Here is a 230,686-nt window from a genome sequence, read left to right on the forward strand (position 1 = left end):
GCTGTGGGCGTATTTTTCATTTGTTTTTTCAAGTATTTACGCTGGATTATTCATGACCAAAGGAAAATATGATATCATTATAGCGACTTCTCCCCCTCTTTTTGTTGGAATTACTGCTTACATTTTATCAAAATTAAAACGCACACCATATGTTTTTGAAATAAGAGACTTATGGCCAGAATCAGCAATAGATACTGGGGTTTTAAAAAATAAAACTGTTATAAAACTTGCTTATTGGTTTGAAAAATTTATCTATAAAAAAGCAAAATTAATTAATGTATTGACACCAGCTTTTAGAGATGAACTTATCAAAGAAAAAAAAACAGTTGCTAAAAAAGTGATTTTTATACCAAATGCAGCTGACTTTGAGTTGATGGAGAAAATTCAAGAAAATTTTGATGCAAAGAAATTTAAGAAAGAATTAGGGCTAGCCAATAAATTTGTTATTACCTATGTTGGTGCTCATGGCGTAGCCAATCATTTGATACAAATAATTGAGGCTGCAGATCGTTTAAGAGATACACGTGTTATTTTTCAACTTATAGGAGATGGAATGAGAAAAAAAGTATTGGTCGCTGAAGTAAAAAAACGTAAACTAGATAATGTAATATTCAGAGATTCGGTCGCTAAAAAAGACATTTTTAAATTTATTCTGGCTTCAGACATTGGCACATCTGTATTAAAAAATGTAGATACCTTTAAAACTATATATTCGAATAAAACATTTGACTATATGTCATGCAAAAAACCAATATTATTAGCTATTGATGGAGTTTCAAGACAATTAGTAGAAGAAGCTCAATGTGGTATATATGTAGAGCCAGAAAATATTGATGCTATTGTAAAAGGAATAAAAACCTTTATTAATTTTAAGGATGAAGAAATTAGAAAAATAGGAGAGCGCGGCTATGATTTTGCCAAAATACATTTTGATAGATGTAAATTGGCTGAAAAGTACATAGTAGAAATACAAAATATTTTAAAGTAATGTACCGTCATTTTTTTAAAAGAACTTTTGATTTTATAATATCCTTAATAGGACTTGTAGTATTGAGTCCGTTTTTTTTAATTGTTTTTTCATTGCTGTTGATTAATAATTATGGTAAACCTTTCTTTTTTCAGAGGAGGCCGGGAAAGGGTGAAAAAATATTTAAAGTAATTAAATTCAGAACCATGAGTAATGAAAAGGATAAATATGGAAAGTTATTACCTGATAAGGATAGGTTAACCAAGTTAGGTATATTTGTACGAAAAACATCGCTAGATGAAATTCCTCAATTGGTTAATGTCTTAAAAGGAGAAATGAGTTTAATTGGCCCCAGGCCGCTACTAATTGAATATTTGAACCTATATAATGAAGAACAAAAAAAACGGCATCTTGTTAAACCTGGGATTACTGGTTGGGCTCAAGTTAATGGGAGGAATGCAATTAACTGGAAGAAAAAATTTGAATATGACGTTTGGTATGTTAATAATTTGAGTTTACTATTAGATATAAAGATTTTTTTTAAGACTATAACTAAGGTTATGAAATTAGAAAATATAAATACTAACAATCAAGCAACAACAATAAAATTTAAAGGAAATGAATAACTTCTGTTTATTTGGTGCTGGAGGCCACAGTAAAGCGGTTAAAGATATATTGTTAAGTAATCAGATGATTATTGATGCATTAATTGATGATGATTTTAATTTGAATGTTGTAGCAGGTATACCAGTTTTATCCCCAGATAAAGTTAAAGACTTTAGAAGTCACAAATTTATTATTAGTATAGGTGATAATACAATTAGAAAATTAATTTCAAAAAAACTAGATGTTGAATTTGGTACTGCCATACATAAACAAACTATAATTTCCAATAGTGTTAAAGTTGAAGAAGGAACGGTAATTATGCCTGGAGTTAACATTAATTCAGGAACTCATATTGGAAAATATACTATAATAAATACAGCTTGTGTGATAGAACATGATTGTAATATTGGTAACTTTAGCCATGTTTCACCAAGCGCAACAATAACTGGAGGTGTCATTGTTGGTGAAGATAGTAATATAGGAGCTGACACTGTAGTTATTCCAAATATAAGAATTGGAAAGTGGGCTTTTGTTGGAGCTGGTGCGATAGTAATTGACCATGTCCCAGATTATGCAGTTGTTGTAGGAAATCCTGCCAAAATAATTAAATATAATAGATATTGAAATGAAACCCAAAATCTGGTTATCATCGCCTCATATGGGAGGGAATGAATTAAAATATATAGAAGAGGCATTTAAAACAAATTGGCTAGCTCCCTTAGGACCTAATGTCTCAGGATTTGAAAGCGACTTGGAAAGATATATAGGCCAAAAATCAAATATAGCTTGCTTGTCTTCGGGAACAGCAGCAATACACCTAGCCCTTATACTATCGGGAGTTGAAAGAGGTGATGATGTACTATGTCAAAGTTTTACATTTTCTGCATCAGCCAATCCAATTGTTTATCAAGGAGCCAATCCGGTTTTTATTGATAGTGAACCGGAGACATGGAATATGTGTCCGGAGTATTTGGAAATTGCTATAGAAGATAAAATTGCAAAAGGAAAAAAACCAAAAGCTGTTATTCTTGTTCACCTCTATGGAATGCCAGCTAAAATAGATGAAATACAAAAGGTAACAAATAAATATAATATTGCTCTTATAGAAGATGCAGCAGAAGCTCTGGGTTCAACTTATAAGGGTAGAAGGTGTGGGACCTTTGGGGATTTTGGAATTCTATCATTCAATGGAAATAAAATTATCACTACTTCAGGCGGCGGAGCTTTGGTTTGCAAAACCATTGAAGAAAAAAACCAAGCTATTTTTCTATCCACTCAAGCCAGAGACAATGCACCGCATTACCAACATTCTGTAATTGGTTACAACTATAGAATGAGCAATATAGTTGCAGGAATTGGAAGAGGTCAAATGGAGGTTCTAGATAAACATATAGCATTAAGAAAAAACAATAACAAGTTTTATAAGCAGCTTTTTAGAAGTATTGATGGAGTATATGTATTTTCTGAGCCAAATCGAGATTATTTTTCTAACTACTGGTTAAGTTGTATGATTATAGATGAAAAAAAGACCGGATTCAATAGGAAAGAAGTTCGACTTGCATTGGATAAAGAAAATATAGAATCCAGGCCTTTATGGAAGCCCATGCATTTACAACCTATTTTTAAAAATGCTGACTATTACGGTAATAATGTTGCAGAAAAACTATTTGAAAATGGTTTGTGCCTACCTTCTGGTTCAAATTTAACAAAAGAAGAAAAAGACCGGATTTTAAAAGGGTTATTTCCCTTCCTATCTAAATAGAGGAGAATTTCATCATAATCTAAGCATTAGTCATAAACCTCAATTGAGGAAAAATGTGGACACATAGGTGAAAATTTGGTTATAGTCTAGGTGCAACTTTTTATACCGTTTAAATTTTGAAAGTTCCAAGTTTAAAGTTTATGAAATGCCTTGTTATACTATTTCTGACTTAAATTTACCCACTAACAATGGCCCTTTTTCGCTTATGCTTCAAAATAAAATTAAACCGTAGCCCTGCTATGTTTACCTTTTCTTTTTTACCTAATCAAAAAATGGCTGTTCTTTATTTGAGTAAATTTAAAGTCTAAATGGTATTATTACTGAAAAAAAAGTATTATTTTTTCGGGTAAAATCAAAGTACAAATGGTATTATATGCTAGATTATAACAATTTATTTTGATTTAGTTATATTTTAAATATTCTCTTATACCAAGGTTCTTTTACTGTTAAATACCCGTATCCGTAACCTCCATACCCATAACCCCCATATCCATAACTACGCCTTGGGTTTGTATCATTAAGGACAATCGCCATATTTGGAAATTTCTTTTTATTATATAATTCTTGGGGGACGATTAATAGTCTTTTATCCAGATAATTAGCTCTTACTACATACATAAACATGTCTGCATATTTACCTATTAGCAGTGTATCAGTTACTAAATTGACCGGAGCGGTATCTACGATTACTATATCATACTCTTCTTTAACAATTGTAAATAAATTTTCTACTCTTTCAGTCATTAATAATTCTGCCGGATTGGGAGGAATAACACCGGATGCGATAATATCTAAATCTTTAATTTTTGGAACTGAGAAAATCAATTCGTCCAAATTCAAATTTTCATCCGTAATATAATTTGTAATTCCCTTTCTATCCGGAATTTCTAAATATTCCTTTACTTTGGGTGCTCTTAAATCCATTCCTATTAGTAACACCTTCTTTTTGGATAATGCTAAAGTAGCAGCTAAATTAAGTGAGATAAATGATTTTCCTTCACCGTTTATTGTAGAAGTAACAAAAATAGTTTTGCTTTGTTTTCTATTACTAGCCAACATAAAATCTAAATTTGTTCGGATTAAGCGGAAAGCCTCAGCTGTACCGGAACGCACATTATTCCCAACAACAATTTTTTCTTTACTACTAGTAGATTTCGGTACATCGCCTATAAATGGTATTGATATTTCTGATTCAATATCCTGTTTATTGTGAATTTTAGTATCTAATAAATCTAAGAGATATATGATTATAAAAGGGATTAACAATCCTAACAACAGAGCTATCATATAGATCATTTTTCTATTAGGATAAACAGATGAATTGGTACCGTATGCACTGTCAATAATTTTAGCATTGGGTACTGTTACAGCTAAAGAAATATCTATTTCTTCTTTTTTTCTTAGCAAATATTGATACAAGCTACTGATAATTTCTTGTTGCCTGGCTATGTCTATAAAACCCTGTTCTTTTGACGGGAAGGCTCTGACTCTATCGAGAACTTTAGATTGTTCTTTATTTAGCTCATTAATTTGGTTTTTTAAAGAATTAGATACATTAGCTAAGCTCCCTATTAAACTTGATTTTAAGCTTTCTTTGTTATTCTCCAATTGAATCAAAACCGGATTCCTTTCTCCTGCATTTCTTCTGGTTTTTTTTATTTGAAGAACCAGATTATTGTAATTAGCAATAGCTGATGTTGCCCCTTCATCCTTAAGACCTAAGCTAGCAGGTAAAATCTCATTTTTCTCTGACTCTTTTTTTAAAACGTTCTCAATTTCTTCTGCCCAACTTAAATTAATTTTAGCTTCTGTAATTTTTTGATTGGTTTCTCTTAAAGATTCAAAAGCCAATTGAGCTACGGATGTAAGCCCTGAAAAATCTTTATTTGTTTTAAAATCTTTTACTTCTTTATCAATAATATATAGATCGTTTTCAACTTTCTCTAGCCTGTGACTTATAAACTCTTTGGTTTTTTCAGATACTTGGTTTTTATCATTTATGGCATCTGTATTGTATTGCTTAACCAACTCGTCAATGATATCTTCTGCTTTCTCTTTAACAGGATCTTCTAATGCTAGTATTAATACACTCGAATTTTTATTTACAGGGTAAATATTTACCCTGGATCGATATCTGTCTACGATTCTGTATTTTGGCGATATTCTTACAATAACTTCTGAGTGAAACCTTCTTTTTGATTTATTTTTCAGTAATTTGAATATTCCTAATTTATTATTTACAATTTCACCAAATGTATGTGATGATGTTACTTCCCCATTTAAATTAATAAACTCGTAACTTAAATCATTAATAATTTTAATATTAATTACAGTATCTTTTCTTTGAAACCGAGAGTTCTTTTCTATAAAGTCAATTTTAACCGGAGAAGAATTTTTGTATACTTCACTTTCTATTACTCTGCCTGTAACATAGTAATTCACATCCAGTTCAAGCATATCTACAACTTTCCCAACAATTTTTCTGGATTTTAAAATTTCAATTTCATTATCCGGATTATTTGCTGATGCTCCACCAACAATTCCCAAATCTTTAAATGCTTCTAATTCCGTAGACAGCCCTGATTTTTTATTATCCTTAATTAAAATTGATGCTGAAGCACTATATAAAGGTGTGACATATCTTAAATACAAAAATGCTATTCCTAATGATAAAATTCCTCCAAGGAAAAACCACTTCCAATGGCTTACATATTTTTCAATTTCAACACGAATATTCAAGCTGTCATCTTTATCAAAAGAATTTGCAATGTGATGTTGATTATCTTGCATTTGACTATCTTGTTAAAAAAACAGTAATTAAAGAAATAATAATAGAACCTAATGATATAAACAGACTTGTGTTTTGATTAGTCGCTGCTGATTGCGCTTTGGCTTTATTCGGATCTACATATATAACATCATTTTGTTGGAGATAATATACAGGTGAGGTAAATGTATTACTGGACAATAAATCTATTGTATAAAAATTCTTTTTACCATTTTCTTCTCTCGTTAAAAGAATATTACTTCTTTCTCCCGAAATATTCAAATCACCTGCTAACCCAATTGCTTCAAGTACGGTTATCCTTTCATTAGGTACTGTATATGTTCCGGGAGTTCTAACATCTCCTAAAACAGTTATTTTGAAATTTGTTATTTTAATATTTATAGTGGGGTTTTTCACATAATCTGGGTCTAGCTTCTTTTTAAACAAAAGAATCGCTTCTTCTCTGGTAAGCCCGCCAATTTTGAGTTTTCCTAGAACAGGAAAATTAATTTCACCTTTTGAATCAATTAAATAGGTTTGTTGCTGGCTAGCTCCACTAGTACTACTGGTAGCAGAAAAAGCAATTGCCGCTAAATTAAAAGGCTTAACGGCATCTATATCTAACGCTGATATCGTGATCTGCAAGAGATCATCTGGCTTGAAGATAGTTTTGTAATTGTTAGATACCTTAGATTGATCTATTGTGTCGTTTTGAAAATAGGTAATCTTTTTTTTGGACACACAAGAAACAGCTATAAAAAAAAATAGACTTAGACAAAAATATATTTTTTTCATTAAATACTTTGAATATATAATATAACCACGAAAATACATTATTCAAATTAATCCAAAGAAACTTTAGTATCCAATTTTTCGTATATCGAATTATTGGATATAAATTCCGGAGCAATTGCTTTCATTAACAGTACGTTATTATGATTGCTATTATAATTATTTTCTTTACAAAGTTTTTCTATATTAAATTTAGTATCCGGACAATTTATTTCTTTTGCCTTAGCTATCATGATTTTTTCATGGTAAGTAGGTTTTGTCTTTTCCTCATCAGAAAGCAATTCTTCATATAGTTTTTCTCCCGGCCTTAATCCTGTTACTTTAATATCAATATCTTCAGGATAACGCAATCCCGATAATTGAATCATTTTTTTAGCAATATCATATATTTTAACTGCTTTACCCATGTCAAATATATATATATCCCCTCCTTTGCCCATAGTTCCGGCTTCTAAAACCAAACTACAAGCTTCAGGGATTGTCATAAAATATCTGGTAATTTCTTTATGTGTCAGTGTCAACGGACCGCCATTTAAAATTTGCTTTTTAAACAAAGGAATAACCGAGCCGTTAGACCCTAAAACATTTCCAAATCTTGTGGTAGTATACCTGGTTTTTTTACTACTCTTACTCAAACAACTAATGTATAGCTCAGCAATTCTTTTAGAAGCTCCCATAATATTTGTTGGATTCACTGCTTTATCCGTAGAAATCATTACAAACCTATCTACCTTATATTTAAGAGATAAGTCAGCGATAATTTTAGTTCCAAAAACATTTGTTTTAATAGCTTCATATGGATTATCTTCCATAAGAGGGACATGTTTATAAGCAGCAGCGTGAAAAACTTTTTGAGGCCGATACATCTCAAAAATTTCATCCATTCTATTTTCTTCACAAATAGTAGCAACAATACTAATGATATTAATTTTTAACTCTTTTAATTCTTGCTGTAAGTCGTATAAAGAAGATTCAGCCTGATCTAAAAGAATTAATTGTTTACACCTATAATTAGCCAGTTGCCTGGTAATTTCCGAACCAATAGATCCTGCAGCACCGGTTATTAAAACTTTTTTGCCATTAACCTCTCTTTCTACAACCGGATTAATGATTTTAATAGGTGCTCTATCTAATAAGTCTTCAATTCTGATTTGCTTAATTTGACTTATTTCTAAATCGCCCCCAATCCATTTTGCCAATGGAGGAACAATTTTAATTTCCAAGCCTTTTTCTATAAGCGAATTTGTGATTTCTAAAAGATTATTAGAACTTATATTTTGAATCGAAATAATAACCTCTTTCAAACTATTTCTCGTAATAAAAGATTCATTTATTTCACTTGGTTGGTAAATTTTTACCTGATTAATTTTTTTTCCTCTTTTATTTTCATCATCATCTATAAAACCAACTACATTATAATTTGCAGCTCTGGATTTCCTAATTGCCCCATAGGTGATCATTCCTGAATCTCCGGCTCCGTAGATAAGTACATTAATAGTATCTATAAATTTGTTAGAGATCATCTCATACAGTGCTTTAAAAATAAATCTGGATAATATTAGCACAAAGATATTTATCAAGTAATGAATAATGACCACCGAAATCGGAGGCATGTAATTTTCAAAAATATTAAAAATTCTGGCAAAAAGAACGACGCCTAAGGTAATAGTAGATATTAATAAAGTCCCTATAAGAACATTATAAGCATCTCTTGTACCGGTACGCCTTATAATTCCTTTATAGGATCCGACAGCTAAAAATGAGGTCAGGCTGAAGATGGTAATAAATGGTATTTGGTATGCTAATTTTTCTTTATCGAAGTTAAAAGTAGCATCAAATCGAATGAAATAAGCAAATATAAAAGATAGTACAACCAAAATAAGATCAATAATGAGTACCACCCATTTTGATGAATGTTTATTTAGCTTTGTCAGTAAGAAATTTCTAACCATTCGGCCGGTTGTATGGCTCAAATGTACATTTTTTTTCTCACTCGGAATACCTTTATCAAGCTAATTGAAAATGAAGCACCTCAAAAAATAATTAATGGTACAAGTCCGCAATAAGAATTAAATAAGTTATTCCTGAATGTATCCAAAAAATCAAGATGAGTTCTATAAAAGAGTTTTAAATCAATTGCTAAAAAACTTGGAATTATTAGTCAATAATAGCTTCAGTTTTTTCTTATTTTTCTCTGTTACAATCAATTTCAAAAGCTTGAGATGTTTAGAGTGATGTATATCTGTTCCAACAAAATCATACAATCCTAATTTGAGCAACTTTTCACATGCTTTTCGGATATCCTTCCCATAATGGTCAGTCAGTGACAAGAAATTTAACTGAAACAAACAACCTGCTTTCTTGAGTTTATAGTAGTTATTTACATCACTGTGAAAAAAAACGTATCGCTCAGGATGTGCTAAAACAGGTTTGTATCCTTTTATATGGATATCAAAAAGTATTTCATACAGGTTTATAGGCGGACTAAAAAAAGACATTTCAACTAAGATGTAATTATCTTTTAAAGTAAGAATGTCATTATTCTGTAGCCTGATAGAAAACTGCTCATCCAACATATACTCAGCAGCAGCTCTAAAAGAAATATCATAAAACCCTCTATTTTTTAATTCAGTTTGTACCTCCTTAAGCTTGCTTTTAATAACTTTTGTAGCATTTGGATACAAATCACCTAAAACATGCGGAGTAGTAATAAAATTTTTAATTCCGTAAGAAGACATTCCGGAGATGAGCTCCATAGCGTCATTTATATCTTCCGCACCGTCATCTACACTCGGAAGAAGGTGAGAATGTATATCTACAAATGTATCATCAAACAGATGAGTAACAGGAAGTATTTTCTTTTTAAAAAACACAAAATAAATTTTACACAAATTTACATTTTTTAAAAATTTTCAAACGAAAACGATTGAGAAAATTTAATTTATTGTACATCAGAAAAGGTTATGATATATTTGACTAATTTTTAAATAAATAGCGATGATACTAATTGCAGACGGAGGCTCTACAAAAGCTGATTGGATTGCCTTGGACAAATCAAAAAATGAAGTGTTCAGAGTACGCACTTTGGGTTTAAATCCGGCCGTCGTTTCTCAGGAAGAACTTACCAATAGAATAGTGAATATGTTCCAGCTGGTTAATATTAAGGAAGAAGTTGAAGAGATTCATTTTTATGGAGCGGGTTGCGGAACCCTCAAACCGGTTGCCATCCTCAAAGAAGTGATGGAATCCATTTTTACGAACGCAAAAATATCAATTTCGGAAGATATGTTGGCGGCAGTGTATGCCACTTCAGGTAGTAAACCGGCAATAGTTTGCATTTTGGGAACCGGCTCTAACAGTTGTTATTTTGACGGTAAGGAAATGCACATGAAATTTCCTTCACTAGGCTATAGCTTGATGGATGAAGCCAGTGGAAATTATTTTGGAAAACAATTAATTCGTGATTATTACTATGAAAAAATGCCTGAAAAAATTGCTTTGGTATTTGAAAAGCAGTATAACTTAGAAGCAGACTTTATTAAGTTTAATCTGTATCGACAGCCAAACCCTAATATGTATTTAGCAACTTTTGCAAAATTTATGTTTGAGTTTAAGGAAGATAAATACGTTAAGAAGGTTATTAAAAAAGGATTTCAAGAATTTTTTAGATACCGAATTTTACCATTACAGTCCGAAAGAAAAGTACCGGTTTATTTTATAGGATCTATCGCTTTTTATTTTAGTGATATTTTGGAAAAAATCGCCAAAAAAAATAATTTGGAAATTGCAGGTGTCATTCAAAGGCCTATAGATAATTTACTCGAATTTCATAAAAAGCACATTAATTAAAAATAGTTAATAACCTTTCTAAAGCCATCCCTCTGGAACCTTTTATTAATATTGTTGCATTATTGATAGGGTTATTGGTAATATGATTTTTTAGATCAGCATAAAATTTGAATTTATAGGTAGAGGTTCGGGTTTTAAAATAATGTTCACCTACCAAATAAATATGTTTGAAATTAAGAGCGATAGCCAAATCAGCCATTTTTTGATGCTCAAAAGTAGCCTCTTTACCAAGTTCAAACATATCTCCTAAAATTAATACTTTTTTATCTGCATTTAGAGATCGAAAGCTTTGCAAGGCCGCTTCAACACTTGTAGGGTTTGCATTATAAGCATCTAAAATGATGGTATTTGTAGAAGTTTTAATCATTTGAGACCTGTTATTTGCCGGAATATAGGATGCTATGGCATCTTTTATATCTAAATGAGTTACTCCAAAATACTGCCCGACTGAAATAGCACAGGAAATATTGCTAAAATTGTAAGCCCCTGTAAGGTGTGTTTTTATACTCAAATCATCAATGGCTACCTCCAGAAAAGGATGAGAAGTAATGAGTCGAATGCGCTCTGAAAAAAATATAGTATCCATATCTTGAGTCAATACAACCTGTTTGGCATCATTTTGATTTACAAAAGCTTTTTTATGATAATTTTTGAGATACTTATACAATTCGGATTTTCCTTTAATAACACCTTCAACTCCGCCGAACCCCTCTAAATGTGCTTTTCCAAAATTGGTTATATACCCGTAATCAGGCTGTGCTACAGTACAAAGAAATTCAATCTCTTTTAGATGATTTGCCCCCATTTCTACAATACCAAACTCGGTTTCCTTATGAAAAGATAAAATAGTCAGCGGAACTCCAATGTGATTATTGAGATTACCCTTCGTAGCAGTAGTTTTAAATTTTTTACTCAACGCACAATTGATAAGTTCTTTTGTAGTGGTTTTACCATTACTACCCGTCAATCCGATAATTGGAAATGTAATGTGTTCTCGATGATATTTAGCTAATTCTTGTAGCGTAGATAGTACATTATCAACAAGAATGATAGCATTATTTGTCACATACTTTTTTTCATCTACTATGCTATAGTTAGCCCCTTTTTTCAGAGCTTCTTCAGCAAAAGTATTTCCGTTAAAATTCTCACCCTTTAAGGCAAAATAGATACTGTTTTTTCTAATTTTCCGAGTATCGGTATCAACTTTATAATGCTGAGTATATAAAGCGTATAAATTTTCTATAGTCATCTGATAAATATAAAAAAACCTCATTGGAGAACAACGAGGTTTTACCGGAACTCATTTTAAAGTTCTGTAATTTTATCTTGCCGGATTCCTGGCTCTTCTTTTTTTGTATGATAAAGGTCCGACAACGTCAGTTGCGCACCTAAACCCAATATCGTAAGTAGCCATATATTCTAACATAAATCTTCTTTGAGAAGGATCTAACCAATATTCACGATCATTCCAAGATCCGCCTTTATACACTCTGGACTCGTCACTAATAAGAGTATAGCGTTTTGCATCATCATATTTTGCAATCATCTGTCCTGTTACGGAATCTATTTTTATCTCCGGCTTAAGAGGAGAGTTATACATTCTTGGCCGGCTAAGTATATCCTGGCCATTTAAATCATAATCTTTAGATGAAAATTCATCACCATCGTTTTTACTTAGATTATCGGCAGAACTGTAATCTCTACTAAAATAAGCATCTTCTTTGGTAATAGGTATGTATTTAATTGTTCCCGGAATCTCATTAGGGACAATTTTTCCGTTTGGTAAAGTGTCATAGGATATTTTTGGAGTGCCTTCTCCTCCTACAAATACAACTTTACCGTCTTTATCAATAAATCTCTTTGTATAATAATTTCCTCTGAAATAGTTAAAATCATTAGCTTCGCTATCAATAATTTGTCTGTATACATCAGATACCCATTCGGAAACATTACCCGACATATCATATAAGCCAAACGCATTTGGAGGGTAAGATTTCACTTTGATAGGAATGTCCGAACCATCGGAACTCCAACCGGCAACGCCACTATAATCTCCATTACCTTGTTTAAAATTAGCTAGTTGATCTCCTTTGTATCTCGTAGACTTATCTCTGGTATACCTACCGTTCCAGGCATATTTTTTTCTACCCCTTACAATATTATATTCTCTGTTTTCTATAGTAGCCTTTGCAGCATACTCCCATTCCGCTTCAGTGGGTAATCTAAACTTTTGAGTAAGAATTCCGTCAAAAGAAGTTACCTGCCTTCCTGTGAAAGATCCTTTTTTAGGTCTTGACTCTCCCTTTTTTCTTATTTTCTTAACAGGCAACCCTTTTTTATATACTGCAGAATCTCCGTTAAATAATGCATAAGGATCTTCTAGATACACATCGGTATCAAAAAAATTTCGAATGGTATCCGTAGCTAAAACATTGCTTAATACCCCTTTATCAATAAGTATTTTCATATTGACCGCATTTGTTCTCCACTTACAATATTGTGCAGCTTGTAGCCAACTCACACCTACTACGGGATAATCTTTATATGCAGGATGCCTTAGGTAGTTTTCAATTAACAATTCCGTATTACCTAAACTTTTTCTCCACACTAAAGTATCTGGTAATGCTGCTTTGTAAACATGTTTGTATTGCTCTTCTTCCGGAGGGAAAACCTGTCTGATAACCTGTAAGTATAAATGGTATTCTTCATTGGTTACTTCCGCCTCGTCCAAATAAAACGAACGAACATGCATTTGTCTTGGAGTAGTATTCCAATCAAACATCACATCATCTTGCACCTGACCCATTGTAAATGTACCCCCTTCTATGGCAACCATACCGTCAGGAGTTTTTTGGCCTTTAAAAGAACCTCCGTTTAAGTAATTACCATATTTCGGATCATTAAAATTCCAACCTGTCAAGGAAGACTTACTTTTACTCTGATTACAGCTGGCTACCAGTGTAACTATCGTTAAAAAAACAGTAACTTTTAATAGGTTTTTCATATTCTATTTAAAAATAATAGGGTTCTTATTCAGCCTCGCAATTTACAACAAAAATAAAATTAAACAATAACATTTAAACTTTTTAATAACCTGATGATTACTCACCGATTTTACTATCTAACGATGCTATTTGAATTTTAGTATACCTGACATCATATAGATTAAAATATTTATTTTTAATTTTCGTTATTTGATATGTCGAACTCATTGTAAAATGAATTAGAACAATTTTTGATACCAACAAAAGCTATTTCATAGTAAATTATATCTGATAGATGAAAAAACAATTAAACTTAAATAGATGAAAGAAAGATTACTATTGGGTATTATTTTTTTAATAACATCGGCTGTATATTCTCAAAATTCGGATAGTGTATTGTCACAGGGAAACTGGTATAAATTCTCAGTAGATACGACAGGCGTATTTAGAATAGATAGAAATTTACTGGCACAAATAGGCGTTTCTCTCAATAATTTGGACCCCAGGAAAATACATATTTACGGCAACGGAGGAAACCTGTTACCCGAACGAAACAGCGATTTCAGATACGATTCCCTACAAGAAAATGCTATTTATGTAGCAGGAGAAGCCGATGGAGTTTTTGACAATACCGATTATATATTGTTTTATGCAAAAGGACCCCATGACTGGGTAGTAAACCCTGCCTCTAACTCAGCCGCACACAGGCAAAATATCTATTCTGATAAAGCATATTACTTTATTAAAGTCGATGATACGGACGGAAAAAGAATCACTACTGCAACCCCTGTAACCGAACCGACCACACTGCAAGTAACTACTTTTGATGACTATATTTTTTACGAAAAAGAAAATGTAAATTTATTTGCAATCGGAAGACAATGGTTCGGAGAAGACTTTAATGTAGAGCATGAGCGAACTTTTGTCATTCCCTTTCCAAATGTGGTTCAAAATGAAAGCATAACGGTAAAAGTAAGAGGTGTTGCCGCATCAGCCCTGGCTTCTTCCATGGATGTAAGCGTAAATGGCCAGAATGTATATAGCTTAAATTATGCACCGGTCTCGGGTTTGACATTAGCGCGTGCAGGAGACAGAACAACTACCATTGCGAATACAAACGAAAATATATCGGTTACGATTACCTATAATAATAACGGAAACCCCTCTGCAAGAGCGTATTTGGATTATATAGAAATTAAAGGAAAAAAGAATTTAATCGCAAATCAACAACAATTTGCCTTTAGAAGCTTTGATGCTGCAAATGCCGGTGGTAATGTCGTAGAATATCAAATTAACAACGCTGCAAATATTTTTCAAATTTGGGATGTATCGGACCACATCAACCCGAGAATGATAGAAAACCAATCTGCGGCAACAAATTTTACATTTAAAGAAAATGGCGGCCTGCTCAAGGAATATATATTGTTAAATCAATCCGATTTCTATACACCCGAAGCCGTAACTAATGGAAATATTGCCAACCAGAATTTACATGCATTACAGGATATTAACTATTTGATCATAACCAATAGTGAACTTTCTTCCGAGGCGCAGAGATTGGCCAGTTATCATGAAACCAATTCTAATTATACGACAAAAGTAGTACTGTTAGACGAAATATATAACGAATTTTCATCGGGCTCAAAAGACATCACGGGAATTAGAGATTTTATAAAAAGACTTTACGATACGAATACAGCCGCAGATAAAAAATTAAAATACGTATGCTTTTTTGGAGATAGCTCTTATGACTACAAAGACAGGATTGTAAATAATAATAATATAGTACCGGTTTATGAGGCTATAGAGAGTTTTAATTTAGCTACCTCCTATGTATCGGATGATTTCTTTGCAATGTTAGATCCAAATGAAGGTACTATGGTCAGTGCACATACCGTAGATATAGCCACAGGTAGAATTCCGGTAACTACCATACAGGAAGCCAGAGAGGCAGTAAATAAAATAATCAGCTACTACGGACAACAATCTTTGGGAGACTGGAGAAATGTGATCACTCTGCTTTCCGACGATATTGATGCCAATTCGGATATAGCAATACAATCAGGTGTAGAAAAAATTGCAGATTCCATAAAGAGATACAAACCCGTATTTAATGTTAATAAGATATATGCAGATGCATTTACTCAGCAAACATCTTCCGGAGGCGAAAGATACCCCGATGTAAACCTTGCCATTACAAACAGCTTTGAGAAAGGTACTTTATTACTCGATTATTTTGGACATGGAGGAGAAGACGGATTTGCTTCGGAAAGAATTCTGGACAGGCCGCAAATTCAATCATTTTTAAATGAAAATACACTTCCTTTACTCATTACCATTACATGCGAATTTACAAGGTTTGACAACCCGAACAGAGAAACAGCAGGAGAATTGACCTTTAAAAATAGCCAAGGAGGGGCAGTAAGTATGATAACCACCACCAGAGAGGTCTTTATCACTGTGGGACAGAATTTTAATGAAGATTTAATTCGTATTTTACTGGAATTTGAAGGTGAAGACCTGACCATTGCAGAAGCTTTGGCAAAAACAAAAAATGAATTTACTTCAAGCGAACAGAAATTCTTTATTTATTATTTGGGAGACCCGGCAATGAAATTAGCCATTCCATCATCAAATATTCTCATTACCAAAATGAATGGAATAGATGTTTCTCAATCTTTGGATACACTAAAAGCACTGTCAAGAGTACGTTTTGAAGGAATCGTTACGGACAATACCAATACGGTTCTACCAAATTTTAACGGCACATTATCTACAACGGTATATGATAAACCCGTAGATAAAAGAACACTGGATAATGATGGTTTTGGGATATCTGTCACTTTTGATTCGCAGGAAAGCAAACTATTTACAGGAAAGGCAAGCGTAGAAAATGGCGTATTTAATTTTGATTTTATTGTGCCCAAGGATATTAGGATAGCTTACGGAAAAGGGAAATTGAGTTTTTATGCTACTGACCAGCAAATTGACAAAGCAGGATATAACCTGGATGTTGTGGTGGGCGGGATTAATGAAAATGCCCCTGCTGACAATACAGGCCCCGAAATACAATTGTTTATGAATGACGAATCGTTTATAGATGGCGGAAATACAAATACTTCGCCCAATTTAATCGCATTATTATCAGATGAAAGCGGAATCAATACATCTATCACGTCAGTAGATCACGATATTGTGGCTATTTTAGACGGAGATGAATCCAACCCTATCATATTAAACGACTTTTATGAAACGGAATTAAATGATTTTACCAAAGGAAGAGTTACCCACAGGTTAAGAAATTTGACAGTAGGCCCACATACCCTGAAATTAAAAGCATGGGATACCTACAATAATTCTTCGGAAGCAACGTTGAACTTCGTAGTAGTAAGCGATGCTATTTTAAATTTGGAGAATGTGTTAAACTACCCAAACCCTTTTGTCAATTACACGGAGTTTTGGTTCAATCATAACAAACCTAATGAACCTTTAGAAGTTCAGGTACAAGTGTTTACAGTTTCCGGAAAATTGGTAAAAACCATTAATCAAAGTGTACAAACTACAGGACACCTCTCAAGAAATATTACCTGGAATGGTTTAGACGATTTTGGAAACAAAATTGGAAAAGGAGTGTATATATACAAACTTATGGTCAGATCAACCATTAGTAATCTGGTTTCCCAGAAATACGAAAAATTAGTCATACTGCAATAAATAAATTATTTGGATATTTGTAAAAATGAAACAAAACTAAAAATATGAGAACATTAGGATTTTATCTGATCATTGGGGCTTTATTCTTGTCAAAAGCAAGTGCACAAACAACCAATGCGATTACAACCGCAACGCCCTTTTTATTAATTGTACCTGACGCCAGGGCCGGTGGAATGGGAGATGTAGGAGTATCTACATCTGCAGACGCAAACTCATTATTTCACAACCCTTCTAAAATTGCTTTTAGTTCAAGACAAATACAAATTGGTTTCAATTATTCTCCTTGGCTGCGTAACTTGACAGATGATATTTTTATTGGAGGTGCTTCATATATTAACAGATTTAGCGAAAATGCTGCCTGGGGGGGCGAGTTTAGATATTTCTCTCTGGGGCAGGTAGATTTAACAGATAACCAGGGAAATCCTACCGGAACTATTAATCCTAATGAACTCACCATATCCGGAACGTATGCCCTAAAGTTAAGTGAGACATTCTCTATGGGGGTAAGTTTAAGGTACTTTAGATCCAATTTGGCATTCACGGGAACTACATCTAACATACAACCTATCAATTCTTTCGGCGTAGATGTTTCCGGGTACTATCAGTCGGAAGAAGAAAACTACGGGACGTTTAACGGGCGTTACAGGTTCGGATTCAATATAGCAAATATAGGCCCCAAAGTTTCTTACGTACCGGGGCAAGAAGATTTTATACCAACCAACCTTAAATTAGGCAGTGGTTTTGATTTTATTTTAGATGATTATAATTTGATTGGTGTAAATGTAGAGTTTACCAAGCTATTAGTACCCACACCTCCTACCAGAGATAGTACAGGAGCTATTATAGCCGGTCAGGACGATAATGTGGGGTGGGTATCGGGAATCTTTCAATCTTTTGGAGATGCCCCGGGAGGTTTTAGTGAAGAGTTAAAAGAAATTACCTACGCTTTGGGAGCCGAATATCTATATAACAATGCATTTGCTCTGAGAGCAGGATATTTTCATGAAAGCGAAGTAAAAGGAAACCGCCAATACTATACATTAGGAGCCGGTTTTAAAACCAATGCATTGAATATAGATTTATCCTATTTAATTAATGCTTCCGATGTAAACAACCCGTTAGAAAACTCATTGCGCTTTTCATTGTCTTTTGACTTAGGAGAAATTTATGAAGATTATTAATACTTTCGAGATTTCTTAATGAACTCATTTAAACTGTATTTTTAGGAAAAATAAAAGTTAAGATGGCGTAAGAAGAATTATGAAAACATTATGGAAATCTTTCAATTTTTTAATAATCCATTGAATATTTATCCACACTATCAGGAGTAGTAAAGGATAATCAACAAATGAAAAAGTATAAACGAGTTCAACGTATGGAATGAAAAAAATGACCATATCTCCGCCTGCTATTATTTACGATGAACTTTTCGAACTATCGGGACAAGAGCGAAATTTATTAACAGAAGCATTAAAAGCGACTAAAAAAGCCTATGCTCCTTATTCAAAATTTAAAGTAGGAACTGCATTGTTATTAGAAAATAATCAAATCATAACAGGAAGCAATCAAGAAAACGCAGCATACCCTTCCGGGATGTGTGCGGAAAGGGTGGCTGTATGGAAAGCAGGCACTGATTATCCTAATATAAAAATTAAAAAAATAGCCATTACAGCTACTTCATTAAATACAGCTGTAAATAAGCCTGTTAGCCCTTGCGGAGGTTGCAGGCAAACGCTGTTAGAATATGAAATAAATCAAAAAGAACCTATAGCAGTACTCTTTAGAGGAGAGACGGGCAAGATTGTAAAAGTCGCATCTGTAGCTTCATTACTTCCTTTTTCATTTGACGCATCTTTTCTGTAAGGTTATGTTTCATAGGTACTTGATGTATGTACTTATAACATATTGTTCATCTTCTCAATTAAATCTCCTGTTATGGCAACAACAGAAGGCTTGGGAATATTATCTTTATCAAGAGGCCAACGACTTGTTGGATTGTTTATATCTTTTGTTTGTTCGCCCGGATGTTGAACACTTAAAAATAAAGTTTTTCCGTCCGGTGAAAACCATGGCCCCGTGAGCTCGGCATCTCTTGGTGCTGATGCTACCCGAATTACCTTCCCTGCTATCTGAGAATTACAAATAAGCTATTGAGACCTTTGCAGAATTGATTTGACAAAAAAGTTCGACGCCCGAAGAAAATTTTGAACCGGAGTAACCTGACGGTTTTGAGGATTTAAAATTTTCGAGAAGGAAGAAATTTGAAGTCAAATCAATTCAAATACGGAATGTATCACTATTTTGCAAAGGTCTCCTATTGTTTTTAAATGGTAGATAAGGACTATTTTCTTTGTTCATTTTACTACCTGACATATCTGAAGTTATCCACAGGTTTCCAGCCAAGTCAAAAGCTAGATTATCAGGACAAGAAAAACCATTTTCTTCACCGCCAGCTTTGTATGTAGAAGCTTTAAAGGCCAGTGTATCAAAAGCTTTGCCTGTTTCTTCAATTTTTAAAATAGATACATGATAATCCTCCTTATCAGTATTATTTGTTGATGACACAAAGATATTTCCTGTTATAGGGTCTATTTCAATATCTTCAGGGCGATTTAATGGTGTAGCACCTAATAATTTTGCAGTGTCTCTTGTTCTGATTAGCACTTCGGTCTGGTCTTTGAATTTATTTTTCAAAACCGGTTGACTTTTCCAATCTAAAGCTACCCACTTTCCATTAATAATATCAGCTACGTATAATGTACCTTCTTTTAAAGATTATGGTTTGGAAGAAATGAATTTATATAAATACTCATCATTTTTATCATCTCCTGTATAAGCTACTATCCTCTTATCATTTAATTCATATAATGTACAACATTCGTGGGCAAATCTTCCCAAAGCAATATGCTTTTGTGCTGTTCCATCTTTTGGATTTACTTCTACTACCCAACCGTAATGTTCAGGCGGATAGTTATAGAATTTTTCCCAACCGTAATAGTAACTGGGTATATGCTTCGGTTGATTATTTTCGTCATAAACTGTTTCGCCATAAAAGCCATCGTAATTTTCCTCACAAGTTAAAAATGTATTCCATGGTGTAATTCCGCCCGAACAATTAGCAAGGGTACTCATTACAGTATTTTTTCCATGTATTGGTGTATCCCAATTGAGTTGAATAGGCGTTTGAGCTGTTATTCGCCTGTTGTGCGGGTCATTTTTGACTACTGTCTATTTTCCGTTTTCTTCTTTAATACGTACAATGCTTCCTCCTACATTATAACATTTCTTTATCCACCTGTGATTTGGTTCGTTTTAATTTAGGGTTTCTAAAGTCATAATCTGAAACAAATAGAGGGTTTACATATTCGTGATTTACCCACAATAAGCCATCTTTGGGATTGTTTTTATCAAAAGGAATAAAACAAGTGAAATCATTATTAAAACCAAAAGTATCTTGATCGCTAATCTTATCGCCCCATTTTACAACTACGTGATAACCCAAACCGTTTACCAGCTGTAAGTCATCTTTGCTGGAAGGTGATAAGTTTTGTAAAACGAGGTCTTTCAATTGTTGTAACCGCTCGTTGGATAGTGTACCTTTACAACCCATCAAAAGAGATGGTGCTATTACGACTCCTAAACTAGCTTTTCCTAAAAAAGAAATGAACTTTCTTCTACTGTATTCCATTGGTTCTTAGTTCAAATAATGCTTCTCTAAACAAAGTAAATCAGGATAAATATTTACTAAACTGTCGTTATATCTATTATAAATTTTACTATAGGTTACAGGGAGTTTTTTATCAATCATTTTTCTATTTTTTGATTGTTTACAATGTTCAAAAACTCTTTTCGAATAGTTTCATTTTGAAAACATCCACCGTATTCTAAGGTGGTAGTAAAGCTATTTTGATCTTTTTTAATTCCTCTTGATGAAACACATAAATGCTTAGCAACAACCATAACAATTACATCTTTTGTTTCTAATACATTTTGTAAATCTTTAATGATTTGTAAAGACAACCGTTCCTGAACTTATAGACGATGTGCATAGTAATCTACTAAGCGATTTATTTTTGATAACCCAATGACTTTTTCTTTAGGTAAATAAGCAATGTGCACATAGCCTATTATAGGCAAAAAATGATGCTCACAAGCTGAATCAATCAGGGCAAACGCATTAAACTTTTATGAATATATCAGTAAAACTAATTTTTCATTAAAGAATTGACATTTAATAATGGATTTTATTCGTAATTTTTTAAACTTACCTTTAATGATTATTCATTTTTTTGAAAATAATTACAGGTTAACTTGGATCAAAAAATCATAAAGTATTGATTAAAAACATGTTAACTTTAATGCGTTTACCCTGCTGAATCAATAGTAATATTTTGTTCAACCAGCATTTTTTTGTAACCATACTTATTCTCGAAAGTAGAAAGTGTTGGTTTGTTTTTTGGGTTTAAGCCGTAAAAGAGTTTTTTACATACATTTTAGCAAAACGATATGGTGTTCCGGAAAGACTATCGTCCGATAAATCGAGCCCTAACTCTTCCGTAATTTTTCCAAAATGATGTTGAATCGTTTTTATTTTTTCATCATCCGATTTTTTAAAGGCATCAGAACGTAATGGAGTTTCTACACTTGTAGGAATATGGTTATCGTCAATTATTTCAATCTGGTTTTTATTCATTTTTGGTACAACAATTATCTGTTTTACATTGGCAATAATTCAAATTATATATATGCAATCCTGCCAATGTAAACGCTGTGCAATAAGTAGCAATTTCCGTTATAGAAGCCCATTGCATTTTTTCATTAATAATTAGAATAAATAGTATGGCCCAACTTGTCCATAAAGCATATTTCATAAAATTTTTGGATGTGGTTTGGGCAGAGCGATATATGGCAAAAAACGAAATTGTTAAGAAAAAATAATCTAAACTTTTCCACCAAACAGGTGTTGTCTTACAATGACTTATTGAGCAACTATGAACCAAAAAGAGTAAGGGTGTAGCTAAACAGTGTACTACACAAAGTACACTCGCTAAAGTTCCAAAAGTATCAGGACTATTTAAGGTTAATTTCACTCGTATTTTAAATTAATGCAAGTAAGTTGCAAATATAATAATTAAATTTGTTATTACAACCAAGTTGTAATAAATTTGTACTATGGGAATCATTAGAAAAACACAATCGGTAGCAATGTTGTTGAATGAGTTTCAAAATGAAACAAGTGCCATTTCTGTTATTGAACTCATAAAAAGACTCAATTCAAAGGTAAACAAAACTACTATATACCGTGTGTTGGATAAATTAGAAGATGATGGTGTTTTACACTCATTTTTAGGTACTAATGGCATTAAATGGTATGCAAAATGTAAGGATTGTTCAAAGTTTGAACATACTGATATACATCCTCATTTTCAATGTGTTGATTGTGGTAAAATTGATTGCTTATCTGTTGAAGTGCATATTCCTGAAATTCCTAATCGGGAAGTAACAGCCTCACAAATATTAATTCAAGGAAAATGCGAAATGTGTTTTTAACACAAAAAATGTTATTTGTAAAGTGAATAGTACAAGAAAAGTTTTTACCTTTCCCGTCATCAAAAGATGGCAATATTGTAAGGTTTTACTATAAAGAATTCTCAATAAGAGCTTAATAGCTAAAAACATAATTTTAATAACAAAAAGTTCACAATTGAAAAACAAAATCTCTATTAAAAAAACAATTGCCTTAGTAAGTGGCGCAAATCGTGGTATTGGTAAGGCTATTACCGAAGAATTATTAAACAATGGTGCTGTAAAAGTTTATGCTGGCGGAAGAAAACCCGAAAGCCTTGCTGGTTTAAAAGAACAATATGGTGACAGGTTAATCCCGGTGCAACTAGATGTAACCAGTGAGACTTCAATAAGAGCTGTAGTTCAAGAGGCATCAGATGTTAATGTATTAATTAACAATGCCGGTGTTTTGATTACGGGTAACTACAAAGCAGAAAATATGCTGGAAACAATGTTACAGAATTTTGAGGTAAATGTATTAGGTGTTGCCCGATTAACACAAGCTTTTTTGCCAATTATTGAAAAAAATGATAACGCAGCTATTGCCACCGTTTCGTCTGTAGTAGGATTAGGAAACATGCCTGTTGCCAATGGATACTCAGCATCTAAAGCAGCTGTGCATAGTATGATTCAAGGTTTACGTGGCGAATTATCAGATTCACCAGTTTTAGTTGTAGGTATTTATCCTGGGCCTATTGATACGGATATGACCAAAGATTTTGAAGGTGTGCCTAAAGACACACCGGAATTATTAGCTAAGAATGTTGTAGAGCAACTTGCTAAGGGCGAGGAAGATATTTTCCCGGACAGTATGTCCGCGCAAGTAAAGCAAGCCTATTTTGCATCACCAAAGGAAGTTGAAAAACAGTTTGCTGGGTTTTAAATAAACTAATTTTTTAATCCCTTAAACTAAAAAGGTCGTCTAAAAATTACTTTTTGGACGACCTTATGAAAGTTTTTCATTTTATAAATTTTTGAGCTGATTTATTTCTTAAACTCTTACCGGCAAACTGAAAAAATACAATTGTACTAATAAGAACAGGTACTACTAAGTTTGGTCAAACATCGTTTTTGACTCTATTTTTATAACTGCATTTTGGTAATCCCGGATAGTTTTTATGCGAACTTTTTCTGTAAATACCGAATGTGTATTGTAATCTTCTCGAAAAAAGTCGGATTATAAACCTCACTTATACTTGGCTCTAGTTTGAAATAGTGTTGATAAATATGAGTTTTCCATTCTTTTTATTGAATTTTGCCTCAAAATTAAATCCAAAAGATATTCAAAACCTGGTAACATCAAGGGATTAAGATATAATACCTAATTTAAACTAGAGCCTTTTTTAATTTGCTGAATTGCTGTTTTCTGAATGTTTTAAAAGAGTTAGGTAAACTTTTATAAAGCTTTCAAACCTTACAACTGTACGATTATCATATTCTCAAATATGAAGTAGAAATCTATTAATATATTAACATTATTGAAAATAATTTAATATATTAATAAAAATTTTAAAAATATCATAAAAAATATAGGTTTAGAGCATTAAAACTTGTTCTTTTGCCATTACCAATACAAATTAAATATATGTATTCATCAGTAATTACAGGAACAGGTACACATATACCGTCTGTAAAAAAAGAAAACGAAAAATTTAGCAGTCATCGTTTCTTAAATTCAGACGGCTCCGATTTCGAAAGTACCAATGAGGTGATTATAGATAAATTTAAAACCATTACAGGAATAGAAGAAAGGAGATATGCAAAAGATGAATATAATGCTTCGGATTTAGGATATTTTGCCTCTTTAAAAGCGATTGAAAATGCCGGAGTTCACCCGGAAGAATTAGATTATATCATACTGGCACATAATTTTGGAGATGTTAGAAATAAAACCATTCAAAGCGATATTCTGCCTAGTTTGGCGACCAGGGTAAAGTATAGATTGGGGATAAAAAATCCCAATTGTGTTGCTTACGATATTTTGTTTGGATGCCCGGGATGGGTAGAAGGTGTTATACAAGCGAATGCTTTTATACAAAGTGGCATTGCAAAAAAAGCATTGATTATAGGAGCAGAAATGCTATCAAGAGTTTTAGACAAGCACGACAGGGATTCCATGATATACAGCGATGGAGCCGGTGCATGTATTTTGGAAGCGAAAGAAGGTGAAACATCCGGTATCATTAGCCATGCCTCACAAACATTTGCCAAAGAAGAAGCATACCATTTATTTTTTGGAAATTCTTTTGATAAAAAAGAAGACCCGGATGTGCGCTATATAAAAATGCACGGGCGCAAAATTTATGAATTTGCTTTAAATAACGTTCCCAATGCTATGAAAATGGCTTTGGATAAAAGTGATGTCTCCATAGATGAAGTAAAGAAAGTATTTATTCATCAAGCCAATGAAAAAATGGATGAAGCCATTATCAAGCGTTTCTTTAGATTGTATAAAAAACCAATTCCCGAAGGAATTATGCCTATGAGTATTCATAAATTAGGCAATAGTTCGGTAGCTACCGTTCCAACGTTGTTAGATTTAGTATTGAAAAATAAAATTGAAGGAAAGAGAGTAGAAAAAGGAGATGTCGTTATTTTAGCTTCTGTAGGAGCAGGAATGAATATCAATGCTATAGTATACAGGTATTAATATTACTTACGTGTTTTTTACACAAATTTGTCCTTTAGTATTCATTTTGGTATTAGACTGAAAATATAGCCAAACCAATACGAAAGCTACCATTTAAAAACCTGTTAACGCTAGAACCAAGAATCATGACTGTCTTAATTCCAGTAGCGTAGCGATCTTGTTTTAAAATGTATCAACAGATTTTATTTATGCCAAGTTATTTTGATTTAGCCCTTATGACCATTCTCTAAAAAAATGATAATCTTTTAAAGAATGGTCAAAAAGATCATATTGAACTCATTTAAACTTTTTGGATTTAAGCGAAAATTAGAAGTTTTTAGGGCTGTTGAAGGATTTTTTGAGTTGCATAGCAGCGCTACGGAAGGGAAAAAAGACAAAAACAGAGCGGAAAACAGTAATTTTTTAGCAAATTGAAAAAGTTTAAATGAATTCATTAAGCGATATCAAAACGATCCAGACTCATCACTTTATTCCATGCAGCAACAAAGTCTTGTACAAACTTCTCTTTAGCATCTTCGGATGCATACACTTCTGCAATGGCTCTAAGTTCCGTATTTGAACCAAAAATTAAATCTGCCCTGGTTGCCGTCCATTTAATAGTTCCCGTACTTCGATCACTGCCTTCAAATAGACTATCATCATTTGAAATTGATTTCCAGGATGTTCCCAGATCGAGAAGATTTACAAAGAAATCATTGGTGAGTTTTTCGGTATTGTTTGTGAAAATACCGTGATTAGAATTGTCAAAATTGATATTCAAAACACGCATCCCTCCTACTAAAACAGTCATTTCCGGAGCAGTTAGTGTCAGTAATTGTGCTTTATCAACCAACAAATCTTCTGTTGATAACGTATGTTTGGTTTTGACATAATTTCTAAATCCGTCGGCTATCGGTTCAAGAACAGCAAATGATGCAACATCTGTTTGCTCTTTAGAAGCATCTGTTCTGCCGGGTGTAAAAGGTACTGATACAGTATAGCCGGCATTTTTAGCTGCTGTTTCAATACCGGTACATCCGCCCAAAACAATTATATCCGCTAAAGAGATTTGAGTCTCATTAGCACTGTTAAATCCCTTTTGAATACTTTGCAAAGTCTCTAAAACCTTAGCTAATTGAGAAGGATTATTCACCGCCCAGTATTTTTGCGGAGACAGACGCAGCCTTGCTCCATTTGCACCGCCCCGCATGTCAGATCCCCGGAAAGTAGCAGCTGAAGCCCATGCAGTAGCTGCCAATTGAGATATAGACAAGCCTGAGTCGGATATGTTCCTTTTCAATGAAGCTATATCCGTATCATTGATTAAGGGATGTGTAACCGGAGGAACCGGGTCTTGCCAGATCAATTCTTCTTTAGGAACTTCAGGACCTAAATAACGAGTACCCGGCCCCATATCACGATGTGTCAGTTTAAACCAAGCACGCGCAAAAGCATCGGCAAATGCATCGGGATTTTCATAATAACGCCTGGAAATCTTTTCATAGATAGGATCCATTTTTAAGGCCATATCTGCAGTAGTCATCATTAAATCTTGTGTTTTTGCTGCATCGTGTGCCTGCGGAGCTTTTTCTGCAGCAGAAACCGCTGTAGGTTTCCATTGATATGCTCCGGCAGGACTTTTAGTCAATTCCCATTCGTATTCAAATAAAACCTTAAAATAGTCATGATCCCACTGTATTGGGTTTGGAGTCCATGCGCCTTCTATACCACTGGTAATCGTATGATTTCCATGACCGTTGCCATAGGTATTTTTCCAACCTTTACTTTGCTCCTCAATACTCGCTCCTGCAGGTTCTCTGCCAACATATGTATCCGGATCTGCCGCACCGTGAGCTTTACCAAATGTATGTCCACCGGCAACAAGTGCTACGGTTTCTTCATCGTCCATAGCCATACGACCAAATGTTTCACGAATATCTCTACCGGAAGCTATCGGATCCGGATTACCGTTTGGCCCTTCGGGATTTACATAAATCAACCCCATTTGTACGGCACCTAGCGGATTTTCTAACTCGCGATCACCGGTATACCGTTTATCTCCGAGCCATTCTGTTTCAGAACCCCAATAAATATCTTCTTCCGGCTGCCAGACATCTTCACGTCCGCCGGCAAAACCAAAAGTTTTAAAACCCATTGATTCCAAAGCGCAATTGCCCGCTAAAACCATTAAATCTGCCCATGAGATTTTCTTTCCGTATTTTTGTTTAATCGGCCACAATAATAGGCGTGCTTTATCCAAATTTCCGTTGTCCGGCCAACTGTTGAGCGGAGCAAAACGTTGCGTTCCCGAACCTGCACCACCACGACCGTCTGCAATACGATAGGTTCCTGCACTGTGCCAGGCCATACGAATAAATAAAGGACCATAATGACCATAATCGGCAGGCCACCAATCTTGAGAATCGGTCATTAGATGGAACAAATCTTTTTTTAATGCTTGTAAATCAAGAGAATTAAACTCTTTAGCATAGTCAAAATGGTTGCCCATAGGGTCAGATGCTGAAGTGTGCTGCCTTAAAATATTTAATTTTAGCTGATTAGGCCACCAATCTTTATTAGATGTTCCGCCACCTGCACTTTGTTTTAACTCTCCACCCATAAAAGGGCATTTATTTTTGTCACCGGTATTATTTTCCATTTTTGATAGATTAGTTATTATGAATTGTGACAAATTTACGATAATACTCGGATAATTTTTATTTATATTTTTTATTTAAGTATAAATTATATTTATGATAAAATAACCTAAGTCCAGTCCGGGCTTAAACCCAATAGAGACGAATGGGTGCTAACGAAAAGTATCAAATGAAAATTTGGTGATACACTCAGCAGTTTTTTTATACTTTAAGTTTAGCTATAATTCTAAAACAAATTAATTAACGGTAAGAAATACTAAGCAAGAAGTTTGTCTATTTTTTCTCTCTCTTCGGCAGCCAGTGCAGCATCCACTAAAATTCTTCCACTATGCTCATCAGTAGTTATTTTCTTGCGATTGGCAATTTCCAATTGAACCTGAGGTGGAATAGTAAAGAAAGATCCTCCGGAAGCTCCTCTTTCTATGGAAACTACGGCCAGACCATTTTTTACTTTGTTTCTAATCCTCTTGTATGCTTGTAACAAATAATTATCTATTGAGGCGGAAAATTCTTTGGATTTTTCTTGTAATAATTTTTCTTCTTTTTCGGTCTCTTTTAAAATGGCCTCCAGTTCTTTTTTCTTATGACCTAAGTGCTGTTGTTGTTGCTCTAATTTTTCTTTAGTAGATCCAATAACTTCATTTTTCTGCTCAATCTTAGCTTTGTATTCTTTAATTCTTTTTTCGGCCAATTCTATTTCCAATTCTTGAAATTCAATTTCTTTAGATAATGAATCAAATTCTCTGTTATTACGCACTTTCTTTTGTTGTTCCTCATATTTACTCATTAAAGCTTTGGACTGATCAATAGTAATTTTCTTGTTATTGATATCAGTTTCCAAATTAGAAACGTCTTCAGCTAAATTTGAAAGCCTGGTATTTAATCCTGTAACTTCGTCATCCAGATCTTCTACTTCAAGAGGTAATTCACCTCTCATATTTTTAATTTCATCAATTCTGGAGTCAATTAGTTGCAAATCATATAGTGCTCTTAATTTATCTTCCGTACTAATTTCTTTCTTCTTGGCCATAATTTATATATAGTAAATAGGATTTGTACTTTTTTCTGATAAAACAACTGCAAAATTAACAATTTTTTTTGTAAGATATTCATGCAAAAGATTTTTTGTAAACTGCTCGCTTTCATAATGCCCGATATCTGCCAGAAGCATTTTTCCTTCTGCTTTAAAAAAATCATGATATTTAAAATCTGCACTGATATATGCATCTGCTCCACAACGAATAGCGTTTGAAATAGCAAAACTTCCCGAACCTCCCAGAACTGCTATCTTTCGAATCTTTTTTCCGGTATAATTTGAATGCCTGATACAGGCGGTCTTCATCGTTTTTTTTATGAAAACAAGAAAGTCTTTTTCATTCATAGGATTGGGTAGTGTCCCTGACATTCCCATACCTATATTCTGATGTACATTTTCTGTCACCACAATATCATAGGCTATTTCTTCATACGGATGATTATTTTGCAGGGCCTTTAAAACTCGTTGCTCATTTTTGTTTTCATAAACTACGGAAATTGCTACTTCTTTTTCAGAATGAATACTTCCTTTTTCTCCAATAACGGGATTTGCATTTTCATTCCCTCTATAAGTACTCATTCCTTCTACAGAAAAACTACAATGGTCATAGTTTCCAATATTTCCCGTACCGGCTTCAAATAATGCCTTTTTGAGTTGCTCGGCATTTGCAACAGGAACAAAAGTGGTTAGCTTATGAATAATCCTTTTTTTAGAAATTAAAATTTGTAGGTTGTCTAACCCCAGAACTTCACCTATTTTAGCACTCACTCCATTTTTACTATTGTCCAATGCCGTATGTGTAGCATAGATAGCAATATCATTTTTAATAGCTTTTAAAACAACACGTTCCACATAGGTATCTCCGTTTAATTTCTTTAGTCCGCTAAAAATAATAGGATGGAAGCTAACAATCAAATTACAACGATTTGCAATAGCCTCGTCAACGGTTTCTTCCAGCGTATCCAAGGCCACGAGAATACCGCTTACTTTTGTTTGGTAATTGCCTGTTAATAATCCCACATTATCAAAATCTTCCGCATAAGCAAGCGGAGCAAGTTCTTCTATATAATTTGTAACTTCTCTAATGGTCATTTTACATATTTTTATAATTCAGTATATCAGTAAAAATTAAATTCACTCAATTGACAAAAGGTCAAAGTTAAGATTTTTACCGTACTTTCGTAGCAATGAGGCAGGCTTGTTATTTATTGTTCCCATTTGCAATTTTGTATGGATTGATTACCTCCATTCGGAATGCTTTTTTTGATATGGGTATTTTAAAATCAACTTCTTTTACTATTCCTGTTATTGCTGTTGGAAATTTGAGCGTGGGAGGAACAGGAAAAACCCCTCAGACAGAATATCTGATTCGCTTGTTGCAAAGCAATAAAAAAATAGCCGTTTTGAGTAGGGGCTACAGAAGAAAAACGAGAGGGTTCATTCTACTTAATAGCAAACACGATGCCGAGACTGTGGGAGATGAGCCTTTACAATTTTTTAAAAAATTTCCTGCTATTTCTGTTGTCGTAGATGCCAATCGCGTACATGGAATTCAACAATTGCAAAAATTAATAAAACCCGATGTTATTTTATTAGACGATGCTTTTCAACATCGAAAATTGAAAGCAGGATTGTACATACTCTTAACTAAATATGGTGATTTATATACGGATGATTTTCTGTTGCCTGTCGGGAATTTAAGAGAGCACAGAAGTAGCGCAAAAAGAGCACATATCATTGTGGTTACAAAATGTCCTGAAAAATTATCGGAAAGTGAACAGAAAAGAATCCGGAAAAAACTTAAAACAAGCCGAAATCAATGTGTTTTCTTTTCTTCGGTTTTATATCCCGATAAAACAAAAGGAAGCAAGGAAATTGCGATTGAAGATTTAAAAAAGTATGAAATTCTACTGGTTACGGGAATTGCCAACCCAACTCCGTTAGTACGGTTTTTAGATTCGAAAAGCATCCGTTATAAACATTTGAAATACCCTGATCACCATCATTTTTCAGGAGCGGATATTGCTGCTATCAATACTGTTTATATAAACCTCTCATCTGCCATGAAACTCATCCTGACTACTGAAAAGGATTATGTGCGACTATCAGATGCTATAAAAAATTTGAGCTATTTGGAAATAGAAACAAAACTCCTCAATAATCAAATTGAATTTGAGAGAAAGATTTTGGAACAGCTACCTGAATGGTAAGCTTTTTAACAATTGAAAATGTAAAGATGAGTTCAGATAATAAAATCATCAGGGCAAATGCGTCATACTTTGATTATTTTCAATAGGTACTGATCACTCCAAGCAGCTTTAAGTCGTTTTCCTTTGACTCCAATCTTGACCGACTTATCATTTTTAAGCAGATTTAGGGCAATTTTGGTAAGTATGGCAAAATTTTGAGCTGCATTTCCTGTTCGTTTTCTTGAAGCATCCTCTGAGAAAGGAACATCCTAAAGTCCAATGTAATTTATTTTCTATACTCTAATGTGATCGAATCGCTTTTTGAAAGTCTTCAGCTTTAGCCTCAAGGCTTGAGATATAATAGCGTGTTGTTTTTTCTATAGGTTTGTCAGAATTTTTAAATTCTCTCAGACTTTCTATTTTGATGACACATTTTAACTGTTTCCATTTATGAATATTTTCTATGTGCTTAAAATCTGTGATGATACTACACACTCTAGTTTCAATTTTTCCATGGTCTACATCTTGATCCATATGTGTCTCTAAATCTTTAGCAAATCTAACTCATCTTCAATGTCTAGATATAATTGTTTCTGATTTTCTTTTACTGCTAACACCTAATCTGCTTTTTTATCGATGATTATCTTTGCTATCTTCTCTTGCCAACCCATTGCCTCTATGGTTACTACTGTATTTTCTAAACAGCGTGCCTTTAGCAATTCTGGAATTGCAGTAATTTCATTTGACTTTTCACTGGTTTTTACTTGACTTGGAACTAAATTTTGTTCACTAGCCCATGCGCTGACAATATGCTAGGGTGATTTCTTACCATAACTTTTTGCTCCTCTGAGGGTTTTATCATCTACTGCAACGACCTCTTTGTCATTCAACTTAGCAAGTTCTTTAACCCAATCTATAAAACAATATTCAAATTGCTTCGGATTGATAGCAGAAAATACTCTGTTGAAAGTGTCGTGAGAAGGGATACGGTTATCTGGTTTGAGAAAGGTTTTGAGAAAATCTTCTTTTTCCAGACCATACTGTTCCATTTCATTCCACGAATCCCCTCCACAAATCACAGAAATAATACCAATAAGGAGGATGTCATTTAAATGGTGTCTTTCCTCAAATCACGACTAGGATCGTCTACTTGACTGAAAATAGTTAATAGTTTATTGTTGTTTTACATTGATGTTAAAATATTGATTACTAGTATAATATACAAATAATCAATCACATAAACAACAATTATTTGACTGAATGTCAAATATTTAAACCGCTCTTTAACATATAGAACCCTATAGAAAAATAAGAATAAAATCTAACTTTCAGAAACTTTTTATGGCGCGTTTGCCCTACAATAAATAATTTATTATTTGGTAAAATGATAAATTTATTGTACATTTGCTCTACTTGATACCCCTAGATATATTAATCTATTTCGGTTTGTAAATCTACAAATTCAGGTCTTCAATACAATTTTTAAATCAATTTATAAACTTAAAATTCAATTTTTATGGATAGTTTTTTAGCAGAAATCCGAATATTTGCAGGGAATTTTGCTCCGAGGTTTTGGGAGTTTTGCAACGGCCAGTTATGGTCGATTAGTCAAAATGAAGCACTATTTTCAATCTTAGGCACCATTTATGGGGGTGATGGCAGAACCACTTTTGCATTGCCCGATTTAAGATCCAGAGTCCCTGTGTGTACCGGTACCGGCACGGGCTTAAACAATGTACCATTAGGATCCAGTTATGGCTCCGAATCCGTAGTTTTGACTGTTGATCATCTACCCTCACATACCCATTCGGTTTCAGCTACGGTTGCTCCGCTATGTAACAGTGGTAGCCCGGAAGATAGTGATAACCCGCAAGGAAATTTTTTGTCGAGTACATCCCCCAATGACTATTTTGCAAATTCTGCAAATGCACAAATGGGAGAATCGCCGGTTTCAGTCACTATAGAACCTGCTGAGGGAAAATATTTTCCAATTGATATCAGGCAGCCCTCGTTAGGTCTTAATTATATTATCTGTACATCTGGAATATATCCTTCCCGAACCTAATATCATAGTGTTGAAAGTTTCAAGGTTGTTGAAAGACACTCTTTGAATCCAGTGAAGTTCATTACGGAAGGTGTAATACAGTTTAAAGTTTAAAAGTTCTAAGTTAAAAGTGCAATTGAATCCTTATTAATACTGAGAAAATGACAGTTTTTTAGTGAGTAAAATAAAAGTTAACAGGGTATACATTGAATGTTGGTATCTCATCTCATAATGAACTTCACTGGCTTGTATCATTGTATTTTATACTACCCTCCCAGTAATTATTAAAAATAATTTCTTTACAACCACCCAAATAATATATCATGAAGAAACAGATATTGTTTATTTTTATCCAGTTGGCAGTACTCACCGGATATGCCCAAACGACTCTCTACAGCGAAAGCTTTGAAGCGGCACCCAGTGGTACTACCTATACCGTACAACCTTCATTTTTTAATGACTTAGGACAAGATTACCTTATAAGAGCAACCCCTGCAACTGCTGCTGCCTGGACAACGTCAACATATACCGGGCAAAATGGTTCGAATATTCTTGCCATAGAAGATGTAGATGGTTCCGGAGGACCTTGCGATCAGGAAGCATGTTTACTGACAGGAGATAGTAGTATTCCCAATCCGCCTGCCAGAACCGATGTGGAAATTGCACAGATTACTACGGCTTCTATTACTATCAGTTCTCATACACTGACCTCGTTAAAGCTATTGATAGGAGCAACAGGATCTAGCTATGAGCTTTATAATGAAACAACTGCTAGACCGGATTATGTACAAATCACTTATTCGGTAGATGGGGGAGCGTATCAGCAACTAGGCCTTTTTACGGGTAATGGTTCAGGGCAATTGAGTCAGGATACCAATGGTGATGATATTGGTGATGGTACTGCACTTGGAGTAGCATTAACAGAGTTTACTTTTGATATCAGTGGGATTTCGGGAAGTACCCTGCAAATCAAGATCAATATTTCTTCTAATGCAGGTAACGAAGAGATTGCCATAGATAACTTACGTGTAGAAGGAAATGCTACCACTTCTACCCCAACAGTTGCTTCCACTGCAGCATCTAATATATACGGAACCAGTGCTGTTTTGGGTGGTAATGTTACTGCAGACGGAGGTGCTTCGGTAACCACAAGAGGAGTGGTATATGCGGTAACTGCTACCAATGCAAACCCGGTTATTGGCGGTACCGGAGTAACGACAGATACAAACGGATCGGGTACGGGAACTTTTTCGGAAACGATTTCGGGCTTGTCATTGAATACTCAATATTCATTTAGAGCATATGCAACCAACAGCCAGGGAACGAGCTACGGAAATGCTCTTATCTTTACTACAGATGCCATAGATACCAATGTGTTTACCGGTACCACAAACTCCGATTGGGCTACGGCCGGCAACTGGAGCTTAAACTCAGTACCCACCGGCTCACAAAATGTAGTGATAAATAATGTGACAAACGACCCTGTTATCAGTACTACTACAGGAGCAACTGTAAATAACCTGACAGTAGGTGCAGCCGGTAGCTTAACGGTAAACTCAAATGCTAGTCATAGAGGGTCGTTAATCGTGAATGGTACTGCCACCGGAAATATTATTTACAAACGGTTTATAGATGATGCGAACTGGCATTTGGTAGCTGCTCCCGTAACTTCACAGGGTATTAATGATTTTGCAACCAATGTAAATGGTACCAATGCTATTAGAACTAACGGTAGTAATGAATATGCAATTGGAACCTATGATAACACATTAGGAGTAGGAAATCGCTGGGTGTATTATTCGACAACTACAGCACCGGGTGCAGGTAATTTTGTGAGTGGTCAAGGATATTCATTTAGCAGGTCTGCTGCAGGAGAGTTTACATTTGAAGGCACTATGGCTACTTCAAATGTTATAGCCCCATTGTCAACAGCTAGCGGTACTCACTATTGGAGTTGTATAGGAAATCCGTATCCTTCGTATTTACCGGCAAATAACAATGCGAATGCCACCACCAATGTTTTAGGAGAAAATATGAGCGCTCTGCATGCGGAGCATACAGCTTTGTATATATGGAACGGCTCAGCGTATACGACAGTTAACCATATATCTTCTGCATTTCAGCTGGCACCGGGACAAGCTTTTGTGGTTAGAACCAGAGACGCCAGTGAAAATTTTACATTTTCCGAAAGCATTCAAAACCATCAATCGGGGCTGGGTCTTTCTTCCAGAACATCGAATAATACTATCATTCCTGCCATCGAGGTACATTTGTCTAATGGTACGTTAGATAAAGTTACTACGCTTAAGTATTCGGAAAATACCACTACCGGCCTGGACGTAGGATACGATGCAGGTGCTTTTGAAGCCGGTTCCACAGGTTTGTCCATAAATACACACCTGGTGAGCGATAACAGGGGAGTGGATTTTATGTTGCAATGCTTACCCGATACTGACTATGAAACTATAGTTGTTCCGCTATCCGTAAAGGCTTCCGAAAATGAAACCCTGACGTTTAGCACCGTAGCGGATAATTTGCCCGAAGGTATTGATGTATACCTGCAAGATCTGGCAAACCATACCGTACAAAAAATAAATGATGATTCTTATGAAGTTACGTTAACCGATGCCATAAGCGGAGCAGGCCGTTTTTACTTACATACGGCGCAAAGCACGCTGAGTATAGAAAAAGGTTTATTAGAATATGTAGACCTGTATAAAACGGCTAATCGTACTCTCAGAGTTACCGGTTTGGTGCATCAGGGAACTGCCAGTCTTAAGGTATATACAATTTCCGGAAGAAAAGTTTTTGTACATCATTTTGATACCCGAAATCTGGTTCACGATGTTCCATTACCTGATGATCTTAAAAGAGGAATATATTTTGTTCAGGTGATTTCCGGTAATGAAAAGCATACGAAAAAAATAATTATAGAGTAAAGAAGGTATAGAATAATATATACTGATAAGATCAAAAGTAAAAGACAACAAAAGAAGGAGTTCACGCAAAAACCTTGTCGATGTTTAGAGAAATTATGATAAGAGGGTAGCTTTACTACTAACAGGGGTACTGTTTTTAGTTTTCGAAGGTATGAGTTGCAAAAGGCAAATAATCTCGGGACAGGGTTTTCATTATTTAAGGGTAGTTAAAAGTTTCAAGTTGGAAAGCTTGTAAGCACGTAACGAAAAGTTGGATAAAATCGACTTGGTTTTTAGAAACGCTCTTAAAAACAGTATGGTACTAATTACCGGGGCTATCTACAATTGCAAACCCTGTCAGTATAGATTATTCATTACATAGTTACGATGCAATTAAAGCCTATATAAGCGGGTCAGCCTCAAACGGTAACGTATTAAACTCATATTGCCATAAAGAATGTATTATTTCACTTGATAGTACATCTTTTTTGGTATCGTGACATTTTTTTGGAAAATATCTGCTTATTGGGCTTGCTACCTTTAAACGATATAAAAATTTATTTTACCGATATTTTTTCATAATATGTCGAATGGACTTCACAGTGAAGCAACGATCAGACTATTTTTGGGGTAATATTAGTTTTGGGGGTTCGGCTAATACCGTTTTGAGTGTAAAAGTTCCGAGCTTAAAGTTTGCTTAACGAACCGTGGATACCGGAAAACCGGTTTCATTTTTTGAGTAAACCGAATAGTTTGGATCAGACAAAACTTATTTCAGTAACTGCAAAACACTTTGAAAACAATATTTTTTGGTTAGAAAAACAATTAAAATAGTATTCGTATGGGAATAGGGGTCATCATCATCTTTCGTAACAATGAAAAAGAGATAAGTGAAATTAAATTTGTTGAATCTTTAGATCAAATAACAAATTTAAAACTGTGTTTTGTAAACAATGGAAGTAGCGATGATACATTTGATCTGTTAAAATCAATTCAAATAAAAAGTACATCGGATATTGCCATATTGGATGTTAAGAAAAAGAAAAAGCCGGAAGCAGCCATAAGAATCGGGGCAAGGTATTTTTATAATATCCAGGAGTTTAAGCATATCGGTTATATCAATGCTTGTGAGTTTAGTGATTTTGACAAGTTACACCAGGTACTTATAACAACATATGCCAGCACTGATCTTTTAATTGATATTCATACAAATACACGAAGAGTAAGGCAGAACCTGTTTAAGAATTTATTTTCCGTAGTAGATTTTTTAAAGCGTATTCATACGGATCCTTTAGATTAGCAAATAGAAATAATTACTTAAAATAAAAACATAATAGTTATGATGAAATTTCTTTTTTTGCTTCTTTTTTTCTTTGTTAATAACTCTTATTTTGTTGATAACCAAAAACACAAAAGAACGGAGTGAACTTTAGCGGCCAGCTAGCTTTTTAGAGCCATCCCCCGTATTAGTCTCCGTTCTTTTTAAAAGTTACTTAGAACCATATAGAATTTCAGTTTCTGCCCTTATTAAAGGTCTTAGTTTAAGTAACTATTATTAATATCTAATTACAAAATTATGAAAACAAATGAAATTATCGGAATCGATGTCAGTAAATTATTAATTGATGTTTGTATCTATTCTAAACAAATTGTTCAACAGTTTGAGAACAGTAAATCTGGATTTAAATTAATGCTAAAGTGGAGTTTTAAAAATTCGTCTTTCTCTAAAGAAGAAACCATGTTTGTATTTGAACATACAGGAATGTACTCTCATTTATTATCTGTGTCTTTAACTGAACAAAAATTATCTTTTTTCATAGCTTCTGGTTTAGAAATTAAAAGATCTATTGGTATTGCTCGTGGAAAGGATGACCAAATTGATGCCAAACGCATTGCTCTATATGGGTATCGATTAAAAGAAGAACTTAAACCCAGTAAGCTACCTAAAAGAAGTATATTACAACTAAAAAGTCTCTTATCTTTAAGGACAAAACTTAACAAACAAAGAGCTGGTTTTAAAGTTACTTTGAAAGAACAAAAAAGAATTTATAAAGCAAAAGAGTATAAAATAATCTTTGACGTTCAACAAAAAATGATTGCAGAACTAACCAAACAAATACACAAGATTAATACTCAAATGCAAGCTATTATTGACCAAAATATAATGTTAAAAGAAACCTATAAACTTGTTACTAGTGTTAAAGGTATAGGAATGCAAACTGCTATAATGATGATTGTGTTTACTGACAATTTTTCAAAATTTGAAAACTGGAGAAAGTTTGCCTCTTATTGTGGTGTTGCTCCTTTTCCTTACCAATCTGGAACTAGTATTAAAGGACGTACAAAAGTCTCTCATTTGGCTAATAAAAAATTGAAAGCAATTATTAATATGTGCGCTATTTCTGCTATACAACATAACCCAGAAATGAAATTATACTATCATAAAAGAATAAAACAAGGCAAAAGTAAAATGAGTACCGTTAACATTATTAGAAACAAATTAATAGCAAGAGTGTTTGCCGTTGTCAAACGACAAACACCCTATGTAGATACTTTTAAATTTGCTGCATAAATTAGTAAAAATAATATCTCAACTTTTACTTGTTTTTATCATAGAATACGGGGGTATGCAAAATTATGTTACTTTATCCTGCTCTTATTTTAATTTGTAAAAGTATTTACAGGAGACCTTTGCAAAATAGTGATATGTTCCGTATTGAAATTGATTTGACTTCAAATTTCTTCCTTCTCGAAAATTTTAAATCCTCAAAACCAATAGGTTATTCCGGTTGAAAATTTTCCTCGGGTGTCGAACTTTTTTGCCAAATCAATTCTGCAAAGGTCTCTACAGATTGTTTTCTATAGCATGCAACACCTTATTAATAATAGCACATCCATTTCGGATTTCATCATCGGAAATGGTAAGAGGCGGAGTAATTCTTACAGCAGTACTGTCAAAAAGTAAGAAAAATAACAGCAATCCTTCCTCTAAACATCGGTAAACTATTTCGGTAGCAATTTTAGAAGTTTCTGCTATCATGGCCAGCATCAATCCTTTTCCTCTGATCTCTTTTATCAGAGGGTGATGTAATAAACTCCTGATCAACTGTTCTTTTCCTAATGTTTCCGCAATTAGGTTAGATTGTGTGATTTCTCTTAAGGCAACCAAACCTGCAGCTGCTACTACAGGATGTCCTCCAAAGGTGGTAATATGTCCCAGTTTTGGGTTTTCTTTTAGTATGCTCATCATATCATGATTGGCAATAAAAGCTCCAATGGGCATTCCTCCGCCCAAGCCTTTTCCGGTGATGATGATATCCGGAGTTATATGGTAGTTTTCAAAGCCCCAAAAAGTACCGGTTCTGCCGATTCCGGTTTGAATTTCATCTAAAATGAATAATGCACCCACTTCATGACACCGTTCTTTTACTTTTTTCAAATACTCATTTTTGGGCACAATAAAACCGGCTCCCCCCTGGATAGTTTCGAGAATTACTGCTGCAGTCTTAGATGTAATTTTATCAATATCGGATTCGTTGTTGTATTCCATAAAACGAACTCCGGGAATTAAAGGCCTGAAAGCACTATTTTGCTGCTCCGCACCGGAAACGCTCATCGCTCCTTGTGTATTTCCATGATAGGAGTTTTTAGTTGAGATGATCTCTGTTCTTTGGGTATATCGTTTTGCTAATTTTAACGCGCCTTCCGTGGCTTCGGTTCCGGAGTTGGTCAGGTAGACCACAGATAAGGGTTCCGGTAATGTTGCAGCTAATGCTTTACAAAGATCTGCCTGAGGTTTCTGAACAAACTCACCATATACCATTACGTGCATATAATCCTCTAATTGTCTTTTTACGGCTTTTACTATTTCCGGGTGATTATGTCCCAGATTATTTACGGAAACTCCGGCGATAAAATCCAGGTATTTTTTGCCCGCCGTGTCATAGATATAACTTCCTTTTGCCCGGGAAACTTCCAAAGAGAGCGGAGAAGATGATGTTTGTGCCTGGTATTTTAGAAAATCAACTTTCATGAAAGCTAATTTTTTATGATCTCGCCATCTTCTACCTTATTTTTAGTACTTTCTTTTTGTATCAGCGAATTTTCTTTTAGAGAAGTAGGGTTGATACGGTTTTTTTTGGGAACTGTTTTTCCTTTTATAAAAATATCTTCCATAACTTTAGGTTGTTCCTCTTCGCGCCAAACAAATCCGCGTAGTTTTTTATCATCAACGGGAAATTGAGACGGAGGATAGGTTTTTCCGTCCGATTGTTTGATACATTTAATAGCATCTATTTTATTATTTTTTATTTCAAATTCAATATTGCTGCAATATTGTTTTGTAATGGTCTCCAGGACTCCCTTTTCATTGCGATTGTGGTTGACAGCTTCTCCGTTTCCTTTTACCAGTAATGTTCTTAGCTTATTTTTTATAAACTTACCATACATATTCCGACCTTTGATTTGATTGAAATGATGAGGATCTATAGAGTCTTTTTGAATGATAAACGAGTTGTTCAAAACTTTTAACGAATCTAATTTTTCGGTCACTTTATCTGTTAACAATAGTATACTATCTCCGGTAATTTGATTTTTTTCAGACCATAAAACCGGGTTGTAGAACATTTTGGTAATTCCGGTAAGTTCATCGGTATGTAATGAATCGCATTTGCCTTGTAAATCGGTTTTAAAGATTTTTACGTTATGATACGTCCTTATGATTCGTTCTTTTTGTTTACCGGTTACCAATAGAGTATCACCGTGAATATACATAGAATCTTTTTCTATAACCGATATGGCTACCGCTCGTTTTATAATAAATATGGAATCTTTTTGCTGAAACAATTCGGCATAGTTCCCTTTGGCAACAAAATTTTGCACGGTATCTGTTATTTTGATATTGCGGGTTGCCGAAGCAAAACCGCTGGGTTTGTCATAATACAAACTATCCCCTTGAATAATCCTGTCTTTTAAAAATAGTTTTGCATTTTTTACAAAATGGGAAATGTCTGTTTTGGTATTGTAAAACCCTCTTTCACAATATATCTTATTTCCTTCTTTTTTTCCGGTAATAGTAGAGGGGCCATATAGATAGGCATGACCAAATTCCGTATAATAATCCAGGTGATGTGATGTGATAAGATTTTCCGGATTGTCAATGGTTACGGCACTTGTTGCGGTAAACTTTTTTTGCTCGAGCAGATAGGTGCCTTTTTTGCTTTTTAACGTATTGGTCTGATCTCTGATCGTTGCAAAATCCTCGTAAAATAATTTTTGTTGCTTTCTGTCAAAATATAAAGTGTCCGTAGTAAGGGTCATTACCGGATCTCTTAATACCACATTTCCCCAGGATAGCGATTGTTTGGCATTTGCATCATAATCTACATAATCACTGGTTTGAATGATGGTATCTCCCTGGTTGATAACAACACTGCCATAGGCTTTAAAAAAATTACGTTCCTTATAAAATAAAGCACTGTTACAGTTTAAGATAGCTCCTTCGTGTTTTATTTTTACATTACCGGTTAAGATAATTGCTCCCGGAAATTTTTCTTCATTTGCACTGCTAATTTTTGCATTCAATATTTTGATTCTCTTACTCTTACTTTGAGAAAATCCTAAAGTTGCAATGATTAGAAAAGTGATGGTGAAAATTTTTCTCAAAAGATTGTTTTTAAACTATATGGACAATGATCATGCCTTTAATCAGAAATGGTTTGTTTTCTATCCGGCCCTACAGAAACCATCTTTACAGGGGTTTCTGCTTCTTTTTCTATAAAGGCAATATAATCTAATAGTTTTTTTGGAAGTTGATTTTTTTCCGTCATTTTTGTCAAATCTTCATCCCATCCTTCAAACTCCGTATAGACGGGCGTTACATTTTCGGGTTCTATATTATAAGGCAGATAGGTAACTTTTTCATTCTTATAGATATAAGAAGTACATATTTTTATCCTTTTAAAACCGGAAAGAACATCTCCTTTCATCATCATCAGTTCGGTTACACCGTTGACCCGGATAGCATATTTTAATGCTACCAAGTCTAACCACCCACATCGTCTTGGTCTTCCGGTAGTTGCTCCAAACTCATGACCGGCTTTGGCCATGGTTTTACCATCATTATCAAATAATTCCGTTGGGAAGGGGCCGGATCCAACTCGGGTGGTATAAGCTTTAAAGATTCCAAAAACCCTGTTGATCTTATTAGGCGCTATTCCTAAGCCTGTACATGCCCCTGCCGCAGTGGTATTAGATGATGTTACATAAGGGTAGGTACCAAAATCAATGTCCAATAAAGACCCTTGTGCTCCTTCTGCTAAAATGCGTTTTTTTTCTTTCATAGCAGTATTTAAAAAAGCTTCGCTGTCTACGAATTGTAATGTCTTTAGCATAGCTATTCCGTCGGAGAACTCAGCTTCTAACTCTTTCAGGTCATATTGAATATCCACATCGAAAAATTCCAGCATTTTAATATGCTTCTCCGTTAAAGCATTGTATTTGTCTTTCCAGTTTTCTAATTCCAAATCACCGACACGCATTCCGTTTCTACCTGTCTTATCCATATACGCAGGGCCAATTCCTTTTAGTGTAGACCCAATTTTTGCTTTTCCTTTGGAAGCTTCCGATGCGGCATCTAACAATCTGTGTGTTGGCAATATTAAATGTGCTTTTCTGGAAATCAGAAGTTTGGATCTATAGTCAATAGCATGTATATGCAGGTTCTCTAATTCTTTTTTAAAAATAACAGGATCGATTACTACCCCATTGCCCACGATGTTTAAAGATTCCTCATGGAATATCCCTGAAGGGATGGTATGTAAAACATGCTTAGCACCATCAAATAGTAACGTATGTCCCGCATTGGGCCCTCCCTGAAACCTTGCAATGATGTCGTAATTTTGAGTAAGAACATCTACAATTTTTCCTTTTCCTTCATCTCCCCATTGCAATCCGAGTAATAAATCTACAGCCATTTGAGATGTTAATTAGAGTTATTTTTTGTCTTTTTTTTTGTTCCGTAAAAATAAAGTGAATGATTGTGAATATCAATATCAAAAACATCTTCAATTGTTTTCTTTATACTTTGTATTCTCGGATCACAAAACTCTTTTACTTCGCCGGTATCAACAATAATCACATGGTCGTGTTGTTTATCAAAATAACTTTTCTCATAGCGGGCCATTGTTTGACCGTTAAACAAGTGTTTTCTGACCAATCCGCAGTCCAATAGTAAATCAATGGTATTGTATAGGGTAGCTCTGCTTACCCGATAATTTTTGTCTTTCATTTTGACGTATAAAAATTCAATATCAAAATGTTCTTCTACTTCGTAAATTTCCTGAAGAATGGCATATCTCTCAGGGGTCTTTCTATGCTTGTTTTCTTCTAGGTAACCGGTAAATACCTTTTTTACTATCTCTTGATTATTAACAGAGTTCATATAAAATGCTCTTATGGAAATACAAATTTAGTGTTATTATTTAGATTTTTTGATTTTCCGGTTACAGGGCCTTACATTGTATTTACACGTTTTACTTTTTGAACGCCTTCTACTTTTTTAATATGGGCTATCAATTTATCTAATTGCGTTCTGTTTTTAACACTTATTGATAATTTGCCTTCAAAAACCCCTTCATTGCCGGTGATATTGATACTGTGAATAAACACATTCATATTATTGGAGATAATACGTGTTAGATTGTTTGCAATTCCTTGATTATCAAATCCTTTTATGCTTAATATTACTTTAAATTCTTCTTTTGTGGAATCTATCCATTTTGCCGACATGATTCTGTATGCATAATTGGATTGCAATGAAATGGCATTTGGGCAATCTTTTTTGTGTACTTTAATTCCTTCATTGATTGTTAAAAAACCAAAAACACGATCTCCGGGGATGGCATTACAACATTTAGCTAATTTGTAATCTAATTTTTCTTCATCAATGCCAAAGACCAAAGAATCATATTTATTTGTGATTTCATCTTTTTCAACGATCTCTTTGGACGGAGCTCTTTTTAATCGGTTTTTAAAGAAGCTGATGAATGCATTATTTCTCTGGCTTACAAAATCTTTGAGTTGTGTATTGTCTATTGCTCCGTTTCCGATTCTAAAGAATAGATCCAGGCTTGTCCTTAACTTAAAATAAACGACTAATTCATTGATAATTTTCTCGTCAAAATTGATCTTTAAATGTCTTAATTTTCTGGCCAGAACTGCTTTCCCTTCTTCTGCAATTCTCTTTTCTTCTTCCTTTAGAGCCGTTTTAATTTTTGTTCTTGCTCTTGCTGTAATTACAAAATCCAGCCACCGGACATTGGGTTTATTATTGGTAGCTGTAAGTACTTCTATCTGATCACCGCTTTTTAGGGTATGGCTTAAAGGAACCAGTTTCCCGTTTACTTTTGCTCCTCTGCACTTTAAACCGATATCCGTATGAATGGAGAATGCAAAATCCAATGCCGAAGCATCTTTAGGTAAGGATTTTAAATCTCCTTTTGGAGTAAAAACATAGATTTCTTTAGCGTATAAATTCAGTTTAAAATCTTCTACAAAATCAACCGCATTTAAGCTGTGATTTTCCAGTGTTTCTTTCAACCTGTTTAGCCAGCCTTCCAAACCGTTCTCATTAATACGCCCTTGTTTATATTTAAAATGTGCCGCGTACCCCTTTTCAGCTATTTCATTCATCCTGTCGGAGCGAATCTGAACTTCTACCCATTTGGATTCAGGGCCTATTACAGTAATGTGTAATGCTTCATAGCCTGTAGATTTCGGTTGAGAAATCCAATCTCTAAGTCTTGACGGATTAGGTTTGTAGTAATCAGTTACAATAGAATATATTTTCCAGGCATCAAATTTTTCATCGTCTGAAGTAGGTGTATAGATGATTCTAATGGCAAATTTGTCATAAACTTCATCAAAAGAGACATTTTGTTTTCTCATCTTTTTTCGGATGGAAAAAATAGATTTAAAGCGTCCTTTTATTTCATAGTTAAAATCTTCTTTGTCTAATCCTTGTTTTAAAGTATTTGCAAACTTTTTAATATAGTTTTTCTGGTCTTCTTTACTTTCCCTGATATTGTTTCTAATATCATTATAGACCTCCGGCTCCGTATATTTCAAGCCTAAATCTTCCAGCTCGGTTTTGATATTATACAAACCTAACCTGTGTGCTAGCGGCGCATAGATATATAAGGTTTCAGATGCTATTTTTACCTGTTTATTTGCAGGCATGACATCCATCGTTTGCATATTGTGAAAGCGATCTGCAATTTTAATTAGGATAACACGCACGTCATCGTTTAGTGTAAGCAACATTTTTCTGAAATTCTCTGCCTGAATAGAAAAATCTTTATCTTTTTTAAGTCGGGATATTTTAGTGAGTCCGCTGACAATTTTTGCAATGGTTTCCCCAAAAAGCCGCTCTATATCATTGATGGTATAACCAGTATCTTCTACTACGTCATGTAATAGTGCTGCGGCAATGGAAGTGGCACCCAACCCTATTTCATAAGCTACAATTTTGGCAACAGCTATTGGATGGTATATATAAGGTTCTCCCGTTTTTCTGCGTTGCTCACTATGAGCCTCCATAGAAACGTTAAAAGCTCTGCGGATCGTAGCTTTATCTTCTTTGGATAATATCTGATACGTTCCTTTTAGAAGGTCTTTATAACGCTTTGCAATTTCTTTATTTTCATCTTCTATCGTTACTGTGTATGCCATAAAATATAAGTTTCTTTTTCATACATGAAAATAGTACAAAGAATTGTAATGCGCAAGTTTTCTATTTCTTAAAATCGTAAATTTTTGATCCTCTGTAATAATGTCGGGTGTGAGTAGTGTATTTTTACATATAACGGATGTGGAGTTAAATTACTCAAGCTTTTTTTTGATAGTTTTTTGAGAGCAGTAATCAAAGGAGTTTCCGAGTAGGTTTCTTTCGCATAGTTATCAGCTTGGTATTCAAATTTACGGGAAAGATAGTTCATTATGAATCCGGTAATTTCAGAAATAGGCACATATAGTATTCCAAAAGCAATCAACCCTATGTGAAAAGCTTGTTGTTCTACCCCCAGTGCCTGTGAAAGAAGCGGGGCATTTATAAATAGTGATAGTATAAATAGCATGAACCCTGTGAGTAAAATAGAAGCAACCAGATTAAAAACGATGTGATTTTTTTTATAATGGCCCACTTCATGTGCCAATACTGCGACAATTTCGTCTGTTTCCAGGTCTTTGATAAGGGTATCAAACAAGGTAATTCTTTTCTCCCTTCCAAAACCGGAGAAGTACGCATTTGCTTTGGTAGATCTTTTAGATCCGTCAATGACAAAAATATTTGCAATTGTAAAACCCACTTTGCCGGCATATGAAGAAATAGCCGACTTCAATTCACCTTCTTGCAAAGGGGTTTGTTTATTGAATAAAGGGACAATTAGTTTTGCGTAAAACATATTCATAAACAGTGTGAAAGCGGCTACCAATATCCACGCATATATCCAAAAATGAGTTCCTGTGAGTTGATAAAACCAAATAATCAATGCTAAAATACCCCCGCCAATACTGGCCGATATAAGCCAACCTTTGATCCTGTCTAATATAAATGTTTTTTTTGTGGTTTTATTAAAGCCAAATCGCTCTTCGATAACAAAAATTTTGTAATAAGAGAATGGCAGTGCAATCATATCATTACCTATCATAATGATTCCAAAAAAGATCAAAGCGATACTTATTGGGTTTTCCGTATAACTTCTTGCCAAACCATCCACAAAAGCAAAGCCATCTAAAAAGAAAAATGTAAGTATCACTGCTAGTGAAAATAAAGAGGTAATAATTGAAAACCGATAGTTTGTTTTTTTATAGTTCTGTGATTTTCTATACGCTTCCGCATCATATATATCTGCCAATTCTTCCGGAATGGCATCATTAAAATGTTTTGCATTTACATAATTAAGAATGGCATCAACAATAAAATTGAAGACTAAAATTCCGATGAGTATGTAGAAAAGAAAAGTTGGTGTCATTGTATATTATTTTAGTACTTTTTGGTTAAATGGTTTGTAATTGTCGTTGTCTTTTTGCTTCGAAAATCAAAATGGCTGCAGCAACGGAAACGTTCATCGAATCAATGGTTCCTTGCATGGGTATATGAATATTTTTGATGGCACTGTCCCGCCAAATTTTAGTTAATCCCGTAGTTTCCGCTCCCACAACCAAAGCGGAAGCTTGTGTATAGTTTTCATCGGTATAATGATTAGCATTTTGCAAGGTCGCTGAAAAAATGCTGATATGGTTTTGTTTTAAAAAGGTTATGGTTTCTTCAGGGTTTGCTATGGCGATTTGGTTGGTAAATATAGCTCCTACACTGGAACGAATGACATTAGGATTATATACATCCGTTTTTGTATCTACTAAAATAACGGCATCTATATCTGCCGCGTCGGCAGTTCGGAGTATTGCTCCGATATTGCCCGGCTTTTCGATACCTTCGGCAATTAAAATCAATGGATATTTGTTTTTAAAATGTATGATGTCTAAGGCTAAATTTTTGGTTTTAACCAGTGCAATAAGTCCTTCCGCAGACCCTCTGTAAGCAATTTTTTGATAGATATCCTGTGATACTTCAACTACATCTGTATTGTTAAATATTTGCAGATAATCAGCACTAAACTTACCGGTAATACATAAAAGAGTATTGATTTCATAGTTTCCTTTGATAGCTAATTCAATCTCTTGTTTCCCTTCTACAATAAAAAGAGCTTGTTTTTTGCGTTCCCGAGATTTTTCTCGTAGTTTTAAAAAATTTTTAATAAAAGGGTTTTGCAGACTGGTAATTTGTTTCATGGATCACAAAAATAGCTAATTCTAATCATTGACTTTATAAGCATTTGATTTTAAGTTTTCAAAAAATTGACTTATTTTCATGTTTTAAAAACGAACTCATTTAAACTTTTTGGATGTAAGCGAAAATTAGAAGTTTTTAGGGCTGTTGAAGGATTTTTTGAGCTGCGGCGCTACGGAAGGAAAAAAAGACAAAAACAGAGCAGGAAACAGTAATTTTTTAGCAAATTGAAAAAGTTTAAATGAGTTCAACATATTTATAAACTTAATCAAAATAACAATGAAAAAATTAATTCAGTTATTAGTAGTTATTTTCTTTGCACTGACAATCGTGTCATGTTCAAAAGATGATAACACCACACCTCCTGCAACTACCACAGATACCACACAACAAAAGGTGTTTAGAGAATTTTGGGAAATTTATAACCGCCATTACCCTTTGATGCATCGTAAAAATATCAATTGGCAATCGGTTTTTGATGCTAATTTCCCGATGATTACATCAACTACTACAGATGTTCAGTTATTTACTATTTTACAAGGAATTATGACTCAAACCATAAGAGACGGGCATACGGATCTAACTTTTAACAGCCAGTCAGCATCCTATACACCGGATTCAAATTCGGAAATTACCACAACGGTTCAAACGATTACAGATACCAAAGTTGACTATTTAGGAGGTAGCTCAAGTAATGATTACATTTCGTACGGCACATTGAGAAGTGACGCAACGATTGGTTATATAAAATCAAAAACATTTGAACCGGTAAATACCGGTAGTGGTGAGTTTGCTGTATATCAAGCTGTTGTTGATGCAGCTTTAACAGCATTAAGAGACAAAAGAGGGATTATTATAGATGTAAGAACCAATGGTGGAGGCCAGTTAATGTATGCTACCTACCTGGCAGGAAGGTTTTTTAGTAATGATAATATAACCCTACAAAGAAAGCGTTATAAGACCACTACGGGAGATACCGAAGCTTCATTAAGTGGCTGGGTGCTTACTGCTGCAGATGATTTTTCCGGTTACCCCGATAGCAGAGCTGCAGAAGGAGGTATGGTAGGGGCTACTTTTTCCGACGAAAACAGGGTTGCTAAGTCCGGAACATTTCAATTTACAAATAAGGTAGCTGTACTGACATCAAGAGGTACTGCCAGTTCGGGAGAATTTTTTACAGCTACCATGAAGTCACAATCGCATGTAAGAACCATTGGAAATATAACTTTTGGAATTTTTGCCGGAAGTGATACTTTTACGCTGAGAGAGGGCGATGGCAATTGGAGGACAAGAGTTTCCGTACATGATGTGGAAATCATGTATAACGGAAGTTTTCAATCTTTTGAAGGGATAGGAATTACTCCGGATGATTTATTGCTTCCAACCGCAGCAGATGTAGCTGCATCCAGAGATGTACATATTGACAAAGGGGTGGAATATATAAATAATTAAGATAAAAAACCTCGTTTTTAAACGAGGTTTTCTTTTTATAGCTATAAACTTCTGGCTTAGTTCTTCAAGGTACACAACATTTATTTTCATTAAGTCTTAATTATTACGGATTTGAGATATAATCACTTTATATATAATTTGGGTTTAAGATTTACAAGTATTTTTAGATAATCGATTTTGGGTGTAAAAAAAATTAAATATATTCGAGTTCTTAAAACTTTATAACCATGACTATAAAAGAAATCAAAGACAGTATACAACAGTGGAATGAAGTAAGAATGACTTCTTTGGGCTTAAATTTTTTGACCTCCGGATCCGGACTGGAGATTAGGAGAAGTGAGTTTGAAGCCTGGAAGGATATCCAGAACGAACATAATATAGATATAGATGATATTGAAGTACACATGTATATAGGAATTGTAGAATTTGAGATTACTTTCTATTTGGTAGATTCTTATTCGGATAAATATCAGGATTATGAAGTTAATAAGAATCTATTTGTTAAAGAATATACAAAAAGTACATTTTTAGGTGATTTGGAAAAAGGAGCCGTTCAAATTCCTCCACTGGAATTTGTGACTTATAAAAGAAATGAAACTATAGAGGATGAAGAAAAAGAAAGAGAAAAAGCTATTAACGGCGCGTTTACCTGGTTATTGTATTCGGATACCTGGTTTAAAAATAAGCAAAAAGAGGTCAAACTAGCAGGAGGTACTGATGAGACAGGCCCGGTACGTGTTTTTAAAATTCCGTTTGTAGATTTTGTAGATATTTTTAACGATCCGGAAACTCAAAAAGCATTTTTATTTTTTGGTATCAGAAATTATGAAGATAAGGATAAGAAACCACTTTATAGAAATGAAATAGAATTGCTGTTATGTAGTAAGCAAAAATTGAAAGAAGATACAGATACCCCTATAAAAATACTTATATTTAGAGATGTAACATCGCCATGCCCTCCATTTTCAATGGATGGAGAAAATTTTAATCTAATTCGATAATTGTCATTAAATTGAATTTGTTAAATGAGATAGCTAATGGCCTTAGTTACTTTTCTGTTAGCTTATTGTTATCAGGAGTTTTATTTTTAGTTTATAATAAATCATACAAAGAGAGTAGTTTGATAACTATGTATCTTTTTGTTTTGTTGGTTATTGAATTGGTTTGTTTAATATCCGGGTTTTATTTAGCGTTAAATACGGCAATCTTATTATCATTATCGGCATTTATTCATTTGATTTTTTTAACGTATTTCTATTTTTCAAAGGTTTATTTAATGAGTGCTAAAAGAAGAAATACGGTTTTTTTATTGAGTATAGTTTTTTTTACTTTTCCCTTTATCTTCAATAAATCGTATCATTTTTTCCAACCTTATGACAGAGTTTTGTATTCTCTGATTATTACCGTTTATAGTTTATGTTATTTCCTATATGTAGTAAAAGGGGAAATTAAAATTTATAAACCCCAATTTTTTTTGAATAGCAGTGTTTTATTCTTTTTTGGGATTGATACTTTTTTAGCTGTGGGTACTACTTATCTGGTGTATAAAGAATATTTGGTAATAGTTGCCTGGTTTTGGTTTTTTCGATCTATTTTATTACAAGTATTTTATATGGCTTTAATCTATTATGTGTGGAAAATCAACAAGAACAGCTAATTCCGTTTTTATTAATAGGAGGGGTGCTATTATTACTTTTACTGTTTTTGTTTTTACTTTTATTTAATATAGCATTCATTAGAGGATTCGAAAAGAAGAAGAAAAAAAACAAAATTTAAAGTTAGCGCATCAAAAAAAATTGCTTCAAATCAGTATTATAATCCAAGAAAGAGAACGCAAAAGAATTGCTTCGGATCTACATGATCATTTAATTGCTCAATTGCACCGGACAAAGCTAATTAACTTGGATTCCTCCATAAATGGAATGCTTAAAAAAAGTATTGCTATGGCCAGGTATATATCACATGATCTAAGTCCCCCTTTACTAGCTAAAACGTCTGTAACAAGCCTTTTTGAGGATTTTTTAAACCCTTTTCGGGAAAAATATGTTATTACCATATGGTTTTCTCCGGGAAATAATAAAGATATAAATGAAATTAAAAAGCTTCAGCTATTTCGAATTTTCCAGGAAGTAATTGTCAATTGCGACAAACATGCAAAAGCTACGGAAATAGAAGTATTATTAAGAATTTCTAAAAAATATGTACATTTGATTATCAAAGATAATGGCATTGGAATCAAAAAGACATCTGTAAGAGGACTGGGGTTGAAAAATATAGAACTAAGAGTAGCATTTTTAAAAGGAACCTATCGGATACAACAAAATAAGCCAAAAGGAACTGTTTTTATACTTTCAACCCATAAAATAGAAGTTGAAACATTACTACCTCAAACATCTTTAGTGCGCTATTTCTCTATGCGTTTTTTTAGTTGCCGAACTTCCATATGTAAGTCCTGTATCGCATTTCGTACGTCATTGTGATATGTTCTGAAATCAGTAGACAGCCTCATAAAACATTTAAAGAAAGCAAGTATATCTTTACCAGATCGATAGTAGGGCGGATAGCTGGGATTGTCACTTACAACTTTAATACGGTCATGCTCTCTGTATATACGCTTACAAAGCACGCCATGGTCTTTATCTAAGAGGATGTATGTATACCCATCTATTATAGTATTGATGTCATTCAAGTGATTTGCTGCTACATAATCTGCATGCCGTATGGTAGGATGCATACTGTCTCCTTGTATCTGAAAAGCAACGTTGAGTCCGAAAGGAGCATTAGGAAGTGAAATTGCCGGTAATTCTTGTAATTTCTTCGGGTTATCCAACATAGCACCGAAACCGGCAGACGCACTGACATCTGCCACAAGTGTGTTTAATTTTTGAGAATCGGGGGTTATTTCTATAATAGGGCGTTTGTCAATGACTTTTGTTTGCACTTCCGACTTTAGCATCGGGTCTTTTCCGGTCAATAACCATTCAGGATTGATTTCGGAATAATACTTGAGAAATTTCAGTGTATTTTCTTCTGATATGCCTGTTTTTTGTGAAAGAACACCGTTAGAAATACCTGTCTTTTGGTAAAATTCGTACTTGCTTACTTTCTTATAATCAATATACTGTATTATTCTCTGTTTTAATAATGAAAAATCTCTCATATATTTTTGATTAACTGAAATATTTCTATTATATTTGTACAAATATAAGCTAAATCATTTAATATGGCAAACCATACAGAAGTACCACTAAATAAACAAAACAATTGAGGTGAAAAACAACAGATACGGTATTATTATTTATAATAATTATGGATTTTTTAAATGAGTTCAATAAAATAATGGATGAGTCTGCTTATTTTTCTGTTTTGTTCTTGTTGTCATTTTTGTTGCTTCTGCCTTTGCTTTTGTTTAATATCATATTTATTCGGAGGATTCGGAAAGAAGAAGAAAAAAAACGAAACTTACAATTACAGCACAAAAAAAAAGTACTGAAAACTAGTATTGTAACCCAGGAAAAAGAACGCAAAAGAATTGCCTCGGACCTGCACGATCATTTAATTGCTCAATTACACCGGGCAAAATTAATAAACCGAAATACTGCCGTAAATGAAGTGCTTAGCGAAAGTATTGCGGTAGCCAGGCATATATCACATGATCTAAGCCCGCCATTACTAACTCAAACGTCTGTAAAGGAATTGTTTGTAGATTTTTTAAAACCTTTTCAGGAAAAATACATAAATAACTACCTGGTTTCGTTTAAACAACGACGTATTTACTGATGAAGTCAAAAAACTTCAATTATTTCGAATTTTTCAAGAGGTGATTGTCAATTGTGATAAACACGCAAAAGCTACGGAAATAGAAGTACTATTAAGAGTTTCCGAAAAATACATACACTTAGTTATTAAAGACGATGGTATTGGTTTAAAAAAAATGCCTAAAAAAGGACTGGGGTTAAAAAATATAGGGTTAAGAGTTGTATTTTTAAAAGGAAGGTATCGGATACGGCAAAATAAATTAAAAGGAACTATCTTTACACTTTCAATCCCTAGAAATGAAAGTAAAAATACCCCTGGCAATAGTAGATGACGACATACTGGTAGTTCAGCTACTCAGCAATTTTTTACAACAACAAGAGCATTTTAATGTGTCTTTGACTGCTTATAGTGGAAACTCATTTTTAAAGCAGTTGGAAAAAGCGGAAGTAGCTCCGAAAATCGTATTATTGGACTTACGAATGAACGACGGTAGTGGGGTACATACTATTGAAGCGCTCACCTCAAAATACCCTGAGCTAAAAATAATTGTTTTATCGTCTTACTATAAAGACACTTCCACAGGGTATATGCTTAAATTGGGAGTACATGCGTTTTTACCTAAAGAAACGGATAAAGAAGATTTTATTTCTATCTTGTATGAGGTCAATGATAAGGGCTATTTTTTTACCGCCGAACAATTGGAGATACTACGTGGCCAGGTGAGCCACAAAACCCCTAAATTATGTGTTTCGGCAAAAGAAGCCCTAAGTAACAGAGAACTACAGGTGTTACAACTTATTTGCCAGCAATATACCGCCAGACAAATTGCCGATAAGCTATTTGTTACTACAAAAACCGTAGAAGCTCATAAGAGCAATTTATTTTTAAAAACAGGAGTTAAAAATACTGCCGGATTAATTATCTATGCCGTACAAAATCAGCTTATTAACGCAAATGAAATGGTATTATTAGATTGAGGTTTGTTATGTTGTATTGAATCCTGATACAGTTTCGGGCGTCGAACTTTTTTGTCAAATCAATTCTGCAAAGATCTCAAATAATAACTGGTATTGGCACATTTTAGAAATCTTTCGTTTTTTTAATCTTTTAACCCTTTGATTAAATATTTCAAAGACTCTTGGAAAACTAAAAAAAGAACCCATAATTAATAGCATGATACAATTATGAGTTCTTTACGTTTTGATAATTAAGCTTTTACATAGTTTATTCCTGTTTCGGGTCTGCCGTTTTTGTTAGAGACATTTATATGTGGAAGCCCGTTTTGAAGTGTAACAAACGTATAGGTCCATCCATCTGTAAAACTTCTGTCAACTAAAGGTTCTCTGTTATATCTCGGATTAAGGAATACTGATCCTACAATAATTGACGGAGGTATTGCCTCTAGGTGAAATTCTCCGGAATACTCATTAGGAATCCAATTTTGATTTTCCTCAAATTTAAATTTATACCCGATTTTGTTCTTTAATATAAACATAATTTTAAAAATTTATTTTCCTACTCTGTTTAAAATAGCTTTTTCGGATGCCAGCTTTTGTACGTTTTGTACGTGTATTACTCCTAATTTTTATAATAGATGTATAGTGTGCATTCTGAGATTTGGCAAACGCCTTTCCTGTTAAGCCAGGTAACTTATGCATTTAACAATCATTACAAAGAGTAGGAGGATCTGTTTATATTATCCGGGTATCTGTGCACGTAGTGCCCTGTCATACCCTTCAATTAATTTTTTCAACCCGTCGGTAGGGTGTGTTTTATCTATGACTACTTCCAGGCTTGCGATGTTTACATCACTTTCTCTGTCTTTTATTTTTTCCGGGAAAGAAATGGCTAATTCGTCATCAACCAGATTTACTTCCAAATCGGTTTTAAATTTAACCTGGGACATTTCTGTTAAACTTATGGGAACCAGAGAAATAAGAGGTACAATGACTTCTTGCGAAACCACCCCCTTTGCTGTTTCTCTTGGGTATTGTATAGTAACTGTTTTTGGTTTTAATTTTCCCCGGGCTTTAGCAAAAACATCTTTTAAGTCGGTAGAAATTGAACTCATTATTTTTTCTGCCAATTCCGTCGCCCTTTTTTTATCTTGCCCACTCATACTGGAAATAAGAGCATCTTTCAAAGAAGTATTTAGATCTTCTCCGTCAGTTTCTTCAAAATAAAGGTCTATCAATTTTAAACTTTGATTCTGGATGGCGGTTGAAGCTGCCAGTGCACCTTTTTGGATTACCGAAACAAGTTGTTCTAAATTCATGATTTACTTTTTTAATTGTTGTAATTCTTCGTATGCTGTTTTCACTGCAGGAATGCTTTCTTTGCTAACGGAAACAGAGGTATGGCAATCCTTTAGATTAGCAAATAGAAATAATTACTTAAAATAAAAACATAATAGTTATGATGAAATTTCTTTTTTTGCTTCTTTTTTTCTTTGTTAATAACTCTTATTTTGTTGATAACCAAAAACACAAAAGAACGGAGTGAACTTTAGCGGCCAGCTAGCTTTTTAGAGCCATCCCCCGTATTAGTCTCCGTTCTTTTTAAAAGTTACTTAGAACCATATAGAATTTCAGTTTCTGCCCTTATTAAAGGTCTTAGTTTAAGTAACTATTATTAATATCTAATTACAAAATTATGAAAACAAATGAAATTATCGGAATCGATGTCAGTAAATTATTAATTGATGTTTGTATCTATTCTAAACAAATTGTTCAACAGTTTGAGAACAGTAAATCTGGATTTAAATTAATGCTAAAGTGGAGTTTTAAAAATTCGTCTTTCTCTAAAGAAGAAACCATGTTTGTATTTGAACATACAGGAATGTACTCTCATTTATTATCTGTGTCTTTAACTGAACAAAAATTATCTTTTTTCATAGCTTCTGGTTTAGAAATTAAAAGATCTATTGGTATTGCTCGTGGAAAGGATGACCAAATTGATGCCAAACGCATTGCTCTATATGGGTATCGATTAAAAGAAGAACTTAAACCCAGTAAGCTACCTAAAAGAAGTATATTACAACTAAAAAGTCTCTTATCTTTAAGGACAAAACTTAACAAACAAAGAGCTGGTTTTAAAGTTACTTTGAAAGAACAAAAAAGAATTTATAAAGCAAAAGAGTATAAAATAATCTTTGACGTTCAACAAAAAATGATTGCAGAACTAACCAAACAAATACACAAGATTAATACTCAAATGCAAGCTATTATTGACCAAAATATAATGTTAAAAGAAACCTATAAACTTGTTACTAGTGTTAAAGGTATAGGAATGCAAACTGCTATAATGATGATTGTGTTTACTGACAATTTTTCAAAATTTGAAAACTGGAGAAAGTTTGCCTCTTATTGTGGTGTTGCTCCTTTTCCTTACCAATCTGGAACTAGTATTAAAGGACGTACAAAAGTCTCTCATTTGGCTAATAAAAAATTGAAAGCAATTATTAATATGTGCGCTATTTCTGCTATACAACATAACCCAGAAATGAAATTATACTATCATAAAAGAATAAAACAAGGCAAAAGTAAAATGAGTACCGTTAACATTATTAGAAACAAATTAATAGCAAGAGTGTTTGCCGTTGTCAAACGACAAACACCCTATGTAGATACTTTTAAATTTGCTGCATAAATTAGTAAAAATAATATCTCAACTTTTACTTGTTTTTATCATAGAATACGGGGTGGTACAATCAAAGGACTCTCCCTGGAAAAGTAAATCCGGAATGGTTATGATTTCATTTTTACATGTAGGGCATGAAATGTTCAATTGTTTCATGGAGTTAAGATTTTTTGATAACGGATTATTCAATAGTAATATGGTTTGTCAAATACTCATGATGAGCTTTCGTAGTGATAGTGTTAGTTAACCTGCCCTCATGACGAGGGCAGATTAGTTTAGCTATAGTGTATATCCTATTTAGGCATTTCAATAGGATCTATTGAGTTGGCAAATACATCTATAATGGTTTTTACACCATCCGGAAGCGGTATTTGTCCGGCATGTACTTTTACATCATACTCTGCGGAATTACTTTTTTCATAATGAGAATTTTCACTAAAAGTAGAATCCGAAGAATACGAAACACTTCCTTTTACTTCCGCACTAAAAACTCCGTAACCGATTTTTGCGGAAAAACTTCCCTCTCCGGAAAATTTATCAGCTTCTTCTTTGGAAGTTTCCTCTCCGTAAGAAGATTTTACTTCCATATGAAATGCAATGTCCACATTATCCACAGCTAAAGAATTTAAAGGTAAAATAGTTAATATGGGTAGGTTGAATGTGGTACTTACTTCTTCATAAGTAGGTTCGCCACTGTCATTTACACCTAAAACCCCTCTGGTTAAACTCATCTTAATGAGAATAGGGGTATAGTTTTCATCTTTTCCTTCAGCCGTACCTGTTTTTTGAAAACAAGTATCCAAAAGAAATTTGGTTTGTGTAATTGCCATAGCATTGTTTGCGTCTGCTGCTGCCATCAAGGGACCTCCAATCAGGTCTTTCATTGGCAGCCCGTTAAATTGCTCTGCCATTGAGACTAAGGCTTTCTCATTTGCCATAATATTTAGTTTTAGTATTAATTGTTCTTACTCTGTTTATTATTAGGATTTTCAGATTCCTCCTTTTGTGTAACCCGAACTGACAGATAGTAGCTACTCGATTAAATATCACGATTTGATTACCGTACAAATTTGCAATGAAGGTGGGTTACATATATTAGGGGAAATACCAATCTTTTAAAAATTAGAGCATATACCTTTGTGGAAGTAGTAACCGGTATAAATCTATTTTATTTAATTTTTTTTATAAAAAATTAAATAAAAATATATAGCCAGACCAATATAGAATGTCATCATTCGGGTTTAAAAACCTATCGACTCTGGAATCAAGAACCATGACTATCTTGATTCTTATACCAGTTATTATTTTACGATAATTTCAAGTGATAAGTGGTATTGATTCCAGTAGCGTAGCGATCTTGTTTTAAAATTTATCTACATATTTTAATATATGTCAAGTTTTTGATTTAAGAGCTACAAATATAGGATACAAAAAGTGTCAAATTATTGCAAAATAAGCCTATAATAATTCAAAGTTTGTATTGGTATTTGGTGAGTCGTTTATCTCCGAATTTGGTTAAAATATTTTGCTCTGTTGCCCATTTTAAATCTCGGCTTGCGGTGGCTTGGCTTATCTCTTTGAAGTTTTGTAAGTAGTCTTTTCGGCTAAATTCATTAGAGCCTATAACATCTTTGTATAACTCAATTCTATTTTCGGTTGTTAGTGTTCTATTGGGGGTTTTGAGTAAGTTTTCCAAGGATTGGAGTATAATACCTAACATAAACTCGATAAAAGGGGTAGCACTCCCCATTTTATCCGATTGACTTAATACATTGTAGTATTCTGCTTGGTTTTCTTTGATAAGACTTTCAACAGGTAAATATTCAAATACCGGATATTCTTGCATTAAAATTAGGGTTTGCCACAATCTATAATTTCCCCCAAAAATCGGACAGTAATTTAAGTTAGATTTTTAATTATAAATTTACTGTATCATGAGTAGAAGAAGATTCACATCAGAGTTTAAATTCAAGGTGTTTTTAGAATCCTTGAGCGAGCGTTATACGATTCAAGAGTTGGGTTCGTAAATATGATATCCATCCAACCCAAATTACCAATTGGAAGGCTCAATTTTTAAAGAATGGTCAAGCTGTATTTGATGATCGTCCGGTAAAGGATTCAAAAACAGAGTCATAAGAGAAAGAAGATCGTTATTTAAAGAAGATCGGTCAGCAAAAGATGGAGATTGATTTTTTAAAGAAAGCCTTGTCATGAATAAGAGTTCAAAACAGCGTAAAGAACAGGTTGACAAGGCAAGTAAGCTGTCTATTGTAAAGCAATGTGATTTATTACAAATTCATCGTAGTAGTGTGTATTACATTCCAAAGGGAGAGAGTTCATTGAATCTGGAGATCATGAGATTGATAGATGAGGAGCATCTGCTTCACCCATGGCTTGGAGTTCCTCGTATAACTACTTGGCTCAATATGGATAAGGGTTATAAGATCAACAAAAAGCGCATAGAACGCCTTTACAGACTCATGGGGTTGTCTGCCGTTGGCCCCAATCCTAATACTTCCAAAAGAGGTAAAGGGCTTTGCATAGAATCTATAAGTACCTGTTGAGTAAGTTAAAGATTAGACATTCCAATCAAGTGTGGGCAATGGATATTACCTACATTCCAGTTCAGGGAGGGTATTTGTATTTATGTGCTATTATAGACCTTTACAGTCGTTATGTAGTGGGTTGGTCATTATCCAACACGATGACAAGTAACCGGTGCAGAGAAACCTTACAAGAGGCTATTGAAAAACATGGAAAACCAGAGATTCTCAATACAGATAAGGGGAGTCAGTTTACTGCCTATGAGTTCTGCGATTGGGTAACTCATCCTGATAGAGCCATCAAGCTCAGTATGGATGGTAAAGGAAGAGCTATTGATAATATTTTCATTGAACGATTATGGCGTAGTGTCAAATACGAACATGTATATTTGTTTCCAGCTAGTGACGGTAGAGAATGTTATAGAGGTTTAAAGGAGTATTTCGAGTATTACAATACACAAAGAAGGCATCAAAGTATCGGTAATCAACATCCTCAAACCATTTATCAACAAACCCTAAAAATAGCAGCATGAGATATGATGATACTTTGGGGAGTTATTCACAAAAAATGAGAGTTATCAGCCTCCACCCGGACCCCCTCTTTCAAGGGTCAACGACAATTTATGGGGATTGATTATTTTAGATGCATAAAAAAAGACGATGCATTTAGAATTATTAGCATCTATCCTCCCTCAAGATTTATTACTTCATTTTGATATTGTATTTTTTGAAGAATTAGGAGATATTTCAGTTAAAAAGGATGCTTTTCACATTTATTTAGAAGAGAAGAATATTCTACCAGAGGGTTACTCAAAGGGTAATTATGAGTCCAAAGGTTTTATTAGCAGTAAACAGATTCAAGATTTTCCCATACGCGGTAAAGCAGTTTATCTACATATAAAAACAAGACGATGGCGAGATAAGAAGACTAAAAAGGGAGCGATTAAAAATGATTATTCATTCATTGCAGAAGGTTCTAAATTAACGTCAGAACTTTCTGATTTTTTAAAAGCTACAGGTAGAGGCCCGAGAAGATACGATCAGTAATATAGCGAGTTATTACGGTATTTACCCACGAACTTTACAACGCCATTATAAGAAACAGATAAGTGGGTTTGATAGTTGGAATCAAAAGCCCCATTGTGAAGATTATCTTATTTATCCGAAGAATATAGGAGAGTATTTAAGTCTTGATGAAGTAAGTCTATCTAAAGGTGAACTTTATACCTATTTGACCAACAAGAACGGACGAAGTAAACAAGGAACTTTAGTGGCTTGTGTAAAAGGAATTAAAAGTGATGATATTATTACTGCTATTGAAAGAATACCCTTAGAACAACGCAAACAAGTCAAAGAAGTAACTTTAGATATGGCAAATAATATGAATTTAACAGCTAAGATTTGTTTTCCAAATGCTAAAATTGTTACCGATAGATTTCATGTGGTAAAACTGGTAACAGAAGCTTTACAGCATGTTAGAGTACAGCATCGGTGGAAAGCAATAGAAGATGAAAACAAAGCGATTGAAGCTGCTAAAAAAGCAAGGAAGAAACACAAACCCATAGTGCTATCTAATGGTGATACAAAAAAGCAACTTTTGGCTAGAAGTAGATATATTTTAGCTAAAAAGACAAACGATTGGACACCTAATCAAAAACAAAGAGCAGAATTATTATGTAATCTTTATCCAAACATCCAACAAGCCTATAAACACACTTTAGAATTTAGAAGCATTTATCAAGAAAAATGTAAAGTAAAAGCCAAACAACGATTTGAACATTGGTTTGAGGATACAGAAAAATTGGAATTTAAAAATTTCAATACAGCAATGAACAGTATTAAACATCATTTTAATACCATCTTAAACTTTTTTGACAATAGGAATACAAATGCAAATGCAGAGTCTTTTAATTCAAAAATAAAACTCTTTAGAGCCAATCTGGACTTGCTACATTTAGAGTGACAAAGAGTTAAGCTAATTTTATCTAAAATAACTTAACCATATGAAACGAAGAAAATACAGTAAAGAGTTTAAAATTAAAGCAGTAGAATTAAGCAATGTACGAGGTAACACAAAGCAGATTGCCATGGAATTGGGAATCAGTGCAGATCTTATTTACAGATGGCGTAGAGAATTAGAACAGCGTCCTGATTTAGCTTTTAGCGGTAATGGCGTCAAACAACTCACAGAAGATCAGAAAGAGTTAGAGCGATTACGTAAACAGCTCAAGGATGTTACCATGGAGCGGGATATCTTAAAAAAGGCCGTGAGCATCTTCTCCAAGAGCGATCGGAAGTATTGAAATTTATCAAAGATTACAGTAGAGAATATCCGGTTGGGAAGATGTGTAAAATTTTTAAAATTAGTAGAAACAGTTATTACAGGAGTAAGAATTATGTTCCATCAGATAGAGATGGAAAAAATCGTATGCTACTCTCTGAGATTCACCGTATCTGTGAGCGAAGTAAATCTACTTATGGAAGTCCTAGAATTACAGAGGAACTCAAAGCTAAAGGGTTTAAAGTATCTAGGTCTAGGGTAGCACGATTGATGAAAAAACACGGGATTAAAGCAGTTCGTAAAAAGAAATTTGTTGTCACGACAGATTCTAAGCATCAATATCCGGTAGCTGATAATGTATTGGATAGAGATTTTAGAGCTACCGCTGCTGCACAGAAATGGGTTTCTGATATTACCTATTTAAAGACTGCACAAGGATGGCTGTACTTAACGGTAATTATTGACCTGTTTGATCGTAAAGTCATTGGTTGGTCTTTGAGCAATGGACTCAAAGCAAGACAAACTATCATTGCTGCATGGAGAATGGCTGTAAACAACAGAATGCCTTGTGAAGGTATGATTTTTCATTCTGATCGAGGTGTACAATACGCATCTCATGCGTTTGTTAATATCCTTAAAAGTTATCATGTAACACCCAGTATGAGTAGAAAAGGAAACTGTTGGGATAATGCAGTAGCTGAATCTTTTTTTAAAACAATCAAAACAGAACTAATGATAGACAATAAGTTTATATCCAACAAAAGTCTTCAAATTAAAGTCTTTGAATACATAGAAACTTGGTACAACAGATACAGAAGACATTCTGCTCTTGGTTACAAAAATATCATCGAATTTGAAAAATTATATCAAATCAAAAATGTAGCTTAACTTTTTGTACCATTTTTTGTTGCATATCCAATCAAAGAGGCGTAAGAGATACACAATTTTTCCTCTTTAGGCTTGAAAAATTATTCGCTTAATCCCCATAAAATTTACTTGAGCCTCTTTCAACATCATTATCTCATTTAAGTTTTAATAAAATCTGTCCTATCAATGGGGGGAATTATAGTTTTTCCAAACCAACCAACCATTATTACTGCTTCCTATGCAAAAATCGGCAGCAGTACTGGGACTTTTAAACGTATAGTCTGTTTTGAGGGTAATACTACCTTGTACGGTTTCTGTATATTCTTCAATGAAGTGATTGCGTTTATCTTCCCAACCAAAAGATTGGACAACAGTAGCGGCAATTATACTTCCTTTTAAGACTGTAAACCCATTTTCATTATAAAAGCCTTGTGCATCTGATTTTCGCCCCTTTGTGTAGAATATTTCGTAAGCATTGTTGGTATTACTATTGGATTTAAAAATGGTAAAACCTGTAAATTCTGTAATAAACTTAATATCATTAAAGAAATCATGTAAGGTATCTATTGAGTGGCGTTGTAGTTTAAGTTGTTTAGGGTTTTGTTCATTTTCTTCCGTATTGTAATTGTTTATTTCTCTTGCGTGATGAAAGATTTCATTGTGTGATTTAGAAAGCTGGTTTTATGTTAATTATGGGATAATTTTTTTTTTTAAGAAAGCTAATTATTTCTGCTTAAGCTGATTTTTTGAAACATCAGAAAACCCTTTTTCTAGTTGTCCAACGTTAGTTGAATTATTAATTTTAAGAACTTGCTTTTTAATATTTTTTTGAATTATTGATTCTAACTGTTTGTTGTTATTAACTTTGGTAGCCAGATAGATGTATAATTTTATTAAGTTATTAAGGATGTTTGTTTTAGAACTCCTATTTTCAGTAATTCAATTATTTCTGCTATGTACTTATGATTATTTTTTAGATTTAAATCAATAAGCGAAAAATACAAGATTAATAGTTTGAGTTCGTTTTCCTTAGGTTTTTGTTTAAGTGTGTTAATTTTCTCAATCAGAATACTTTCAAGATTATTTTGGACAACAGCGTCATAAAAAAATGTCTGAATAACGATAGGAACGAACTGTATCAATAATTTCATCAATTCATCTTCACTTGTTTTTTCAGGAATTAGCTCTAGGTTATCATCTTCTATCTCTTCAATAATTTCAAAACCAAGTACACAGGTATAATTTAAAATAAGCTCAAATATTTCATCCTCTAAGTTTTGATCTTTAAATTTTGAATTTCTGAAAACACGAGCTATTATTAACAATGACTTTTCTAGATTTTCAGGAGTAGGCTCGATTTTTTTGTAATACTTTTTTGGATTTACTTCAGATAACTTACGATTATCACCAGATATTTCTTCGAAAATAATATCTTGTTCCTCAATTGGAATAGGTTTGACAGTATCTTTAAGTGCTTTTGGAAGACCCAAGTCAACACTTAACTTATTTTGTATTTGATACTTTAAAAGTGAATCTAGTTGAGTAAAATTGTATTTTGAGGCTACCTGATCGAAAATCTCTATAGTTTTTTGAAGAATCTTTTTCACATAGGCAACATCTCTACTATTGAAGCCTGCACATATCTCAAATTCGTTAGCAAACGATAAGTAGAAGTGACCGTCATCAATGACCTTATTTCTGAAATCTTGATTATCTTTCATGTAATAAGCCAGAAAGTACTCAAATACTCCATTTAATCTAAAGGTATAGGAATCCATATAGACTTTTTTCAAGAGCCCTAAATCAATAATCAAATCCGTAACTTTACTGACTTCAATCACAAATTTTCTATTTGAATTCTTGTAATTATCAGTAAAGTTGATAAGTTCAACGTGAGACAATACGTAGTTTTCTTCACTCTTCTTAGAAATCAAAAAATAAGCTAACTCTCCAATATAGGTTTTAAAATCTTCATAATCGATCTTGTAGATAGATTCTTTGGAAATAAATCGATCTCTACCCAACAAATTATCAATATATAATTCAATCAATTGGAAATTACTTCTAAAGTTGGCATCTGAGTTCTTTTCAAATATCCAGATGAACAGAGATACCGTCCAATAATTGGAAGGAATATTAAGTTGATTAAATACCTTATGAATCTTTTCCAACAAAACCTCTCTTTTTGAATCACTCAGATTAGGCCACTTTTTAGTCAGGATTCTTATTTCTGTTCTACCGATTTCCCAAATAAACCGATTTGACAACTCTTGATTGTTAATATACTGATTTGAGAAGTTGTTCAGCAATGTCTCCTCGGCCACCGCTATTATTGACGAATTAGGGTTGTTGGATAAGTATTCATTGACGGGATTAAGAATAAAAATCTCATTATCATCAAAATTATCCAAGAGTATTTTCACATGATAACTCTGAGAAAGATTTGCAGAATTGTTCTTATTCAGCGCATAAAAACTACTTATATTCTTCAGAATATCTATTGATTTTGAAAGCTTTATATACTCTTTACAATCTATGTAGAGAGGTAAGATTTTAGTAATACTAAAATTGTTAAGTGCATTGAGTAAAATTTTATATAGGATTGCTGTTTTTCCACTTTTATCTTTTCCGAACAATATTTCATTTTCTGTCGATAACAACAAATCATTTAACGAGAAGCTTTTTGCCCTAGTTTTTGTGTCATCAAATGTTTTTGGTTTATCCTTGATGATTGGGGTGGTAAAGAGTTGTATAAAGTCTTCTCCTTCTTTTAACTCATTGTTTGATAAAAACAGTTCATTTGCTTTTATTAACTCTTCGTTAAACCTTTTCCTTATATTTTCCCTAAACTTGTTCTCCTTTATTTTGGTCTCGCTAATTGGAATATGAGATATTTTTGGATCACCTTTGTAAAAAGTATTTTCATCAGATTGATAAATTCTATTACTTGTTATCACTTGATAAGTTTCCAAATCTATTTCAATAATTGAGTACCCAATCTTTGAAACTTCATCTAAAGAGAGAGTGGCACTCGAAGAACAATGATACATCCCTATTTCTGGAACCATGTAAATGGTATCTCTATTTTTGTGAGTATGACCAGAAAACATTGCATGATAATCTTTGAAAACAATATCTTCTATTAGTATCGAATTCCAATATTTAAGGTCGGATAGTGGGTGATGCATCAAAAAAATATTAAAAGAACTTCTTAGCTTAATTTTTTCGAAGGCTTCTTTTAATAAATGTGTTGGATACAGTAAATTTCCTGAATCTTTTTCTGAATTGAAAGAACGCCATGCAGAGTTAATTGTTGTAATTGAGATTTTAACACCTCCTTTTTCTCTGTTATGTATCGAATATAAGTTTTCAATTAAATCTCCTTTTTCTTCTTTATGACTTGAGTAAAACTCATCTCGAAAAGTATGATAATTGTTGAAGTTTTTAAGGCTAGCCTTAAAAGACTTGCCATCTTGTTTGACAATATAGTTGTCCAAATCTTTATTGGTGGTTAATGAGTCAATTGATTTGGCAATTTCCTCCAGTTCCTGACCTCTGTTTACATCATGGTTTCCCTCACAAATAATGACATTATTCATAGGGATATTTAATACATGGGCAATACGTTTTAACAAAACTTCACTAGCTTTATGAAAATGATCTAAGTTATTACCATCGTTAACTAGATCTCCTGTGAAAAAAATAAAGTCAATCTTAGATTCTTGATCCTTTAAAGAATGAGATAATGCGTCCAAAAGTCTATTTTGATTAGGGATAGACATTTTATCTTCTTTATAATGAAAATCTGTAAGATGAAGTATTTTTAATTTTGTCATTTGTGTTTATTTATTTCTCTGCTTAGAGGATTCTCAAAAAATCACATGAAAAGGTTTGAAAATTTAATGACAAATATCTAAGTACATGACAAAAATTTAGTCAAGTTCATATTGTTTTGATTTACAGGGTTTAATAGCACAGAAGCGATATAATCTAATCCATATTTGAATATGCTTTTAGCCATTCTTCCATGCTTTTTTATTTTGATAGGCTTAATCTGATGTAAATATATACCAACTTTGTAACACCATACGAAAGCCATCATTACAAACAGTACTAATTTTTCAATACGCTTAATATCTTGCAGGTGTGTGTTTTCAATATCAAAGCCACTGGCTTTCATTGCTTTAAAACACATCTCTATCTGCCATCGTTCTTTGTATTGTTCAAAGGCCTTATCAGGAGCGTTGAACGATACAATGATTAAGAAATCAGGCTTTCCATTTTTTGGGTACAACTTGCATCCGGAAAGGAAACAAAGCTGACCATTAACACGTACAATTTTAGGATAATACACAAACTCATTGATCTTATGTGGATTAAACAAGTGAAATACTTTGATGGTTTTGTTCTTATCAGGAAGCTCTACCTTAAAGTTGTTTCGAATGCGGATATAATATTTGATTCCATTTGTATTCAAGAAATCCAACCAATGATTACCTACAAACTCTCTATCGGCTACAATGGATTTAATAACATCTTTGCCAAAAAGTCTTATGAAACGATTCACAAGATCAATACGCTCCTGACTGTTAGAGTTCCCTGGCTTATCTAACATAGTAAATAACAATGGGAAGGCAACACCTTTATAGACAACTCCCAACTTAAAAATGTTGATGTTGGTCTGACCAAACTTCCAATTGGTCCTATCAATACTCAAGATCAATCCCTCTTGCTTAGGAAGGAGACTAAATATAAGACGAGCGATCAAATCTCCATCCAACGAATAATCAGCAATAAATCTTTGAATACGTCTGAGTGATGACTTCGAATCTACTGAGGTCTCAAAAGCGTTGGCTACCTTTTCAAAGGTAACTGTCTGTACCTTACAGAGGGCGATAATGAAATGTGATATGAGTTTGATTCTTGCCAAATTGATCTTACCTTGGAAATGAGAACTTAAAACTGAATTTAATTCACTACTTTTAGTGGAAGCATTGGTTTTTTTCATTAGAAAAATGAGTGATGTTATTCTTCTAATATACTGAAAATCAATGCTTTATTTTAATTATTTAACATTTAATTTACTGATAATCAATTAATTATATTTTTTGTCATGTACTAAAGACAAATATAATATTATTGATATTTACAGAGCTCAATAAATAGCAGTTTCACAAATGAAAGGCACCTTATGACTTATTCAGCATAATAAAACTTTAAAATTCAAAAGCCTTTCAAAAATTAATTCAAATTTGAATTTTTGTTTTTGATTATTTGAATGATTTATACAATTCCCAAGTCATTTTAAGGGTCAATACTTATTGATATTAGAGGATAAAAAACATAGAATTTTTTCTATAGCCAGACCAATATAAAATGTCATCATTTAAAGTACTACTGATTTTAGAGTCAAGAATCAACACTGTCTTAATACTTAATTCCAGTAGCGTAGCGATCTTGTTTAAAATTTATTTAAAGACCTTAATTTATACCAAGTTATTTTGATTTGGCTATAGTAGAAGCAATCTTGCGCGAAAATATTTAAAATGAATATCTGAATTCCAGTCAAATATTTTCATATCTTCTACCAAAGAAGTTGGTTTGATTTTTGCTATCTTTGAGATAAATAAAGCGTGATGACAATTATAACGATTAAAGATAGTGGAAAAATTAAAAAAACTGCTTTTGCTTCATTTGAAGAACTAGCTGAGTTTTTATTTGAAAAATTTGGCTATGGCACACTACTACCACTTGATGAAACGGAGTTAACCAATTCCCAAAAAAAACGCATGGAGAAAGCTCTTAAAACTCCTAAATCAGACATGCTTAATCTTTGATTATGAATGTCTATGAATTAGACAAGCAGGTTCTTGATTATCTCCAAAAACGAAATCTAATCTCTCGCTATAAGAAAGCTAAAGAGTATTTGAAAAAGGATCAACTTAAAGCCGTACAGTTTAAGAAAAGGAAACCTTATACCGAGGGTAAATATTACTTCCGCATCACTCGAAAATATAGGGCTATCGGTGTGTTTGACGGTGAAGATTTCATTGTGACTGATATTTCAGATCATCAGGAATAAAGTAGGTATATAAATAAATGCCCGATAAAAAGACAAATTAAGAAGCTGACAGATACAAGTCCTTTAGAGTCAAGGCAAGGTAAATAAAAACAAAAGGGCATAAAAAACAACTAACTCTTTGAAATTCAAATCTATGTGGTCAGATAATTGACTAAGAGGGGGAGCTCAGAAAATCAAAGAGTTACAAAATATTTTGTAACTCTTTTTTATTTGCACTCAAAGATTAACACTTCCTAAAGGAAAGAGTTTTTTAATTATTGATCCAGACTGTGTTAGCTCCATTATTAGTTATAAATGCGTCTAGGTCGCCATCCCCGTCTAAATCACCCAAAGAAACGTCATAGCTAAATCCACTTCCTAAGGATTGACCACTATCCGATAAAATTCCAGTACCATCGTTGAAAAAGACTTTATTAGAGTCACCGTTAAATCTTGATATAAAGGCATCTAAATCGCCATCGCCATCCAAGTCAGCAAGGATAATACATGTAGTTCTTGCATTTGTTAATATAGATTGACCACTATCTGAAAAAGAACCTGATCCATTATTAATCCAAATTGAACTTGAGGTATTATTACTAAAACTAACTATCATAGCATCTGAATCACCATCTCCATCCACATCACCCAAAGATATATTGCCAAATGCCGTGCTTCTCAACGATTGACCACTATCTGTAAATCACCATTACCATTATTGAGCCAAACTTTACTAGATACAAAATGATTCACTACAAAGGCATCTATATCTCCGTCTGCATCCAAATCATCAAGAGAGATTCCGTAACTACTACTATTTCCAAGAGACTGTCCGCTATCCGTAAAGTTACCACTACCGTCGTTCAGCCATAACTTATTTGTTTGATTAATAGAATTAGCTATATATGCGTCTAAATCACCGTCTCCATCTAGATCAGCTAGGGAGACATCTTCACTATACGCATTTCCTCCCAATAACTGTCCACTATCAGTGAAAGTTCCGTCTCCATTATTAACCCAAACTTTATTAGGTTCTGCATCTGCATTGGTAAAGGAGTTGTAGGTGTTCGCTACAAAAGCATCTAAATCACCATCTCCGTCCAAGTCTCCAAGGGCAATAGTGCTGCTTGAAGAATTCCCCAGCGATTGACCACTATCTGTAAAGTTACCACTACCGTCATTCAACCAAACTTTATTAGGTTGGTTAAGTAAATTGGCAATAAACGCATCTAAATCACCGTCTCCATCTAAATCTCCTAAAGCGACAGAATGGCTAGTTGAACTTCCTAAATACTGACTACTATTTGTAAAAATACTAGGGAAGGAGTAATACCTCCTACAGGCGCGTTTACATTCCAGTCTTCAGACTCAATGGTAAAAGGCACTAAGGTGAGAGATACATTTACGTCTGAGGTAACTGGAACCAACTTCAAGGCATTTATAGTAGTGGTTGTAATACTTACCTCATTAGTTAATGTTTGTCCAAACAAACTTTCTTTTATCTCAATATCTCCTGTAGTACCACCGGGTATGTAGAGATAATAAAATCCTTGAGCTTGATCTAATGAAAAGTCATAATCCGTACCATCTACAGTAAAAGTTGGAGTTACACTGTTATCAATCAAATAAGGGTCAAGCAATACCATTCCGTAAGTGGTATTGGCAGTAAGAACTAGTGTCATATCATCACTTAAAGTAAAACTCTCAGAAGCATAGACAGGTACATACGGTACCGGAGTATTTTCGCCCATACTTAAAGATACATCGTACTGACCATTGATAAAGGTTTTTGTCAATCCGTTGGTAGCAAAATCTGCCATATCTATGGTGAAAGTACTATCAATACTATTAACCGTGGAGGTATTAATAAACGTTAATGTACTGGAACCCCCAAAGATATGATTCCATGACACATCATTTGCAGATCTGGCTGATCTTCCAGATGCTGCATTTGCATCAGAAAAGCCTACGGCTGAAATTTCCATACCTACTTGACTTGATGCATCATCAGCAAAAATGATGTTATCTTTCTTAGAACAACTTGATATTATCATTGCTGATATTATCATAAATAATAAAGGTCTTTTAAACATAATAAATTAGATTTTAATGATGCCCTACTTTGTTATTAGGGAGTTTTCGGGTCAAATTCTTCTCCTTTTATTGTTGTTTTAACAGATTTTGTATAATTAGTACCTCATATTTACTTTTTAAAGATTTCATACTTCGTTGATTAAACATTTAATTTTCTTTATAACTCTATGTAAGTAAAAATAATTTTCTTTATAACTCTATGTAAGTAAAAACGTGACAAAAAAAAATGTCACTTTTGCCTACTTTTATTTAATAACTGGTATTACACAATAAAATTTAAAGAAATATTGATGTTAAAACCTTATAATTTTATGGTTTTCAATGCTTTAAATAAATTAATATCAATTTGCTTTAGGCTATCTGTTTTAACCTCAAAACCAGATACAAATGTTGACAAACGTTAAAAAATAGAGGTTATCACAGTTTTTTTGTTAAAATTCGAAATACGATACCATTGAGTGCATAATACCGGTTAATAAAATAAATATTACTTTAGTGTATTATATACTTATGAAATTGCCCCTACCAAACAAAAATCAAACAGTAGCGTTTAAAAATTTTGGATTGACTCAATTGGAGTTTGAAATCATGCTTGAAGACATGAAAATGGGAAATGAAACTTTGTTTGAAAAGATATTTCTATCTCAATTTGAAGAGACCATTACCTATTTAATGCATCGCTATAAAGTACACTATGCCCAAGCTTATGATGTTACCATGGATACTTTATTACAGTTTAGAATAAGACTCCTAGGCGGAAAGATAACCTATGGTAATATGCGCTTCCTATTTACACAAATGGCAAGTCAAGTATTATTAGATACTTTTAAAACCAAAGAAACCTCTTTGGAAAATATTAATCATATCTTAACTGAGAACAAAATGGAAAGTAACGAATTGTTATTAGATTATCTCAATAAAGTATGGGATATGCTTAGTGAAAAATGCCAACAACTATTAAAGAATTACTATTACAACAAAATCCCTTTAAATAAAATTGCAATAATGTCTAGAGAATCTGACCAAACCCTAAGAAAACGAAAGCAACGTTGTCTAGAAACATTAAGAACAAGTTTTATGAAATATTACAACGCATAACTAAATGTGATGATGAATGGTATAGAAAAATACACAAAAAGTAATACCTCTAATGAAGAACTAGAAGTTATAAGCGAGCAGTTCATTCAACAAAAATTTAATCGTGAAAAGAAAAAGATTGGGAAGAGAAGCTCAAAAAACTACAGATTTAGTAAAGTACCCAATAAAAAAACAAAAAGTTACGGTTCGATAGTAGCTTGCTCAGGGGACCTAATTTATTAGTTAAGATGCTACCACATTTGTTACTAAAAAAATACTTTTACAGTAAATGTGGTAAAAACTAGGTATATCATATCCTGTTTCTTATCAAATAAAATAGGGTATTTTATAACTTATTGATCTCAATCAGGATATAGTGAGGTATCGTGGTAAATCTCGTAACTAATTGATAATCATTACTTCCCGATACAAAAATTCGAAAAAATATGCCCCAGTATATCTTTGTCCACATCATAGTCGCCGGTAATGGTTCCCAGGTGGCGAAGACATTCGCGAATGTCAATAGCAAATAAATCGGTAGAGATGTTCCGGTCAATGCTTTTTTGAACAGAGCTAATGGCCGTAAGTGCATGGTTCAAAGCCTCAAAATGACGTGAGTTGGTTACAATGGTTTCATTATTGCTCAATGCTCCCATATCTACCAATGAGGTTAATTCGGATTTTAATGTATCTATCCCCATATTTTCTTTTGCGGAAAGTAAAAGAATACCGGGAAATTCGGCAGTGAGGCGTAACTTCTCTTCCCCGGACAGCAAATCTACCTTATTGGCTATGACAAGTAAACGTTTGTTTGGAAAACGATTTTTAATTTCCTTAATCTCATCCTTAAACTTCAAACCTTGAACCTTGAACCTTGAACCTTGAACTTTAAACTTTTCTGAATTAGTGAGGAAAATAATCAACTGCGCATTCTCTGCTTTTTCATAAGCTTTTTGTATACCTATACTTTCAACCGCATCTTTGGTTTCACGGATGCCCGCGGTGTCTGTAAACCGAAATCGAACCCCTTCTATGTTTATTTCATCTTCAATAGCATCTCTGGTGGTTCCGGCAATATCGGAAACAATGGCTTTTTCTTCATTCAACAGCGCATTCAACAGGGTAGATTTCCCTACATTAGGCGCGCCTATAATGGCTACCGGAATTCCGTTTTTCACAGCATTTCCAAAGGCAAAAGAATCTGTAAGTCGTTTTAAGACCGAGCGTATTTTGATAACCAGCTCTTGAAATTGGGCTCTGTTTGCAAATTCCACATCTTCGCCGGAAAAATCCAGTTCCAATTCTATCAATGCTGCAAAATCTAATAACTGACCTCGTAATACCTGCAATTCACGGGCAATACCTCCCCGCATTTGCCGGATGGCTACCTGATGAGAAGCCGCAGAATCGGAAGCAATTACATCCGCAACGGCCTCTGCCCGGGAAAGATCCATTTTCCCATTCAAAAAAGCACGCATGGTAAACTCACCGTGAGTTGCCATCCTGCAACCGTTTTCTAAAAAAAGACGAATGATTTCATGCTGTATAAAACTCGATCCGTGACATGAAATTTCTACGGTATCTTCGCCGGTATAAGAATGCGGAGCTCTGAAAACAGTTACCAGTACTTCATCTATCATCCGGCCTTTATTAAGAACATGCCCCAAAAGAACAGTATGGGTTTTTTGCTTGTTAAGATCTTTATTCCGAACAGATTGAAACAATTTGGAAACCACAGGGATCACCCCTTTTCCGGAAAGGCGAATTACAGCAATGGCACCAACACCCGAAGAGGTAGCCAATGCAATAATAGGATCATCTGGAATCATGCTGCAAATATAGTTGAAAGTTGGAAAGTTTAAAGATTGAAAGGTTTCAAGCTCCGGGTTTTCAGGTTTATCCGTGTACTTTCGCAATCGTCCCTTTTTCTTTCATAATTTCTGCTTCAAAATTCAGTAAAGAATTCCATTTTTCATGTACGGTTTTCTTGTCCTGATATTGGCGTGCAAAACCGAAAAACACCGTGTAATGATTTGCTTCGGAAACCATCAGCTCTTTGTAGAATTTAGAGAGTTCCTCATCTTCTATATTTTCTGAAAACACCTTGAAACGCTCACAACTTCTGGCTTCAATGAGGGCTGCTACCAGTAAACGCTGAATGAGGGCATCGTTTCTGTCTTTGGTTTTTGGAAAGAAACGGTGTAGTTTTTTTGCATAGTCATTAGATCGATCCCTGCCCAGTACAAAACCTCTTTTGACCATGAGTTGATGTACCATTCTAAAATGCTCCATTTCTTCTATGGCAATAGCACTCATCGCTGCTACCAATTCGGTTTTTTCGGAATAGTTGATGATAATGGAAACAGCGTTAGATGCTGCTTTTTGTTCTGCAAAAGCATGGTCGGTCATGAGTTGTTGCAGTCCGTTTTGCGCTACTTCAACCCAAGAAGTTGCCGTTTCAAATTTGAGTCCTAACATTTAAGAGATAATTTGAGTGAGTCGAATTCCAAAGTCTGACATGGCTTTGATTTCTTTGACACCTCCCAGTCGTTCATTGCCAATGATCAATAAGCCTCTTTCGTTTGATTCGATGTGATAATACGGATTACTTTCAAAAAACAAAATGAGTTCGTCGGTAAAGAATTTTCGAATTTTTTCCTCATTTTTTCCCGAAAGGTAGAAACGTTTGGAGAAATCGGGATGATGATCGATATTTATATCTTTAAAACCTGCAAAATGGATGATGTATTCAAAAATTCCTTCACGATCCAGTGTGAACTCAGGGATTTGCTTTTCCAGTTTAATGTGGAGCATGGTTGCTTTGATTTTTTGTTTGGCGATCAATTCACCCTCCGAAAAATCAATATCAAATAAAGTACATTGCCCGTTGGTAAGCATATTGGAAACCTTATCGATCTGCCGGGTTTTGAAATAGCCGAATTCGAGAAGCTCTGTCAGCTCTTCTTTGTAATCGGATTCGTAACTCCAGTGCAACTCTTCACTAATCGTATGCAGGGATTTTTGCCTTTTGGTTAAGGCAGGTACTTTTTCTTTTGGTTTGCCCATCACAAATTTTCTCAGGGCAAACGGGTGTTGACTTCCCGATCTGTATCCGTCCAGGCCAACTACTTCAAAATGTCCTCCTTTGCGCTTAAAACGTTCACTGTAACTGTTGATATTTTCCATCACGGAGTGGTCTACAAACTCACACATAGAAAAATCGATGATCACATCTTCGCTTTCGGGAATTTGATCCAGTTTGGATTTGAGTTTTATATAGTTTAGAAAACTGGAAAAATTATCAACACTTACATAGTAGGTATCCCCATCTTTAAACATCAGTACATTGGGCTTGAATATATTTGCGATAAACAGCCCCGGACTTTTGTTGATGATCACATGAATAATAAAAGTGGTCAGGATTCCCACAAGAATTCCCGTAATTAAACTGGTAACGATGGTAACGATGAGGGTTACTAAAAAAATAATCAATTGTTCCGAACCTACTCTAAATGTTTTTCGAATGTTTTCAGGTGAAGCCAGCTTATATCCGGTATAGACCAATATGGCTGCCAGTGCCGAAAGGGGAATACGCCGTAGCTCGCCGGCAAATAACAAAATGAATAAAATCAAAAAGACGGCATGTGCGAAATTGGCGGAGCGGTTGCTTCCTCTGTTATTTACATTTACGGAACTACGCGCTATTACGGTAACCACATTTAAACCTCCCAAAAAACCGCTGATAACTGTTGCAATACCCAACGCCCTGATGTCTTTATTGATATTTGAGCGTCTTTTTTCAGGATCTAATTTATCTACCGCTTTGATACTTAATAAAGATTCGATACTGGCAATCAGCGTAATAGCAATTACTGCACTCAAAAAATTATAATCAAAAAGTTTGTTGAAATCGGGTTGCGGAAATGTTCAGAAAAGGGTATCCGGCAAACGAATCAAAAGAGTTTCTTCAATAGGGTAAGGTCTGGAAGAAACGATGTCAAAATAATAATAGAGACCAATACTAAAGAAAACAATCCACATTGGAGCGGGAATCAACTGGAAATATTTGTTTCGGATCTTACTGTAGAAAATCATAATCAGCAAACTGATGATTCCTACGGAACCTGCATAAAAAACACTTTCATTATAGGTTTGTATATAGTTCAATACATTTTCGGGAATGCGATACAAAAGCGCAACAATAGAACCTTTTGTTTGAATATCCCCTAACATTACGTGAATTTGTTTTGCAAAGATCCCGATTCCAATAGCTGCCAGCATTCCCTGGATAGCAGAAGAAGGGAAAAAATTACTGAGCGTTCCAAGCCGGAATACGCCAAGTACAAACATGAGGATTCCGGAAATGATAATGGCCGCAAGAGTAAACAGATATCCTTGATACATGTCACCTCCTCCCAGGACAGTAATAGCACTTAGTACCACTACCACCAGGCCGTTGCCAGGTCCTGTAATAGTTACATTTGACCCTCCTAAAACAGCACAGACCACACCTCCGACAATGGCAGCTATGATACCGGAAATGGGCGGAGCACCCGAAGCCAACGCCAATCCCAAACCGAGAGGGAGCGCTACTAAAGAGACCACAAACCCCGAAAAAATATTTTTAGGAAGCTCCTGCGTAAATGCTTTTATTGAACTCTTTGTACTCATTTATTTTACAATTAGGACATCCGTGGGTAGTCCCGATAAAATATATTCCAGATCATGCGGAAATATCCGGTCTGTTAATCTTGTTTTGTCAGGAGCATTCATGATTAAAAGATCAGCCCTTTTTACTTTGGCATAATGCCCAATTGAATAACCGCGTCTGCCAAAAATACTTTGCATTTTTACGGTAATGCCATCCGTACGGATGTTCTCAAGAATTTTTTGAACCCTGGAATCTTCTCTTCGTTTTAGCTTTTCTCTTTGAATAGTTGCTTTTCTCAAAGAGGTATCATCAGAAACTGTTACTTCAATTTCTTTTTGACTGATCTCTTCTACAATCGTTACTCTTTTACATCCCAGGTATGTAGAAACCGCAAAAGCGGCTTCAATGGTTTCTTTGGTTTTTGTATCTTTTAGTCCGTTTACCACTATATGTTTGCATTTTACTCTCTCCACGGAGGGCTTGATGAGCAGTAGTACGGAACAGGGTGCTTTTCTTGTCAACTCTCTGGCTACCGATCCTACGTAGTACTTGTACAGGTTTTATTGCTGTAATGCTCCTAATATTAAAAGATCTATGGACTCTTTACGGCAGGTTTCCAGGATGACTTTAACAGGTTTTCCTTTTTGCCAAAACGTTTTCATGGTTTTTTTCAAGGGCGGAGCTCTGTCAATAACTTCTTGTAAGCGTTTCTCTTTGTAGTCGGACTTTTCACCAACATGAACCCCAACCAGTTCACAGTCAAACATATTGGCTAACCGGACGGCTTCATAAATATTAGGTTGCAGGTTGGGAGAAAAAGCAACTCCGATAAGTATTTTATGTATGTTTTGCAATTGGTTAATTGATTATACTTGAGTGTACAAGATAATAACTTTCATGTAAAGCTAAAAAAATAATAAAATTAGTTTTTTGTCCCACTTGTAAATTTGATTTTTTGTATTTTGGATTCTTTAAGCTTAGGATATGTTAGCACTTTCCGGAATTGTGATTTTAGGGATATTAGCCCAGTGGGTAGCATGGCGGTTTAAAATACCGGCAATCTTACCTTTAATCTTAATTGGTTTGCTTGTAGGACCGATTGCTGCGGAGTTTTTAACCGATGACGGATCTAAATACATTGAGCCTGTCTGGAATGGAGAAAAAGGATTATTTCCAGGTGAAGGCTTGTATTATTTTGTTTCACTGGCTATTAGTATCATTCTTTTTGAAGGAGGACTGACATTAAAAAGAAGTGAGATTATAAATGTAGGCCCGGTGATTACAAAATTGATCACTTTGGGCTCTGCTGTTACTTTTTTCGGAGCAGCGATCTTAGCACATTATATTTTTGACTTGGCATGGGAGCTGTCATTTTTGTTTTCCGGATTGATTATCGTTACCGGTCCTACTGTGATCACTCCCATTTTGAGAAATATTCCTTTAAAAAAAGATGTTTCAACTGTCTTAAAATGGGAAGGAATTCTGATAGATCCTATTGGTGCTTTGGTTGCCGTACTTGTTTTTGAGTTTATTAGTGCAGGCGGTAGGAGCGGTTTTACTATAACGGCACTGACAGAGTTTGGAAAAATAGTATTATTCGGAACTTCTTTTGGATTTACATTTGCGCACGCATTGGCATTTGTCATCAACAAAAAATGGATACCACATTACCTTTTAAATGTGGTTTCTCTTTCGGCAGTGCTGTTGGTTTTTGTAGAATCTGAAATTTTTGCCCATGAATCAGGTTTACTGGCAGTAGTGGTCATGGGAATGGTTTTAGGAAACGGAAAACTTAAGAACTTAAAAGAATTGTTGTATTTTAAAGAATCATTGAGCGTTTTACTGATTTCTATCCTGTTTATTTTATTGGCGGCAAATATCAATATGGCAGATTTGTTGTTGCTGTATACGTGGAAAACGGGATTGTTATTTGTTTTGGTGGTTTTTTTAGTACGACCGTTAGCCGTGTTTTTGAGTACCTATAAATCAAATTTGAAGCTCAACGAAAAACTTTTTGTGAGTTGGGTAGGGCCAAGAGGGATAGTAGCTGCAGGTATTGCATCACTTTTTGGGAGTAAACTTTTAAAGCAAGGTGTTGCAGGAGCAGAATACATTACTCCTTTGGTGTTTATGATTGTTTTAGGAACTGTACTTTTAAATGCAACTACTGCCCGGTTATTTGCAAAAATAGTAGGCGTATTTCTCAAAAATTCCAATGGAATATTAATGGTTGGAGCTTCAAAACCTTCAAGGCTCATTGCCGATTACTTACAAAAGTTTGAAAAAAGAGTGGTGTTGATAGATGCTAATAAGGAGTTTGTAGAGCAGGCAAATAGTGAGGGTTTAGAAGCTTATGAATTTAATATTTATGATGATGATCTAACCAATAATATCGAACTGAATGATATCGGCTATTTAATTGCCATAACAGGGAGTGATGCCGTAAATGAATATGCAATTAAACACCTTTCCAAAGCATTTGGCGAGCACGGATCTTTTCGTTTGGTAACGGCAGAGGAAGTAAAAAATAAAGATTTTGCAAAGAAACATATCTTTTTCTCCCCGCGAGACGATTATATCAATTTAAGCGAAGCCGTCAGGGATTTTCCTGATATTTACGAGATTCCCATTCATTCCGAAGAAGAATATCGCAGTCATCTGGAAAAATTGCATGCAAAATTAGAATCCGTACCGCTTTTTGTGATCACTCAGGATAAAAATATTTACCTGTTGGCCGAGTTTGAATTGAAAGAACTATCTGTGGAGAAAGCCACATTGGTTTATATAGGAGATCAGATATAACCTGCGAGGAAGTAGTACGGTTTCAGAGTTGAAAGCTAGTTTTTGGTTGATGGTTTTTGAACACCGAAGGAAACAGCATTGCTTTTTAAGGAAAGTAGAAATTACCTTTAAATGTCTGTTTAGGTGTCTAAAAAGAATTATTAGAACATTTTGAAAATTCTTTAATTTTTCGATTTTTGAGTCTTTCAATTCATTAAAAATAAAAAAGCAGCATTACAAATCCAGTTGAAAAGTCTCTTTTAATTTCTCAATCATCGGATTTTTCTCTTTGAGTTTGTTGTATTTTTCCTGAGGGGTATACGCAAATTTCTTTTTTAAGGATTCTTTTACAAGCATTTCCAGGTGAATTTCGTTGTTGTTTAAAGATTTACGTAAATATTTTAAAAGTTTTGGACAAGCTTCTTTTAATTGCTCTTCCATTAATTTGCTGGGTAAAGTAAACTGAATTTTAAAGCCTTCTTTTAGGACAGGAGTATCAATTGCGAGAATGGAGGCAGTATTTTTTTCTCCTTTATCTTGCAATTTTCGATGGTATTTTTTCCAGAATGCTTGCAATTTTTCTTGGGTAAATGGCTCCTTTGAATGATGTCCTTCCTTTTCTTGAGCAGCCTTCTTTTTAAGAACGTTCTTTTCGTGTACACTTTTTAGAGAAAAAGCAGAAGGGCGGCGTTGTACATTTTTTAAAACAGGCTTGGGTTTTTCCTTAAGAATTGCTTTTTCTTCTTTCCGAACCTGTATTTTTTCCGTAACAACTTCCCGGGTTTTGTGCCCGGATTTTTTAGGCGACGAAAGCGATGTAAAAAATGTAGAAGGAATTATATAGTCAGTCGACTTTTTTTTTTCTCCGTCAAAAGTGATGGAGGCAATTTGCATTAAGCTAAGTTCAACTAATAATCGTTGATTTTTACTTGCTCTGTAATTCAGATCGCATGTATTGGCCTTGTCAATAGCCTGCATCAAAAAAGAAAGACTTGCTTTTGAGGATTGCTCCAGGTATTTTTTCCTGGCATCATCACTCACTTCTAACAGTTCAATGGTAATTTTATCTTTTGTAACCAGAAGATCCCTAAAATGAGATGCCAGACTATTCATGAAATGGTGTCCCTCAAAACCTTTTGAAAGGATGTCGTTAAAATAAGTAAGTACCTGAGGAATATTATTATCCAGCAACAAATTGGTCATCTCAAAAAGAGTATCATAATCCAACACATGTAAGTTCTGAGTTACGGCTTCCCGGGTGAGGCGATTCCCTGAAAAACTAATGATACGGTCAAAGGTAGAGAGTGCATCCCGCATAGCCCCGTCGGCTTTTTGAGCAATGATGTGCAGGGCATCATCTTCTGCTGTGATGTTTTCTTCTTTACATATTTTTTTTAAATAATGCTTTATGTCTGCAACAGCAATCCTTTTAAAATCAAAAATCTGGCAACGAGATAAGATGGTCGGGATGATTTTATGCTTTTCCGTAGTTGCCAAAATAAAAATGGCATGAGCCGGAGGTTCTTCTAATGTTTTCAGAAAAGCATTAAAAGCGGCTTGGGAAAGCATATGAACTTCATCAATAATATAAACTTTATAATTTCCTGTTTGGGGAGGAATCCGAACTTGTTCCGTAAGACTTCTGATATCATCTACCGAATTGTTTGAAGCTGCATCTAATTCAAAAACATTAAACGCAAAATCTTCTTCCGAAGCACTGTCTTTCTGATTGATCCTTTTAGCAAGAATTCTGGCACAAGATGTTTTTCCGACCCCGCGAGGCCCCGTAAATAATAAAGCTTGTGCCAAATGGCTATTTTTAATAGCATTTTCTAATGTATTGGTGATGGATTGTTGTCCAACAACCTCTTCAAAATTTTGTGGCCTGTATTTACGTGCCGAAACAACAAAATGCTCCATGAATACGATACAGCTTTGATATCACAAAAGTAAGTATCTATTTTAATTTTTACAATGGCGATTCTTAAGAAACCTTTAAAGTTGTAAACAATTGTATAAAATGAATAGTATTTTCGACCAAAGGTGAAAACATATACAACATGAATACATTAAAAAAAACAGGTAGTTTATTTTCTCTTATCTTATTAGTTTCTTGTTTTGGATTTACAAAAAAAGAAGAAAATAGCATAAATAAGCAAAAACATAATATTGTTATACAAGATAGTAAAGATCTAAAAGTAGCCTATTTTGCCAGTGGTTGCTTTTGGTGTGTAGAAGCTATTTTTGAAAGTGTAGCAGGTGTAACCGAAGCAGTATCAGGATATGCAGGCGGACATACAAAAAACCCATCTTATCGGGCCATAGGAACGGGAAGAACGGGGCATGCCGAAACCATAGCAGTATACTACAATCCTAAAAAAGTAAGTTTTGAAACCTTATTAACTGTGTTTTTTGGTTCTCATGATCCAACGACAAAAAACGGGCAGCATCCGGATTACGGAACACAGTATAGATCCATTGCCTTCTATAGTAATGATGCAGAAAAAAAAGCCATAGAAGCTATTATTGAGAAATTGAATAAAGAAGTATATGGTGGTGACATTACTACTGAAGTTAAAAAGCATACACAATTCTATAAAGCCGAGGAATATCATCAAGATTATGAGAAAAGAAACCCCAACCAATCCTATGTAAGAGCAGTTTCTATTCCCAGGCTAAATAGATTTAAAAAGAAGTATCCTCAGTTACTGAAAAAATGATACGTCAATTAGAATAAGAACAACAACTTTGAAATTTTCAACTTTCTAACTTTTCAACTTGTTTGTACTAATTTTTAATCATTTTTTTTAAGACCGTTACGCTACTGGAATTAAGAATCAAGACCGTCATGGTTCTTGGTTCCATTATCAATAGGTCTTTAATTTTATTTACTTTAGCTATATTCAAAAGAAATCATTAAATCTTTTAACCTTCAACCAATAATTTTTTATATTTTTTTATAATCTTTCATAAAAAATGATATCTTTATCCCATAACTGATTTATCAATAGATTTCATTCCACGCATTATTAGTTGATAAGTCATAGCGCTTATCGTATTATTAATCAACAAATTACGATAATGAAAAAGCGTACGTTACGTTTCTGGGAAATTTGGAATATGAGTTTTGGTTTCTTGGGAATCCAGTTTGGTTTTGCTCTTCAAAATGCCAATACTTCAAGAATATTTGAAACGCTCGGTGCAGGGATTGATGAGTTAGCGGTTTACTGGTTGGCTGCTCCGGTTACCGGATTAATCATACAACCTATTGTTGGGTATTTTAGTGATAAGACATGGCATCCCAAGTTAGGGAGAAGACGCCCTTATTTTTTGATAGGAGCCATATTGGCTTCTATTGCGTTATGTCTGATGCCTAATTCACCGGTTTTGTGGATGGCTATTGGGATTTTGTGGATCATGGACGCTTCCATCAATATATCCATGGAACCTTTTCGGGCTTTTGTTGGAGATAATTTACCTGATCATCAGAGAACATTGGGCTTTGCTACCCAGAGTTTCTTTATAGGTATCGGAAGATTTGTAGGATCTGCAATGCCCTGGGTGTTTTCCAATTTACCAGACATCTCAAGTGAAGCCTCCGAAGGAGTGATTCCCGATACGGTAAAATATTCTTTTTATATAGGTGCAGTTGCCTTTTTAATAGCCATTTTATGGACTGTTATCAAATCCAAAGATATACTCCCGAAGAGTTTAAAGCTTTCGAAAAAGAAGCAGAACAAGAATCAGAGCAGGAATTGCAAATAGAGGTAACTACAAGAAGGCAAATTAATATTGGATTTGCTATGTTATTATTTGGCTTAATAGCAACTATGGCCCTGGTATATTTCAACCTCAAAAAGGATTTGTTTATCCTTTCTGTTGGAATTAGTTTGGTAGGGATATTGTTTATTTTAGCCGGTCAATTTAGAAAATCGAGTAAAGAAAGCGGATTTATAACTATTATGACGGATCTGCTCGGAATGCCTAAAACCATGAAGCAATTGGCTTATGTGCAATTCTTTTCTTGGTTTGCTATGTTTTCTATGTGGATTTATGCCACTTCCGGTGTTACAAGTCATATTTATGGAACATCCGATACCACTTCCGAACTGTATAATGAAGGAGCAGACTGGGTGGCATTTCTGATGGGAATCAAATTTTTAGTAGCTGCTAGGGTTGCCTTTTTGATTCCGGTTTTAGCAAAAATGACGAATAGAAAAATAGCTCATTTGATTTGTTTGGTATTAGGAGGAGTAGGACTGATTTCCTACTATTTTATATCAAACCCCGATTTCTTACTGGTATCCATGATTGGAGTTGGTATTGCCTGGGCAAGTATATTGTCTGTACCTTATGCTATGTTGACAGGATCGTTGCCTTCAAATAAAATGGGATACTATATGGGAGTTTTCAATTTTTTCATTGTCATTCCGCAAATTGTGGCAGCATCCGTACTGGGATTTACGTTAGTAACATTTTTTGACAGTGAGCCAATTTATGCATTAGTAGTAGGTGGAATATCCATGATACTATCCGGTTTGTTGACATTGAAAGTGAATGACGAAGCGAAAGCAAATGAATAAAAAAGCATTTATATTTGATCTGGACGGTGTCATTGTAGATACAGCCAAATATCATTTCACAGCCTGGAAAAAATTGGCGAATAGTATTGGTGTGGATTTTACAGAGGAGCAAAATGAGCAATTAAAAGGAGTAAGCAGAGTACAATCTCTGGAAAAAATTTTGGACTGGGCTGATATTGAATTGACCAAAGACCGGTTTATGGAGCTCATAGCAAGGAAAAATGGTGATTATTTGAGGTATATCAATGAAATGGATGCCTCTGAAATTTTACCCGGGGTTCCTGAAATTTTAGACTATCTGATTACCTGTCATCAGCCTATCGCTTTAGGTTCGGCAAGTAAGAATGCCCGTATGATCTTACAAAAAGTACAGCGCTACAATTCTTTTGACGCCGTAGTAGACGGTACTGATGTAAGCAAAGCAAAGCCTGATCCGGAAGTGTTTTTAAAAGCAGCCGATTTGTTGAAAGCGAAACCCGAAGAATGTGTTGTTTTTGAAGATTCAATCGCAGGAATTCAGGCAGCCAATATTGCTAATATGATCGCTGTCGGAATCGGAGAAAAAAAAATACTGCATGAAGCAGATTTTGTCTTTAAAAACTTTACGGAAATCACACCTGGTATTATTGACGAATTGATTTTAAAAGAAGTAAAAGTAACTACTCAACTTAAGTAAAAGAAACAGTATGAATTTAGACTACATAATCCCCGACGAATGGTCTATAGCGGAAGAAGGATTCAATCCAAACACCGTAAAAGTTTCCGAGAGTATTTTTAGTATCGGTAACGGAGCTATGGGACAACGGGCGAACTTTGAAGAACACTACTCAGGCCCGACGTTTCGGGGAAGCTATATTGCAGGGGTGTACTATCCTGATAAAACCAGGGTAGGCTGGTGGAAAAACGGTTACCCGGAATATTTTGCAAAAGTGCTAAATGCACCCAATTGGATCGGAATTGACGTTCAGGTAAATAATGAAAGACTAGACCTGTATACCTGTAAGCAGGTTACTAATTTCCGCAGAGAACTAAATATGAAAGAAGGCAGGCTTTCAAGAAGTTTTGATGCCACACTTCAAAATGGTACGGAAATAAGAGTTTGCAGCATTCGTTTTTTAAGTATTCGTTTTGATGAGGTAGGAGTCATTAAGTATTCGGTTACTCCGTTAAACTCGGAAGCCGAGATTACTTTTTTCCCATATATAGACGGTGGAATTACAAACGAAGATACGAATTGGGACGATCAATTTTGGGATATTTTACAGGTAAACCGGGAACAACATCAATCATTCTTACAGGCGAAGACCATGAAAACAGATTTTCATATCTGTACATTCATGGAATCGAGGATTTTTGTTGATGATATTCCAACAGATTCGAATTGCGAACATATAAAAACACCTACCTCTGCATCTTGTTCATACACACAAAAAATCAAGCAAGGGCAGACATATAACATTCATAAATTCGGAGGGTATGTTGTAGACAGGAATCACGACAAACTTAAACTGGTAGAAGCGGCCAAAAGCGTATTAAAAAAAGCAATAGATCTGGGTTTTGATGCACTATTGGAATATCAAAAAGAATCGTGGTCTGAAATCTGGGACATGGCAGATATCACCATTGACGGCGATACCAAAGCACAGCAAGGAATACGCTTTAATATCTTCCATCTCAACCAGACCTATTTGGGAACCGATGCCAAACTGAACATCGGACCCAAAGGATTTACCGGAGAAAAATACGGAGGAAGCACCTATTGGGATACCGAAGCCTACTGCATTCCTTTTTATATGGCCACCAAATATCAGAAGGTAGCAAGAACACTTCTGGAGTATCGATATAATCATTTGGACAAAGCTATTGAGAATGCCCGGAAACTTGGTTTTAAAAACGGAGCGGCTCTGTATCCGATGGTGACTATGAATGGAGAAGAATGTCATAATGAATGGGAAATTACTTTCGAAGAAATTCACAGAAACGGGGCCATTGCCTTTGCCATTTATAATTACCACAGATATACGAATGATTACAGTTATATTCCGGAAAAAGGACTGGAAGTGCTTATCGGAATTGCCCGCTTCTGGCATCAAAGAATTACCTATTCATTACAAAAGAAGAAATATGTGATCCTTGGAGTTACCGGGCCTAACGAATATGAAAATAATGTCAATAACAACTGGTATACAAATTACATTGCGAAGTGGTGTATCAACTATGCAGTAGAAAATATTCAAAAGGTAAAAACAGCATATCATGATGATTACCTCAGAATTATGTCAAAAGTATCTCTGCAAGACACTGAAATAGAAAAATGGAAAGAAGTAGCAGACAATATGTATTTCCCATATTCGGAAGAACATCAGGTTTATTTGCAGCAAGATGGTTTTTTAGACAAAGATTTGGTGACGGTTGCCGATTTGGATACCGGTCAAAGACCTGTCAATCAGCATTGGTCCTGGGATAGAATTTTGCGTTCGCCCTATATCAAACAAGCAGATACCTTGCAAGGATTCTACTTCTTTGAAGATCATTTTACCCGGGAAGAACTGGAACGGCATTTCAACTTCTACGAATCTTTTACCGTTCATGAATCTTCATTGTCTCCCTGTGTACACAGCATACAAGCGGCCAGATTAGGAAAAATGGAACAGGCATATACATTTTACCTGAGAACATCGCGTTTGGATTTGGATGATTACAACCATGAGGTGCATGAAGGATTACACATAACCTCTATGGCAGGTACGTGGATGAGCATTGTAGAGGGATTCGGCGGAATGAGAATCAAAGAAAACAAACTTTCATTTACACCCGGAATTCCGAAACAATGGAATGCCTATTCATTTAAGGTCAATTTTAGAAATCAGGTAGTAAAAGTAAACGTAAATCACAACAAAACGAATTTTGAATTAAATAATGGAAGAGAATTGACCATTCTGGTTAATGGAGAACCGGTGATTCTTAGTCCAAATAATTTGATAACCGTTTAAAAAACCAAACCGTGAAAAAAATCATTTGTGTTCTTAACCTATTCGGGTTTTTGTTTCTGACCTCATGTCAAAACGAAAAAAGATCGCCTGAAGTTCAAAAAGTTATTGAGATATCAGTATCCGAAAGCCCCTCAAAAATACAGGTTTCGGAAAAGGGAACCTATGCGGACTATTTAAATGATTCTTCCATGGAACTCAATGAAAATGAGATTTCTTTGGAACCCTGGGAATATAAAATTTTAATCAACTAGAACATGAAAAAAATTAGCATTATATGTTGTTTATTACTGCTTATCAGTTGTAAAAAAGAAGGAATTGAAAAACCAAAAACGCCTTTTGGCTGGGAAAATGCAAATCTGTATTTTTTGCTGACAGATAGATTTCATAATGGCAATCCGTCTAATGATGTGAATTTTGATCGTACTGCTGAAACGGCAAAATTACGCGGATTTAAAGGAGGAGACATCAAAGGAATTACGCAAAAAATCAACGAAGGCTATTTTACGGATTTAGGAGTCAATGCCATTTGGATGACTCCGATTGTAGAGCAAATTCATGGCGGAACCGATGAAGGAACCGGCTTTACTTATGGTTTTCATGGCTATTGGACAAAAGACTGGACAGCTATTGATCCTAATTACGGTACCAAAGAAGATTTAAAAGAACTGATAGAAACGGCGCACAAGAACGGAATTAGAATTTTACTGGACGCTGTTATCAATCATACGGGCCCGGTAACGGAAAAAGACCCTGTTTGGCCGTCGGACTGGGTGCGTACCGAACCGCCATGTACATATGATAGTTATCAAAATACGGTAACCTGTACATTGGTAAAGAACCTGCCGGACATTAAAACGGAAAGCAATGACGCAGTAGCATTACCTCCGCAATTGATTGCCAAATGGAAGGCCGAAGGGCGTTATGAGCAAGAGGTAAAAGAATTGGATGAATTTTTTGCCAGAACCGGTTATCCAAGAGCACCGCGTTTTTACATTATGAAATGGCTCACGGATTATATCACGGAATTTGGAATAGACGGTTATCGGGTAGATACTGTAAAGCATACGGAGGAATACGTGTGGCAAGAATTTAAAAAAGCATGTGATGATGCGTTTGAACAATACAAAAAGAACCACCCGGAAAAAGTATTGGATGATAACGATTTTTACCTGGTTGGTGAAGTGTATGGCTACAATATTTCCGTAGGGACAGCCTATGATTTTGGTGATAAAAAAGTAAATTATTTTGACAAGGCATTTCAGAATCTAATCAATTTTGAGCTCAAATGGAATGCAAAACAAAAACCGATTCAAGAGACGTTTAACAGATATTCAACTATGCTACACTCGGATTTACAGGGGTATGGGGTGTTAAATTATCTGAGCTCCCATGACGATGGACAGCCTTTTGACCCGGACAGGCAAAATACGTTCAATGCGGGGATTTTCTTGTTACTATCACCCGGAGCCTCACAAATGTATTATGGCGATGAGATCGCTCGTTCTCTGGTTGTTGAAGGTACACAGGGCGATGCAACCTTACGTTCTTTTATGAATTGGGAAGAAATTGCTAGCAACGAACAAGCAAAAAATACATTAGTTCATTATCAAAAGCTTGGGAAATTCAGGAGCAATCATCCGGCTATTGGAGCGGGAGTTCATAAAGAAATTTCAAATGTACCCTTTGTTTTTTCAAGAAATTATACCAAAGGAAATTATACGGATGAGGTGATTGTCGGATTGCATTTACCTATAGGAGAAAAAATGATTCCCGTAGCTACTGTTTTTGCCGATGGAGAGGAATTGAAAGATGTTTATTCCGGCCAAGAAGTGAAAGTAGCAGGAGGAAAGGTTTCCATAATATCAGCACATACCATTGTTTTGCTGGAAAGGAAATGATATGATTAAAAGTTTGAAAGTTGTTGAAAGAGTGAACTTGAAGCTTTCAAACTTGAAACTTGAAAAATATTAATGATGCTTTTTTTTGAACCCGTAAACGAGCTGTTTTAAAAAGGTTTTAGGAAATTGATCATCTTCGGGAAACCCTAATTTTAGAGCTCCGCTATCTTCGGGGAGATAATTGGTTTTAAATAAATAGTCCCATAAACTTAGACTAATTCCGAAATTGACACCGTATTTTCCTTCCGGCAGCGAATATGCGTGATGGTATAGATGCATTACAGGGTTATTAAAAATATATTTAAAAACGCCCCAGGTGATTTTAATATTTGTATGGTTAAAATGCCCAATGGCAATTGCTAAAAAATGAATGATATACGCCTGTTCAGGTTCAAAACCGCCTAAAATCATCACAGCAAAAGTTTTTAGTGGTTTATAGAGAATATTCTCCATCCAGTGATAGCGTAAATGAGCGGCAAATCCCATTTCTTTTACACTGTGATGTACTTTGTGAAATTTCCATAAGAAAGCGTATTTGTGTAAAAGCAAATGTGTGAACCATTGTACAAAATCCAAAACAATAAAAAATAAAACAAATTGTAGCCATGTGGGAAAAGCAGAAAGATTAATAAGTGCTACGCTTTTGGGAGTCATTCCCAAATTGTTAAAAATTAGGTTGAGTACACTGTAAAAACCGGATATTGCAATAAAGAAGATGAAAAAATTAAAAAACATATAGAACCCGTCCAGCCAGAAATCTTTTCTGAAAAGAGCTTGGTTTTTTCGCCATGGGAAGACAATTTCCAATCCCCAAACTGCCAAAGAAATAATTATTAATCCCCAAAAATAGTTGGTATACCAGGGAACTTCAAACAAGATAGCTTTCCATGTCCAATTTACATTGCTGTTGAAAGTATTTATAAAAGTATCTATATATTCTGCCATGCTGCTTCTATGGCTTATTGCTGTCTAATTGGGATTCCCTTTTTACACAAATATAGCCAAATCAAAATAACTTGACATAAATAAGAGCTGTAGATACATTTTAAATCAAGACAGCTTCGCTACTGGAATTAAGAATCAAGACAGCTATAGTTCTTGACACTAGGATCAATAGATCTTTAAATGAGGACATTTTATATTGGTTCAGCTATACTATTATGTTCAATTTCAGAAAAATATATGTTCCTGTGGGTTTGCACAACAGTTATCACTTACCATCCACCCGTTTCAGAAAGAGTTTTACACCGACATTGTAGTCGTATAAAAGATCCTCAACCACGTTTTCTTCATTTTTTTGGTGATATTATAACCTTTTGCAAGATACTATATTTTTCCCGAAGCGATCTGTTTCATATTGAGTAGAACGGTCTCACTTTTTTTAATTCTTTCGGGAACAATCTTTTGCGGAGTCACTGAAAAATAAAAACTTTTAGATAGGTTTTTTTTAAATCAGAAAGATATATCTTTTTTGAGTTTTTACAAAGGCATTACCATTGTCGCAGTATTATTAATTCTACCATTTCAATTAAACATTGAGAATACTATTCAAATTTATTATTTGATAATCAGTTTCATTGTTTTTTGTCTACTGTTTGTAGTAACTGTAACCAAATAAATGCCTTTTGAATAATTATGGTTGTCAAAGGTTATTTGCTCATTTCCCATAGAGGTTCTTTTTTCAATGGTCTTTCCGGTAATACTCCTTATCCGGACAGTGGTATTTTCATTTATGGCTTTTAAATCAACAAAAAACTTAGTAGCTCCCGGGTTAGGGTATAAGCTAATTGAATTGTCAAATTCAATATCAGAGACACCCAATGTCGTTACCGAATAACAAGTAGAAGTACCAATGCAATCAGCTTCTGTTACCTGTACGGCATAATTCCCGTTAGAGGTAGGAGTAAAACTTTGATTTGTAGCCCCGCTGATAGGTGCATTTCCATTATCACAATCCAACCATTGATAGGTTGCACCGGCTAAATTTGCAGTCAAAACATTTGTTGCTAAAGTTGCCATATACGTAGGGCTTGCACTATATGTACATGTACGGAGCTTATATTGCTCAATTTCTGTTTCTGTCATATTGTGAATACTATTTGCAGGGGCTGCGTTTATGGTAAAATAGTAAAAAGCTTCTGCGTCGGCAGTACTAAACCCCATTGCAATATAGTAATTAATATAGGGTTGGTGATTTGCATGTCCTACCGGAAAATCCGTAGCCGAGTTTGTCCCATTACTCCAGGAATGTACACCCACTTCGGCACCAACGTCTATTACACGTCTGGTACCTGACAAAATCATGTCTGTTCCTCCGGACGCTATAAATGCATCTTGCGGATAAGCATTCACTGCAGGCAAATAAGTAGTATACCCTCTATTTCTTAATCTTAGTGCAGCATCTAAATTTGCAGTGTCGTCATTACTTCCCGGGATTTGCATCATAACCAATGTAGTTACATTCGGATAAGTGTCAATAAAAGTTTGCGTAACAGTCGGTGTTGTACTTCCTATAGTGCCGTGAAGTACAGCAAAGGTAGAAGTAGGGCTTTGCACTTCAAATCTTAAGGGAGTATTTTCCGATAGGGTAAGGGTATTTAAATAAGACCTCAAACCAAGTGTATCGAGTCTACAACTACAAGATTCCGGTGTAGTTTGGGCCTTAGTGCTTCCAAATACAATAAAAACGAATATAAGAATGATTAGCGATCGCAAGTGAAAGTTACTATTTTTCATATCTAAAGTATTTAATTGTTACAAATTTTTAAATATGGTATATAGCGGGGCTATAAAAAAATTAAAATACCTCCCTGTTTCTTCCATATGTCAGAGATATTTTAGGTTTGAATCCATTAACAAATATACAAAAATATTTAACTCAATGGTATTTTGAAAGCCGTAAAAATGTTTTATAGAGTTAGTTTTTTTGACAGGTTCTTCTTAAAGCAAGCCCACTTAACAAAGTTTAATTATAGAACAACTTTTATATTGAGTCTAAAAATTAATTTCACAAAAATTATATTTAACCAGTTGATATTGAGGAGGTAAAAATTCGTAATTGTGAATTTAAAATTTGTAATTTATGTAATTTGATTTGAAACCTGAAGTTTTTGAACTTTTTAACTATATTATTCTTTCTGCTCTTTTTTAGGAACAAATTTTAAAGCTATACCATTTATACAATGCCTTTTACCCGTAGTTTCTCTTGGCCCGTCATCAAAAGAATGTCCTAGATGGCCACCACAAGCATTACATTTTAATTCTGTCCTTGCATATCCTATTTTATAATCTACGTCTAACTCAACCGAATTTTCAATAGCCCTGTCAAAAGAAGGCCAACCGGTTCCCGAATTAAATTTATGTTCGGATTTATAAAGAGGAGCTTCACAAGCTGCACAAATGTACGTACCTTTAGCATAGTTCTTGTTTAAAGGACTTGTAAAAGATCTTTCCGTACCGGCTTCACGCAATACATAGTACTCCATTCTGGTAAGCGATTTCCTCCATTCTGCATCCGTTTTGGCAACTTTATATACTTTCTTGCCTTTTGATGAAACTTCTTTTTTTTGTGCCAGTCCATTACAGCTATATAAAACAGTAATAAAGAATAAAATGATTATTTTCATACGAATAATTTATGTTTAAAGTTTTTATTATCAATGTTTTAGGTTAAACTGTTAAGAAGACCATTTAGGTAAAATTTTCATACACATGCTCTATGGCAATACTCTTTTGTGCTTAACAGTTTGAGGTCAGTTTCATGTGCGTGGTTTTCTCAACTCTGCACCTATTTCTGAGATGATACCGATAGTACCTTTTTTTACCTACACCTGGGATTTGTTCTAATAAATCTAGCTCAATCTGTAAAGGTTCTATGGCTTTTTCTATAGAACGATCTACTTCTGATAGTGTGGTTTCTAATCGGTGCATATTTTTCCATATCTTTTTTAGCATTAAGCGATGATGAGCAGTAACATATCCTGTTAAAGATTCTTCTATGGCTTTTCGATTTGCTTTTACGCATCCATGTACCATACTTAACAGTTGCTTGGGATTATAAGTTTGATCATTTTAATAACATTAAGCATTTTCAATCCTGTTTTACAAAACGTGTCTGTCAATACAACCGATAGTTTAATATTGGCATCTTCCAATATTTTTTGAAAACGGTTCTTCTCTGAACTTATCATTTGAACCAACTTTTTACGATAGCGCGTTAAGTCTCGTAACTCTCGAATCTTACGCTCGGGAATGTAACTCCCCTTTAGCAAACCACTTAACAATAGTTTGCAAAGCCACTTGCTGTCTTTTTTGTCTGTTTTATGGCCTGGTACATTTTTTACATGCCTGGCATTCACTAACAAAATCTCAAAATCATCCCCTAATACATTGAACTCATCTTGACTTTTTGTTTTTAACCGAAAATGAACTGAAATTTAACCAGATGAGGCACTTTTTGAAAGCTATAGCAGCGCTACAGGTAAGAAAAGTAACAAAATATAGGTGAATTTCAGTCATTTTTTAGGGAATAGAAAAAGTCAAGATGAGTTCATTATAAATCGGTTTCCAATAAACCCCTGTACTCTCCATAGCTATATGGGTAATCTTATGTTTTTTTAACCAATCTCTCAATTTTATCAAAGAACTTGTATAGGTATGAAAACTCTTTGTCATGGTTTTTATACCTTTACCTTGGATGGTTACTACTACAATCTCTTTGTGGACGTCCAGCCCACATCCACGAGATACTAATTGCTCAAAGGCAACGGTGTCTTTTTTCATCATCCGTCTGTTTTTAATTGTTAATTGTTAAAAAACAAATAGACGGATTTTTTTTATATCTACTTATTCATCCCCTTTTGTGACGGATTCCTCTAAAATTATTTTGCGCCGTAATCAAGGTTTCATGGGTTTTTAATGATATAATTTACAACTCGGGTTACAATAGTTGCATCTCTCAAAATTTTAGTATGTCCTAATCCTTTCGTAATTAAAATGCTCCCGTTCTTTAAGTTTTGACGAATATTATTTGCATAACTTACAGGAACATCTCCATCTTCCGAATCATGAATAACAAGTGTAGGAATGGTGATTTTTTTTGAAACATGGCTACAGGCAAGGTCGTCAACTTTTATTTTCCATTTTTTTCTAAAAACTGCTGTAATGAAAGATGCATGGTCTCTTTTAATCCCAGATTTCTTAAAAACTGTTTTAAAATATCAGAAATTTTATCTCCGGTTCCAATAGTTACTAATGTTTTTATTTTCAAAAAATCAGAAACTGCATTATACAGGCAGATGCCTCCAAAAGAATGCCCTATGGCAGCTTCAAAGGGGCCGAATAGCTCATTGATTTTTTCTATGGTAATTAAAAACTCAATTAAGTGTGTGGTTTTGCCGGATGATTTTCCATGTGCCGGACCATCAAAAGAAGTAACCATAAATCCATGTTCCAATAATGTATCTGCAAAAGCAAAAAACTGTGTAGGCCTTCCTGACCAACCATGTACAAATAATACTTTTCTTTTAGAGTATCCGTAAGATAGTACGTGAATTTCTTTATTAATTTTACCAATAAATACACTTTTCTTTTGTGCACCCTTAGCCATAGTTGATTCTCTTATAGACACCGGAAAGTGAAAAGGGGTAATAAATAATCTGGCAGCAAATCTAATGACCAAAGAAGTAGATATAAAATATAAAAACTTTGAAAAAACAACTATGAACCTTGGCATTATCACTCTGGGCTTTAGCTCTTTTTGTGGAGATAATAAATCCATTAAAAAAATTGTTGTTAATAAAATAGAATATGTAATTTTAAAAATAAATAAAAATTAAATCAAGTCGTTGTATAATTGTGTAACTAACTAAGGTAAACGATTATGATTGGATGTTTAATTATTAGGAAGGCGTTAAAATGAGAAAATTAATTATTCTGGCTACCATCTTCTTTTTAACGGAAGCGTGTAGTACAGTGCCTATAACCGGGAGAAAGCGTATTAATTTTGTAAGTGATGCTGAGGTATTACCTGCAAGTTTTGCACAATACAAAGGGTTTTTAGAGAAAAATAAACTCTCGACAGATACAAAAATGACCCGACAAATTAAGTCGGTTGGCAATAAGGTCTCTGCGGCGGTAGATAGGTTTATGAGAGCTAATGATATGCATGCGGAAGCCGATTCGTATAAATGGGAATTTAATTTGATAGAAGATGAAACTATAAATGCATGGTGTTTGCCCGGAGGGAAGGTTGTTTTTTATACGGGCATAATGCCTGTCTGTGCTAATGAAGATGGCATGGCAGCCGTAATGGGACATGAAGTGGCACATGCATTTGCAAAGCACGGACAGGAAAGAATGTCATCAGGTCAATTACAACAATTAGGAGGTATTGCCATAGCTTTGGGAGTGTCGGGGAAAAGCGAAAATGCTCAGAAAATTTGGAATACGGCATACGGTTTAAGTTCCGGATCAGGGTTGTTGGCTTTTAGCAGAACCCACGAAACGGAAGCAGATAAATTAGGACTGGTTTTTATGATTATGGCAGGATATAAAGGATCGGAAGCTGCTGAAGTTTGGATACGAATGAGTGAGAAAACCAAAGGGAGAAAAACACCACCGCAAATTTTAAGTACACACCCGTCCAACGAAACAAGAATTAAAACCCTGAAAACGTATTTGCCGGAAGCAGCGCGGTTGGCCAAACTTTATAATGAGCAGAGCAATTACAAAGGAAAATAACTAATTTTTGAATACCAGTTTAGATACCTAAAAAGAATCATGAGGATATTTTTGAAATCTTTGAGCTTTTCAATCTTTCAATCCTTTAATCTCTTAATCCTTTTCACTTATGTTAAAATCGGCGATAAAAAATTAATCAATGCCTGGGCGTTTTACGACTGGGCAAATTCAGTGTATTCGCTAGTAATCAGTACAGCTGTTTTTCCCTTATTTTACTCAGGTATTACCAAAGGAAAAGTAGTATCGTTCTTAGGAATGAAATGGGATCATCCGGATGCTTTATATGGCTACACCCTGTCATTTTCATTTTTGGTAGTGGCATTTATATCGCCGATTTTATCAGCAATTGCTGATTATACGGGTAATAAAAAGAAATTCCTTAAAATATTTTGTAGTATCGGATCGGTTTCGGTAATGAGTTTGTATTTTTTTGATGGAATAGATACTGTCTGGATTGGTATCGTATTTACTTTTTTTGCAAGTATTGGTTTTTGGTCCAGTATTGTTTTTTATAACTCATATTTGCCTGAAGTAGCACACCCGGAAGATCAGGACAGGGTAAGCGCCAAAGGATTTATTTTTGGATATTTCGGGTCTGTTATTTTGCTGATGATCAATCTGGCTTTGATTTTAAATCACGATTTTTTTGGAATAACGGAAGCATATGCATCGAGGATCTCATTTGTAATGGTTGGGCTTTGGTGGATAGGTTTTGCACAAATAACCTTTAGAAGATTGCCCAATAACGTATTTGAAAAGAAGCCGGAAAAGGATTATATATGGAAGGGCTTTAGAGAACTAAAAATAGTATATAATGAGGTAAAAAGCTATCCCACATTAAAAGGATTTTTAGTGGCATTTTTTTTACTGAGTATTGGCGTGCAAACCATTATTCTATTAGCAACTATCTTTGGTTCTACGGAACTGGGGTTAGATAGTACCAATTTGATTATAACGGTATTACTAATTCAACTCATTGCTATTGCCGGAGCAGCAATCTTTTCGAGATTATCTAAGAAATACGGAAATTTTACAGCGTTAAAAATGACCATTATTATTTGGATTGTCATCTGTTTTTGTGCGTTTTTATTACATAAAGATTTAGCATATGTCGATTTCTGTTTTTATGGATTAGGGGCACTGTTGGGATTGGTTTTAGGAGCTATTCAATCGCTAACCCGATCGACATATTCAAAATTACTGCCAAAAACAGAAGACCATGCAACTTACTTTAGTTTTTATGACGTAACAGAAAAAATAGCCATTGTACTGGGAACTTTTGTCTATAGTTTTTTATATGCAATAACAGATTCTATGCAATGGTCTGTATTGTGTCTGGCGATCTTTTTTGTAGGATCTTTTATGATATTAAGTACACTCAAGAAAACCAGGTATGTGAGGTAAATTTCCTGACTTTTAACTTTTAAATTTAAATTCAAAGTGCATTTTTAATAATATCATCTACTACCTCCGGATTTAGTAAGGTTGATACGTCTCCTAAATCAGAGGTATCTTTGGCAGCTACTTTGCGTAAAATTCTTCGCATAATTTTCCCCGATCTGGTTTTAGGCAACTCTTTTACGAACTGAACTTTATCCGGTTTTGCAATGGGACCGATGGTATCTGCAACTAGTTGTTGTATTTCATGTATCAGTGCAGAATTTTCTTTAACTCTTCCATAAGTAATTACATAGGTATATAATGCATTTCCTTTTATAGTATGCGGAAACCCCACCACTGCACTTTCTACAATTTGTTCATGCTCATTAATAGCATTTTCTATGGGAGCTGTTCCTAAATTATGTCCCGAAACAATTACTACATCATCTACTCTCCCTGTGATTCTGTAATTCCCGTTTTTATCGCGCAAAGCCCCATCTCCCGGGAAATAGTAATTTGGATATGCCGAAAAATACACATTTTTGTAGCGCTGATGATCTCCGTATATCGTCCTTGCTAACGATGGCCAGGGGTGTTTTATAGCTAAAACTCCCTCAGCTTGTGTTGTCAAAATTTCTTTCCCGTCAGTGTCTAACAGTACAGGTTGAATTCCGGGTAAAGGAATCGTGGCAAATGTAGGCTTGTCTTTTGTAATTCCTGCCAGAGATGAGATCATGATACCGCCTGTTTCGGTTTGCCACCAGGTATCTGTAATGGGGCAGTTATTTTTTCCAATATAAGTATCATACCAATGCCAGGCTTCTTCATTGATAGGTTCTCCAACAGTGCCTAATACTTTTATAGTTGATAAATCGTATTTAGCTGCCAGTTTTGTCGGATGTTTCGCTAAGGTTCTGATAGCCGTTGGAGCCGTGTAAAATTGAGTAACTTTATGCTTTTCACAAACTTTCCAAAAACGCCCGAAATCCGGATAACCGGGAACTCCTTCAAACATAACAGTTGTTGCTCCGGTACATAGCGGTCCGTATACAATATAGCTATGCCCGGTAATCCAACCGATATCTGCAGTACACCAGTAGATATCTCCTTCTTTATATTGAAATACATTTTTAAACGAATATGTAGTATATACCATATACCCTCCACAAGTGTGAACCATTCCTTTTGGTTTTCCCGTAGAACCTGAAGTATATAATATAAACAACATATCTTCTGCATTCATAACCTCTGCAGAACAATTGTCATTTGTTTTTTTTAATTCCTCATGCCACCAAGTATCAATTGCCGGATTCCAGGAGACGGTCTGTTGCGTTCTCTGAAAAACAATTGATTTTTGAATAGTAGGACATGTTTTTAATGCTTCGTCAACTATGTCTTTCAGAGGTGTTATCTTATTGCCTCTGAATCCTCCGTCGGCGGTTAGTATTACTTTACATTTGGCATCATTAATTCTGGCTGCCAATGCAGTCGATGAGAATCCTGCAAACACTACAGAGTTTACGGCACCTATTCTGGCACAAGCTAAAACAGCAACGGTCAGCTCTACTACCATAGGCATATATATACAAACAGTATCTCCTTTTCTAACACCATTATTTTTTAACACATTTGCAAAACTACATACTTTACTATGTAGTTGTTTGTATGTGATGTGTTGTGCTTTTTCCTCCGGATGATTAGGTTCCCAGATAATTGCCGTTTGTGTTCCTTTTGTTTCGAGGTGTCGGTCCAAACAATTTTCAGTGATATTTAATTGCCCGCCTCCAAACCATTTAGTAGACGGTTGAGACCAGTCATAAGCCAGAACAGTATCCCATTTTTTTCTCCAGTAAAAATGCGCTGCAATCCGACCCCAAAAATTAGAAGGGTCTTCTATACTTTGTTGATAATGACCTAAGTACTCCTGATATGAGGTTATTTCAAGTGTCATATGATGAATGATTTTAAATGGTACCTGTTTTACTTGGTATTACTTTTTCTAAAATGAACAATATAAAATTATATTTTTGAACCCGTTGTGCATTTTGATAAAATTCGTCAATTCGAGTAAATTTTTCGATTGAAAATGAGAAAAATTTACTCGAACTGACGTTTAAATTTACTTTTTAGTTCAAAATGCACAACGGGTATTTTTGAATATTCGTTCAGATTACCTAAAAGAAATCATTAATATTTTTGAAACTTTTTAATCTTTTATACTGAGTCTAAAAATTAATTTCACAAAAATTAAGGCTCTAGTTTAAATTAGGTATTATATCTTAATCCCTTGATGTTATCAGGTTTTGAATATCTTTTGGATTTAATTTTGATGTAAAATTCAATAAAAAGAATGGAAAACTCATATTTATCAATACTATTTCAAACGAGCGCCAAAATTAAATTTAATCAGTTGATATTGAAGAGATAAAAATTCGTAATTGTGAATTTAAAATTTGTAATTTATATAATTCATCGACTATCAATTAAGGGTAAAAAATTAAAATTGAACTCATCTTGACTTTTTGTTTTAACCGAAAATGAACTGAAATTTAACTAGATAAAGCACTTTTTAAAAGCTATAGCAGTGCTACAGGTAAGAAGAGTAATGAAATATAGGTGAATTTCAGTCATTTTTTAGGAAATAGAAAAAGTCAAGATGAGTTCATTATTTACGATATCCAAAAAACACAATTAGGTGTAATAACGGATAATCAAGTTATATTTGTTAGCAACATAAAATATATATGATCTTTTTACAATTTCTTGAAATTATTGAAAGTCATTGGCTTATTTTGTTGCTCTTTTTTATAATAGCCATTCTATATGCTTCTGTTGGCTTTGGAGGCGGTTCCAGTTATTTGGCAATTTTAGCTTTGACGGGTATTGCTTTTACTCAAATCAGAACTACTGCCTTGTTGTGCAATGTGGTAGTTGTCGCCGGAAACGTGTTAGTATTTCAAAAGCAAAAACTATTGGATTGGAAAAAGGTAGTACCCCTTGTTGTGGTAAGTGTACCTTTGGCTTACCTGGGAGGTACGGTAAAGATAAGCCAGGCTTTTTTCTTTATTTTATTAGGGCTTACATTATTGTTTGCAGCTATTACTATGTGGGTTTCAAAAAGAATAATTACTAATAAAGAAACATCTGATAAAAAAAGTAGTGTTAAAAATGGCATTTACGGAGGTTTTATTGGTTTTATATCCGGGATGGTAGGGATTGGAGGCGGTATTTTTCTAGCACCCATATTACATCTTTCTAATTGGGGTACTCCAAAAAAAATTGCTGCTACTGCCAGTTTCTTTATTTTGGTAAATTCTATTGCGGGTCTTATAGGGCAGTATTCAAGCGAAAATTTTAATAGCAACGGATATGTTACTTTTACCTTATTGGTGGTAGTGTTTATAGGCGGGCAAATAGGGAACCGTATGAATATTCGTTATTTTACACCTATACAACTCAGAAAAGCAACGGCAATACTCATAATATTTGTAGCAATTCGAATTTTGTGGAAATCTTTCAATCTTTTAATCTACTGAATACCAAAAAAGATAATAAGGAATCATAACAGGCAATCAATATTATATATATTTGAGTTGTTTTTTAAAATCTTAAATTTTATGTTAGAGAATATTTTGACTTTGTTGATGTTAATTCTTTTACAAGGCGTATTAGGGTTTGATAATTTATTATACATTTCTCTCGAAAGCAAACGAGTTCCAAAAGAAAAACAGGTATATGTGAGAAAAACAGGGATACTACTCGCTATTGTCTTACGTATCGTTTTACTATTTGTATTGATACAACTCATACAACTTTTTCAGGATCCGATTTTACATTTTTCTTTTGAGGGAATTGCCGAAGGTAAAGTTAATATTCATAGTTTGATTGTTTTGGGAGGAGGTATTTTTATCGTATATACTGCTATGAAAGAAATTTGGCATATGATTGGTGTACGTAGTTTAGATCATAATATAGAAGGGCAAAAAGAAGCACCCTTAGGTAAAATAGTTACCATGATTGTGATTATGAATGTGGTGTTTTCTTTTGATTCTATTTTGAGTGCTATGGCACTAACTGATGTTTTTTGGGTTATGGCAACGGCTATTATTATAGGTGGATTATTAATGATTTGGTTAGCCGATAAGGTTTCCGATTTTTTAGCTAAAAACAGAATGTATGAAGTTTTGGGCTTGTTTATTTTGTTTGTCGTAGGTATTATGTTGGTTACCGAAGGAGGGGAGTTAGCACATTTAAAATTATTCGGCAATGAAATTGTTCATATGAGCAAAACCACTTTTTATTTTGTTATTGGTATTTTAGTGATTACTGATATTGTACAGAGTCGTTATCAGAAGAAATTATTGGCGGATAAAGAAAGTGTCGGAGATATGGATAAAAATTAGCTTTATAAGGGTCTCATATAGGTGAGTTTGATAAAAAGGATATTACATTTTTCTCAATCCTGCCTAACACATTTTCCATATTGGCTTTTATAAAAGTATCTCCGGTAATCTGTTCAAAAAGCTCTATATAACGTTCTGAGATTTCGATGGTTTTTTCCATAGACATTTTGGGAACCTGCTGCCCGACTTTCCCCTGAAACCCATTTTCTACCAGCCATTGGCGTACAAATTCTTTGGACAATTGTTTTTGCTTTTCTCCTTTGATTTGTTTTTCTTCATAACTATCGGCATAAAAATAACGCGAAGAATCCGGTGTATGCACCTCATCAATTAACACAATCTTACCATCTTTGGTTTTTCCGAACTCATATTTGGTATCTACTAAGATCAACCCTCGTTTGGAAGCTATCTCTGATCCTCTTTGAAACAATTTACGCGTATAATCCTCCAGAATTAAATAATCTTCTTCCGTAACAATTCCTTTTGCAAGTATATCTTCTCTGGAAATATCCTCATCATGTGCTCCGTTATCTGCTTTGGTAGAAGGCGTAATAATAGGCTTGGAAAACGGATCGTTTTCTTTCATTCCTTTATCCATTGCAACTCCGCATAATGTTCTTTTTCCTAGTTTATATTCTCTGGCAGCATGCCCGGATAAATATCCGCGTATGACCATTTCTACCTTAAAAGGCTGGCATAAATGACCAATGGAGACATTTTCATCCGGGCTTGCAATGAACCAGTTAGGAACTATATCAGCTGTTTCATTCATCATTTTTACAGCAACCTGATTTAATATTTGCCCCTTAAACGGAATTTGTTTCGGAAGTATTACATCAAAAGCAGAAAGCCTGTCAGAGGCCACCATAACCAGAAGAGAATCATTGATATTATACACTTCCCGTACTTTTCCTCTGTAAACTGATTTTTGATTTGGAAACTGAAAATGAGTTTCGTTTATTGTATTCATACTACATTCAAATTGCTGCAAAAATAAGGAAACATATCATATGGTGGTAGAGACAAAAAACGATACATCTAACTTGTCATAAACATATTTTTCATCTCACAATTTTTCACTTTATTATTGAATTGATACATTAAAACCTACTCTGTCTCAATGCTCTTATACGCTGTAATGATTTTTTTAACCAATCGATGTCTGATCACATCTTTATCATCCAGATATACCTGGGCAATTCCGTCAATATCTTTTAGCGCTAACAAAGATTCCTTTAAACCGGACACTTGTTTTCTAGGCAGATCTATCTGGCCCGGATCACCTGTAATGATAAATTTGGCATGTTTTCCCATTCTGGTTAAAAACATTTTCATTTGGTTGTGAGTAGTATTTTGCGCTTCATCTAGAATGACAAAAGCATTGTCTAAGGTTCTCCCTCTCATAAATGCCAAAGGAGCAATTTGTATGATTCCTTTTTCTATGTAAGGGATCAATTTTTCATGTGGAATCATGTCTCTTAAAGCATCGTATAAAGGTTGCATATAGGGGTCCAGTTTTTCTTTTAAATCTCCGGGTAAAAACCCAAGATTTTCGCCGGATTCCACCGCAGGTCTGGTTAAGATAATACGTTTTACCTCCTTTTCCTTTAATGCCCTCACAGCCAGAGCAACTGCCGTATATGTTTTTCCGGTACCTGCAGGACCAACAGCAAATAGCATATCGTTTTTTTGCATTAAAGAAACCATTGTCCGCTGATGCTTTGTTTGCGGTTTGATGAATTTGCCATTTACCCCGTATACCAACACTTCTTGGGTGTCTGCGGACATGGTATTTTCATCTTTCCCTGTCAATAAACGTTCAATACTGTTATCATCTAATTTGTTGTATCGGTTGAAATATTTGATAAGTATTTTCAATCGCTTTTCAAACTCGTCTAAAATTTCAGGTTCTCCGTAAATCTTTAATTTAGAGTCACGCGCAACGATTTTTATTTTTGGAAAATATCTTTTTAATTGCTCTAAGGTACTATTGTGAGTACCAAAGAAATCTTTTGGGTTAATCTCTGTAAGCTCTATGATTCGCTCGTTCAAATATTCGAATTTAGAAGTTTCTTCTTTAAGAAGATTTCATTTTAAAAATATCCAATAATTTTCAGAATTGCTTAGATTTGTTAGGATTTTTTTACAACTTTTACACATTTAATTAACAAATCCGTTTTAATGTCTCTAATTACTTTAACTACAGATTTTGGCACTAAAGATCACTTTGTAGGTGCAGTAAAAGGAGCTATTTATGCAGAACTTCCTGATGTAAAAATTATTGATATCACCCATGAAATAACTCCGTTTAGTATAGCCGAAACAGCATATGTCATAAAAAATTCATATAAAAGCTTTCCAAAAGGAACTATCCATATTATAGGTGTTGACTCCGAATTGAGTGATGATAATAAGCATATTGCATTGGAATTAGACGACCATTATTTTATCTGTCCGGATAATGGTTTGATTTGTATGATTGCCTCTGACATTGTCCCTGCAAAAATTGTAGAAATTGATATTCATGACAGGGTAGTTAGTAGTTTTCCTGTATTGGATGTCTTTGTTCAGGTAGCTTGTTTTATTGCCAAAGGTGGAAGTTTGGGAGTGATTGGAAAGAAGATTGCTACGTATAAAAAAATGATTGAAATTCAGCCGAAAATCAGCCAGGATAAAACAACAATTGTCGGAGGTATTATTTATATTGATAACTATGGTAACGTCATTAGTAATATACATAAAAAAATATTTGTTGAAGTAGGGAAGGGGCGCAATTTTAGAATTTCTGCGGCTCGTTATACTTTTACTAAGATATTTAATAAATACAATGAAATTGTGGATACCAAAGCTACGGATGCTCGTCAATTTGACGGAAATCGACTGGCTATTTTTAACTCCTCAGGATATTTGGAAATTGCAATTTATCGAAGTAATCTAAAAACAGTTGGTGGAGCTTCCACACTACTCGGATTGAATTATAGAGATATGATAGTTGTTGAATTTTTATAACAACATGAATATATGTTAATAAGAATTGTAAAGATGAGTTCATTAAGAAATACAACAAGATTTAACTATTTTTTTTTAGTACATGACAAAAAATATAATTAATTGATTATCAGTAAATTAAATGTTAAATAATTAAAATAAAGCATTGATTTTCAGTATATTAGAAGAATAACATCACTCATTTTTCTAATGAAAAAAACTAATGCTTCCACTAAGAAGTAGTGAATTAAATTCAGTTTTAAGTTCTCATTTCCAAGGTAAGATCAATTTGGCAAGAATCAAACTCATATCACATTTCATTATCGCCCTCTGTAAGGTACAGACAGTTACCTTTGAAAAGGTAGCCAACGCTTTTGAGACCTCAGTAGATTCGAAGTCATCACTCAGACGTATTCAAAGATTTATTGCTGATTATTCGTTGGATGGAGATTTGATCGCTCGTCTTATATTTAGTCTCCTTCCTAAGCAAGAGGGATTGATCTTGAGTATTGATAGGACCAATTGGAAGTTTGGTCAGACCAACATCAACATTTTTAAGTTGGGAGTTGTCTATAAAGGTGTTGCCTTCCCATTGTTATTTACTATGTTAGATAAGCCAGGGAACTCTAACAGTCAGGAGCGTATTGATCTTGTGAATCGTTTCATAAGACTTTTTGGCAAAGATGTTATTAAATCCATTGTAGCCGATAGAGAGTTTGTAGGTAATCATTGGTTGGATTTCTTGAATACAAATGGAATCAAATATTATATCCGCATTCGAAACAACTTTAAGGTAGAGCTTCCTGATAAGAACAAAACCATCAAAGTATTTCACTTGTTTAATCCACATAAGATCAATGAGTTTGTGTATTATCCTAAAATTGTACGTGTTAATGGTCAGCTTTGTTTCCTTTCCGGATGCAAGTTGTACCCAAAAAATGGAAAGCCTGATTTCTTAATCATTGTATCGTTCAACGCTCCTGATAAGGCCTTTGAACAATACAAAGAACGATGGCAGATAGAGATGTGTTTTAAAGCAATGAAAGCCAGTGGCTTTGATATTGAAAACACACACCTGCAAGATATTAAGCGTATTGAAAAATTAGTACTGCTTGTAATGATGGCTTTCGTATGGTGTTACAAAGTTGGTATATATTTACATCAGATTAAGCCTATCAAAATAAAAAAGCATGGAAGAATGGCTAAAAGCATATTCAAATATGGATTAGATTATATTGCTTCTGTGCTATTAAACCCTGTAAATCAAAACAATATGAACTTGACTAAATTTTTGTCATGTACTTAGCTATTTTTTATTTATATTGCATTAGACAAAACAAAAACATATAAATTACTAACCCTGAAATTTTAATTATGGACTTAAATGGAACATGGTACAATGAACTCGGGTCATATATGACTCTTACAGTTAATGGAAACAGTATAACAGGAACATATCATACAGCAGTTGGTGATGCTTCCGGTATTTATGATTTGGTAGGGCGAACAGATACAGATAACGATGCCAGTCAGGCCGTTGGTTTTGTAGTTGCTTGGCAAAATCAATATGGTAGTTCTGATTCTGTTACTGCTTGGAGCGGCCAATATCAAGTTGTTAACGGGGTAGATACTATAGTAACTACCTGGCTATTAACACAAGAAACGGATCCTGATGACGATTGGGCGTCAACCCTTGTTAACAAGGATACTTTCACGAGAACAGCTCCGGTAGAAGAAGAAATACAGCAACAAATTAAGAAAGGAGTGAAATCTTCTCATCCTGGAAGGAGATAGAAAACTTTCATAAAATAAATGCAAAATGACAATAGCTCCGTATAGGGGCTTTTGTATTTGTGCTAAAATTAGGAATATTTTGAAAATTATAGAAATACTGATTTTTGGTCAAAAACCAAAATTTTGTTCAATGCAAAACCGTAAGCATGGAGTGTTGATAAAGTAGTTTAAATGAATCAATGTAGCAATAAATCAATGTAACAATGAATTAATTTGATAATGCAGCGATGAGGCGTACATTATGAAGTAAAATATGCTTGTTAAAAATGAAATATGAATAATTATTTTTTTGAATGTTCGTTTAAATACTTAAGAAAATCACTAGAGTATTTTGGAAATCTCTCAATTTATTAGACACCAATAAGAACAAAAAACAGAACTCTTTACTATTCACTCAAAAAAACCATTAAATATCATACATACCATCCATGCATTTTTCAAACTTTTAACTTTATAACTTTCAAGCTAAAATATGTTTCCAATTTTTAAAAAAGAGATTCATTCGTTTTTTTCATCTGCAGTAGCTTATGTAGTTATTGGAGCTTTTTTATTGATGAACGGTCTGTTTTTATGGGTGTTTAAAGACGGCTTCAATATTTTAAATGCGGGTTTTGCAGATTTGAATAGTTTCTTCTTTTTTGCTCCTTGGATTTTTCTTTTCTTAATTCCGGCTATTACCATGAAGAGTTTTGCGGAAGAACTTAATTCGGGAACCATTGAATTGTTGAAAACAAAACCTGTCACGGATTGGCAAATTGTTTTAGGGAAATTTTTAGCATCTGTAGCATTGATTGTTATATCTTTACTCCCTACGTTTACCTATATATACACGGTATATGAACTGGGAAACCCTGTCGGGAATATTGATTTGGGCAGTACAATAGGCTCTTATATAGGATTGTTATTTTTAGCAGCAGCGTATGCAGCTATCGGATTGTTTACTTCTACACTCTCAAAAAATCAAATTGTGGCATTTGTATTGGGAGCTTTTGTTACCTGTTTTCTTTTTTATGGATTTGATGCTGTTGCAAACAGTTTTCCTGATATCGGTTATACTATTAGGTTGCTAGGTATGAATGAACATTTTAAAAGTATTAGCAGGGGAGTGATAGATACCAGAGATATTATGTATTTTATCAGTATAGTTATATTCTTTTTATTTCTAACCAAACAAAAAGTTGGATATGAATAAGGAGGTCAAATCAATTTTATTACTGACAGCCGGTTTACTATTCATAAATAGTATCAACCAATATTTTTACCAACGTTTTGACTTAACCGAAGACAAAAGATATACCCTGTCTGAAGTAAGTACTACAATTTTAAATAAAATCAATGATCCTTTATTTATAACGGTTTATCTAAAAGGCGATTTTCCTGCCGAATTTAAAAGATTGCAAATAGAAACACAGCAGTTTTTAGAGGAATTACGAGCAGAAAATAAGAATATTATCATTCGTTTTGTCAATCCGGATAGCGATAGAGAAGAATTGGTAAGAAAAGGAATGATTCCGAGTCAGTTAACCGTAGAAGAAGACAGTAAGCTGTCGGAAGCCATTATTTTTCCCTGGGCAGAAATTGAATATGTAAATAAAACGTCATTAGTTTCCTTACTGCCTGACACTATTGTTACGTCTCAGGAACAGCAGTTACAGAACGCTATCGGGAGTTTGGAATTTTCTTTTCTGGATGCCATTAATACGATCATCAAAAAACAAAAAAAACGCATTGCGGTTATTACAGGTAATGGAGAACTGGAAGATATCTATTTATATAGTTTTTTATCGGAAATCGCTAAAAAAAATAGCCTGGCAAAATTTACGTTGGATTCCGTGGCAACAAATCCCAAAAGAACATTAAAAGACATGTTGAATTTTGACCTGGCTATCATTGCAAAACCTACTCAGAAATTTACTGAGGAAGAAAAATTTACATTGGATCAATACATTGTAAATGGAGGTAATACATTGTGGATGATAGATAATGTACAGGCAGATATGGATAGCCTGTATAATTCGGGAAAAATGCTAGCCTATCCAAGAGATTTAAATCTTACGGATTTGCTTTTTAATTATGGTATTCGGATACATACCGGCTTAATTCAGGATCTGTATGCAGCAAAGATTTTCCTGGCAACAGGAAATATAGGAAATCAGCCTCAATTTCAAAGTTTGCCGTGGTTTTATCATCCGGTTGTAAATGGTAATCCAAATCATCCGATCACTAAAAATATAGCTCCGGTAAGAATGCAATTTGTAACTCAGATAGACACTTTAAAAAACAATATCAAGAAAACACCCTTATTAGTCAGTTCTCCTCTGACAAGAAAAACAAGTACTCCGAATTTCATCGAACTGCAACATATTGGAACAGAACCCAAAGAAGAAGATTACAGGGGAAATCACCAACTATTTGGAGTGCTTTTGGAAGGTGATTTTAATTCCGCTTACAAGAACAGAATTAAACCTTTTGAGACTTCTCTGTTTAAAAGCCGGGGGGAGCGTAATAAAATGCTTGTTGTTTCCGACGGAGACATTGGAAAAAACCAAACCCTAAAAGGAAAACCACATGATTTATCATTTGACAGATGGACGAATGAACAATTTGGGAATAAAGAATTTCTAATCAATGCGGTAGATTATTTACTAGATGATACGGGTTTGATTACTCTAAGAAGTAAAAACGTCCGGATACCTCATTTAGATAAGCAAAGAGCTTTTAAAGAACGAACTTTTTGGCAGTTTCTAAATGTTATTTTACCACTTTTATTGCTGTGTATTTTTGGAACGGGTTTTGCTTATTTTAGGAAGAAAAAATTTTCCTTACACAATCTTTAAACCATTTTAGTATTAAAAAGTTCTTGGTTTGAAAGGTTTTAAGTAATTGGATCTTAGCTTTTCAACTTTCTTACTTTTTGATCATTTCAACTGTGTTTTTTTAAGAAAAATAAAAGGTAAAATAATATAGAAACTCCGTTAAATTTCAATTTCCGGGATTATTTAAAATCACCAAAGCTCCGATGACCCCCGGAATCCACCCGCAAAGCGTTAATAAAAAGATAATAAAGAAAGAACCACACCCTTTATCTATAACCGATAATGGAGGAAATAAAATAGCCAGTAGCACACGAAAAAAACTCATAGCTTATAAAATGTTATACAATTATAAGACGTTTTTAGTATAGATTTGTTACACCATAATTCCGAACGAAGTATTTACCTGCATTAGTATCCGTACAAGAGAGTACATCTGGTTGCTGTTTTGTGTGTGTAGCTTGGTACTATTTGCATTTTTTATGATTTTAAAAAAAGGGATTCCTAAAAACGAAAAATTAGCTGCTTGTATGCCATCTAAATTTTTAGAAAACATAACTTAAAAAAGCAAACTCCTTTTAAATGAGCTTAAAACGAACCTCTATTTTTGAGACCTGAGAGTTGTGTAACGGTTACTGTTGCTGTATCCAGTAATCATTTTTTCTTTCCGGAGTTAAATTCAACCAATTTATTCCAATCTATATCTCCGTTTTCATCGCAGAAATCCTGAATAAACTCTTTCGTAAATTGATTTATCATCCTTGAATAGGATTGTTGGAATTCTTCATTACGTTCTTTAGCCTTGTGTCCAAGAGGTTCAATTATTTCGGTATATAAACCTTCATCACCGGAAATAAATTCCCAAAATTCTTGCCCACAATATTTGAAGTAGTCTCCTTTGTCGGGATTGTTGTCTATTCCGTAGCAACAACCATTTACTGAAACAACCACCAATAAGGTCTATGTTGGGAATCCCGGATTTCCAACCGCTATATACTTTCTGGTTTATGAAAATAGCCAAACTTTCTAACCAATCTCCAAAAATGGTTTCTTCGGCTGACGATATGAAAGCATCGGCAATTCCCTGAACAATTTCACTGGCGGTTAGAATATGCTTTGCTTTGAACAGATACGGGTTTTTCTTTTTGAGAACAGTTTTGAGTTTAAGGCGGTTAAGTCTTTCAATTCTCTTTTGGTGGAATACTCCGATATTATCTTCTACGTATTTAGTTACATCCGTTAAGTTTAGCTGTTTCATATATTTCTTCGGGTTCAAAAAGTACAAGTTTCTTTTTGTCAATTTGTTCTTGTACCATATCGTAGTATTCTTGTTGGATATCTATCCCTATTGAGTTTCTACTCATTCTTTGGGCTACAAAATTTGTTGTTCCCGAACCCATAAACGGGTCTAAAACCGTATCACCCGGTTGTGTGAAAAGCTTAATAAACCATTCAGGAAGTCCTTCTGGAAATGCCGCACTATGATTTTTATTATTACATTCTGTAGCAAGGTGTAACACATTAGTTGGGTAGGCTTTGTCCCTGTCTAACCAGTTCGATATATTCTTTCCAAAACCGCTGGCTACCTTGGATTCATCTCTTGTTTTATCTGTCTTGCTGAGGTTTTTAAGTCGGGTTTTTGCCCAATCGCCCATTGGCACCATAACTTCTTCTTGGTACATATTGAACTTCTTATCCTTATTGAAATGTAACACACGTTCCCAGGCGTCACGAAATCGATTTGGCCATTTACCCGGATAGCAATTCTTTTTGTATCAAATGTATTCTTCTGTCCATAACCAACCTTGTTTTCGCATTTCCAAAATCAGATCCATAACATAAGTGCTTCGTTCCCCGTTGATTACTCTTTCTTTAATGTTCAGGACAAATGAGCCTGTGGGTTTTAAAACACGCAACAATTCTTTGGAAATTGGTAAAAACCATTCGACATATTTTGTTGGGTGTATTCCACCGTAAGTACTTTTTCTTTGGTCGGCATAAGGCGGGGATGTGAATATCAAATCAACAGACTTTTCGGATAACTCTTTTAAAATTTTCTTACAATCTCCTAATCTTATGTCTGTAATTATTTCCATTGTTCTACTGGCTTGCTAAATTATTTAATCAAATATCGTACTTTTTCAAGACTTCGATTTTTGTGAATCTGTGTTGGCTAAAACGGTCTGTATATATGAAAAGTTGCGATTTTTAAAATAACAATTTTTCATTCTTATTAATTAGTTTAAAAAGGCTAAGTTCTAATTAACATATTAAATAGTTGTTGTTTATATTCATACCATACGCTATTTGAAGCAATAGCAGTAACAACGGTCATTTTGCTAGTGGAATTCTTAATTTTTTCAAGAACCAAGAACCAGTTCAAGTAATTTTGAAGGTACTTTGTTGCAACACCATTGAAAGACTCCATAAATTTTCTCAATCGCATATCCATATTATTAACATTTTGTACGTGGTACACTTTATCTATAGTTCGCTGTCCTTTTGAGGCGTTAAACTTTTTATGATTAAGTGTATTTGCTTTTGCAAAAGCACCATAACTTCTATGACTATCACTACAGATGACCTCTACTTTGTTGAGCTTTCCTTTGAGTACTTTATCTAAGTCCTTTTTACTTATACGACCTCTGGTTGCTACTTTAAAGTCTTTGTTTCCAGATCTATCGCAAGTAGCAATTACGGCTACTTTTTCATTGCTTATGCCCGCTTTGCTTGCTTTCTCACCGCGTTGTCTTGGTTTTCTATCTAAATGACGATTTCCTTTTTCTGAATAAGCGAAGAACAAATCGTCACTCTCAACAATACCTTGAAATTCTTCTACTGAAACACTAGAAAATGAGGTGAGTAATTTGTGTCGCCAATCAAAAGAGGTTTGAATGGATATCCCTGTTTCTTTGGCACTTTTCCTAATACTATAGCCAGACAATAGGCAGTATAGATACTTGCTTAATTTGTCTTTCTTCTTTATACCATACCAAAACTTGCCTGTAGTCTCACTAAAGTTCTTCTTACAATCATTACAAAAATAACGCTGAACACCTTTGAGTTTACCATTGGCTCGAATACGTTTCTTTGTACAATGTGGACAGGTAATAGCTTTATCCTGTTTATCATCTTTAACAGCACTCCCTTGCAAAGACAGTGATAGTAAAGACGACACAATCTCTTGCTGAGTAGCTGTAGAACTGTTTGTGAAATAATCTCTAAAATCTGATGGAATCATATAATCTGTTTTTATCAAAGATAATACATATATTTATTAGAACTTAGCTTTTAAAAATAATCATAATTTTTCAAACTAGAAAAAAAGGTAGCAATTTTTTATGTAATCTTCCCTAAAAACCGAACTGTTTAAAATTAGAAAGATTAATTTTAACTTTCAATAGACAAACAAAGCGAAAGAGTAAATTTTCACCTTCACATCTTGCAAAGATTTTGAAAGAGTTTGATCAAGGGAAAACAGTTGTAGAGATTAGCAGGGAACATGGGTTTATTTCAGCAACTTTTTACAAGTGGCGTTCTAAATATGCCGGGATGAGTTCCGGAGAGTTACGTTGCGTCAAAGAGCTTGAGGGTGAGAACCGGATGCTCAACCAGATGTATGCTTCTCTAGCCTTAGATCATCAAATGGCAAAAGAGGTTATTGCAAAAAAGCTTTAAAGCCTTGCCGTAAGAGAACGATAAGTAAAACACTTGCACATTATGGTATTAGCAGGGCGTGCCGAGTCTTAAATATGAGCAAGAGTGTTTATTATTATAAACCGTTACCCAAAGCCGATACTGAGATAGAGCTCGCTTTACAAGAAAAAGCAGTTCAACATTGAGAAGAAGGTTTTTGGAAGGCTTATAGTCGTTTACGTAATCAAGGCAAACCATGGAATCATAAACGATTGTATAGGGTTTACAAAGCATTAGGACTTCCTCTACGTGGTAAAGTAAAAAAACGATTACCATCTAGAGTGAAAGAACCATTAGAGGTTCCGGAAAATCTTAATGATACATGGAGTATGGATTTTGTTACCGATACCCTTGAGAACAAAAGACGTTTTAGAGCCTTTACTATTATCGATAACTGTAATAGAGAGGCATTACATATAGAAGTAGATTTTTCTTTACCAAGTAATCGTGTGTTTTGGGTACTTAACGATCTTGTTAATAGAAGAGGAAAGCCCAATAAGATACGTATGGATAATGGCCCGGAGTTCATTGCTAATATCACCGCTGTATGGAGCCAAATGCATGACATAGAGTTTACCTATATTCACCCTGTCAAACCAACTCAAAATGCATTTGTAGAGAGATTTAATGGAACTTATAGGCGAGGAGTTATTGATAAATATATTTTTGAGAACATTAACCAAGTAAGAGAACAAACCCAAGATTGGATGTATGATTATAATCATCATCGACCCCATGACGGGCTTGGTAGATTATCGCCAATAAAATACGCAGAAATTAATTCTCTTGGGGCTAACTCCAAGAGAATTAAAACAATAAATTTATCAAATATTAGAAATTTAAACAGTTCTAATTAGGGGAAGCTTACACCTAATTTAGGCTAGAAGTAGAAGTATTGCCGCTGTTATACTTTAAATCAAATTTTTCTTGTCCCATAACAAGCAATAAGATAAAGTCAATAAAAGCTATAAAAACTGGAATAAATGTCCAAGAGAATAAAAGATAAAAAATCCCCTTCAAAGATTTACCAAGATAAAATTGGTGAACCCCAAGTCCACCAAGAAAAAAAGCTAATAATGTAGTTGTAGTTTTGTTCTTCATTTCGTTTTTTACATTAAGCCCAACGTTCTAGTGTATGAAAAGTTGCGAATAGGGGGAGTAAGCAATTTTTCAATTTTTTCTTTCCACTAAAGGTAGCAATAATTTTCAATTTACTGAATCAGCGCAATTTTTTATACACCTTGTTGGGCGTAGTTTTTATAGGCGTGAAGTTTTGATAACTTAGATAAATTAATAATCATAATTCAAGACCTTTATTTACTGCTGCTAGAATTAGAACTAATAAAATTGAGGAAATTATCGGTATAACGAAAGCGGTTTTTTGCTTGTTGTCGTTTTTAGAATAGTGAATCCAAAAAAATATTGAATGAAGTAAAACAAGAAGTAGAGGACTAAAAACAACGACTATTCTGTTCAAGAATATATTTTTGGAATAGCCAAGATGACCAAAAATAGTGAAAATGACAACTGTTATCAAAATATCTGAAATATAGTATTTGCCTTTAATAACACGTTTTCTAACATGTTGATGTTTTAGTGCATAAAAGTACATTCCTCTAAGAAATGCAGACAACAATATAAACGTAATTGATTACCCACTTTTATACCAGTATTGATGAGTGACAGCTACTACCAGTCTATCAAATAGTCTTTCAGCGAAATAGCGTCTGTTGAGTTTATAGCAGAACTCGTCAAGATAATTCTGCAAATATTTTCCTTTAATTTTATGGTAAATACCTAACAGAGTGCGTTTTGCATTACTTATGGCTATATGCACCGATTTTAGTGTGGTAATAGTGGTTTCTTTATTTGATTTTTCAGTAATGTGTACTTCCACATAATCACCTATGTCTACATAAGACGTGCTTTTGTCGCTAAAAACAATGCATGTATCATCAAAATTACTATCAATAAGCGTGTTGACTTCTTCTTTTTTATGAGTATCCAAAACTTTCATTTTAAAATAACGACATTGTTTGGATTGTTTCCCAGTCTTTAAATCTTCTAAAGGTACAGACTCTGCCATTACCGCTACGTTAGATTGTTTTTGACTGCCTCTGCCTCTTTTAAGCTTTTGTCTGTCGGATTCTTTTGTTGCCACAGTAAAGTAATCTTGATCAAACTCAATCATATCTTCAAGGTCGTATAAATTATCTCGTTTTCCCATAGCCGAACGTATTCTGTGCATAAGAGACCATATAGTGGTATAACGTGTATGGTTGAGCTGACGTTGTAATTCGGCAGCAGAAATACCTTTTTTACTAAAAGTCATAAATGCCATAGCGAGATACCAAGTACGAATAGGTAAATTGGAGTTCTCCATCATAGTACCGCTGCGTAGAGTAGTTCTAAAACCACAATAAGAACATTGCCACATCCATTTAGACTTTAACCAATAGTGCTTTTTTGATTGACATTTTTTGCAAATGACTCCTTCTTTTGAACGAGCCAACTTCATATGTGATTTACAGGAAAACTCATCTGGAAATTGTTCAATAAAATGTAGTAAATTCATAATTCTAAACTTTATATTAAGATACGAATTTTTAAATTAGTGGCATAATTAAGTGTAATCAAAAACGTAATAATAATTACGTTCATTTCGAATAATTCATACTCAAGGTTTAACAAGGAGAAAAATTTTGTTAACGGACTAGTTATATTTGCTCTATAAAATTCCAACCCATCTGATATAAATCCTTTCCATTTAAATACTGCATCAGATATAGATGCCAGTGAATTAAAAGTAATTAGACTACTTAGAATAATAAAAAATTTTGCCCTCTCGACGAATTCGCCCAAGTCTTTTTGATTTCATTTATATCGCCTAATAATCCCATTAATTTTTTACTTCCGATAAATTTATCAAGTAGATTAAAATAAGAAATTTTTCATTTTTATTGTTGATTTAAAAGTAGTTAAAATTTCTCAAGAGAGAAAGACGTAGCAATTTTATACACCTAGTTCGGCGTAATTGTTTTATTTTTTCTTATCGACTAACGTAATGGTCAATTTGTTCTTTTGCTGTTTAATCTAAATCTGATCGCCAATTTCAAATCCGAGATCTCTCAACCATTTTCCTTTCAGTTGTATTTCTGGAATGACAACATATTTCCATTGTCGAGCTTGAAAAGTTTCGTAAACTTTGAGTGTTCTGGGTTTTTTCATTTGTCGCATTATTATATGACAAACATAATGATTAAAATTATCTTGTCAAACTTTTATATGACAAAATTGTCGTATTATTAATTGACATTTGTTTTGTGAACAAAGAACAACTTAAAAAGAAAATCGGTCAACGTATTGTTGAGTTAAGAAGTCAAAAGGGTTGGAGTCAATCTGATTTAGCCCGTGCATGCAATAAAGATCGACAAGCTGTTGAAAAGTTAGAAAATGGAAAAGTCAATCCAACACTTTATTCTTTACTAGAAATTGCTGAAGCTCTTGAGGTTACTTTAAAGAAGCTAGTCGATTTTTAGTGTTGTTATGACTTGTCAAAAGTCATTCATTTCGTCCGTTTGTTGTCCTTCGGATTCTATTTTTTCTTTACGTTCTGTCATTAAATCTAAAGTAAACTTTGTCAACGATTTATTGAACGAGCTAGTATCATTTTCAATTTTTGACGTGATACTTTTGATTGATTCAATTACCTTTTCAGTTGAATTTTTTATTGCCCTTTTAATAATCTCAGGAAGTTCTTTCTTAGGATGATTGGTTTGATATATGATCTCTAATTGATCTTTAGTTCTTGATATTTTTACAAACTTCACGAATTCAGGAACTTCTCTGTCTTGAGTTGAACGAAATAAAAAATCCTTTCCGCCAACTATTGGAAATGAGTATTTTACAAAAGCTTTCAAATCCCACAATTCATATTTTAGTGTATAATTTCCGTTGAACTTCGAAGTTGTGTAATCTGTCATTCCAATTTCAACTGTTCTTTTATTAAAATCCAATTCGATCGGGTGTAAATAGTATGGTTTAGAAATTAATTCAGCTAACGGAGTCAGTTCTAAATTCAGTAAATTTCTTATTGGATGTGTTTGGATTTTAATATTCAAACTATTCCTCGCATTTTCATCTCGAAATTTCAAGCTATTTTGTTCTATTCCTATCATTTAAAACTTGCAGTTCTTAATTACGCCCAACGGTTTTGCTATGCGTAGTGCGGGATTGAAAAGCAGTAGTTTTCAATAGGGCAGTAGTGGTAGCCAAAACTTTGTTTTTGTGTTTTAATTTTATTCAAAAAAAACGTCAAAACGAAGTTTTGGCGGATTAATAGCACCGACCTTTCGGTTTGCTCTAAACTCCGCATTACGTATAGCTTTTGTTAGGCGCTTTTTTATTTTACTTCAGCAAGAATTTCGTCAAGATTATTCTTGCTAATTGAAAATTGATATTTGTCCGAGTAATATCTACTTGCAGTACCTAAGTCAATCAATATTTTCAGTTCTCCACTTTCAGTCATTAAGTGGTTATAAATTAGTTTGTTTTTATCATCAGGTGATTCAGATACAGTGTTTTTATAAAAGAAAACTTTTTCATTTTTTACATCTCCGCTTGGAAACTTGATTTTAATTGTTCCAAATTCACTATCAGGAAAGTTTTCTTTTAAAGTCATACTACTATTGAAAATCTGAAAATATAGACTTTCTCCATCAATTGTTGTCTTCACAAAAACGTCAGATTGAATAACAGAAGAGTTTTCATGTTCACCTCTAACTACCGAGTATGGATAACCTTTTCCGGTATTATCACCGAACTCATCAACAAAATTACCTTTCTGCCATTTCCCTAAGTTGTCATTGAATTCTTTTAGCTCTTGTTCTTTTTTCGCAAGATTTTTTATAGCCTCTTTTGTGTCAGAAGAAATGTCTGTTTGGTCAGACTTAATGAGCTGAACTCCTTGTTCAGATTGGCTATTCCGTTTCGATTTGTGCCATTGATTTCGGAGTCATAGTGCCATTAATTACGGTTTAAACTGTGCTAGTTTTACGGTTTGATTTGTGCCACACATTGACATTACACAGTGACCACTTATAGAGATTAAGTAAGCAATTACCTTGCTGTTTATTATAAAAATAACAGCATGGCAAACACACTTGATCCTATGGATTTAAAACAAATACTGAGCCTTCTGGACTTGCTACATTTAGAGTGACAAAGAGTTAAGCTAATTTTATCTAAAATAACTTAACCATATGAAACGAAGAAAATACAGTAAAGAGTTTAAAATTAAAGCAGTAGAATTAAGCAATGTACGAGGTAACACAAAGCAGATTGCCATGGAATTGGGAATCAGTGCAGATCTTATTTACAGATGGCGTAGAGAATTAGAACAGCGTCCTGATTTAGCTTTTAGCGGTAATGGCGTCAAACAACTCACAGAAGATCAGAAAGAGTTAGAGCGATTACGTAAACAGCTCAAGGATGTTACCATGGAGCGGGATATCTTAAAAAAGGCCGTGAGCATCTTCTCCAAGAGCGATCGGAAGTATTGAAATTTATCAAAGATTACAGTAGAGAATATCCGGTTGGGAAGATGTGTAAAATTTTTAAAATTAGTAGAAACAGTTATTACAGGAGTAAGAATTATGTTCCATCAGATAGAGATGGAAAAAATCGTATGCTACTCTCTGAGATTCACCGTATCTGTGAGCGAAGTAAATCTACTTATGGAAGTCCTAGAATTACAGAGGAACTCAAAGCTAAAGGGTTTAAAGTATCTAGGTCTAGGGTAGCACGATTGATGAAAAAACACGGGATTAAAGCAGTTCGTAAAAAGAAATTTGTTGTCACGACAGATTCTAAGCATCAATATCCAGTAGCTGATAATGTATTGGATAGAGATTTTAAAGCTACCGCTGCTGCACAGAAATGGGTTTCTGATATTACCTATTTAAAGCCTGCACAAGGATGGCTGTACTTAACGGTAATTATTGACCTGTTTGATCGTAAAGTCATTGGTTGGTCTTTGAGCAATGGACTCAAAGCAAGACAAACTATCATTGCTGCATGGAGAATGGCTGTAAACAACAGAATGCCTTGTGAAGGTATGATTTTTCATTCTGATCGAGGTGTACAATACGCATCTCATGCGTTTGTTAATATCCTTAAAAGTTATCATGTAACACCCAGTATGAGTAGAAAAGGAAACTGTTGGGATAATGCAGTAGCTGAATCTTTTTTTAAAACAATCAAAACAGAACTAATGATAGACAATAAGTTTATATCCAACAAAAGTCTTCAAATTAAAGTCTTTGAATACATAGAAACTTGGTACAACAGATACAGAAGACATTCTGCTCTTGGTTACAAAAATATCATCGAATTTGAAAAATTATATCAAATCAAAAATGTAGCTTAACTTTTTGTACCATTTTTTGTTGCATATCCACAGGTGCATCTGGCGTAGGTAAAAGCTATATCGCACAAGCTTTGGGACACCAAAGCTGTATGTTACAACATAAAACACTGTATCAAAATACTGCCAGAATGTTTAAAAGACTAAAACTTTGTAAAATTGATGGAACCTACCTCAGAGAACTTAATAGAATCTTAAAAGTTGAACTTTTAATACTTGATGATTTTGGGCTTCAGAGTTTTGATAATCATGCTCGTGAGGCGTTAATGGATATTATAGATGACAGACATGGAAAATCATCAACTATAATAGCATCACAAATACCTGTGTCAGCTTGGTATGAAACTATAGGAGAAGGTACTATTGCTGATGCCATTTTAGACCGTATCGTCAACTCATCACATAGAATAATGCTCGAAGGTGAATCAATGAGAAAAACCATTTTACAAAATGATAAAAACTAAATTTTAACTATTATTGCAATACTTCTATGAGTGGCACTGTTTGACCGAAATCAGTGGCATGGTCACTCCGAAATAGCCATTCAGAGTTCTTATTCTTAAACAATATCCCTTTGTCATTTGGGATTAGGTAAAAATCGGAGTTCTCAGATTGAGCAACCATACTATCATTTCTAATTTCAACTTTAGAACTCAAAATGGTTGTTTGACCTACAAGGAACATTAAACCGTTTATTGAGTCACCGCTAATCTTAAATTCTATAACCGCATTTTCAATTGCCTTCTCCAACAAAGCCGAAGCAAAGGCATTGTCATTTCCCATTTTTTCTTTCATCATGGTTTTTAGTGAGGCTTTGTCTGCATTAAATACGCCTTGGATTTTGTCCGTTGGATTACTTTGGCAAGAAATCATTGCTGTTAAGATTACTCCCATTGCAAATTGCCAAACTAAGTTTGATTTTTTCATATTATTCATTTTTGTGTTCTTATTTTAATTGTGCCTAACGGTCTCGGCTATGAGTAGTTGCGGAAAATTAGTTATAATTTTTCACTTAGTTAAAAATACGAAAAGAAACTAACTCTTGCTCTTAACCAACTCACCTAGCAATTAATTATACACGGTGTTGGCAAATCGTTATTTTTTTTTACCAATCATCTTTTTCTGTTTTTATATCCAATAGAAAGTTTTTTACTTCAATTACTTTGTTGTTGAAATACTTTTCTATTTCAGATTTTGTCTCTGGAAGTCTTAAATCTCCATTTTTTTTATCGTAAATCGGATAACCTTTCCAAATACTACCACTAAATTCAACGCTTCTTCCACCATTGTCGGCAGTTATACTTAAAGCAGTTATTTCGAATCGTACTTTTCCATCTTTAAATCTCAATTCCGTTGTATATTTCATACTTACGTCCAATTTTGCTCCGCTGTTATTCACTTTTGTAAATTGTGGTACGTAAGTCTCAAATCGTAAATATTCGTTTTTTCCTTTAATTACCTCGTCTGGATTTTTATATTTTATTGCATTTTGATAAAGCTCCGAAGTTGTTTTTTCAGGTGTTTCAATTACCAAAAAAGCATTTTTAATATTAGATTTGTCTTTCAATCCGTTTGGTTTTACTTCATATTCTTGAGAAAATCCGATGTAATTTAAAAGTAAAAGGCTTAATAGGAATAGTGGTTTTTTCATATCGTTAATTGTAAAAGAGAATAAATTAAATTCTAATTAATTTCAATTCAGTTTTTGTTCCATCTAGTTCAAAACTATCATAAATGATTTCATTATCATAAACTGATTTTATTATTCCAATTGCTTCAAATAAAACTGGAATGCTTAATTGTAAAGTCCCGTTTTTTTCTGAAAGAAATAATTTTTGTTTTTCGGGATGAGAAACTCCATTTTTGTCGGTAAATATAAAATCCTCACTCGTTTCAAATTCCAATATTCTACCATCTTCATATTTCCATTTTCCAATAATTATTGATTTAAAAAATTCTATATTCATCTTATTTCCTTTTTTAAGATTTTGAGTGAGTAATGTTTGCCAACGAATGGCAATATGCGGAGGCCGGAATTTCGAAGCTCCAACTTATCAAACCGTTACAATTTTTATTAAATGTACAAAATCTAAGTACATGACAAAAATTTAGTCAAGTTCATATTGTTTTGATTTACAGGGTTTAATAGCACAGAAGCGATATAATCTAATCCATATTTGAATATGCTTTTAGCCATTCTTCCATGCTTTTTTATTTTGATAGGCTTAATCTGATGTAAATATATACCAACTTTGTAACACCATACGAAAGCCATCATTACAAACAGTACTAATTTTTCAATACGCTTAATATCTTGCAGGTGTGTGTTTTCAATATCAAAGCCACTGGCTTTCATTGCTTTAAAACACATCTCTATCTGCCATCGTTCTTTGTATTGTTCAAAGGCCTTATCAGGAGCGTTGAACGATACAATGATTAAGAAATCAGGCTTTCCATTTTTTGGGTACAACTTGCATCCGGAAAGGAAACAAAGCTGACCATTAACACGTACAATTTTAGGATAATACACAAACTCATTGATCTTATGTGGATTAAACAAGTGAAATACTTTGATGGTTTTGTTCTTATCAGGAAGCTCTACCTTAAAGTTGTTTCGAATGCGGATATAATATTTGATTCCATTTGTATTCAAGAAATCCAACCAATGATTACCTACAAACTCTCTATCGGCTACAATGGATTTAATAACATCTTTGCCAAAAAGTCTTATGAAACGATTCACAAGATCAATACGCTCCTGACTGTTAGAGTTCCCTGGCTTATCTAACATAGTAAATAACAATGGGAAGGCAACACCTTTATAGACAACTCCCAACTTAAAAATGTTGATGTTGGTCTGACCAAACTTCCAATTGGTCCTATCAATACTCAAGATCAATCCCTCTTGCTTAGGAAGGAGACTAAATATAAGACGAGCGATCAAATCTCCATCCAACGAATAATCAGCAATAAATCTTTGAATACGTCTGAGTGATGACTTCGAATCTACTGAGGTCTCAAAAGCGTTGGCTACCTTTTCAAAGGTAACTGTCTGTACCTTACAGAGGGCGATAATGAAATGTGATATGAGTTTGATTCTTGCCAAATTGATCTTACCTTGGAAATGAGAACTTAAAACTGAATTTAATTCACTACTTTTAGTGGAAGCATTGGTTTTTTTCATTAGAAAAATGAGTGATGTTATTCTTCTAATATACTGAAAATCAATGCTTTATTTTAATTATTTAACATTTAATTTACTGATAATCAATTAATTATATTTTTTGTCATGTACTAAAGAAAAAAGGTTTAAATCAAATGGATTATAAAAATTATAAACTCGCAAGTGAATATTTCACTCAATCAATTGGAGAGTTTTCTATGGACTATGAGGCGTTTTATAATCGAGGTATTTGCAATTTTATGTTAGGAAATATAGATAAAGCCCTGAATGACTATGATAAAGCCATTGAATTGAACCCAAATAATGCAAACAGCTATTATTTAAGAGGTTCGGCACGACAAAAAAAGAATGATAATTATGGTGCTATTTTTGATTTTGAAAAGTCTATAAAACTAAATCCGAACAATTCAGACCCTTTTATGAAATTAGCAATAGTTTATGGAAAGCAAGGTGAAAAATATAAATCTTGTCAGTTTATGAAAAAAGCCTGTGAATTAGGTGATTATGATGCTTGTCAAGGATATAACAAATTTTGTAACTAAAAATAACTGTTTACAACAATGGCTATAAACCACAATTTTTTTTACCAAGTTTTGGCGGAAAGAAGTAATGCTATCTAAAACATAAGCTACGTTTGAAAGCATTAAACTGTCTTTCTTTTTGGGGAATGTTGCTCCAAAGCGCAAAAAGTAATTTTCAAATCCCTCAAAATATGTTTTAAAAGCATTTCCTTCAAAACGGTGAGGTTCGTCCATTATCACAATTGGATTTAAGCGTTTCAAACATTCCAAATATGATTTTGGTGGTTCTTGATTGTTTACAAACAATTCAGGTGTATTTATGTCCTTTTCAAGTGGTCGGTTAAGAATATTGTCTTTGTGGCTAAATGAACTAGGTGTCATTACCAAAACCGATAAATGCGAAGTGCCTATAAATTGTCTAACGGCAGAAATGTTTCCACCCTCGTAAACAAAGGTTTCAATTTCCTTTTCTTTCTCGTTTGCGTAGAAGCTTTTAAAGTAATCTTTGGTGTCTTCTAAGTTTGTTTTTGTTCCTTCACGAATTGGAACAGTTGGAATAAGAACGATAAATTTCTTGTAGCCAAAATTTTTGCTCAGTTCAAAAATGGTTTTGATAAACGTGAACGTTTTTCCCGTTCCCGTTTCCATCATTATGTCAATGTTTTTAGTGTCTTGAACTGAAAAATTGTATTTGTTCTTTTTATGGTGTGCTGTCAGCACCTCGCCAAAATTTTGTTTTTGGCGTAGGCTTTCAAAAAGACTAATAATGTTATTTACGCAGTCCTCTTGGTAATCTTGTATTTCATATTGAAACTGTTTTGTTTCTGTTTTTGTCGTCATTTATCTTATTTCAATTTTCCAAGGCTCAAAGTTACCTTTTCATTGTCGTTTATCTTCGTCCGAGCGTTGGCAAAAAACAGCTCTTTTGGTTTTTTCAGCGTTGGCTTTCGTATCGGCAAAAACCAAATGTGCTATTTGTGCGGTGGGCTTTTTTGTATGTTGCCCAACGATTTAGTATAAGAATAGTAGCGGATTTTTAAGCACTAACTTTTCGGATAAACACAGACCTTATTTATATTTACTTACTTTCATTTTAGCGATAAAACCGCTATTATTTTTATACATTGTTGTAAGCTGGCTTTCCACGTCCTGCTTGGTTTTCCGAGGTTTTAATATTAATTCGGAAGTGAGCGTTGGCAAGACATACTCTTTTGCAATTTTTGGCGTAGCGTTGGCTGGTGCGAATTGCAAATGTGTATGGCTTTTAGCGTTGGCTTTTTGTTCTATTCATAATCAAACTTGCAATAAGTCCAATTCCGACAATCACGTCTACAATGTTCCACATTTCCCTTCCAAGTGCTATTTTAAAAAACGGTTGAAAGAGTAATGTAAGTCCACCGTAAATAATCATTTAGGTATTCCCGCTTTCTTCATTCGCCTTATATGCCAAAATTCCAAATCCGATTAATGCTACAAACCGAACAAATTGATAAAACCCATAAGGCATATCTGATAAACACAGAAAAAATAAAATCGCAAGGATTATTTTAATTATCGGCTGTAAACTCAATTTCATCTGTAAATTCTTCGTGTAAACCATAGTTTTGAAAGTCAATCAAGTATTTCATTTGTTTTGGAAATTGAGTAATAATTGTTTCCTCTGAAATACCTAATTTCGACTTTACCATTTGAAGAAATTTCACTTCGCTATCTTCAATTTTATTATCTGATTCAATAGTTCGAATTAAAACTTCAATTAATAAAAGCTCTTGCTTTTCGTTTAGGTTTAATTGGTTCAATTCGTTCAGATATTCGTTAATTGCTTTCTTTCCGTTTTGTTTTATATAGCTTAAACTTGTTTCAAAAGGTTCTTCAATATCGTAACCCATAAAATAAATTTCGTTATCAGCCATATTCTTAATTTCTGCAATTTCAGACTCATCAATTGAACCATCACAAGCCATTACAGAAATAGCCGATTTTAATAACAAATTTTGAAATGCTTCTGTTTTCATAATCCAAATCCGATTTTAGTTGTTATATCTTCTTTAGAACCTCTTGGTAATAAATCAAGTAGTCCAAAGTTTATTTCTCTCAATCTATCCCAATTTTGACTTTCAATAGCGAAATTACCCGCATCAATAAGACTTTTTGCTTGTGATTGGTCGTTCATTTTTGCTTGGTCATTTAAAAGACTGCCGAAAATTCCTTTTAGAAAATCTGGTGTTCTCCATCTGATTTGTCCAATAATACTGTGAAATTCATCTGATTTTTCTTGAATTTTCAATGGGCTTTTAGTTGCCATAAAAGCACTTTCTTGAGAAACAATGTCGTTAAATGTTTTACGCTCGTGGTCATTTCCTGAATTTTCAATAAGTTCTTCACAAGCTGCTTTCGTTTCGTAGTAATAATCTGTTGCTTTTTGAAGGCGTTTGTTTTTAGTTGCACTATCTATTTTTTGTGCAATTTTTCTTTTCTTATCTTCTAATTGGTATCGTTTGTCAGTTACGTCATCATCAGTAAGGCTTTCAGCTTCATCTTCAACAGCTTCCATTTCCTTTTTGACTTTAGATAAGGCACCTGCGGTTTCGTAATCTTCTTTTTCAGTAGCTAACTCAATTTCTTCATCAAGTTTGGATGATAATTCTGTTACTTGTCCTTTTAGAAGTGTAATGTTTGTATCTCTTTCTTTTGGGTTGAATACATTTTTAAATTCTTGGTCAGACATATTTAAGTATCCTGAAACAGTAACGTCTCTACTTTCAGAAATCATAATTGTAATTTCAAGGTCAGAGCCTTTAGCAATATCTCTTGAAACTTGTTTGCCTGAAATTTCTATTACACCAATAAGTTTATTAGCTTCTGGTAATGATGTTTGTGGTCCTTCATAAACGTTTATCCAAAGTCTGTCAGATTCATTTCCTTTCAAAATTGGTTTGTTAATTTGGAAAGGTTAAAGTTCTTTTTGTTGGAAGAACGGAATTACGTTCAAAAATCAATGCTAATCGTGTTTGACCTGGATTATCGTAATCGTCAACTTCTAAACAAATATCTTCTGGAAGCGGTTGTCCACTAATCCCAAATCCGCTATTAATTCCAATTGGCTCAATATCGGTTTCAATAACATTATTTTGACTATCGAAAACTGTTAAAGTGAAGAAATTATAGGTGTTTTCTACTAATGGTAAATCTTCATTTATTCTTTCTGAAAGTTCTTTTAACCCTGAATCAAAACCACCATCTTGACGGACAATTTTATAAAAAAGTCCATCTGTATTTCCTTTTATTCTCGCTGCAAAAAGTTCGTCCGTTTCCTTTGATGCTTTATTGTAACTTGCTTTGATTGAAATTGCGGATTGTTTTTTCTCCGATTTATCTTTTAAAATATCCTTTTGTTTTGTTGCTGCATAATATGCCGCACCTATAGCAATAGCTGTCGTTGGGTCGATTTCACAGTTTGCAGGTATTTGTAAAACTTCTTCAACACGTTGTCTTACAAAAGGTATAAATGTTGAACCACCAACCATTAAATTAAATTGAACATCATTTGATGTCAATGAATTTCTCGTCAATATGGTTTTAATCATTTCAATTGTTCCGTCAATTGAATCTTTAATTAAGTCATTGAATTCTGATTTGGTAATCGTAATTTCCATATCAATTTCATTGCCTTCTTCATCCTCCATTCTTTCCACGATAATCTCAGCTGATGAAACTGCTGATAATCTAATTTTAGCTTCTTCCGCTTGATTTAAAAGAGAGTAATATTTTGCATTGTATTTTCCTGTTGCACTTTTCATCTGATTTTCTAAATCTTCAAAAGTGTATTGCTCGGAAATTTTAGGAATGATTAATTTTTCTACAATCAATCGGTCAAAATCCGAACCGCCTAAAAAATTATCACCTTCGTGGTCAACAACTTTCATTTCGCCATCTTTGATTCTTACCAAAGCGACATCAAAAGTTCCACCACCTAAATCGTAAACAAGCCAATTTCCGTCAGTAAGTTCTTTTGATTTTTTCATATTGGCGTAAGCCAAACTTGCTGCAATCGGTTCTTGTAATAAAACTACTTGTTTGAAACCTGCTTGTTTACCTGCTTCTTTGGTTGCGTTTGATTGGATTGAGTCAAATGAAGCTGGAATTGTAATTACTACAGATTCCAAAGTATCTCCTGTATTTACAAATGTTTTTAACTCTTTCAAAACTTGTGCAGAAAGGTCGACAGGGGTTTTGGATTCGTTTATTGATTTAATTTGAAAACTTTCAGAAGTTCCCATTTTACGTTTGAATAGACCAACAACATTTTTTGGGTCTCTTTCCAAATATTCTTTAGCTTTGTTGCCGACAACAACTCTGTCTTTTTTATAATAGACTACTGATGGTAATGTAGAACGTCCATAGTCTAAAGGATTATTGAAAACAATTACGTCTCCTTTTACGAATTTTGCAATGGCGGAATTGGTAGTTCCTAAATCTATTCCAATGTTTATTGTGTTTTCCATTCTATATATTTTAATTTTTTGATTCAACGACAACTACACCTTTTCGGGCAATTAAAGTGCTTCCGCCACTTTTATATCGTATGATTGGTTTGATTACTTCTTTGATTACTAAATTTTCGGATGAATTACCTGCGATACTCGCTTCTAAATCTAATCGAGTTTCATTATAAGATTCTCCAATCGGATTATGATAAGTAAAACCTATTTCTGAACTTGTTGAACTTGAAAACAGATTTGTTTCAAATATATCTTTCATTTTATTCAGGTTTCTTGCTATACTATTCGATTCCTCAATATTTTCAAGTTTTCTTTCAATTTCAAAAAGTTGGTCTAATAACTCGAAATATGGTTTGTATTGTTTAAAATTTGTTTCTAACATTTTTATATTTTTTATGCACTTGGTTTGGAAAATGTCCAACCACCTTTTATGCGTTCAATTAATAATGGGTGTCTCGATAACGTTGATTCTGAAGAATCTTTTATACCGCCTTTTTTAACTTGGTTTCCTTCTATAATTTTTCCTACAATCCAACCTGCAACAGCTCCAATAATTCCGCCTATAATAAAGTGTTCTCCTTCTGTTGCTCCACCTATAATTGCTCCTAAAATTAGTAATGCAAAAAACACAAGATAATAGTTGTTGCTTCCTTTCGAGTGAATTTCTTTGCAACTACGGCATCTTGGAATTGTTACATCTGAATATGAAAATTGAACTCTTCTTGGAATATAGCTTCTACTTGTTTCTTTATAAATAGTAGTGTTAATTTCACAACCGTTATCAGGTGCATTGGTTTCACAAAAGTGGCAAACAAGAACACCTTTGTATTTTTTCTCTAATTCTTCAAGTTCGTTTTTGTCTTGTTGAAATTTTGATTTAGCAGATTCATTGACGTTAATTCTTAAAGAGTAATTAATTAAAGCCAAAGCATTCTTAATGTCACTTTGTTTGTTCCAACTCGCAATGGACATACTACGAATAGAATATCCAATCTGCGTTCTAATTTCGTTAGCAAATGAAGGCAAGTTGTTTAGTTCCGCTAAATCAAATGAAGATTTCACAAATGATAAAGCTTCATTTGCTTTTAACGTTTCATTTTCAACATCATCAACTTTGCTTTGAATAGAAATTAGAATTTTTGCCCATTCTTTAATTAATGGTGCATTCTTTTCTTGCTCAATTCTTTCTTCGTGTTTTTTCTTTACAATATTGTAGTTTTTTTCAAAAGTTGGTTTTGAAACACTTTCAATATTTAGTTCGAGCAAATATTCTAATAGAGAAAGTGGAACAGAAGTAGTATTAAATTCATTCCAAATATTTAGTTGTAAGAAGTTTATGGATGCTGCAATTTTGTTTATTTGACTTTGAAAATAAACTGGTAGCTTGTTGAGAAATTCGCTTGGAAATCTCTTTTTTATAAGATTTACGACATCATCAATATTGTCGTCTGTATAATCAGATTCTTCTTCCTTAACTTCTTTTGTGAGTTTGTCCGTCTCTGCGATTCTTTGTTGAATTTCGTTGCCCAAGCTTTTGTAGGCTTTATTCAAATCACTTTTAGAAATAAGGTATTCGGCTCGAAGAGCCGAAGAGAATAATTCTAAATCTTTGTTTTGAAAAGCCTTTAATAATATTTGGTCAATTTTTGCTGAAAAGAAAGGACTTATGAAATCGACAAATTCTGGCAACTTGTAAATGCTCTCTTGTTTAAGGCTGTTTAGAAGTTCGTTACTTCCATTTGCCAAAAACTTATTGAGTTCTAAATTGGTCGATAGGTGCGAGTAAAATTCGATTTTGTTTTTATCTTCTAATTCATCTATTGCTTTTTCGCAATCAGATTTTGTTAGTTTCTGTCCGTTGTATTCATAGAATCCGCTGTCGGATAAATCTATGTCAGCAAATAGTCTTCGCTTGGATTTTTTTATAATACTTGAATCTATTTCGTTGACTTCTTTGTCTTTTAGTTCAAGTATCTCAATAGGGTTTATGTATATCATTTGCCTTTATCTTCTTTCAGTTACTATATAAAATTGCCAACTATAATTCATATTACTTTCCATATTCTCCGTTCCGATATTTGGAATAACTCCTGGTGCAGATGCTCGATAACTATAAGTTCCTGGTGAAAGAGATATTGTCTGTTTTTCGTGTGGATTGAATGTAAATAATTGGGAATTTAGTTTTAGCGTTAAAGTTATATCCGTGTTATTGTAGATTTCAATTTCAGGCTTATATGTTGTTGATTTACCACTTGGTGTAAATATTCCACTCTCATTTTTCTCAACAATATCTCCAAGTTTGATGTAGGATTTATGTATATAGCCTTCTTTGTTTGTTTCAATATCAATAATGTTGACGTAATTGTTTTCGGCAATTGTTGAAACTATAAATATTTGTGTTCCGGGTTTCAAAGATTTTATTATTGAATTTTCTGTGCTCGGTCCTTCTCTAAAATTTACCTGTTTTGTAATCCATCCAAGATAAGATTGACTAAAACCGACCATACTTGTCAGTAGAAATAGTGTAATAAATAATGTTTTTTTCATTCGTTCTTTTTTATTCAATTTTTGTTCGAGCGTTGGCAAAAAACAGCTCTTTTGGTTTTTTAAGCGTTGGCTTTGTGTGTCGGCAAAAACCAAATGTGCTGTTTGTGCGGCTGGCTTTTCAGCTTGCTTAAACGGTCTCGGCTATGCGTAGTTTGGGGTTTTGAAACTATTAACTTTTCAATTAAACACAGACCTTTTTTATTTTTACTTACTTTCGTTTTAGCGATTAAACCGCTATTATTTTTATACATTGTTGGGCGTTCGTACTTTTTTCAGAAGAGTGTCATTTGTTCATTTACACTTTCTTTAATCATTTCTCCAAATTCTTCCCAATGTTCAATTTTCAAGTCGGAAATTCTATCATTTACATTTTCAAATTCATAATTCTCAAACGCTTTTTCAAAGTCAATACGCATTAAAGTATCTTTGTTAATTGACCTTTTTGAATCTGAAAATATTATTGATTTAAGGAATTTCTGAACTAAATCAGAGTTTACTAATAAATGAGCAATCTCTGCCATTTTTAAATTGTCGAATCCAATGAAATAGCAGGTATCGTCAAGCATTATTGTTTTAGAGTCTTCTGGACATACTAAAGTAAAATGTGTTGATTTATAAAGTCCTGAAATAGCAACTTTATATTTAGCAAAAGAATAATCGCCAATGCCAAAAATCGAAAAGTCAGGTTTGTCATTGTAGATAGAAGATTTTCGTTTATCAAAGAATTGTTTTTGTGAACTCAAATATTGATAAGTAAGAGGTAAGGTATCTTTAATATACTTTGTTTCTTGTCCTATTTTTTTTTGAGTAATTATTGTAAGTTTTCTAAAATTGTCGGTTTTATCTGCTTTTAAATCAGAACTTTTGAGTAAACCAAAGACTAATTCTTTTTCGAGATTAAATTCTTTTCCCAATCCATTTATATAATGACCATTTATACGCTCAAATTCCATAACTTTTGAACAGTCGTGTTTTAGGCCTGAACGCCAAGTAAAAATTGATTTTCCATCTACAATACTCGATATGTCATAATCCTTTACTGAGTAAACAAATTTATCTTTGTACCAACCAAAGGTTGTCAAATATTTTTTGCTGTAAAAGTCAAGTTCTTTACAAGTAAAATTTGGTTCTGCATTTAATTGAGTAAGAAACAAGCAAGCGTTTACAGAAACATTAAATTCTTTTTTAGAATCAATGTTTAGTTTTTCGGATTGACTAATTCTAAAATTATTTCTTTTTTGGTCTTGTATAATGTTTTTGACTACAGAATTTTTTATTAAAAAAGCGAAAATACCGTTATGATTTTCAAAACATTTTAGCAACTCAACTGAAATAAATTCTCCGATATCAAAGTTGCCTTTCCCTGTCATAGCATCTAAACCTTTATACTTTTTAAAATTTGATTTTTTAGGCAAATTACTCGAATCAATCGAACCTAATTCTGAGTTGGTAACCCAAGGCGGATTACCAATTATTAAGGTTTTTAAATTTTTAGTAGATTTAGCAAGTCCTGAATAGTTGAAATCAAAAGCGTTTCCGTGAAATATGTCAATTTCAGGTTTGGGATTATTTGGGTATTTTAAAAAGTAATTAAGTACTCCAAATTTTGTTTTCCATATATAAGGTTTGTATATCTCAACACCAACTACTTTTTTTAGGGATTTGAATTGAGCTAATGAAGCAAGAATAAAATTTCCTTTGCCACAAGTTGGCTCTAATATAAACTCTATGTCTTTATTTTTTGCGAATGAATATTTTGAAACGTCAGAAGCTAATGTTTTATTTGTTTGAAAGTCTCCATATTCTCTTCTATCTGGTTCGGAAACAATAGATTGATTTTCAACTAAGTCAATTAATAGTTTAGTAGCTTCTTGTTGAGATGTAAAAAAATTATTAAGACCACTTACTTTTTTTATGACATTATTAATTTTTAGATAATCCGATAAAGCGTTTTGATTCTCTAAAAAAAAATCTAAAGATAAATTCGTAATATGTGCTTCTAAATAGGTCATTTTTCTTTAAAAATCTTTTATCATTTCTCTGATTTGAGCCATTTTTTTTGTTTCCTTATCAATAAATTTTTCGTAAGCTTTTTTCATACCACGAAAAAAACCTTTTAAATCTTGTGTCTTGTCAATTTCTAAAGTACGTGACATTTGAATTACGCCCCAACCTTGTGCTTCAATAGTCAGACAATTCCAACTTATATGTTCTACCGGAACTAATCCTGAATCATTTATAACTTCAATTCCTTTATCTGTTTTTCTGTAATTTACGAAAATAAAAAACAATTGATTGCCATCTTGTTCAAGCCATTTTATTAGTCTTTTGGCAGATATAATATTTGGCGAGTAATTATTTTTATCAACATTATTACTTTTTACATTAACTGGTTTTTGAATATTGTCTTTAAGTAGGAAATCTCCAATTGATTTTTTTGTTCCCTTAGCTGTTGCACCGTGCTTCTTCGCTGTTTCAATTTCTATTAATCTATAATCGTCCATTTTTATTTGTCAAGATTTGGATTCAAAGTTACGGTTTTTCTTGTATGACGCCCAACGTGTTTGTGTATGAGCAGTAGCGGATTTTAAGCAACTACTTCTCGGTAAGCAATATACTCAAATAAACACAAAAACGGTTCGAGTTAGTACTCAAACCGCTATTGCTTATACACGTTGTTGGCATTTCGTTGTTTTTCGATTTCTATTCAAAATGGCTTCATCCAAAGTAGGTGCTTCCATTTTTCTCGTTCTTTTAGAACAAGCGCAATATTAATTCCAAATAAAGCACCAGTTTGTATGAGTTCCCCAATTTCGTCAGCTTCTAAAAACAGATGAAATAAGAATATGTGTAGCGTAATTGGCAACAAAAATAATGCTCCAATAAATCCTGTGCCTTGTAGTATTAATAACAGTCCAAAAAGTAATTCACAAACTCCTAAAACTTGCCAAAAATACCCTGTTTGCTTTGCGCCGTTTATATAAAGTACTTTTTGTAAAGTATTTTCTTTTTCAGGCGATGAAAATTTATTTGCTTTTTCAACAACCTCAATAGGCGTCGGATTTGATTTTGCAAATTTTTGTACGCCACCATAAATCATAAATCCGCCTAAAAATAGACGGAATATGATAAATAAGATATTGATAGATTTTCCCATTATTCAAAAGTTGTTACACCATTGTTTGGTTGATATACATAATTGAATGTGAAATAACGGCTTGCATCAGTAAAAGGGTCTGGTGTTACAGGTGCATTTTCATAATAACTCAAAATCTCAATTTTAGCATATTTATTATCAGCAGTTCTGAAAACTAATATTTTTCCTGCTAACGGTGTTATGGTAAATGTTGCTGAATTATAATTATACCAACCGTTATCACTTCCAGTAGGTATTGCTAATTCAGATTGTGAGTCTTGTGCAAAAAGATTTTCATCTACACTTGTTACACCTGCAAAAGTATTACTGGTAATATATGCTGCTGCATTTCCTGTACGTGTAGGCTCATCTGTAGTTCCTTGTGATTCACCACCATTTACAATAATTGTAGTGCCTCTAAAAGCAATATCCCAATCTGTATCGCTTGTAGTTGTTGCTCCTGTTGAAAAATCAAATTTGGTAAATTCTCCACCTATTGGTTGTCCTTGACCACCAGTTTGTGGTGCGTGTAAATTACTTACTGTTTCTGCCTCAACAGCTAATAATGGTGTAGCATCATCATCATTACTACACGATGTAAACCCTAAAAGGGCTATTGCTACTAATGTTATAGTTTTAATTGTTAATTGTATTTATTATAGTTAAAAATTTATGTTTATTGTTCCGTAAATTATTCTGCCTGCTATGTTGGTAATATTTTGAGGGTCGTTGAAATTTAAAATATTATCTATCCCAAAGCCCAATTTGTAATTTTTGTAAATGGTTTTATTTATAGCAAAATCCCAAATGGTATAACCCTCTACAAATTCATCATAGGTATCTAAATAGGTATTCCCATTGGTGTCAAACAATCCGTATTTGCTTCGGTAGGTTGTTCTTAAATTGGTGTCTAAATTCCACTTTGGTATATTGTAGAATATTTTAAAATTCGCCATATGACGAGAACGATTAAACAACCCAAAATAATCGTCTTTTTGAAGTCTAAACGATGGCGAACTTGGTGTTAATCTTGCAAAAACTTGTCCATCTTCAAAATTCTGTTCTGCTTCTTTATCTTTGGCATATAATAATTGATAGCCTCCCGAAATTGTTATAGTTTCATTGAGTTTATAATTTGCATTAAATTCAAGTCCTTGTGTATAAACTTCATTGACATTATAATAGCTAAACACGTTTTGTCCATTGGTTTTACGTGCTATAACTCGTGTGTCAATAAGGTTTTCAATATCGTTTCTAAAAAGGTTAAGATTTAGTTTAAGATTTGATAAGGATTTTAGGTCTATGCCAAGATTGTAACCAATAGAACTTTCAGGTTTTAAGCCATCATTAAACTCACTAATAGGTACTTCAATACTTAATAATTGTCCATCAGCATCTAATTGTGGGATACGTGTAGAAACTGCGTTATAACCCAAAACCGTATAGCCAACGGTTGCATTGGTAAAATCGAAATACAACTGTCTAAAATCAGGTGTTTTAAAACCATAACCTATTGAACCTTTTAAAGCAATCTTATCATTCAATTTATATCGTATAACACCTTTAGGACTAAACTGTGATTGATACTCGCTATGGTCGTCAAAACGTGCGCCTAAAATGACATTTAGTTTCTCCGTTATATTTCCATCATATTGTGCATAGATGTAAGGCGAATTAAATTCAGGTGTACCAAAAAAATCAGTACGTTTTAATCGCTCGTGCGTTAAACCTATACCTGCAATAAAGGCATTGTTCTCATTTAATTTATAAGTGGTTCTAAACTCTGGTCTTATAAAGCGTTGGTCAAAATCACTTTGTGAAAATGAATTGCCTACATCGTCATTTAAAAACTCTTCTGCTTTGTATTGTGTTGCATAAAACTCTAAATAACTGCTCCATTTTTTATTAAAGGTGTGGTCTAACTTTAAAAGTGTGTTCCACTCGTTAATTTCACTTTCGCCTTTTAAAGTTTCAGAAGCAACGTTATCTTGATTTTGATGGTAAAAACGTCCAGAGAATAATAATTTTGTGTTTTCAGAAAAATCATAAGTCAGTTTGCTGTTTAACGTGTAATTTCTAAAAGGTTCAACAGTATTTACAGCATCTGTATCAACTAAATCATAACCGTTACTACTAAAACGGTTTACAAAAGTATTAACACCTAATTTGTTCTTTTTATAATTAATATTGGTGCTTACATCGTGCGTCCCAAATGAGCCTCCTCTATAATTCACATCGCCTTTAAAACCGTTTTTTGGACTTTCGGTTATGATATTAATTACGCCACCTAAAGCCTCATTTCCGTATAAACTTGATGATGCACCTTTAATGATTTCAATCTGTTTAATATTTCCAACACTAACACGGCTTAAATCTAAAGTGCCTGCGCTACGTCCTACAAGTGGTACACCATCAATTAAAACTAAAGTGTATTGGCTGTCTAAACCTTGTAACTGGATTCCCTCGCCACCACCGAAATCAGGTACAGTTATTAATCCTGTTTGTTCGTTTAATATATCTGACAATCGAATTGAATTAACCGCTTGTATTTCTTTTTTAGACACTAATTTAGCAGGCAAAGGCAAAGAAGATAATTGTCTTTTGGTACGTGTGGCAGATATAATAACTTCGCCTAATTCTTCAACTTTAGTAGAATCTTTTTTTACTGTTTCTTTCTTTTGTGAAAACGTATAATTAGCACAAAGTAATAAAAGGTAAACAGTAACTAATTTGGTTGGAATACGCATCGGTTTAATTTAAAATTAAAGTGTATTCAATCTCATCAACAGATAAGATTTGTTCTGACTTTTTTTGGCTGAAAAACAAGGATTTGAAGGCGTTAAATTCAACCTTATCAAAAATCAATATTAAGTTTTCTTGACAGGTAGGAATTGGAATTTTACGTTTTATAGTTGTGTTTTCAAATTGTGAATCCCAATACTTAACATCAATATCTTTTATACGTTTTCTTAATGTCTTAATCTGCTTGTAGTTTAATATGAAATGAAAATTGGTAAATAAGACGTGGTATCTTTTACAAGTACTACAATGATATATTTCGCCATATTTATTTTTAACTACCATATCTAATTTTTTGCACATTTTTTATTTGTAATTATTCTAAATAAGAATATATTTGTGGCAAATATAAAAACTATTTATATTTAATCTAAATAAAAATAATAAATTTTTAAAATTAATTTAATGATGAAAAAATTAGTGTTCGTAGTGCTTACGGCTGTATTTACATTAAGTGTAAATGCGCAAAACAAAAAGGAAAAAGACCAAAAAGCCATAAAAAATATGTGTGGTTGTTATGAGGTGGGTTTTAACTTTGCAGAAACATTTAGTTACTCAAAAGACACAACTTATCAGGCCTCAAAAGTTAAACACGATAAAGCTTTAGAATGGGTACAATTAGTTGAAGATAAAGACAACAAAATAGTAATGCAACATCTTTTGATTGTTGGTAAACCTACCAAACCACATATTATAAAACATTGGCGACAAGATTGGCTTTTTGAAAACACAGACTTTTATATGTTTGATGCTAACAACAAATGGAATTTTGTACAGGAACCTAAAAGCGTAGTTGCTGGACAATGGTCGCAAAAAGTTTATCAAGTAGATGATAGTCCACGTTATGAAGGTTCTGCAACTTGGGTTCACGTAGATGGTAAGAGTTATTGGGAAAACACTACAGACGCACCTTTACCAAGACGAGAATATACCAAAAGGCAAGACTATGATGTTACCATTAGAACTAACAGACACGAAATAACAAAAGATGGTTGGATTCACGACCAAGATAATGACAAGGTTATTCGTAAAGATGGCGAAGCAGATTTTATTTTAGCACAAGAAAAAGGTCTAAATACTTATATTAAGGTTGATGATTCTAAATGCAAATCTGCACAAGATTGGTGGAAAGAAAATACAAAGATGTGGAAATTAGTAAGAAATAATTGGGATAACGTTTTTGCTAAAAACAAAAATTTAGAATTAAATCATAAAGTAGAAGACAAAAGATTATATCAATATTTATTTGATTTAGAGCCTACAACTAAAAACAAAGAAATTAAAAAGATTATTACAAATTTTGTGAAGTAATAGTATATTATTTGATTAGTTTGAAAGCCTCTTAATTGAGGTTTTTTTTGTTATAATTCCAATTCCGCAAACTTGCTCATCAATGAATGTCAACGGTTTGTATAAGCCCCGTTTTCAATGGGGCTTATACTTTGTTATGGGCATGTTTATTACTAATGTCGTTTTTTTTGTAATACTATCTTTCACAATAAAAAAATTAGTGACCTTTACAGTATCTAAAATTTTTTTTGCTATATTATTTGGATAATACTTGTTCTTATAATAAATATAATCTGTTCTATATCCAAGTGTCGGGTATAATATATTTTTTAATTTTTTATTGAATATTCTTTTCTGGTTTGAATGATATGCAGGTAAAAGATAAAACTTTTTAATATTAAAGGTTGAAAATTGAGTAGTATCAATTTTAAATTCTTTATTTAAAGTATCTTTTGTCTGAGAAAAAGAATTACAAAAGGACATTACAATAAAAATTAGAGAAAGATAATTAACAGTCAATATATTTATGTTATTCGTTTTTATGCCCATGGTCCACAATCATTTGATATAACTTGGGCGGTTGGACTTGCTGGGACAAATAAAAACCAAATATCAGTACCTGCATAATAATAAAAAGCCCCAGCAATAAAGCAACCATCATAAAAGAAAAAACCTCTTCTTGTTTCAATTTCTGGCACTCTTTTATCAGTTCTATAACTTTTTTCCAGATTTTCACTTTTTAGTACTAAGCCAAAAGAAATTTCCCCAGTTTCTTTATTTTTAACATTCTCTAATAGGGTCAATTTTTCGTCATCAAAAAGAACTTCATCTGTTAAAATATCAATTTTAACTTCAATAGTCTCAATTATTTTGTGTTTTTCTTTAGAGTTTTTGTTTTCTAATTTCTCTAAAAACTTCAAGTTATAAGTTGTGTACCCTTGATTAACTATTTCCTCTTCATCACAAGAGTTGATAAAAATTGTTATAATAATTAGAATTATAAATTTTAGATTTTTCATTGTTATTTAATTTTCTAATTCACGCCTCAATCTTTATTTTAGGAGTATTGAAACGATTTGCATTATTGCCCCCAAAGAAACCCTTGCTTCTTTAGTTTCTCCCACTATGGTCAATTCAGTTTTTGTTTTCTATTTCATTTTTTCTCCCGAGCAGAAAACTTTTTCTCAGGTGTGATTAAACTTAGTTCGCTCAAATGTCTCGTCCTAAAATAGGGCTACAGTTAATTATTAAAATTTATGCTACATTTTTGTGCACGTAATTAGGTGTTTTATAATCTAAAGATAAATGTAATCTTTTATTATTATATAATTTGATTGCATTTTTTGTTGCTTTTTTGGCGTGATTGATATTTGTAAATGTTTGGTCGAGGAAGAATTCATCTTTTAAAATTCCGTTAACTCTTTCGGCCATTGCGTTTTCGTAGCAATGATTTTCTTGGGTCATACTGATTTGTATCTTTTTTCTTTTCAAAATTTGAGTATAAACATTGCTACAATATTGTATTCCTCTATCAGAATGATGTATGATTTCTTCGGTATTTTTAGTTTGATAAATAGCTTTATTTAAAGCTCTAACACAGCCTTTAAGTTCTAAACTATCACTAATATCATAGCCTACTATTTTTCTTGAATACATATCAGTAATAAGTGCTAAATAACAAAATCCATTTATAGTTCTTATATAGGTAATATCCGAAGCCCAAACTTGGTTAGGTCTATTAATGATCAGGTCTTTTATGATATTTTTATATTTATAAAAACGATGGTAAGAGTTGGTTGTTTTAGAAGAATATTTTTTCCTTCTAATTAACAAATTATTTTCTTTTAAGATTCTAAATAACTGGTCTCTACCTATATTTATATTCTGTTTCCTAAAATCATTATGTAAGGATTTCATTAGCTTTCTAGTACCTTCTCTGGGTAATGTTTTCCTGCTTTTTTTAACAAGCATTATTACATTTTGTTCTATTTGTTTTTTAAGAACAAACCTTTTTTGATATTTGTAATAAGCATCTCTTTTTAACTCGAAAGCATTACAAATAGTAGCGATGGCGTACCTTCTTTTTTTTCTATTAATCGGTGCTATTTTCATTAAGGCTTTATGTTTAAGTTTTTTTTTAATTCTTCAACATTTTTATAGCCAAGATTTTCAGCAGCTACTTCAAGATAACTATCATTCACAAGTTTATCTAGATCCTTTTTAATAAGAAGATCTTTGAGTTGTTTTAGCTCTTTTTGAAGGGCTTTAATACGGGATAATTCGTCGTCTGTTTGCACGGTTACACGGGTGTTCATTAAATCTTTACGGTCATATTTTTTAATCCATACGTTTATCGTACTAGATTGTATGCCGTAAGTTAAGGCAATTTGTCTTTTGGAATGGTTTCCTTTGGTAAGTTCTGCTAATACTTTGAGTTTAAAACTCTCACTATAACGTCTTACATATCCATCATTTTTATACATATACTTGTTGTTTTTTGTATACATATTTCAGGACGGGTCACTAAAGTTAGTAAATAAAACACAGATTTAAAGTCTGCGATAACTTTCGTAAATTGGCTAAAACCAGCAATTAATTTTATACGTTGTTAGCCACAGGGCTTTTTCGTTCAGATTGACTTTCAAATTATTCAGTTTGTCTTTTTATTTCAATGTAACAAGCTCTTTTGCAATTTTTGGCTTTAGCTTTGGCTGGTGCGAATTGCAAATGTGCTTGTGGTAATTTATTAAATATTTTGTTACTCTTTATTAGGTGTAAAAAATAATACGATTAACTAAATATAAATAAATATCGGTAGGTATTGGATTTGGTTTAATGAATACTGATAACCTTGCTTCTCCATACCTTTTCTTATTTTCATCTACTAATACAAAGTAAGTAATGTTACCTGATGATATTTCATATTCAGGTTTAAAAAAATCTGAATCAAAAGTTATGTAGTCTTGCTTATAATTACTTATTTGAAACATTTTTTTAAGAAGTTCATTATCTTTTTTATAGATTTTTTTTTCTCTTTTACTATTATTAGATTCAGTATCTATGTAGTATTCCTCATAAATGTCATTTTTCTCTATGATTACTAAAAAATTTATAGAGGTCAGTAGTTAGTTACATATAATTTCACTTTGATAAATTTTATCACTCATGACCATTTTAGTTATTAAGTTATTGAATATTGTGTTTTTGTTTTGCGAGCGATTAATTCTAAAACAAAACTCATTAAAGTATCGGTTTAGATTAAACTCACTTACCCAAGAATAAGTTGTCCTAATCCATGATTTTATTTGATGAATCATCGTATGTAAGGCTTTAAAGTTTAATCCTTTGTCGCTATCAATCTGGGTAATGTTATAGGCTTTTGCAATAGGCCTGTAGCCTTTCCATTTGTGAGTGATTACTTGAGCCTTTCTATCAATATGCTTAATGAACATATATTGCAACGATTGTGCAGAAAAATCTTTGATGTTTAAAGCATACATACGCTTTACTTTGCCCTGGTCTGTGAACTCAACAGCAGTAATAGCCTTCTTTTTCTTAGCATCATAACTACGACCTATCTTGTTTTGCTCATAACCACCCAACACAAATTCATCAACCTGTACATGACCATCCATAGGGTTATTTTCACTAGAAGCCATAGCTTCTCTTACTTTAAGCATAAACAATCGTGCTGTCTTTTCTGTAATACCATAGCGTACACCCATTTGTGTAGCTGATAAACTCTTGGTGGTAGTTGCCATTTCAAAACAGATAAAAAAGGCTTTTCGTACACCAAATCGCACTCTGTGAAAAATGGTGTTAGCCGTTGGGCTTTCTGTATCACCACATTTATTGCATGTTCTTGAAAAGTTCTTACGTACTTGGTAACTGGTATTACCACATTTACGACATACATAACCCTCTTTCCACTTGATTTGACCTAGATAGATATGCTTTGCAATCTACATCTGTTTTAAAGCGTTCAGCGAACTCTAAAAGGTTTTGACCCTTGAAAATTTCCATAAAATCCCTATTTTTATTGACATACAAGTTATGAAATTATCTACTGACCTCTAAAAATTTTTATCTGAAACAGAAAATATAATGTATTTATTATTTTCTGTTTCATTTTTTAAATTATTATCTATGAATAATTCAGCTTTTTGTCGACTAATTTTTCCTGCTTCATCAATTTTTTGAGAGCAAGCCGTAATTGAAAAAAGACATATAATTCCAAATATTATTCTTTTTATTGTTTTCATATTCGCTTTAGTTTTTTATGGTTGGTAGAGCTTGAGGACTTTTAACAACACCACCAGCGTGACCTGAACCTGTTCTTTGTCCAGTTATACCTAATACTCTTCTAATTAAATTTTCAGTTCTTATTGCATTGGTATTATTATGAACTGGTGAAACCTTTCTACCACTGGTGAAACCTTTCTACCACTGGTGAAACCTTTCTACCACTGGCTAATCCGTGACCAAGAATTTCGTGACCTGTATCTATTTCTCTTCTTCCTGATACTGAATAGCTAACACCTGTTCCTTCTAAAATAACTGAATGAGAGCCTTTTGCAGTCGGCAAGTTAAGACCGCTTCCTCCAGTTGCTTTAACATCTTTTCCTGTTCTTGATTGAGAAGAAAGATTTGATGGTACAGGAATGCCATTATCTGTATATAATTTTGAGAACATTTCGTTGATACCTTTTGTTGCACCTGATGAAAGATTATCTCCAACTTCTGCGAATTCAACCATATGAACTGAATTCGAATTAATTGCTCCTGTAATTTGCTCCGCTATTGCCAAATCATCGCCACTCAATCCTGAAAGAGCGTCAGTTAAAGCACCAGAATCAATTTTATCAAAGGATTTTTTGTTGTTTTTCTTTCCTCTTGTAAGTAAAGCTCTTACTCCGTCAAATTTTGAGTCTGCAAGAATTTTGTTAAAATCTTGATGAACTTTTTTGGCATCATCTTTAGTTACACCGATTACATCTTCAGGTGCTAAACCTGTTGGGTCTATATATACTATTGGGTTGTTTTTTACAAAATTATAAGGCGACCAACTTGGAAATTCATCACTTAATGGGTCAGGACTAAACCAACGACTTACAATTTCAGGTCTTAAAGTAGCTTCGGAATATTTTGTTTCTTCTTGTGAATAACCATTAATTGCTTTTTTCTTTACGTGAAACGTAAAAGAACCAATTTTAACAATGCTATCTAAATCGTGAAATTCTAAATATTTACCTTTACTTAATGTTGCAATTTTGGGTTTATAACCAAATTCTTTGAAAGGATTTCCTGCTTGAATGTTGCGTTCTCTTTTTTCTTTTTCTTGTGAAAAAGAAAGACTAATAGAACAAAGCAATACAATAAATAAAAGTAGTTTTTTCATTGTTAGTTGGTTTTAGTGTTAAAGGTATTAATTTTTCTGTTTGAATATTTTTGTTTTTCCTCTTTTAAAGAAACAAGCCAATCTAAATACATTTCTTCTGGCATTTGACGATAACCGAGTTTGTGTATTACTGCTAATTCTTTTTCTATTTCTTTAAAAATAGCGTGTGTTTTGGGATATTTTCTTACACTTCTAAAATCTGTATTGTAGCTAAATAAAATATTTTCTATTTGTTTTCCTTTGGCTTCTGTTTTTAAAATCATAGCATTTACGTAGTTTGGAAAATATTCGAGTGCTTTATTTGCACATTTTATTACAAAATCTAAATCATAAAATTCTGCTTTTTGATAACCTTGTGCTAAATCTACCAAACAAAGTGCAATGTTTTCTTTTTCTGTTAAAGCTTTCATATAAACGCCATTTCTAATTGCATCTAAATGCACATATCCCGAAGCCATTATCCACGCATCTATTGGAAAGATACCACTTGTTAATTCTGTGTTGTACCAACCATTTTTTATACTTCTATGTTTAATATATATATGATTTGGTGACAAAGATAAGTTGGCAACAATACCTAATTCTTCCGCAATAATTTTATATAAATATGGTAAAGAATGACAGTTTCCTTTATGTGTATCAATAAGCTTTTTTACAAACATTTGTGACCAATTTTTATGACCAAAAGGGTCTTCAAAGTCATATGAAAAAGGTGTCCAAGCAAAGTTTTTACTATCAAGTTGAATTTCTAAACTATCAGTCATAACCTTATAGAGAGAAGCATATTTCTCAACTATATGTTTGTCTTTTTCATTATACTCTTTTAGTTCATTTGCATTTTTTACTGCTTTGGTTAAGTTAGTTAAAACTTTTATTGCATTATTATAATAAATTGTATCTAATTGACCTTCTAAATAAGCGTTTTCAACTGTAAAAACTGCTTTCTTAAAATTTATAGGTTTTTTTTCTTCTAACATTTCTGAAAGCGTTGTAAACGCTTCATCATATAAATATTGATTGTTTTGTGCTGAAAGCACAAAACAATTAAATATTAAAAAGAGTAGTAGTGGTTTACGCATTGATTAGTTTTTAAATGTTTTTTTAAGTTTGATGTTAAATTGCTTTTTCATATCCTCACTATCTTGTTTTTGTTTTGTTTCTTTTAGTGAAGCTAACCAATTTTGGTAGGCTTCTGCAGACATAAATTCAAAGCCTAAATCATCTACTTTATTATATTGAGTATTTACATTGTTTAATAATTTTATAATATTTGGATAGTTGCGAATATTTTGTAAATCGTTTCTATTTCTTGGATTGATGCCAACTTGTTTGGCAACATACTCAAATTGAATGGTTAAATAATTCGAGTTCATTTGATTTGCAGAAATACTATTAGGATATAATTCTAATGCTTTGTCTATAACTTTTTTAACAAATGGGTTATAACCAAATTTACGAGCGTAACCTTGTGCAAAATCAGAATACAGTTGCGATAGCAACTGTTTTTCTGTCATTTGTTGCATATAGATTCCGTTTTGTAACGCTTCTGATTTTATAAAACCCGATTGTAAAATCATAGATTCTGTTGTAAACATTCCATTTGTTAATTCTACATTGTACCAATTTTCTTCCTCGTCTTTAAATTTGATGTATGAATGATTAGGCGATAAAGATAAAAATGCTTCTGCACCAATTTCTTCTGCGAGAATTAAATACAATCTTGGTAAAGAATTACATTGTCCTTTTCCTGTGGCTAATAATTTTGATACAAACATTTTAGACCAATCTTTAATACCTAAATAATCTTCAAAGTCGTACTTGAAAGGTAAATGTTTTAAATCTTTAGATTTAATTTGCAAAGTGTCCGAAAAGAATTGAAAGAGCATAAAGTTTTTAGCCAAGTTTCGGTTTTGGTCGTAACCCAATTCGTCCATTTTCTCACGCAAGAAGTTTCCTGTTTGTTTTATGACTTTTTCAAATTCAGCATAATTCTGTTGTTCCTCAAAGTAAGCGTTTTCGATTATGAATGTTGCTTTTTTAATAGAAAAGCTGTCTGCTTTCATTTCCGCTAATTGCTCAAAAGCTTTTCGGTAATGCTTTGTACTTTCAATATTGCTATAACTTGGCAAAGAGTAGTTAATTCGGTCAGCGTTTAATTCCGCATAGATTTTTTTCAGTTCGTTTTCTTGTTGTAAAACTCGTTTTCGGTCTTGTTCGTAAATACTCATTCCGTTTGGTTGAGAAGTGGGAAAATTTGTATTCGCTAAATTAATTTTCGGAACGTTAGTTTTAGGAAGTCCTAAATTCGGTTTAATAACTTGGAAATTTGCAACTGTTGGTGTTTTCGGCAATTTCACTTGGCAATAAGTCAGCGAACAAATCAGTACGCAGAGTAAAGTCAGATGTAGTTTTTTTAATTCAGTTCTCATTTTTATTGGTTTCGTCAGTTGGAAAAAAAGCTCTTTTGTTTTTTTTCAGTTGTTGGCTTAAAGCGTAGGCAAAAAAAAACAAAAGTGCTTTTCGAGCGTTGGCTTCGCCTTGTGGCTAACAAGTTTGTTAAAGTCTTTTGAAGGCAAAATATCATCAATTAATTTTTGTGAAAAGATTGCCATTGCCATACCTAGAATGGCAATACCCAAACCTAACAATACACTAAAAGAAATTAAGCGATAATCTTTTTTAAGTAATTGTAAAAACCATTGCTTTTTGTTTTTGTTTTTGGTTTCAGTTTTTATAAAATCTGCATTTGGTGTAAGGGTTAAACAAGTTTTGGACTTCCAAATGGTTTCTAATTCTTGCTTTGTGTAGGTAGTAATCCCTTTTGCAGGGTCGCCAATAATAAATTTATCATCTCTATAGCCATAGCAAATTACATAATGCTGTAAATGGTCTTCAACAACAACATGCAATATTAATGGTTCTTTATGGTCTATTACTGCTTGTATATCAGCTTCGTTACCTTGTGATGTAAATCCTAATTTATTGGCTGCCTGAAATAAGCCTAAAAGGGTAGTGCCTTGTTTGGTAGTACCACTCAACTCACGTAACTTCTCTAAATTATTTGAGCCACCATAAAATTGGATAAGCGACAATAAACAAGCTACTCCACAATCAGATTGGTCGTGTTGTTGTGTAAAGGTTTGCTGTAAGTGTTTTTGTGATAAGTTGATTGTTTTAGTCATTTTATTGTAATGCTCTTAAAATACCTTTGGCGTTGAGTTGTCCTTTGTGTTTTTTGATGAGTTTTTGGTTTTTGTTGTAAATTAAGATGTAAGGAATACTGTTAGCATCAAATCGACTAGAAAAAGTATCAAGGTTATCATATAGAAAGGTAATGTTTGGTTGGTTGTTTAAGTTGTATTGTTCTGCAAATTGTTTAATTATTTCAATGGGTTCGGTAGATACAAAGATGAACTGCACATTTTTAAAACTCTCTAAATTATCACTAATGCTTTGGGCTTCGTGTTGGCAAAAATCACATTCGCTGTTAAAATAGATAAAACTGGTATTTGTGTTTGGTTTTAAATTGGCTTTTGTAAATGGTTTTTGTTCTAAAGTTAAAAACTCAAACTCTGGAATTGTCTCTAATTGCTTTGCAATTTTGTTTTTTTCTTTGGTTTTAGAAATGACGTTAAAACCTAAATAAGTTAATAAGCCTAAAACACTAATGATAACTATAAATAAAATTATGGACTTGCTACATTTAGAGTGACAAAGAGTTAAGCTAATTTTATCTAAAATAACTTAACCATATGAAACGAAGAAAATACAGTAAAGAGTTTAAAATTAAAGCAGTAGAATTAAGCAATGTACGAGGTAACACAAAGCAGATTGCCATGGAATTGGGAATCAGTGCAGATCTTATTTACAGATGGCGTAGAGAATTAGAACAGCGTCCTGATTTAGCTTTTAGCGGTAATGGCGTCAAACAACTCACAGAAGATCAGAAAGAGTTAGAGCGATTACGTAAACAGCTCAAGGATGTTACCATGGAGCGGGATATCTTAAAAAATGCCGTGAGCATCTTCTCCAAGAGCGATCGGAAGTATTGAAATTTATCAAAGATTACAGTAGAGAATATCCGGTTGGGAAGATGTGTAAAATTTTTAAAATTAGTAGAAACAGTTATTACAGGAGTAAGAATTATGTTCCATCAGATAGAGATGGAAAAAATCGTATGCTACTCTCTGAGATTCACCGTATCTGTGAGCGAAGTAAATCTACTTATGGAAGTCCTAGAATTACAGAGGAACTCAAAGCTAAAGGGTTTAAAGTATCTAGGTCTAGGGTAGCACGATTGATGAAAAAACACGGGATTAAAGCAGTTCGTAAAAAGAAATTTGTTGTCACGACAGATTCTAAGCATCAATATCCAGTAGCTGATAATGTATTGGATAGAGATTTTAAAGCTACCGTATTCTATGATAAAAACAAGTAAAAGTTGAGATATTATTTTTACTAATTTATGCAGCAAATTTAAAAGTATCTACATAGGGTGTTTGTCGTTTGACAACGGCAAACACTCTTGCTATTAATTTGTTTCTAATAATGTTAACGGTACTCATTTTACTTTTGCCTTGTTTTATTCTTTTATGATAGTATAATTTCATTTCTGGGTTATGTTGTATAGCAGAAATAGCGCACATATTAATAATTGCTTTCAATTTTTTATTAGCCAAATGAGAGACTTTTGTACGTCCTTTAATACTAGTTCCAGATTGGTAAGGAAAAGGAGCAACACCACAATAAGAGGCAAACTTTCTCCAGTTTTCAAATTTTGAAAAATTGTCAGTAAACACAATCATCATTATAGCAGTTTGCATTCCTATACCTTTAACACTAGTAACAAGTTTATAGGTTTCTTTTAACATTATATTTTGGTCAATAATAGCTTGCATTTGAGTATTAATCTTGTGTATTTGTTTGGTTAGTTCTGCAATCATTTTTTGTTGAACGTCAAAGATTATTTTATACTCTTTTGCTTTATAAATTCTTTTTTGTTCTTTCAAAGTAACTTTAAAACCAGCTCTTTGTTTGTTAAGTTTTGTCCTTAAAGATAAGAGACTTTTTAGTTGTAATATACTTCTTTTAGGTAGCTTACTGGGTTTAAGTTCTTCTTTTAATCGATACCCATATAGAGCAATGCGTTTGGCATCAATTTGGTCATCCTTTCCACGAGCAATACCAATAGATCTTTTAATTTCTAAACCAGAAGCTATGAAAAAAGATAATTTTTGTTCAGTTAAAGACACAGATAATAAATGAGAGTACATTCCTGTATGTTCAAATACAAACATGGTTTCTTCTTTAGAGAAAGACGAATTTTTAAAACTCCACTTTAGCATTAATTTAAATCCAGATTTACTGTTCTCAAACTGTTGAACAATTTGTTTAGAATAGATACAAACATCAATTAATAATTTACTGACATCGATTCCGATAATTTCATTTGTTTTCATAATTTTGTAATTAGATATTAATAATAGTTACTTAAACTAAGACCTTTAATAAGGGCAGAAACTGAAATTCTATATGGTTCTAAGTAACTTTTAAAAAGAACGGAGACTAATACGGGGGATGGCTCTAAAAAGCTAGCTGGCCGCTAAAGTTCACTCCGTTCTTTTGTGTTTTTGGTTATCAACAAAATAAGAGTTATTAACAAAGAAAAAAAGAAGCAAAAAAAGAAATTTCATCATAACTATTATGTTTTTATTTTAAGTAATTATTTCTATTTGCTAATCTAAAGGCTGCTGCACAGAAATGGGTTTCTGATATTACCTATTTAAAGCCTGCACAAGGATGGCTGTACTTAACGGTAATTATTGACCTGTTTGATCGTAAAGTCATTGGTTGGTCTTTGAGCAATGGACTCAAAGCAAGACAAACTATCATTGCTGCATGGAGAATGGCTGTAAACAACAGAATGCCTTGTGAAGGTATGATTTTTCATTCTGATCGAGGTGTACAATACGCATCTCATGCGTTTGTTAATATCCTTAAAAGTTATCATGTAACACCCAGTATGAGTAGAAAAGGAAACTGTTGGGATAATGCAGTAGCTGAATCTTTTTTTAAAACAATCAAAACAGAACTAATGATAGACAATAAGTTTATATCCAACAAAAGTCTTCAAATTAAAGTCTTTGAATACATAGAAACTTGGTACAACAGATACAGAAGACATTCTGCTCTTGGTTACAAAAATATCATCGAATTTGAAAAATTATATCAAATCAAAAATGTAGCTTAACTTTTTGTACCATTTTTTGTTGCATATCCATTATTTTTTTACGCATAACTAACTCATATTTAAAGTGAAGAACATTACACCCACTACCCAAATTAAAAGACTTACTCCATAACTACTTACCACTATTTGTAAACCTTTTGTGGATTCTGTATCATTAATTTCTTTATTAAGTAAAAAGGCTATAATAAACCAATAAGCTAATTCAAATAGATTAAGCACTTGAAGCGGATAAATAAACCAAGGTTCTAAACCCTCATAACCTATAATATTTAAAGCAGACAATGGATAGAAATATTGTAAATCTTCTAAATTATATCTAGTTTGGAAGAAATAAAACCAAGCAGTTTTAAATATGATGACTAATAAGAATATAAACTCTGCTTTAACTACAATATTAAAGAGTTTTTGTAGTTGATTTCTTTATCGAAAAAGAAACAGCCAGCGTCTAAAATAGCTGCTATAATGACTGTTTTTATTAGAAGTAGCAATGGTGCAAAAAAATAACCCAACCATTGCCACTTTTCTCTAAAATCAATGATACTATTTAATTGTTCAATTGATAATTGTTCAGATAGTGAATTAATTATCAATGTATCAGTATTTAAAAATTCTTTTGATAAAAAACCTAAACTTAAATGAGCAAGGCCTAAAATTAAAAATAAACCTTTGTTACTCATTAAGTTTGCTGTTCTTTTTCTTAATTGTTTTATACATGCTTAAAGCAGTAAAAAACATAGCTGTCATACCTAAATACATTGCTACTTCTTCTTTAATATATATACTTCCATCAATTTTCCCTTCAATTAGTATAGCTAAAAAGCAGCCGAATATAAAAATACTTATTACATATAAAAAACTTGGTAAATCTTTATTCAAAAATGGTTTCATAATTAATAATTTAAATAATCAAATGGAGGAAGATTTTCTTCCTCCATTTGATAAAGTTAATTAAGCATCTGCATCTGAACAGGCAAGTAATACTACTGAAGGCATAATGCTAAAGCCGATAGCGGCACCAACACCAGCAGTTGAAGCTGTTATGGCAGCAATAGTTACTCCAGCACCTATTAATGCTAAACTGCAAGATAACCATCCACCTCCGTCTATTTGTTCCATTTGATTTAAATCTAATGATTTCATAATAAAATGATTTTTAAGTTATACCATTCAAAGTTAAAAATTAGGTTCAGAAATTGTGAATGGGTATAGCAATTTCTTCACCTTTTGTTTTGTTTGTCACTTTGGGTGGTCAGCCCTTTTTTAACCGTTGTTATTTTTCAAGCCTTGTTGTCAACGTTTAGTATATGGCAAGTAGGGCAGTAGAAAGCACTTCACTTTCAGTTTTGCACTTAACCAAGCTAAACATTTTTATATTTAATTCTCTTTTTAATATCATAAATTTTAGCTTGGTGGACTTTGTTAAAACCGCTAAACTTTGATTACCTACCAAACGCCCTATTGGCTATATACAGTGTTACCCACCGTTTTTATTCTTTTTTGTTGCGTTGGCAAAGGCATACTCTTTGACAAGTTTTGGCTCGTGCGGTTGGCTTTTGAGCGACTTGGCAATGTGTATGACTTTTAGCATTGGCATTTATTCCGTTTTCAATAGTCCGTTGTCTTGTAACTCTTTATAGGTGCTTTTCAGTTCTGCGTTAAGTTGTGTTATGTATTCTTTGCAAATATGGAAATACAAGTCCTCTTTCTCATCTGTTAAATTGAAGTCAAATTCACCACTTTTTAGTTCTTCTAACAGCTTGTTGAAAACAGTTTTTACGTCATTAGGTTTGTCCTCTGTAAGCACAATGTCTAATTGAGTTTCACCAAGTGCAAGTTTTAAGATTGCATTATTGTCTTTCCTTTCAATTGTTGCGTTATGTGTTGCCATATATTTTTCCTCTTTCACCGAAAGCGGATTTTCCGCCTTCTAATGTTTTCATACTAATTGATTTCCAATCCAAATTGGGTTTCTTTCCCGAACTACAAACTAAACTGTTAGAAAATGGATTTCCCGAATAGGTGTAATAGCCATTAATATCGTGTTCACGATAAATAGAGTTGTAAGGCAATGTCCTAACAGCAATATTTGCATCGTGTGTTGCGATAATAACTCTTTTACCACTTTTGGTTTTTTCCTTTATCAAAGGAACAATTACATCACTTATGTAGTCATTTCCTAAACTTTTTTCAGGCTCGTCAATGAGATAAATTTCTTTATCTTTCATCAATTCGTTGTGCAAAAGAACCATTGATGATTCACCATTAGAAGGTGTATAAAATTCATTATCTAATGTAAAATGCTTATAAAAAAGCAATAAATCATTAATTGATGAAACAGATTCAGAACTCTCAACGTTTTTAAGTTCATCTATTTTTTCAAACAAAGTATTTGCATAAATATGCTTTGAAATGAGTTCTATTTTATCTGCAACTGATTTTTGTGGAATTTTCGTTGTGCTATTTGTGTGTTTGTATTTAGCATCAGAAATTTTTCCGTTTTGTATTAATAAATTGGTTTTACAATACAATTTCCCTTTATCTCCCAAATTGCCGACTTCTTCAACAATCGGGTCAATTGTTTTTGAAACATTTTCAAGAATCTTATTTACATCTTTCTCAATAGAAATTCTATTACTTGCATACTCAGCAAAACCTGTTTTTGTCGGTTTTTCAGGTTGTCCTGTCTTTTTGGAAATTTCAGAAACAAAGAGTTTTACCAACTTATTAAAGAAACTGATACTTTTATAGTCAGTAAATCGTTTTCCCGATTCAGAATTTATTTTTTCTAAAATCCTTTCAATAACATTGTCCAATTCATTTAAAAGGTCATCACCGATAACTTCTTTCAGTTTCGTATCTGCGGTATAATAATCCTTGAACTCCTGAAATTTCTTTAAATTATTTTTGACATCTTCAAAACTTCTTTTAGGTGAATTTTCATCAAGAGTAGTGAATTTGTCAATTTTTATATTTTTTGAGATTTTGTTCTTTGCATCTGCGGAATAGTAATCTCCATATTTCGATAAACTTGTTATTTCCTTTTCGGTAGCATTTATTAAAGAAGCTAACTCTGTGGAACAATCATCAATTCCAAATTGCTCAATATCAATGGTTAGTTCTGTGCCTTTAAGATCAAAAACTTCATCTATTTTATTTGTGTTTGATTCGTAAACTTCTGTTTTAAATCCTTTACCATTATAATATTTTGAAAGTGCTTTTAGAATATCTGTTTTTCCTGTCCCTTTTGAGCCAAACAGAATATTGATGTCATTGTAAATATCAACATCCATTATTTCTGCTGCACTATTGAACGGATTTATTTGGATAGTTTCTTTTGTTTAGAATTGTTTTGATAGTTGCGTCATCTTTATCCAATAACAAACAAAATTGTTCAAAGCTTTCAACAGGTAACCTTAATTCAGGTAAACTCGTGGAATTTTTAGTATAATTATCCCAATTTTGAACATCTGAACCGTGAATGGAATTGTGTCCGTGATTGATGTAAATTCCTGCTGAAACAGAGTTTGAAGCTTCTTTTAAAACTCTTTTTGGATTAGAAACCAAACTTTCAAGTTTATCTAAATCTTTGTCTGTTAGGTTTGGTTTCTTTGAGTGATAGTGAGCAATGAAAATCGCATCAAGACTATCAAAATTGTTTACAACATTTTCTATGTTAATTGTAAATGTGTCAACAGAAGTTGTTCCAATAACTTCTTTTACTTTATCACTAAAAGATTGTGCATTTTTAGGGCTTACGATTGTAATTAAGTGTGCTCTTCGTTCTTCTTCAAGAATGTCAAATTCTATTCCTACCCATATTTGACAAATTCCATCAACACTGGTTTTAAATTGTGTGTACTGTTCGAGGTCAAAATGATTATGATTAGTGATTGCTAAAATTTTAACATCAGTTTCCTTGATGATTTCTGTAAATTTTTCAACATCAATGTTTCGGTGTTCAGAATCACCTTGTTTTATTTTTTTTGTATGTGTATGAATGTCAATCCTCATTTCTAAACTATTGATGGAAATTCTATGTCTATTTGCCTCTATTCAATCTTCTGTTAGATAACTTCTTCCAAATGCTATCTGCCAACTCAATTTCTGAATCTGTCAGTCCGAAATTTTCTTTCAATATTTTTTCATTCGTGATTTTTAGTAATTCAGAAATATCTTTTTTATCTCGAATCATTTTATTGATTACTGGTAATAATTCTGCATTATTTTCATTGTATGGTAAAAGAATTCGTTCTACTTCATTAGGCATTAGTTCTAAAACTCCACCACCGTGACTTCTTCCGCAAATTTCAGAAAAAGCAAAAGAAAGTGAGTTGTAATAACTTGCTGTTAATGCGTTTATTTCTACATTTTCTTTTACGGTTACTCGGTGCATTGTGTCCGTTGTATATGCTTTGGCTTCATTAATTATCAGCTTTGGATACTTGTTGTTTCTACGAATAAATAAAGCATCAGAAATTCGTTGTGATGGCACGATTTGCCATTCATCCCTGATTCTACATTTATATCCTTTGTTTATTTCTGCTTCTTCTCCCCAAGCTATATAATCTCTTGCACCAATCGAACCGTTTAAATCTTTGATTTTCGGAAAAGATAAGAAGTGTGTTCTTGCTTCTGAATCTCTGTTTTTTTGCCAATCTTTTTCAGTGAAAATTGCACTCGGAACTTGTACACTTCTACCAACTAATGGCTTTGCATATTTTTCCAAATTGTAAAATTGCACGGTCGAAAGCGGTACAGTAAAAAATGGATTTGAACCTGTTGTTATCCCTACTTCAACTTTTGCATAATTACCTAATTGAGGGATTATCTTTTTTGTTTGAAGTCGTTCTAAAAAATCAATTTCTTTTTGGTCAAGGAAATAGAAAGTCCATTTGTTTGATTTGAAATCTATCTTTTTCTTTGGGTTTTTAAGTTTCGACACATCTAATTTTTGAAGTTCTTCCGCATCTCGCAATTCTAAATGTTCAATTAAATGCGTTTTAGAATTGTTTTTCTCGCATAACAGTAAAACGACTTCTTGTTGAATATCTGGAAACACCAATTTTTCAAAAGAAACAATGTTTATTTTGTTATAGAACTGACCTAAAAACTCTCTTAAAGGTTGTGCATAAGAAACTTGTAGTATTTCAGCAGGAAGTACGAAACCAATTTTCCCTTCTTCTTTTAGCAGTAAGGAAGATCCCACAACAAAAGAAACCCAAGCATTGGTAAGTTTAGAATATTTTAACTTTGCTTTCCCGAAAATATCCGAAGCAAATTTTTGCTGTTCTTTATCGAAATATTGGTATCGAATGTATGGAGGGTTACCAATTATTAAGTCAAATTTCTGTTTTGTATTGATACAGAAATCGTGAAAATCAGAATTGATAATTTTGGATTTATCTAACCCAATTTTTGCTGATTTTTCAGCTTCAATTCCATCAAATTCAATTCCTGTAACAGAATTGTATTCGTAATTTCCTTTCTGAATTTCTTCTAAGAAAACACCATCACCACAACTTGGTTCAAGAATGTCTAATTCTTTGTTGCCATTAAAAGCCCATTTTAAAATAAATGATGCAATTGGTTCAGGAGTGTAAAAACCACCCCTTAATTTTTCCTTAGATGCGTTTTTAATTAGTTGCATATAATTTTGAAATTAGAGGAATAAGGTTGTCGCTTTCTCCTAAGTTAAATAATGTGTTGAGTGTCTGGTCTAATTCATTCTTTTGGCTATCAAATTGACGTTGTAGAGGAATCAACTTTCTGTTGTTTCCTTTGTTCTTGTCAATTTGACCTTGAATATCAATTAATCCTTTCTGAATTGAAGTAATTTTATCGTGTATTGCTTTATCTGTTTTGTTATCAAAATCAATAACTCTAATTGGTAGATTCTTTAAGACTTTAGTTCCTCTTGCAATATATCCGCCTCTAAAGACTTCTCCGATTAACGCAGAAAACCATTCTAAGTACTTAGAATTTAAAAGAGCTTGGATATAGTAAATTGAGTAAGCGAAATCGTCAGGTAAAGTAATCATACAATACCCTGCTGTTCCTCCTGATGAAATTAGAGTTCCAAAGTAATCAATTGCATATTTATTACCCTGTGCCAAAACTCCAACAATAATTTTAGCGGGAACATCACATTTATCAAGACTTTGATGTCTTCCAAAACGATACCATTCGTTTGCTGTTGTAGGTGTTGGTTTTATGTCTCTCTTTGAATTATCTAATTTGCTTTTATAATGATTTAGAAATGAAAACAAATTAGGATAGTTGGTTTTTAATTTGTCAATTTCAACAAATTCGATTCCTTTTTTTGTTTTTAAATATGGGTAAATAACAAAAGTATTTGGACTAAAAGGGCGATAAGTATTGAGGTTATCATCACCACTTGAAGTTTTGTAATATGGTCTTGTTAATACCTTTTCTACTTTCCAATCAATGCCATCTTTAGAAAAATAGATGTATTTTTTATCTTCTTTTGTTTTGGTATGAATGTAAATATTGTTGGCACTTGTTTGAATTCCATTGTAAATATTATCAGAACCAATTAAGTCTTCTAATGTTTTGGATTGTTTATTTATAGACTTGAAAACTGGTTTTAATATGCTTGGAACAAGAAGCCAATTGTTTTTTTCAAGTTCATCAAATGTTACAGAGTCAAAATGTTCATCATTGACTTTTCTTGTCTTCCATTTTTTTAATGAATCAACTTCTAAGTAGTTTAGTTCCTTTTGTTTGTCATTTTTAAGAATTAACAAACAGGTATAAGTTGTTTTATCTTGAAAGACTTGATTTGCTCCAAATGAGATAATTTGTTCTATAGATTTATTTGAAACAAGCAATTCTCTTAACTTTTTACCTGCTCCAACTTTTGTGAATTTACTTGGTACGATATAACCGAAATGGCCTTTTGGTTTTAATAGGTCTAAACCTCTTTCAATGAACAGAAAGTATTTGTCTAATTGTTTGTAAGATGATGAGTAATGTTTTTTATATAAAGGCAATTCTAAAGGTGTAAATTGCTTCATATGTTCGGTAGCCAAATATGGAGGGTTACCAATTATTACGTCAAACTTTGTTTTTCCAAAATCAAAAGGATTGATTTCGTTTTGATCCTTTTTAGGGGCTATCGAATGACTAATTAAACTATTGCCAAAATGAATGTTTTTAAGGTTTGGAAGTGCTGGTGATGAAATGGTTAAATTATCTTCATTTTCAAGTAGTTTAAGAAGAAGCCCAAACTTACAAGCTTCTACAGCATTGTAGTCTTTATCAATTCCGTAGATGCAATTTTCTAATATTTTCTTTTTAATTTCAAATGGAAGTTTGAAAGTCTTTATTGATGTTTGGATTAATTTTTTAGGGTCATTCTTTAAATAATAATCGACTAAAATATCTTGTAATAATTGGTATGTTTCTAATAAAAATGCACCTGAACCACAAGCAATATCGGCAAAAGAAGAATTTAAAATTTCCTTGTCTGTTTTACCTTCACAATGTTTGACGACCGTTTGGCGTAAAATATCTTGGATGATAAATGTTGGTGTTGTAACAATGTCTCTGTCAATATTTTCAGGCTTCTTTTTGATTAATATTTCAGCATCCTCAATGATTAATTGCTCTCCCAAAAATATTTCATAGATATTTCCTAAAATGTCAGAAGAGAATACTGAAAAGGAGTAACTGCTTTCAGGGAAGTACAAATGCTCAATTATAGTCCAAAAAGCAGAACTATTATTTGAGATTATTTCGTCTGTTAATGGATGATTAAAAAGTCCTGCGTTATACTTTTTGTCTGCTTCTTTAAATTTTTTGATTAACGAATTGAAATCATTTTTATCAGCAAAGTTTAAAAGTGTTTTGTAAGCTTCTAAATTTCTGTCTTCACATACTCGCAAAAAGATAATGCTGTTTATGTATGATTGAACAATATCATTAAGTTCTTCAATTGAAATAGTTGGTTTGTGGAAATAGATTTCTTTTCCAAGAGTAATTCTCCAATCGTTTATTTGAGATAGGAAAAGACTATCAACACTTGATAATTTAAGTTGTTCTTCAATGTCTTTCCAAGTTTCATCAAATTCTCCTGTGTAAACTACTTGGTGGCTTAGTTGTTTTTTGATTTCATCAAAAGCAGACTCATATTCTTTGTAGTGATAAATATTTATTCTTGATTTCGTTACTGAATCGTCCTTTTCAACTTTTTGAGAGCAATCGTAGATTGCTAAATATTCAAAGTTTGATAAAACTGATATTTTCAGTTTTGCTGTAAACCCATATCTACGAACCTGTTTTGCAGGTTCGTTATCTTTTTCAATTTTTACATTTGGTTTTTTTGCTTCTAAAAAGAATTTTCGTTCAGAAAAAAGTCTGAAAGTGTAATCAGGTTTTTTTGTGTTTGCGGTAGCATCTGCTTTTAAACCTTCTTCAACTAAAACTTCACGTTCATTGGTTGGTTTTCCTTTTGAATTTGTAATGTCCCAACCAAGTAATTCAAAAAAAGGGTCTAAGAAATCAGTCCTAAGTTGCGTTTCGTTATAACTCGGTTTAAGGTATGTTTCTCTGTCGGAATGATATTTTCTAACAAGGTCTTTAACTGTCATAATTATTTAAGATTAAGTGAACCTTGTTTAGCGTTCTTGTTTTTTAAGTATTGTATTTTTTCTTCTGCGACTTTCAATATTTCATTGGGATTTTCTTCTTCCATAAGTTGATAAGCGACTTTGTCGCTAAAAAGAATTAAACTTAATTCTTTTTCATTTTCACTGAATAATTCCGCAAGTATTGGCAACATTTCTTTGTTTGCCGTTCTTTCTCCTCTTTCTATCTTACTCAGTGTTGAAGGGTCAAGGTCTAACACGGACGCAACTTTTCTAAGTGGTAGTTTATGTTCTTCCCTCAGTCTTTTGATGTGTTCTCCAAATGATTCTTTGACTGTCATCTTTCTGTTTTTGTTCTTGAAATTATTTCAGGACATTAATTGTCCAAAATTAATAAAAGATTATCAATTTGCTTTACTTTATTCAGATTATTTTTATTCGAGTGGTGGTGGGGAAGGTCAAGCTCTTTTGGTTTTTTAGCGAGGGCTTTGGGTGTTGGCAAAAACCAAATGTGCTTGACCGTGCGGTGGATTTTCTCTAATGGTGGGTAACGGTCTTGTATAAGCATAGTAAGGGATTGGTAAGTTGTTAATTTCAGTATAGAAATGACCTGAACAAACATAAAATCACATTTGGTTCGGGGCTTTTAACCCTTATTATGCTTATACGTTGTTGGTAGCCGTTTTAATTCATTCGTTTTTTAAAATCTATATTCCATTTTCAAAAGTACAAATCTTGGTAATAATCTGTATTGAGTCGTTGATGTTCCTATGTCGCTAACTGAGAAGTTCTTAAACCTTTCGGTATTGAAAAGGTTTTTGCCTTTAAGTCCCAAAGTCAATTTGTTTTCAATGAGTTTATATCTTAAGTCAAAATCTAAAAAATAATAGATATTATCGGTTTGTAAATTTCCAAAGTAGTATCGTTCCGTTTGTAATTGAAAATCCAATTTTTTATTAAATACAAATGATAAATCTAAAAAACTTACATTGTCTGTAAATGAATTATTAATGGTGGTTTCTATTTCTATTGTATTCCATTTTGTGCCAATATGATAATTGAAAATGCCACTAAAACCAGAACGTAATTCAAGTCCATAATTGTAATTGTTTGAGGTTACTTGTCTTAAATTAGAATTATTAACAATGTTTTTAAATTCACTTTGTGAATAACCTAAGTCTAATTTTAGATTTGATGAGATAAACTTAAAGTAATAATCTAATTTTGAATTAATACTTATAAATTCTCGGTCTTTAATTAGAATTTTTTCAGCCTGTGTGTAGTTTTGTTCTATTAAGGTATTTGTAGAAAAGAAATCGTGATTTTTGCTGTAAAGCAGAAATGTATTGGCAAAAAATCTGTCGCTCCAATTTCCTAATTGGTAATTAAAAACCAAACTTGATGCATCTAACTGATTAAAATTTCCTGTGCCTTTTGAAAAAGAGCGAAATCCCGTCAACACAAAATCGCTGTAAACATCAATTATTTTCGCATTTGTGGTGTTGTGCGAATATGAAGAAATAATTTTGTTCTTGTCGTTTATTTTCCAGTCGAAACCAATACTCGGATTTATAAAGAATGGATTTTGATTGGATGTAGTATTGTTGTTTTCTATTTGATTAAAAAGTTGATGAAAGTCTAATTTTCCTGTAAGTCCAAAATCTTTTATTTTTAAACGGTATTTACTTTTAAAATATAAATCGTTAACTTGATAGTTCGTTTGGTTTTGATAACCGTTAGGTTGTTCCAAAACCATCTCATCTTCTGAAAGTGAAAATGTAGTTGATAGTGCGTCCTTTCTATATTCATTACCTAATTGAAGTTCTAATAAATGACCGTTTTCTTTACGGTTTAACAGGTGTGCGTTTACACCTGCAAATTGCATTTGGTTTCGCTTAGTTGTGATACATTGTTTGCGTTTGAATTACTTGGAAACAAATCTTGATAGAAGAATTGATTAATTGTATAGTTTTGTGGTATTTTTTCGTTTATATATCGTCCTGTAAACAGGAAAACTTTGTTTTCTTTAAATTTGTTTGTGTAGCTTATTTTTTGGTCAAATAAGGTGTTTCTGTCGTTTAAACTTTCAACTGTTTGTTGGCTATTAAAATTCAAATTACTTGTGTTTTCAGTATCTTGATTGTTATATTTCGTTGTGACTTCAAGCATTTTAGTTATTGAAATATCATAGGTTAAATCTATTTTTCCGAAACCTATAAATTTCTTTTTCCGCAATACAAAATCGTCGGTGTTAGTAAATTTTATTCCGTTAATGTTAAAATTTTGAACGGAATTTCTAAAAAAATCATTTTCATCCCAATTAAAAAAACCAAGTGTTTTTAGCTTTACTTTTTTAGATAAGGTAAAAATTGCATTTAATGATGCCAATTCTGTATTATTAAAATTGGTTCTTGATGTTTTAAAGTTTGGTGTAAAAGAGTTTAAGTTGATTAATGTATTTACGCTTTGATTGTCGCCAATACTTGCTGGTTCGCCATAGCGAAAAGGACGAATTAAATGATTAATATCGCCTGTGGCATTATAACCAACATTGTTAAAATTAGCGAGAAAATAATATTTATTTTTCTTGCCGAAATTCATTAAATTACTACTAATTTTGTATCTGTTATTTAATGTAACATCATAACCTAAATTAATGTTTCCAAACCAAACTCTTTTTGCATCTTCTTTTAATACAAGATTTAAAGCAACTTTATCGCTTTCTTCAACATTTTTAAGTAGTTTATTGTTTGAATATCGTTGTAATAATTCTACTTTTTCTATTTGGTTTGGTGGCATATTTTTCGTTAGAATTTTATAGCCTCTTTCAAAAAAATCATCGCCATCTACCATTACTTTCTCTACTTCTTTATTGCTTACTTTTATAGTGCCATCAGTCTCTACTGTTAATCCTGGTATTTTTTTTAGTAAATCCTCCACTACTTGTTCGTTACCTTGTAAAAAGGATTTTACATTAAAAACAATGGTGTCTTTTTTTACCGTAATCGGCTTACTCGTTTGTATAATAACTTCATCTAGTTTAACTGTTTTAGAATTTAATGAAACATCAATATTGATTGTTTTTTCTGTTCCTTTTATTGTTAATGGGATTTTCTTTGTTCCAAAAGACAGCGCAGAGAAAATCAAATTAAATTCCCCTATCTTGTCTGTTTTTAATAGATAACTACCATCATTATTTGTTATAGCATACGTTATTATTGAATTGTCAATACTTGTTTTTAAAACTACGTTTGCAAATACTCCTTTTGCATTTATAATGTCTTTTACAAAACCATTAATTTTTACTTGTGCAAAAACTGATGTTGAAAACAGAAATATTAAAAATACACTTAAAAACCACTTTAGTTTTTCTCTTTTTCTGTTTCCCATTCAAATGTTTTTTCAATAAAATTAGTTTTTAGCTTGCTAAATTTCATTTTTATACCTCTTGGAAATTTTGATTTAATTTTTTCTTCTGCTATTTTCGGAATATTTTTTTGAAAAGTTGCAAATTCTTTAATAGTTAATTTCTCTCCATTAGTTGGTTGTTTAAATTGCTCTTTAGATATTAATTTAGGATATTTTATATAACGAAGTTTTGCTTTAAAATCATTATCTTCATCAGAAGCTTCGATTATTAATCCTGGCAGACCAAACAACTTCCATGGGCCATAAGATAACGCTATTTCATTTGTAAACCAAGCAGTATAAATTCTTCCCCTAAACTTACCTTCTGCCATTTGACAATTAAACGTACCTATCTTTTTGTATTTATTTTTAATTTCCCAGTTGAAATTCACCCAATTATCTTTAACTAATTTTGAAGTATAAAATTTAGAAGTTACTAATCTGAAAGTGATATTTTTATTTCTAAAATTTCTAAAAATAATACTTCCAAATTTATCTTCTTTTTTTGCTTTAATTACCATATTCCCATTTTCATTTTCATTATAATTAGAAGATGAGTTTAACTTTTTATTATATCCTTCTTTTCTATACGTAAATAAACTAATAGAATCATTAAAGATTAATGTACCCAATTCTTCAGAAGGATTTCCTACATTTGGAAAAGTCATTTCATATTCTATATATCCTGTAGTAACATTTTTTTGAGAAAAAGATAAAAAGGCATTTAACAATATTATAAATGTTATTAAGTTTAATTTTTTTTTCATTTTTTTAGAATTTAAGAACAAAATGAACTCACAAAATTAAATATTACATTCTTTTTGTGAGTTCATAAAACATTTGTTTACTCTGCTAACCAGTCAAGTATGTCTTGTATAAAACCATCCCAAGTATTATCATCCCATCCGCTACAATCAATTTCAGTTGTCCAAGAAAAATTACCATCTGATATTGTCAAAGTAAACCCACAACTTGCATCTTCTTCAGAAGAAACAGTATAAGTCACATCGTTCTCCTTTGTAAAATCAGCATTTTCTAATTCTACAAAATTGGTCAATTCAACTGTTGTAATATCAACTGTTGTAATATCAACTGTTGAAACTTTTTCTACATCATTTGTTGCAAAGGCAAATGAAACGGTTAGTAGTAATACTAATGATAAAAATAATTTTTTCATAATGAAATAATTTAAAGGTTAAATTTTGCAGAACAATTTAATTGGCCCTTATTCTGCATGTGGTCTTTCCACAGTTTGGACTTTTTAGGTTTTCATTCTTCACTTTCAGAGAGTCAATTCACATTTTTTTCTTTTAATTCCGTAAGTCGGATGGTCTTTAAATTGCTCTGGTTCGGTGTCCAAATGACCCGTCCTGAAATATGTATACAAAAAACAACAAGTATATGTATAAAAATGATGGATATGTAAGACGTTATAGTGAGAGTTTTAAACTCAAAGTATTAGCAGAACTTACCAAAGGAAACCATTCCAAAAGACAAATTGCCTTAACTTACGGCATACAATCTAGTACGATAAACGTATGGATTAAAAAATATGACCGTAAAGATTTAATGAACACCCGTGTAACCGTGCAAACAGACGACGAATTATCCCGTATTAAAGCCCTTCAAAAAGAGCTAAAACAACTCAAAGATCTTCTTATTAAAAAGGATCTAGATAAACTTGTGAATGATAGTTATCTTGAAGTAGCTGCTGAAAATCTTGGCTATAAAAATGTTGAAGAATTAAAAAAAAACTTAAACATAAAGCCTTAATGAAAATAGCACCGATTAATAGAAAAAAAAGAAGGTACGCCATCGCTACTATTTGTAATGCTTTCGAGTTAAAAAGAGATGCTTATTACAAATATCAAAAAAGGTTTGTTCTTAAAAAACAAATAGAACAAAATGTAATAATGCTTGTTAAAAAAAGCAGGAAAACATTACCCAGAGAAGGTACTAGAAAGCTAATGAAATCCTTACATAATGATTTTAGGAAACAGAATATAAATATAGGTAGAGACCAGTTATTTAGAATCTTAAAAGAAAATAATTTGTTAATTAGAAGGAAAAAATATTCTTCTAAAACAACCAACTCTTACCATCGTTTTTATAAATATAAAAATATCATAAAAGACCTGATCATTAATAGACCTAACCAAGTTTGGGCTTCGGATATTACCTATATAAGAACTATAAATGGATTTTGTTATTTAGCACTTATTACTGATATGTATTCAAGAAAAATAGTAGGCTATGATATTAGTGATAGTTTAGAACTTAAAGGCTGTGTTAGAGCTTTAAATAAAGCTATTTATCAAACTAAAAATACCGAAGAAATCATACATCATTCTGATAGAGGAATACAATATTGTAGCAATGTTTATACTCAAATTTTGAAAAGAAAAAAGATACAAATCAGTATGACCCAAGAAAATCATTGCTACGAAAACGCAATGGCCGAAAGAGTTAACGGAATTTTAAAAGATGAATTCTTCCTCGACCAAACATTTACAAATATCAATCACGCCAAAAAAGCAACAAAAAATGCAATCAAATTATATAATAATAAAAGATTACATTTATCTTTAGATTATAAAACACCTAATTACGTGCACAAAAATGTAGCATAAATTTTAATAATTAACTGTAGCCCTATTTTAGGACGAGACAAAATGGCTACCAACGGTTTGGCTATGCGTAGTGCGGGATTTCAAGGCACTTCACTTTCCGTTTAGTATTTAGTTTATTTAATGTAATTACTTTCATATCAGCACATTCACCCGCATTACGTATAGCCAATGTTGGGCAATCGTTATTTATTTTCCCATTTATAAATCATTCCTAAACCACCTTTTTGATTAGCTTGTGGTAAGTGTTCGACAAAGTCATTTTTTAACAATACTGCTGTGGTTGCCTTATTTTCCATACTATTCACTTTTGCATAAATCACACGAATTGAATTAGTTTTGCAATAGTCAAGTACGGCTGAAAGCGCTTCGGTCATAAACCCATTGTTCCTAAACTCTTTTAATAGTGCATAATCTATTTCCCAACCATTTTCTTTGTCTATGTAATTCAATAATTCAGGACTATTTCTAAGCTCTCCCATAGAAGAGAAACTTGCATCAAAATAGTAACTATTGTAGCTCATTAGTCTTACAAAACCAATAAATTCCCTTTCTTCTGTCTCTGTTATTGTCCAAAATAATGCAGTCCCATTTTCATATTCTTTTCTTTTTGTTGCTATAACATCAGAGATCTCTAAATCATTGTTTACGGTTGGGCCGCCAAATAAGTCCATTGTTTCTTTATCAGCAAATAGTTCGGAATAACCAAAAACGTCTTTTGCTTTTATTTCTCGTAGAGTCAAATTGTCGGTTAAAAGCTTTTGCATTGCTAAATATTTGAGGAACGAAACAGATAAGAATTCTGCAAATTTCGGTTTATGCTTTCCGTTTCAGGTGTTAAAACTCGCAGTTTGCCGTTATTTAAAAAATCATTGTAGTAGACGATTGCTTTGTTCTTTTTACAAAACGAGACAGCACTCTCATTGCAACACAATTCAATTGGTTTAAAAGAACCATCTGTCTTATACATATATCCTGTGCCATTTGGATTCTTTTGAGAGCAATCTCCAACTGCCACATCATAACCTGGCATCAGGATTCCCGGCATTCCGAATGTTTGGCGTTCTCTTTTTTCATCAAATATTTTTTTATATCTATATTTCCTTCCTAAACCTTTAAAATCTGTATGCCAATTTTCACAAGATTTATTTTTTAATGAAACTTCTGTGTCAACTACTGCAAAGAACATAGAAGGTGGTATTTGTAGTAATTCAACACCATTTTTAATATGCTCCATTAGAGGAAATAATTTCTGACCCGAGTAGATTTTTTTTCCTTCTTCCGACATAATTGCCGTTGAATGTTCAATCTCATCTTCATCATTTATGATTGAAAACATTCGACCAAAGACAGGCTTTAAACCTTCAGGGACTACCAATTCAGAATAGAATTTTAAAGGTGGTTTATCCATTGATTGGATTTCTTTACTGTCAAAATCAACGGAAGGATTATTGAAATTTTTCAATGCAATTACTCCATCAATTTTAACCAAAGCTACAGTGTTTTCTATTGTGGTTTCAGTTCCTTTTACTTCACAATGAACACTCTTAGTTTCGTTTTGTGATTTTCCAAATAATTTGTCAAACATATGTTATCTGTTTTTTAATGTTGCCCAACGGTTGGGTATAAGCATAGTAAGGGGTTAACAAGTTATTAGTTTCGATTTAAAAACTACTTTTGCAAATACAAAACTAACTTTGGTTTTGACTTTTAGCCCTTATTATGTTTATACCATGTTAGCACAAGTAATTTTTTCTTTTTAATCGCAATCTTTGATACACTCCCCTTTAGCATTTATACGAAAATTCTTTCCGTTCTGAATAACATAAGCCTTATCATCATAAAAAGGGCCTGCCGATTGATACTTAAAAGGTATAATGATTGAGCCTTTCTCATTGATATAGCCCCATTTTTCATTTAATTTTGTTGCTGATAAATCCCCATTTATAGTTAAATGTATAGATCTTACTATGCTGTCATATTTGAATGGAACGATAATTTTACCGATTTCATTAATTAACCCCCACTTATCACCTAATTTTGCGCTTGATAGCCCCTCACGAAAAACATCTACATCATTATATTTAAGCGGAATAATAATATTTCCTTTAGAATCAATAAATCCCCATTTTCCTTTTAAATGTGTTCTCCAAGGTACTCCATAATCAAACGAACCTTGAGATACATTATTGAGTAGAAGTTTTTTAAAACTTCCTTTTTCCTTTTTCTCTGCCACCTCTTTCGCTCGTTTTTTCTTTTTCTCTAATCTTTCTTTTTCTTCTTGGGATATTTCTCCTTTCTTATTAATGATAAACCATTCATTATTCATCTTTACACCTGCCAAACCTTCTGAAAAAAATGAGACGGCTTCATATTTTAATGGAATAACTATTTTTCCTTTAAGGTCAATAAATCCCCATTTTCCATTTTGCCTTACTCGTGCTAAGCTATCGTAAAAAACTCCTGCATCATCGTATTGTAGTGAGACTATAAATTTTCCTTTTTGATTGATAAAACCATATTTATTATTGAACCACACTTTTGCTAAGCCTTCTGAAAACAGGGTGTCTGAATGCAGTTTTTTGAACAGCTTAGAGTTTTCTAAGCGAATAAATTTATTTCCCTCAATATCTAAATTATCTACTTTATCTAATTTTGCCTTGATTGACGGATTAAGTGAAAGAACCAACATGCCCTCACTCATAACTGCCTGAAATTCTTTTTCTTTATCAGTTACCAAATAGTCCGATTCTTGTTTTTCAATGAAAATAGCATTTTGTTGCGTTTTACTGTCTATCCATACTCCACTATAATCTTGCTAATTAAAGTTACAGGAAGTGAGTAAAATGATAAATATTAAAACTATAAATGTTATCTTATTATTTTTCATCCTCTATAATTTTGTCTATTTGTGATTTGTTTTCTGGTAAATAGTTGGTGGCAATGTCCCAAATAATGGCGTAATCTATACCAAAATATTCATGCGATACTTTGTTTCTCAACAAATACATTTCCTGCCAAGGCACATCAGTATATTTTTCTTTGATGCTATTAGGTAAGTTTTTAGATGCTTCGCCGATAATTTCAAAATTGCGGATAACTGCATCTACGGTTTTGTAATCTTTTTTAAATTGATCAAAAGAATAATCGCTTATGTATTCGGCAATACGTTCCATAGCTGTTTGAATATCTTCTAAATACAATTTGTATGCCCGTTTTTCTCTTTTCATATTAAACGTATTGTACCTGTGCTAAAATTTGTTCTTTTAGTTGCTTTTTAAGAGCAGGTTTGGTAACCAAATCTATTTTCCTGCCAAATGCTTTTTCTAAATACATTTCTAAAGTGAAAAACCTCCAACCGATGGGCTTTTCTAATTCTATCAAAATATCTATATCGCTATCTCTACGAAAGGTATTATTAGCAAAAGAGCCAAATATGCCAATTTCCTTGACTGAAAATTCCTTTTCCAAATAAGGTTTAAGTTCGTTGAGTTTTTGTAGTATGGTGTTTGTAGTCATAGGTTTATTGGGTTTTAGTATTCTTAATTATATCAATATAATCAACTATTTGAGCATCAGGGTGTAATTCCGAAAAAACACCTTCCATCCCTTCAATCCATTTGGTTCCTTCTTCTCCTGTTAAAACAATCATCAATTTAAGTTTAGTACCATCATTGTAGCCTATATTAACATTATCGTGATACCACTTTTGATTTGCACTAATATTTATTGCTCCTTCCATTATTGAATATTTTGAATTGTCTAACCCTAAAACTAACCATAATTTATGGTTCTTTAATTCGTTCAAATTTCCGATATATGCTCCAAAAACCTTAACGTTCACCCCAACAGTTGAACCATTTTGTGGATATAATATATTAAATGATTCCTTAATTTTTTCCGCTTTTTCATAAATTCCTTTTATCTCATTTATTTCTTCTTTATTGCTATCAGCAGTATCACAACTCCTTATACTTGTTCCTAATGCCACAATAGAAGTTAAAAGTACCACTAATGAACTTAACTGTTTTACAATGTTATTTCTTTCTTCTGCCATAATTCTATAAATCTTAATTGTTAATAATCAAGTCTCATTCTAGTTTCCATTACCTCGCCTTTTCTTATCTAAGTCTATTTTTGTAGAATACTAGTTCATATTCATTATCTTCTATTTTAACACCGTATTTATTATTAGCAGTCCATTTTTTTCTATAAAATTTTGCTTTTTCAAATGAAGAAAATATGTAAACGTCTGTTCTAAAACGGAAAGTCTTAATAAGATTGTATTTTTCTCGTATATCTCTATGATAGTAAGGACGTTCATCATTTATAATTGGTTCGAATGCACTTGTACACCCATAATCATCCATACTATACCTCCCACTACAGCTATGAATTTTGATTATTTTTGGGCTTTTAATTTTTTGAATTTTAGTGTAGATGTAATAGATATCTCCTCCACCATATTCGATTTTTTGACCAGATACTAATGAGAAAACGTAATAGATAAATGTTTCTTTCTCCTTCACTTTCCGTTTAGCTTCTTTTTTTCGTTTCCTTTCAGCTACAGCACGGCGTTGTTGTTCGGCTTTTTTCTTGGCTTCGGTGGCTTTGCGTTGGGCTTCTGCTTGTTTGCGTTTTTGCTCTTGGGCAAGGCGTTGCTGTTCTTCGGTGTTTTTGCCGTCATTTTTGCTATCTTCTTCCTTTTCGGCTACAGCTTCTTTTTCTTCGGTTTTGTCTTCTTTCTCGCCTTTTTTCTCACGTTCTGCTATCTCGTTTTGGGCATTGGCTAATGCACGGTGGCAGGTGTGGTAGCCATAGCAGTTGGTATAGCCTTGGTCTATAACATCGCGTAAGAGGCTTACTTTTCGGTTCAGTTGGCTTAAATTTAATTTCTCATTTGGATAGAGTTTTTTAAGTTCCTCTAGCTTTCGTATCTTGTCTTTTTTGTCAGCTATTTCTTCGTCCATAGCAGTTTTTATTTCCTCAATAATGGGCATATTAAAGTCAGTAATTTGCAAGTCACGAAAAAAAATACTGAGTTTGTAAAAATCTTCCAGGTTCTCTTTCTTTATATTAAAGTAACTTCTTATTTTTTTAACATCAGAGTCTTTTAAGTAGGTATATTCATCAAATGTTCCCCAACCTACCCATACAAATTCTACATCATAGGTATCCTTAATGAAATTTGGTGGGAAAAAAAACCGTATAGTTGTGGCAAAATTGAAAAGACTACTCTTGTTTGGTTTTATTCCACCTCCATTCTGGGTTTTTATTCCTAGTTTCTTATAAACTGCATCGCTCATCAATTTGCCTTTGTAACGTAAATTCCAAAATTCAAATTCGGTTATAGTGGCATTCACTTTTATTCCTCCGAACAACGTGGCGGAATATTTTACTTTGGCTCTATAATCTATGGTTACATCATGGTTAGTTACTGTCCCGTGAAAAGTATATTCTCCTTCTATAAAATCCTTTTTATTGTCTTGTGCTATTGCATAAGTGGATAGCAATAGAAGGAAAATCGTTAATATTTTTTTCATCTATGTTTTTATGGTTTCGGTTTCTTTATTATTTGTGCTAACGTATAGTATATGAAATCGTTTGGCATTTCGAAGCACTTTCCTGTCAAACCACTACAATTTTCACTAAGTGTAACTACCTCAAAATTAGCACTATCCGCCAAATATTTTATATACATTGTTAGGTGCTGGGCTTTATTCATTATCAAGCACTTACATTCATTAGCTGCTCTGTTTTTTGTTTTATTTGGGTCGGCAATTTTCCCGTGCGTTTGGGCGGCCATACTCTTTGACAAGTTTTGGTTTGTGCGTTGGCTTTTTGAGCGACTTGGCAATGTGTATGGATGCGAAGTGCTGGCATTATTCTCCAAGATTAGGCAATGATAGTTGAAGAGACAGACTAACATCATCCAAAGAATCAACAACTTGATTTATTTTCTTTATATATTTTCTTCTCTCCAGTATTGGCTTACATATTTGTTCAAAAACCTTTTTAGTCTTCGGTACTGGAATCATAAGTTCCATTAATTGATTTTCTTTGAAACGACCTCTACTTTCTTTTGTAGAACCAGTTGTTAAACGAATAATGTAATTAATTGATTGAGGAGAAATTAAATAGAATACAATATATTCTAAAAGCATTTCTTCATCAAATTTAGGTTTTTTTAATTTGAATGTTGGAAACTCACTAGAAACTGTTCCATTCTCAAATTCCTCATTCACTACACCAAATGAACCGTTTTTTGCAAATAATCTACTATAAACTAACCATCCTTTTTGTACGAAATTTAGTCTATTTGCACCTATCTGATGCCCATAATTCACTTCTCTTTTAAATAATCCTCTCCCTTTCCCATGTAAGCCTAACTGAGTATATTTATTTTCCTTTTCCAACACACGATTATCTGAAATTGGTTCAAATAAATCAGAGAATCTATAATATTCGAAACTTTCAGGTTTGTACTTTTTACTAAAGTTGTTTTGATTAATGCTATCAATAATATTGCTTCCTACCTGATTGATGAATTCAAATTTTGCAACTGATTCTTTCTTTAGATTATTGATATCATCAATTTCAGGAAGCTCCATGTAATCAATATATCTTTCAGCATCTATTCTGTCAGAAATACTCTTTAGTGAAACAAGTTTTGTGTTTTTATGGATTGGTTCAAATTTTTCTTTTTTTAGAAAGTTTCTGAAATCAAATAATATATCAGGTAATTGATTTCCTGCTATTTGGTGGCCTAGTGTTGAATAACCAGTATTAGTACAAACAGCCATAAAAACCTTGTCTGGTAAGGTGTCATTGTTATTCTCCTTCCGTTTTAGGAATAATACCGATGTTTTAACAGCAGTATTATAACCTTCAAAAGTTTCTTTGTTAAATCCAATAACGCCAAGCAATTCTGCCTCCTTATGCAAAAACTCTCTTACAAAAGAGTTACGGTCTCCATTTAAAATTCCATCTGGTAATATTATAGCTAATATTCCTGAACCTTTTTTTACTAAATTAAGACATCTTTCAATCGCAAGTATTTCTCTCGTTTGACTATTTCTTCCTGAACCAAGTTCAAATCTGTTTAATATATTATCATCTGTTTCTTTTGCTCCAAAAGGTGGATTCGTAAAGCAAATATCATAATTACCTTCCTCAATTAGTCCATCAATATTTTTAAACCCATCAGCCTGATGTACACCTGTGTTTCCATCACCATGAACAATCATGTTCATTTTACAAGATTGAGCTGTTCTATATTTCCAGTCTGTTCCGAATAAAGATTCATCAGAAAGTACTTTTTTCCATTTTTTCTTCTCTGAATCAGAAAACTCATTTAAGCGAATTTTCTCTGAAACAATCTCAAATGCATAAATCAGAAATCCACCTGTACCACAGAATGGGTCAATGATTTTTTCGCCTATTTTCGGAGAAATCGCTTCTACAATAAACTCAACAACATTCCTCGGAGTAAAAAATTCACCTAAACCACCTGTAAATGTATCTCCTAAAAAATATTCAAAGGCTTCTCCTTTTACATCAAAATTTGTTAGAGTTAAATCAAAGCGCTCAAAAATTCGAACAATTTCTCTTATAGTTCTATCTTTTAGTTCTATTAATGTCTCGGCAGGAAATAATTCCTTAAATCCATCAGCTTTTTGAATTTCCTGAAATTGCTGTTGTACAATATTAACTTTTAGTTGTTCAAGTGTTTTGTCAAAAATTTCTAACGTAAAACGATTACTTTCTTTGTTGAATTGCTCTTCATACATTTTGGCAAATAACACTTTTGACATTTCATCAAAAGCCTGAATAGAATCATACCCTTCATTATTTCTAATTGACGTATGACATTTTTTCAATAAATCCTTAAATATATTAACATCATCAATTGTAAATAATTCTTTTGTGGCCTCTTCTCTTAAAACTTCTTGAATATTTTTGCTTAAAACAGCACTAACAAAATCCTTTAAGAGGTTTGTACGTTTTGGTAGTTCTTTTAACCTTGATTTATCTAGTGCTTGAAAAATATGATAATTAGTGCCATTTGTTAAAACTGCAATAGGTGCGATTTTGGGAAGTAATCTTGCATAACTAATAACTTGGTCTCTACCACTTTTTGATAATATTTCTTTCGGTCCTTTAGTATCTACAACAATAATCGGAGTTTCACACTTTTTATCAGAGTATATTACAATATCAGCAAAAATTGACTTCGATTTTCTCCCTTCTTGTACTTTAATTGTTTTCTCAAACTCCATACAGTCTTTCTTATACCCTAAGTTTTCTAACCATGGTAAGACTACATGAACTTTTATTTCTTCTTCATTATTATATGTTCGCATATTATTATTCTCTAAATCAACAAAAAAGTAAACAATTCTTAATTTACACTAATCTCACAAAGATACATTTTTATGTGTGCGGTAGCAAAAATTTGGCTCTTTTACAAGCAAAAGTGTCTGCTCGTGAGTTGGAGCTTGTAAATGTGCCAAATGTGCGTTGGCTTTTCTTTTTCATTTGCGGATCGGCAAAACAAAAATCTATCAATTTAGCACTTCGTTTCATTTTCCTCAGCCTTGCACCTAACGGTCTCGTATAAGAATAGTAGCGGATTTTATATACTTACTTTTCCGTTTATTACTGTCGTTTAATCTATAAAATTCATTTTCGTTTAAGCAATTAAACCGCTATTATTTTTATACATTGTTGGCAACTGGGCGTTATTCAGTTCGTGTTTCAAATCCCAATTCCGTCCAAAATTCGCTATAAAATTTTTTTGATTCCATAAGTTTATCGTGATTCCCAAAGTCGGCTATAATTCCGTTTTCCAAAACATAAATACGGTCAGCAATTTTAGGCAAAGAATGTAATCTGTGAGAAATAAAAATTATTGTCAATTCAGATTTTAACTTATTTAACAAATCCAAAACGAACTGTTCTGTTTTTCTGTCCATTGCAGAGGTAAATTCATCTAATAGTAGAACCTTTGGTTTTTTGTATAAAGCACGCATTAATGCAATCACTTGTTTTTGTCCGCCTGATAGATTAATGCTTTCTTCGCCAAGAATAGTGGCGTAGCTCTGCGGTAAAGAGTTTATAAAAGTTTCAAAGCCGTAATCTTGACAGAACTTTACAATATTTTCTGGTTTATCCTCTTGACCTAAAAGAATGTTTGTAATAACATTTCCTCCAAAAATGGTAACATCTTGCGGTACAACACCTAAAATATTTCGCCAACTTGTTGTATTTAGTTCAATAAGTTTATTTTGATTATTGACAATTATAGTTCCGTTTTCAAAAGCATAGAATTTTTGCAGGATTTGCCCTAATGTACTTTTACCACTACCGCTTTCGCCAACAATAGCAATACATTCATTTTTATTTGCTTTAATATTTATGGCTTTTAATAATTGACTTCTGCCTGCAAAACGGAAAGAAAGGTTTTTAATTACGAGAGATTTAAAATCCAAAATTTCAGTACTTCCGTTTTGTTCTTTTTCCATTGAAGCAAACTCATACATTCTGTTAAAAGCTACTTTAGCTTCGTTAATAGGAATTGTAATTAGTGCTAAGCTTGCAACTGATGGCAATAATGAACCTGCAATACCTAAAATTGCCATTAATTCTCCTAATTGCATTGTTTCATTATAGACTTGAATAGATGTATAAACCAAAATACCCATTAAAAATAATACACTAAAAACACTAGAAAAAACAGATAGACGTAAATTAATTTTACCAAGATTAAAGGCTTTTTCTTGGAAGTTGCCATAAATGAGTTGGTTTATTTTTTGAAATATAGATTGTCTGTTATTATTTTTTATAATCGCAATACCTTGCATTGACGTAATATAATTACTTTCACTAAAAGCGTAGCCTTGCATTACTTCTTTTTGAGCATTGATAATACGTTTGTTAAAACTATAAATAAGGATAAAGTAAAAAGGTAAACTAATAAAAGCGATTAAGCCTGTTTGCCAAGAATAGTAACACAAAAAACCTAAAGATACAATAGTAACCAAAACATTAATTGCCACATTGCCTACAATTTGACTAATTACACGCTGCACACGTTGTGTATCGTTTAAACGCGCTACAAGTTCACCAATTTTACGAGTATCAAAAAAAGGTTTTGGTAAATTTAGTAGCGATGAATAGAAATTATCTACAATACGATTGTTAAAATCTTTAGTTTGACGGATTAGGAAATAATCTCGTAAAGCAGTAAACAATACTCTTATCAGTAACAAAAAAGCAACGAGAGCAATACCAGTAATTAGTTTATTAAAGTCTTTTGAAGGTAAAATATTATCTATTAATTTTTGAGAAAAAATTGCCATTGCCATACCCAAAATAGCAATACCTAAACCCAATAAAACACTAAAAGAGATTAAACGATAGTCTTCTTTGAGTAATTTTAAAAACCAATCTTTTTTATTTTTAGTTTGGGATTTAGATTTTACAAAATTGTCATTTGGTATTAATGTCAAGCAAGATTTAGATTTCCAAATAATGTCTAATTCTTCTTTTGTTAAATGAATTATCCCTTTAGCTGGGTCGCCAATAATAAATTTATTGTTTTCATAGCCATAACAAATAATATAGTGTTGTAGTCGTTCTTCTATTAAAACGTGTAATATTAATGGTTCTTTATGGTCTATTATTGCTTGAAAGTCTGCTTCATTACCTTGTGCAGTAAAACCTAATTGGTTTGATGCTTGATATAAGCCTAATAAAGTTGTGCCTTGTTTAGTAGTACCGCTTAGTTCCCGTAATTTTTCTAAGTTATTTGAGCCACCATAATATTGAATGGGTGCATAACATTTTGTCGTTTTAAGCAGCTTTATTTTTCTCAGTACAGATTAGGTTAACTACTTTGTTCCATTTATCACTCAGTTTAGTTGTTCTTAATGTGAGCATATTTTGAGCTCCAATTTTAGACCAACGTTGTCCAGAGAGTTTCATTCTTTTTTGAACAACCTCCCTGTTAGCTGCTTCTATGGCTCCAGATCCTATAATACCTGCTCCTGTATTTTGATATTGCTGATAGTCCATACGCGACCTATTTTCGGTATAATATGTGATAAGTTGGCTTTGTTGTTTACGTTGATTTTGCTTTGTCAATTCTAAGTTTTTGATATTCTCAATGACTTGATTTACTTGACTGTTTTTTAGTAGTTGCTCCTGTTGACCAACCCAACTGTTATATGACTCTTGATTAGAGAGACAAACCTTAGCAAAATCGTGTAAATGTTCTAAAGCATGATACCAATCCAATATTTGTGTGGCAAAAGGGTAATGTTGATCTACCCATTTCCATATCCATCTAGCACCATCACCAACAAAAATCAGTCGCTTATCAATACTCCTGTAACAGCCTAAGTATCTATCCATTCTATCTGTAAACTTATCAGCTTTGCCTAAATATGCTTCATACAACGAATGGCGTATCCATCCACGTTTATTTGATATGTCCATACAGCTACTCTGTTTAAAAATTCTGCCTAATTTTACTTCTTTCCAAGCCTCTTCCCGAGTGAAAAGCATCGACCCATCGACCATAGCATATATGCACTCTTGGTTATCTACCTTAAGAATATCAGGTTCAACGGCATCAACCTCCAATACTTTTTCTTGCTCTAATAAACCACCATAAAAGTCTGTGACTCTGTAAAGCTGCATCGCATTGACTGAAACACCTAGAAGATTCGATAAAACTTCATGACCATCTCCATAACAATCGTTTTGACCAATATAAATCATTTTGTCTTGCATATAGGGACTTATCTTAAATCCATTGACTTTTTCACTAAAGGGATGAGTGTTGTTAATCTCTATCTTTCCGTAACGTGATAAGTTTTTTTTACGCCTGTCTTTAGATGGTTCGCTTATACTTCTCTCTAAAACCTCTCGACCATAGTCCGTCCATATTTGATCAAAAGTCTTTTCGTAATCATAGTAACTCTTTATGTTTGATAATTTTGCTATCGCTTGATAACGCTTCTTGGCTTGGGCTAAAAATTCCTCTTCGCTAATCATAATGGTGTCGCTTTTAAAAGTTAATCCTTAAAAATAACTATTTCGCGACAAAATGTTATGCACCCTATTGAATTAGCGACAATAAACACGATACACCACAGTCCGATTGGTCGTGTTGTAAAATGAATGTTTGTTTAAGATGTTTTTGGGATAGGTTGATTGCTTTAGTCATTTTGATTTAATACCCTTAAAATTCCGTTAGCATTTAATTGTCCATTATGTTTTTTTATCAACTCGTTATTTTTATTGTATATCAGTATATAAGGAATAGATTGAGCATTAAATTGATTAGTAAAATGGAAAGCGTTATCATATAAAAAGGTAATATTAGGTTGATTATTTAGTTTGTATTCTTCCGAAAACTGCTTTATGGTATCAATAGGTTCATTTGATACAAAAACAAATTGAACATTTTTAAACTTATTTATATTTTTACTTATGCTTTGTGCTTCATGATGACAAAAATCACATTCACTGTTAAAGTAAATGAAGATAGTTGTAATATTAGTTTTTAAGTTTTTCTTTGTAAAAGAAATACTATCTAAAGTTTTAAAATCAAAATTTGGAATAGTTTGCAACTGTTTAGCAATTTCATTTTTCTCTTTTGATTTTGTAACAATGTTATATCCTAAATAAGATAATAAACTAACAACAACTAAAATAACAGCAAAGAGTATTTTTCTTTTATTCATAAATTTAACTCATATTTAAGGTAAAAAACATTACACCAACTATCCAAATTAATAGACAAATCCCATAACTACTTGCTACTATAGAAAAGCCTTTGTCAGTATTTTCATTAAGTTCGTTACCAATCAAATACGCCAAAATGAACCAATATATTAGCTCAAATAGATTCAATACTTGAAACGGATAAATAAACCAAGGTTGTAAACCCTCAGAACCTATAATGTTTAAAGCAGATAATGGATAGAAGTATTGCAAATCTTCTAAATTATAATCTGTTTGAAAAAAATAAAACCAAGCAGTTTTAAAAACAATGACCAACAAAAATATAAACTCTGCTTTTACTACTATATTAAAAAGTATTTTATATTTGATTTCTTTACCAAAAAAGAAACAACCAACATCAATAATTGCTGCAATAATTGATATCTTCAATAAAAGAAGCAATGGTAGAATTACATAACTCAACCACTGCCACTTTTCTCTGAAATCAATCATGTTATCAATTTGCTCTATAGACAATTGTTCTGATAGTGAATTAATCACTACTTCATCTGTATTGAGTAACTCTTTAGAAAAAAAACCTAAACAAAATTGAGTTAATACTAGTATTAAAAATATAGCCTTATTACTCACTCGTTGTTTTATTTCTTTTCAATATTGTCAAATACATACTTGCTGCAAGACAGAATGAACCTATAATACCAATTATCGCGCCTAATTGTTCTTTGTCGTTTTGATTTCCTAACAATATTAAGGTTAGAAAAACACCTAATACAGTCAAACTTGCTACAAAAATAAAACTAGGTATGTCCTTTTTTAAAAATAATTTCATAATTATAAATTTATAAAATCCTCAAGAAATATTAATTATACTCCTTGAGGATAAATAATTTACAAATCTGTACAGCCTAATGCAACTGCAGAAGGTGTTAAAGACCAAGTTACTGCCCATAAAATTGCTGCAGCTCCTCCCGTAAGGAAAAATGCCGCTGCAAAAGTTAATGCACCCATAGCTATTCCAGCTGCACATCCAACATCACCTCCACCTTGAAGGTTTTCCATTTGATTAAAATCTAATGTTTTCATAATAAAATAATTTTAAGTTATACCATTCAAATTTAGTTAAATTTTAGAAATTGTGAATGGCTTTTATCAATTTCTAAAACGTTTATTTACAGTCTTTTTTCTCCGTTTGAGAGAGTCAGCCTTGTTGCCAACGTTTTGGCTATGCGTAGTTTGGGATTTTAAAGCGATAAATTTTCAATTTACTCAAATGTTATTTGCTTGCATAGACTTGCTGATTATCGTTAATCCCCAAATTACGTATAGCCTTTGTTACCTGCTGGCTTTTTTTCTTTTTAGTTAATTCAATAAATTCAGCTTGTATTCGTTTGTTTTTGATTAAAATTCTGAAATACGGGCACTTTCCATTTATTGATAAATCTTTTTCATCATTTCCTTTTCTGAATTTAATTATCTCAAACTGGTCAGGATTGAACTTATGTAAAAATGTTATAGGTACGCCCATAAATCCGTTATAGTCAGAAGGAATGTCTTTAGTTTTATTTACATTAATACCATCGTAATTGTCATATTTAGGGTATTCGGTTTCATTTCCAAAATACTTCTTTGTCAATTCAATATCTTCGTGTCTTTTAGAAGTTTCTAAATTAGTTAGCCATAAACAATTATTAGGGGATATTATTTTATTTCCAGATTCATTAATTCGAGCTTCTGTTCCGTAAAGTTCGTAGTGTTCGGGAACAATAAAACCAGAAATACCTCTACCAAGGTTTATACCTAGCCACGCATTATTTTCTTTAATTAACTTAAATATTTCTTTGTAAGTAATTGCATTAATGTTACCTATTAATAAAAAAGCTTTGTCGTATTTAATTAATTGAGCAACATATTCTCTGAATAGTGAAAACGGTGGATTAGTAACAACAATGTCTGATTGTTTTAATAGTTCGATACTTTCAGTACTTCGGAAATCGCCATTTCCATTAAAGTAAATAATATCTTGGGAATTTGGTTCAATTCTATCTTCTATTGTTCCTGTATATTCATAGAAAGACCCGTTTTCAGATTCTTCAGTATTAAACAAATCTCGTTCTTGTTTTTTATAACAAGCAGATATTAATTTTTTAAGACCTAATTCTTTAAAATTCTGTGCAAAGTATTTAAAAAAATTACTGATACGAGCATCATCACAGTTACAAAAAACTACTTTGCCTTTAAAGTGGTTTTTATAATGTTCTAATTCACTTTCTATGTCCGAAAACTGCGTATAAAACTCATCGTTTTTATTGGTTTTTGCTTTATTTAATAAAGAGTGTTGTACCTTTCTTGCCATTTCAATCTTGTTTAAAAATCACTTTTTTTGAGTAATTTGATTAAATATATCACTACCTAATGCTTTAAGAGATGTTTTAGAAATCTCAATCATAATTTCAAACATCTTTTCTGCATTCCACTTTTTACCATCTCCTTGTGTATAAATTGAAGTCGCTTGAAGCATTATGTTTTTCTTGTTATGCTTAACAAATTTGTTTTCACATAAATTTTCATTGATAGGCATTCCGTAATTAGCAGATGTTAAGCGGTCTAATCTATTTAACATACCCGAATTGTATGTAAGTGTTACTACTCTTCCGTCTGGTCTTGTAACATTTATAGTTTCAGTCAAGAAATTTGACCCTTCTAAGAATAAAACGTAAGGGAAATGTTATTCAGCTAACATAAAATTAGCAATTTCAGATATGTTTTTGTGCGACCTTTCTATTGCATTACCAGCAGCCATAAGGTCTTGGTTGTTATTTTTACCAACTAATTTTCCTTGTTGAATATTATCAATATCTTTTCCTTGATGTTTAGCCTCTGATACCAAAACTATTCTCCAATTTCCATTGTCGTCTTTTACTTCAATAATTCCACCATCAGGTTTTATACTTGAGTTTGATACAAAAAGTGTCCGTCCTAAGTTTTTATCAATTTTCTGTAAAATTTCGTTTATTTCTTCCTTTTTAATGCTTGTTCTATATTGAAAACTTAATTGAGGATAATCTTTTTCAAGTTGTTTAATTATGAGTTGTGAAATTTTTCCAACAGTTATGTCGTGTGATTTTGCTTCTTCTCCAAATATGCCAACTACACCTTGGGATTTTTTATGTTGATTTGCTAAGTACATGACAAAAATTTAGTCAAGTTCATATTGTTTTGATTTACAGGGTTTAATAGCACAGAAGCGATATAATCTAATCCATATTTGAATATGCTTTTAGCCATTCTTCCATGCTTTTTTATTTTGATAGGCTTAATCTGATGTAAATATATACCAACTTTGTAACACCATACGAAAGCCATCATTACAAGCAGTACTAATTTTTCAATACGCTTAATATCTTGCAGGTGTGTGTTTTCAATATCAAAGCCACTGGCTTTCATTGCTTTAAAACACATCTCTATCTGCCATCGTTCTTTGTATTGTTCAAAGGCCTTATCAGGAGCGTTGAACGATACAATGATTAAGAAATCAGGCTTTCCATTTTTTGGGTACAACTTGCATCCGGAAAGGAAACAAAGCTGACCATTAACACGTACAATTTTAGGATAATACACAAACTCATTGATCTTATGTGGATTAAACAAGTGAAATACTTTGATGGTTTTGTTCTTATCAGGAAGCTCTACCTTAAAGTTGTTTCGAATGCGGATATAATATTTGATTCCATTTGTATTCAAGAAATCCAACCAATGATTACCTACAAACTCTCTATCGGCTACAATGGATTTAATAACATCTTTGCCAAAAAGTCTTATGAAACGATTCACAAGATCAATACGCTCCTGACTGTTAGAGTTCCCTGGCTTATCTAACATAGTAAATAACAATGGGAAGGCAACACCTTTATAGACAACTCCCAACATAAAAATGTTGATGTTGGTCTGACCAAACTTCCAATTGGTCCTATCAATACTCAAGATCAATCCCTCTTGCTTAGGAAGGAGACTAAATATAAGACGAGCGATCAAATCTCCATCCAACGAATAATCAGCAATAAATCTTTGAATACGTCTGAGTGATGACTTCGAATCTACTGAGGTCTCAAAAGCGTTGGCTACCTTTTCAAAGGTAACTGTCTGTACCTTACAGAGGGCGATAATGAAATGTGATATGAGTTTGATTCTTGCCAAATTGATCTTACCTTGGAAATGAGAACTTAAAACTGAATTTAATTCACTACTTTTAGTGGAAGCATTGGTTTTTTTCATTAGAAAAATGAGTGATGTTATTCTTCTAATATACTGAAAATCAATGCTTTATTTTAATTATTTAACATTTAATTTACTGATAATCAATTAATTATATTTTTTGTCATGTACTAAAGTTGATTTGTTAATCTTTTTGATTGATTCTTTTTAGGCATATTGTTAGTTCACTATTTTTTATACAAAGATACAAATTTGTACTGATGTTCATTTTTGCGTGCTTGCAGGTAACGTTCCGGCTATGAATAGTAGCGGATTTTAAGGTAATTAACTTTCGGGTTACTACTATCTTTCCTATTAGTCATTGCTCTTTGATTTATCACTATCCCCGCTATTATTTATAGCCATTGTTAGCATTCGTTTTAATTCTTCTGATGTAGGAACCTTTCCTTTCAGATTGCTAGGTAATTCCTGTGTTAACTTATACGAAGAAACTCCAATCGGTTTATTATTTGTTCTCAATGTGTATTCAACTTCAAGATTGTCTTTTATTGGGCAAAGAATTATTCCGATAGATGGATTGTCGTCTGGTTGTTTCTCTTGTTCATCCAATAATTCAAGATAGAAGTTCATCTTACCTGCAAATTCAGGCTCAAATTCAACAGTCTTTAATTCAATAGCTACCAAACATTTCAATATCCTGTGATAAAACAGAAGGTCAATGAAGTATTCTTTTTGGTTCAGTTTTAGTCGGTACTGATTGCCTATAAAGCTAAAACCGTAACCAAGTTCAAGGAGTAAATCACGAATATTTTCAACTAACCTATTTTCTAGTTCTTTTTCCAAAATAGGTTTGGTAATTCCAAGAAAGTCAAGATTATATTCACTCTTCATTGCTTCATTAGCTTGTTCGGATAAATGAACTGGCAATGCTTTTTCAAAATTACTTTGTTTAGGGTCTTTTAAATGATGTTGATAAGCATTTGCTTTTATTTGGTTGAGTAGAACGGCTCTACTCCAACCCAATTTGTTCGTAGCGTCTAAGTAATATGCTCTTTCTTCAATATCTTTTACTTGATGAAGGATTAATAAATTTTGCCCCCAAGGAATGGTTAACGCTAATTCTAATAAGTCAGCATTATCTTTGTATTCTAAGTAGAATTGCCTCATTCTCCATAAATTCTGAGGAGAGTAGCCTTTTACACCATCAATGATTTTATTAATGTCTTTGGATAAGGTATCAACAATAGATTTTCCCCAATTATTCTTTTCTTGGTTTTGGACAATCAGTTTCCCAATTTCAAAATTTTGAGCAATATGATGTTTGTTTAGTGCTTTATAAGCTTCATATTTAGTAGAACTGATTGTGTTGACAATCTCTTTGAAAAATTCATTATATGTAGTTAAATCATTCATTTGGATATTTCTAATTCTCGCACAGGTGTGATAGAGATTGGTAAATTTCAAATCTCTCACAGCTGTGAGAGATTTACTTTTTAGTCGGTAATAATAATTCTCTAATATCAACATCTAGAATTTCAGCAATTTCTGCTAAAGTCTCAATAGACGGTTGCATATCATTTGTACACCATCTTGAAACAGTCGTCCTATTTTTACCTACTTTTTCAGCTAACCATTTGTTTGTTCTGTCTTGTTCAGCTAAAACTACCCGTATTCTATTATAATTCTTTTTACTGGTCATTTGAATCGTTTTAGACTATGTAAATAGCATTTAGTGTAAAAATAGTTTATTAAAAAGAATTGAATTTTTAACTTTTTAAACTATATTTGAATCGTATTACGTAACTATTGATTTGTTTGAAGATTCAATGATGTATTATGAGTAACTAAAATTAAAAAATCATTTTTATTATGATGAAGTACACAAAAGCAGATTTAGAAAGGATTGTTTTTACTCAATTAGAGAATTTGAATGCAATGAATGACCTTTTGAGCATTATGAAAGTCCAAAATGAATTGATTCAAAATGCGAATAAAAAATTACGAGATGAGATTTCAGAGTTTAAGCAGAAGCAATATCCAAAAACAAGAAGAAAATCAAATTAATCAGGCTTTGTTAGTAGTTTCAAGTTTCTCATTGAAATCTTAGTTTTGATTCCATATAGGTCTTTACGCATAGAAATGATAAGTTCGTTAAATTCCGATTCTTTACCTGATTCCAAAAAGTTTTTCATTGATAATAAAACTTTATCGGAGGCATAAAGTATCATATTAATCCATTCTGCATTTAGTTCATTATAAAGTCTTTCTTTTGAATCAATATCAGGTCTCTGTACAATGATTGTTGTCCCTTCTCTTTCAAAATTAACATAGGTATAACAGAGTAGAATAATTGCTTTGTATCTAGTTTCTTTGAATTGATGTTTTGTCTCGGATTTTCTTTTTTTATCAGCAATGAAAAAATCAAGAAGCCCTTTTAGTAGTCAACCTAAACCAATAAGTCCTATTGCAGATATTATTTCTTGGATTGTCATCTCTGTTTTAATGTCTCGTCCTAAAATAGGGCTACAGTTAATTATTAAAATTTATGCTACATTTTTGTGCACGTAATTAGGTGTTTTATAATCTAAAGATAAATGTAATCTTTTATTATTATATAATTTGATTGCATTTTTTGTTGCTTTTTTGGCGTGATTGATATTTGTAAATGTTTGGTCGAGGAAGAATTCATCTTTTAAAATTCCGTTAACTCTTTCGGCCATTGCGTTTTCGTAGCAATGATTTTCTTGGGTCATACTGATTTGTATCTTTTTTCTTTTCAAAATTTGAGTATAAACATTGCTACAATATTGTATTCCTCTATCAGAATGATGTATGATTTCTTCGGTATTTTTAGTTTGATAAATAGCTTTATTTAAAGCTCTAACACAGCCTTTAAGTTCTAAACTATCACTAATATCATAGCCTACTATTTTTCTTGAATACATATCAGTAATAAGTGCTAAATAACAAAATCCATTTATAGTTCTTATATAGGTAATATCCGAAGCCCAAACTTGGTTAGGTCTATTAATGATCAGGTCTTTTATGATATTTTTATATTTATAAAAACGATGGTAAGAGTTGGTTGTTTTAGAAGAATATTTTTTCCTTCTAATTAACAAATTATTTTCTTTTAAGATTCTAAATAACTGGTCTCTACCTATATTTATATTCTGTTTCCTAAAATCATTATGTAAGGATTTCATTAGCTTTCTAGTACCTTCTCTGGGTAATGTTTTCCTGCTTTTTTTAACAAGCATTATTACATTTTGTTCTATTTGTTTTTTAAGAACAAACCTTTTTTGATATTTGTAATAAGCATCTCTTTTTAACTCGAAAGCATTACAAATAGTAGCGATGGCGTACCTTCTTTTTTTTCTATTAATCGGTGCTATTTTCATTAAGGCTTTATGTTTAAGTTTTTTTTTAATTCTTCAACATTTTTATAGCCAAGATTTTCAGCAGCTACTTCAAGATAACTATCATTCACAAGTTTATCTAGATCCTTTTTAATAAGAAGATCTTTGAGTTGTTTTAGCTCTTTTTGAAGGGCTTTAATACGGGATAATTCGTCGTCTGTTTGCACGGTTACACGGGTGTTCATTAAATCTTTACGGTCATATTTTTTAATCCATACGTTTATCGTACTAGATTGTATGCCGTAAGTTAAGGCAATTTGTCTTTTGGAATGGTTTCCTTTGGTAAGTTCTGCTAATACTTTGAGTTTAAAACTCTCACTATAACGTCTTACATATCCATCATTTTTATACATATACTTGTTGTTTTTTGTATACATATTTCAGGACGGGTCATAATGAATGCTAACGGTCTAGTATAAGAGTAGCGGACTTAAACACACTAACTTTTCGGATAAACACAGACCTTTTTTATATTTACTTACTTTCGTTTTAGCTCTAAAACCGCTATTATTTTTATACATTGTTGTACACTGGCTTTTTTCATTCAGTTTGTCAATCAGCGTTGGCGTGAAAGCTCTTTTAAATTTGTGAGGCACGAGCAAACTTTAAATGTGCTTGAACTTGCGTTGGCTTTATTCTAAATATTTTTTCAATATGGCTTCTTTCTGTTTTGGAATTTCAGCTATTTCTGTTTCAAATGCCGTAATTTCTTTCTCTAAGTTTTCTATTTCAATATCCACTTTTTCCTGTTCTGCCATTGTAGGAAGTGGAATTTTAATTCCTTGAATTCTATCTATTGAAGCTCTTTTTGTTCTTGAAAATCCAATTTGCTGTCCTTCTTTATCTAAACAATATGCAATATATCTAGCTTTCGCAATTGGTTGTTTAATTCTCAAATAACCACAATGGTCGGTTGGATAAAATGGTTTATTCGCAGGAATTACATTTACCATCCAATCTCCATCTATTCCCCAAACTACCGAAGAAGTTGAAAAATCGGTTAAAAGCTCTTTATTTATAAACCCAAAAGGTTCAAAAACATTAGCACTATAAACTGGATATTTTCCTTGATTGCTTATTTCACTTTTTAAAACTCTTTTTCCAATTTTAGTTTCAAAAATATCTGTGTCGCCTAATCGTACAGATTTAGTTGCTTTATTAAACAAAGTTTCTAAAGCAGTATTTATGTGTTCTTTATGCGTTATTATTTTGTTTTGTAAATCTTGTTCTTGCTTTTCTAAAACCTCAATTTCATCAACTATTTTTTGTTGAATATCTAACGGTGGAAGCGGTATTTTAAAATTCAGTAAATCTGTTTTAGATAAATTAAATTGAACACTCCCAAAACCTAAGTTTCTAAGTTGAGTTCTGCTAATTTCAGATTTTAAAATACTATTTAGATAACTAGGGATAATTTTATCAAGTTTAAAATTAATAAATTTACCAACCCTTTGGTTTAAAAGAAAAGTAGTTTTACTTGTATTTTTAAAAATAGTGGGAATTGCAAGTATATTTAAATCACTATTCATATCAGTCATTGCAATAACAATATCTCCGTCTTTTAAAACAAAATCTTTATACTTTTCTGAAAAGTTATCAGGTAAAAAAGTTTTTTTATAATCTAAATCTAATACTCCTTTTAGTCTAATATTTGCTTGTCTAAAATTCAAAACTTTTGAACTTTCAACATAATCAGCACTTTTGAAAGCAAAACCATTTTGAAGATTAACAAATTCTTTGAGAGGGAACACATTCCACTTAGTCTGAATTTTTACTTTTTTTTTAATCGAAAGTGAAATATTTTGTTCAAAATCTGCTCGGTCAAATGTTAGCATATCAATTAAGTTTTGATAGCTTACATTTTTTTCAAGCGTTTCAGCAATGTCTAAGTCGAACTTGTTTTGAGTAAATGCTCTGTAAATATAGGTGCTAGCTTTATTTTCGTTAGTGAAACTTTTCATATCGTAAAGATGTGTACATTCATCAATGGTTTTGCTGCGCTGTATAGGGTGCATTCCTTCATTCCCTCTACGATTACTAAAATCGTAACCTAAAAACTGTTTTTCTTGTGCTTTTTGCCCTGTTTTAACTAAAACTACTTTTTGATTATATGTAAGAATAAAATAAAGTAATTTGTCTTTTTCTATTTCTAGTATTTTACTCCATTTATCATCTTCTTTTTTTGCTTTTATCTTTTTGTCGTATTCATTAAATATTTCGTGTTGCTTTATAGCTTCGTTCGGTTTTTTGTTCAATAAAGTTTTGTAATCTTGAAAAGAAATATTTTCCCAAACGTGAGAAATATATTTTTCTATTGGTTTTTCAATACCATTTATAGTAATGTCTTTAAGGTTTATAAAGAATGTAGCTAGCGATTTTTCTACTTGTTCAGCAATGGTATCTTCTCTACGTTTTAAAAATAAAGTAACCGTATTTGTTCCTGTAGCCATAAAAGTTCCAGAGCCTAGTTCTGTAATGGCTATAATGTCAAAAGCTTTTAAAATAATTTCTCTTGCTTGTGAATACAAACCCGAATTATTTAAAATAGAACTTGGTAATATTATGGCTGCAATTCCGTCTGTTTTTAGTAATTGTTTAGTACGTTCAATAAACAAACATTCTATTTCAGAACTTCTATCGCTTAGGTTGTCAAATAATTTAAAGTCCTCATTAGCAGAAGCGTTTTTCAAATCTCCTTTAAAAGAACTTACAGAATATGGCGGATTTGAAACAATAAATGAAAATTGAGGTTTTTCTGCGTTTTTCTTTAATAGACCTCTGTAACTTTTAGAATGTTTGAAACTATCTAAACCATCTCCGTGTATAACTTGTGCTAAACCATCTCCATAAAAATAACAACCAACTTTTGCAACTTTTACTAAACGATAATCTTTTTCTATACTATAAACATATTTACTTGCCCAATCGTATTTGTTAATTCTCCAAGCATTTACGTTTGTTTCGGCATCATCAGTTTCTAACCTTGAGGTGTCAATGTCATTTTCAATAACACGTTGGTATTCTTCCATTACTTCGGTTAAGAAGTGACCACTACCAACACTATAGTCAATTACGGCAGGAAGTTCTGGAATTGAGTGGTTTAATTGTTTCTTTATATATTGAGAAATAGGTAATGAGCGAACTATGAAACGCGTAATTGGTGGTGGTGTAAAAAACTGACCAGCTTCTTGTTTTAAACCAGTTGTTAATAGACGTTCAAAGAAATCGCTTAAATGTTGTTGTTTTCTAGGATAACGAATTCTAAATTTTTGAAGTAATTGAACTACTTCTTTTAATACTTTTTGATTGTCCTCAAAAGTTTCTTCATCAAATACATCCTTTATATCGTAAACCTTATTGAATAGTAAAATATGTTTCTTTTTTTCTTCTAATTCTTTTTGAGTTTTGTAGCTAAACATATCATCCGAAATTCCTCTAACTTCTTTTTTTAAGAAGTCATACATTCCAAATTTGTATAGGTTTATAAGTCTTATTTGAAAATCAACTGCATTGTCTTTGTGTTCTTTCCATTGAAAATCAAGTTCCTTATCATCTCTCTTTTTTTCATCAAATATTTTAGCGAGAAAAAGGTTAAAAATCTTATTAAATGCGTTCGGTTTGTCTGAAACAGAATGCTTTCTAAGAATAGATAAAAATTCGTGAAATATCTTTTTGCTATCTTCTTCGTTCAGTGTTTTTAAATCCTTTTTGGTTAGTTTCTTGCTTTCAAACAAATAAGGTTTTACCCAATCGTCAAATATTCCGTTGGTATTGGTTACTTTATTCCATCTATCATAAACATCTTCTACATTTCCAGCTTGTCTGTAATGCTCCTCAATTTTTATGATTTCATTTTTAAACTGGATTTTGTTTTTGTCCAATTTAGAAGCATATAGCATCAAAATATCAGCAGACTTGTCTTGTTGAAAATAGGTCATTAACTGACCGCCATTTGTTTCAGTCTTTTTAAACTCTTTTTCAAATTCTTTTCCCCAAGTCTTACATTCTATCATTAAATAGGCAGAGCCATCTTTACGAGTAACAAGAATATCTAGCCAACCACCGCTTGCTCCGTGTCCGACTGTGTATTTTTTTTCTAAGATTATATGTTCTAGTTTATAACCTTTTTCTAGTAATCTGTCTATACATTCTAAAACAACCCAATTTTCAGTTTGTGAAAAATTTTGAGTAGTTGTTCTTCCTCCAATTATTTTGTTTCCGAAATCAAATTGTTGTTTTTCAAAATCAATTTCAATAGAATATCCGTTATAGTTTTTATGAAAAATTCCAGAAGTATTTTCTCTAGGTATAAATCCTAATACTTGTATGAGTTTTTTTGTATCCATCTCAATTAGAATTTTAATTTTCCTTGTTTTGCGTTTATTGCTTTGATATAAGTTGACTGGTCTTCTGCAACTTTAAATATTCTATCAGAACATTTATATTCAAAAGCTTCTTTTGCGAATTTATCAGCAAAATACAAGTCTTTAACTTGGCTATAATCTAGTTCAAATAATTGGGCGAGTAATTTCAATTTGCCAACTGGAAATTTTTTATGGTCATTTTCAATTTTACTAACAGCAGGTGTATTAATTTTGACTTTCGCTCCGAATTCAGTCTGACTCCAACCTTTTTCTTCTCGGTGAATTTTTATGTAGTTTCCGAAACTTGCCATTAGTTTATTATACTTTTTATTGTTTTACCCAATTTTGGCAAAGTTATATATTTCTCAGTCTTTAAACAATTTTTTTTTGACATATAAAAATCATCTTCATAAAACTTATTGTCAGTGTTGGGAAAAGGCAAGCTCTTTTTATTTTTTGAGGCACGAAAAAAATGAAATGTGCGCGTCTGTGCGTCTGGATTCAGCTGTCTCGTCCTAAAATAGGGCTACAGTTAATTATTAAAATTTATGCTACATTTTTGTGCACGTAATTAGGTGTTTTATAATCTAAAGATAAATGTAATCTTTTATTATTATATAATTTGATTGCATTTTTTGTTGCTTTTTTGGCGTGATTGATATTTGTAAATGTTTGGTCGAGGAAGAATTCATCTTTTAAAATTCCGTTAACTCTTTCGGCCATTGCGTTTTCGTAGCAATGATTTTCTTGGGTCATACTGATTTGTATCTTTTTTCTTTTCAAAATTTGAGTATAAACATTGCTACAATATTGTATTCCTCTATCAGAATGATGTATGATTTCTTCGGTATTTTTAGTTTGATAAATAGCTTTATTTAAAGCTCTAACACAGCCTTTAAGTTCTAAACTATCACTAATATCATAGCCTACTATTTTTCTTGAATACATATCAGTAATAAGTGCTAAATAACAAAATCCATTTATAGTTCTTATATAGGTAATATCCGAAGCCCAAACTTGGTTAGGTCTATTAATGATCAGGTCTTTTATGATATTTTTATATTTATAAAAACGATGGTAAGAGTTGGTTGTTTTAGAAGAATATTTTTTCCTTCTAATTAACAAATTATTTTCTTTTAAGATTCTAAATAACTGGTCTCTACCTATATTTATATTCTGTTTCCTAAAATCATTATGTAAGGATTTCATTAGCTTTCTAGTACCTTCTCTGGGTAATGTTTTCCTGCTTTTTTTAACAAGCATTATTACATTTTGTTCTATTTGTTTTTTAAGAACAAACCTTTTTTGATATTTGTAATAAGCATCTCTTTTTAACTCGAAAGCATTACAAATAGTAGCGATGGCGTACCTTCTTTTTTTTCTATTAATCGGTGCTATTTTCATTAAGGCTTTATGTTTAAGTTTTTTTTTAATTCTTCAACATTTTTATAGCCAAGATTTTCAGCAGCTACTTCAAGATAACTATCATTCACAAGTTTATCTAGATCCTTTTTAATAAGAAGATCTTTGAGTTGTTTTAGCTCTTTTTGAAGGGCTTTAATACGGGATAATTCGTCGTCTGTTTGCACGGTTACACGGGTGTTCATTAAATCTTTACGGTCATATTTTTTAATCCATACGTTTATCGTACTAGATTGTATGCCGTAAGTTAAGGCAATTTGTCTTTTGGAATGGTTTCCTTTGGTAAGTTCTGCTAATACTTTGAGTTTAAAACTCTCACTATAACGTCTTACATATCCATCATTTTTATACATATACTTGTTGTTTTTTGTATACATATTTCAGGACGGGTCAAGCTTGTGTACAACGGTCTAGTATAAGAATAGTAGCGGATTTTATACACTCTAAATTTTCGACTAAACACTGTCTTTATTTATATTTACCTACTTTCGTATTAGCACTGAAACCGCTATTATTTTTATACATTGTTGGCAACTGGGCGTTATTCCGTTCGTGTTTCAAATTCGAAATTCAGTCCAAAATTCGCTATAAAAGTTCTTTGATTCCATAAGTTTTTTGTGACTCCCAAAGTCAGTTATAATTCCGTTTTCCAAAACATAAATTCTGTCAGCAATTTTCGGCAAAGAATGTAATCTGTGAGAAATGAAAATTATTGTCAATTCAGATTTTAACTTATTCAGCAAGTCCAAAACAAACTGCTCCGTTTTTCTGTCCATTGCAGAGGTGAATTCATCCAATAACAAAACCTTTGGCTTTTTGTATAAAGCACGCATTAAGGCAATCACTTGTTTTTGTCCGCCTGATAGATTAATACCTTCCTCTCCAAGAATGGTGGTGTAACCTTGTGGTAAAGAGTTTATAAAAGTTTCAAAACTGTAATCTTGACAAAACTTAATAATGTTTTCTGGTTTATCTTCTTGACCTAAAAGAATATTTGTAATAACATTTCCTCCAAAAATGGTAACATCTTGTGGTACAACACCTAAAATATTTCGCCAACTTATTGTATCTAGTTCAGTAAGTTTATTTTGGCTATTGACAATTATTGTTCCAATTTCAAAGATATAGAATTTTTGCAGGATTTGACCTAATGTACTTTTTCCGCTACCGCTTTCACCAACAATAGCAATGCACTCATTTTTTACGACCTTAATATTAATGTCTTTTAATAATTGACTTCTACCAGCAAAACGAAAAGATATATTTTTAATTTCAAGCGAATTGAATTCTGAAATTTCAATATTCCCTTTTTGTTCCTTTTTAATTGAAGCAAACTCATACATTCTATTAAAAGCGATTTTAGCTTCGTTTATAGGTATGGTTATTAATGCAAGACTAGCTACAGATGGTAACAAACTGCCTGCAATACCTAGAATCGCCATAAGTTCGCCTAACAACATAGTCTCATTATAGACTTGAATAGATGTGTAAATTAATATTCCCATTAAAAACAACACATTAAATACCCCTGAAAATACAGATAAACGAACATTTATTTTGCCAAGATTAAAGGCTTTTTCTTGGAAATTCCCATAAATAAGTTGATTTATTTTTTGAAATATAGATTGCCTATTATTATTTTTAATGGCTGCAATACCTTGCATAGATGTAATATAATTACTCTCGCTAAAAGCATAACCTTGCATTACTTCTTTCTGAGCACTAATAATCCGTTTATTAAAGCTATAAATTAGAAAAAAGTAAAAGGGTAAGCTGACAAATGCAATTAAGCCAGTTTGCCAAGAATAGTAAAATAAAAGACCTAAAGACACAATTGTAACTAATGCATTAATAACCACATTTCCAACAACTATTTTAATAACACGTTGAACACGTTGTGTATCATTTAATCGTGCTACTAATTCACCTATTTTTCGTGTATCAAAAAAAGGTTTAGGTAGATGTAATAACGAAGTGTAAAAACTATCTATAATACGGTTATTAAAATTTTTGGTTTGACGGATTAAAAAATAATCTCGTAAGGCTGTAAATAACACATTAACCAATAATAGAAAAGCAACTAATATTATTCCTGTAATAAGTTTATTAAAATCTTTTGAGGGCAATATATCATCAATTAGTTTTTGTGAAAATATCGCCATTGCCATACTTAAAATAGCTATTCCTAAACCTAATAAAATACTAAAATTAATTAATCTATAATCTTCTTTTAGAAGTTTTAAAAACCACTCTTTTTTATCTTTTGCTTTCGTCTCTGCCTTTACAAAGTTGTTATTAGGCGTAATTGTTAAGCAGGTTTTTGATTTCCAAATATTCTCTAATTCTTCTTTTGTGTAGGTAGTAATCCCTTTTGCGGGGTCGCCAATAGTAAATTTATCATCTCTATAGCCATAGCAAATTACATAATGCTGTAAATGGTTTTCAATAACAACGTGTAATATTAATGGTTCTTTATGGTCTATTATTGCTTGTATATCAGCTTCGTTACCTTGTGATGTGAATCCTAATTGATTTGCAGCTTGATATAAGCCTAAAAGTGTTGTGCCTTGTTTCGTTGTACCGCTTAATTCTCTTAATTTTTCTAAAGAGTTATTACCTTCGTAATATTGTATCAAAGATAACAAACACGCTACACCACAATCGCTTTGTTCATGTTGTAATATAAAAGTTTGTTGTAACTTTTTTTCAGATAGTTGTAATGGTTTACGCATTTACTTTTAAAATCTATTTATTAACAATTCTTAATATTCCTATGGCATTTAGTTGTCCTTTATGTGTTTTAATTAGGTTTTGTTCTTTGTCATAGATTAGGGTAAAAGGAATTGAATTTGCATTAAATAGTTTTGAGAAACTATCTTCATTGTCATTTAAAAAAATGATATTTTCTTTGTTGTTGAGGTTGTATTGCCCTGAAAACATTTTAATTTTATCAGCAGGTTCAGTTGATATGAAAATTAACTGAATATCTTTAAATTTATCTATACTATCAGCAATGCTTTGGGCTTCGTATTGGCAATAATCACATTCACTATTAAAATATAAAAATACTGTTGACAAATTAGGATTTAAATTGTTGTTAGCAAAAATTGTATTATTTAATGTTGCATAACTAAAATCAGGAATAGTTTTAATACTATTAGTAACAGCATTTTTTTCTTGTGATTTAGAGACAACGTTATACCCCAAATATGATAGTAAGATAAATAATAATACTATAAAAAGCGTTTTTCTTTTACTCATAGATTAACTCATATTTAAAGTGAAAAACATTATACCAACAATCCAAATAAGTAAAGCTACGCCATAACTGCTCACAACAATAGACAGACCTTTATTTGTTGTGATTTTTAATTCTTTACCTAGAAAATATGACAGTATAAACCAATAAGCTAATTCAAATAAATTTAATGTTTGAAATAGATATATAAACCAAATTTGTAAGCTCTCATAACCAACAATATTTAATGCTGATAATGGGTAAAAATACTGTAAATCTTCTAACGTATAATTTTGTTTAAATATATAGAACCAACCTGTTTTAAATATAATTACCAATAAGAAAACAAACTCTGCTTGTGTAACTATATAAAAAAGGCTCTTGTATTTTGCTTCTTTATTAAAGAAAAAACAACCTGCATCTAATATAGCAGCTATTATGGATATTTTAATTAATAAAAGTATTGGAATTAAAGTGTACCCTATCCATTGCCACTTTTTATTAAAATTTAAAATCTTATTTAATTGTTCAGAAGTAAGTTGTTCAGCTAAAGAATTTGCTACTAAACCATCTGTATTTAATAATTCTTTAGAAAGAATTGTTAAAACAAAAGTCAATAAGATTAATAATAAAAATCTATAGTTTCTCATAATAATATTTACACATTAACTTAAAGTATTTTTCAACTCTTTCATTAATCGGTTCACATTTTTTACATTTCTATTAAAGTTTACACCAGAATCAAGTAAGTCTTTTGAGAAAATTAAAACTTCTACCTTATTATCTGTTGCCAGTTCTTTTAAATCAAATACCATAAGCTCTCCTGCAGGTGCTAACCATTTTTGTTCTACTCGTGCAATTATGATACCTTTTTCTTTATTTTTATATTGAATAGGGTAAAATAATTTTTTTAATAGTTTTTGTATTTCATCAAAGGTGTCGTTAATAGCTGCACTAACGATAATACTACTTGAATATTTTACTACTCCCATTTTTTTAATTTAACCATTTTAATTGATTTTCATATTTTTTACCAATCATCTTGTCTTTAAAAAGTTGTTTTATTTCTTCATTTGATTCAAAATCAGATTTCATTATTGTTTCAATAATATTACCTTCATCAAGAATTAAAAATTTATCACAAATATCAATTACTAAATCTAAATGATGTGAAGTTATTAATAATGTTTTTTTTCCTTTTAAGGATAAGATTATATCTTTTAATTTATTGGATGTATTAAAATCTAAATTAACAAAAGGCTCATCATAAACAAGCACATTTGGATTATGAATTAATGAAGCAGCTATACTTACTTTCATTTTGTTTCCAGACGATAATTTTTCAATCGATTTGTTTATATTATCAATTCCCATTAAAGCAGTAATTTCTTCAATTCTTTTTCTAATATCTTTATCATAAATGTTTTGAAATTTAGCAAAAAAATGTAAATATTCGATTGTATTAAATTCTCTAATAAAATAATGTTCACTCAAAATTATACCCAATCTGTTTTTATAAGAGTGGTCGTTATGGGTTATTTTCTTTTTATCAAAATATACTTCTCCTTCATCTAAAGAAATTAAATTACATAAAGCATTAATTATGGTAGTCTTTCCCGAACCATTGTTGCCAACTATTCCTACAAATTCATTCTCATTTATCTTAAACGAAGTATTATTGAGAGCTGTAATAGACTTATATTTTTTTGTAACGTTATTAAAATGAATCATGTATAAAAAGTTTTAATAAAAATGAGGCAATAGTAATAATCAAAGCGAACACAAATAATACAAATGTTAATATATTCTTTTTAATGAAAAAGGTATATTTTGTAATTCCCAAAAGCAAAAAAAAGTTCTTATACATTTTATGGCTAATAGTACTACTGTTGATAGTAAGTAGAATAATAGATATGGTAAATAAAAAGAAATGAATATAATATCCATATTCATTGGATATTAAAAATAATGAAATCACACTAAAAAATTCAGTAATAAAGAAAATCTTAATAATTCCTTTTTTCAAATAGAGCTTTAATAAAAAAACATAAAAAGTCATATTTGTTATCATATACGCCAATTTTTAGAAATTCTTTTAAAAGAAACATAAAAAAAAGAAAGTAAAACTAAAAACATTATTAAAGAAATATAATTTGCTTTTCCCTCTAACAGAAAAACAACTAATGAGGTAAAAGGGTAATAAGTATAAAAAGTGAGGTTCAAAAATTGATTTGATAAAAGAGGGAATAATAAAATCATACTAAGCATATAAATTGCAGTATGAACACTCTTTTTACTTTCGTATAAATACTTTAAAATAACACAAATAAATACAATTATAAATGAATATAAGAAATAGACAATCACAAAGGTTGCTATTTTATAAATTGGAAGCTCATATAAGTAATAAATTAGACTAATAATAGAAACTATATTTAACAAATAAAAACTTAATTTAGAGATAATAAACCTAAAATCTGAATAAATATATATGTTAGGTTTAATAGGTAACACCCAAAAAGATTTTGATTCTCTGAAAGGGTAATTTTTTTTTCTTGAAAAAAAAATCATACAATACATTGAAATAATTGCCAAATGCCCTGAAAAGAGAATATAAAAATAATCATTATACTCTAGCCTCCTTAAATCCGCAAAAGCATTAATTAAATTAAACAACAGAGCAATTGCTATTAGTATATACTCAATATTTTTATATTTTTTATAATTCATTTTTTTGTGTAAAAACACCTCTGTAATTATTGTTTACAGAGGTGTAGTTTGAAAAATTACTCAGAACAAGCGTTAACAATACTTGCTACTGCAATTGCTTTAGCTGTAAAAGCAATTGCAAGTGCTGCCCAGCCAATTGGCCCTGATGCTGCAGCAACAATTAAGCCTGCGGTAGAGAGCATATAACCAGCACTACCCAAAGCAGCACCTGTTGCACAATCTCCTCCTTGAAACTTTTCCATTTGATTTAAATCTAATGTTTTCATAAAAAAAATTTAAGTTATGCCATTCAAATTAATTAAATTTTAGAAATTGTGAATGGCTTTATAGCAATCTCTAAAATGTTTTTATCTATAATGTTTTCTTTTTTTTCTTCATTTTTGATAGTTTGAGTGAGCAAGCCTTGTTGCCAACGGTGAGTATAAGAATAGTAGCGGATTTTGAAACACTAACTTTTCCGTTAAACACAGACCTTTATTATATTTACTCACTTTGGTTTTAGCGATTAAACCGCTATTATTTTTATACAATGTTGTAAGCTGCCTTATTATTCTTTCAAATTGTTTTCCAAAAACAACTAAAACCATAATAATTAATCTATCGTATTGGAATAATAGCCAGCCTCATGTTCAAAGAAATTATCGTAATATGAGTTAGCTGTGTTTTCTTCAATTAAATATGTAGGTCTAAGAATAAAATAGTGAAACTCTGGGTATATATATCTATTTAACCAATTAATTGTTTTGTTTTTATCCGACCATTTTATTAATGGTTTCTGATAGTAGGTATTAAAAATGGTAAAATCGTTATTTTGGTATTGATGAATAATCTCGTGGCTAACTAATTTAATATCATTTTTAAATTCATTTTCAAAAACAATATAACCAGGGTAAGTTGATGCTTCTATATCTATGTTTTCTTTATCATTGATTAATGGGGTATTAAAAATAAATTCACCAGTTCTTAGCGAATTTTGAAGATTGAAGTCATACCTGAAAAAAGCATCTGCAGTATAAATTAAAGAAACTGGCATAACTTTATAACTGACTGAAAATTTATCTATTGTGTTAAATTCTATTCTGTTAAAGCCTATATTAATGTGCCATTTTACCCATAAATCTCTATTCATTGATGCATTCTCTTTGATTGACGTACCAGCTGCATTTACCAATTTTGCAACCCAAAAATATTCCCATTTTTCTTGTTGTTGAGCTTCACGCAATATTCTTTTACTTTCAAAAGTAATATAACCACCCAATGCTCCTTGCCAAAGTGATTTTTTTATAACTTTCCCAAGGGGTTCATTAGGTTTTTTATTAATTATTGCACCAACTGTACTAAATACAGCACTAAAACCAATATTGTAAATTGCAGCTTCTGTGTCGTTTGACTGCCCTTTTAATGGTAATGAACTAATGATAATAACCAGTAAAGTAATCAATAATGTTTTCTTACTTTTCATATTCGATTTAGTATTTGTTGGTAGATTGAATTTTTTGGATTGATATTTATTTTTATGTTTTCTATTTCAGAGTTAAGTATTTTTGTTATTTCTCCTTTTTCATTTAAAATGCAAGAAGTTCCTTGGTTTGAACATTTTAATATTTGTTTTTGTGTTTCTATTGCACGAAGGCGTACTATGTTAAGATATTGTTTTTTTCCGTAACGAGAGCCGTTCATAAATTCCTCACTAGCACACAATATTATAAAGTTGCTATTGGTAGCTAAATTTGCTGTAAAGCTAGAAAATATTGACTCATAACAAACTAAGGGTGTGAAACCTTCTTGTTTTTTTATTATTTGTGTATAGTCTTGTTTGTTTTTATTGTAGTAGGATTTGACTTTAAATATTTTCTCAATAAAAGTAGGTGTATATTCCCTCATAGGTACGAATTTTTGTTTTACTCTGAAAACTGTATTCTTTTGCTTTTTTACTACAATGGTATTATAAAGGTTATATTTTGACTTTAGTTCTTGACCATAAACAATGATTGATTTAGGGTTTTTGTTGAGATATTTATCAAAATAAAAATTACTTTTTTTTTGTGCGGATGAATAAATATTTGCCGATGATAAAAAAACTTCAGGGCAGACAATTAATTGTTCAACATTTTGTCCTGTTAATTTACTATACAACCTTTTTGTTTTTACAAAGTTACTTTCATTATTTCTACTTGGTAAATAAGTGGTAATTTGTACTGGTTGTTCTAATGTTGTCTGTTTGGAACTATACATACAAAGTGATATTACACAAGGTAATATTAAAATGACAACAGGGACAATGATTTTCTCTCTTTGTTTAATGTTTTTGCATTTTATTTGAGAGAAAAGCATACCTAAAATTAAAATCCATAAACTCCCTAAATAAACGCCAAATACAGAGTACCATTGAACTAAATAGTACACATTTCCCATTGAATTGCCAAGTGTTAGCCATGGCCAAGAAAAACTCCAATGAGTATGTAAAATTTCAAAAATTAGCCATAAAACTATGAATACGTAAGGGAAGTACTTTTGTTTTTTGAATACAATTAGATAGGTTAAAAATACGGGGATTTGCATTACTACGGAATTGCCTAGTATTGCCATTAATCCCTCCCACCACGAGACCTGAAAAAGCCAAAATGTTGTAGATAAATTGAAAAAAAAGTTAAGAACAAAGGTTTGTAATAAAAAGACATACCACTTTTTGCAAAATGAAGAATGAATAATATTAATATAGAGAGTAAAAGCTATAATGAACAACAACCCGAAATAATTCCACGAAAAAAAACATAGAATAACGAAAAGTAGTATTTTGTAAACGAATTTCATAAAATAAAAAAGGTGCTCTTCTTCTCAGAAATAGCACCTCTTTAAATAATTTAGACTATTTTACTATTTGTAAGTCTGCTCTAGATACTGTTAAACCTGCCAAAGAATAATCACTACCACTATCATCCGTTGCAATGTTGTAACCTGCTCTACCAACATAAAAAGTTAACATAGAATTTGAAGGAAATTCGGCTAAATCTTGCGCTGTAATAGTATATGTACCACTATCAGCTAAAGTTACTCCCTTTAAAAGTCTATCTGACTTTTGAGATACGATGCTTTCTTCTAACTGAGAAAGTGGATTGTACTCTAAGCCAATTACTACACCATTTTCATTTTGACTGTCAAAATTCCATGATATTTGACTTCCCACGACAATTTTTCCATTACTAAGTCCAGCAAATTGAGCATTAATTAAATTTGGTATATAAACGCTTTCAATATTACTATCATTTGATGAACTTGAGTTTCTTGATGCTATTATTTGTTCAGGTGTAACATCAACTGAAAATTGATTTCCAAAAACTGTTGACATGTCTTCTAAGTTTACATTTGAGTAGCTTTTGTTTGCAGTTTCCGAATACTGATAATTGGTAAAACTAACTGTGTTTTCATCTACTTTTAAAGCTAAAGGCTGTTTATTTCCATTAATACTTGATGATGCCATAAAAGCTTCGTTTGAAAGAGGTGTTTTAACACTTTGTACAATTACACTTCCATTTGTTTCTGTGTTTAAAAATTCAAAATAATCTTCAAATGAAGCTACTTTACTTTCGGTAATTTCTTCTGTTTGAATACTATTATCATCTGAACATGAAGTTATGAACATAGCTAATAAAGCTATTAATGCGATATTTATTTTATTTTTCATTTTACTTGTTTTTAACAGTTATCTACTCTATTTAATTGCCATGTTGAAATACTTATTATACTTGTTGGTGAGTAATTTCCTTGATGTACCCACATGGCTCTTTTGTACGCATTACTACCATTGTACCAAGGACCGCAACCCTCGTGTAAATCAATTGTAATGGTAAAATTGCCGTTTTCTGGAATTTCAATGTTCATAGTACTATCGTAATTATTTCCATCATTACTACTATCCCAAACATATGTTTTTGTACCACCATTACCATATCCGGAACAACCTGTAGCTGTTATTGTAATATGACAATAACTCTGATTAATATTCTGATACAAGCTAGAAGGACTTGTTGCTTGTTGTCCATTTAAAATATTACCAACAGGCATGAAATTTCCCCATGCAGGATTTCGGTTAGGTAAGCTACTCACATTGATATTACCTTGGAATAGTACTAAGGGAATTGTTCTTGTATCACAAGATGTACCACCACCTCCGCCTCCGCCTTTTCCTCCACCTTTTCCTCCGCCACTTGACATAAGGATAACTGAAAATAAAGGAAGCATAATGATAAATGTTACTTTTTTAAAAAACTTATTTTTCATTTTTAAAGTATTATTAAATTAATAAATCTACTACTTGTAATTACAACATTTTTTAAAGTGAGTAGTCAAACTTTTCAAAAGTCGCATAAAATAAGGTGGTTAGCCTTTCAATATATTTGTTTCATTTAACCGTTGTGTTGTTAGAGGTTGCTTACAACGGTTTGGCTATGAGTAGTTGCGTGGTTGAAACTTATTTTTGAAAATAAGTACTTACCCATAAAATTTGCAATGATTTCATAGGTAAGTATTTTAAGCAATTACTTATAGCCTTTGTTATGAGCTTTTTCTTTATTGTTTATTAGTGGTGTCCGGGGAAATTTTCAAAATCATACTATTGCTACAAGAAAACACCCCTATAATCCCCTCAAGGGGATATTCGGTCGAGTCTCCCCTTGAGGGGAGAAACAGAGGGGTGTATTTCATAGTATCATAAAAATCGGCCAAATTTGGACATATAGCTGTTCTTTTTTATAATTTCAAATTTTCCCGGACGCCAGTGATTATTTATCTAATGCTTTACTGTCAGAAGAATACTTGCACATTGTAGAATTATCATTTGGTCCATAATTATAATTTGTTTCAATGTATGAACCTCTATCTCCGCGAAGAATGATATTTACTTTACTCGAGCTGTTCGGATAGTGATTGTCTCCATCACCATCATACCAGTGATCTTTATTCAGATTATATTTATACCTTGCCCCATCAGGAGCCTCTAATTCTAAAATAAATTTATCGAAATCGCTATTAACTTCTGCTACAATAGATGATTCAGCAGGTATGTTTATAGAATTAAAGTTGTAAGGAGAGCCTTCAATTAATTTCATATCGACTCCTAAAGCATTAATAATTGTTAATTTACCCATTTTTTTTAATTTCTAAGTTGTTCCTACTCGTAGGCTTTTCGGAATACGCCCTGTTTTTTTGAATGGTTTCTATTCTCCATTGTGTTTTTCTCTTTTGTCACGTTGGGTGTTCAACCCTTTGGCTTTCGCAGAACATATATTATGTTTTAATTGCTCATAACGGCTAGTATATGAAAAGTAGCGCTGTTGAAAAGCGACAACTTTCGGATTAAACACAAGCCGAATTTTTAAATTTACTAATTATTTTTGTTTTTGGAAATTTGTCAAATTTAAAAATTTGGTAACTTTCCAAAAATACCCGAACTTTGTTATTAGTAAAGACTCGCGCTATTTTTTATATACATTGTTACCCACAGGCTTTTTCGCAATGTTATTCATTCCGATAACTTATTTCACGTTCTCTTATTGATGTTAATATGTCATTTCTAAATGTAACTTCTTTAATCCAATTTTCATTATTATTGAAGTCATATTCCTTGATTTCCGAGCTATATACTTTCCCACCTGAATAATTTAATTCAACTGATTTTATCATTAAATCGCTTTTGTATTCATAGGTAGTTTTAGAAAATAATTTTCCATTTACATTAGTTATTTTTCTTTCGATTAGATTTCCAGTTTCATTGTATCTGAAATCTGTTTGAAAACCTTTTTTATAATTATTTACGGACTTTTTTCTTAAAATTCTGCCAGCAGAATCGTATTTGTAAGTTGTCGTTGTTTTCACGCCATACGAATCACTAAATATTTCATTTCCTTTTAAGTCAAATTTGTAATTATCGTCTTTGTATAAATTTCCGTTTCCAAAAAATTCTTTTCTATTAATAACCAGATTTTGGTCGTTGATTTTGAATTTTATTATTCGGTCAACTTCTACACCATCATATTTGAAAACATAATTTGTAATTAAATTATCTTTATAACTAAAAGTCTCTTTGTGTTCGGTTGAGCCTTGATTATTGATAAGGCTTTTAACTTTACCGTTTTCGTTATACTCAAATTTAAATGTATTAGAACCAACTAAATATTCGTAGTCCTTAAATTCTAATACGTTTCCATTTTTGTCATATTCAGAATATGTGTGTTCTTCTAAAAGTTTTTGTTTTGCGTTTTCATCTAAATCATTGAAAATAGGACTTCCTTTATAACCTTTTAGTTCGATGCTTAAAATATCCGAGTATGTATCTGAACTTTCGTTGTCATAATTTCCGCATTGGTCGCAAAAGTTTATTTGACCTTGATTCCGATTATTTATGAATTCACTTTGCGAATAAACACAGGTTGAAATCATTAAAGCAATAAGTAATTTAAAATTCACGATATTTTTTTTAGCTGTCTCGTCCTGTCTCGTCCTAAAATAGGGCTACAGTTAATTATTAAAATTTATGCTACATTTTTGTGCACGTAATTAGGTGTTTTATAATCTAAAGATAAATGTAATCTTTTATTATTATATAATTTGATTGCATTTTTTGTTGCTTTTTTGGCGTGATTGATATTTGTAAATGTTTGGTCGAGGAAGAATTCATCTTTTAAAATTCCGTTAACTCTTTCGGCCATTGCGTTTTCGTAGCAATGATTTTCTTGGGTCATACTGATTTGTATCTTTTTTCTTTTCAAAATTTGAGTATAAACATTGCTACAATATTGTATTCCTCTATCAGAATGATGTATGATTTCTTCGGTATTTTTAGTTTGATAAATAGCTTTATTTAAAGCTCTAACACAGCCTTTAAGTTCTAAACTATCACTAATATCATAGCCTACTATTTTTCTTGAATACATATCAGTAATAAGTGCTAAATAACAAAATCCATTTATAGTTCTTATATAGGTAATATCCGAAGCCCAAACTTGGTTAGGTCTATTAATGATCAGGTCTTTTATGATATTTTTATATTTATAAAAACGATGGTAAGAGTTGGTTGTTTTAGAAGAATATTTTTTCCTTCTAATTAACAAATTATTTTCTTTTAAGATTCTAAATAACTGGTCTCTACCTATATTTATATTCTGTTTCCTAAAATCATTATGTAAGGATTTCATTAGCTTTCTAGTACCTTCTCTGGGTAATGTTTTCCTGCTTTTTTTAACAAGCATTATTACATTTTGTTCTATTTGTTTTTTAAGAACAAACCTTTTTTGATATTTGTAATAAGCATCTCTTTTTAACTCGAAAGCATTACAAATAGTAGCGATGGCGTACCTTCTTTTTTTTCTATTAATCGGTGCTATTTTCATTAAGGCTTTATGTTTAAGTTTTTTTTTAATTCTTCAACATTTTTATAGCCAAGATTTTCAGCAGCTACTTCAAGATAACTATCATTCACAAGTTTATCTAGATCCTTTTTAATAAGAAGATCTTTGAGTTGTTTTAGCTCTTTTTGAAGGGCTTTAATACGGGATAATTCGTCGTCTGTTTGCACGGTTACACGGGTGTTCATTAAATCTTTACGGTCATATTTTTTAATCCATACGTTTATCGTACTAGATTGTATGCCGTAAGTTAAGGCAATTTGTCTTTTGGAATGGTTTCCTTTGGTAAGTTCTGCTAATACTTTGAGTTTAAAACTCTCACTATAACGTCTTACATATCCATCATTTTTATACATATACTTGTTGTTTTTTGTATACATATTTCAGGACGGGTCAAAATTACACACAACGATTTAGTATATGAAAAGTAGCGGACTTAAAAGCACTAACTTTTCAGTTTATTACCAATGCTAAATTTACAAAACCAACTTTAAATGAGGCACTTAAATCGCTATTTTTTATATACCGTGTTGGCATGAGTAATTTTTATTCAGATTGTTTTGTCGTAATTCCAAAATGTGCTATAGTTTTGTCCTCCTTTTTTGGAGTTAAAGGAACCCAAATATTTTTTTTAAATTCTAGTGATGTTAGCACTGCATAATGTGAATTATTATTATCTGTTAGTTTACTATAACCAAAACCTAAGTTTTTTGTATTGCCTACCCATTCTAACGCTACAAATATTCCTTCTTTTGGAAAATTAATATTTTTATCCGTTATATCAATTGATAAAATTTTATTTTTCTCATTAATATCTATTACAATATTTTCGTTTAATATTTCCTTATTCGGATTTTTTGTTAATTTATTAACGCTTAATAAATGTGGTCTTACAGTTGATAACTCATTTCCAAATTTTTTTATTCTATAATGTAAATGTGTTATATATTCATTCTTTTTATTTTCATTCGGAATATACATTGCAACTATAACTCTATTCAAAGCAGAACGAATAAATTTCCCGTTTTTCTTGAAATAACCATATTCTATTTTTTTATTGCTTAAAGTTATTTCTTTTAAAGTAATTATTTTAGTATTTAAAAAAATAGTGTCTTTAATTTTACTAACAGATAGTATTTTGTCTTCAAAACCTAGTACACTAATTAACAAGCTATCAGTTACATTATTGTTAATTAAAAATATTCCTTTATCATCTGAAAAAGTACCTTTTTTAGATTTTAAAAATTTAATATTTGCGTACGATATAGGCTTGTTATTTTCAGAGTTCAATATTTTGATTTCTTTTTCTTGAGCACTTACTATAAAAATTTTTAATATTAATGAAAGTGATATTATTTTTTTCATATTAAAGTTTTTTAACCCTCACTTTATTTTTTATAAAGTGAGGATTGGTTTATTATTAAAACGTATTAACAACCACTACAATCAATTGTTAATGATGTTAATTCTGAACTAGTTTCAATCCAAAAAACATAGTATGAAGTGTAACAAACTGTTGTAGTACAACAGCTACCTCCATTACCATAGGATTCTACACAGTTTGTTTCTGAACCCCAAAATCTTCTCATAGATTCATCTGGGTTACTAGATTTAAAAGACATTAAACCTAAAGCAAAGAATACAAGTAAAAATGTTATTCTTGCAGGTTTATTAAAAAGTGATTTCATATTTATTTCATTTTTAAATTACTAAACATTTTGGGTTTTATGAAAAACTTAAATTTTCTGAGAGGCTTTTTCTCCCAAAACATTACTTTTGCAATCCTCATATTTGATTAATTTTGTTTACTTCATAAGCAAATCCGTTTTTAGTTAATATTTCTGCAATTATTTTCTTTAATCTTTTTTCGAATAGAGGTTTTTTCGTTCCTCTTTATGTCTCGTCCTAAAATAGGGCTACAGTTAATTATTAAAATTTATGCTACATTTTTGTGCACGTAATTAGGTGTTTTATAATCTAAAGATAAATGTAATCTTTTATTATTATATAATTTGATTGCATTTTTTGTTGCTTTTTTGGCGTGATTGATATTTGTAAATGTTTGGTCGAGGAAGAATTCATCTTTTAAAATTCCGTTAACTCTTTCGGCCATTGCGTTTTCGTAGCAATGATTTTCTTGGGTCATACTGATTTGTATCTTTTTTCTTTTCAAAATTTGAGTATAAACATTGCTACAATATTGTATTCCTCTATCAGAATGATGTATGATTTCTTCGGTATTTTTAGTTTGATAAATAGCTTTATTTAAAGCTCTAACACAGCCTTTAAGTTCTAAACTATCACTAATATCATAGCCTACTATTTTTCTTGAATACATATCAGTAATAAGTGCTAAATAACAAAATCCATTTATAGTTCTTATATAGGTAATATCCGAAGCCCAAACTTGGTTAGGTCTATTAATGATCAGGTCTTTTATGATATTTTTATATTTATAAAAACGATGGTAAGAGTTGGTTGTTTTAGAAGAATATTTTTTCCTTCTAATTAACAAATTATTTTCTTTTAAGATTCTAAATAACTGGTCTCTACCTATATTTATATTCTGTTTCCTAAAATCATTATGTAAGGATTTCATTAGCTTTCTAGTACCTTCTCTGGGTAATGTTTTCCTGCTTTTTTTAACAAGCATTATTACATTTTGTTCTATTTGTTTTTTAAGAACAAACCTTTTTTGATATTTGTAATAAGCATCTCTTTTTAACTCGAAAGCATTACAAATAGTAGCGATGGCGTACCTTCTTTTTTTTCTATTAATCGGTGCTATTTTCATTAAGGCTTTATGTTTAAGTTTTTTTTTAATTCTTCAACATTTTTATAGCCAAGATTTTCAGCAGCTACTTCAAGATAACTATCATTCACAAGTTTATCTAGATCCTTTTTAATAAGAAGATCTTTGAGTTGTTTTAGCTCTTTTTGAAGGGCTTTAATACGGGATAATTCGTCGTCTGTTTGCACGGTTACACGGGTGTTCATTAAATCTTTACGGTCATATTTTTTAATCCATACGTTTATCGTACTAGATTGTATGCCGTAAGTTAAGGCAATTTGTCTTTTGGAATGGTTTCCTTTGGTAAGTTCTGCTAATACTTTGAGTTTAAAACTCTCACTATAACGTCTTACATATCCATCATTTTTATACATATACTTGTTGTTTTTTGTATACATATTTCAGGACGGGTCATTATTCGTGCCAACGGTCTTGTATATGAAAAGTAGCGGGTTTTTAAGCACTAACTTTTCGGATTGACACAGACCTTTATTTTATTATTTATCTTTCGTTTAAGCACTTAAACCGCTATTTTTTATATACGTTGTTGTGTTTTCGTACTTTTTTCCGCAAACTTGCTAGCGTTGGCAAAGACATACTCTTTTGCAATTTTTGGCTTGGGTGTCGGCTGTAGCGAATTGCAAATGTGTATGACTTTTAGCGTTGGCTATTCCGTTCAGCTATTATTAATTTCAGTTCGTCTTTACTTGGCAAGACTGTTTTGTACTTACTCGCAAATATCTGTTCATTGTTTTCAGGCAACGTATATTCCACAACAGATTCGTTCTTGTTTTGGCAAAGAACAATTCCGATTGTTTTATTTTCCTCCTCCAATCGAATTTCTCGGTCATAATAATTCACATACATCTGCATTTGTCCAATGTCTTGATGTTTAAGTTCTCCTATTTTCAAGTCAATCAGCACGAAACATTTCAAAATTCGGTTATAGAATACTAAATCAATTCTAAAATGTTTGTCGTCAAATGAAATCCTTTTTTGTCTCGCAACAAATGTGAATCCGTTACCTAGCTCTAGCAGAAAATGTTCAAGTTTATCAATTATTTCTTGCTCTAATTGGCTTTCCGAATAATTGGAATGTTCTGGAAGTCCAATAAATTCCAAAATGTAAGGGTCTTTGATTGCATCTTTTGGTTTTTCTAGGATGAGTCCTTTTTCCGAAAGTTCTTTTACTTTGTCTTTATCTCTGCTTAAAACAAGTCTTGTGTATAAAGCTGAATCATATTGACGTTGTAATTCTCTTACGCTCCAATTATTCTTGAAAGATTCTATTTCATAAAATTTACGCTCGTTTTCGTCATCAATTCGCATCAATTTTAAATAATGCGACCAACTTAAAATAAATTCGTCTTGTGTCAATTCCCTAGACGTTGTTTCGGAAATTGTTTTTGTAGAAATCCGAGACAGCGTTTCGGATTTTCCATAAGCCACATAAAAACGCCTCATATTTTCAAGATTATCGACCGAAAACCCTTTCCCAAACTCTTTTGTTAGTACCCTAGATAATTCTTTTAAAATTTGTTTACCATAATCTGCTCTTTCTTTTCCACCTTGTTCTTCTTCCACTAACATTTTGCCAATTTCAAAGTACGTGAGTACCATTGTTTGGTTAACTGTGTGAACAACCTTGTTTCTTGCAGATTGTAATAAATCTACAATTTGAGAATAGAATCTTGTATTTGAAGGTTTGTTTGTCATTGTTCTATCAAATCGCCTAAAAAGTGTTTTGTACTTTCTTGAATTAATTTATACGCTAAAACAGACTTACCATTTATTCTGTTGTTGTTTTCAAAAGGATTGATGTCAGATAAAATAACGATTCTGTCAGTTGCAGTTGCTTTTCCTTTGGTTTCTCCCCAAATTCTTGTTGTTTTATCTACTCCTTGAATATAATCTGAAAAAATCCAAACATTTCTGAATAGGTCATTTTCTTTAACCATCATTGCAAATTCTCTAGCCAGAGGAATAAAGCTGTTTTTGGATTTTGCAACATCTCCAATTACAAATACTGCCACTCCGTTTGGTTTCAGCATTTTTTTGAATTCGGTAAGTGTTTTTTTTGAAAATTTAACCCATTGATTAATGTTCAAATCATCATCAAGCTTTTCAGAAATTTCAATAGGGTCAGAATCTAGAAACCAAGAACGAATCCAATTTTGTTTTGCATAGTTAACAATTCCCAAATAAGGTGGTGATGTTAAAAGTAAATCTACTTTGCCTTGATATTTTTTAAGTTCATTTGATTTTGTAATTTCTTTGGCATCACATTCTGCAACAATAGATTCAATTTTTGGTGATTTATGTTTTTTATAAACACGTTCAACCTTTTCTCGCATTATCTCAAACACATTTCTGTCTATTCTATTTAGCTCTTTTGTTTGTACAAATCGCCTTACATATTCTGGAGACATACTAAAAGTGTTGGGCATACTAATTGACAAATAACCAGATGTGCCATCTTTTCTTTCTCCTCCGTGCATAACTCCTAAAATAGTTCCAGTTAAAAATTGGTCAACCTTTTCTTTAGAGTTTAGAAGAATATCTTTTAGGTAGCACAATTGAGCTAAAGTCCGTTGATGAAAAATTAAAAGAATTTCGTCTGATTGAGCTTGAGCTTCTGGAAGAAAAAGTGCGTAATCATAATCTTCTTCTAATTCATTAATTCGTGCTATTATGTTCTTTTTATTTAAATAATGACTTTTTGCTTTGCTCAATGCTAAAGCTATTGGATTTAAGTCAGAACCAAAAGATTTTCTATTAAGCATTCTACTTTCCAAAATAGTTGTTCCTCGACCAGAAAAAGGGTCAAAAACTAAATCATCTTCATCAGTAAAATATTTAATGAAATAACTTGCAAGAGAAGGAGGGAAAGCACCTAAATATGAACAAAGCGAATGCAATGGGTCTGCATCACTTTTATCTGCCCAAGGAGTTATATGAACCTGCTCATTAATCATATTTCTACGGTTTCAGATTCAACACTCTCAATTATAATCATTTCAAAGAAGTCGGTAATCATACCACAAACAGTTTCACTTGCGTTTCTTAATTCTGATTCTTTAATCTTGGAATAGGATTCAGTAGGGATTTCCTCATCATCTTTTGTCAATACTTTATCAGGACTGTTTTTATCTAGAACAAAAGCATAGAATGAAATATGTTCGAGATATTTGTTTTTAATATTTTGAACAGCTTCGTCATTTTTCCTTTGAGCTCTTGAAACTAGTTTGTTCAGATTTTTGTTTTCTTCCGACACCCAAATAATAATTTCATCTTGGTCACTTTCAACACCAGCAACACTATTTTGATCCCAATTATTGTCTGTAAAATATAAATGGTCTTTACCTACATAGTCGATTCTAATATTTGGAGATTTATTTTTTCCGTCCTTGTCTGTATCTGAATTTTCAGGACTTTCGACAATTTGAATTTCAATTGATGATGTTAGAGATTTTTGTCCTGGAGGTCTTAATTCAAGAGATATTTCCCCATTTTCCCCAATTTCTGTATCTTCATTGGTTTTAAAATATGCAATACCATAACCGTTGTTAACTCTAGCAGTTCCTGTAAAAGAACCTAAAGATTGTGGTTCTATGAACGCTACAAATGTTTCTGCTTTTGCAAAATAGTTTGGATGTGCGTCTGTTTTGAATTTTATATAAAAAGATTTATTCTGATAAACTTCTTTAGGAGATTTTGTTGTAATCTCAAAAAATGTTGGTGGGTCTTCAAATGGAATTTCAGGTAATTTTGTGGTAGGAGAGCTTTCGCCTACAGATGTTGTAGTTACAGAAGTCCCACTACCCGAACTTTGTAAATAAGTATTGATTCTTTTTGCCAATCTTTTCTTTAAACTGTCTAGAACTTGAGTGTCGTCTTTAGTGAAATAACGTTGTTTTCTCTCTTTATCTAGTCTTTTCAGTTCATCATCAGCATCTAAAGTGTCAACAGTTAGTTTAGTCAGTTCATCAACTATTGAGGTTGCCTTTAAAGATTCTCTTGTGCTACTAAAAAGCTGACGTTTTGAATCGTTATCTAAATAATCTGCTTCAATATGAACAATCAAATATCTATCTAAATATGGAAGTTTAAGGTCTTTTTTAATTAGACCATTACCTAATGTTCCTTGCTTTTGACCATTAAATGTTATGATTATCGGCTGTGATATGCTCGCATAATGCTTTATTCTATCTCTTGGGTCTTGTCCGAGAGTGTTTAAAACCCACCAATAAATAGTTACTTTACCATTTTTAAAAGTTAGACTTGCTTCATTTCTATATTCTAAATTGTCTGTGTAAGTAAGTAAACGGTTATTTCCAGTAACTGTTCTATTTTCTTTTCTACCATTTCTTCGGTCAGAAATTGTAAATGGAATTATTGGGTCGAATAAATAGCTATGAGCTAAATACCAAAAGGAATTTGAAGGTGTTGTAATTTTACCTTTATATTTTCCCAAGTCCATCATAATATGACGAACAAGAGTTCCAGGTTCGAAAATATCATCTTCAACTTCGAGTGTAAATGGCTGTCCTGTAGATTTTTCAACCATATACTCATACCACTCGTGTTTGTCTTTATCAATATCTCCTTGATTAATACGAACTATTGAAAAAACTATTTTGCTCTTTTTTCGATTATCTTCTCTGAAAGATGGTTTTGAAATAATTATGGTTAAATTATTATAGGCAAGAGCAGTTGAACCACCTTGACCAAAAGCACCCATTAAATGTAATTTCCCAATTTTATTATCTTGGTTAATAGACAAAATTGTATCAGAAAATTGTTCTGGTTTCAAACCTATTCCTTTATCCCGAATTTCAACTGTTGGTTTTGTGTCTTTTCCAGAATCAAACAATGTAACTCGAACCTTATCTGAAAGTTGGTCTATTTTTTTATCTCTTGCAGATTTTATTTTAGAGAGTTTACCATCTTCTATACCAAACCAATCTTCAGATGCTCTACGAGGAGAACGAAAACCTATTGGTTTGCCTTGCAATTTCCATTCCTTTTCAAGTACTGCATCTATTGCATTTGTAATTCGTTCAGTAACACCACCTGCTGGGTCTGTTCCGATATTAATTATTCCTGTATTATTTCTTTTTCCACCAACATTTTCCCAACGGATTTTGGAAGTTCCTATTTTTTGAATAAGTTTTCTTATTTCGTCAGGCTTATGAGCGTTAATAAGGTCTTGAAATATTTCGTTCATACTAAAAGTTAAAAGATTCGGTATTGTTTTTTAAGTTCTTTTTATAAAGAGTTTCCATTGTTTTTAGTTCCTCTTTAATTGCTTTAACCATTTTATTTAAGTCTTCCTCATTATATTCGTAATTGTTTTCATTCGAACACTTTGAAAGACTACGGATTCCCTTTAGAATGTTTTCCACTCTTCTCGAAGCTACTCGTTTAAATCGGTCTTTTTTTAATTCAGAATTATCCATTATTTCTGATTTCATTTGTTATATAGTTGCAAGTATAGAATTATTTACTACATTTCAATAAATATAGTCTATAAACTTCCAGAAAGCGTTGGGAAATTTTAGCTCTTTTGGTTTTTAAGCGTTGGAATTGAGCGTTGGCAAAAACCGAAAGTGCTAAAATATGCGGTTGGTCAGTATGAAACACAACGGTCTTGTGTATGAAACGTAGCGTATAAAAAGACACTAACTTTTCGGATTAACACAGAGCCGAATTTTTATATTTTGTTTTTAATTTATCATTCTTAAATGCCAAATTTAAAAATTTGGCGGTCTTCGAAAATACACACAAACCTTTCGGAAAGCCTATAATAGCTATGTTTTATACACGTTGTTGTAAAACGTTTTTTATTCAGATTACTCCTGTTATTTGTAAATTCCCAGTTATTTTTCGGACAATCATTTCCACTTCTTCAAGTCTGTAATTTTTCGCAAACTCGACATTCAGTCCGTTAATCTTTTCTCCATTTCCGTTTATTACATATCCAAATGCAATATTCGTAAATTTACTTTCTACACCTAAAAATAAATATTTATTATAAGCCGAATTATTAGTTAAAGATTTCTTGTAAACTAAATTTTGCACCAGAATTTTCAACAAGCTCAAATCCGTTATCTTCAAAATGCTGAACAAATTCGGGAAACATTTTTTTCATTCCCCCGAATGATTCATTTCTTCTCGCTACTTTTTTGGAATCATTATTAAATTTCCAAAATACATAACCACCTATTATTAAAATTAAAAAAAACCAAACCATTATTTAATTCGCTTTACGATTCTGTTTAAAATCTGATTTCTGATAAATGTATTTAATCTTTCTTTGTCTTTTAGTTTTTCCGCAAAAGGTGGTGAAAGGAAATAATATGTTTTTATAAAAAATCTACCAAAATAATTTTTTGACAATGTGTTATCTCTGAAAAATTTTAAATGTAAAACTTCAGGTGCAAATTCATTTCCGTAGCAAGCTGTTGCAATATAACAACCGCTTTTTCCACTTGTCGCACTTTTTTGAGGTTTAGGATGTCCCATTATTTTTTCATATTCTGCTTCGTCTTCTTTTTGCATTACTGCATAACCTTCGTGAGAAACATAAACTCTTCGATTATTCATAAAAGACCAACTTGGAAAAGACTCGTCAATTCTTTGACCATTATAAGGACATTTTCCTCTGTTTACTAAACCTAAATTGTCTAAATATGTAAAAATGTCTAAAGACCTAACAATATGATTTTGAAGAAAATTAGTTAAAGTTTCAAAACTTTCTGGCTCAAATGGTTTGTTTTCAAATTTGTCTGCTATAACTCCTTTTGCACTTAATTCTTTGCAGATGTCATTTACATATTCTGTGGTAAATTCTGAATAATATTTCATTATTTTATTTTTATTCGGTCAGTTAAATTATATGATTTTTTTAATTCGTTGGTAGTAAGATTGACAATGAAACTTTTTTGTTTATAAAGAAATAAAATTGAAGTATTAGCAAATTTTTGGTCTGCATATGTTAGATAAGATTCTATTTTCAATGCTTTTTGTCCGTTTGCTAAAACAATATTCTCTGTCTTTTCTCCATTCGATTGAGCGTTTTCTTTCGCTGTTTTAAAAAATTGGTCTTTATATACTTGAAGAGAATTGCCAGTTAAACCTTTCATATCCTCAAAAAGATTTTGAACTGTTGCGGAATATTGGAATATATTTTCGTTATTGTCTTGAAAAACACAACTATAATTGTTTTGATTTCCTAAATTCCGAGTATATTCTAATTCACAAGGTGTGTTGATTGTCAGTCCTTCAATTTTGTTTTCGGTTTGAGAAAATGCCATAAAAGGTAAAAGCATTCCGAGTAAGATTATTTTCTTCATAGAGATTGGTTCAAATGTCTCGTCCTAAAATAGGGCTACAGTTAATTATTAAAATTTATGCTACATTTTTGTGCACGTAATTAGGTGTTTTATAATCTAAAGATAAATGTAATCTTTTATTATTATATAATTTGATTGCATTTTTTGTTGCTTTTTTGGCGTGATTGATATTTGTAAATGTTTGGTCGAGGAAGAATTCATCTTTTAAAATTCCGTTAACTCTTTCGGCCATTGCGTTTTCGTAGCAATGATTTTCTTGGGTCATACTGATTTGTATCTTTTTTCTTTTCAAAATTTGAGTATAAACATTGCTACAATATTGTATTCCTCTATCAGAATGATGTATGATTTCTTCGGTATTTTTAGTTTGATAAATAGCTTTATTTAAAGCTCTAACACAGCCTTTAAGTTCTAAACTATCACTAATATCATAGCCTACTATTTTTCTTGAATACATATCAGTAATAAGTGCTAAATAACAAAATCCATTTATAGTTCTTATATAGGTAATATCCGAAGCCCAAACTTGGTTAGGTCTATTAATGATCAGGTCTTTTATGATATTTTTATATTTATAAAAACGATGGTAAGAGTTGGTTGTTTTAGAAGAATATTTTTTCCTTCTAATTAACAAATTATTTTCTTTTAAGATTCTAAATAACTGGTCTCTACCTATATTTATATTCTGTTTCCTAAAATCATTATGTAAGGATTTCATTAGCTTTCTAGTACCTTCTCTGGGTAATGTTTTCCTGCTTTTTTTAACAAGCATTATTACATTTTGTTCTATTTGTTTTTTAAGAACAAACCTTTTTTGATATTTGTAATAAGCATCTCTTTTTAACTCGAAAGCATTACAAATAGTAGCGATGGCGTACCTTCTTTTTTTTCTATTAATCGGTGCTATTTTCATTAAGGCTTTATGTTTAAGTTTTTTTTTAATTCTTCAACATTTTTATAGCCAAGATTTTCAGCAGCTACTTCAAGATAACTATCATTCACAAGTTTATCTAGATCCTTTTTAATAAGAAGATCTTTGAGTTGTTTTAGCTCTTTTTGAAGGGCTTTAATACGGGATAATTCGTCGTCTGTTTGCACGGTTACACGGGTGTTCATTAAATCTTTACGGTCATATTTTTTAATCCATACGTTTATCGTACTAGATTGTATGCCGTAAGTTAAGGCAATTTGTCTTTTGGAATGGTTTCCTTTGGTAAGTTCTGCTAATACTTTGAGTTTAAAACTCTCACTATAACGTCTTACATATCCATCATTTTTATACATATACTTGTTGTTTTTTGTATACATATTTCAGGACGGGTCAAAATGTTTTACAACGATTTAGTATATGAAAAGTAGCGGACTTAAAAGCACTGACTTTTCAATTTATACCTAATGCTAAATTTACAAAACTAACTTTAAATGAAGCACTTAAACCGCTATTTTTTATATACCGTGTTGGGCGTATGTTACTTTTCATTCGTTTTTGTCAGTTAGTGTAATAGTCAGTTTATTTTTTTGTTGGTCAATCTCAATTTCTTTTCCGATTTCAAATCCAAGTTCTCTCAACCATTTTCCTTCAAGTCGAATTTCAGGAACAACAGCATATTTACTCCATTCGCGAGATTGGTATTTTTGATAAATTTTTAGCTTTCTAAATCGACTCATTAAAAACTTGTTCGTTATGACGAACACAATATATAAATAATTTATCTAAATTCGGTATAGTGAACACAAAAGAATTAAAATATTTTAAAAAATTAGGTGCTAAAATCAAGCAATTAAGAGAAGAAAAAGAGATTGACCAAAAGTCTTTTGCTTTTGATTGTGGAATTGGAAGAACTCAATTGTATATGATTGAAAACGGAAAAACGAATCCTCGTTTGTTTACTTTGATGAAAATTGCTGATGGATTAGAAATTTCGGTTTCTGTACTTCTAAAATAGCTCAATTTTACTGTATTACTTTAGATGTATGATTCCACTTTATTTGATAACCAACAGATTTTATCATTTTATTGCCAATTGCGCCCAACGGTCTTGTGTATGAGTAGTAGCGGATTTCTACTCACAAATCTTTCAGTTTGGCACTGACCTTTGTTTTATGTTTATACTTTTGTTTTATCACTTAAACCGCTATTACTTATACACCGTGTTAGCACAAGTATTTAGAAATATTTTCGTTTGACCTCATTCAGTTCACTTGAAGTTGGATTTAAACTACCTCTATATTTAAATAGCTTTCCTTTTCCATTACATATTTTACATTTAACTTTATAAGTAACTGTTTCTTTTTTTTCCATAACACCCTGTACAAGTTTTTAATGTACCTCCACTTAACCCACCATAACCATTGGAAGTAATTTTTGTATATCCTAAATTACCCACACCCCAGCAGGTTTGACAAGTCCTTGTTCCAGTTTTAGTTACTTTTCCACTTGAACAGTAATTAGTACATCTTACATAAGAGCAGTCCTCACTTATCTTTTTTAGTCTCTCTTTTTTTACTCTTTCTTTTTCTAACCTTGCTACTCTTTCTCTTTCTTTTATTTTTCTTTGTTCCGCCAATCTGATCGCTTCTTTGTTTTGTTCTTCGACAGATTTTTCTATCCTCACAAAATAGCTTAAAGTCTCATTTTTGATTTTTTTAGTAGCATTCTTTTGATGCTCATTAATGAATAGATTTAAAGCTATTTCAGCTTTTTTAAATTTTCCATCATTGTAAAAAGCCTTAATCTTTAAATTAAGAGTCCTAGCATTAGGAGCACCTAATTCTCGTTCTGCTTTTTCTACATATTCAATAGCTTGAGTATAATTATTTTGATTGAATTGTTTTTCTGCTTCAACAAAATAAAGCTTTGCTTTTGTGTTCTCATCTAATTGCGAATAAGAATTAAAACTAATTAGAGATAATAATAGTATTAAAAATGCTCTCATTTTTTTAAAATTTAGTGATTAATAAAGTTCCTGTAAAGCCTGTAAGTAAATTCCATTCTTTAGAAGATATTAGTTTTCCTGTGTCGTCATAAACATCAAACTTTGCGGTATTTGGTCCAGCAGTTCCTTGATTTAATGCTTTAAAGTCTATACGATTCATACCCCATTTTAATTGGATTTTAAATGTTTTTGGGGAATTAGTTAAATATATATTAGATTCTACAATTGATTTATTGTTAAGTAAAGCCACTCTGTCTCCATCTTCACTTCCGTGGTCTTTACATACAATTCTTATGTATTTGGTATTGCTATTTATTTCACCGATAAATTGATTACTTTCTTTAGGCTTTGTTTTTTGTTTAAAATAGTCTTCTTCTTTTTGATTTCCCTTACCAGACCAAAAGTTTTCATCATTATTTTGTTTAGCTTTTTTGTTTGATTGTCCACCACTCCAAAAATCGTCTTTTCTATTAATGTTTGATGTTGCTTTTTTAGATTCTTTCTTACCGGACCAAAAATCATCCTCTTTATTATTTTGTTTTGATTTCTGAACTTGATTTTTAATTGACAATCTATTTATAACACTTTCAGCAGTTTCAAGACACTTTAAATATTTCGTTTCATATGTTCCGTATTTTTTTCTTTCATTTTTATTAAATTTAAAAGTTACCTTATTTATTTCTGCTGTTGCGTATGGTTTATCGAAAATATTACTCTCAAAAGTATAACTACCACCAGGTTTTATATATGCTCTACCACCTGAAGATTGATTTTTCCATTTCAGGTTTAAGCCTACTTCAAATTTGGATTTGTTAGTTATTACAATTTTATTCCACCTATCTCTTTTATTGTTACTTAATGTGTTGGCATCTTTTAAAAAGGCTTCATATTTGAGAAAGAAAAAATTTGTACCGCCTTTTACACCACCAAGTGATTTCCATTGTTTTGGTAAATCGTATTCACTTTTTCCATTTACCAATTTTCGACCAGGTTCATACATTATTTCAATTGTATAACTACAACTTTGAGAATATACCAACTGATGAATATTAAAAACTATAACTAATATTAATAAACTGTGTTTCATCATATGTCTCGTCCTAAAATAGGGCTACAGTTAATTATTAAAATTTATGCTACATTTTTGTGCACGTAATTAGGTGTTTTATAATCTAAAGATAAATGTAATCTTTTATTATTATATAATTTGATTGCATTTTTTGTTGCTTTTTTGGCGTGATTGATATTTGTAAATGTTTGGTCGAGGAAGAATTCATCTTTTAAAATTCCGTTAACTCTTTCGGCCATTGCGTTTTCGTAGCAATGATTTTCTTGGGTCATACTGATTTGTATCTTTTTTCTTTTCAAAATTTGAGTATAAACATTGCTACAATATTGTATTCCTCTATCAGAATGATGTATGATTTCTTCGGTATTTTTAGTTTGATAAATAGCTTTATTTAAAGCTCTAACACAGCCTTTAAGTTCTAAACTATCACTAATATCATAGCCTACTATTTTTCTTGAATACATATCAGTAATAAGTGCTAAATAACAAAATCCATTTATAGTTCTTATATAGGTAATATCCGAAGCCCAAACTTGGTTAGGTCTATTAATGATCAGGTCTTTTATGATATTTTTATATTTATAAAAACGATGGTAAGAGTTGGTTGTTTTAGAAGAATATTTTTTCCTTCTAATTAACAAATTATTTTCTTTTAAGATTCTAAATAACTGGTCTCTACCTATATTTATATTCTGTTTCCTAAAATCATTATGTAAGGATTTCATTAGCTTTCTAGTACCTTCTCTGGGTAATGTTTTCCTGCTTTTTTTAACAAGCATTATTACATTTTGTTCTATTTGTTTTTTAAGAACAAACCTTTTTTGATATTTGTAATAAGCATCTCTTTTTAACTCGAAAGCATTACAAATAGTAGCGATGGCGTACCTTCTTTTTTTTCTATTAATCGGTGCTATTTTCATTAAGGCTTTATGTTTAAGTTTTTTTTTTAATTCTTCAACATTTTTATAGCCAAGATTTTCAGCAGCTACTTCAAGATAACTATCATTCACAAGTTTATCTAGATCCTTTTTAATAAGAAGATCTTTGAGTTGTTTTAGCTCTTTTTGAAGGGCTTTAATACGGGATAATTCGTCGTCTGTTTGCACGGTTACACGGGTGTTCATTAAATCTTTACGGTCATATTTTTTAATCCATACGTTTATCGTACTAGATTGTATGCCGTAAGTTAAGGCAATTTGTCTTTTGGAATGGTTTCCTTTGGTAAGTTCTGCTAATACTTTGAGTTTAAAACTCTCACTATAACGTCTTACATATCCATCATTTTTATACATATACTTGTTGTTTTTTGTATACATATTTCAGGACGGGTCACAATTGCGCCCAACGATTTAGTATATGAAAAGTAGCGGACTTAAAAGCACTGACTTTTCAATTTATACCTAATGCTAAATTTACAAAACTAACTTTAAATGAAGCACTTAAACCGCTATTTTTTATATACCGTGTTGGGCGTATGTTACTTTTCATTCGTTTTTGTCAGTTAGTGTAATAGTCAGTTTATTTTTTTGTTGGTCAATCTCAATTTCTTTTCCGATTTCAAATCCAAGTTCTCTCAACCATTTTCCTTCAAGTCGAATTTCAGGAACAACAGCATATTTACTCCATTCGCGAGATTGGTATTTTTGATAAATTTTTAGCTTTCTAAATCGACTCATTAAAAACTTGTTCGTTATGACGAACACAATATATAAATAATTTATCGAAATTCGGTATAGTGAACACAAAAGAATTAAAATATTTTAAAAAATTAGGTGCTAAAATCAAGCAATTAAGAGAAGAAAAAGAGATTGACCAAAAGTCTTTTGCTTTTGATTGTGGAATTGGAAGAACTCAATTGTATATGATTGAAAACGGAAAAACGAATCCTCGTTTGTTTACTTTGATGAAAATTGCTGATGGATTAGAAATTTCGGTTTCTGTACTTCTAAAATAGCTCAATTTTACTGTATTACTTTAGATGTATGATTCCACTTTATTTGATAACCAACAGATTTTATCATTTTATTGCCAATTACGCCCAACGGTCGTGTATATGTGCCGTATCCCGCAGGGTATGGCATCATATATGATGTTAGTGGCTGGGTGTCTTATGTCTCTCATTTAAAAATAGTTGTCATATTTTGGTTTTAAGTTCCCTGTACTTCCAGACTTATATAACAATGAGAATATAACAAACAGAGAAAAGAAAATAACACCCATTTCCAAATTTGAATTATTAGTATTTGGAATAACACTTATGTTGCTAGTCCGGGATACCGATATTTTCAAAACGTTGTCTAAAAAACTACTAATCCCAATATAGGACAAAAAAATCGCTACTATAAAAACATCTGCCATACTCCATTTACTCGTTTTTCTAATGAAGAAGTCAGTAAACTGATTAGTCGTTTTACTTGCTATTTCATAGATTATTGATGTTATTTTAGTAAATGGGAATATAACGCTGAAAGCTAAAATCAATAAACCTGTAAAGAATTAGTTAAAAGAACCGTCTTGAAAAAGTATTTTTATTACCTGTATAATACTCTTTGAACGAAAGTATAAAACTTGGTTTTTAAACTCAATTTTCTCTCCGATTAGTATAAATTCAAAAGTATCCAGTCGTACATCAAGAGAAATCATTGGTATTAAGACTCCAACAAAAAAACAAGAACACAATGCAATTAATGGATAAACAGTTTTTTCGAGACTTCCGATATTCGGGATAAATTGACTACAAAAAATGCTTATTGTTAGAAAAATTAGGAACAATGAAAATAATTTTAGTTTTTTATTCAATCCTTCTTTTTCCGTTTCTAGATATTGTAAACAGGTAACTGTTTCTGAATGTGCGAAATTGTATTTATCTAAAATAGTGTTTCTCACGCTGTAATTCGTAAGGGATGGGTTTTTATCAAAAAGAACGTGAAGCCCACTTGATAACTGCTCCTTTATCCGATTTTGAGTTTCGGGAGTTTCAACGATTGATATTATTTCATCAGCCCATTCAGGCACTTGCCCTTTGAAATTATTCTTGTTAAATGATACACTATAAACAAAAGTCTTGATAAGTTGCTCAATAAGATTACCCTTGTCTTGTTCTGTTTCCAAAAATCTATCTACTTCGTCTATCAAGATATAGATTCCAGTTTCGATATATTTCTTAAGGTGCTCTTTGTTTTCAGGGTTGAGTTCATATTCGTTTATCCTGTCAAAAAATACATCTGTTATCTTTTGCTTCCATTCATTAACATCAAAGAGACCATACTTAATGCTTTTTAGCTCGGAAATTTCAAGATTTATCTGTTGTTTTTCAAAAGATAGAGACACAACTTTATAAATGAGAAAAGTGCTGATTAAAGCTGTCAATATGATTAAAGACATCTTCATTTTTTTTCTTTCAACTCATCAAAATACTTGACATTTTTAACTGGTCTTGGGTCAATGCCGAACTTATTTGTACTGATTGTACCTTTCGACAATAGGAGAAAAAGGTTGTATAAGGGAATCAAAATCAGCCAACCAGTCTTATTTGTGTCGTGTATTCTTTTTATACTTTGTATCAGAAGAAATATAATTGCTATTAAAGGTAAAACTATGAAATTAGCAATGGCAAAAATTCTATACTGTAAATAAAAGTCATTGGGAGGAAGGTCGTTTTGTAATGCGAATAGATATTCTACTTCGCTCCAGTATACATCTGATTTTTCAGCAATAGAAGAAACATAACTTTCATAGGTAGGAAATGAATAGCTGAAGAATACATAATTCGAAAAGAATATGAGTAGAAATATCAATAAACTCCTAAGCAGAAATGCTCTAAGCGTGATTCTACCTTTTATTGATAGAAAGCCCACTTCTTCATTTGTAGATTTGGGCAGTTTATATTGATAGATGTTTCCTTTTTTACTCATTTGTCAATTTGATAGTATCTATCTTAAAATTATATAAGTTCTTAATAGTATTATACTTTTCCTTAAGTACATCAACATTGTCAACACAGGTATTAATTGTTATTAGCTCAGTTTTAAGTTTGTCATATCTCATTGAAACTTCAACTTCCTTGGAATGTTGAAGAACCGTGATAGAGTTGTTAAAATTATTGTAATAATTTGCTTGTCGTTCAAACTCAAAAGTAAAGATTGAATCTGGTTCTATAGTTGTATATTCTGTTTGATATTCTTTATAAGAGTTCTCCTTGTTATAAGAACTGAAATATCCGTACTTATAACTAACTGAAAATTCATTTGAATACTTTGTGCTATTATTTTTTATTGATACAAAGTGTGTTACTCTCTTGGTTGTATCATTAAACACTAATTCATCACGAACTATGGAGTAATCAACTAAAGTATCCACATAAACATTCTTATATTCAGTAAACCATTCTACTTTTTCAATTTGTTCATCTTTGCAATTGTTTTCGCACGAGTTAAAAGCAAGAAATGCAAACAAAACAACGGGTAAGATAAAAATATCTTTAGGAAATCTTTTTATCATTCTGTACAAGGCATTATAATTTTCATTCCAGCTTCTTTCAGGTAAGGATCTCCGTCAGATGGTCTCACAAATGCATCTTTGTTGCACTCGATTATTTCATCTTTAGTATACTTATTGTCGAACTTATTAAGCAATGTGTTTATCCCCATTCCACTAGTAACTTCCACTGTTTTCTGTTTAATAGTTGGGCTTTGAGGTTTCTTGAAATACGAATGGTCAATATTCAGTTTTTCACAATCGCGTACTATAGCATTATAGTGATTCACCCCTTTGTTCTTTTCAAATTGGTCGATATTAACAAGTATAGCACTAAGGAGAGAGCGATTGTCAAGATTGTCCAGAATATTATCAATATTAATAGTGTTTTCCTGCTGCGAGGGTTTGTTTTGATTTCCATTATCCACGCCTGAATCTTGACTTGTAACGATACTTGGAGGTTGAGTATTCTTTTTGTCATCCAAGTAGAAGTCCTTAAAAAAAAAGCCCCAAGTGATAGCAATAAAACTGCCGATGTAATCGCAAGTGCTTTGATTTTTTTGCCGCTAGATTTCCTAAAAGCGATTAACTTACTCTCTAAATCAACGTATTTGCTTTTTTCTCTTAGAATATCACTTTTTAGTTTGTCGGTAACATTATCCGTACTAGTTTTAGTTGTATGTGTAGGTTTTGTCCTAACTGGTTCTTTATACTCAATTAACTGCGAATTTGATATAGTGTAGAATTTATTGCCAAATTTGTGCAAAAATCGATTATTTAATTTGGTATTGAAAATATTCTTTTCATTTGACACATATACATTTGAATAACTTTTACGACATTCAGAAATCTGATTTATTTTAGATTCATAATCTTCAAGAAATAGAGGTAATGTTCCGTGTTCATTAGAGTAATCGGCTGTAAATTCAAAATCACTAAATATTTTGTCATCTAAACTAAATGAACTAACCATATCCGATATTTTCGTAGAGTTGAACATTTTCCCACTTAATGCCTGTTTTTTAAAATGACTTAAGAGTCCATTTAATATCTTAAAATTATTATCATTAACAGCTATTTCTTTATTTGACTTAATAGCTACACCAATCACAATGCCGTCACGTCCTGCATTATATGCTTTGGCGAAGCTGTATAGTTCTAAATATGAGTAACCATTTTTTGTAAACGTGTGAAATACATCTTGATGCTTTGATTCCAGTTTCAGACTTGGCTCAAAATGGTCTACTTTGCTTTTTACACCTTGAGGCTTAAATCCGAAGGATTCAAAACCATCTGGCTTTCCGAAGAAAATAATACTAGTATCTTCCATAATAATTTATCCAAATAGTCTTTTAAAAAATGCAAATAAACCACCACCTTCAGATTTACCTGTGGCAAGTTTATATAAATTGTTCCAGAAATTATGTGGGTATTGGAAGTCTAGCCTTTGTATATATACCACTGGGTTATTGTCATCATCAAATGTGTCGACTAACTTTCCTACAGAAAATTCTCCATATACTATTTTTGCGTTTCTACTTTTTATAGCATTGTCTAGTGATGGCCTAAATTGCTTAATGTAATTTTCAACTACCACATTTTCGTTAACTGGAATTTTATCCCATTGAGATACTATAACGATAAATTTAGATACGCTATAAAGATTTGGCATATTAACCTTTATATAGTTTATAAAATTCTGATGCAAAGTGTCTTCGTCTTTATCTCCTTTTACAGGCTTATAAGGAGTTATGAGACAAAATACAGGCTTACCTAATTCACAGGCTTTTAGTATTCCTTCAATTTTAGGATTAAATTTACCTTTATTGTCAGTCTTGATTTCCTCCAAATCTTCACCAGCTAAATCAACAAAAGCCAATTTAAGCACCGGAAGTCCCTTTTTGTTCGGTTCCATATCCATTCCTATTAAATCTAGGGTTCCTTTTTCAGTAGAAGGATATGCTTCCTTGTCGTCAAAGTACTTAACCATAGTATCTCTAGACACGTTACCTTTGTCGTAAGGATACTCGTTTAAATCAAGTGCTGACCATTTTTTTTTCAGTATATCTTTGGCTATAATACAAAAGTGACGACAAGAACAAAGACTTTCCTGCTTTTGGAAAACCAATGGGAACAACAATATGACGACCTTCTTGATTAAGGTTGTCAAAAATTTCCATTATGTTTTTTTGACTTAAATCCGCTAGTGGAATCCTTGAAGATTTTTCTGGTTCTGGATTATTCGATTGGCTCTCTTGATTTTCTGTTGATATATAATCGCTCATTACTTTCTATTTATTTGGTTTACTTATTGAAATTTTTATTTTTCCCGAATAGGCTATTAAAGAAATTTTCATCATCGTCTTCATCTTCTTTCCTTCTTATTAAAACGTAGATGGCTAAGGGAACAATTAAGTCTAAAAATATAACAAGTAGAATGTTCTTCCACGTTCCTACTTTTTGCTCTTTAGTTCCATTTTTTATGTGTTGAACTATTGAAGGTAAAGTATGGCCCACACTTCCGAGTTCGGTTATTGTGGCTTCAAGTTTTGGGAAATCAGCACTACCCGTATTTATATCATTAATTGGTTTTGTAGTACTATTAACTTCAGACACAATTTTTGCAATTTTTGCAATATTCTTGGGATTGTTTTCTATGTTCTTTTTATCGTTACTTATGTCTATTTTAGTTGTGTCTCGCTGAATGAACTCTAGTTCTGGAATATATTTTATCTCTAGTGATTTCAAATCCTCTTTTGCTTTGAAAAGTCTTTCAGCAACATCTAAATTTATCTCACTGTTGACTAAGTTTTTTGCTATAAAACTCTCGATTGAACTTGTAATGTAACCTTGCAGAATACGAGCCTGTTCAGTTGGTTCATTTACACCCGCCAATGAGGGATTGATTGCATTGATTTTATAATTTGCTAAAATGTCATTGAATTTACTAAGTACGGCTCTTGCATTGGCTTTAAATCCATTTTGGTCTCTCACTTCGCTAATAAGTTGCTTCTCCAAGTCTTTCAAGTCAATATAGTCATCTACCACATCTGACTCGACACCGATAATTGCTTGGGCTCTTGTAGAATATGATATAAGTGTATCTTTTAAAATACCAGCTTCTTCCTTAACCAAATCTTCTTTAAAATCATACGGGTAGAAATAATTCAGATTAAATACAATTAATGCGAAAGCACAAATGAGATAGAAGAATAGTGCAACTTTTCTGCCGCTAACCGCAAAGTAGTATGATATTAATATAAGAATCAATATAATTGCAGCTATCACAAGGCTTCCATTTTCAGAGCCAAAAAAGTGTTGATTTTTTAACCCCAAATGGGCGTGCCAAAAACCTACTATAAACGTGCCTAAACTCAAAAGGTAGGCACTAATTTTCACTATTGGCGGTATTTTCGTCTTACTCATATCTATATATTTTGTTCAAAGTTAATATTTCTGTCATTTTTTTCGGTCTTTACCTTGCCACTAACGGTCTAGTATAAGAATAGTAGCGTATTAAAATGCACTAACTTTTCGGTTAAGTACAGACCTTTTTTATAATTGCTTGCTTTCGTTTTAGCGATTAAACAGCTATTATTTTTATACATTGTTACCACACGTACTTATTCAATTTCTTTCATTTTAATTGATGATGAATATGGCAAAGTTTTAATATAATGTTCCATAAATTTAAAATCTGGTTCATTATCTTTTGATGGCAACTTAATACTTATCTCTTTCATTCTTGTTTGACTGCATTTTCTACCATAATTATATCTATATCTTTCTAAATTCATAATAGTAACTAAAAACACAGCAACATATTCATTCATTTCAAATTTGGGTATTAATTTTTCAACGTGGTCACTTGCAGAAAAATCTAATTCTTGATATGAACAATACCCTAAAACAGCACTATCTACTGTTAAAACATTTCCTTTTTCTGTGCTAAAATCATAAAACCCTTCAACTCCGTTATTTGTTGCTTGTGTAGTAACATAAGAAAAAACACCTGTTCCATATTCTTCTAATTCCAATAATGGTGTCGTTTTGCTTCCAGTTATAGTAAATAATTTTTCGAGTTCAAAGTATTCCCAATCCTGTGTATTAAATTGAATATTTTTGTCGTGAAATGGCTTATGTGAAACTTCATTTGATAATTTATTACCAAGCAAAAAAGTTGCATAAAATAATAATGTTTCAGAGAAATATTCACTATTTAATTCTGTATATTTTGTTTCCATATATGCTTCCGCCACCCATTCCATTTCTGCATTAATTGGCTTACTAATACTTACCCCTGCTTCTCTCTTTTTATTCACATAATTTGATAACCATTTTTCTTTTAATTTTTCCCACCTACCATAAGCATCAATTCTTCCTTTGGTTTTTCTTTTTACATAGCCATCGTCTTTATAATAACCAAAATATGTTTCTTTATGTTTTGGATGTTGTCTGTGTGCAGTAAAAACCATAATACAGGAAACAACACCTACTTTTGAATTAAAAAACAATTCATCAGGCATTGACAAAACTGCTTCGAGTGTATGTTTTTCTAATAGTTTCTTTTTAAATTCATAAACTTTTCCTTTTGTTGCTAAGGCACTTTGCATTGGTACAATTGCAATGCAAGTTCCGCCATCAACCAAACATTCTAAATTATTCAAAATAAATTCAAATTCGTCTGTGTCTATTTTTTTATTTGCTTTATAGGGAGGGTTCAAAAAACCAACAGTTGGTTTTTTTGCTTTTACTTCCTTAATAATGTTTGGTTCAAAACAACTACCGTTTATTATATTAGTCTTACCGTCTTGATGAATGTACATATTGGAAACAGCAAGTGCAAAAATGTGTGATTGGTATTCTGTTCCTATTAATTGTTTTGATTTTATTTTCTTGATTTTTTCTTGGTCATCTTTTGCATCTTTAATCATTTTACTCATTGCACTTATAAGAAAGCCACCTGTACCTGTACAGTTATCATAAGCGATAGTATTTTTATTTACTCCTGCTAAATCAGAAAAAAATTCGGTTATATGTGGTGGGGTTAGTACAATGCCAAGTCCTTTATCACTATTAGCATATCGTAGAAATTCTATGTATAATTGACCAAGAACATCAAAATATCTATGTGTTTTCATAAATGAATTAATATTATCATCAATCTCATCTATAATTTCTTTTAATACATTTTCTTTCTTTGACAAAGAGGTATCAGTCTTTATAAAACTAAATTGAACGTCAAGATTATTTAATTTTTTTCCTGTGATATTCGCACTTTCTAACTCATTTGAAACAGTTTGAGTTAGGAAATTTGAGAGATTTTCCGCATTATCATATACTCCATAAGATTTTCTAAACGCCTTATTTTCAAGAGCTATTAGAATTGAACTAATTAATAAACTTCTTTGGCTTCCAAGTATTTTATGAGTATGTAATTTAGAATTTAACTCTTTCGTAAATTCTAAAAGTGCATTATAATCTTGTCTAAATTTCTCTTCACTATTTTCATAACCTTTTAAATAATCTTCGGCACTTAAAAATTTATCGTCAAATTTTGATGTAGCCTTTTTCTCTGATTTTAAATGAAGAAAATGAGATATTTTTAATGATTGTTTTGTTTCACCACTAACCGCAAGAGCAATAACATCAAAACTTTTTGACAAGTATGAAGCGTAAAGCAAAGCACCATCAACTGCATATTCTGAATATTTAACTTTATTCTTGCTTTCGTGTTTAGTAACTTCCGCTTTACATTCTACAACTATTAATAAATCGGAATTTTCCTTGAAAGAAATAATAAATTCAGGGTAGCCTTGTCCTGTACCTTTTTTTGATGCGGTTTTTAATAATTTGTCAATTTTTGCATTATCAGATTTTTGCTCTTCAATAATTATTTTATCAGCAAACTTTTCAAAATGCTTGCGAACTAATTGCTCTGTCTTTCTTTCGTTTGCCATAATTATAAATCTAAATCTCCTTGTTTAAAAATTGCTGTATCGTTTCTTGTATGTCTCGTCCTAAAATAGGGCTACAGTTAATTATTAAAATTTATGCTACATTTTTGTGCACGTAATTAGGTGTTTTATAATCTAAAGATAAATGTAATCTTTTATTATTATATAATTTGATTGCATTTTTTGTTGCTTTTTTGGCGTGATTGATATTTGTAAATGTTTGGTCGAGGAAGAATTCATCTTTTAAAATTCCGTTAACTCTTTCGGCCATTGCGTTTTCGTAGCAATGATTTTCTTGGGTCATACTGATTTGTATCTTTTTTCTTTTCAAAATTTGAGTATAAACATTGCTACAATATTGTATTCCTCTATCAGAATGATGTATGATTTCTTCGGTATTTTTAGTTTGATAAATAGCTTTATTTAAAGCTCTAACACAGCCTTTAAGTTCTAAACTATCACTAATATCATAGCCTACTATTTTTCTTGAATACATATCAGTAATAAGTGCTAAATAACAAAATCCATTTATAGTTCTTATATAGGTAATATCCGAAGCCCAAACTTGGTTAGGTCTATTAATGATCAGGTCTTTTATGATATTTTTATATTTATAAAAACGATGGTAAGAGTTGGTTGTTTTAGAAGAATATTTTTTCCTTCTAATTAACAAATTATTTTCTTTTAAGATTCTAAATAACTGGTCTCTACCTATATTTATATTCTGTTTCCTAAAATCATTATGTAAGGATTTCATTAGCTTTCTAGTACCTTCTCTGGGTAATGTTTTCCTGCTTTTTTTAACAAGCATTATTACATTTTGTTCTATTTGTTTTTTAAGAACAAACCTTTTTTGATATTTGTAATAAGCATCTCTTTTTAACTCGAAAGCATTACAAATAGTAGCGATGGCGTACCTTCTTTTTTTTCTATTAATCGGTGCTATTTTCATTAAGGCTTTATGTTTAAGTTTTTTTTTAATTCTTCAACATTTTTATAGCCAAGATTTTCAGCAGCTACTTCAAGATAACTATCATTCACAAGTTTATCTAGATCCTTTTTAATAAGAAGATCTTTGAGTTGTTTTAGCTCTTTTTGAAGGGCTTTAATACGGGATAATTCGTCGTCTGTTTGCACGGTTACACGGGTGTTCATTAAATCTTTACGGTCATATTTTTTAATCCATACGTTTATCGTACTAGATTGTATGCCGTAAGTTAAGGCAATTTGTCTTTTGGAATGGTTTCCTTTGGTAAGTTCTGCTAATACTTTGAGTTTAAAACTCTCACTATAACGTCTTACATATCCATCATTTTTATACATATACTTGTTGTTTTTTGTATACATATTTCAGGACGGGTCAGTATTATGCCCAACGTTAATGTATATGGTTTGTTGCGTGTATAAATGTACTAAATTTTCGACAAAGCAATAACTTTATAAAAAATCACTTAACTTTGATTAAGCGATTTATAGCAATAAACTATATACCGTGTTGGTAGCCGTTTTATTTAATGTTTTCTGTCTTTATATTTAAAAAATAATCTTGAGGTAATTTATTCATAACTATCCAAAAAATCAAAGTAATTGGTAAAATCAAATAACTTAAAGTTTTAATTATAGATCTTTTAATGAGTTTTTTTTCACTAGCGTTAACTTTAATTCTAAATAAAAATTTTCCCAATGTTATTCCTTTGTTTAATAAATCAGAAAGAATAAAATATATAAGATAGAACAATATTATCGGCGTAACTTTTACTTTCCAGATATTATTAAACATTTCAAAATCATAAGTATTGTATTCTAAATTAAAAAGAGAGTTTAGTAGAGAGAAAATGAAAACAACAATAAGATTGTCTACAAAAAAAGCTAAAATTCGTTTCGTCATTATATTCATTGTAATTGTTTTTAAATAATTCTAATTTTAGACTATCTCAATTAATTGAGATAGTCTAAAATAGGAATAAATTATGATTTAATAAGTTTTGTATTTACATAGAATTTATTATCCTTCTTTATAACTTTATAAGAACCAGATTTAATAGAAAAATCATTTTCAAATATTTTTTCTTTACTAGATTCTTTAATTTTCAATTCCGTTATTTCATCTCCATATTTTGACATTAAATCCGAAATATCAATAAACCCGTCAAGTAAGCTAGCCTGTTGATTACTACTACTTTCAGTCCAACAACCTGGGTTTTGGCACATTACTCCTCTACAACCACAACAGACAGTAACCTCTGTTGATATTTCGACAACAACTAGAACAAGTGTTACAGTAAACGTTCTACAACTTTTCACTAAATCACTTTCATTATTCTCATATGCAATCGATGTATCACAAAAACAATTTTCAACAAAACCATTCTGTTCATAATTTCCTTCAGAGTTTTCAAATTCTGTATTAGCAAATGTAAATGAGCTAACTAACATTAATGTAAAAATAAAAAATACTTTTTTCATCGTTTAGATATTTTAAGTATTAACCAATTTTAATATTGGCTTGGGAACTGTTCCCGATGATAACCTTTTATTTCCACATTTTGTTTACTACTCTCGGTTCAATTTCTCTTAAGCGAGTGACTTTTGTCATTTCAAGTTATGACTTTTCTTTTTTTGAACCGTTGATTTTTAACGTAATGTTTCTGTCAAATGGATACCAACACCCAAATATACGCATTGCGGTTATCTTTATTATGGCGGTTATCCAAATATAGTATAAATATATAAATAATTGTAATTCAGTTAGTTTTTTTATATTTAGCGTGATAATTATTTTCACAAAACGAATGTTATGTTACTAATCAAAAAAATATTGCTTGAATTTCAAAAGAAACTTTCATTACAACGTTATGCAAAATTACGATGTACATAAAAAATATATCTTTTAAAAATGTATAAATGAATAGCATTTGGTGGAAAGAGGGCGTTGTTTATCAGATATACCCCAGATCTTTTAATGATACTACCGGAAATGGAATAGGGGATATAAGAGGGATCATTAGCAAGCTCGATTATATAAAATCGCTAGGTGTAGACATTATC

The 230,686-nt window shown here is 32.2% G+C and carries 213 protein-coding genes and 20 pseudogenes (2 of these 233 only partly in view); 63 read left to right on the forward strand and 170 right to left on the reverse strand.

Annotated features, from left to right (window positions below):
- The 4 genes in view from GKR88_06905 to GKR88_06920 are tightly spaced (at most 1 nt apart) and all read left to right on the forward strand, a layout consistent with a single transcriptional unit that may run on beyond the window.
- Positions 1-988, forward strand: partial view of a glycosyltransferase gene (locus GKR88_06905; GenBank protein QMU64047.1) — the 3' portion only. The gene continues 257 nt to the left of window position 1, outside the view; the window shows 988 of its 1,245 coding nt (coding positions 258-1,245); its start codon lies beyond the left edge, outside the window; it ends in the stop codon at positions 986-988.
- Complete coding sequence (locus GKR88_06910; GenBank protein QMU64048.1) at positions 988-1,593, forward strand: lipid carrier--UDP-N-acetylgalactosaminyltransferase; 606 nt, start codon at positions 988-990, stop codon at positions 1,591-1,593. Before GKR88_06905 ends, GKR88_06910 begins: the two co-directional genes overlap by 1 nt.
- Positions 1,586-2,197, forward strand: coding sequence for an acetyltransferase (locus GKR88_06915; protein ID QMU64049.1), 612 nt, complete (start codon positions 1,586-1,588; stop codon positions 2,195-2,197). The genes GKR88_06910 and GKR88_06915 overlap by 8 nt, the downstream gene beginning before the upstream one ends.
- A gap of 1 nt (position 2,198) precedes the next feature.
- Positions 2,199-3,335, forward strand: a complete 1,137-nt coding sequence (locus GKR88_06920; GenBank protein QMU64050.1) for an aminotransferase class I/II-fold pyridoxal phosphate-dependent enzyme — start codon at positions 2,199-2,201, stop codon at positions 3,333-3,335.
- A gap of 405 nt (positions 3,336-3,740) precedes the next feature.
- Here the strand turns inward: GKR88_06920 and GKR88_06925 are convergent, their stop codons facing one another.
- The 4 genes from GKR88_06925 to GKR88_06940 form a co-directional block, all read right to left on the reverse strand.
- Positions 3,741-6,125 carry a polysaccharide biosynthesis tyrosine autokinase gene (locus tag GKR88_06925; protein ID QMU64051.1) on the reverse strand — a complete coding sequence of 795 codons (2,385 nt, stop codon included), beginning with the start codon at positions 6,123-6,125 and terminating at the stop codon, positions 3,741-3,743.
- A 4-nt stretch (positions 6,126-6,129) separates the two neighbouring features.
- On the reverse strand, positions 6,130-6,936 hold the full coding sequence (locus GKR88_06930) for a polysaccharide export protein (GenBank protein QMU64052.1): 807 nt from the start codon (positions 6,934-6,936) through the stop codon (positions 6,130-6,132).
- 8 nt (positions 6,937-6,944) lie between these two features.
- Positions 6,945-8,846 carry an NAD-dependent epimerase/dehydratase family protein gene (locus GKR88_06935; GenBank protein QMU64053.1) on the reverse strand — a complete coding sequence of 634 codons (1,902 nt, stop codon included), beginning with the start codon at positions 8,844-8,846 and terminating at the stop codon, positions 6,945-6,947.
- Between the two features lie 180 nt (positions 8,847-9,026).
- On the reverse strand, positions 9,027-9,767 hold the full coding sequence (locus GKR88_06940; GenBank protein ID QMU66660.1) for a histidinol phosphatase: 741 nt from the start codon (positions 9,765-9,767) through the stop codon (positions 9,027-9,029).
- A 124-nt stretch (positions 9,768-9,891) separates the two neighbouring features.
- Here GKR88_06940 and GKR88_06945 point away from each other — a divergent pair, with 124 nt between their 5' ends.
- Positions 9,892-10,743 (forward strand): N-acetylglucosamine kinase, encoded by an 852-nt coding sequence (locus GKR88_06945; GenBank protein ID QMU64054.1) that lies wholly within the window; start codon positions 9,892-9,894, stop codon positions 10,741-10,743.
- Here the strand turns inward: GKR88_06945 and murF are convergent.
- Both murF and gldJ read right to left on the reverse strand, forming a co-directional pair.
- Positions 10,736-11,992 carry a UDP-N-acetylmuramoyl-tripeptide--D-alanyl-D-alanine ligase gene (gene murF / locus GKR88_06950; GenBank protein QMU66661.1) on the reverse strand — a complete coding sequence of 419 codons (1,257 nt, stop codon included), beginning with the start codon at positions 11,990-11,992 and terminating at the stop codon, positions 10,736-10,738. The genes GKR88_06945 and murF overlap by 8 nt on opposite strands.
- A 72-nt stretch (positions 11,993-12,064) precedes the next feature.
- The gene (gene gldJ / locus GKR88_06955; GenBank protein QMU64055.1) at positions 12,065-13,747 is read right to left on the reverse strand and encodes a gliding motility lipoprotein GldJ; all 1,683 of its coding nucleotides are present in this window, start codon (positions 13,745-13,747) and stop codon (positions 12,065-12,067) included.
- A gap of 301 nt (positions 13,748-14,048) precedes the next feature.
- Here gldJ and porU point away from each other — a divergent pair, with 301 nt between their 5' ends.
- The 3 genes from porU to cdd all read left to right on the forward strand — a co-directional run bounded on the left by porU (position 14,049) and on the right by cdd (position 19,304).
- Positions 14,049-17,441, forward strand: a complete 3,393-nt coding sequence (porU, locus tag GKR88_06960) for a type IX secretion system sortase PorU (GenBank protein QMU64056.1) — start codon at positions 14,049-14,051, stop codon at positions 17,439-17,441.
- Between the two features lie 44 nt (positions 17,442-17,485).
- Positions 17,486-18,622: a type IX secretion system outer membrane channel protein PorV gene (gene porV, locus GKR88_06965; GenBank protein ID QMU64057.1), complete on the forward strand. Its 1,137-nt coding sequence runs from the start codon at positions 17,486-17,488 to the stop codon at positions 18,620-18,622.
- 199 nt (positions 18,623-18,821) lie between these two features.
- Complete coding sequence (gene cdd, locus GKR88_06970) at positions 18,822-19,304, forward strand: cytidine deaminase (GenBank protein ID QMU64058.1); 483 nt, start codon at positions 18,822-18,824, stop codon at positions 19,302-19,304.
- A 32-nt stretch (positions 19,305-19,336) separates the two neighbouring features.
- Here cdd and GKR88_06975 read toward each other — a convergent pair.
- From GKR88_06975 to GKR88_06995, 5 genes and pseudogenes are all read right to left on the reverse strand, one after another.
- A pseudogene (locus GKR88_06975) lies at positions 19,337-19,567 on the reverse strand (DUF839 domain-containing protein).
- A 151-nt stretch (positions 19,568-19,718) separates the two neighbouring features.
- A pseudogene (locus tag GKR88_06980) lies at positions 19,719-21,129 on the reverse strand (DUF839 domain-containing protein).
- A 116-nt stretch (positions 21,130-21,245) separates the two neighbouring features.
- Positions 21,246-21,605: pseudogene (locus GKR88_06985) on the reverse strand (GTP cyclohydrolase I FolE).
- Positions 21,606-21,811: 206 nt separating this feature from the next.
- Positions 21,812-22,134 (reverse strand): annotated as a pseudogene (locus GKR88_06990) (GTP cyclohydrolase I FolE).
- A complete protein-coding gene (locus GKR88_06995; protein QMU64059.1) occupies positions 22,127-22,531 on the reverse strand; it encodes a MerC family mercury resistance protein in 405 nt (134 codons plus the stop codon). Before GKR88_06995 ends, GKR88_06990 begins: the two are co-directional and overlap by 8 nt.
- An 82-nt stretch (positions 22,532-22,613) precedes the next feature.
- On the opposite strand from GKR88_06995, the gene GKR88_07000 reads away from it, so the two are divergent.
- From GKR88_07000 to GKR88_07015, 4 genes are all read left to right on the forward strand, one after another.
- Positions 22,614-22,991 carry a transcriptional regulator gene (locus GKR88_07000; GenBank protein ID QMU64060.1) on the forward strand — a complete coding sequence of 126 codons (378 nt, stop codon included), beginning with the start codon at positions 22,614-22,616 and terminating at the stop codon, positions 22,989-22,991.
- Positions 22,992-23,088: 97 nt separating this feature from the next.
- Positions 23,089-23,889, forward strand: coding sequence for an SDR family NAD(P)-dependent oxidoreductase (locus tag GKR88_07005; protein QMU64061.1), 801 nt, complete (start codon positions 23,089-23,091; stop codon positions 23,887-23,889).
- 702 nt (positions 23,890-24,591) lie between these two features.
- The gene (locus GKR88_07010) at positions 24,592-25,656 is read left to right on the forward strand and encodes a ketoacyl-ACP synthase III (GenBank protein QMU64062.1); all 1,065 of its coding nucleotides are present in this window, start codon (positions 24,592-24,594) and stop codon (positions 25,654-25,656) included.
- A 270-nt stretch (positions 25,657-25,926) separates the two neighbouring features.
- Positions 25,927-26,070 (forward strand): hypothetical protein, encoded by a 144-nt coding sequence (locus GKR88_07015; GenBank protein ID QMU64063.1) that lies wholly within the window; start codon positions 25,927-25,929, stop codon positions 26,068-26,070.
- A 19-nt stretch (positions 26,071-26,089) separates the two neighbouring features.
- On the opposite strand, the gene katG is transcribed toward GKR88_07015, so the two are convergent.
- From katG to GKR88_07030, 3 genes are all read right to left on the reverse strand, one after another.
- Positions 26,090-28,294, reverse strand: coding sequence for a catalase/peroxidase HPI (gene katG / locus GKR88_07020; GenBank protein ID QMU64064.1), 2,205 nt, complete (start codon positions 28,292-28,294; stop codon positions 26,090-26,092).
- Between the two features lie 254 nt (positions 28,295-28,548).
- Complete coding sequence (locus GKR88_07025; GenBank protein QMU64065.1) at positions 28,549-29,322, reverse strand: hypothetical protein; 774 nt, start codon at positions 29,320-29,322, stop codon at positions 28,549-28,551.
- A gap of 3 nt (positions 29,323-29,325) precedes the next feature.
- Positions 29,326-30,420, reverse strand: coding sequence for a Nif3-like dinuclear metal center hexameric protein (locus GKR88_07030; GenBank protein ID QMU64066.1), 1,095 nt, complete (start codon positions 30,418-30,420; stop codon positions 29,326-29,328).
- 95 nt (positions 30,421-30,515) lie between these two features.
- On the opposite strand from GKR88_07030, the gene lpxK reads away from it, so the two are divergent.
- Positions 30,516-31,538: a tetraacyldisaccharide 4'-kinase gene (gene lpxK, locus GKR88_07035; GenBank protein ID QMU64067.1), complete on the forward strand. Its 1,023-nt coding sequence runs from the start codon at positions 30,516-30,518 to the stop codon at positions 31,536-31,538.
- A gap of 62 nt (positions 31,539-31,600) precedes the next feature.
- Here lpxK and GKR88_07040 read toward each other — a convergent pair.
- Positions 31,601-32,679 (reverse strand): annotated as a pseudogene (locus GKR88_07040) (ISAs1 family transposase).
- Between the two features lie 354 nt (positions 32,680-33,033).
- Between GKR88_07040 and GKR88_07045 the strand changes: the two are divergent.
- The 4 genes from GKR88_07045 (at position 33,034) to GKR88_07060 (ending at position 39,051) form a co-directional block, all read left to right on the forward strand.
- Positions 33,034-33,582 (forward strand): phage tail protein, encoded by a 549-nt coding sequence (locus tag GKR88_07045; protein QMU64068.1) that lies wholly within the window; start codon positions 33,034-33,036, stop codon positions 33,580-33,582.
- Between the two features lie 302 nt (positions 33,583-33,884).
- Positions 33,885-36,500, forward strand: coding sequence for a T9SS type A sorting domain-containing protein (locus GKR88_07050; protein ID QMU64069.1), 2,616 nt, complete (start codon positions 33,885-33,887; stop codon positions 36,498-36,500).
- An 820-nt stretch (positions 36,501-37,320) separates the two neighbouring features.
- A complete protein-coding gene (locus GKR88_07055) occupies positions 37,321-37,779 on the forward strand; it encodes a hypothetical protein (protein QMU64070.1) in 459 nt (152 codons plus the stop codon).
- A 276-nt stretch (positions 37,780-38,055) separates the two neighbouring features.
- Positions 38,056-39,051 carry a transposase gene (locus GKR88_07060; protein QMU64071.1) on the forward strand — a complete coding sequence of 332 codons (996 nt, stop codon included), beginning with the start codon at positions 38,056-38,058 and terminating at the stop codon, positions 39,049-39,051.
- Positions 39,052-39,324: 273 nt separating this feature from the next.
- On the opposite strand, the gene GKR88_07065 is transcribed toward GKR88_07060, so the two are convergent.
- The 7 genes from GKR88_07065 to GKR88_07095 all read right to left on the reverse strand — a co-directional run bounded on the left by GKR88_07065 (position 39,325) and on the right by GKR88_07095 (position 48,329).
- Positions 39,325-40,512 carry an aminotransferase class III-fold pyridoxal phosphate-dependent enzyme gene (locus tag GKR88_07065; GenBank protein ID QMU64072.1) on the reverse strand — a complete coding sequence of 396 codons (1,188 nt, stop codon included), beginning with the start codon at positions 40,510-40,512 and terminating at the stop codon, positions 39,325-39,327.
- 5 nt (positions 40,513-40,517) lie between these two features.
- On the reverse strand, positions 40,518-42,143 hold the full coding sequence (locus GKR88_07070; protein QMU64073.1) for a hypothetical protein: 1,626 nt from the start codon (positions 42,141-42,143) through the stop codon (positions 40,518-40,520).
- A 38-nt stretch (positions 42,144-42,181) separates the two neighbouring features.
- Complete coding sequence (locus GKR88_07075; protein ID QMU64074.1) at positions 42,182-43,453, reverse strand: adenylosuccinate synthase; 1,272 nt, start codon at positions 43,451-43,453, stop codon at positions 42,182-42,184.
- An 8-nt stretch (positions 43,454-43,461) separates the two neighbouring features.
- Positions 43,462-43,920 (reverse strand): transcriptional repressor, encoded by a 459-nt coding sequence (locus GKR88_07080; GenBank protein QMU64075.1) that lies wholly within the window; start codon positions 43,918-43,920, stop codon positions 43,462-43,464.
- Between the two features lie 71 nt (positions 43,921-43,991).
- Positions 43,992-46,208 (reverse strand): RelA/SpoT family protein, encoded by a 2,217-nt coding sequence (locus tag GKR88_07085; protein QMU64076.1) that lies wholly within the window; start codon positions 46,206-46,208, stop codon positions 43,992-43,994.
- Positions 46,209-46,276: 68 nt separating this feature from the next.
- Positions 46,277-47,509, reverse strand: coding sequence for a M48 family metalloprotease (locus GKR88_07090; GenBank protein ID QMU64077.1), 1,233 nt, complete (start codon positions 47,507-47,509; stop codon positions 46,277-46,279).
- Positions 47,510-47,534: 25 nt separating this feature from the next.
- Positions 47,535-48,329: an RNA methyltransferase gene (locus GKR88_07095; protein QMU64078.1), complete on the reverse strand. Its 795-nt coding sequence runs from the start codon at positions 48,327-48,329 to the stop codon at positions 47,535-47,537.
- 277 nt (positions 48,330-48,606) lie between these two features.
- Between GKR88_07095 and GKR88_07100 the strand changes: the two genes are divergently transcribed.
- The 3 genes from GKR88_07100 to GKR88_07110 all read left to right on the forward strand — a co-directional run bounded on the left by GKR88_07100 (position 48,607) and on the right by GKR88_07110 (position 52,259).
- Positions 48,607-49,779 (forward strand): hypothetical protein, encoded by a 1,173-nt coding sequence (locus GKR88_07100; protein ID QMU64079.1) that lies wholly within the window; start codon positions 48,607-48,609, stop codon positions 49,777-49,779.
- A 227-nt stretch (positions 49,780-50,006) separates the two neighbouring features.
- Positions 50,007-50,780 (forward strand): hypothetical protein, encoded by a 774-nt coding sequence (locus GKR88_07105; protein ID QMU64080.1) that lies wholly within the window; start codon positions 50,007-50,009, stop codon positions 50,778-50,780.
- Between the two features lie 795 nt (positions 50,781-51,575).
- A complete protein-coding gene (locus GKR88_07110; GenBank protein QMU64081.1) occupies positions 51,576-52,259 on the forward strand; it encodes a histidine kinase in 684 nt (227 codons plus the stop codon).
- Here GKR88_07110 and GKR88_07115 read toward each other — a convergent pair.
- Complete coding sequence (locus tag GKR88_07115; GenBank protein QMU64082.1) at positions 52,184-52,939, reverse strand: hypothetical protein; 756 nt, start codon at positions 52,937-52,939, stop codon at positions 52,184-52,186. The two genes, GKR88_07110 and GKR88_07115, sit on opposite strands and share 76 nt — an antisense overlap.
- 149 nt (positions 52,940-53,088) lie before the next feature.
- Here GKR88_07115 and GKR88_07120 point away from each other — a divergent pair, with 149 nt between their 5' ends.
- From GKR88_07120 to GKR88_07130, 3 genes are read left to right on the forward strand one after another with little or no spacing between them, the layout of a single operon-like run.
- Positions 53,089-53,559, forward strand: a complete 471-nt coding sequence (locus GKR88_07120; GenBank protein ID QMU64083.1) for a hypothetical protein — start codon at positions 53,089-53,091, stop codon at positions 53,557-53,559.
- A complete protein-coding gene (locus tag GKR88_07125) occupies positions 53,519-53,869 on the forward strand; it encodes a hypothetical protein (protein ID QMU64084.1) in 351 nt (116 codons plus the stop codon). Before GKR88_07120 ends, GKR88_07125 begins: the two co-directional genes overlap by 41 nt.
- Positions 53,835-54,515, forward strand: a complete 681-nt coding sequence (locus GKR88_07130; protein ID QMU64085.1) for a response regulator — start codon at positions 53,835-53,837, stop codon at positions 54,513-54,515. Before GKR88_07125 ends, GKR88_07130 begins: the two co-directional genes overlap by 35 nt.
- A 230-nt stretch (positions 54,516-54,745) precedes the next feature.
- Here the strand turns inward: GKR88_07130 and GKR88_07135 are convergent, their stop codons facing one another.
- Entirely contained in the window at positions 54,746-55,033 is a 288-nt protein-coding gene (locus tag GKR88_07135; protein ID QMU64086.1) for a hypothetical protein, read from the reverse strand.
- A 201-nt stretch (positions 55,034-55,234) separates the two neighbouring features.
- Positions 55,235-55,813: a DUF2589 domain-containing protein gene (locus GKR88_07140; GenBank protein ID QMU64087.1), complete on the reverse strand. Its 579-nt coding sequence runs from the start codon at positions 55,811-55,813 to the stop codon at positions 55,235-55,237.
- A 377-nt stretch (positions 55,814-56,190) separates the two neighbouring features.
- Between GKR88_07140 and GKR88_07145 the strand changes: the two genes are divergently transcribed.
- Positions 56,191-57,186: a transposase gene (locus GKR88_07145; protein ID QMU64088.1), complete on the forward strand. Its 996-nt coding sequence runs from the start codon at positions 56,191-56,193 to the stop codon at positions 57,184-57,186.
- 284 nt (positions 57,187-57,470) lie between these two features.
- Here the strand turns inward: GKR88_07145 and GKR88_07150 are convergent, their stop codons facing one another.
- Positions 57,471-58,088 carry a DUF2589 domain-containing protein gene (locus GKR88_07150; protein ID QMU66662.1) on the reverse strand — a complete coding sequence of 206 codons (618 nt, stop codon included), beginning with the start codon at positions 58,086-58,088 and terminating at the stop codon, positions 57,471-57,473.
- Positions 58,089-58,645: 557 nt separating this feature from the next.
- Positions 58,646-59,047 (reverse strand): annotated as a pseudogene (locus GKR88_07155) (Fic family protein).
- Between the two features lie 340 nt (positions 59,048-59,387).
- Between GKR88_07155 and GKR88_07160 the strand changes: the two are divergent.
- The 5 genes from GKR88_07160 to GKR88_07180 all read left to right on the forward strand — a co-directional run bounded on the left by GKR88_07160 (position 59,388) and on the right by GKR88_07180 (position 62,889).
- Positions 59,388-59,741, forward strand: coding sequence for an IS3 family transposase (locus GKR88_07160; protein ID QMU64089.1), 354 nt, complete (start codon positions 59,388-59,390; stop codon positions 59,739-59,741).
- Positions 59,738-60,253 carry an IS3 family transposase gene (locus GKR88_07165; protein ID QMU64090.1) on the forward strand — a complete coding sequence of 172 codons (516 nt, stop codon included), beginning with the start codon at positions 59,738-59,740 and terminating at the stop codon, positions 60,251-60,253. Before GKR88_07160 ends, GKR88_07165 begins: the two co-directional genes overlap by 4 nt.
- A 127-nt stretch (positions 60,254-60,380) precedes the next feature.
- Positions 60,381-60,767 carry a hypothetical protein gene (locus GKR88_07170; protein QMU64091.1) on the forward strand — a complete coding sequence of 129 codons (387 nt, stop codon included), beginning with the start codon at positions 60,381-60,383 and terminating at the stop codon, positions 60,765-60,767.
- Positions 60,768-60,825: 58 nt separating this feature from the next.
- On the forward strand, positions 60,826-61,683 hold the full coding sequence (locus tag GKR88_07175; protein ID QMU64092.1) for a DDE transposase: 858 nt from the start codon (positions 60,826-60,828) through the stop codon (positions 61,681-61,683).
- A gap of 40 nt (positions 61,684-61,723) precedes the next feature.
- A protein-coding gene (locus GKR88_07180; GenBank protein QMU64093.1) for an IS3 family transposase occupies positions 61,724-62,889 on the forward strand; the annotation gives its coding sequence in 2 pieces (ribosomal slippage) (positions 61,724-61,973 and positions 61,973-62,889; 1,167 coding nt in all).
- 162 nt (positions 62,890-63,051) lie between these two features.
- Here the strand turns inward: GKR88_07180 and GKR88_07185 are convergent.
- The 3 genes from GKR88_07185 to GKR88_07195 form a co-directional block, all read right to left on the reverse strand.
- On the reverse strand, positions 63,052-63,522 hold the full coding sequence (locus tag GKR88_07185) for a DUF4357 domain-containing protein (GenBank protein ID QMU66663.1): 471 nt from the start codon (positions 63,520-63,522) through the stop codon (positions 63,052-63,054).
- Between the two features lie 239 nt (positions 63,523-63,761).
- The gene (locus GKR88_07190) at positions 63,762-66,704 is read right to left on the reverse strand and encodes a hypothetical protein (protein QMU64094.1); all 2,943 of its coding nucleotides are present in this window, start codon (positions 66,702-66,704) and stop codon (positions 63,762-63,764) included.
- 77 nt (positions 66,705-66,781) lie between these two features.
- The gene (locus GKR88_07195; protein QMU64095.1) at positions 66,782-67,876 is read right to left on the reverse strand and encodes an IS4 family transposase; all 1,095 of its coding nucleotides are present in this window, start codon (positions 67,874-67,876) and stop codon (positions 66,782-66,784) included.
- A gap of 628 nt (positions 67,877-68,504) precedes the next feature.
- Between GKR88_07195 and GKR88_07200 the strand changes: the two genes are divergently transcribed.
- Both GKR88_07200 and GKR88_07205 read left to right on the forward strand, forming a co-directional pair.
- Positions 68,505-68,705 (forward strand): hypothetical protein, encoded by a 201-nt coding sequence (locus GKR88_07200; protein ID QMU64096.1) that lies wholly within the window; start codon positions 68,505-68,507, stop codon positions 68,703-68,705.
- Positions 68,706-68,707: 2 nt separating this feature from the next.
- Positions 68,708-68,950, forward strand: a complete 243-nt coding sequence (locus tag GKR88_07205) for a hypothetical protein (protein QMU64097.1) — start codon at positions 68,708-68,710, stop codon at positions 68,948-68,950.
- 250 nt (positions 68,951-69,200) lie between these two features.
- Here the strand turns inward: GKR88_07205 and GKR88_07210 are convergent, their stop codons facing one another.
- The 3 genes from GKR88_07210 to GKR88_07220 are packed head-to-tail and all read right to left on the reverse strand — an operon-like array spanning position 69,201 to position 70,998.
- Complete coding sequence (locus tag GKR88_07210) at positions 69,201-69,611, reverse strand: hypothetical protein (protein ID QMU64098.1); 411 nt, start codon at positions 69,609-69,611, stop codon at positions 69,201-69,203.
- Complete coding sequence (locus GKR88_07215; GenBank protein ID QMU64099.1) at positions 69,608-70,288, reverse strand: hypothetical protein; 681 nt, start codon at positions 70,286-70,288, stop codon at positions 69,608-69,610. The genes GKR88_07210 and GKR88_07215 overlap by 4 nt, the downstream gene beginning before the upstream one ends.
- A complete protein-coding gene (locus tag GKR88_07220; protein ID QMU64100.1) occupies positions 70,216-70,998 on the reverse strand; it encodes a hypothetical protein in 783 nt (260 codons plus the stop codon). The genes GKR88_07215 and GKR88_07220 overlap by 73 nt, the downstream gene beginning before the upstream one ends.
- A 535-nt stretch (positions 70,999-71,533) precedes the next feature.
- Here GKR88_07220 and GKR88_07225 point away from each other — a divergent pair.
- Positions 71,534-72,121 (forward strand): hypothetical protein, encoded by a 588-nt coding sequence (locus tag GKR88_07225; protein QMU64101.1) that lies wholly within the window; start codon positions 71,534-71,536, stop codon positions 72,119-72,121.
- Between the two features lie 395 nt (positions 72,122-72,516).
- Here the strand turns inward: GKR88_07225 and mnmE are convergent, their stop codons facing one another.
- The 4 genes and pseudogenes from mnmE to GKR88_07245 form a co-directional block, all read right to left on the reverse strand.
- Positions 72,517-73,929, reverse strand: a complete 1,413-nt coding sequence (gene mnmE, locus GKR88_07230; GenBank protein ID QMU64102.1) for a tRNA uridine-5-carboxymethylaminomethyl(34) synthesis GTPase MnmE — start codon at positions 73,927-73,929, stop codon at positions 72,517-72,519.
- Positions 73,930-73,996: 67 nt separating this feature from the next.
- Entirely contained in the window at positions 73,997-74,578 is a 582-nt protein-coding gene (locus GKR88_07235; protein ID QMU64103.1) for a tRNA 2-methylthio-N6-isopentenyl adenosine(37) hydroxylase MiaE, read from the reverse strand.
- Positions 74,579-76,771 (reverse strand): annotated as a pseudogene (locus tag GKR88_07240) (SulP family inorganic anion transporter).
- Positions 76,772-77,605, reverse strand: a pseudogene (locus GKR88_07245) (universal stress protein). It abuts the pseudogene before it with no gap.
- A 130-nt stretch (positions 77,606-77,735) separates the two neighbouring features.
- Between GKR88_07245 and GKR88_07250 the strand changes: the two are divergent.
- Positions 77,736-79,553: a cell shape-determining protein gene (locus tag GKR88_07250; protein QMU64104.1), complete on the forward strand. Its 1,818-nt coding sequence runs from the start codon at positions 77,736-77,738 to the stop codon at positions 79,551-79,553.
- A gap of 213 nt (positions 79,554-79,766) precedes the next feature.
- Here GKR88_07250 and dnaX read toward each other — a convergent pair whose 3' ends face one another.
- The gene (gene dnaX, locus GKR88_07255; GenBank protein ID QMU64105.1) at positions 79,767-81,452 is read right to left on the reverse strand and encodes a DNA polymerase III subunit gamma/tau; all 1,686 of its coding nucleotides are present in this window, start codon (positions 81,450-81,452) and stop codon (positions 79,767-79,769) included.
- Positions 81,453-81,592: 140 nt separating this feature from the next.
- On the opposite strand from dnaX, the gene msrA reads away from it, so the two are divergent.
- From msrA to GKR88_07285, 6 genes and pseudogenes are all read left to right on the forward strand, one after another.
- On the forward strand, positions 81,593-82,252 hold the full coding sequence (msrA, locus tag GKR88_07260; protein QMU64106.1) for a peptide-methionine (S)-S-oxide reductase MsrA: 660 nt from the start codon (positions 81,593-81,595) through the stop codon (positions 82,250-82,252).
- Between the two features lie 361 nt (positions 82,253-82,613).
- A pseudogene (locus GKR88_07265) lies at positions 82,614-84,115 on the forward strand (MFS transporter).
- On the forward strand, positions 84,108-84,791 hold the full coding sequence (pgmB, locus tag GKR88_07270) for a beta-phosphoglucomutase (protein QMU64107.1): 684 nt from the start codon (positions 84,108-84,110) through the stop codon (positions 84,789-84,791). The pseudogene GKR88_07265 and the gene pgmB overlap by 8 nt, the downstream one beginning before the upstream one ends.
- Positions 84,792-84,801: 10 nt before the next feature.
- Positions 84,802-87,108: a glycoside hydrolase family 65 protein gene (locus GKR88_07275; GenBank protein ID QMU64108.1), complete on the forward strand. Its 2,307-nt coding sequence runs from the start codon at positions 84,802-84,804 to the stop codon at positions 87,106-87,108.
- Between the two features lie 11 nt (positions 87,109-87,119).
- Entirely contained in the window at positions 87,120-87,359 is a 240-nt protein-coding gene (locus GKR88_07280) for a hypothetical protein (GenBank protein QMU64109.1), read from the forward strand.
- Between the two features lie 3 nt (positions 87,360-87,362).
- Entirely contained in the window at positions 87,363-89,006 is a 1,644-nt protein-coding gene (locus tag GKR88_07285) for an alpha-amylase (protein ID QMU64110.1), read from the forward strand.
- Between the two features lie 69 nt (positions 89,007-89,075).
- On the opposite strand, the gene GKR88_07290 is transcribed toward GKR88_07285, so the two are convergent.
- From GKR88_07290 to GKR88_07325, 8 genes and pseudogenes are all read right to left on the reverse strand, one after another.
- Positions 89,076-89,951, reverse strand: a complete 876-nt coding sequence (locus GKR88_07290; protein ID QMU64111.1) for a sterol desaturase — start codon at positions 89,949-89,951, stop codon at positions 89,076-89,078.
- A gap of 612 nt (positions 89,952-90,563) precedes the next feature.
- Positions 90,564-91,742 carry a T9SS type A sorting domain-containing protein gene (locus tag GKR88_07295; GenBank protein QMU64112.1) on the reverse strand — a complete coding sequence of 393 codons (1,179 nt, stop codon included), beginning with the start codon at positions 91,740-91,742 and terminating at the stop codon, positions 90,564-90,566.
- Positions 91,743-92,134: 392 nt separating this feature from the next.
- On the reverse strand, positions 92,135-92,632 hold the full coding sequence (gene msrB / locus GKR88_07300) for a peptide-methionine (R)-S-oxide reductase MsrB (GenBank protein ID QMU64113.1): 498 nt from the start codon (positions 92,630-92,632) through the stop codon (positions 92,135-92,137).
- Between the two features lie 112 nt (positions 92,633-92,744).
- Positions 92,745-93,041: a hypothetical protein gene (locus tag GKR88_07305; GenBank protein ID QMU64114.1), complete on the reverse strand. Its 297-nt coding sequence runs from the start codon at positions 93,039-93,041 to the stop codon at positions 92,745-92,747.
- A 2-nt stretch (positions 93,042-93,043) separates the two neighbouring features.
- Positions 93,044-93,442: a transposase gene (locus tag GKR88_07310; protein ID QMU66664.1), complete on the reverse strand. Its 399-nt coding sequence runs from the start codon at positions 93,440-93,442 to the stop codon at positions 93,044-93,046.
- A gap of 115 nt (positions 93,443-93,557) precedes the next feature.
- A pseudogene (locus GKR88_07315) lies at positions 93,558-93,788 on the reverse strand (IS110 family transposase).
- 122 nt (positions 93,789-93,910) lie between these two features.
- Complete coding sequence (locus GKR88_07320; protein QMU66665.1) at positions 93,911-94,195, reverse strand: hypothetical protein; 285 nt, start codon at positions 94,193-94,195, stop codon at positions 93,911-93,913.
- Positions 94,138-94,785 carry an alpha/beta fold hydrolase gene (locus tag GKR88_07325; GenBank protein ID QMU64115.1) on the reverse strand — a complete coding sequence of 216 codons (648 nt, stop codon included), beginning with the start codon at positions 94,783-94,785 and terminating at the stop codon, positions 94,138-94,140. Before GKR88_07325 ends, GKR88_07320 begins: the two co-directional genes overlap by 58 nt.
- A gap of 137 nt (positions 94,786-94,922) precedes the next feature.
- On the opposite strand from GKR88_07325, the gene GKR88_07330 reads away from it, so the two are divergent.
- Positions 94,923-95,747 carry a M48 family metalloprotease gene (locus GKR88_07330; protein QMU64116.1) on the forward strand — a complete coding sequence of 275 codons (825 nt, stop codon included), beginning with the start codon at positions 94,923-94,925 and terminating at the stop codon, positions 95,745-95,747.
- A gap of 39 nt (positions 95,748-95,786) precedes the next feature.
- The gene (locus tag GKR88_07335) at positions 95,787-97,151 is read left to right on the forward strand and encodes an MFS transporter (protein QMU64117.1); all 1,365 of its coding nucleotides are present in this window, start codon (positions 95,787-95,789) and stop codon (positions 97,149-97,151) included.
- A gap of 31 nt (positions 97,152-97,182) precedes the next feature.
- Here the strand turns inward: GKR88_07335 and acs are convergent, their stop codons facing one another.
- A complete protein-coding gene (gene acs / locus GKR88_07340; GenBank protein QMU64118.1) occupies positions 97,183-99,078 on the reverse strand; it encodes an acetate--CoA ligase in 1,896 nt (631 codons plus the stop codon).
- Positions 99,079-99,871: 793 nt separating this feature from the next.
- Here acs and GKR88_07345 point away from each other — a divergent pair.
- Together GKR88_07345 and GKR88_07350 are read left to right on the forward strand one after the other, a co-directional pair.
- Complete coding sequence (locus GKR88_07345; GenBank protein QMU64119.1) at positions 99,872-100,663, forward strand: TSUP family transporter; 792 nt, start codon at positions 99,872-99,874, stop codon at positions 100,661-100,663.
- 81 nt (positions 100,664-100,744) lie between these two features.
- Complete coding sequence (locus GKR88_07350) at positions 100,745-101,530, forward strand: tellurium resistance protein TerC (GenBank protein ID QMU64120.1); 786 nt, start codon at positions 100,745-100,747, stop codon at positions 101,528-101,530.
- Between the two features lie 13 nt (positions 101,531-101,543).
- On the opposite strand, the gene GKR88_07355 is transcribed toward GKR88_07350, so the two are convergent.
- Positions 101,544-102,500, reverse strand: a complete 957-nt coding sequence (locus tag GKR88_07355; protein QMU64121.1) for a phosphoribosylaminoimidazolesuccinocarboxamide synthase — start codon at positions 102,498-102,500, stop codon at positions 101,544-101,546.
- Between the two features lie 137 nt (positions 102,501-102,637).
- Entirely contained in the window at positions 102,638-103,582 is a 945-nt protein-coding gene (locus GKR88_07360; GenBank protein QMU64122.1) for an AAA family ATPase, read from the reverse strand.
- Between the two features lie 129 nt (positions 103,583-103,711).
- On the opposite strand from GKR88_07360, the gene GKR88_07365 reads away from it, so the two are divergent.
- The 5 genes from GKR88_07365 to gldG all read left to right on the forward strand — a co-directional run bounded on the left by GKR88_07365 (position 103,712) and on the right by gldG (position 109,149).
- Positions 103,712-104,539, forward strand: coding sequence for a hypothetical protein (locus tag GKR88_07365; protein ID QMU64123.1), 828 nt, complete (start codon positions 103,712-103,714; stop codon positions 104,537-104,539).
- Positions 104,540-104,741: 202 nt separating this feature from the next.
- Positions 104,742-105,824 (forward strand): IS4 family transposase, encoded by a 1,083-nt coding sequence (locus GKR88_07370; GenBank protein ID QMU64124.1) that lies wholly within the window; start codon positions 104,742-104,744, stop codon positions 105,822-105,824.
- A 68-nt stretch (positions 105,825-105,892) separates the two neighbouring features.
- Entirely contained in the window at positions 105,893-106,312 is a 420-nt protein-coding gene (locus tag GKR88_07375; protein QMU64125.1) for a hypothetical protein, read from the forward strand.
- 472 nt (positions 106,313-106,784) lie between these two features.
- On the forward strand, positions 106,785-107,504 hold the full coding sequence (gene gldF, locus GKR88_07380) for a gliding motility-associated ABC transporter permease subunit GldF (GenBank protein ID QMU64126.1): 720 nt from the start codon (positions 106,785-106,787) through the stop codon (positions 107,502-107,504).
- Positions 107,497-109,149 carry a gliding motility-associated ABC transporter substrate-binding protein GldG gene (gldG, locus tag GKR88_07385; protein ID QMU64127.1) on the forward strand — a complete coding sequence of 551 codons (1,653 nt, stop codon included), beginning with the start codon at positions 107,497-107,499 and terminating at the stop codon, positions 109,147-109,149. The genes gldF and gldG overlap by 8 nt, the downstream gene beginning before the upstream one ends.
- A gap of 145 nt (positions 109,150-109,294) precedes the next feature.
- Here the strand turns inward: gldG and GKR88_07390 are convergent, their stop codons facing one another.
- From GKR88_07390 to GKR88_07410, 5 genes and pseudogenes are all read right to left on the reverse strand, one after another.
- Positions 109,295-109,453, reverse strand: a complete 159-nt coding sequence (locus GKR88_07390; GenBank protein ID QMU64128.1) for a YqaE/Pmp3 family membrane protein — start codon at positions 109,451-109,453, stop codon at positions 109,295-109,297.
- A gap of 48 nt (positions 109,454-109,501) precedes the next feature.
- Positions 109,502-109,681, reverse strand: coding sequence for a hypothetical protein (locus GKR88_07395; protein QMU64129.1), 180 nt, complete (start codon positions 109,679-109,681; stop codon positions 109,502-109,504).
- 98 nt (positions 109,682-109,779) lie between these two features.
- Positions 109,780-110,383: pseudogene (locus GKR88_07400) on the reverse strand (cytosolic protein).
- A pseudogene (locus tag GKR88_07405) lies at positions 110,352-111,221 on the reverse strand (site-specific DNA-methyltransferase). Before GKR88_07405 ends, GKR88_07400 begins: the two co-directional pseudogenes overlap by 32 nt.
- A gap of 155 nt (positions 111,222-111,376) precedes the next feature.
- A complete protein-coding gene (locus GKR88_07410; protein QMU64130.1) occupies positions 111,377-112,366 on the reverse strand; it encodes an IS1595 family transposase in 990 nt (329 codons plus the stop codon).
- 146 nt (positions 112,367-112,512) lie between these two features.
- Here GKR88_07410 and GKR88_07415 point away from each other — a divergent pair.
- A pseudogene (locus GKR88_07415) lies at positions 112,513-113,678 on the forward strand (IS3 family transposase).
- A 13-nt stretch (positions 113,679-113,691) separates the two neighbouring features.
- On the opposite strand, the gene GKR88_07420 reads toward GKR88_07415, so the two are convergent.
- From GKR88_07420 to GKR88_07430, 3 genes are all read right to left on the reverse strand, one after another.
- A complete protein-coding gene (locus tag GKR88_07420; protein ID QMU64131.1) occupies positions 113,692-113,922 on the reverse strand; it encodes an NINE protein in 231 nt (76 codons plus the stop codon).
- Between the two features lie 550 nt (positions 113,923-114,472).
- Positions 114,473-115,396, reverse strand: coding sequence for an IS1595 family transposase (locus tag GKR88_07425; protein ID QMU64132.1), 924 nt, complete (start codon positions 115,394-115,396; stop codon positions 114,473-114,475).
- A gap of 518 nt (positions 115,397-115,914) precedes the next feature.
- Entirely contained in the window at positions 115,915-116,049 is a 135-nt protein-coding gene (locus tag GKR88_07430) for a type I addiction module toxin, SymE family (protein ID QMU64133.1), read from the reverse strand.
- A 95-nt stretch (positions 116,050-116,144) separates the two neighbouring features.
- Here GKR88_07430 and GKR88_07435 point away from each other — a divergent pair, with 95 nt between their 5' ends.
- Positions 116,145-116,360 carry a helix-turn-helix domain-containing protein gene (locus GKR88_07435; protein QMU64134.1) on the forward strand — a complete coding sequence of 72 codons (216 nt, stop codon included), beginning with the start codon at positions 116,145-116,147 and terminating at the stop codon, positions 116,358-116,360.
- 15 nt (positions 116,361-116,375) lie between these two features.
- Here the strand turns inward: GKR88_07435 and GKR88_07440 are convergent, their stop codons facing one another.
- On the reverse strand, positions 116,376-116,975 hold the full coding sequence (locus GKR88_07440) for a hypothetical protein (GenBank protein QMU64135.1): 600 nt from the start codon (positions 116,973-116,975) through the stop codon (positions 116,376-116,378).
- 248 nt (positions 116,976-117,223) lie between these two features.
- On the reverse strand, positions 117,224-117,556 hold the full coding sequence (locus GKR88_07445) for a hypothetical protein (protein ID QMU64136.1): 333 nt from the start codon (positions 117,554-117,556) through the stop codon (positions 117,224-117,226).
- A gap of 526 nt (positions 117,557-118,082) precedes the next feature.
- Here GKR88_07445 and GKR88_07450 point away from each other — a divergent pair.
- Together GKR88_07450 and GKR88_07455 are read left to right on the forward strand one after the other, a co-directional pair.
- A protein-coding gene (locus GKR88_07450; protein ID QMU64137.1) for an IS3 family transposase occupies positions 118,083-119,248 on the forward strand; the annotation gives its coding sequence in 2 pieces (ribosomal slippage) (positions 118,083-118,332 and positions 118,332-119,248; 1,167 coding nt in all).
- A 23-nt stretch (positions 119,249-119,271) separates the two neighbouring features.
- Positions 119,272-119,709: pseudogene (locus GKR88_07455) on the forward strand (ATP-binding protein).
- A gap of 10 nt (positions 119,710-119,719) precedes the next feature.
- Here GKR88_07455 and GKR88_07460 read toward each other — a convergent pair.
- The 4 genes from GKR88_07460 to GKR88_07475 form a co-directional block, all read right to left on the reverse strand.
- A complete protein-coding gene (locus GKR88_07460; GenBank protein QMU64138.1) occupies positions 119,720-120,172 on the reverse strand; it encodes a hypothetical protein in 453 nt (150 codons plus the stop codon).
- 178 nt (positions 120,173-120,350) lie between these two features.
- On the reverse strand, positions 120,351-120,896 hold the full coding sequence (locus GKR88_07465; GenBank protein ID QMU64139.1) for a hypothetical protein: 546 nt from the start codon (positions 120,894-120,896) through the stop codon (positions 120,351-120,353).
- Between the two features lie 25 nt (positions 120,897-120,921).
- Entirely contained in the window at positions 120,922-121,212 is a 291-nt protein-coding gene (locus tag GKR88_07470; GenBank protein ID QMU64140.1) for a hypothetical protein, read from the reverse strand.
- Positions 121,213-121,334: 122 nt separating this feature from the next.
- Positions 121,335-122,429 carry an IS4 family transposase gene (locus tag GKR88_07475; GenBank protein ID QMU64141.1) on the reverse strand — a complete coding sequence of 365 codons (1,095 nt, stop codon included), beginning with the start codon at positions 122,427-122,429 and terminating at the stop codon, positions 121,335-121,337.
- Between the two features lie 134 nt (positions 122,430-122,563).
- On the opposite strand from GKR88_07475, the gene GKR88_07480 reads away from it, so the two are divergent.
- A complete protein-coding gene (locus tag GKR88_07480; protein QMU64142.1) occupies positions 122,564-122,971 on the forward strand; it encodes a tetratricopeptide repeat protein in 408 nt (135 codons plus the stop codon).
- 24 nt (positions 122,972-122,995) lie between these two features.
- Here the strand turns inward: GKR88_07480 and GKR88_07485 are convergent.
- The 13 genes and pseudogenes from GKR88_07485 to GKR88_07545 all read right to left on the reverse strand — a co-directional run bounded on the left by GKR88_07485 (position 122,996) and on the right by GKR88_07545 (position 135,882).
- A pseudogene (locus tag GKR88_07485) lies at positions 122,996-123,790 on the reverse strand (DEAD/DEAH box helicase).
- Positions 123,791-124,497: 707 nt separating this feature from the next.
- Entirely contained in the window at positions 124,498-124,965 is a 468-nt protein-coding gene (locus GKR88_07490) for a hypothetical protein (GenBank protein QMU64143.1), read from the reverse strand.
- Complete coding sequence (locus tag GKR88_07495) at positions 124,962-125,879, reverse strand: hypothetical protein (protein QMU64144.1); 918 nt, start codon at positions 125,877-125,879, stop codon at positions 124,962-124,964. The genes GKR88_07490 and GKR88_07495 overlap by 4 nt, the downstream gene beginning before the upstream one ends.
- A 10-nt stretch (positions 125,880-125,889) precedes the next feature.
- A complete protein-coding gene (locus tag GKR88_07500; GenBank protein QMU64145.1) occupies positions 125,890-127,455 on the reverse strand; it encodes an Hsp70 family protein in 1,566 nt (521 codons plus the stop codon).
- Between the two features lie 10 nt (positions 127,456-127,465).
- Positions 127,466-127,834: a hypothetical protein gene (locus GKR88_07505; GenBank protein ID QMU64146.1), complete on the reverse strand. Its 369-nt coding sequence runs from the start codon at positions 127,832-127,834 to the stop codon at positions 127,466-127,468.
- Between the two features lie 11 nt (positions 127,835-127,845).
- On the reverse strand, positions 127,846-129,450 hold the full coding sequence (locus GKR88_07510) for a hypothetical protein (protein ID QMU64147.1): 1,605 nt from the start codon (positions 129,448-129,450) through the stop codon (positions 127,846-127,848).
- A 6-nt stretch (positions 129,451-129,456) separates the two neighbouring features.
- Positions 129,457-129,999: a hypothetical protein gene (locus GKR88_07515; GenBank protein ID QMU64148.1), complete on the reverse strand. Its 543-nt coding sequence runs from the start codon at positions 129,997-129,999 to the stop codon at positions 129,457-129,459.
- Between the two features lie 59 nt (positions 130,000-130,058).
- On the reverse strand, positions 130,059-130,250 hold the full coding sequence (locus tag GKR88_07520) for a hypothetical protein (GenBank protein ID QMU64149.1): 192 nt from the start codon (positions 130,248-130,250) through the stop codon (positions 130,059-130,061).
- Positions 130,251-130,271: 21 nt separating this feature from the next.
- Positions 130,272-132,011, reverse strand: a complete 1,740-nt coding sequence (locus GKR88_07525; protein QMU64150.1) for a hypothetical protein — start codon at positions 132,009-132,011, stop codon at positions 130,272-130,274.
- Positions 132,012-132,017: 6 nt separating this feature from the next.
- On the reverse strand, positions 132,018-132,503 hold the full coding sequence (locus GKR88_07530; GenBank protein ID QMU64151.1) for a hypothetical protein: 486 nt from the start codon (positions 132,501-132,503) through the stop codon (positions 132,018-132,020).
- Positions 132,504-132,706: 203 nt separating this feature from the next.
- Positions 132,707-133,156: a DoxX family membrane protein gene (locus tag GKR88_07535; GenBank protein QMU64152.1), complete on the reverse strand. Its 450-nt coding sequence runs from the start codon at positions 133,154-133,156 to the stop codon at positions 132,707-132,709.
- A complete protein-coding gene (locus GKR88_07540; GenBank protein ID QMU66666.1) occupies positions 133,156-133,776 on the reverse strand; it encodes a hypothetical protein in 621 nt (206 codons plus the stop codon). The genes GKR88_07535 and GKR88_07540 overlap by 1 nt, the downstream gene beginning before the upstream one ends.
- 21 nt (positions 133,777-133,797) lie before the next feature.
- Positions 133,798-135,882, reverse strand: a complete 2,085-nt coding sequence (locus GKR88_07545; protein ID QMU64153.1) for a TonB-dependent receptor — start codon at positions 135,880-135,882, stop codon at positions 133,798-133,800.
- 460 nt (positions 135,883-136,342) lie between these two features.
- Here GKR88_07545 and GKR88_07550 point away from each other — a divergent pair, with 460 nt between their 5' ends.
- The gene (locus GKR88_07550) at positions 136,343-137,245 is read left to right on the forward strand and encodes a hypothetical protein (protein ID QMU66667.1); all 903 of its coding nucleotides are present in this window, start codon (positions 136,343-136,345) and stop codon (positions 137,243-137,245) included.
- A 518-nt stretch (positions 137,246-137,763) separates the two neighbouring features.
- Here GKR88_07550 and GKR88_07555 read toward each other — a convergent pair.
- The 10 genes and pseudogenes from GKR88_07555 to GKR88_07600 form a co-directional block, all read right to left on the reverse strand.
- The gene (locus GKR88_07555; GenBank protein ID QMU64154.1) at positions 137,764-138,243 is read right to left on the reverse strand and encodes a hypothetical protein; all 480 of its coding nucleotides are present in this window, start codon (positions 138,241-138,243) and stop codon (positions 137,764-137,766) included.
- A gap of 235 nt (positions 138,244-138,478) precedes the next feature.
- Entirely contained in the window at positions 138,479-139,336 is an 858-nt protein-coding gene (locus GKR88_07560; GenBank protein QMU64155.1) for an IS3 family transposase, read from the reverse strand.
- Positions 139,336-139,707 carry a transposase gene (locus tag GKR88_07565; GenBank protein ID QMU64156.1) on the reverse strand — a complete coding sequence of 124 codons (372 nt, stop codon included), beginning with the start codon at positions 139,705-139,707 and terminating at the stop codon, positions 139,336-139,338. Before GKR88_07565 ends, GKR88_07560 begins: the two co-directional genes overlap by 1 nt.
- A gap of 642 nt (positions 139,708-140,349) precedes the next feature.
- Positions 140,350-141,247 (reverse strand): annotated as a pseudogene (locus tag GKR88_07570) (IS1595 family transposase).
- A gap of 50 nt (positions 141,248-141,297) precedes the next feature.
- Positions 141,298-141,486, reverse strand: coding sequence for a hypothetical protein (locus GKR88_07575; GenBank protein QMU64157.1), 189 nt, complete (start codon positions 141,484-141,486; stop codon positions 141,298-141,300).
- Positions 141,487-141,644: 158 nt separating this feature from the next.
- Positions 141,645-142,622 (reverse strand): hypothetical protein, encoded by a 978-nt coding sequence (locus GKR88_07580; protein QMU64158.1) that lies wholly within the window; start codon positions 142,620-142,622, stop codon positions 141,645-141,647.
- Positions 142,623-142,624: 2 nt separating this feature from the next.
- Complete coding sequence (locus tag GKR88_07585) at positions 142,625-143,701, reverse strand: hypothetical protein (protein QMU64159.1); 1,077 nt, start codon at positions 143,699-143,701, stop codon at positions 142,625-142,627.
- 3 nt (positions 143,702-143,704) lie between these two features.
- Positions 143,705-144,850: a hypothetical protein gene (locus GKR88_07590; protein QMU64160.1), complete on the reverse strand. Its 1,146-nt coding sequence runs from the start codon at positions 144,848-144,850 to the stop codon at positions 143,705-143,707.
- A gap of 258 nt (positions 144,851-145,108) precedes the next feature.
- Positions 145,109-145,804: a hypothetical protein gene (locus GKR88_07595; protein QMU64161.1), complete on the reverse strand. Its 696-nt coding sequence runs from the start codon at positions 145,802-145,804 to the stop codon at positions 145,109-145,111.
- 1 nt (position 145,805) lies between these two features.
- Complete coding sequence (locus GKR88_07600; GenBank protein ID QMU64162.1) at positions 145,806-146,363, reverse strand: redoxin domain-containing protein; 558 nt, start codon at positions 146,361-146,363, stop codon at positions 145,806-145,808.
- An 11-nt stretch (positions 146,364-146,374) separates the two neighbouring features.
- On the opposite strand from GKR88_07600, the gene GKR88_07605 reads away from it, so the two are divergent.
- Both GKR88_07605 and GKR88_07610 read left to right on the forward strand, forming a co-directional pair.
- Entirely contained in the window at positions 146,375-146,674 is a 300-nt protein-coding gene (locus GKR88_07605) for a transposase (GenBank protein ID QMU64163.1), read from the forward strand.
- Between the two features lie 41 nt (positions 146,675-146,715).
- On the forward strand, positions 146,716-147,060 hold the full coding sequence (locus tag GKR88_07610) for an IS3 family transposase (protein QMU64164.1): 345 nt from the start codon (positions 146,716-146,718) through the stop codon (positions 147,058-147,060).
- A gap of 25 nt (positions 147,061-147,085) precedes the next feature.
- Here GKR88_07610 and GKR88_07615 read toward each other — a convergent pair whose 3' ends face one another.
- Positions 147,086-148,081 (reverse strand): transposase, encoded by a 996-nt coding sequence (locus GKR88_07615; protein ID QMU64165.1) that lies wholly within the window; start codon positions 148,079-148,081, stop codon positions 147,086-147,088.
- 314 nt (positions 148,082-148,395) lie between these two features.
- Between GKR88_07615 and GKR88_07620 the strand changes: the two genes are divergently transcribed.
- On the forward strand, positions 148,396-148,872 hold the full coding sequence (locus GKR88_07620; protein ID QMU64166.1) for an IS3 family transposase: 477 nt from the start codon (positions 148,396-148,398) through the stop codon (positions 148,870-148,872).
- Positions 148,873-148,920: 48 nt separating this feature from the next.
- On the opposite strand, the pseudogene GKR88_07625 reads toward GKR88_07620, so the two are convergent.
- The 12 genes and pseudogenes from GKR88_07625 to GKR88_07680 form a co-directional block, all read right to left on the reverse strand.
- Positions 148,921-149,549, reverse strand: a pseudogene (locus GKR88_07625) (hypothetical protein).
- A complete protein-coding gene (locus GKR88_07630; protein ID QMU64167.1) occupies positions 149,542-149,760 on the reverse strand; it encodes a hypothetical protein in 219 nt (72 codons plus the stop codon). Before GKR88_07630 ends, GKR88_07625 begins: the two are co-directional and overlap by 8 nt.
- Before the next feature lie 60 nt (positions 149,761-149,820).
- Positions 149,821-150,012, reverse strand: a complete 192-nt coding sequence (locus GKR88_07635; GenBank protein ID QMU64168.1) for a hypothetical protein — start codon at positions 150,010-150,012, stop codon at positions 149,821-149,823.
- A 454-nt stretch (positions 150,013-150,466) separates the two neighbouring features.
- Positions 150,467-150,760 carry a hypothetical protein gene (locus GKR88_07640; GenBank protein ID QMU64169.1) on the reverse strand — a complete coding sequence of 98 codons (294 nt, stop codon included), beginning with the start codon at positions 150,758-150,760 and terminating at the stop codon, positions 150,467-150,469.
- A complete protein-coding gene (locus GKR88_07645; protein ID QMU64170.1) occupies positions 150,747-152,162 on the reverse strand; it encodes a hypothetical protein in 1,416 nt (471 codons plus the stop codon). Before GKR88_07645 ends, GKR88_07640 begins: the two co-directional genes overlap by 14 nt.
- A gap of 13 nt (positions 152,163-152,175) precedes the next feature.
- The gene (locus GKR88_07650) at positions 152,176-152,883 is read right to left on the reverse strand and encodes a PHP domain-containing protein (GenBank protein QMU64171.1); all 708 of its coding nucleotides are present in this window, start codon (positions 152,881-152,883) and stop codon (positions 152,176-152,178) included.
- A gap of 28 nt (positions 152,884-152,911) precedes the next feature.
- Positions 152,912-154,519, reverse strand: a complete 1,608-nt coding sequence (locus tag GKR88_07655) for an N-6 DNA methylase (protein QMU64172.1) — start codon at positions 154,517-154,519, stop codon at positions 152,912-152,914.
- The gene (locus GKR88_07660) at positions 154,506-157,481 is read right to left on the reverse strand and encodes an N-6 DNA methylase (GenBank protein QMU64173.1); all 2,976 of its coding nucleotides are present in this window, start codon (positions 157,479-157,481) and stop codon (positions 154,506-154,508) included. The genes GKR88_07655 and GKR88_07660 overlap by 14 nt, the downstream gene beginning before the upstream one ends.
- A gap of 2 nt (positions 157,482-157,483) precedes the next feature.
- Positions 157,484-157,819 (reverse strand): helix-turn-helix domain-containing protein, encoded by a 336-nt coding sequence (locus tag GKR88_07665; protein QMU64174.1) that lies wholly within the window; start codon positions 157,817-157,819, stop codon positions 157,484-157,486.
- Between the two features lie 359 nt (positions 157,820-158,178).
- A pseudogene (locus GKR88_07670) lies at positions 158,179-160,868 on the reverse strand (TonB-dependent receptor).
- Positions 160,841-161,653, reverse strand: a complete 813-nt coding sequence (locus GKR88_07675; GenBank protein ID QMU64175.1) for a GLPGLI family protein — start codon at positions 161,651-161,653, stop codon at positions 160,841-160,843. The pseudogene GKR88_07670 and the gene GKR88_07675 overlap by 28 nt, the downstream one beginning before the upstream one ends.
- Before the next feature lie 77 nt (positions 161,654-161,730).
- On the reverse strand, positions 161,731-162,063 hold the full coding sequence (locus GKR88_07680) for a hypothetical protein (GenBank protein QMU64176.1): 333 nt from the start codon (positions 162,061-162,063) through the stop codon (positions 161,731-161,733).
- A 224-nt stretch (positions 162,064-162,287) separates the two neighbouring features.
- Between GKR88_07680 and GKR88_07685 the strand changes: the two genes are divergently transcribed.
- Positions 162,288-162,659 carry a transposase gene (locus GKR88_07685; protein QMU64177.1) on the forward strand — a complete coding sequence of 124 codons (372 nt, stop codon included), beginning with the start codon at positions 162,288-162,290 and terminating at the stop codon, positions 162,657-162,659.
- Positions 162,659-163,516: an IS3 family transposase gene (locus GKR88_07690; GenBank protein ID QMU64178.1), complete on the forward strand. Its 858-nt coding sequence runs from the start codon at positions 162,659-162,661 to the stop codon at positions 163,514-163,516. Before GKR88_07685 ends, GKR88_07690 begins: the two co-directional genes overlap by 1 nt.
- 182 nt (positions 163,517-163,698) lie before the next feature.
- Here the strand turns inward: GKR88_07690 and GKR88_07695 are convergent, their stop codons facing one another.
- The 19 genes and pseudogenes from GKR88_07695 to GKR88_07785 all read right to left on the reverse strand — a co-directional run bounded on the left by GKR88_07695 (position 163,699) and on the right by GKR88_07785 (position 182,177).
- Complete coding sequence (locus GKR88_07695) at positions 163,699-164,280, reverse strand: GNAT family N-acetyltransferase (GenBank protein QMU64179.1); 582 nt, start codon at positions 164,278-164,280, stop codon at positions 163,699-163,701.
- 2 nt (positions 164,281-164,282) lie between these two features.
- Complete coding sequence (locus tag GKR88_07700) at positions 164,283-165,101, reverse strand: hypothetical protein (protein QMU64180.1); 819 nt, start codon at positions 165,099-165,101, stop codon at positions 164,283-164,285.
- Positions 165,102-165,272: 171 nt separating this feature from the next.
- Positions 165,273-166,253, reverse strand: a complete 981-nt coding sequence (locus GKR88_07705; GenBank protein ID QMU64181.1) for a hypothetical protein — start codon at positions 166,251-166,253, stop codon at positions 165,273-165,275.
- 139 nt (positions 166,254-166,392) lie between these two features.
- Positions 166,393-166,743, reverse strand: coding sequence for a DUF86 domain-containing protein (locus GKR88_07710; GenBank protein QMU64182.1), 351 nt, complete (start codon positions 166,741-166,743; stop codon positions 166,393-166,395).
- Position 166,744: 1 nt separating this feature from the next.
- On the reverse strand, positions 166,745-167,032 hold the full coding sequence (locus tag GKR88_07715) for a nucleotidyltransferase (protein QMU64183.1): 288 nt from the start codon (positions 167,030-167,032) through the stop codon (positions 166,745-166,747).
- A 4-nt stretch (positions 167,033-167,036) separates the two neighbouring features.
- Entirely contained in the window at positions 167,037-167,570 is a 534-nt protein-coding gene (locus GKR88_07720) for a hypothetical protein (protein QMU64184.1), read from the reverse strand.
- A gap of 64 nt (positions 167,571-167,634) precedes the next feature.
- Positions 167,635-169,056, reverse strand: a complete 1,422-nt coding sequence (locus GKR88_07725) for a hypothetical protein (GenBank protein QMU64185.1) — start codon at positions 169,054-169,056, stop codon at positions 167,635-167,637.
- Positions 169,057-169,395: 339 nt separating this feature from the next.
- Complete coding sequence (locus tag GKR88_07730; GenBank protein ID QMU64186.1) at positions 169,396-171,876, reverse strand: N-6 DNA methylase; 2,481 nt, start codon at positions 171,874-171,876, stop codon at positions 169,396-169,398.
- 378 nt (positions 171,877-172,254) lie between these two features.
- Entirely contained in the window at positions 172,255-174,390 is a 2,136-nt protein-coding gene (locus GKR88_07735; GenBank protein QMU64187.1) for an ATP-binding cassette domain-containing protein, read from the reverse strand.
- Positions 174,368-175,573, reverse strand: a complete 1,206-nt coding sequence (locus GKR88_07740) for a hypothetical protein (protein ID QMU64188.1) — start codon at positions 175,571-175,573, stop codon at positions 174,368-174,370. Before GKR88_07740 ends, GKR88_07735 begins: the two co-directional genes overlap by 23 nt.
- 164 nt (positions 175,574-175,737) lie before the next feature.
- The gene (locus GKR88_07745; protein QMU64189.1) at positions 175,738-176,265 is read right to left on the reverse strand and encodes a redoxin domain-containing protein; all 528 of its coding nucleotides are present in this window, start codon (positions 176,263-176,265) and stop codon (positions 175,738-175,740) included.
- Between the two features lie 4 nt (positions 176,266-176,269).
- Entirely contained in the window at positions 176,270-176,908 is a 639-nt protein-coding gene (locus GKR88_07750; protein ID QMU64190.1) for a hypothetical protein, read from the reverse strand.
- Positions 176,889-177,095: a hypothetical protein gene (locus GKR88_07755; GenBank protein ID QMU64191.1), complete on the reverse strand. Its 207-nt coding sequence runs from the start codon at positions 177,093-177,095 to the stop codon at positions 176,889-176,891. Before GKR88_07755 ends, GKR88_07750 begins: the two co-directional genes overlap by 20 nt.
- Before the next feature lie 59 nt (positions 177,096-177,154).
- Positions 177,155-177,349 (reverse strand): hypothetical protein, encoded by a 195-nt coding sequence (locus GKR88_07760; protein ID QMU64192.1) that lies wholly within the window; start codon positions 177,347-177,349, stop codon positions 177,155-177,157.
- Between the two features lie 190 nt (positions 177,350-177,539).
- Complete coding sequence (locus GKR88_07765; protein QMU64193.1) at positions 177,540-178,619, reverse strand: adenosine deaminase; 1,080 nt, start codon at positions 178,617-178,619, stop codon at positions 177,540-177,542.
- A gap of 18 nt (positions 178,620-178,637) precedes the next feature.
- Positions 178,638-179,453, reverse strand: a pseudogene (locus tag GKR88_07770) (restriction endonuclease).
- Positions 179,444-180,538 carry an IS4 family transposase gene (locus tag GKR88_07775; protein QMU64194.1) on the reverse strand — a complete coding sequence of 365 codons (1,095 nt, stop codon included), beginning with the start codon at positions 180,536-180,538 and terminating at the stop codon, positions 179,444-179,446. The pseudogene GKR88_07770 and the gene GKR88_07775 overlap by 10 nt, the downstream one beginning before the upstream one ends.
- Positions 180,539-180,832: 294 nt before the next feature.
- Positions 180,833-181,891: a DUF1016 family protein gene (locus tag GKR88_07780; GenBank protein ID QMU64195.1), complete on the reverse strand. Its 1,059-nt coding sequence runs from the start codon at positions 181,889-181,891 to the stop codon at positions 180,833-180,835.
- Between the two features lie 73 nt (positions 181,892-181,964).
- Complete coding sequence (locus tag GKR88_07785) at positions 181,965-182,177, reverse strand: helix-turn-helix domain-containing protein (GenBank protein QMU64196.1); 213 nt, start codon at positions 182,175-182,177, stop codon at positions 181,965-181,967.
- Between the two features lie 167 nt (positions 182,178-182,344).
- Here GKR88_07785 and GKR88_07790 point away from each other — a divergent pair, with 167 nt between their 5' ends.
- The gene (locus GKR88_07790) at positions 182,345-182,542 is read left to right on the forward strand and encodes a hypothetical protein (protein ID QMU64197.1); all 198 of its coding nucleotides are present in this window, start codon (positions 182,345-182,347) and stop codon (positions 182,540-182,542) included.
- A 479-nt stretch (positions 182,543-183,021) separates the two neighbouring features.
- Here GKR88_07790 and GKR88_07795 read toward each other — a convergent pair whose 3' ends face one another.
- The 35 genes from GKR88_07795 to GKR88_07965 all read right to left on the reverse strand — a co-directional run bounded on the left by GKR88_07795 (position 183,022) and on the right by GKR88_07965 (position 214,868).
- Positions 183,022-183,879 (reverse strand): IS3 family transposase, encoded by an 858-nt coding sequence (locus GKR88_07795; protein ID QMU64198.1) that lies wholly within the window; start codon positions 183,877-183,879, stop codon positions 183,022-183,024.
- Positions 183,879-184,250 (reverse strand): transposase, encoded by a 372-nt coding sequence (locus GKR88_07800; GenBank protein ID QMU64199.1) that lies wholly within the window; start codon positions 184,248-184,250, stop codon positions 183,879-183,881. Before GKR88_07800 ends, GKR88_07795 begins: the two co-directional genes overlap by 1 nt.
- Positions 184,251-184,529: 279 nt before the next feature.
- Positions 184,530-188,243, reverse strand: a complete 3,714-nt coding sequence (locus GKR88_07805) for an N-6 DNA methylase (GenBank protein ID QMU64200.1) — start codon at positions 188,241-188,243, stop codon at positions 184,530-184,532.
- Between the two features lie 5 nt (positions 188,244-188,248).
- The gene (locus tag GKR88_07810; protein QMU64201.1) at positions 188,249-188,572 is read right to left on the reverse strand and encodes a helix-turn-helix domain-containing protein; all 324 of its coding nucleotides are present in this window, start codon (positions 188,570-188,572) and stop codon (positions 188,249-188,251) included.
- A gap of 235 nt (positions 188,573-188,807) precedes the next feature.
- Positions 188,808-189,665 (reverse strand): IS3 family transposase, encoded by an 858-nt coding sequence (locus GKR88_07815; GenBank protein QMU64202.1) that lies wholly within the window; start codon positions 189,663-189,665, stop codon positions 188,808-188,810.
- Positions 189,665-190,036 (reverse strand): transposase, encoded by a 372-nt coding sequence (locus GKR88_07820; GenBank protein ID QMU64203.1) that lies wholly within the window; start codon positions 190,034-190,036, stop codon positions 189,665-189,667. Before GKR88_07820 ends, GKR88_07815 begins: the two co-directional genes overlap by 1 nt.
- 204 nt (positions 190,037-190,240) lie before the next feature.
- On the reverse strand, positions 190,241-192,415 hold the full coding sequence (locus tag GKR88_07825) for an ATP-binding cassette domain-containing protein (GenBank protein QMU64204.1): 2,175 nt from the start codon (positions 192,413-192,415) through the stop codon (positions 190,241-190,243).
- A gap of 13 nt (positions 192,416-192,428) precedes the next feature.
- On the reverse strand, positions 192,429-192,944 hold the full coding sequence (locus GKR88_07830; protein ID QMU64205.1) for a redoxin domain-containing protein: 516 nt from the start codon (positions 192,942-192,944) through the stop codon (positions 192,429-192,431).
- Positions 192,945-192,947: 3 nt separating this feature from the next.
- Positions 192,948-193,571: a hypothetical protein gene (locus GKR88_07835; GenBank protein QMU64206.1), complete on the reverse strand. Its 624-nt coding sequence runs from the start codon at positions 193,569-193,571 to the stop codon at positions 192,948-192,950.
- Between the two features lie 15 nt (positions 193,572-193,586).
- On the reverse strand, positions 193,587-193,913 hold the full coding sequence (locus GKR88_07840; protein QMU64207.1) for a hypothetical protein: 327 nt from the start codon (positions 193,911-193,913) through the stop codon (positions 193,587-193,589).
- A gap of 4 nt (positions 193,914-193,917) precedes the next feature.
- Positions 193,918-194,652: an ATP-binding cassette domain-containing protein gene (locus tag GKR88_07845; GenBank protein QMU64208.1), complete on the reverse strand. Its 735-nt coding sequence runs from the start codon at positions 194,650-194,652 to the stop codon at positions 193,918-193,920.
- Between the two features lie 336 nt (positions 194,653-194,988).
- Complete coding sequence (locus GKR88_07850) at positions 194,989-195,651, reverse strand: hypothetical protein (GenBank protein ID QMU64209.1); 663 nt, start codon at positions 195,649-195,651, stop codon at positions 194,989-194,991.
- Between the two features lie 56 nt (positions 195,652-195,707).
- Positions 195,708-195,917 (reverse strand): hypothetical protein, encoded by a 210-nt coding sequence (locus GKR88_07855; GenBank protein ID QMU64210.1) that lies wholly within the window; start codon positions 195,915-195,917, stop codon positions 195,708-195,710.
- Positions 195,918-196,243: 326 nt separating this feature from the next.
- Positions 196,244-197,113: a hypothetical protein gene (locus GKR88_07860; protein ID QMU64211.1), complete on the reverse strand. Its 870-nt coding sequence runs from the start codon at positions 197,111-197,113 to the stop codon at positions 196,244-196,246.
- Entirely contained in the window at positions 197,110-198,465 is a 1,356-nt protein-coding gene (gene lnt / locus GKR88_07865; GenBank protein QMU64212.1) for an apolipoprotein N-acyltransferase, read from the reverse strand. The genes GKR88_07860 and lnt overlap by 4 nt, the downstream gene beginning before the upstream one ends.
- Before the next feature lie 55 nt (positions 198,466-198,520).
- On the reverse strand, positions 198,521-199,336 hold the full coding sequence (locus GKR88_07870; GenBank protein ID QMU64213.1) for a hypothetical protein: 816 nt from the start codon (positions 199,334-199,336) through the stop codon (positions 198,521-198,523).
- An 11-nt stretch (positions 199,337-199,347) separates the two neighbouring features.
- Entirely contained in the window at positions 199,348-199,932 is a 585-nt protein-coding gene (locus tag GKR88_07875) for a hypothetical protein (protein QMU64214.1), read from the reverse strand.
- Between the two features lie 500 nt (positions 199,933-200,432).
- Positions 200,433-200,798 (reverse strand): hypothetical protein, encoded by a 366-nt coding sequence (locus tag GKR88_07880; protein ID QMU64215.1) that lies wholly within the window; start codon positions 200,796-200,798, stop codon positions 200,433-200,435.
- A gap of 370 nt (positions 200,799-201,168) precedes the next feature.
- A complete protein-coding gene (locus GKR88_07885; protein QMU64216.1) occupies positions 201,169-202,116 on the reverse strand; it encodes a hypothetical protein in 948 nt (315 codons plus the stop codon).
- 65 nt (positions 202,117-202,181) lie between these two features.
- Positions 202,182-203,039: an IS3 family transposase gene (locus tag GKR88_07890; protein QMU64217.1), complete on the reverse strand. Its 858-nt coding sequence runs from the start codon at positions 203,037-203,039 to the stop codon at positions 202,182-202,184.
- Positions 203,039-203,410, reverse strand: coding sequence for a transposase (locus GKR88_07895; GenBank protein QMU64218.1), 372 nt, complete (start codon positions 203,408-203,410; stop codon positions 203,039-203,041). The genes GKR88_07890 and GKR88_07895 overlap by 1 nt, the downstream gene beginning before the upstream one ends.
- Before the next feature lie 190 nt (positions 203,411-203,600).
- Positions 203,601-204,419, reverse strand: coding sequence for a hypothetical protein (locus GKR88_07900; protein ID QMU64219.1), 819 nt, complete (start codon positions 204,417-204,419; stop codon positions 203,601-203,603).
- A 65-nt stretch (positions 204,420-204,484) separates the two neighbouring features.
- Positions 204,485-204,742, reverse strand: coding sequence for a hypothetical protein (locus GKR88_07905; GenBank protein ID QMU64220.1), 258 nt, complete (start codon positions 204,740-204,742; stop codon positions 204,485-204,487).
- Between the two features lie 248 nt (positions 204,743-204,990).
- Positions 204,991-205,848, reverse strand: coding sequence for an IS3 family transposase (locus GKR88_07910; protein ID QMU64221.1), 858 nt, complete (start codon positions 205,846-205,848; stop codon positions 204,991-204,993).
- A complete protein-coding gene (locus GKR88_07915) occupies positions 205,848-206,219 on the reverse strand; it encodes a transposase (protein ID QMU64222.1) in 372 nt (123 codons plus the stop codon). Before GKR88_07915 ends, GKR88_07910 begins: the two co-directional genes overlap by 1 nt.
- Positions 206,220-206,502: 283 nt before the next feature.
- Positions 206,503-207,561 carry a DUF1016 family protein gene (locus GKR88_07920; GenBank protein QMU64223.1) on the reverse strand — a complete coding sequence of 353 codons (1,059 nt, stop codon included), beginning with the start codon at positions 207,559-207,561 and terminating at the stop codon, positions 206,503-206,505.
- A complete protein-coding gene (locus GKR88_07925; protein QMU64224.1) occupies positions 207,558-208,820 on the reverse strand; it encodes a restriction endonuclease in 1,263 nt (420 codons plus the stop codon). Before GKR88_07925 ends, GKR88_07920 begins: the two co-directional genes overlap by 4 nt.
- A complete protein-coding gene (locus tag GKR88_07930) occupies positions 208,817-211,072 on the reverse strand; it encodes a hypothetical protein (protein ID QMU64225.1) in 2,256 nt (751 codons plus the stop codon). Before GKR88_07930 ends, GKR88_07925 begins: the two co-directional genes overlap by 4 nt.
- A gap of 1 nt (position 211,073) precedes the next feature.
- The gene (locus tag GKR88_07935; protein ID QMU66668.1) at positions 211,074-211,304 is read right to left on the reverse strand and encodes a hypothetical protein; all 231 of its coding nucleotides are present in this window, start codon (positions 211,302-211,304) and stop codon (positions 211,074-211,076) included.
- Between the two features lie 388 nt (positions 211,305-211,692).
- Complete coding sequence (locus GKR88_07940) at positions 211,693-211,926, reverse strand: hypothetical protein (GenBank protein QMU64226.1); 234 nt, start codon at positions 211,924-211,926, stop codon at positions 211,693-211,695.
- A 171-nt stretch (positions 211,927-212,097) separates the two neighbouring features.
- Positions 212,098-212,712: a hypothetical protein gene (locus GKR88_07945; protein QMU64227.1), complete on the reverse strand. Its 615-nt coding sequence runs from the start codon at positions 212,710-212,712 to the stop codon at positions 212,098-212,100.
- Positions 212,712-213,200 carry a hypothetical protein gene (locus GKR88_07950; protein ID QMU64228.1) on the reverse strand — a complete coding sequence of 163 codons (489 nt, stop codon included), beginning with the start codon at positions 213,198-213,200 and terminating at the stop codon, positions 212,712-212,714. Before GKR88_07950 ends, GKR88_07945 begins: the two co-directional genes overlap by 1 nt.
- Before the next feature lie 55 nt (positions 213,201-213,255).
- Positions 213,256-214,113: an IS3 family transposase gene (locus GKR88_07955; protein ID QMU64229.1), complete on the reverse strand. Its 858-nt coding sequence runs from the start codon at positions 214,111-214,113 to the stop codon at positions 213,256-213,258.
- A complete protein-coding gene (locus GKR88_07960) occupies positions 214,113-214,484 on the reverse strand; it encodes a transposase (protein QMU64230.1) in 372 nt (123 codons plus the stop codon). Before GKR88_07960 ends, GKR88_07955 begins: the two co-directional genes overlap by 1 nt.
- A 192-nt stretch (positions 214,485-214,676) precedes the next feature.
- Positions 214,677-214,868 (reverse strand): type I addiction module toxin, SymE family, encoded by a 192-nt coding sequence (locus GKR88_07965; GenBank protein ID QMU64231.1) that lies wholly within the window; start codon positions 214,866-214,868, stop codon positions 214,677-214,679.
- A gap of 59 nt (positions 214,869-214,927) precedes the next feature.
- Between GKR88_07965 and GKR88_07970 the strand changes: the two genes are divergently transcribed.
- A complete protein-coding gene (locus GKR88_07970) occupies positions 214,928-215,146 on the forward strand; it encodes a helix-turn-helix domain-containing protein (GenBank protein ID QMU64232.1) in 219 nt (72 codons plus the stop codon).
- 327 nt (positions 215,147-215,473) lie between these two features.
- On the opposite strand, the gene GKR88_07975 is transcribed toward GKR88_07970, so the two are convergent.
- From GKR88_07975 to GKR88_07990, 4 genes are all read right to left on the reverse strand, one after another.
- A complete protein-coding gene (locus tag GKR88_07975) occupies positions 215,474-216,136 on the reverse strand; it encodes a hypothetical protein (protein ID QMU64233.1) in 663 nt (220 codons plus the stop codon).
- Between the two features lie 4 nt (positions 216,137-216,140).
- Positions 216,141-217,226: a hypothetical protein gene (locus GKR88_07980; GenBank protein ID QMU64234.1), complete on the reverse strand. Its 1,086-nt coding sequence runs from the start codon at positions 217,224-217,226 to the stop codon at positions 216,141-216,143.
- 41 nt (positions 217,227-217,267) lie between these two features.
- Entirely contained in the window at positions 217,268-218,521 is a 1,254-nt protein-coding gene (locus GKR88_07985; protein ID QMU64235.1) for an IS3 family transposase, read from the reverse strand.
- Between the two features lie 168 nt (positions 218,522-218,689).
- A complete protein-coding gene (locus tag GKR88_07990; protein QMU64236.1) occupies positions 218,690-218,881 on the reverse strand; it encodes a type I addiction module toxin, SymE family in 192 nt (63 codons plus the stop codon).
- 59 nt (positions 218,882-218,940) lie between these two features.
- Between GKR88_07990 and GKR88_07995 the strand changes: the two genes are divergently transcribed.
- Entirely contained in the window at positions 218,941-219,159 is a 219-nt protein-coding gene (locus GKR88_07995; protein QMU64237.1) for a helix-turn-helix domain-containing protein, read from the forward strand.
- A 167-nt stretch (positions 219,160-219,326) separates the two neighbouring features.
- On the opposite strand, the gene GKR88_08000 is transcribed toward GKR88_07995, so the two are convergent.
- From GKR88_08000 to GKR88_08060, 13 genes are all read right to left on the reverse strand, one after another.
- Positions 219,327-219,686, reverse strand: a complete 360-nt coding sequence (locus tag GKR88_08000) for a hypothetical protein (protein QMU64238.1) — start codon at positions 219,684-219,686, stop codon at positions 219,327-219,329.
- 15 nt (positions 219,687-219,701) lie between these two features.
- Positions 219,702-220,589 carry a hypothetical protein gene (locus GKR88_08005; GenBank protein ID QMU64239.1) on the reverse strand — a complete coding sequence of 296 codons (888 nt, stop codon included), beginning with the start codon at positions 220,587-220,589 and terminating at the stop codon, positions 219,702-219,704.
- Positions 220,590-220,591: 2 nt separating this feature from the next.
- Complete coding sequence (locus tag GKR88_08010) at positions 220,592-221,119, reverse strand: DUF805 domain-containing protein (GenBank protein ID QMU64240.1); 528 nt, start codon at positions 221,117-221,119, stop codon at positions 220,592-220,594.
- On the reverse strand, positions 221,112-221,705 hold the full coding sequence (locus tag GKR88_08015) for a hypothetical protein (GenBank protein QMU64241.1): 594 nt from the start codon (positions 221,703-221,705) through the stop codon (positions 221,112-221,114). Before GKR88_08015 ends, GKR88_08010 begins: the two co-directional genes overlap by 8 nt.
- Positions 221,702-221,971, reverse strand: coding sequence for a hypothetical protein (locus GKR88_08020; protein QMU64242.1), 270 nt, complete (start codon positions 221,969-221,971; stop codon positions 221,702-221,704). The genes GKR88_08015 and GKR88_08020 overlap by 4 nt, the downstream gene beginning before the upstream one ends.
- Entirely contained in the window at positions 221,968-223,011 is a 1,044-nt protein-coding gene (locus tag GKR88_08025; protein QMU64243.1) for a hypothetical protein, read from the reverse strand. Before GKR88_08025 ends, GKR88_08020 begins: the two co-directional genes overlap by 4 nt.
- A gap of 6 nt (positions 223,012-223,017) precedes the next feature.
- Positions 223,018-223,851: a hypothetical protein gene (locus GKR88_08030; GenBank protein ID QMU64244.1), complete on the reverse strand. Its 834-nt coding sequence runs from the start codon at positions 223,849-223,851 to the stop codon at positions 223,018-223,020.
- A 134-nt stretch (positions 223,852-223,985) separates the two neighbouring features.
- Positions 223,986-225,107, reverse strand: a complete 1,122-nt coding sequence (locus tag GKR88_08035; protein ID QMU64245.1) for a hypothetical protein — start codon at positions 225,105-225,107, stop codon at positions 223,986-223,988.
- Between the two features lie 197 nt (positions 225,108-225,304).
- Positions 225,305-227,641, reverse strand: coding sequence for an N-6 DNA methylase (locus tag GKR88_08040; GenBank protein QMU64246.1), 2,337 nt, complete (start codon positions 227,639-227,641; stop codon positions 225,305-225,307).
- A 91-nt stretch (positions 227,642-227,732) separates the two neighbouring features.
- A complete protein-coding gene (locus GKR88_08045; GenBank protein ID QMU64247.1) occupies positions 227,733-228,590 on the reverse strand; it encodes an IS3 family transposase in 858 nt (285 codons plus the stop codon).
- Entirely contained in the window at positions 228,590-228,961 is a 372-nt protein-coding gene (locus GKR88_08050; protein ID QMU64248.1) for a transposase, read from the reverse strand. The genes GKR88_08045 and GKR88_08050 overlap by 1 nt, the downstream gene beginning before the upstream one ends.
- Before the next feature lie 184 nt (positions 228,962-229,145).
- Complete coding sequence (locus tag GKR88_08055; protein QMU64249.1) at positions 229,146-229,535, reverse strand: hypothetical protein; 390 nt, start codon at positions 229,533-229,535, stop codon at positions 229,146-229,148.
- A gap of 71 nt (positions 229,536-229,606) precedes the next feature.
- Entirely contained in the window at positions 229,607-230,104 is a 498-nt protein-coding gene (locus GKR88_08060) for a hypothetical protein (GenBank protein QMU64250.1), read from the reverse strand.
- A 438-nt stretch (positions 230,105-230,542) separates the two neighbouring features.
- Here GKR88_08060 and GKR88_08065 point away from each other — a divergent pair.
- A pseudogene (locus tag GKR88_08065) lies at positions 230,543-230,686 on the forward strand (hypothetical protein) (it continues 747 nt past the right edge of the window).

Source organism: Flavobacteriaceae bacterium, from assembly GCA_014075215.1.
Taxonomy (GTDB): Bacteria; Bacteroidota; Bacteroidia; order Flavobacteriales; family Flavobacteriaceae; genus Polaribacter.

Coding starts and splice junctions, on each gene's coding strand:
- GKR88_06910 (QMU64048.1), top strand. CDS start 988: ATGTACCGTCATTTTTTTAAAAGAACTTTTGATTTTATAATATCCTTA.
- GKR88_06915 (QMU64049.1), top strand. CDS start 1,586: ATGAATAACTTCTGTTTATTTGGTGCTGGAGGCCACAGTAAAGCGGTT.
- GKR88_06920 (QMU64050.1), top strand. CDS start 2,199: ATGAAACCCAAAATCTGGTTATCATCGCCTCATATGGGAGGGAATGAA.
- GKR88_06925 (QMU64051.1), bottom strand. CDS start 6,125: ATGCAAGATAATCAACATCACATTGCAAATTCTTTTGATAAAGATGAC.
- GKR88_06930 (QMU64052.1), bottom strand. CDS start 6,936: ATGTATTTTCGTGGTTATATTATATATTCAAAGTATTTAATGAAAAAA.
- GKR88_06935 (QMU64053.1), bottom strand. CDS start 8,846: ATGGTTAGAAATTTCTTACTGACAAAGCTAAATAAACATTCATCAAAA.
- GKR88_06945 (QMU64054.1), top strand. CDS start 9,892: ATGATACTAATTGCAGACGGAGGCTCTACAAAAGCTGATTGGATTGCC.
- murF (QMU66661.1), bottom strand. CDS start 11,992: ATGACTATAGAAAATTTATACGCTTTATATACTCAGCATTATAAAGTT.
- gldJ (QMU64055.1), bottom strand. CDS start 13,747: ATGAAAAACCTATTAAAAGTTACTGTTTTTTTAACGATAGTTACACTG.
- porU (QMU64056.1), top strand. CDS start 14,049: ATGAAAGAAAGATTACTATTGGGTATTATTTTTTTAATAACATCGGCT.
- porV (QMU64057.1), top strand. CDS start 17,486: ATGAGAACATTAGGATTTTATCTGATCATTGGGGCTTTATTCTTGTCA.
- cdd (QMU64058.1), top strand. CDS start 18,822: ATGAAAAAAATGACCATATCTCCGCCTGCTATTATTTACGATGAACTT.
- GKR88_07000 (QMU64060.1), top strand. CDS start 22,614: ATGGGAATCATTAGAAAAACACAATCGGTAGCAATGTTGTTGAATGAG.
- GKR88_07010 (QMU64062.1), top strand. CDS start 24,592: ATGTATTCATCAGTAATTACAGGAACAGGTACACATATACCGTCTGTA.
- katG (QMU64064.1), bottom strand. CDS start 28,294: ATGGAAAATAATACCGGTGACAAAAATAAATGCCCTTTTATGGGTGGA.
- GKR88_07025 (QMU64065.1), bottom strand. CDS start 29,322: ATGGCCAAGAAGAAAGAAATTAGTACGGAAGATAAATTAAGAGCACTA.
- GKR88_07030 (QMU64066.1), bottom strand. CDS start 30,420: ATGACCATTAGAGAAGTTACAAATTATATAGAAGAACTTGCTCCGCTT.
- lpxK (QMU64067.1), top strand. CDS start 30,516: ATGAGGCAGGCTTGTTATTTATTGTTCCCATTTGCAATTTTGTATGGA.
- GKR88_07045 (QMU64068.1), top strand. CDS start 33,034: ATGGATAGTTTTTTAGCAGAAATCCGAATATTTGCAGGGAATTTTGCT.
- GKR88_07050 (QMU64069.1), top strand. CDS start 33,885: ATGAAGAAACAGATATTGTTTATTTTTATCCAGTTGGCAGTACTCACC.
- GKR88_07055 (QMU64070.1), top strand. CDS start 37,321: ATGGGAATAGGGGTCATCATCATCTTTCGTAACAATGAAAAAGAGATA.
- GKR88_07060 (QMU64071.1), top strand. CDS start 38,056: ATGAAAACAAATGAAATTATCGGAATCGATGTCAGTAAATTATTAATT.
- GKR88_07065 (QMU64072.1), bottom strand. CDS start 40,512: ATGAAAGTTGATTTTCTAAAATACCAGGCACAAACATCATCTTCTCCG.
- GKR88_07075 (QMU64074.1), bottom strand. CDS start 43,453: ATGGCTGTAGATTTATTACTCGGATTGCAATGGGGAGATGAAGGAAAA.
- GKR88_07080 (QMU64075.1), bottom strand. CDS start 43,920: ATGAACTCTGTTAATAATCAAGAGATAGTAAAAAAGGTATTTACCGGT.
- GKR88_07085 (QMU64076.1), bottom strand. CDS start 46,208: ATGGCATACACAGTAACGATAGAAGATGAAAATAAAGAAATTGCAAAG.
- GKR88_07090 (QMU64077.1), bottom strand. CDS start 47,509: ATGACACCAACTTTTCTTTTCTACATACTCATCGGAATTTTAGTCTTC.
- GKR88_07095 (QMU64078.1), bottom strand. CDS start 48,329: ATGAAACAAATTACCAGTCTGCAAAACCCTTTTATTAAAAATTTTTTA.
- GKR88_07100 (QMU64079.1), top strand. CDS start 48,607: ATGAAAAAATTAATTCAGTTATTAGTAGTTATTTTCTTTGCACTGACA.
- GKR88_07105 (QMU64080.1), top strand. CDS start 50,007: ATGACTATAAAAGAAATCAAAGACAGTATACAACAGTGGAATGAAGTA.
- GKR88_07115 (QMU64082.1), bottom strand. CDS start 52,939: ATGAGAGATTTTTCATTATTAAAACAGAGAATAATACAGTATATTGAT.
- GKR88_07120 (QMU64083.1), top strand. CDS start 53,089: ATGGATTTTTTAAATGAGTTCAATAAAATAATGGATGAGTCTGCTTAT.
- GKR88_07130 (QMU64085.1), top strand. CDS start 53,835: ATGAAAGTAAAAATACCCCTGGCAATAGTAGATGACGACATACTGGTA.
- GKR88_07135 (QMU64086.1), bottom strand. CDS start 55,033: ATGTTTATATTAAAGAACAAAATCGGGTATAAATTTAAATTTGAGGAA.
- GKR88_07140 (QMU64087.1), bottom strand. CDS start 55,813: ATGAATTTAGAACAACTTGTTTCGGTAATCCAAAAAGGTGCACTGGCA.
- GKR88_07145 (QMU64088.1), top strand. CDS start 56,191: ATGAAAACAAATGAAATTATCGGAATCGATGTCAGTAAATTATTAATT.
- GKR88_07150 (QMU66662.1), bottom strand. CDS start 58,088: ATGGCAGAGCAATTTAACGGGCTGCCAATGAAAGACCTGATTGGAGGT.
- GKR88_07160 (QMU64089.1), top strand. CDS start 59,388: ATGAATAAGAGTTCAAAACAGCGTAAAGAACAGGTTGACAAGGCAAGT.
- GKR88_07170 (QMU64091.1), top strand. CDS start 60,381: ATGCATTTAGAATTATTAGCATCTATCCTCCCTCAAGATTTATTACTT.
- GKR88_07190 (QMU64094.1), bottom strand. CDS start 66,704: ATGACAAAATTAAAAATACTTCATCTTACAGATTTTCATTATAAAGAA.
- GKR88_07195 (QMU64095.1), bottom strand. CDS start 67,876: ATGAAAAAAACCAATGCTTCCACTAAAAGTAGTGAATTAAATTCAGTT.
- GKR88_07200 (QMU64096.1), top strand. CDS start 68,505: ATGACAATTATAACGATTAAAGATAGTGGAAAAATTAAAAAAACTGCT.
- GKR88_07205 (QMU64097.1), top strand. CDS start 68,708: ATGAATGTCTATGAATTAGACAAGCAGGTTCTTGATTATCTCCAAAAA.
- GKR88_07220 (QMU64100.1), bottom strand. CDS start 70,998: ATGATAATATCAGCAATGATAATATCAAGTTGTTCTAAGAAAGATAAC.
- GKR88_07225 (QMU64101.1), top strand. CDS start 71,534: ATGAAATTGCCCCTACCAAACAAAAATCAAACAGTAGCGTTTAAAAAT.
- mnmE (QMU64102.1), bottom strand. CDS start 73,929: ATGATTCCAGATGATCCTATTATTGCATTGGCTACCTCTTCGGGTGTT.
- GKR88_07235 (QMU64103.1), bottom strand. CDS start 74,578: ATGTTAGGACTCAAATTTGAAACGGCAACTTCTTGGGTTGAAGTAGCG.
- GKR88_07250 (QMU64104.1), top strand. CDS start 77,736: ATGTTAGCACTTTCCGGAATTGTGATTTTAGGGATATTAGCCCAGTGG.
- dnaX (QMU64105.1), bottom strand. CDS start 81,452: ATGGAGCATTTTGTTGTTTCGGCACGTAAATACAGGCCACAAAATTTT.
- msrA (QMU64106.1), top strand. CDS start 81,593: ATGAATACATTAAAAAAAACAGGTAGTTTATTTTCTCTTATCTTATTA.
- pgmB (QMU64107.1), top strand. CDS start 84,108: ATGAATAAAAAAGCATTTATATTTGATCTGGACGGTGTCATTGTAGAT.
- GKR88_07275 (QMU64108.1), top strand. CDS start 84,802: ATGAATTTAGACTACATAATCCCCGACGAATGGTCTATAGCGGAAGAA.
- GKR88_07285 (QMU64110.1), top strand. CDS start 87,363: ATGAAAAAAATTAGCATTATATGTTGTTTATTACTGCTTATCAGTTGT.
- GKR88_07290 (QMU64111.1), bottom strand. CDS start 89,951: ATGGCAGAATATATAGATACTTTTATAAATACTTTCAACAGCAATGTA.
- GKR88_07295 (QMU64112.1), bottom strand. CDS start 91,742: ATGAAAAATAGTAACTTTCACTTGCGATCGCTAATCATTCTTATATTC.
- msrB (QMU64113.1), bottom strand. CDS start 92,632: ATGAAAATAATCATTTTATTCTTTATTACTGTTTTATATAGCTGTAAT.
- GKR88_07305 (QMU64114.1), bottom strand. CDS start 93,041: ATGGTACATGGATGCGTAAAAGCAAATCGAAAAGCCATAGAAGAATCT.
- GKR88_07325 (QMU64115.1), bottom strand. CDS start 94,785: ATGGATTTATTATCTCCACAAAAAGAGCTAAAGCCCAGAGTGATAATG.
- GKR88_07330 (QMU64116.1), top strand. CDS start 94,923: ATGAGAAAATTAATTATTCTGGCTACCATCTTCTTTTTAACGGAAGCG.
- GKR88_07335 (QMU64117.1), top strand. CDS start 95,787: ATGAGGATATTTTTGAAATCTTTGAGCTTTTCAATCTTTCAATCCTTT.
- acs (QMU64118.1), bottom strand. CDS start 99,078: ATGACACTTGAAATAACCTCATATCAGGAGTACTTAGGTCATTATCAA.
- GKR88_07345 (QMU64119.1), top strand. CDS start 99,872: ATGATCTTTTTACAATTTCTTGAAATTATTGAAAGTCATTGGCTTATT.
- GKR88_07350 (QMU64120.1), top strand. CDS start 100,745: ATGTTAGAGAATATTTTGACTTTGTTGATGTTAATTCTTTTACAAGGC.
- GKR88_07355 (QMU64121.1), bottom strand. CDS start 102,500: ATGAATACAATAAACGAAACTCATTTTCAGTTTCCAAATCAAAAATCA.
- GKR88_07365 (QMU64123.1), top strand. CDS start 103,712: ATGTCTCTAATTACTTTAACTACAGATTTTGGCACTAAAGATCACTTT.
- GKR88_07370 (QMU64124.1), top strand. CDS start 104,742: ATGCTTCCACTAAGAAGTAGTGAATTAAATTCAGTTTTAAGTTCTCAT.
- GKR88_07375 (QMU64125.1), top strand. CDS start 105,893: ATGGACTTAAATGGAACATGGTACAATGAACTCGGGTCATATATGACT.
- gldF (QMU64126.1), top strand. CDS start 106,785: ATGTTTCCAATTTTTAAAAAAGAGATTCATTCGTTTTTTTCATCTGCA.
- gldG (QMU64127.1), top strand. CDS start 107,497: ATGAATAAGGAGGTCAAATCAATTTTATTACTGACAGCCGGTTTACTA.
- GKR88_07390 (QMU64128.1), bottom strand. CDS start 109,453: ATGAGTTTTTTTCGTGTGCTACTGGCTATTTTATTTCCTCCATTATCG.
- GKR88_07395 (QMU64129.1), bottom strand. CDS start 109,681: ATGTTTTCTAAAAATTTAGATGGCATACAAGCAGCTAATTTTTCGTTT.
- GKR88_07410 (QMU64130.1), bottom strand. CDS start 112,366: ATGATTCCATCAGATTTTAGAGATTATTTCACAAACAGTTCTACAGCT.
- GKR88_07420 (QMU64131.1), bottom strand. CDS start 113,922: ATGAAGAACAAAACTACAACTACATTATTAGCTTTTTTTCTTGGTGGA.
- GKR88_07425 (QMU64132.1), bottom strand. CDS start 115,396: ATGAATTTACTACATTTTATTGAACAATTTCCAGATGAGTTTTCCTGT.
- GKR88_07430 (QMU64133.1), bottom strand. CDS start 116,049: ATGAAAAAACCCAGAACACTCAAAGTTTACGAAACTTTTCAAGCTCGA.
- GKR88_07460 (QMU64138.1), bottom strand. CDS start 120,172: ATGAAAAAATCAAACTTAGTTTGGCAATTTGCAATGGGAGTAATCTTA.
- GKR88_07465 (QMU64139.1), bottom strand. CDS start 120,896: ATGAAAAAACCACTATTCCTATTAAGCCTTTTACTTTTAAATTACATC.
- GKR88_07470 (QMU64140.1), bottom strand. CDS start 121,212: ATGAATATAGAATTTTTTAAATCAATAATTATTGGAAAATGGAAATAT.
- GKR88_07475 (QMU64141.1), bottom strand. CDS start 122,429: ATGAAAAAAACCAATGCTTCCACTAAAAGTAGTGAATTAAATTCAGTT.
- GKR88_07480 (QMU64142.1), top strand. CDS start 122,564: ATGGATTATAAAAATTATAAACTCGCAAGTGAATATTTCACTCAATCA.
- GKR88_07490 (QMU64143.1), bottom strand. CDS start 124,965: ATGAAAACAGAAGCATTTCAAAATTTGTTATTAAAATCGGCTATTTCT.
- GKR88_07500 (QMU64145.1), bottom strand. CDS start 127,455: ATGGAAAACACAATAAACATTGGAATAGATTTAGGAACTACCAATTCC.
- GKR88_07505 (QMU64146.1), bottom strand. CDS start 127,834: ATGTTAGAAACAAATTTTAAACAATACAAACCATATTTCGAGTTATTA.
- GKR88_07510 (QMU64147.1), bottom strand. CDS start 129,450: ATGATATACATAAACCCTATTGAGATACTTGAACTAAAAGACAAAGAA.
- GKR88_07515 (QMU64148.1), bottom strand. CDS start 129,999: ATGAAAAAAACATTATTTATTACACTATTTCTACTGACAAGTATGGTC.
- GKR88_07520 (QMU64149.1), bottom strand. CDS start 130,250: ATGTATAAAAATAATAGCGGTTTAATCGCTAAAACGAAAGTAAGTAAA.
- GKR88_07525 (QMU64150.1), bottom strand. CDS start 132,011: ATGACCTATTTAGAAGCACATATTACGAATTTATCTTTAGATTTTTTT.
- GKR88_07530 (QMU64151.1), bottom strand. CDS start 132,503: ATGGACGATTATAGATTAATAGAAATTGAAACAGCGAAGAAGCACGGT.
- GKR88_07535 (QMU64152.1), bottom strand. CDS start 133,156: ATGGGAAAATCTATCAATATCTTATTTATCATATTCCGTCTATTTTTA.
- GKR88_07545 (QMU64153.1), bottom strand. CDS start 135,882: ATGCGTATTCCAACCAAATTAGTTACTGTTTACCTTTTATTACTTTGT.
- GKR88_07550 (QMU66667.1), top strand. CDS start 136,343: ATGAAAAAATTAGTGTTCGTAGTGCTTACGGCTGTATTTACATTAAGT.
- GKR88_07555 (QMU64154.1), bottom strand. CDS start 138,243: ATGAAAAATCTAAAATTTATAATTCTAATTATTATAACAATTTTTATC.
- GKR88_07560 (QMU64155.1), bottom strand. CDS start 139,336: ATGAAAATAGCACCGATTAATAGAAAAAAAAGAAGGTACGCCATCGCT.
- GKR88_07565 (QMU64156.1), bottom strand. CDS start 139,707: ATGTATAAAAATGATGGATATGTAAGACGTTATAGTGAGAGTTTTAAA.
- GKR88_07575 (QMU64157.1), bottom strand. CDS start 141,486: ATGAAAACAATAAAAAGAATAATATTTGGAATTATATGTCTTTTTTCA.
- GKR88_07580 (QMU64158.1), bottom strand. CDS start 142,622: ATGAAAAAACTACTTTTATTTATTGTATTGCTTTGTTCTATTAGTCTT.
- GKR88_07585 (QMU64159.1), bottom strand. CDS start 143,701: ATGCGTAAACCACTACTACTCTTTTTAATATTTAATTGTTTTGTGCTT.
- GKR88_07590 (QMU64160.1), bottom strand. CDS start 144,850: ATGAGTATTTACGAACAAGACCGAAAACGAGTTTTACAACAAGAAAAC.
- GKR88_07595 (QMU64161.1), bottom strand. CDS start 145,804: ATGACTAAAACAATCAACTTATCACAAAAACACTTACAGCAAACCTTT.
- GKR88_07605 (QMU64163.1), top strand. CDS start 146,375: ATGAAACGAAGAAAATACAGTAAAGAGTTTAAAATTAAAGCAGTAGAA.
- GKR88_07610 (QMU64164.1), top strand. CDS start 146,716: ATGTGTAAAATTTTTAAAATTAGTAGAAACAGTTATTACAGGAGTAAG.
- GKR88_07615 (QMU64165.1), bottom strand. CDS start 148,081: ATGAAAACAAATGAAATTATCGGAATCGATGTCAGTAAATTATTAATT.
- GKR88_07630 (QMU64167.1), bottom strand. CDS start 149,760: ATGAAACCATTTTTGAATAAAGATTTACCAAGTTTTTTATATGTAATA.
- GKR88_07635 (QMU64168.1), bottom strand. CDS start 150,012: ATGAAATCATTAGATTTAAATCAAATGGAACAAATAGACGGAGGTGGA.
- GKR88_07640 (QMU64169.1), bottom strand. CDS start 150,760: ATGGCAACACATAACGCAACAATTGAAAGGAAAGACAATAATGCAATC.
- GKR88_07645 (QMU64170.1), bottom strand. CDS start 152,162: ATGGATGTTGATATTTACAATGACATCAATATTCTGTTTGGCTCAAAA.
- GKR88_07650 (QMU64171.1), bottom strand. CDS start 152,883: ATGAGGATTGACATTCATACACATACAAAAAAAATAAAACAAGGTGAT.
- GKR88_07655 (QMU64172.1), bottom strand. CDS start 154,519: ATGCAACTAATTAAAAACGCATCTAAGGAAAAATTAAGGGGTGGTTTT.
- GKR88_07660 (QMU64173.1), bottom strand. CDS start 157,481: ATGACAGTTAAAGACCTTGTTAGAAAATATCATTCCGACAGAGAAACA.
- GKR88_07665 (QMU64174.1), bottom strand. CDS start 157,819: ATGACAGTCAAAGAATCATTTGGAGAACACATCAAAAGACTGAGGGAA.
- GKR88_07675 (QMU64175.1), bottom strand. CDS start 161,653: ATGAAAAAAAAATTAAACTTAATAACATTTATAATATTGTTAAATGCC.
- GKR88_07680 (QMU64176.1), bottom strand. CDS start 162,063: ATGAAAAAATTATTTTTATCATTAGTATTACTACTAACCGTTTCATTT.
- GKR88_07685 (QMU64177.1), top strand. CDS start 162,288: ATGTATAAAAATGATGGATATGTAAGACGTTATAGTGAGAGTTTTAAA.
- GKR88_07690 (QMU64178.1), top strand. CDS start 162,659: ATGAAAATAGCACCGATTAATAGAAAAAAAAGAAGGTACGCCATCGCT.
- GKR88_07695 (QMU64179.1), bottom strand. CDS start 164,280: ATGCAAAAGCTTTTAACCGACAATTTGACTCTACGAGAAATAAAAGCA.
- GKR88_07700 (QMU64180.1), bottom strand. CDS start 165,101: ATGTTTGACAAATTATTTGGAAAATCACAAAACGAAACTAAGAGTGTT.
- GKR88_07710 (QMU64182.1), bottom strand. CDS start 166,743: ATGAAAAGAGAAAAACGGGCATACAAATTGTATTTAGAAGATATTCAA.
- GKR88_07715 (QMU64183.1), bottom strand. CDS start 167,032: ATGACTACAAACACCATACTACAAAAACTCAACGAACTTAAACCTTAT.
- GKR88_07720 (QMU64184.1), bottom strand. CDS start 167,570: ATGGCAGAAGAAAGAAATAACATTGTAAAACAGTTAAGTTCATTAGTG.
- GKR88_07725 (QMU64185.1), bottom strand. CDS start 169,056: ATGAAAAAAATATTAACGATTTTCCTTCTATTGCTATCCACTTATGCA.
- GKR88_07730 (QMU64186.1), bottom strand. CDS start 171,876: ATGCGAACATATAATAATGAAGAAGAAATAAAAGTTCATGTAGTCTTA.
- GKR88_07740 (QMU64188.1), bottom strand. CDS start 175,573: ATGATTAGCGAAGAGGAATTTTTAGCCCAAGCCAAGAAGCGTTATCAA.
- GKR88_07745 (QMU64189.1), bottom strand. CDS start 176,265: ATGAATAAAAGAAAAATACTCTTTGCTGTTATTTTAGTTGTTGTTAGT.
- GKR88_07755 (QMU64191.1), bottom strand. CDS start 177,095: ATGAAATTATTTTTAAAAAAGGACATACCTAGTTTTATTTTTGTAGCA.
- GKR88_07760 (QMU64192.1), bottom strand. CDS start 177,349: ATGAAAACATTAGATTTTAATCAAATGGAAAACCTTCAAGGTGGAGGT.
- GKR88_07765 (QMU64193.1), bottom strand. CDS start 178,619: ATGGCAAGAAAGGTACAACACTCTTTATTAAATAAAGCAAAAACCAAT.
- GKR88_07775 (QMU64194.1), bottom strand. CDS start 180,538: ATGAAAAAAACCAATGCTTCCACTAAAAGTAGTGAATTAAATTCAGTT.
- GKR88_07780 (QMU64195.1), bottom strand. CDS start 181,891: ATGAATGATTTAACTACATATAATGAATTTTTCAAAGAGATTGTCAAC.
- GKR88_07785 (QMU64196.1), bottom strand. CDS start 182,177: ATGACCAGTAAAAAGAATTATAATAGAATACGGGTAGTTTTAGCTGAA.
- GKR88_07795 (QMU64198.1), bottom strand. CDS start 183,879: ATGAAAATAGCACCGATTAATAGAAAAAAAAGAAGGTACGCCATCGCT.
- GKR88_07800 (QMU64199.1), bottom strand. CDS start 184,250: ATGTATAAAAATGATGGATATGTAAGACGTTATAGTGAGAGTTTTAAA.
- GKR88_07805 (QMU64200.1), bottom strand. CDS start 188,243: ATGGATACAAAAAAACTCATACAAGTATTAGGATTTATACCTAGAGAA.
- GKR88_07810 (QMU64201.1), bottom strand. CDS start 188,572: ATGGCAAGTTTCGGAAACTACATAAAAATTCACCGAGAAGAAAAAGGT.
- GKR88_07815 (QMU64202.1), bottom strand. CDS start 189,665: ATGAAAATAGCACCGATTAATAGAAAAAAAAGAAGGTACGCCATCGCT.
- GKR88_07820 (QMU64203.1), bottom strand. CDS start 190,036: ATGTATAAAAATGATGGATATGTAAGACGTTATAGTGAGAGTTTTAAA.
- GKR88_07825 (QMU64204.1), bottom strand. CDS start 192,415: ATGCGTAAACCATTACAACTATCTGAAAAAAAGTTACAACAAACTTTT.
- GKR88_07830 (QMU64205.1), bottom strand. CDS start 192,944: ATGAGTAAAAGAAAAACGCTTTTTATAGTATTATTATTTATCTTACTA.
- GKR88_07835 (QMU64206.1), bottom strand. CDS start 193,571: ATGAGAAACTATAGATTTTTATTATTAATCTTATTGACTTTTGTTTTA.
- GKR88_07840 (QMU64207.1), bottom strand. CDS start 193,913: ATGGGAGTAGTAAAATATTCAAGTAGTATTATCGTTAGTGCAGCTATT.
- GKR88_07845 (QMU64208.1), bottom strand. CDS start 194,652: ATGATTCATTTTAATAACGTTACAAAAAAATATAAGTCTATTACAGCT.
- GKR88_07850 (QMU64209.1), bottom strand. CDS start 195,651: ATGAATTATAAAAAATATAAAAATATTGAGTATATACTAATAGCAATT.
- GKR88_07855 (QMU64210.1), bottom strand. CDS start 195,917: ATGAAAACATTAGATTTAAATCAAATGGAAAAGTTTCAAGGAGGAGAT.
- GKR88_07860 (QMU64211.1), bottom strand. CDS start 197,113: ATGAAAAGTAAGAAAACATTATTGATTACTTTACTGGTTATTATCATT.
- lnt (QMU64212.1), bottom strand. CDS start 198,465: ATGAAATTCGTTTACAAAATACTACTTTTCGTTATTCTATGTTTTTTT.
- GKR88_07870 (QMU64213.1), bottom strand. CDS start 199,336: ATGAAAAATAAAATAAATATCGCATTAATAGCTTTATTAGCTATGTTC.
- GKR88_07875 (QMU64214.1), bottom strand. CDS start 199,932: ATGAAAAATAAGTTTTTTAAAAAAGTAACATTTATCATTATGCTTCCT.
- GKR88_07880 (QMU64215.1), bottom strand. CDS start 200,798: ATGGGTAAATTAACAATTATTAATGCTTTAGGAGTCGATATGAAATTA.
- GKR88_07890 (QMU64217.1), bottom strand. CDS start 203,039: ATGAAAATAGCACCGATTAATAGAAAAAAAAGAAGGTACGCCATCGCT.
- GKR88_07895 (QMU64218.1), bottom strand. CDS start 203,410: ATGTATAAAAATGATGGATATGTAAGACGTTATAGTGAGAGTTTTAAA.
- GKR88_07900 (QMU64219.1), bottom strand. CDS start 204,419: ATGAAAAAAATAATATCACTTTCATTAATATTAAAAATTTTTATAGTA.
- GKR88_07905 (QMU64220.1), bottom strand. CDS start 204,742: ATGAAATCACTTTTTAATAAACCTGCAAGAATAACATTTTTACTTGTA.
- GKR88_07910 (QMU64221.1), bottom strand. CDS start 205,848: ATGAAAATAGCACCGATTAATAGAAAAAAAAGAAGGTACGCCATCGCT.
- GKR88_07915 (QMU64222.1), bottom strand. CDS start 206,219: ATGTATAAAAATGATGGATATGTAAGACGTTATAGTGAGAGTTTTAAA.
- GKR88_07920 (QMU64223.1), bottom strand. CDS start 207,561: ATGACAAACAAACCTTCAAATACAAGATTCTATTCTCAAATTGTAGAT.
- GKR88_07925 (QMU64224.1), bottom strand. CDS start 208,820: ATGATTAATGAGCAGGTTCATATAACTCCTTGGGCAGATAAAAGTGAT.
- GKR88_07930 (QMU64225.1), bottom strand. CDS start 211,072: ATGAACGAAATATTTCAAGACCTTATTAACGCTCATAAGCCTGACGAA.
- GKR88_07935 (QMU66668.1), bottom strand. CDS start 211,304: ATGGATAATTCTGAATTAAAAAAAGACCGATTTAAACGAGTAGCTTCG.
- GKR88_07945 (QMU64227.1), bottom strand. CDS start 212,712: ATGAAATATTATTCAGAATTTACCACAGAATATGTAAATGACATCTGC.
- GKR88_07950 (QMU64228.1), bottom strand. CDS start 213,200: ATGAAGAAAATAATCTTACTCGGAATGCTTTTACCTTTTATGGCATTT.
- GKR88_07955 (QMU64229.1), bottom strand. CDS start 214,113: ATGAAAATAGCACCGATTAATAGAAAAAAAAGAAGGTACGCCATCGCT.
- GKR88_07960 (QMU64230.1), bottom strand. CDS start 214,484: ATGTATAAAAATGATGGATATGTAAGACGTTATAGTGAGAGTTTTAAA.
- GKR88_07965 (QMU64231.1), bottom strand. CDS start 214,868: ATGAGTCGATTTAGAAAGCTAAAAATTTATCAAAAATACCAATCTCGC.
- GKR88_07975 (QMU64233.1), bottom strand. CDS start 216,136: ATGAGAGCATTTTTAATACTATTATTATCTCTAATTAGTTTTAATTCT.
- GKR88_07980 (QMU64234.1), bottom strand. CDS start 217,226: ATGATGAAACACAGTTTATTAATATTAGTTATAGTTTTTAATATTCAT.
- GKR88_07985 (QMU64235.1), bottom strand. CDS start 218,521: ATGTATACAAAAAACAACAAGTATATGTATAAAAATGATGGATATGTA.
- GKR88_07990 (QMU64236.1), bottom strand. CDS start 218,881: ATGAGTCGATTTAGAAAGCTAAAAATTTATCAAAAATACCAATCTCGC.
- GKR88_08005 (QMU64239.1), bottom strand. CDS start 220,589: ATGTCTTTAATCATATTGACAGCTTTAATCAGCACTTTTCTCATTTAT.
- GKR88_08010 (QMU64240.1), bottom strand. CDS start 221,119: ATGAGTAAAAAAGGAAACATCTATCAATATAAACTGCCCAAATCTACA.
- GKR88_08015 (QMU64241.1), bottom strand. CDS start 221,705: ATGATAAAAAGATTTCCTAAAGATATTTTTATCTTACCCGTTGTTTTG.
- GKR88_08025 (QMU64243.1), bottom strand. CDS start 223,011: ATGGAAGATACTAGTATTATTTTCTTCGGAAAGCCAGATGGTTTTGAA.
- GKR88_08035 (QMU64245.1), bottom strand. CDS start 225,107: ATGAGTAAGACGAAAATACCGCCAATAGTGAAAATTAGTGCCTACCTT.
- GKR88_08040 (QMU64246.1), bottom strand. CDS start 227,641: ATGGCAAACGAAAGAAAGACAGAGCAATTAGTTCGCAAGCATTTTGAA.
- GKR88_08045 (QMU64247.1), bottom strand. CDS start 228,590: ATGAAAATAGCACCGATTAATAGAAAAAAAAGAAGGTACGCCATCGCT.
- GKR88_08050 (QMU64248.1), bottom strand. CDS start 228,961: ATGTATAAAAATGATGGATATGTAAGACGTTATAGTGAGAGTTTTAAA.
- GKR88_08055 (QMU64249.1), bottom strand. CDS start 229,535: ATGAATATAATGACGAAACGAATTTTAGCTTTTTTTGTAGACAATCTT.
- GKR88_08060 (QMU64250.1), bottom strand. CDS start 230,104: ATGAAAAAAGTATTTTTTATTTTTACATTAATGTTAGTTAGCTCATTT.